The organism is Pinisolibacter aquiterrae, from assembly GCF_019160155.1.
Taxonomy (GTDB): Bacteria; Pseudomonadota; Alphaproteobacteria; order Rhizobiales; family Ancalomicrobiaceae; genus Pinisolibacter; species Pinisolibacter aquiterrae.
Map to the genome: position 1 here is coordinate 166,871 of NZ_JAFNIH010000041.1, position 222,996 is coordinate 389,866.

General features: G+C 69.4%; 218 protein-coding genes, 1 tRNA gene and 1 pseudogene. 108 read left to right on the forward strand and 112 right to left on the reverse strand.

Going from position 1 to position 222,996, the window contains the following annotated elements:
* Together J3S89_RS16210 and J3S89_RS16215 are read left to right on the forward strand one after the other, a co-directional pair.
* Positions 1 to 369: isochorismatase family protein (locus J3S89_RS16210; RefSeq protein ID WP_217928789.1), on the forward strand; the 369-nt coding region annotated here is incomplete at its 5' end.
* A gap of 119 nt (positions 370 to 488) precedes the next feature.
* Entirely contained in the window at positions 489 to 1,421 is a 933-nt protein-coding gene (locus J3S89_RS16215; RefSeq protein WP_217928790.1) for a DMT family transporter, read from the forward strand.
* On the opposite strand, the gene J3S89_RS16220 is transcribed toward J3S89_RS16215, so the two are convergent.
* From J3S89_RS16220 to J3S89_RS16235, 4 genes are all read right to left on the reverse strand, one after another.
* Positions 1,406 to 1,933: a DoxX family protein gene (locus J3S89_RS16220; RefSeq protein WP_217928791.1), complete on the reverse strand. Its 528-nt coding sequence runs from the start codon at positions 1,931 to 1,933 to the stop codon at positions 1,406 to 1,408. The two genes, J3S89_RS16215 and J3S89_RS16220, sit on opposite strands and share 16 nt — an antisense overlap.
* 44 nt (positions 1,934 to 1,977) lie before the next feature.
* Positions 1,978 to 2,772 (reverse strand): HvfC/BufC N-terminal domain-containing protein, encoded by a 795-nt coding sequence (locus J3S89_RS16225; RefSeq protein ID WP_217928792.1) that lies wholly within the window; start codon positions 2,770 to 2,772, stop codon positions 1,978 to 1,980.
* Positions 2,759 to 3,616 (reverse strand): MNIO family bufferin maturase, encoded by an 858-nt coding sequence (bufB, locus tag J3S89_RS16230; RefSeq protein ID WP_217929185.1) that lies wholly within the window; start codon positions 3,614 to 3,616, stop codon positions 2,759 to 2,761. The genes J3S89_RS16225 and bufB overlap by 14 nt, the downstream gene beginning before the upstream one ends.
* A gap of 107 nt (positions 3,617 to 3,723) precedes the next feature.
* The gene (locus J3S89_RS16235; protein ID WP_217928793.1) at positions 3,724 to 4,029 is read right to left on the reverse strand and encodes a BufA1 family periplasmic bufferin-type metallophore; all 306 of its coding nucleotides are present in this window, start codon (positions 4,027 to 4,029) and stop codon (positions 3,724 to 3,726) included.
* A gap of 245 nt (positions 4,030 to 4,274) precedes the next feature.
* Here J3S89_RS16235 and J3S89_RS16240 point away from each other — a divergent pair, with 245 nt between their 5' ends.
* The 3 genes from J3S89_RS16240 to J3S89_RS16250 all read left to right on the forward strand — a co-directional run bounded on the left by J3S89_RS16240 (position 4,275) and on the right by J3S89_RS16250 (position 6,436).
* Positions 4,275 to 4,808, forward strand: a complete 534-nt coding sequence (locus J3S89_RS16240; protein WP_217929186.1) for a sigma-70 family RNA polymerase sigma factor — start codon at positions 4,275 to 4,277, stop codon at positions 4,806 to 4,808.
* Positions 4,805 to 5,443 carry an NrsF family protein gene (locus J3S89_RS16245; RefSeq protein WP_217928794.1) on the forward strand — a complete coding sequence of 213 codons (639 nt, stop codon included), beginning with the start codon at positions 4,805 to 4,807 and terminating at the stop codon, positions 5,441 to 5,443. The genes J3S89_RS16240 and J3S89_RS16245 overlap by 4 nt, the downstream gene beginning before the upstream one ends.
* A 402-nt stretch (positions 5,444 to 5,845) precedes the next feature.
* On the forward strand, positions 5,846 to 6,436 hold the full coding sequence (locus J3S89_RS16250) for an Rrf2 family transcriptional regulator (RefSeq protein ID WP_217928795.1): 591 nt from the start codon (positions 5,846 to 5,848) through the stop codon (positions 6,434 to 6,436).
* On the opposite strand, the gene J3S89_RS16255 is transcribed toward J3S89_RS16250, so the two are convergent.
* Complete coding sequence (locus tag J3S89_RS16255) at positions 6,337 to 6,777, reverse strand: Rrf2 family transcriptional regulator (protein ID WP_217928796.1); 441 nt, start codon at positions 6,775 to 6,777, stop codon at positions 6,337 to 6,339. The genes J3S89_RS16250 and J3S89_RS16255 overlap by 100 nt on opposite strands.
* A gap of 185 nt (positions 6,778 to 6,962) precedes the next feature.
* Between J3S89_RS16255 and J3S89_RS16260 the strand changes: the two genes are divergently transcribed.
* Complete coding sequence (locus tag J3S89_RS16260) at positions 6,963 to 9,110, forward strand: YgiQ family radical SAM protein (protein ID WP_217928797.1); 2,148 nt, start codon at positions 6,963 to 6,965, stop codon at positions 9,108 to 9,110.
* Between the two features lie 19 nt (positions 9,111 to 9,129).
* Here J3S89_RS16260 and J3S89_RS16265 read toward each other — a convergent pair whose 3' ends face one another.
* The 11 genes from J3S89_RS16265 to J3S89_RS16315 all read right to left on the reverse strand — a co-directional run bounded on the left by J3S89_RS16265 (position 9,130) and on the right by J3S89_RS16315 (position 21,424).
* Positions 9,130 to 9,705 carry a flavin reductase family protein gene (locus tag J3S89_RS16265; RefSeq protein WP_230489189.1) on the reverse strand — a complete coding sequence of 192 codons (576 nt, stop codon included), beginning with the start codon at positions 9,703 to 9,705 and terminating at the stop codon, positions 9,130 to 9,132.
* Positions 9,706 to 9,835: 130 nt separating this feature from the next.
* Positions 9,836 to 10,906, reverse strand: coding sequence for an acyltransferase family protein (locus J3S89_RS16270; RefSeq protein WP_217928798.1), 1,071 nt, complete (start codon positions 10,904 to 10,906; stop codon positions 9,836 to 9,838).
* 97 nt (positions 10,907 to 11,003) lie between these two features.
* Positions 11,004 to 11,942: a ubiquinone anaerobic biosynthesis protein UbiV gene (ubiV, locus tag J3S89_RS16275; RefSeq protein ID WP_217928800.1), complete on the reverse strand. Its 939-nt coding sequence runs from the start codon at positions 11,940 to 11,942 to the stop codon at positions 11,004 to 11,006.
* A gap of 22 nt (positions 11,943 to 11,964) precedes the next feature.
* On the reverse strand, positions 11,965 to 12,969 hold the full coding sequence (gene ubiU / locus J3S89_RS16280) for a ubiquinone anaerobic biosynthesis protein UbiU (RefSeq protein ID WP_217928801.1): 1,005 nt from the start codon (positions 12,967 to 12,969) through the stop codon (positions 11,965 to 11,967).
* A complete protein-coding gene (gene ubiT / locus J3S89_RS16285; RefSeq protein WP_217928803.1) occupies positions 12,966 to 13,526 on the reverse strand; it encodes a ubiquinone anaerobic biosynthesis accessory factor UbiT in 561 nt (186 codons plus the stop codon). The genes ubiU and ubiT overlap by 4 nt, the downstream gene beginning before the upstream one ends.
* 81 nt (positions 13,527 to 13,607) lie before the next feature.
* Positions 13,608 to 14,177: a hydrogenase maturation protease gene (locus J3S89_RS16290; RefSeq protein ID WP_217928805.1), complete on the reverse strand. Its 570-nt coding sequence runs from the start codon at positions 14,175 to 14,177 to the stop codon at positions 13,608 to 13,610.
* Positions 14,174 to 15,652, reverse strand: a complete 1,479-nt coding sequence (locus tag J3S89_RS16295; protein WP_217928807.1) for a Ni/Fe hydrogenase subunit alpha — start codon at positions 15,650 to 15,652, stop codon at positions 14,174 to 14,176. The genes J3S89_RS16290 and J3S89_RS16295 overlap by 4 nt, the downstream gene beginning before the upstream one ends.
* A gap of 13 nt (positions 15,653 to 15,665) precedes the next feature.
* Entirely contained in the window at positions 15,666 to 16,229 is a 564-nt protein-coding gene (locus tag J3S89_RS16300) for an NADH-quinone oxidoreductase subunit B family protein (protein WP_230489188.1), read from the reverse strand.
* A 4-nt stretch (positions 16,230 to 16,233) separates the two neighbouring features.
* Positions 16,234 to 16,953 (reverse strand): 2Fe-2S iron-sulfur cluster-binding protein, encoded by a 720-nt coding sequence (locus J3S89_RS16305; RefSeq protein ID WP_217928809.1) that lies wholly within the window; start codon positions 16,951 to 16,953, stop codon positions 16,234 to 16,236.
* Between the two features lie 11 nt (positions 16,954 to 16,964).
* A complete protein-coding gene (locus J3S89_RS16310; protein ID WP_217928811.1) occupies positions 16,965 to 18,764 on the reverse strand; it encodes an NAD(P)H-dependent oxidoreductase subunit E in 1,800 nt (599 codons plus the stop codon).
* 302 nt (positions 18,765 to 19,066) lie between these two features.
* On the reverse strand, positions 19,067 to 21,424 hold the full coding sequence (locus tag J3S89_RS16315; protein ID WP_217928813.1) for a Tex family protein: 2,358 nt from the start codon (positions 21,422 to 21,424) through the stop codon (positions 19,067 to 19,069).
* Positions 21,425 to 21,656: 232 nt separating this feature from the next.
* Between J3S89_RS16315 and J3S89_RS16320 the strand changes: the two genes are divergently transcribed.
* From J3S89_RS16320 to J3S89_RS16330, 3 genes are all read left to right on the forward strand, one after another.
* On the forward strand, positions 21,657 to 22,157 hold the full coding sequence (locus J3S89_RS16320; protein ID WP_217928814.1) for a rubrerythrin family protein: 501 nt from the start codon (positions 21,657 to 21,659) through the stop codon (positions 22,155 to 22,157).
* A 233-nt stretch (positions 22,158 to 22,390) separates the two neighbouring features.
* A complete protein-coding gene (locus J3S89_RS16325; protein ID WP_217928816.1) occupies positions 22,391 to 23,092 on the forward strand; it encodes a CoA transferase subunit A in 702 nt (233 codons plus the stop codon).
* 11 nt (positions 23,093 to 23,103) lie between these two features.
* On the forward strand, positions 23,104 to 23,748 hold the full coding sequence (locus J3S89_RS16330; protein ID WP_217928819.1) for a CoA transferase subunit B: 645 nt from the start codon (positions 23,104 to 23,106) through the stop codon (positions 23,746 to 23,748).
* 69 nt (positions 23,749 to 23,817) lie between these two features.
* On the opposite strand, the gene J3S89_RS16335 is transcribed toward J3S89_RS16330, so the two are convergent.
* Positions 23,818 to 24,765 (reverse strand): sugar-binding transcriptional regulator, encoded by a 948-nt coding sequence (locus J3S89_RS16335; protein WP_217928821.1) that lies wholly within the window; start codon positions 24,763 to 24,765, stop codon positions 23,818 to 23,820.
* A 147-nt stretch (positions 24,766 to 24,912) separates the two neighbouring features.
* The gene (locus J3S89_RS16340) at positions 24,913 to 26,415 is read right to left on the reverse strand and encodes a sensor histidine kinase (protein WP_217928823.1); all 1,503 of its coding nucleotides are present in this window, start codon (positions 26,413 to 26,415) and stop codon (positions 24,913 to 24,915) included.
* A 331-nt stretch (positions 26,416 to 26,746) separates the two neighbouring features.
* On the opposite strand from J3S89_RS16340, the gene rpmH reads away from it, so the two are divergent.
* From rpmH to J3S89_RS16410, 14 genes and pseudogenes are all read left to right on the forward strand, one after another.
* A complete protein-coding gene (rpmH, locus tag J3S89_RS16345) occupies positions 26,747 to 26,881 on the forward strand; it encodes a 50S ribosomal protein L34 (protein WP_217928825.1) in 135 nt (44 codons plus the stop codon).
* A gap of 73 nt (positions 26,882 to 26,954) precedes the next feature.
* Positions 26,955 to 27,383 (forward strand): ribonuclease P protein component, encoded by a 429-nt coding sequence (rnpA, locus tag J3S89_RS16350; protein ID WP_217928826.1) that lies wholly within the window; start codon positions 26,955 to 26,957, stop codon positions 27,381 to 27,383.
* The gene (gene yidC / locus J3S89_RS16355) at positions 27,380 to 29,218 is read left to right on the forward strand and encodes a membrane protein insertase YidC (RefSeq protein WP_217928827.1); all 1,839 of its coding nucleotides are present in this window, start codon (positions 27,380 to 27,382) and stop codon (positions 29,216 to 29,218) included. The genes rnpA and yidC overlap by 4 nt, the downstream gene beginning before the upstream one ends.
* Positions 29,219 to 29,375: 157 nt before the next feature.
* The gene (locus J3S89_RS16360) at positions 29,376 to 30,044 is read left to right on the forward strand and encodes a CatB-related O-acetyltransferase (RefSeq protein ID WP_217928828.1); all 669 of its coding nucleotides are present in this window, start codon (positions 29,376 to 29,378) and stop codon (positions 30,042 to 30,044) included.
* Positions 30,041 to 30,766, forward strand: a complete 726-nt coding sequence (locus J3S89_RS16365) for a GTP-binding protein (RefSeq protein WP_217928829.1) — start codon at positions 30,041 to 30,043, stop codon at positions 30,764 to 30,766. The genes J3S89_RS16360 and J3S89_RS16365 overlap by 4 nt, the downstream gene beginning before the upstream one ends.
* 19 nt (positions 30,767 to 30,785) lie before the next feature.
* Positions 30,786 to 31,688, forward strand: coding sequence for an acetylglutamate kinase (argB, locus tag J3S89_RS16370; RefSeq protein WP_217928830.1), 903 nt, complete (start codon positions 30,786 to 30,788; stop codon positions 31,686 to 31,688).
* A gap of 32 nt (positions 31,689 to 31,720) precedes the next feature.
* Positions 31,721 to 32,433: pseudogene (locus J3S89_RS16375) on the forward strand (pyrimidine 5'-nucleotidase).
* A 116-nt stretch (positions 32,434 to 32,549) separates the two neighbouring features.
* Positions 32,550 to 33,407 carry a 2,3,4,5-tetrahydropyridine-2,6-dicarboxylate N-succinyltransferase gene (gene dapD / locus J3S89_RS16380; RefSeq protein WP_217928831.1) on the forward strand — a complete coding sequence of 286 codons (858 nt, stop codon included), beginning with the start codon at positions 32,550 to 32,552 and terminating at the stop codon, positions 33,405 to 33,407.
* Between the two features lie 23 nt (positions 33,408 to 33,430).
* On the forward strand, positions 33,431 to 33,880 hold the full coding sequence (locus tag J3S89_RS16385; RefSeq protein ID WP_217928832.1) for a DUF805 domain-containing protein: 450 nt from the start codon (positions 33,431 to 33,433) through the stop codon (positions 33,878 to 33,880).
* A 150-nt stretch (positions 33,881 to 34,030) separates the two neighbouring features.
* The gene (locus tag J3S89_RS16390) at positions 34,031 to 34,585 is read left to right on the forward strand and encodes a DUF805 domain-containing protein (protein ID WP_217928833.1); all 555 of its coding nucleotides are present in this window, start codon (positions 34,031 to 34,033) and stop codon (positions 34,583 to 34,585) included.
* Between the two features lie 22 nt (positions 34,586 to 34,607).
* A complete protein-coding gene (locus tag J3S89_RS16395) occupies positions 34,608 to 35,204 on the forward strand; it encodes a DUF805 domain-containing protein (RefSeq protein ID WP_217928835.1) in 597 nt (198 codons plus the stop codon).
* Between the two features lie 23 nt (positions 35,205 to 35,227).
* On the forward strand, positions 35,228 to 36,418 hold the full coding sequence (dapE, locus tag J3S89_RS16400) for a succinyl-diaminopimelate desuccinylase (RefSeq protein ID WP_217928836.1): 1,191 nt from the start codon (positions 35,228 to 35,230) through the stop codon (positions 36,416 to 36,418).
* Positions 36,415 to 36,996, forward strand: coding sequence for a hypothetical protein (locus J3S89_RS16405; RefSeq protein WP_217928837.1), 582 nt, complete (start codon positions 36,415 to 36,417; stop codon positions 36,994 to 36,996). The genes dapE and J3S89_RS16405 overlap by 4 nt, the downstream gene beginning before the upstream one ends.
* Before the next feature lie 17 nt (positions 36,997 to 37,013).
* Positions 37,014 to 37,877 (forward strand): C40 family peptidase, encoded by an 864-nt coding sequence (locus tag J3S89_RS16410; RefSeq protein ID WP_217928838.1) that lies wholly within the window; start codon positions 37,014 to 37,016, stop codon positions 37,875 to 37,877.
* Here J3S89_RS16410 and J3S89_RS16415 read toward each other — a convergent pair whose 3' ends face one another.
* Together J3S89_RS16415 and J3S89_RS16420 are read right to left on the reverse strand one after the other, a co-directional pair.
* Complete coding sequence (locus J3S89_RS16415; RefSeq protein WP_230489187.1) at positions 37,878 to 38,825, reverse strand: 2-hydroxyacid dehydrogenase; 948 nt, start codon at positions 38,823 to 38,825, stop codon at positions 37,878 to 37,880. It lies immediately after the preceding gene.
* A gap of 17 nt (positions 38,826 to 38,842) precedes the next feature.
* The gene (locus J3S89_RS16420; protein ID WP_217928840.1) at positions 38,843 to 39,997 is read right to left on the reverse strand and encodes a DNA recombination protein RmuC; all 1,155 of its coding nucleotides are present in this window, start codon (positions 39,995 to 39,997) and stop codon (positions 38,843 to 38,845) included.
* 270 nt (positions 39,998 to 40,267) lie between these two features.
* Here J3S89_RS16420 and J3S89_RS16425 point away from each other — a divergent pair, with 270 nt between their 5' ends.
* The 3 genes from J3S89_RS16425 (at position 40,268) to def (ending at position 41,705) form a co-directional block, all read left to right on the forward strand.
* Complete coding sequence (locus J3S89_RS16425) at positions 40,268 to 40,603, forward strand: ArsR/SmtB family transcription factor (RefSeq protein WP_217928841.1); 336 nt, start codon at positions 40,268 to 40,270, stop codon at positions 40,601 to 40,603.
* Positions 40,600 to 41,070: an SRPBCC family protein gene (locus tag J3S89_RS16430; RefSeq protein WP_217928842.1), complete on the forward strand. Its 471-nt coding sequence runs from the start codon at positions 40,600 to 40,602 to the stop codon at positions 41,068 to 41,070. Before J3S89_RS16425 ends, J3S89_RS16430 begins: the two co-directional genes overlap by 4 nt.
* Positions 41,071 to 41,162: 92 nt before the next feature.
* Positions 41,163 to 41,705, forward strand: coding sequence for a peptide deformylase (def, locus tag J3S89_RS16435; protein ID WP_217929189.1), 543 nt, complete (start codon positions 41,163 to 41,165; stop codon positions 41,703 to 41,705).
* Positions 41,706 to 41,801: 96 nt separating this feature from the next.
* Here def and J3S89_RS16440 read toward each other — a convergent pair whose 3' ends face one another.
* Entirely contained in the window at positions 41,802 to 42,683 is an 882-nt protein-coding gene (locus tag J3S89_RS16440) for an undecaprenyl-diphosphate phosphatase (protein ID WP_217928844.1), read from the reverse strand.
* A gap of 257 nt (positions 42,684 to 42,940) precedes the next feature.
* On the opposite strand from J3S89_RS16440, the gene J3S89_RS16445 reads away from it, so the two are divergent.
* From J3S89_RS16445 to J3S89_RS16465, 5 genes are all read left to right on the forward strand, one after another.
* Positions 42,941 to 43,576, forward strand: coding sequence for a transglutaminase-like cysteine peptidase (locus J3S89_RS16445; RefSeq protein ID WP_217928846.1), 636 nt, complete (start codon positions 42,941 to 42,943; stop codon positions 43,574 to 43,576).
* 368 nt (positions 43,577 to 43,944) lie between these two features.
* A complete protein-coding gene (locus J3S89_RS16450) occupies positions 43,945 to 44,109 on the forward strand; it encodes a DUF1127 domain-containing protein (protein WP_217928848.1) in 165 nt (54 codons plus the stop codon).
* A gap of 280 nt (positions 44,110 to 44,389) precedes the next feature.
* Entirely contained in the window at positions 44,390 to 45,868 is a 1,479-nt protein-coding gene (gene zwf, locus J3S89_RS16455) for a glucose-6-phosphate dehydrogenase (RefSeq protein WP_217928849.1), read from the forward strand.
* Between the two features lie 136 nt (positions 45,869 to 46,004).
* On the forward strand, positions 46,005 to 47,819 hold the full coding sequence (gene edd, locus J3S89_RS16460) for a phosphogluconate dehydratase (RefSeq protein ID WP_217928851.1): 1,815 nt from the start codon (positions 46,005 to 46,007) through the stop codon (positions 47,817 to 47,819).
* Entirely contained in the window at positions 47,816 to 48,721 is a 906-nt protein-coding gene (locus J3S89_RS16465; RefSeq protein WP_230489186.1) for an SMP-30/gluconolactonase/LRE family protein, read from the forward strand. The genes edd and J3S89_RS16465 overlap by 4 nt, the downstream gene beginning before the upstream one ends.
* Before the next feature lie 93 nt (positions 48,722 to 48,814).
* On the opposite strand, the gene J3S89_RS16470 is transcribed toward J3S89_RS16465, so the two are convergent.
* Together J3S89_RS16470 and J3S89_RS16475 are read right to left on the reverse strand one after the other, a co-directional pair.
* A complete protein-coding gene (locus J3S89_RS16470; protein ID WP_217928853.1) occupies positions 48,815 to 50,494 on the reverse strand; it encodes a methyl-accepting chemotaxis protein in 1,680 nt (559 codons plus the stop codon).
* A gap of 267 nt (positions 50,495 to 50,761) precedes the next feature.
* Positions 50,762 to 52,162, reverse strand: coding sequence for a cation diffusion facilitator family transporter (locus J3S89_RS16475; RefSeq protein ID WP_217928854.1), 1,401 nt, complete (start codon positions 52,160 to 52,162; stop codon positions 50,762 to 50,764).
* 143 nt (positions 52,163 to 52,305) lie between these two features.
* Between J3S89_RS16475 and J3S89_RS16480 the strand changes: the two genes are divergently transcribed.
* From J3S89_RS16480 to J3S89_RS16490, 3 genes are all read left to right on the forward strand, one after another.
* Positions 52,306 to 52,896, forward strand: coding sequence for an ANTAR domain-containing response regulator (locus J3S89_RS16480; protein WP_217928855.1), 591 nt, complete (start codon positions 52,306 to 52,308; stop codon positions 52,894 to 52,896).
* Positions 52,897 to 52,960: 64 nt separating this feature from the next.
* Entirely contained in the window at positions 52,961 to 54,184 is a 1,224-nt protein-coding gene (locus J3S89_RS16485; protein WP_217928856.1) for a CmpA/NrtA family ABC transporter substrate-binding protein, read from the forward strand.
* A 195-nt stretch (positions 54,185 to 54,379) separates the two neighbouring features.
* Positions 54,380 to 54,739 carry a globin family protein gene (locus tag J3S89_RS16490; protein ID WP_217928857.1) on the forward strand — a complete coding sequence of 120 codons (360 nt, stop codon included), beginning with the start codon at positions 54,380 to 54,382 and terminating at the stop codon, positions 54,737 to 54,739.
* Positions 54,740 to 54,800: 61 nt separating this feature from the next.
* On the opposite strand, the gene ppk2 is transcribed toward J3S89_RS16490, so the two are convergent.
* Positions 54,801 to 55,691 carry a polyphosphate kinase 2 gene (gene ppk2, locus J3S89_RS16495; RefSeq protein ID WP_217928858.1) on the reverse strand — a complete coding sequence of 297 codons (891 nt, stop codon included), beginning with the start codon at positions 55,689 to 55,691 and terminating at the stop codon, positions 54,801 to 54,803.
* Between the two features lie 145 nt (positions 55,692 to 55,836).
* On the opposite strand from ppk2, the gene J3S89_RS16500 reads away from it, so the two are divergent.
* From J3S89_RS16500 to phoB, 3 genes are all read left to right on the forward strand, one after another.
* On the forward strand, positions 55,837 to 57,189 hold the full coding sequence (locus tag J3S89_RS16500) for a sensor histidine kinase (protein WP_217928859.1): 1,353 nt from the start codon (positions 55,837 to 55,839) through the stop codon (positions 57,187 to 57,189).
* A 100-nt stretch (positions 57,190 to 57,289) separates the two neighbouring features.
* Positions 57,290 to 58,003, forward strand: a complete 714-nt coding sequence (gene phoU, locus J3S89_RS16505; protein ID WP_217928861.1) for a phosphate signaling complex protein PhoU — start codon at positions 57,290 to 57,292, stop codon at positions 58,001 to 58,003.
* Positions 58,004 to 58,020: 17 nt separating this feature from the next.
* Complete coding sequence (phoB, locus tag J3S89_RS16510) at positions 58,021 to 58,722, forward strand: phosphate regulon transcriptional regulator PhoB (protein ID WP_217928862.1); 702 nt, start codon at positions 58,021 to 58,023, stop codon at positions 58,720 to 58,722.
* A 459-nt stretch (positions 58,723 to 59,181) separates the two neighbouring features.
* Here phoB and J3S89_RS16515 read toward each other — a convergent pair whose 3' ends face one another.
* Positions 59,182 to 59,706 (reverse strand): GcrA family cell cycle regulator, encoded by a 525-nt coding sequence (locus J3S89_RS16515; protein WP_338019812.1) that lies wholly within the window; start codon positions 59,704 to 59,706, stop codon positions 59,182 to 59,184.
* Between the two features lie 577 nt (positions 59,707 to 60,283).
* Here J3S89_RS16515 and J3S89_RS16520 point away from each other — a divergent pair.
* The 3 genes from J3S89_RS16520 (at position 60,284) to J3S89_RS16530 (ending at position 63,548) form a co-directional block, all read left to right on the forward strand.
* On the forward strand, positions 60,284 to 61,480 hold the full coding sequence (locus tag J3S89_RS16520) for an aspartate aminotransferase family protein (RefSeq protein WP_217928864.1): 1,197 nt from the start codon (positions 60,284 to 60,286) through the stop codon (positions 61,478 to 61,480).
* Complete coding sequence (argF, locus tag J3S89_RS16525) at positions 61,477 to 62,412, forward strand: ornithine carbamoyltransferase (RefSeq protein ID WP_217928865.1); 936 nt, start codon at positions 61,477 to 61,479, stop codon at positions 62,410 to 62,412. Before J3S89_RS16520 ends, argF begins: the two co-directional genes overlap by 4 nt.
* A 146-nt stretch (positions 62,413 to 62,558) precedes the next feature.
* Positions 62,559 to 63,548, forward strand: coding sequence for an Hsp33 family molecular chaperone (locus J3S89_RS16530; RefSeq protein WP_217928866.1), 990 nt, complete (start codon positions 62,559 to 62,561; stop codon positions 63,546 to 63,548).
* Positions 63,549 to 63,592: 44 nt separating this feature from the next.
* On the opposite strand, the gene J3S89_RS16535 is transcribed toward J3S89_RS16530, so the two are convergent.
* From J3S89_RS16535 to J3S89_RS16545, 3 genes are all read right to left on the reverse strand, one after another.
* Positions 63,593 to 64,318 carry a sulfite exporter TauE/SafE family protein gene (locus J3S89_RS16535; protein ID WP_230489206.1) on the reverse strand — a complete coding sequence of 242 codons (726 nt, stop codon included), beginning with the start codon at positions 64,316 to 64,318 and terminating at the stop codon, positions 63,593 to 63,595.
* A 375-nt stretch (positions 64,319 to 64,693) separates the two neighbouring features.
* A complete protein-coding gene (locus tag J3S89_RS16540; RefSeq protein WP_217928868.1) occupies positions 64,694 to 65,353 on the reverse strand; it encodes an alpha/beta family hydrolase in 660 nt (219 codons plus the stop codon).
* Between the two features lie 21 nt (positions 65,354 to 65,374).
* The gene (locus J3S89_RS16545) at positions 65,375 to 66,277 is read right to left on the reverse strand and encodes a transporter substrate-binding domain-containing protein (RefSeq protein ID WP_217928869.1); all 903 of its coding nucleotides are present in this window, start codon (positions 66,275 to 66,277) and stop codon (positions 65,375 to 65,377) included.
* A 311-nt stretch (positions 66,278 to 66,588) separates the two neighbouring features.
* On the opposite strand from J3S89_RS16545, the gene J3S89_RS16550 reads away from it, so the two are divergent.
* Together J3S89_RS16550 and J3S89_RS16555 are read left to right on the forward strand one after the other, a co-directional pair.
* The gene (locus tag J3S89_RS16550) at positions 66,589 to 68,205 is read left to right on the forward strand and encodes a glycosyltransferase (RefSeq protein ID WP_217928870.1); all 1,617 of its coding nucleotides are present in this window, start codon (positions 66,589 to 66,591) and stop codon (positions 68,203 to 68,205) included.
* Positions 68,185 to 68,259, forward strand: a tRNA-Gly gene (locus J3S89_RS16555). The genes J3S89_RS16550 and J3S89_RS16555 overlap by 21 nt, the downstream gene beginning before the upstream one ends.
* Positions 68,260 to 68,474: 215 nt before the next feature.
* Here the strand turns inward: J3S89_RS16555 and J3S89_RS16560 are convergent.
* Both J3S89_RS16560 and J3S89_RS16565 read right to left on the reverse strand, forming a co-directional pair.
* Positions 68,475 to 68,993 (reverse strand): c-type cytochrome, encoded by a 519-nt coding sequence (locus J3S89_RS16560; RefSeq protein WP_420801339.1) that lies wholly within the window; start codon positions 68,991 to 68,993, stop codon positions 68,475 to 68,477.
* A gap of 132 nt (positions 68,994 to 69,125) precedes the next feature.
* Positions 69,126 to 70,664: a flavin-containing monooxygenase gene (locus J3S89_RS16565; protein WP_217928873.1), complete on the reverse strand. Its 1,539-nt coding sequence runs from the start codon at positions 70,662 to 70,664 to the stop codon at positions 69,126 to 69,128.
* A gap of 142 nt (positions 70,665 to 70,806) precedes the next feature.
* Between J3S89_RS16565 and J3S89_RS16570 the strand changes: the two genes are divergently transcribed.
* Together J3S89_RS16570 and J3S89_RS16575 are read left to right on the forward strand one after the other, a co-directional pair.
* Positions 70,807 to 71,274 carry a hypothetical protein gene (locus J3S89_RS16570; RefSeq protein ID WP_217928875.1) on the forward strand — a complete coding sequence of 156 codons (468 nt, stop codon included), beginning with the start codon at positions 70,807 to 70,809 and terminating at the stop codon, positions 71,272 to 71,274.
* Positions 71,271 to 72,596 carry a GAF domain-containing protein gene (locus tag J3S89_RS16575; RefSeq protein WP_217928877.1) on the forward strand — a complete coding sequence of 442 codons (1,326 nt, stop codon included), beginning with the start codon at positions 71,271 to 71,273 and terminating at the stop codon, positions 72,594 to 72,596. Before J3S89_RS16570 ends, J3S89_RS16575 begins: the two co-directional genes overlap by 4 nt.
* Before the next feature lie 49 nt (positions 72,597 to 72,645).
* Here J3S89_RS16575 and J3S89_RS16580 read toward each other — a convergent pair whose 3' ends face one another.
* Together J3S89_RS16580 and J3S89_RS16585 are read right to left on the reverse strand one after the other, a co-directional pair.
* Positions 72,646 to 73,284 carry a P-loop NTPase family protein gene (locus tag J3S89_RS16580; protein ID WP_217928879.1) on the reverse strand — a complete coding sequence of 213 codons (639 nt, stop codon included), beginning with the start codon at positions 73,282 to 73,284 and terminating at the stop codon, positions 72,646 to 72,648.
* Between the two features lie 61 nt (positions 73,285 to 73,345).
* A complete protein-coding gene (locus tag J3S89_RS16585) occupies positions 73,346 to 74,812 on the reverse strand; it encodes an ABC transporter permease (RefSeq protein WP_217928881.1) in 1,467 nt (488 codons plus the stop codon).
* A gap of 180 nt (positions 74,813 to 74,992) precedes the next feature.
* On the opposite strand from J3S89_RS16585, the gene J3S89_RS16590 reads away from it, so the two are divergent.
* The 4 genes from J3S89_RS16590 (at position 74,993) to J3S89_RS16605 (ending at position 79,898) form a co-directional block, all read left to right on the forward strand.
* Positions 74,993 to 76,489 (forward strand): AMP-binding protein, encoded by a 1,497-nt coding sequence (locus J3S89_RS16590; protein ID WP_217928883.1) that lies wholly within the window; start codon positions 74,993 to 74,995, stop codon positions 76,487 to 76,489.
* Positions 76,482 to 76,751, forward strand: a complete 270-nt coding sequence (locus J3S89_RS16595; RefSeq protein WP_217928885.1) for an acyl carrier protein — start codon at positions 76,482 to 76,484, stop codon at positions 76,749 to 76,751. Before J3S89_RS16590 ends, J3S89_RS16595 begins: the two co-directional genes overlap by 8 nt.
* A gap of 15 nt (positions 76,752 to 76,766) precedes the next feature.
* Positions 76,767 to 77,369, forward strand: coding sequence for a GNAT family N-acetyltransferase (locus J3S89_RS16600; protein ID WP_217928887.1), 603 nt, complete (start codon positions 76,767 to 76,769; stop codon positions 77,367 to 77,369).
* A gap of 195 nt (positions 77,370 to 77,564) precedes the next feature.
* Entirely contained in the window at positions 77,565 to 79,898 is a 2,334-nt protein-coding gene (locus J3S89_RS16605) for a hypothetical protein (protein WP_217928889.1), read from the forward strand.
* 99 nt (positions 79,899 to 79,997) lie between these two features.
* On the opposite strand, the gene J3S89_RS16610 is transcribed toward J3S89_RS16605, so the two are convergent.
* From J3S89_RS16610 to J3S89_RS16695, 18 genes are all read right to left on the reverse strand, one after another.
* Positions 79,998 to 80,840, reverse strand: coding sequence for a transporter family protein (locus J3S89_RS16610; protein ID WP_217928890.1), 843 nt, complete (start codon positions 80,838 to 80,840; stop codon positions 79,998 to 80,000).
* A gap of 311 nt (positions 80,841 to 81,151) precedes the next feature.
* Complete coding sequence (locus J3S89_RS16615; protein WP_217928891.1) at positions 81,152 to 81,496, reverse strand: helix-turn-helix domain-containing protein; 345 nt, start codon at positions 81,494 to 81,496, stop codon at positions 81,152 to 81,154.
* A 4-nt stretch (positions 81,497 to 81,500) separates the two neighbouring features.
* Positions 81,501 to 82,559, reverse strand: a complete 1,059-nt coding sequence (locus J3S89_RS16620) for an NADH:ubiquinone reductase (Na(+)-transporting) subunit F (RefSeq protein WP_217928892.1) — start codon at positions 82,557 to 82,559, stop codon at positions 81,501 to 81,503.
* Between the two features lie 14 nt (positions 82,560 to 82,573).
* Complete coding sequence (locus J3S89_RS16625; RefSeq protein ID WP_217928893.1) at positions 82,574 to 82,942, reverse strand: phenol hydroxylase subunit P4; 369 nt, start codon at positions 82,940 to 82,942, stop codon at positions 82,574 to 82,576.
* Positions 82,943 to 83,010: 68 nt separating this feature from the next.
* On the reverse strand, positions 83,011 to 84,525 hold the full coding sequence (locus tag J3S89_RS16630) for an aromatic/alkene/methane monooxygenase hydroxylase/oxygenase subunit alpha (protein ID WP_217928894.1): 1,515 nt from the start codon (positions 84,523 to 84,525) through the stop codon (positions 83,011 to 83,013).
* 22 nt (positions 84,526 to 84,547) lie between these two features.
* Positions 84,548 to 84,820 carry an MmoB/DmpM family protein gene (locus J3S89_RS16635; protein WP_217928895.1) on the reverse strand — a complete coding sequence of 91 codons (273 nt, stop codon included), beginning with the start codon at positions 84,818 to 84,820 and terminating at the stop codon, positions 84,548 to 84,550.
* Positions 84,821 to 84,836: 16 nt separating this feature from the next.
* Complete coding sequence (locus J3S89_RS16640) at positions 84,837 to 85,826, reverse strand: ferritin family protein (protein ID WP_217928896.1); 990 nt, start codon at positions 85,824 to 85,826, stop codon at positions 84,837 to 84,839.
* A gap of 61 nt (positions 85,827 to 85,887) precedes the next feature.
* Entirely contained in the window at positions 85,888 to 86,196 is a 309-nt protein-coding gene (locus tag J3S89_RS16645) for a phenol hydroxylase subunit (RefSeq protein WP_217928897.1), read from the reverse strand.
* Positions 86,197 to 86,538: 342 nt separating this feature from the next.
* Positions 86,539 to 87,180, reverse strand: a complete 642-nt coding sequence (locus J3S89_RS16650; protein ID WP_217928898.1) for a GntR family transcriptional regulator — start codon at positions 87,178 to 87,180, stop codon at positions 86,539 to 86,541.
* A gap of 90 nt (positions 87,181 to 87,270) precedes the next feature.
* The gene (locus tag J3S89_RS16655; protein ID WP_217928899.1) at positions 87,271 to 88,293 is read right to left on the reverse strand and encodes an asparaginase; all 1,023 of its coding nucleotides are present in this window, start codon (positions 88,291 to 88,293) and stop codon (positions 87,271 to 87,273) included.
* Entirely contained in the window at positions 88,271 to 88,600 is a 330-nt protein-coding gene (locus J3S89_RS16660; RefSeq protein ID WP_217928901.1) for a non-heme iron oxygenase ferredoxin subunit, read from the reverse strand. Before J3S89_RS16660 ends, J3S89_RS16655 begins: the two co-directional genes overlap by 23 nt.
* Positions 88,597 to 89,553 (reverse strand): dihydroorotate dehydrogenase, encoded by a 957-nt coding sequence (locus tag J3S89_RS16665; protein WP_217928903.1) that lies wholly within the window; start codon positions 89,551 to 89,553, stop codon positions 88,597 to 88,599. The genes J3S89_RS16660 and J3S89_RS16665 overlap by 4 nt, the downstream gene beginning before the upstream one ends.
* On the reverse strand, positions 89,541 to 90,431 hold the full coding sequence (locus J3S89_RS16670; protein WP_217928905.1) for a dihydroorotate dehydrogenase electron transfer subunit: 891 nt from the start codon (positions 90,429 to 90,431) through the stop codon (positions 89,541 to 89,543). Before J3S89_RS16670 ends, J3S89_RS16665 begins: the two co-directional genes overlap by 13 nt.
* A complete protein-coding gene (locus tag J3S89_RS16675; protein ID WP_217928907.1) occupies positions 90,432 to 90,959 on the reverse strand; it encodes a nuclear transport factor 2 family protein in 528 nt (175 codons plus the stop codon).
* The gene (locus tag J3S89_RS16680; RefSeq protein WP_217928909.1) at positions 90,956 to 91,285 is read right to left on the reverse strand and encodes a cupin domain-containing protein; all 330 of its coding nucleotides are present in this window, start codon (positions 91,283 to 91,285) and stop codon (positions 90,956 to 90,958) included. The genes J3S89_RS16675 and J3S89_RS16680 overlap by 4 nt, the downstream gene beginning before the upstream one ends.
* Complete coding sequence (locus J3S89_RS16685; RefSeq protein ID WP_217928911.1) at positions 91,282 to 91,695, reverse strand: cupin domain-containing protein; 414 nt, start codon at positions 91,693 to 91,695, stop codon at positions 91,282 to 91,284. Before J3S89_RS16685 ends, J3S89_RS16680 begins: the two co-directional genes overlap by 4 nt.
* Positions 91,696 to 91,738: 43 nt before the next feature.
* A complete protein-coding gene (locus J3S89_RS16690) occupies positions 91,739 to 92,092 on the reverse strand; it encodes a hypothetical protein (RefSeq protein ID WP_217928913.1) in 354 nt (117 codons plus the stop codon).
* A gap of 11 nt (positions 92,093 to 92,103) precedes the next feature.
* Positions 92,104 to 93,405, reverse strand: a complete 1,302-nt coding sequence (locus J3S89_RS16695) for an aromatic ring-hydroxylating oxygenase subunit alpha (protein ID WP_217928915.1) — start codon at positions 93,403 to 93,405, stop codon at positions 92,104 to 92,106.
* Between the two features lie 343 nt (positions 93,406 to 93,748).
* Here J3S89_RS16695 and J3S89_RS16700 point away from each other — a divergent pair, with 343 nt between their 5' ends.
* The 5 genes from J3S89_RS16700 to J3S89_RS16720 all read left to right on the forward strand — a co-directional run bounded on the left by J3S89_RS16700 (position 93,749) and on the right by J3S89_RS16720 (position 98,613).
* Positions 93,749 to 95,014 (forward strand): NAD(P)/FAD-dependent oxidoreductase, encoded by a 1,266-nt coding sequence (locus J3S89_RS16700; RefSeq protein ID WP_217928916.1) that lies wholly within the window; start codon positions 93,749 to 93,751, stop codon positions 95,012 to 95,014.
* Between the two features lie 68 nt (positions 95,015 to 95,082).
* Positions 95,083 to 95,739: a GntR family transcriptional regulator gene (locus J3S89_RS16705; protein ID WP_217928917.1), complete on the forward strand. Its 657-nt coding sequence runs from the start codon at positions 95,083 to 95,085 to the stop codon at positions 95,737 to 95,739.
* 327 nt (positions 95,740 to 96,066) lie between these two features.
* On the forward strand, positions 96,067 to 96,996 hold the full coding sequence (locus J3S89_RS16710; RefSeq protein WP_217928918.1) for an ABC transporter substrate-binding protein: 930 nt from the start codon (positions 96,067 to 96,069) through the stop codon (positions 96,994 to 96,996).
* Between the two features lie 4 nt (positions 96,997 to 97,000).
* Positions 97,001 to 97,795, forward strand: a complete 795-nt coding sequence (locus J3S89_RS16715; protein ID WP_217928919.1) for an ABC transporter ATP-binding protein — start codon at positions 97,001 to 97,003, stop codon at positions 97,793 to 97,795.
* Positions 97,792 to 98,613: an ABC transporter permease gene (locus J3S89_RS16720; RefSeq protein ID WP_217928920.1), complete on the forward strand. Its 822-nt coding sequence runs from the start codon at positions 97,792 to 97,794 to the stop codon at positions 98,611 to 98,613. Before J3S89_RS16715 ends, J3S89_RS16720 begins: the two co-directional genes overlap by 4 nt.
* Here J3S89_RS16720 and J3S89_RS16725 read toward each other — a convergent pair.
* Positions 98,595 to 99,248, reverse strand: coding sequence for a TetR/AcrR family transcriptional regulator (locus J3S89_RS16725; RefSeq protein ID WP_217928921.1), 654 nt, complete (start codon positions 99,246 to 99,248; stop codon positions 98,595 to 98,597). The genes J3S89_RS16720 and J3S89_RS16725 overlap by 19 nt on opposite strands.
* A 100-nt stretch (positions 99,249 to 99,348) precedes the next feature.
* Between J3S89_RS16725 and J3S89_RS16730 the strand changes: the two genes are divergently transcribed.
* From J3S89_RS16730 to J3S89_RS16750, 5 genes are all read left to right on the forward strand, one after another.
* Positions 99,349 to 100,071 (forward strand): hypothetical protein, encoded by a 723-nt coding sequence (locus tag J3S89_RS16730; protein ID WP_230489184.1) that lies wholly within the window; start codon positions 99,349 to 99,351, stop codon positions 100,069 to 100,071.
* On the forward strand, positions 100,068 to 100,805 hold the full coding sequence (locus J3S89_RS16735) for a maleate cis-trans isomerase family protein (protein ID WP_217928922.1): 738 nt from the start codon (positions 100,068 to 100,070) through the stop codon (positions 100,803 to 100,805). Before J3S89_RS16730 ends, J3S89_RS16735 begins: the two co-directional genes overlap by 4 nt.
* A gap of 102 nt (positions 100,806 to 100,907) precedes the next feature.
* A complete protein-coding gene (locus tag J3S89_RS16740) occupies positions 100,908 to 102,080 on the forward strand; it encodes an acyl-CoA dehydrogenase family protein (RefSeq protein WP_217928923.1) in 1,173 nt (390 codons plus the stop codon).
* On the forward strand, positions 102,077 to 102,661 hold the full coding sequence (locus J3S89_RS16745; RefSeq protein WP_217928924.1) for a flavin reductase: 585 nt from the start codon (positions 102,077 to 102,079) through the stop codon (positions 102,659 to 102,661). The genes J3S89_RS16740 and J3S89_RS16745 overlap by 4 nt, the downstream gene beginning before the upstream one ends.
* A 31-nt stretch (positions 102,662 to 102,692) precedes the next feature.
* The gene (locus J3S89_RS16750; protein ID WP_217928926.1) at positions 102,693 to 103,256 is read left to right on the forward strand and encodes a nuclear transport factor 2 family protein; all 564 of its coding nucleotides are present in this window, start codon (positions 102,693 to 102,695) and stop codon (positions 103,254 to 103,256) included.
* Positions 103,257 to 103,289: 33 nt separating this feature from the next.
* On the opposite strand, the gene J3S89_RS16755 is transcribed toward J3S89_RS16750, so the two are convergent.
* The 6 genes from J3S89_RS16755 to J3S89_RS16780 all read right to left on the reverse strand — a co-directional run bounded on the left by J3S89_RS16755 (position 103,290) and on the right by J3S89_RS16780 (position 108,817).
* Positions 103,290 to 104,222 carry a LysR family transcriptional regulator gene (locus tag J3S89_RS16755; protein ID WP_217928928.1) on the reverse strand — a complete coding sequence of 311 codons (933 nt, stop codon included), beginning with the start codon at positions 104,220 to 104,222 and terminating at the stop codon, positions 103,290 to 103,292.
* Positions 104,223 to 104,298: 76 nt separating this feature from the next.
* Positions 104,299 to 105,606 carry an extracellular catalytic domain type 1 short-chain-length polyhydroxyalkanoate depolymerase gene (locus J3S89_RS16760; RefSeq protein WP_217928930.1) on the reverse strand — a complete coding sequence of 436 codons (1,308 nt, stop codon included), beginning with the start codon at positions 105,604 to 105,606 and terminating at the stop codon, positions 104,299 to 104,301.
* A gap of 202 nt (positions 105,607 to 105,808) precedes the next feature.
* Positions 105,809 to 106,609, reverse strand: a complete 801-nt coding sequence (locus J3S89_RS16765) for a sulfite exporter TauE/SafE family protein (protein ID WP_217928931.1) — start codon at positions 106,607 to 106,609, stop codon at positions 105,809 to 105,811.
* A 102-nt stretch (positions 106,610 to 106,711) separates the two neighbouring features.
* Positions 106,712 to 107,605: an MBL fold metallo-hydrolase gene (locus J3S89_RS16770; protein ID WP_217928932.1), complete on the reverse strand. Its 894-nt coding sequence runs from the start codon at positions 107,603 to 107,605 to the stop codon at positions 106,712 to 106,714.
* 95 nt (positions 107,606 to 107,700) lie between these two features.
* Positions 107,701 to 108,468, reverse strand: a complete 768-nt coding sequence (locus J3S89_RS16775) for an RES family NAD+ phosphorylase (RefSeq protein WP_217928933.1) — start codon at positions 108,466 to 108,468, stop codon at positions 107,701 to 107,703.
* A complete protein-coding gene (locus J3S89_RS16780; protein ID WP_217928934.1) occupies positions 108,428 to 108,817 on the reverse strand; it encodes an MbcA/ParS/Xre antitoxin family protein in 390 nt (129 codons plus the stop codon). The genes J3S89_RS16775 and J3S89_RS16780 overlap by 41 nt, the downstream gene beginning before the upstream one ends.
* Positions 108,818 to 108,982: 165 nt before the next feature.
* Here J3S89_RS16780 and J3S89_RS16785 point away from each other — a divergent pair, with 165 nt between their 5' ends.
* Genes J3S89_RS16785 through J3S89_RS16795 form a run of 3 tightly spaced genes read left to right on the forward strand, consistent with a single transcriptional unit; the run spans position 108,983 to position 111,363 of the window.
* The gene (locus J3S89_RS16785; protein ID WP_217928935.1) at positions 108,983 to 109,297 is read left to right on the forward strand and encodes a DUF4242 domain-containing protein; all 315 of its coding nucleotides are present in this window, start codon (positions 108,983 to 108,985) and stop codon (positions 109,295 to 109,297) included.
* A gap of 19 nt (positions 109,298 to 109,316) precedes the next feature.
* Positions 109,317 to 110,021, forward strand: coding sequence for a Crp/Fnr family transcriptional regulator (locus J3S89_RS16790; protein ID WP_217928936.1), 705 nt, complete (start codon positions 109,317 to 109,319; stop codon positions 110,019 to 110,021).
* Between the two features lie 31 nt (positions 110,022 to 110,052).
* Positions 110,053 to 111,363 carry a cytochrome-c peroxidase gene (locus J3S89_RS16795; protein ID WP_217928937.1) on the forward strand — a complete coding sequence of 437 codons (1,311 nt, stop codon included), beginning with the start codon at positions 110,053 to 110,055 and terminating at the stop codon, positions 111,361 to 111,363.
* A gap of 11 nt (positions 111,364 to 111,374) precedes the next feature.
* On the opposite strand, the gene J3S89_RS16800 is transcribed toward J3S89_RS16795, so the two are convergent.
* Together J3S89_RS16800 and J3S89_RS16805 are read right to left on the reverse strand one after the other, a co-directional pair.
* Positions 111,375 to 113,348 (reverse strand): MacB family efflux pump subunit, encoded by a 1,974-nt coding sequence (locus J3S89_RS16800; RefSeq protein ID WP_230489182.1) that lies wholly within the window; start codon positions 113,346 to 113,348, stop codon positions 111,375 to 111,377.
* A 1-nt stretch (position 113,349) separates the two neighbouring features.
* A complete protein-coding gene (locus J3S89_RS16805) occupies positions 113,350 to 114,567 on the reverse strand; it encodes an efflux RND transporter periplasmic adaptor subunit (RefSeq protein WP_217928938.1) in 1,218 nt (405 codons plus the stop codon).
* A 228-nt stretch (positions 114,568 to 114,795) separates the two neighbouring features.
* Here J3S89_RS16805 and J3S89_RS16810 point away from each other — a divergent pair, with 228 nt between their 5' ends.
* Positions 114,796 to 115,449: a TetR/AcrR family transcriptional regulator gene (locus J3S89_RS16810; RefSeq protein ID WP_217928939.1), complete on the forward strand. Its 654-nt coding sequence runs from the start codon at positions 114,796 to 114,798 to the stop codon at positions 115,447 to 115,449.
* 9 nt (positions 115,450 to 115,458) lie between these two features.
* Here the strand turns inward: J3S89_RS16810 and J3S89_RS16815 are convergent, their stop codons facing one another.
* From J3S89_RS16815 to J3S89_RS23535, 12 genes are all read right to left on the reverse strand, one after another.
* The gene (locus tag J3S89_RS16815) at positions 115,459 to 116,415 is read right to left on the reverse strand and encodes a LysR family transcriptional regulator (protein ID WP_217928940.1); all 957 of its coding nucleotides are present in this window, start codon (positions 116,413 to 116,415) and stop codon (positions 115,459 to 115,461) included.
* Positions 116,416 to 116,537: 122 nt separating this feature from the next.
* Positions 116,538 to 117,569, reverse strand: coding sequence for an ACP S-malonyltransferase (locus J3S89_RS16820; RefSeq protein WP_217928941.1), 1,032 nt, complete (start codon positions 117,567 to 117,569; stop codon positions 116,538 to 116,540).
* Positions 117,566 to 119,755 carry a dehydrogenase E1 component subunit alpha/beta gene (locus J3S89_RS16825; protein WP_217928942.1) on the reverse strand — a complete coding sequence of 730 codons (2,190 nt, stop codon included), beginning with the start codon at positions 119,753 to 119,755 and terminating at the stop codon, positions 117,566 to 117,568. Before J3S89_RS16825 ends, J3S89_RS16820 begins: the two co-directional genes overlap by 4 nt.
* Before the next feature lie 78 nt (positions 119,756 to 119,833).
* Positions 119,834 to 121,366 (reverse strand): L-piperidine-6-carboxylate dehydrogenase, encoded by a 1,533-nt coding sequence (gene amaB, locus J3S89_RS16830; RefSeq protein ID WP_217928943.1) that lies wholly within the window; start codon positions 121,364 to 121,366, stop codon positions 119,834 to 119,836.
* Between the two features lie 310 nt (positions 121,367 to 121,676).
* Complete coding sequence (locus J3S89_RS16835) at positions 121,677 to 122,948, reverse strand: nucleotide sugar dehydrogenase (RefSeq protein WP_217928944.1); 1,272 nt, start codon at positions 122,946 to 122,948, stop codon at positions 121,677 to 121,679.
* A gap of 180 nt (positions 122,949 to 123,128) precedes the next feature.
* Positions 123,129 to 124,130 carry an SDR family NAD(P)-dependent oxidoreductase gene (locus J3S89_RS16840; RefSeq protein ID WP_217929194.1) on the reverse strand — a complete coding sequence of 334 codons (1,002 nt, stop codon included), beginning with the start codon at positions 124,128 to 124,130 and terminating at the stop codon, positions 123,129 to 123,131.
* An 85-nt stretch (positions 124,131 to 124,215) separates the two neighbouring features.
* Positions 124,216 to 125,370, reverse strand: coding sequence for a polysaccharide biosynthesis/export family protein (locus J3S89_RS16845; protein ID WP_217928945.1), 1,155 nt, complete (start codon positions 125,368 to 125,370; stop codon positions 124,216 to 124,218).
* Positions 125,371 to 125,613: 243 nt separating this feature from the next.
* Entirely contained in the window at positions 125,614 to 126,912 is a 1,299-nt protein-coding gene (locus tag J3S89_RS16850) for a KpsE/RkpR family capsule polysaccharide export protein (RefSeq protein ID WP_217928946.1), read from the reverse strand.
* A 287-nt stretch (positions 126,913 to 127,199) separates the two neighbouring features.
* On the reverse strand, positions 127,200 to 128,609 hold the full coding sequence (locus J3S89_RS16855; protein ID WP_217928948.1) for a hypothetical protein: 1,410 nt from the start codon (positions 128,607 to 128,609) through the stop codon (positions 127,200 to 127,202).
* An 80-nt stretch (positions 128,610 to 128,689) separates the two neighbouring features.
* Positions 128,690 to 130,804 (reverse strand): capsular polysaccharide biosynthesis protein, encoded by a 2,115-nt coding sequence (locus tag J3S89_RS16860; protein WP_217928950.1) that lies wholly within the window; start codon positions 130,802 to 130,804, stop codon positions 128,690 to 128,692.
* A 117-nt stretch (positions 130,805 to 130,921) separates the two neighbouring features.
* Positions 130,922 to 132,679 (reverse strand): hypothetical protein, encoded by a 1,758-nt coding sequence (locus J3S89_RS16865; protein WP_217928952.1) that lies wholly within the window; start codon positions 132,677 to 132,679, stop codon positions 130,922 to 130,924.
* 98 nt (positions 132,680 to 132,777) lie between these two features.
* Positions 132,778 to 134,724: a glycosyltransferase gene (locus tag J3S89_RS23535; RefSeq protein ID WP_217928954.1), complete on the reverse strand. Its 1,947-nt coding sequence runs from the start codon at positions 134,722 to 134,724 to the stop codon at positions 132,778 to 132,780.
* 244 nt (positions 134,725 to 134,968) lie between these two features.
* Between J3S89_RS23535 and J3S89_RS16875 the strand changes: the two genes are divergently transcribed.
* The 4 genes from J3S89_RS16875 to J3S89_RS16890 all read left to right on the forward strand — a co-directional run bounded on the left by J3S89_RS16875 (position 134,969) and on the right by J3S89_RS16890 (position 142,308).
* Positions 134,969 to 136,267, forward strand: a complete 1,299-nt coding sequence (locus J3S89_RS16875) for a glycosyltransferase family 2 protein (protein WP_217928956.1) — start codon at positions 134,969 to 134,971, stop codon at positions 136,265 to 136,267.
* Positions 136,268 to 136,681: 414 nt separating this feature from the next.
* Positions 136,682 to 137,995 (forward strand): tetratricopeptide repeat protein, encoded by a 1,314-nt coding sequence (locus J3S89_RS16880; protein WP_217928958.1) that lies wholly within the window; start codon positions 136,682 to 136,684, stop codon positions 137,993 to 137,995.
* An 81-nt stretch (positions 137,996 to 138,076) separates the two neighbouring features.
* Entirely contained in the window at positions 138,077 to 140,233 is a 2,157-nt protein-coding gene (locus J3S89_RS16885) for a glycosyltransferase (protein ID WP_217928960.1), read from the forward strand.
* A gap of 5 nt (positions 140,234 to 140,238) precedes the next feature.
* Positions 140,239 to 142,308, forward strand: a complete 2,070-nt coding sequence (locus J3S89_RS16890; protein ID WP_217928961.1) for a glycosyltransferase — start codon at positions 140,239 to 140,241, stop codon at positions 142,306 to 142,308.
* A gap of 44 nt (positions 142,309 to 142,352) precedes the next feature.
* Here J3S89_RS16890 and J3S89_RS16895 read toward each other — a convergent pair whose 3' ends face one another.
* A complete protein-coding gene (locus tag J3S89_RS16895) occupies positions 142,353 to 143,033 on the reverse strand; it encodes a Crp/Fnr family transcriptional regulator (RefSeq protein ID WP_217928962.1) in 681 nt (226 codons plus the stop codon).
* A gap of 11 nt (positions 143,034 to 143,044) precedes the next feature.
* Entirely contained in the window at positions 143,045 to 143,776 is a 732-nt protein-coding gene (locus J3S89_RS16900; protein WP_217928963.1) for a Crp/Fnr family transcriptional regulator, read from the reverse strand.
* 188 nt (positions 143,777 to 143,964) lie between these two features.
* Between J3S89_RS16900 and J3S89_RS16905 the strand changes: the two genes are divergently transcribed.
* Together J3S89_RS16905 and J3S89_RS16910 are read left to right on the forward strand one after the other, a co-directional pair.
* Positions 143,965 to 144,522, forward strand: a complete 558-nt coding sequence (locus J3S89_RS16905; RefSeq protein ID WP_217928964.1) for an SCO family protein — start codon at positions 143,965 to 143,967, stop codon at positions 144,520 to 144,522.
* Positions 144,519 to 145,286, forward strand: a complete 768-nt coding sequence (locus tag J3S89_RS16910) for a class I SAM-dependent methyltransferase (RefSeq protein WP_217928965.1) — start codon at positions 144,519 to 144,521, stop codon at positions 145,284 to 145,286. The genes J3S89_RS16905 and J3S89_RS16910 overlap by 4 nt, the downstream gene beginning before the upstream one ends.
* 23 nt (positions 145,287 to 145,309) lie before the next feature.
* Here J3S89_RS16910 and J3S89_RS16915 read toward each other — a convergent pair whose 3' ends face one another.
* From J3S89_RS16915 to J3S89_RS17025, 23 genes are all read right to left on the reverse strand, one after another.
* Entirely contained in the window at positions 145,310 to 145,816 is a 507-nt protein-coding gene (locus J3S89_RS16915; protein ID WP_217928966.1) for a TlpA disulfide reductase family protein, read from the reverse strand.
* The gene (menA, locus tag J3S89_RS16920) at positions 145,813 to 146,715 is read right to left on the reverse strand and encodes a 1,4-dihydroxy-2-naphthoate octaprenyltransferase (protein WP_217928967.1); all 903 of its coding nucleotides are present in this window, start codon (positions 146,713 to 146,715) and stop codon (positions 145,813 to 145,815) included. The genes J3S89_RS16915 and menA overlap by 4 nt, the downstream gene beginning before the upstream one ends.
* 11 nt (positions 146,716 to 146,726) lie before the next feature.
* Positions 146,727 to 147,605, reverse strand: coding sequence for an ABC transporter permease (locus J3S89_RS16925; protein ID WP_217928968.1), 879 nt, complete (start codon positions 147,603 to 147,605; stop codon positions 146,727 to 146,729).
* A gap of 16 nt (positions 147,606 to 147,621) precedes the next feature.
* Positions 147,622 to 148,107, reverse strand: a complete 486-nt coding sequence (locus J3S89_RS16930) for a hypothetical protein (protein WP_217928970.1) — start codon at positions 148,105 to 148,107, stop codon at positions 147,622 to 147,624.
* Complete coding sequence (locus J3S89_RS16935; protein WP_217928972.1) at positions 148,085 to 149,002, reverse strand: ABC transporter ATP-binding protein; 918 nt, start codon at positions 149,000 to 149,002, stop codon at positions 148,085 to 148,087. Before J3S89_RS16935 ends, J3S89_RS16930 begins: the two co-directional genes overlap by 23 nt.
* Positions 149,003 to 149,112: 110 nt before the next feature.
* On the reverse strand, positions 149,113 to 150,117 hold the full coding sequence (locus J3S89_RS16940; RefSeq protein ID WP_217928974.1) for a NapH/MauN family ferredoxin-type protein: 1,005 nt from the start codon (positions 150,115 to 150,117) through the stop codon (positions 149,113 to 149,115).
* Complete coding sequence (locus J3S89_RS16945; protein ID WP_217928976.1) at positions 150,114 to 150,893, reverse strand: 4Fe-4S dicluster domain-containing protein; 780 nt, start codon at positions 150,891 to 150,893, stop codon at positions 150,114 to 150,116. Before J3S89_RS16945 ends, J3S89_RS16940 begins: the two co-directional genes overlap by 4 nt.
* Positions 150,890 to 152,314, reverse strand: a complete 1,425-nt coding sequence (nosD, locus tag J3S89_RS16950; protein ID WP_217928978.1) for a nitrous oxide reductase family maturation protein NosD — start codon at positions 152,312 to 152,314, stop codon at positions 150,890 to 150,892. The genes J3S89_RS16945 and nosD overlap by 4 nt, the downstream gene beginning before the upstream one ends.
* 10 nt (positions 152,315 to 152,324) lie before the next feature.
* Positions 152,325 to 153,515, reverse strand: a complete 1,191-nt coding sequence (locus J3S89_RS16955) for a hypothetical protein (RefSeq protein ID WP_217928979.1) — start codon at positions 153,513 to 153,515, stop codon at positions 152,325 to 152,327.
* A 259-nt stretch (positions 153,516 to 153,774) separates the two neighbouring features.
* Complete coding sequence (locus tag J3S89_RS16960; protein ID WP_217928980.1) at positions 153,775 to 154,521, reverse strand: c-type cytochrome; 747 nt, start codon at positions 154,519 to 154,521, stop codon at positions 153,775 to 153,777.
* Between the two features lie 35 nt (positions 154,522 to 154,556).
* Entirely contained in the window at positions 154,557 to 155,201 is a 645-nt protein-coding gene (locus J3S89_RS16965; RefSeq protein WP_217928981.1) for a c-type cytochrome, read from the reverse strand.
* 166 nt (positions 155,202 to 155,367) lie between these two features.
* Positions 155,368 to 157,635 carry a Sec-dependent nitrous-oxide reductase gene (gene nosZ / locus J3S89_RS16970; RefSeq protein WP_217928982.1) on the reverse strand — a complete coding sequence of 756 codons (2,268 nt, stop codon included), beginning with the start codon at positions 157,633 to 157,635 and terminating at the stop codon, positions 155,368 to 155,370.
* Positions 157,636 to 158,281: 646 nt separating this feature from the next.
* A complete protein-coding gene (locus J3S89_RS16975; protein ID WP_217928983.1) occupies positions 158,282 to 158,650 on the reverse strand; it encodes a DUF2946 family protein in 369 nt (122 codons plus the stop codon).
* 73 nt (positions 158,651 to 158,723) lie between these two features.
* On the reverse strand, positions 158,724 to 159,599 hold the full coding sequence (locus tag J3S89_RS16980; RefSeq protein WP_217928984.1) for a bile acid:sodium symporter family protein: 876 nt from the start codon (positions 159,597 to 159,599) through the stop codon (positions 158,724 to 158,726).
* 105 nt (positions 159,600 to 159,704) lie between these two features.
* Positions 159,705 to 160,403 carry a NapC/NirT family cytochrome c gene (locus J3S89_RS16985; protein ID WP_217928985.1) on the reverse strand — a complete coding sequence of 233 codons (699 nt, stop codon included), beginning with the start codon at positions 160,401 to 160,403 and terminating at the stop codon, positions 159,705 to 159,707.
* A 52-nt stretch (positions 160,404 to 160,455) separates the two neighbouring features.
* Positions 160,456 to 160,899, reverse strand: a complete 444-nt coding sequence (locus J3S89_RS16990; RefSeq protein WP_217928987.1) for a nitrate reductase cytochrome c-type subunit — start codon at positions 160,897 to 160,899, stop codon at positions 160,456 to 160,458.
* Entirely contained in the window at positions 160,896 to 161,843 is a 948-nt protein-coding gene (gene napH / locus J3S89_RS16995; RefSeq protein ID WP_217928989.1) for a quinol dehydrogenase ferredoxin subunit NapH, read from the reverse strand. The genes J3S89_RS16990 and napH overlap by 4 nt, the downstream gene beginning before the upstream one ends.
* Complete coding sequence (napG, locus tag J3S89_RS17000; RefSeq protein WP_217928991.1) at positions 161,840 to 162,676, reverse strand: ferredoxin-type protein NapG; 837 nt, start codon at positions 162,674 to 162,676, stop codon at positions 161,840 to 161,842. Before napG ends, napH begins: the two co-directional genes overlap by 4 nt.
* Positions 162,677 to 162,846: 170 nt before the next feature.
* Positions 162,847 to 165,333: a nitrate reductase catalytic subunit NapA gene (gene napA, locus J3S89_RS17005; protein ID WP_217928993.1), complete on the reverse strand. Its 2,487-nt coding sequence runs from the start codon at positions 165,331 to 165,333 to the stop codon at positions 162,847 to 162,849.
* Between the two features lie 89 nt (positions 165,334 to 165,422).
* On the reverse strand, positions 165,423 to 165,668 hold the full coding sequence (locus J3S89_RS17010) for a chaperone NapD (RefSeq protein WP_217928995.1): 246 nt from the start codon (positions 165,666 to 165,668) through the stop codon (positions 165,423 to 165,425).
* Entirely contained in the window at positions 165,665 to 166,180 is a 516-nt protein-coding gene (gene napF, locus J3S89_RS17015; protein WP_217928996.1) for a ferredoxin-type protein NapF, read from the reverse strand. Before napF ends, J3S89_RS17010 begins: the two co-directional genes overlap by 4 nt.
* 271 nt (positions 166,181 to 166,451) lie before the next feature.
* Positions 166,452 to 167,279, reverse strand: coding sequence for a transporter substrate-binding domain-containing protein (locus J3S89_RS17020; protein ID WP_217928997.1), 828 nt, complete (start codon positions 167,277 to 167,279; stop codon positions 166,452 to 166,454).
* Between the two features lie 109 nt (positions 167,280 to 167,388).
* Positions 167,389 to 168,354: a LysR family transcriptional regulator gene (locus tag J3S89_RS17025; protein WP_217928998.1), complete on the reverse strand. Its 966-nt coding sequence runs from the start codon at positions 168,352 to 168,354 to the stop codon at positions 167,389 to 167,391.
* A 183-nt stretch (positions 168,355 to 168,537) separates the two neighbouring features.
* Here J3S89_RS17025 and J3S89_RS17030 point away from each other — a divergent pair, with 183 nt between their 5' ends.
* From J3S89_RS17030 to J3S89_RS17070, 9 genes are all read left to right on the forward strand, one after another.
* Positions 168,538 to 169,692, forward strand: a complete 1,155-nt coding sequence (locus J3S89_RS17030; protein WP_230489180.1) for an NAD(P)/FAD-dependent oxidoreductase — start codon at positions 168,538 to 168,540, stop codon at positions 169,690 to 169,692.
* On the forward strand, positions 169,689 to 169,949 hold the full coding sequence (locus J3S89_RS17035) for a 2Fe-2S iron-sulfur cluster-binding protein (RefSeq protein WP_217929000.1): 261 nt from the start codon (positions 169,689 to 169,691) through the stop codon (positions 169,947 to 169,949). Before J3S89_RS17030 ends, J3S89_RS17035 begins: the two co-directional genes overlap by 4 nt.
* Positions 169,936 to 171,270, forward strand: a complete 1,335-nt coding sequence (locus J3S89_RS17040; protein ID WP_217929001.1) for an FAD-dependent oxidoreductase — start codon at positions 169,936 to 169,938, stop codon at positions 171,268 to 171,270. Before J3S89_RS17035 ends, J3S89_RS17040 begins: the two co-directional genes overlap by 14 nt.
* Positions 171,271 to 171,280: 10 nt before the next feature.
* Positions 171,281 to 172,678 carry an aldehyde dehydrogenase family protein gene (locus J3S89_RS17045; protein ID WP_217929002.1) on the forward strand — a complete coding sequence of 466 codons (1,398 nt, stop codon included), beginning with the start codon at positions 171,281 to 171,283 and terminating at the stop codon, positions 172,676 to 172,678.
* A 17-nt stretch (positions 172,679 to 172,695) separates the two neighbouring features.
* Positions 172,696 to 173,451, forward strand: coding sequence for a 4-hydroxy-tetrahydrodipicolinate reductase (locus J3S89_RS17050; protein ID WP_217929003.1), 756 nt, complete (start codon positions 172,696 to 172,698; stop codon positions 173,449 to 173,451).
* Complete coding sequence (gene dapA / locus J3S89_RS17055; RefSeq protein WP_217929004.1) at positions 173,448 to 174,359, forward strand: 4-hydroxy-tetrahydrodipicolinate synthase; 912 nt, start codon at positions 173,448 to 173,450, stop codon at positions 174,357 to 174,359. Before J3S89_RS17050 ends, dapA begins: the two co-directional genes overlap by 4 nt.
* A 167-nt stretch (positions 174,360 to 174,526) precedes the next feature.
* Positions 174,527 to 175,192: an amino acid ABC transporter permease gene (locus J3S89_RS17060; RefSeq protein WP_217929006.1), complete on the forward strand. Its 666-nt coding sequence runs from the start codon at positions 174,527 to 174,529 to the stop codon at positions 175,190 to 175,192.
* A 5-nt stretch (positions 175,193 to 175,197) separates the two neighbouring features.
* On the forward strand, positions 175,198 to 175,977 hold the full coding sequence (locus tag J3S89_RS17065; RefSeq protein ID WP_217929008.1) for an amino acid ABC transporter ATP-binding protein: 780 nt from the start codon (positions 175,198 to 175,200) through the stop codon (positions 175,975 to 175,977).
* A gap of 169 nt (positions 175,978 to 176,146) precedes the next feature.
* The gene (locus J3S89_RS17070; RefSeq protein ID WP_217929010.1) at positions 176,147 to 177,205 is read left to right on the forward strand and encodes a saccharopine dehydrogenase family protein; all 1,059 of its coding nucleotides are present in this window, start codon (positions 176,147 to 176,149) and stop codon (positions 177,203 to 177,205) included.
* Positions 177,206 to 177,332: 127 nt separating this feature from the next.
* Here J3S89_RS17070 and J3S89_RS17075 read toward each other — a convergent pair whose 3' ends face one another.
* From J3S89_RS17075 to J3S89_RS17085, 3 genes are read right to left on the reverse strand one after another with little or no spacing between them, the layout of a single operon-like run.
* Positions 177,333 to 178,679, reverse strand: a complete 1,347-nt coding sequence (locus tag J3S89_RS17075) for a TRAP transporter large permease (protein WP_217929012.1) — start codon at positions 178,677 to 178,679, stop codon at positions 177,333 to 177,335.
* A complete protein-coding gene (locus tag J3S89_RS17080) occupies positions 178,676 to 179,242 on the reverse strand; it encodes a TRAP transporter small permease subunit (protein WP_217929013.1) in 567 nt (188 codons plus the stop codon). Before J3S89_RS17080 ends, J3S89_RS17075 begins: the two co-directional genes overlap by 4 nt.
* Before the next feature lie 58 nt (positions 179,243 to 179,300).
* Entirely contained in the window at positions 179,301 to 180,338 is a 1,038-nt protein-coding gene (locus J3S89_RS17085) for a TRAP transporter substrate-binding protein (RefSeq protein WP_217929014.1), read from the reverse strand.
* A gap of 192 nt (positions 180,339 to 180,530) precedes the next feature.
* Here J3S89_RS17085 and J3S89_RS17090 point away from each other — a divergent pair, with 192 nt between their 5' ends.
* Entirely contained in the window at positions 180,531 to 181,016 is a 486-nt protein-coding gene (locus J3S89_RS17090; protein WP_217929015.1) for a MarR family winged helix-turn-helix transcriptional regulator, read from the forward strand.
* Positions 181,017 to 181,079: 63 nt separating this feature from the next.
* On the opposite strand, the gene J3S89_RS17095 is transcribed toward J3S89_RS17090, so the two are convergent.
* The 9 genes from J3S89_RS17095 to J3S89_RS17135 form a co-directional block, all read right to left on the reverse strand.
* Positions 181,080 to 182,048: a PDR/VanB family oxidoreductase gene (locus J3S89_RS17095; RefSeq protein ID WP_217929016.1), complete on the reverse strand. Its 969-nt coding sequence runs from the start codon at positions 182,046 to 182,048 to the stop codon at positions 181,080 to 181,082.
* 127 nt (positions 182,049 to 182,175) lie between these two features.
* Entirely contained in the window at positions 182,176 to 182,682 is a 507-nt protein-coding gene (locus J3S89_RS17100) for an aromatic-ring-hydroxylating dioxygenase subunit beta (protein ID WP_217929017.1), read from the reverse strand.
* The gene (locus J3S89_RS17105; RefSeq protein ID WP_217929018.1) at positions 182,679 to 183,947 is read right to left on the reverse strand and encodes an aromatic ring-hydroxylating oxygenase subunit alpha; all 1,269 of its coding nucleotides are present in this window, start codon (positions 183,945 to 183,947) and stop codon (positions 182,679 to 182,681) included. The genes J3S89_RS17100 and J3S89_RS17105 overlap by 4 nt, the downstream gene beginning before the upstream one ends.
* Positions 183,944 to 184,522 carry a nuclear transport factor 2 family protein gene (locus J3S89_RS17110; RefSeq protein WP_217929019.1) on the reverse strand — a complete coding sequence of 193 codons (579 nt, stop codon included), beginning with the start codon at positions 184,520 to 184,522 and terminating at the stop codon, positions 183,944 to 183,946. Before J3S89_RS17110 ends, J3S89_RS17105 begins: the two co-directional genes overlap by 4 nt.
* Before the next feature lie 120 nt (positions 184,523 to 184,642).
* Positions 184,643 to 185,797: an amidase gene (locus tag J3S89_RS17115; protein ID WP_217929021.1), complete on the reverse strand. Its 1,155-nt coding sequence runs from the start codon at positions 185,795 to 185,797 to the stop codon at positions 184,643 to 184,645.
* Positions 185,798 to 185,985: 188 nt separating this feature from the next.
* On the reverse strand, positions 185,986 to 186,486 hold the full coding sequence (locus tag J3S89_RS17120; RefSeq protein ID WP_217929022.1) for a flavin reductase: 501 nt from the start codon (positions 186,484 to 186,486) through the stop codon (positions 185,986 to 185,988).
* Between the two features lie 37 nt (positions 186,487 to 186,523).
* Positions 186,524 to 187,264: an SDR family NAD(P)-dependent oxidoreductase gene (locus tag J3S89_RS17125; RefSeq protein WP_217929023.1), complete on the reverse strand. Its 741-nt coding sequence runs from the start codon at positions 187,262 to 187,264 to the stop codon at positions 186,524 to 186,526.
* 73 nt (positions 187,265 to 187,337) lie between these two features.
* On the reverse strand, positions 187,338 to 187,697 hold the full coding sequence (locus J3S89_RS17130; RefSeq protein ID WP_217929024.1) for a hypothetical protein: 360 nt from the start codon (positions 187,695 to 187,697) through the stop codon (positions 187,338 to 187,340).
* A 17-nt stretch (positions 187,698 to 187,714) separates the two neighbouring features.
* Positions 187,715 to 188,878, reverse strand: a complete 1,164-nt coding sequence (locus J3S89_RS17135; protein WP_230489178.1) for an acyl-CoA dehydrogenase family protein — start codon at positions 188,876 to 188,878, stop codon at positions 187,715 to 187,717.
* Positions 188,879 to 189,608: 730 nt separating this feature from the next.
* Between J3S89_RS17135 and J3S89_RS17140 the strand changes: the two genes are divergently transcribed.
* The 7 genes from J3S89_RS17140 to J3S89_RS17170 all read left to right on the forward strand — a co-directional run bounded on the left by J3S89_RS17140 (position 189,609) and on the right by J3S89_RS17170 (position 196,920).
* The gene (locus J3S89_RS17140) at positions 189,609 to 190,754 is read left to right on the forward strand and encodes an ABC transporter substrate-binding protein (protein WP_230489177.1); all 1,146 of its coding nucleotides are present in this window, start codon (positions 189,609 to 189,611) and stop codon (positions 190,752 to 190,754) included.
* Positions 190,755 to 190,824: 70 nt separating this feature from the next.
* Positions 190,825 to 191,862, forward strand: coding sequence for a branched-chain amino acid ABC transporter permease (locus J3S89_RS17145; protein WP_217929026.1), 1,038 nt, complete (start codon positions 190,825 to 190,827; stop codon positions 191,860 to 191,862).
* Complete coding sequence (locus J3S89_RS17150; RefSeq protein WP_217929028.1) at positions 191,859 to 193,718, forward strand: branched-chain amino acid ABC transporter ATP-binding protein/permease; 1,860 nt, start codon at positions 191,859 to 191,861, stop codon at positions 193,716 to 193,718. The genes J3S89_RS17145 and J3S89_RS17150 overlap by 4 nt, the downstream gene beginning before the upstream one ends.
* A complete protein-coding gene (locus J3S89_RS17155; RefSeq protein ID WP_217929030.1) occupies positions 193,715 to 194,482 on the forward strand; it encodes an ABC transporter ATP-binding protein in 768 nt (255 codons plus the stop codon). The genes J3S89_RS17150 and J3S89_RS17155 overlap by 4 nt, the downstream gene beginning before the upstream one ends.
* Positions 194,479 to 195,513 carry a ketopantoate reductase family protein gene (locus J3S89_RS17160; RefSeq protein WP_217929032.1) on the forward strand — a complete coding sequence of 345 codons (1,035 nt, stop codon included), beginning with the start codon at positions 194,479 to 194,481 and terminating at the stop codon, positions 195,511 to 195,513. Before J3S89_RS17155 ends, J3S89_RS17160 begins: the two co-directional genes overlap by 4 nt.
* Entirely contained in the window at positions 195,510 to 196,280 is a 771-nt protein-coding gene (locus J3S89_RS17165) for a class II aldolase/adducin family protein (protein WP_230489176.1), read from the forward strand. Before J3S89_RS17160 ends, J3S89_RS17165 begins: the two co-directional genes overlap by 4 nt.
* Before the next feature lie 166 nt (positions 196,281 to 196,446).
* On the forward strand, positions 196,447 to 196,920 hold the full coding sequence (locus tag J3S89_RS17170) for a MarR family winged helix-turn-helix transcriptional regulator (protein ID WP_217929033.1): 474 nt from the start codon (positions 196,447 to 196,449) through the stop codon (positions 196,918 to 196,920).
* 9 nt (positions 196,921 to 196,929) lie between these two features.
* On the opposite strand, the gene J3S89_RS17175 is transcribed toward J3S89_RS17170, so the two are convergent.
* On the reverse strand, positions 196,930 to 197,838 hold the full coding sequence (locus J3S89_RS17175) for a LysR family transcriptional regulator (protein ID WP_217929034.1): 909 nt from the start codon (positions 197,836 to 197,838) through the stop codon (positions 196,930 to 196,932).
* A 149-nt stretch (positions 197,839 to 197,987) separates the two neighbouring features.
* Here J3S89_RS17175 and J3S89_RS17180 point away from each other — a divergent pair, with 149 nt between their 5' ends.
* Positions 197,988 to 198,959: a TauD/TfdA family dioxygenase gene (locus J3S89_RS17180; RefSeq protein ID WP_217929035.1), complete on the forward strand. Its 972-nt coding sequence runs from the start codon at positions 197,988 to 197,990 to the stop codon at positions 198,957 to 198,959.
* A gap of 60 nt (positions 198,960 to 199,019) precedes the next feature.
* Here the strand turns inward: J3S89_RS17180 and J3S89_RS17185 are convergent, their stop codons facing one another.
* The gene (locus J3S89_RS17185) at positions 199,020 to 199,481 is read right to left on the reverse strand and encodes an Lrp/AsnC family transcriptional regulator (RefSeq protein ID WP_217929036.1); all 462 of its coding nucleotides are present in this window, start codon (positions 199,479 to 199,481) and stop codon (positions 199,020 to 199,022) included.
* A 198-nt stretch (positions 199,482 to 199,679) separates the two neighbouring features.
* Here J3S89_RS17185 and J3S89_RS17190 point away from each other — a divergent pair, with 198 nt between their 5' ends.
* From J3S89_RS17190 to J3S89_RS17235, 10 genes are all read left to right on the forward strand, one after another.
* Positions 199,680 to 200,372, forward strand: coding sequence for an aspartate/glutamate racemase family protein (locus tag J3S89_RS17190; protein ID WP_230489205.1), 693 nt, complete (start codon positions 199,680 to 199,682; stop codon positions 200,370 to 200,372).
* A gap of 31 nt (positions 200,373 to 200,403) precedes the next feature.
* Complete coding sequence (locus tag J3S89_RS17195) at positions 200,404 to 201,711, forward strand: NAD(P)/FAD-dependent oxidoreductase (protein WP_217929038.1); 1,308 nt, start codon at positions 200,404 to 200,406, stop codon at positions 201,709 to 201,711.
* 47 nt (positions 201,712 to 201,758) lie between these two features.
* Entirely contained in the window at positions 201,759 to 202,265 is a 507-nt protein-coding gene (locus tag J3S89_RS17200) for an L-2-amino-thiazoline-4-carboxylic acid hydrolase (RefSeq protein ID WP_230489174.1), read from the forward strand.
* Between the two features lie 60 nt (positions 202,266 to 202,325).
* Complete coding sequence (locus tag J3S89_RS17205) at positions 202,326 to 203,444, forward strand: ABC transporter substrate-binding protein (protein ID WP_217929039.1); 1,119 nt, start codon at positions 202,326 to 202,328, stop codon at positions 203,442 to 203,444.
* A 97-nt stretch (positions 203,445 to 203,541) separates the two neighbouring features.
* Positions 203,542 to 204,456, forward strand: coding sequence for a branched-chain amino acid ABC transporter permease (locus tag J3S89_RS17210; protein WP_217929040.1), 915 nt, complete (start codon positions 203,542 to 203,544; stop codon positions 204,454 to 204,456).
* Positions 204,449 to 205,459 (forward strand): branched-chain amino acid ABC transporter permease, encoded by a 1,011-nt coding sequence (locus J3S89_RS17215; protein WP_230489173.1) that lies wholly within the window; start codon positions 204,449 to 204,451, stop codon positions 205,457 to 205,459. Before J3S89_RS17210 ends, J3S89_RS17215 begins: the two co-directional genes overlap by 8 nt.
* On the forward strand, positions 205,456 to 206,208 hold the full coding sequence (locus J3S89_RS17220) for an ABC transporter ATP-binding protein (RefSeq protein WP_217929041.1): 753 nt from the start codon (positions 205,456 to 205,458) through the stop codon (positions 206,206 to 206,208). The genes J3S89_RS17215 and J3S89_RS17220 overlap by 4 nt, the downstream gene beginning before the upstream one ends.
* Entirely contained in the window at positions 206,205 to 206,915 is a 711-nt protein-coding gene (locus J3S89_RS17225) for an ABC transporter ATP-binding protein (RefSeq protein WP_217929042.1), read from the forward strand. Before J3S89_RS17220 ends, J3S89_RS17225 begins: the two co-directional genes overlap by 4 nt.
* Before the next feature lie 9 nt (positions 206,916 to 206,924).
* Positions 206,925 to 207,392 carry an L-2-amino-thiazoline-4-carboxylic acid hydrolase gene (locus J3S89_RS17230; RefSeq protein ID WP_217929043.1) on the forward strand — a complete coding sequence of 156 codons (468 nt, stop codon included), beginning with the start codon at positions 206,925 to 206,927 and terminating at the stop codon, positions 207,390 to 207,392.
* A 32-nt stretch (positions 207,393 to 207,424) separates the two neighbouring features.
* Positions 207,425 to 208,600, forward strand: a complete 1,176-nt coding sequence (locus J3S89_RS17235; RefSeq protein ID WP_217929044.1) for a M20 aminoacylase family protein — start codon at positions 207,425 to 207,427, stop codon at positions 208,598 to 208,600.
* A gap of 19 nt (positions 208,601 to 208,619) precedes the next feature.
* On the opposite strand, the gene J3S89_RS17240 is transcribed toward J3S89_RS17235, so the two are convergent.
* Positions 208,620 to 209,453: an IclR family transcriptional regulator gene (locus J3S89_RS17240; protein ID WP_217929045.1), complete on the reverse strand. Its 834-nt coding sequence runs from the start codon at positions 209,451 to 209,453 to the stop codon at positions 208,620 to 208,622.
* Positions 209,454 to 209,617: 164 nt separating this feature from the next.
* Here J3S89_RS17240 and J3S89_RS17245 point away from each other — a divergent pair, with 164 nt between their 5' ends.
* The 9 genes from J3S89_RS17245 to J3S89_RS17285 all read left to right on the forward strand — a co-directional run bounded on the left by J3S89_RS17245 (position 209,618) and on the right by J3S89_RS17285 (position 218,610).
* The gene (locus tag J3S89_RS17245; protein WP_217929046.1) at positions 209,618 to 210,301 is read left to right on the forward strand and encodes an SDR family NAD(P)-dependent oxidoreductase; all 684 of its coding nucleotides are present in this window, start codon (positions 209,618 to 209,620) and stop codon (positions 210,299 to 210,301) included.
* Positions 210,298 to 210,612 carry a (2Fe-2S)-binding protein gene (locus J3S89_RS17250; RefSeq protein WP_217929047.1) on the forward strand — a complete coding sequence of 105 codons (315 nt, stop codon included), beginning with the start codon at positions 210,298 to 210,300 and terminating at the stop codon, positions 210,610 to 210,612. The genes J3S89_RS17245 and J3S89_RS17250 overlap by 4 nt, the downstream gene beginning before the upstream one ends.
* A 2-nt stretch (positions 210,613 to 210,614) precedes the next feature.
* Entirely contained in the window at positions 210,615 to 211,979 is a 1,365-nt protein-coding gene (locus J3S89_RS17255) for an FAD/NAD(P)-dependent oxidoreductase (RefSeq protein WP_217929200.1), read from the forward strand.
* Positions 211,979 to 213,148, forward strand: a complete 1,170-nt coding sequence (locus J3S89_RS17260; protein ID WP_217929049.1) for an NAD(P)/FAD-dependent oxidoreductase — start codon at positions 211,979 to 211,981, stop codon at positions 213,146 to 213,148. Before J3S89_RS17255 ends, J3S89_RS17260 begins: the two co-directional genes overlap by 1 nt.
* Before the next feature lie 83 nt (positions 213,149 to 213,231).
* Complete coding sequence (locus J3S89_RS17265) at positions 213,232 to 214,770, forward strand: ABC transporter substrate-binding protein (RefSeq protein ID WP_217929051.1); 1,539 nt, start codon at positions 213,232 to 213,234, stop codon at positions 214,768 to 214,770.
* Positions 214,771 to 214,875: 105 nt separating this feature from the next.
* The gene (locus J3S89_RS17270) at positions 214,876 to 215,817 is read left to right on the forward strand and encodes an ABC transporter permease (RefSeq protein WP_217929053.1); all 942 of its coding nucleotides are present in this window, start codon (positions 214,876 to 214,878) and stop codon (positions 215,815 to 215,817) included.
* Complete coding sequence (locus tag J3S89_RS17275; protein WP_217929055.1) at positions 215,814 to 216,668, forward strand: ABC transporter permease; 855 nt, start codon at positions 215,814 to 215,816, stop codon at positions 216,666 to 216,668. The genes J3S89_RS17270 and J3S89_RS17275 overlap by 4 nt, the downstream gene beginning before the upstream one ends.
* Positions 216,665 to 217,639 (forward strand): ABC transporter ATP-binding protein, encoded by a 975-nt coding sequence (locus J3S89_RS17280; RefSeq protein WP_217929057.1) that lies wholly within the window; start codon positions 216,665 to 216,667, stop codon positions 217,637 to 217,639. Before J3S89_RS17275 ends, J3S89_RS17280 begins: the two co-directional genes overlap by 4 nt.
* Positions 217,639 to 218,610, forward strand: coding sequence for an ABC transporter ATP-binding protein (locus tag J3S89_RS17285; protein ID WP_217929059.1), 972 nt, complete (start codon positions 217,639 to 217,641; stop codon positions 218,608 to 218,610). The genes J3S89_RS17280 and J3S89_RS17285 overlap by 1 nt, the downstream gene beginning before the upstream one ends.
* 61 nt (positions 218,611 to 218,671) lie before the next feature.
* Here J3S89_RS17285 and pdxA read toward each other — a convergent pair whose 3' ends face one another.
* A complete protein-coding gene (gene pdxA, locus J3S89_RS17290; protein WP_217929060.1) occupies positions 218,672 to 219,670 on the reverse strand; it encodes a 4-hydroxythreonine-4-phosphate dehydrogenase PdxA in 999 nt (332 codons plus the stop codon).
* 156 nt (positions 219,671 to 219,826) lie between these two features.
* On the opposite strand from pdxA, the gene J3S89_RS17295 reads away from it, so the two are divergent.
* The 3 genes from J3S89_RS17295 (at position 219,827) to J3S89_RS17305 (ending at position 222,961) form a co-directional block, all read left to right on the forward strand.
* Positions 219,827 to 221,200, forward strand: coding sequence for a four-carbon acid sugar kinase family protein (locus J3S89_RS17295; RefSeq protein WP_217929061.1), 1,374 nt, complete (start codon positions 219,827 to 219,829; stop codon positions 221,198 to 221,200).
* A gap of 126 nt (positions 221,201 to 221,326) precedes the next feature.
* Positions 221,327 to 222,085 (forward strand): DeoR/GlpR family DNA-binding transcription regulator, encoded by a 759-nt coding sequence (locus J3S89_RS17300; RefSeq protein WP_217929062.1) that lies wholly within the window; start codon positions 221,327 to 221,329, stop codon positions 222,083 to 222,085.
* A 15-nt stretch (positions 222,086 to 222,100) separates the two neighbouring features.
* Positions 222,101 to 222,961, forward strand: coding sequence for a class I fructose-bisphosphate aldolase (locus J3S89_RS17305; RefSeq protein ID WP_217929063.1), 861 nt, complete (start codon positions 222,101 to 222,103; stop codon positions 222,959 to 222,961).
* Positions 222,962 to 222,996: the final 35 nt, after the last annotated feature.

Here is a 222,996-nt window from a genome sequence, read left to right on the forward strand (position 1 = left end):
CCGCTGATCGTCGCGGGCTTCATGACCCACAACTGTGTCTCCTCGACCGTGCGCGAGGCCTCCGATCGCGGCTTCGCGGTGACCGTCGTCGCCGATGCCTGCGCCACCCGCGACCTGCCGGCCCCCGGCGCCGCGCCGCTGATCGTCGCGGGCTTCATGACCCACAACTGTGTCTCCTCGACCGTGCGCGAGGCCTCCGATCGCGGCTTCGCGGTGACCGTCGTCGCCGATGCCTGCGCCACCCGCGACCTGCCGGCCCCCGACGGCGGCGTCGTCTCGGCCGCCGAGCTCCACCGCTCGAGCCTCGCCGCCTTGTCGGACCGCTGCGCCCGCGTCGTCGCGCTCGCCGATCTGCTCCCGGCCGGGTGAGGCCGGCCGCGCCCGGTCCCCTCGCGGCTCTTGGGCCCGGCCGCGAGGCGTGTTAGACGATCGTTCAGCCGGGGCGTCTCCCGATCCCGTGCCGAGACCCCCGAACCCTCCGAGCCCACATGAGCCCGACCGTCGCGTCCGATCGCTCCAGCCGTCTCCTCGGCGTCGCCCTGGTGGCGGCGGCGACCCTGTCGTGGTCGCTGACCGGCTTCTTCACCCGCGTGCTCGGCACCGATCTCTTCACCACCCTCGCCGGGCGTTCCGCCTTCGGCGTCGCCTTCCTGGTGATCCTGTTCGTGGCGCAGGAGGGTCGCGCCGCGCCGCGCGTCTTCATGAGCATGGGGCGGATGGGCGTCGCCCAGGCGATCGCCAGCGTCGTCTGCGCCTTCGCCACCATCGCCTCGCTCTACAACACCTCGGTCGCCGACAACGCGGTGATCGGCGCCACCTCGCCCTTCGCCGCCGCGGTCCTCGCCCGGATCTTTCTCGGCGAGCGGGTGCCTCCGCGCACGATCGTCGCCGGTCTCGTCTCGCTGGTCGGGGTGGCGATCGTCGTGTCCGGCTCGCTCGGTCACGGCCGCCTCTTCGGCGACGCGCTGGCGGTGGTGATGATGCTCGCCTTCGCCGCGATGATCGTCATCGCCCGGGCCGCGCCGTCGATGCCGGTGGCGCCGCCCAACATCCTGGCGGTGGCGCTGAATTTCGTCGTCGCCGCGCCCTTCGCGCATCTCGCCGGGGTGGCGCCGGTCGATTGGGGCCTGTTGGCGGCCTTCGGCTTCACCAATTTCCTGCTCGCCGGAACCCTGTTCCTGGCGGGGTCCCGGCGGATCCCGGCGGCGGAATCGGCGTTGATCGTCGCGCTCGATCTGGTCTTCGGCCCTTCGGTCGTGTGGGCCGCCTTCGGCGAGGCGCCGACGCGCGAGGGCCTGATCGGCGGCGCCGTCGTGCTGGCGGCGGTGATCGGCCACGTCGTCGCCGGTGCCCGCCGGGCCCCGGTCGTGGCGGTCTGCGCCGAGGCGCCGCCGGTGGCCGTCGCTCACCGCGAGGCGTGAGTCTCGAACCGTCGCGCCAGCGCCGCGTCGAGGGCGATCCGTCCCGGCCCGATCACCAGGATCGCCGCGGCCAGCGCCGCCCACGGCAGATGGAAATTGGCCCAGCCGTCGGGAATGGTCAGCTGGATGATCGCGGTCATGATCAGGAGCCCGAAAGCCGCGAAGCGGGTGGCGAGCCCGAGCACCAGCAGGATCGGCAGGACGATCTCCGCCGAGCCCGAGAGAAGGGCCATCAGCTCCGGCGCCGGAAACGGGATCTCGGCCCCGAAGAGATGCAGGCGGAATTCGTCCTGGAAGAGGAAGAGCGCCCCACCGGAGAGCATGAAGGGCGCGTCCCACTTGGTCAGGCCCGATTTGAAGAACGGCACGGCGAGCGCGAACCGGAGCATCAGCGAGACCAGCGACGGCGACAGCCGCCCGAGCAGCCGGTCGGCCCCGGCGACGAGGCCGACGAGCGAGAGGCGCGCGGGCGCGGCGACGGGCGGGGCGGGGGTAAGCTCGGCCGTGGGCATGGCAGTCTCCTTCGTGAGGTCGAACGGGGCTCGAGGGCGAGGCGTCAGGCGATGCCGATCACCACGCCGAGCCGGAAGAGTGCGGTGAGCCGGTCGCCGAGATCGAAATCGGCGGCGACGTCGAGGGCGGCATCCGCCGCCGCGCCGAGGTTCTCGCCGAGCATCAGCGCCGCGACGAAGGCGGCGTCGGCGGGCGCGACCACGACGACGATCACCTCGGCGTCCGGCCGCGCCACCAGCACCGTCTCCGGCCCCTCGGTCGCGAGCGGCGCGGGCTCACCCTCGCCCTGATGCACCGCCCAGATCGAGCCGATCGGAAAGGCCGAGGCGGTGAGCGACAGCGAGGGATGGAGCCGCAACCCGTGCCGCATCAGCGCTTCCGGCGCGATCGCCGCGCAGTCGGCGAGGGCGATCGGCGCCGCCTCGCCGGCATGATGCGCCCGCATCCACGCCGCTTCGAGCCGGACCATGTCGACGAGCCACGGCCAGACCTCGGCGATGTCGCTCGCCGCCAGCCGGTCGGCGAAGGGATCGGCCCAGTCCTGCGCGACCGGACCGATCGGCGGGTCGGAAAGGAAGAACCGGCGCCCGATCGCCCGGAACGCCTCGTCGCCGACGAGGCGGCGTGCGACCGGAAAGAGATCGTCGAGGACGCCGAGCCGCGCCACCCAGGCATTGTTGCGATAGACCGCGAAACGCGAGGCGAGATCGCCGCGCGCGACGATCGTGTCGACCGGCGGCGGCAGGGCCGGATCCGCGATCGCCGCGGCGAAACGGGCGACGATCGCGTCGGCGGGCGTCGGGGTGGGCGTCGGGGCGGTGGCGTCATGCGGCGGCATCGAGCGTCTCCCGGGCACGATCGAGGATCGCCTGCGCCGTGGCCGCTTCCGCCGCCAGGGTCGCGAAGGGCGGGATCGCGGCATCCCATTCGATCAGCGTCGGCAGCGGGCCGGTCCGCTCGATCAGATGCCGGTAGAGCGCCCACACCGACGGCGGCGTCGGCGCGTCGTGCGTGTCGATCGCCAGCGGCAGGCCGGCGGCGTCGACCGTGTCGAACCGCCCGGCGAGATGGACCTCGCCGATCGCGTCGAGCGGCAGGGCGTCGAGAAAGGCGATCGCGTCGAACCCGTGGTTGATCGCGGAGACCTCGACATTGGCGACGTCGAGCAGCAGCCCGCAGCCGGTCACGCGGATCACCTCGGCGAGGAATTCGGCCTCCGGGATCGTGCTGGCGGCGAAGCGCACATAGGTCGAGGGGTTTTCCAGGAGCATGCGCCGCTTCAGCCGGCTCTGGACCCGATCGACATGGTCGATCACCGTCGCCAGCGTCTCCTCCGTATAGGGCAGCGGGAGCAGATCGGCGAGCGGGCCGCCGTGGCTTGACCAGGCGAGATGTTCGGAGAAGCTCGCCGGCTCGTAACGCGCGAGAAGCGCGGCGAGGCGGTCGAGATGGGCCTCGTCGAGCGGGCCGGGATGGCCGATCGACAGGCCGACGCCATGGATCGAGAGCGCGGAGTCGGCGCGCAGCGCCGCGAGCCGGCGATGCGGCGGTCCGCCGGCGCCCATGTGGTTCTCGGCATGGACCTCGAGGAAGCCGAGGCCGGCGCCCCCCGCGCGGATCGCCTCGAAATGCTGCGGCTTGAAGCCGACGCCGGCCCGGGGCGGCAGCGTGGCGGCGGGCAGGGGCGCGGTGGTCATGAACGTTGTGGACATGGCGCGGCCTCGATCGAGGGAGACTGAGGGCCGCCGATCGCGCCGCCGGGGGAGGGGCGCGACCGGCGGGCGCGGCGTCACATCTTGGGCAGGTCGCGATCGAGCGCGGTGAGCGAACCCATGCGGCCGCCCGGCAGCTTCATCGTGGTGCAGGTGCCCTTGGCGACGGCCTTCCACTCGTTGCCCTGATAGTCCACCTTGGAGGTACCGGCGCAGGTCGTGCCGGCGCCGGCGGCGCAGTCGTTCTGGCCCTTCAGCGCCACGCCGAAGCATTTCTCCTTGGCCATGTCCTCGGCGGCGGCCGGGGCGGCGGTGAGGACGGCGGCGCCGAGGGCGCCGGCGAGCGAGGCGAGGACGGTGAGGGAGGCGGTGCGGCGGTTCATGGGGATGTCTCCGTGTCTCGGTGTGAGAACCTTGGGGGTGAGGACGAAGGCGTCTCTCGAAAGGGCACTACGGAGTTCCCCGGATCCGCGTTACGCTGGTCACGCAGCCGTGATCGAAAAATGCGTCACGACGACGAAATGCTCTTCCGTGTAACGATCGGCCTCGTGCGCGCGTATAGCCTTCGGGAGCCTCGACGACCGTGGACCGGAACGATGTGATCAACGGACGTGAAGCGACCGAACGCATGTGGAGCGATTGGATGCGGGCCGGCATCGCCGGCGACGCGCGCGCCTATCGCTCCTTGTTGGAGGCGCTCACCCCGCGCCTTCGCGCCCTGGTGGCGCGGAGCTTGGCGCGGGCCGGCGCGAGCGGCGCCGACATGGAGGACGTCGTGCAGGAGACCCTGCTCGCCATTCACCTGAAGCGACACACCTGGGAGCCGAGCCAACCGCTCGCCCCCTGGGTCTGGACCATCGCGCGCAACAAGACCATCGACGCGCTGCGCCGGCGCGGCCGTCGCATCGAACTGCCGGTCGACGACCTCGCCGAATTTCTGCCCGCCCCGGCCGAGCGCGACCCGACCGAGGGCGGCGACGTCGAGCGCCTCCTGGGTTCGCTCGGCGAACGCCAGCGCGACATCGTCCGCTCGATCGGCGTCGAGGATCGGTCGATCCGCGAGACCGCCGATCGGCTGGGCATGAGCGAGGGCGCCGTCCGCGTCGCCCTCCACCGAGGCCTCAAGGCCCTGGCGGCTCTCTATCGCAGGAGCGAAGCATGAAGACCGAGGACCTCATCGCCGCGCTCGCCGCCGACGGCGCCACCGTCGAGACCCCGCCCGCCCGCCGCGCCGGCACCGCGCTCCTCGTCGGCGCGCTGATCGCGGCGGTGGTCTTCGCCGTCCTGATCGGCCCGCGCCCCGATTGGCGCGCGGCGATCGAGACGGTGCGCTTCCCCTTCAAGTTCGTGCCGTTCGTCCTCCTGGCGATCGGTGGGATCGGCGGCCTGATCCGCCTGTCGCGGCCGGACGGACGCCTCGGCGTCTTCGCCGCGATCCTGGCGCTCGCCGCCGGCCTGCTGCTCGGTTCGGTCGTCGTCGAGCTCGCGGTGGTGCCGGCCGATCGTTGGGCGCGGCTGGCGATCGGCCACAATGCACCGCATTGCCTGACGCTGACGCCGTTCCTGGCGATCGCCCCGCTCGCCGCCGCGCTGCTGGCCGCCCGCCACGGCGCCACCACTCGCCCGGCGCTGACCGGCGCGGTGGCCGGCCTCGCCGCCGCCGGCGTCGGCGCCACGCTCTATGCGATGAACTGCACCGACGACAGCCCGCTGTTCGTGGCGCTGTGGTATCCGTTGGCGGTGGCGATCGTCGCCGGTGCCGGCGCCCTCTTCGGGCGCCGTCTTCTGGTCTGGTGAGAGCCCTCTTCGGGCGCCGTCTTCTGGTCTGGTGAGCGCCCTCTTCGGGCGTCGCCGGCTGATCTGGTGAGACCGATCGCCTCGGGCCCGAGAAGTTATATTGCAAATCTCACTTTGATCGGCTAGACCGAGACGATCTCCCGTCCGGTCTCTCTCCCGTGACACGCGGACGGTTCGATCGCTTCCGGGAGGCATCCGGGGGTGGTCGAGGAGGTCATCGGCGTGGGCGACCATGCCGGGACGTCGACGGTCGTCGTGACCCGTCCCTTGCTCTCAACGGGGCGCGGCGGCCGTCGTCTCCGTCTTCCGCGAGACTACGGATGCCCGTGGGTCGGGCTTCCGTTAGACAAGAGGCGGACGCCGTGCCGACGGGAGCGGGCGGCCGCTTGCGGGCGAGCGACCATGCGATTGACCAGCTACTCCAATTTTTCACTGCGGACGTTGATGGTCGCCGCCATGCGCGACCCGCAACTGTCGACGGTGCAGGAAGTGGCGGAGGCCTTCGGCATCTCGCGCGCCCATCTCGTCAAATGCGTCCATCAGCTCGGCCAGTGGGGCTATCTCGTCAACGTGCGCGGCAATCGCGGCGGCTTCCGCCTGGCCCGTCCGGCGGCCGAGATCACGCTCGGCGAGGTGGTGCGTCGCACCGAGGAGGGGTTCGATCTGGTCGAGTGTTTCGACCCGGCGACCGCCACCTGTCCGCTGGTCGGCCGCTGCCGTCTTTCGACGGCCCTGAAGAGCGCGCGCGACGTCTTCCTCGCGGAGCTCGACCGCCTGACCGTGGCCGACATCATCACCAATCGCGACGAGATCCTCGACATCCTTCGCCTCGACGCGCCGGGGCGCGCCGCCGGCTTCGACTGCGGTGTCGAGCGGCCGTCGGCGAGCGGCGATCAGCACGCCGACGACATCGACACGCCCGCGTCGAAATCCATGTCGGCGGCGATGTCGGCGAGGCTCCAGCCCTTCAATTCGTTCTTGAAGGCCGAATAGGCCCGCTCGCACGCCACCCGCAACAGGCAGGCGGTGACGATCCGGCATTCCTCGTCCTGGGCGAGTCGGCACGGGAACAGGTTCTCCTCCCCCTCGAACAGCTCGATGATCTCCATCACGTCGATGCTCTCGGCCGCCCGCGCCAGCTTGTAGCCGCCGCCGTTGCCGCGCCGCCCGCGGATGTAGCCGGCCCGCATCAACTCGTGACAGGACTTCACCACCAACGATTCCGACAGGCCGAGATGGCGCACCATCTCCGGCATCGTCACCGGCCGGCCCGGCGACTTGCGGCAGATCATCAGAATGCGCAGGGCGCCGTTGGTGGAAGGGTTGAGATGCATCGCGGGATCCACATGGAAACGGCCGGCGCGACGGCGAAGCCGCGACGAGCCTCCCACCCTAGCGCAGGTCGCGCCGGCTTTGATCCGCAGACATACGGAGAAAACCGTGTCGAGCCGGCCCGATCGGCGGGAATTCCCGGCCTTTTGCCTTGACGGCGCGCGCCGCTGCCCTATTGCATCGCCCGATGAACGCCCTCACCCCCCTCTTCTCCCATCGCAAGCATTGGGCGCACCGCTTCGGCACCGCGCCCTTCCTGCCGATGTCGCGCGCCGAGATGGATCTTCTCGGCTGGGACGCCTGCGACGTGATCCTCGTCACCGGCGACGCCTATGTCGATCACCCCTCCTTCGGCATGGCGATCGTCGGTCGCCTGCTCGAGGCGCAAGGGTTCCGCGTCGGCATCATCGCCCAACCCGACTGGACCTCGGCCGAGCCCTTCAAGGCGCTCGGCCGGCCGACGCTCTATTTCGGCATCACCGGCGGCAACATGGATTCCATGGTCAACCGCTACACCTCCGACAAGCGGCTGCGCCACGACGACGCCTATACGCCCGGCGGCGAGGGCGGCAAGCGCCCCGATCGCGCCGTCATCGTCTATGCCCAGCGCGTCCGCGAGGCCTATCGCGACGTGCCGGTCGTGCTCGGCGGGATCGAATCCTCGCTGCGCCGCATCGCCCATTACGACTACTGGTCCGACAAGGTTCGCCGCTCGATCCTGGTCGACGCCAAGGCCGACATCCTGATCTACGGCAACGCCGAGCGCGCTCTCGTCGAGGTGAGCCATCGCATCGCCAAGGGGGCGAAGCCGGCCGATCTCGACGACGTCCGTGGCGTCGCGCTGATGAAACCGGCGGTGCCCGAGGGCTGGACCGAGGTCCACGCCGACGATCTCGACGTCGCCGACGAGGGGGCCCGCAAGTCCGGCCCGATGTCGGTCGTCCGCCTGCCGGCCTTCGAGCAGGTCGCTCAGGATCGCGAGGCCTATGCGCGCGCCTCCCGCGTGCTCCACCGCGAGTCGAACCCCGGCAACGCCCGTCCGCTGGTCCAGCGCCACGGTGACCGCGAACTCTGGGTGACGGCTCCGCCGATCCCCCTGACGACGCCGGAGATGGACGGCGTCTACGATCTGCCCTACGCCCGCGCGCCGCACCCCGCCTATGGCGACGCCAAGATCCCCGCCTGGGAGATGATCCGCTTCTCGGTGACGATCATGCGCGGCTGTTTCGGCGGCTGTTCCTTCTGCTCGATCACCGAGCACGAGGGCCGCATCATTCAGTCGCGCTCGGAAGGCTCGATTCTGAAGGAGATCGAGAACGTCCGCGACAAGACCGAGGGCTTCACCGGCATCATCTCCGACATCGGCGGCCCCACCGCCAACATGTATCGGATGGCCTGCAAGGACCGCGAGACCGAGGCGCTCTGCCGCAAGCCCTCCTGCGTCTTCCCCGACGTCTGCCCGAACCTGAACACCTCCCACGACGACCTGATCAAGCTCTATCGCAAGGCCCGCGCGGTGCCCGGCGTCAAGCGCGTGATGGTCGCCTCGGGCGTGCGTTACGATCTCGCGGTGAAGTCGCCGGCCTACATCAAGGAACTGGTCGCCCACCACGTCGGCGGCTATCTCAAGATCGCCCCGGAACACACCGAGGAGGGCCCGCTCTCCAAGATGATGAAGCCGGGCATCGGCTCCTACGACCGCTTCAAGCAGCTCTTCGACGCGGCGGTCCAGGCGGCGGGGAAGAAGTATTTCCTCATCCCCTATTTCATCGCCGCCCATCCCGGCACGTCGGACGAGGACATGATGAACCTCGCCCTGTGGCTGAAGAAGAACAAGTATCGCGCCGATCAGGTCCAGACCTATCTGCCCTCGCCGATGGCGCTGTCGACGGCGATGTACCACTCCGGCGTCAACCCGCTGAAGGGCGTGCGCCACGGCGGCTCGGAAGAGGTCGAGACGGTGAAGGGCCTCCGCCAGCGCCGCCTCCACAAGGCGTTCCTGCGCTATCACGACGCCGAGAACTGGCCGCTTCTGCGCGAGGCGCTGAAGGCGATGGGCCGGGCCGATCTGATCGGTCCCGGCAAGCATCAGCTGGTCCCCGCCTGGCAGCCGCCCGGCACCGGCCTCACCGGCGGCGAGGGCAGGCGGATGGGCGCCAAGAAGGGCGCTCAGGTGTTTCTCACCAAGGGTGTGGAGCGGCCGGGCCGTCCCTCGCCGATCGCGGCGACGCCGTCCGAGCCGCCGGCACGCAAGGGGCCCGGTGGCGCCAGCGGCCCCGGCGGGCGCGCCGAACCGGGCGCCGGCCGTCCGCGTGGACCGGCGAAGCGCGGCTGAGGTCGCGCGCGCTCGGGCGTCACGGCATCCGTGAAGCGGTGCGGATCGTCTCGCCGTCGACGGCGAAGACGCCGTGACCGCGATGATGCAGGGTCCGGGTGTCGTCGACCGCCGGGTTGCGCCAGGCCTTGATCACCTCGAGCACGCGAATGCCGAAGCGGTCGGCGAGGCTCGAGTCGATCACCCGGCACTCGAGATCGACGAAACACTCGCCGATCAGCGGCGCCGCCACCGTCTCGGCGGCGAGCGGCGTCAGCCCGAAGGCGGCGAACTTGTCCTCGCTGCGTCCCGACGAGTTGCCGATCGCCACCACGCCGGCGAGGAGATCGGCCGGGGGAATGGCGATGACGCATTCGCCGGTGACGGTCAGCGCGGCGGCGGAATGGTCGGCGTCGGAGACGACGCAGGCGATGCGCGGCGGCACGAATTCCACCATCATGTGCCAGGACATGGTCATGACGTTGGCGCGCTCGCCGCGCCGAGTGGTCAGCAACACCACCGGGCCGGGTTCGAGAAAGCCGTAGACCTCACCCAACGGAAGGTCGACGAGCATGTCGGGGGCGGGAAAACCGCCCACCGGAACCGGGGTCGTCATGGCGGGGTCTCCTCGTGGCTCGCACGGTCGACGGCACCTTTGCCGGGGCGGCGACCGTCGTCGGAAGAGAGCGCAGTCTACACCCGCCGAGGTCGTGATGCCCCGCGACGATGGACGCAGGTAGAATACCTCACCCCCGCGCGAACCGATCCTTGAGCGCCAGGAACTTCGCCTCGAACAGGAAATAGGAGAGGCTGGCGAGCGCGATCGAGACCGGTGCCATCACCGCGAAGTCGACCACCGGCTTCGGCAGGCCGGTCGCCGTCGCCCAGGCCTCGAGCGGCAGCCACGCCTCGGCGAAGACGCCGACCGGCAGATGCACGACGTAGAGCCCGTAGGAGATCAGCCCGAGATATTTGAGCGGCCGCGTCTCCATCACCCGGGTGAGAAGGCTCGTCGGGTTCTGCAACACGTGGATCATCACCACCGAGAGCGAGGTGACCGAGGCGATCTGCAGCACCACATAGGGCAGCTCGAAACCGACCGTGCGCTCGGCGATCGGATAGCAGGCGAGCGCCGCGATCACCGCGAAGGCGGCGAGGAGCGTCGGCGTCGCCCCGATCCAGGCGGGCGTGCGGTCGCGCTCGAGCGTCATCAACGCCCCCGCCGCCATGAAGACGAAGCCGTTGGCCGGCGAGGTGTAGAGCGTGATCATCTCGTAACCGGCGCTCTGCAGCGCCTGGATCGCGGCGAGGCAGAGCGCGATGGTGACGATCATCAGGCGCGTGTGCCACCGCGTCGGCAGGAGCACGACCAGCGGCGCGAAGAAGACGTAATACTGCTGCTCGACCGCGAGGCTCCACACATGGGTGAAGTCGCCCCAGCGATAGGTGACGAACCCCAGCATGAAGTTCTGGAGATAGACGAGATACCACCAGAGATCCCCGAGGATCTCGCCCTGGCGGAAGGCGACGTCGAGCACGACGAAGACGCCGAGCCAGAGGTAATAGGCGGGAAAGATCCTGAGCGCCCGGCGCACCCAGAAGTCCTCGAGCGCCGGTCCGAGCCGGGTCGTTCCCGCCTCGATCTTCGCGCGCGAGCGGTGGAGGATCCCGGTGATGAGAAAACCGGAGAGGATGAAGAACAGGAACACCGAGAGACCGCCGATGTCGGTCCCCAGGATCAGCGAATGGTGGATCACCACGGCGAAGGAGGCGAGGCCTCTGAGCCCGTCGAGCCCCGCGTATCGTCCGCCGGTCATGTCGTCGTCGTTCTCCCGATCCGCGCGTGATCGCGCGGCCGCTCATTCGCCCGAGCCTCGTGGCTTCTTCATGGCGGAGCGCGGCGCGCGTCGCGGATCAACGAGGACTTGCGGCCCCCGCCGTCGCCGGCCAGGAACCGCTCATCATCGGCACGCCGAGCGGCAGGGCGAGCCCGACCGCGCCGAGCCGGGCACGTGCCTCCGCCCCGTCGAACGACCCGGCGAGGAGCGCCCGATAGATCGCCGCCACCGCCACCATGTCGCAGCTCTGCGGGCTCAGCCGGAACGCGCCGACGCCGAAGCCGAGCAGGGTCGCGATCTCGTCGCCCGCGGCGGTGCAGGCGTCGGAGAGGGTCTGCACCCCATTGACCGCGAGAAAACCCTCGCCGTCGAGCGTGTCGACCTCGAGCCCGTCGGGATCCTGGTTGCAGACGAATTGGCAGCTGTCCTTGGCGAGCCCGTGGACGCGGGCGTGATAGCAGCGCCCGGAGATCGCCAGCGGCACCCGCCCGAAGACGTGGAGCTGGGTCTCGATCCCGAGCCGCGCGCCCTCCGCCGCCAGGCGCTCGATCGAGGCGGTCGGCAACTCGTAGGGCAGCGCCACCGACCACGCGCCCCGCGCCGCGAACCAGCCGAGCGTGCCCTCGTCGTAGACGTTGACCAGAGGTGAGACGGCGAAGCGTCGCCCCGCCGGCAGCAGCGCGAGCGGCGTCATGTCGTTGATCTCGATCTCGACCCCGTCGAGCCCGGCGAGGGCGGCGACCGACTGGCGCTCGCGCTTCAGGGTCGGCAGAGCGAGCGCGTCGACCACCACGGTCTTGCCGGCCCGCGTCAGCCGCTCGATCGCCTCCGGCAGCCGGTCGGCGAAGAACGGCTCGCGCTTGGAACAGACGACCTCGCCGACATGGACGCGGTCGACGTCGGCCTCGTCGGCGATCCGGGCGTAGAAGTCGGAGAGGCGCTCCGGCGCCCAGTTGAAGAGGACCGGCCCCATCACCAGGGTGGGGGTGGAGCGGGTCGCGGGCGTGTTCGTCATATCCGTCACCGGCAGGGCCCTCTCAGCGCCAGGTCTTCTTGTAGGCGCCGGCGGTGGTGGTCTGCCCCTCCGCCAGCCGCCGGGTCATGTCGGCGGCGATCGGCCGCCCCGCCATGTGGTCGTCGACCGCCTTGCGGAAGGCGGCGACCACGGCCTGGGTATAGGCGCGGCTCCGCTGCCGTCCCTCGATCTTGAAGGCGGTGACGCCCGCCTCCACCAGCGCCGGGATCAGCTGGACCGCGTCGAGACTGACCGGATCCTCGAACACGTGGCCGATCGTGCCGCCGGCGCTGAAGCGGCCCTTGCAGAGGGTCGGATAGGGCGCCGCCTCGCCCTTGGGCGTGCGATCGATCGTATAGGCGCCGAGCTTCGCCACCAGTTCGTCGCCGTCCTGGGCATAGACCACGTGGCTCGGCGGCGAGCACACCCCGGTCATGTTGGGCGATTTGCCGGTGGCGTGGCTGGAGAGCGAGCACCGCCCCTCGGCCATCACGCAGAGCCCGCCGAAGACGAAGACTTCCGTTTCGCAGGCGACCTCGGCGTTGATCGCCGCGATCTCCGGCACCGAGAGGACGCGCGGCAGCACCACCCGCCGGATCCCGAAGGTCTCGACCCAGAAGCGGATCGCGTCCGGATTGGCCGCCGCCGCCTGCACCGAGAGATGCCGGCGCAGCGTCGGGTGCTTTTCGGTCGTATGGGCGACGAGGCCGAGATCGGCCAGGATCACCGCGTCGGCGCCGGCCCCTTCCGCCTTGGCCACCGCCTCGTGCCAGAGGGGCGTGCGGCCGGCCTGGGGGAAGGTGTTGATCGCCACCAGAACCTTGGCGCCGCGCTGATGGGCGAAGCGGATGCCCTCCTCCAATTCACGCTGGTCGAAGTTGAGGCCGGGAAAGTTGCGGGCGTTGGTCTCGTCGCGGAACCCGCAATAGATCGCGTCGGCGCCGGCCTCCACCGCCGTCCGGAGCGCGGCGGGGGTGCCCGCCGGGCAGACGAGTTCCGGGCGGATCTTGGTCAGGGGTGCGTTCATGCCGTCTCTCCCGGCCGCCCCAGCGCCACGCCGGTGAGGCGCTCGGCGAGCGGCCGCATCGCCTTCAGCATCGCCGCGACCGTGCCGGCCGCCGGCCCGGTCATCACGGCGATCTCGGCCGGCAGATCGATCTCGGCGTCGTCGACCGCGTTGCGCAGCGCCAGCACCGCCTCGGTGTCGCCCTCGATGACGATGTCGCGCGAGAAGAACAGCGCGTCGCCGTCGAGCGCCCCGTGCACCATGCCGATCAGCGCCGCGAGCGGCCCGGCGATGCGGGCGTCGTGAGCGACCGGGATCGTGCCGGAGGCATCGCGCTTGACCGCCTCGAGGCGCGGCATCGCCGGGTCGGGCGCGAGCAGGAAGGCGAAGGAGAGATCGGTCGGCTCGATCAGGAAGCGCTTGCCGGCGTGTTCGCCGAGCCGCGAGAACAGCGACGGGTGACGGTCGGCGAGCGAGCCGACGAAGCGGCGCAGCGCCAGATCGAGCGGCAACGTCGGCAGTCGGCCGGCGATTCGGTCGATCAGCCGGGGAAAGCGGGGGAGGGCGAGGTCGGTCATGGATCCGGTGTCGTCGGGAGCGGCGCGAGGCGGCGATCGACGATCACTCCCACGCCCGTCGCTCTCCGTCCTTGCGGTCGATCAATCCGCGCCGTCCTGTGTGGCGGTCGCCGCCGCGCGCCAGAGCGCGGCGTCGGGGGCTTCCACCAGCGGCCGGAGGAAGGCGAAGGCGGCCTCGAGATGGTCGCGCGCCGCCGCGCCGAGCCCGCTGCCGAGCTCGAAGGCCTCGCCGCGCATGCCGAGCACGAAGGCGGGCGGCGGCGTCTCGCCCATCACCCGGGAATAGACGTCGAGCACCGCCTCGGGCGCCATGGCGTGCGACGTATGGGTGAGGCCGAGCCTCGGCCCCGTCTCGACGAAGGAGAAGGGCGTCGGCGCCACCACGCTGGCGTCGACGAAGAGGGCGAGATCCGCCCCCTTCAGATCGAGCGCGTGCTCGAGTTGCAGTTGGAAATCCTCGATCGTCGCCACGTGGGGAAGACCGAGATCCTCGATCCTCTGGAGGAGGAGCGGACCGAGCCCGTCGTCGCCGCGCGACGTATTGCCCCAGCCGAACACCACGATGCGGGGTCGGCGGGAGGTCCCGGGCTCGGTCGCTCCTTCCGGGGTCGGCGCGTCCGGAGTGGCCCGACCCCGATCCTCGTCGCTCACGTGGGCGCCCCCATGTTGCGCCGCGCCCGATGGATCAGATCGCCCGAGGCGTCGACGAGATCGACCTCGAGCGGCATCTGCCCGAGCGCATGGGTGGCGCAGGAGAGACACGGATCATAGGCCCGGATCGCCACCTCGATGTGGTTGAGCAGGCCCTCGCTCACCTTGCGCCCGTCGAGATACTGCAGCGCGACCGAGCGGATCGCCTCGTTCATCGCCTGATTGTTGTTGGTCGTGGAGACGATGAGGTTGCAGAAGGTGACCTGATCGTTCTCGTCGACCCGGTAGTGGTGGAAGAGCGTGCCGCGCGGCGCCTCGATCACGCCCACCGCCTCGCCGCGCCGATCGCCCTTGTCGGCCATCAGATCGGTGCCGAGGATGTCGGGGTCGTCGAGCAGGTCGCGGATCAGCTCGCAGGCATGCAGCGCCTCGATCAGCCGCGCCCAGTGATAGAAGAGCGTCCCCATCACCGGCTTGCCGTTGCCGAGCGCCATCATCTTCTTGCGCTCGATGTCGGCGAGCGGGGTGGAGAGCCGCGAGGCGACCTGGACGCGCGCCAGCGGACCGACCTTGTACCAGCCCTTTTCCGCCCCGAGCGCGCGGATGTGCGGGAACTTCATGTAGGACCAGGACTTGGCCTCCTCCTGGAGCACCTCCTCGTAGGTCGAATAATCGACGTGGTCGAAGATCGTCGAGCCGTCGGCCGCCTGGGCACGAAGCCCGCCGTGATAGAAGTCGAGCGCGCCGTCGTCGCCGACCATGCCCATCATCGACGAATCGAACTCGCCGAAGCGGTTGTAGAACTCCGGCTTGGTGCGATGCAGGCTCGCCACCATGTGGACCGCGCCGAGCGACCATTCGATCATCTGATCGACGTCCCGCCGTATCTCCTCGCGCTCGGCCGGGGTCAGCGCCTTGTTCATGCCGCCGGGGATGGCGCCGGTGCCGTGGATGCGCTTGCCGGCGGTGTGGCGGATCACCTCCTGGCCGAACTTCCGGAGGAGCACGCCCTGTTTGGCGATCTCGGGGAAGTCCTGGGCGACGCCGACGATGTTGCGCCGGGTCGGCTCGCTGTCGAAGCCGAGCAGCAGGTCGGGCGAGGCGAGGTGGAAGAAGTGCACCGCGTGGCTCTGGACGATCTGGCCGTAATGCATGAGCCGGCGAAGCTTCTCCGCGGTGGCGGGAAGCGGCCCGTAGCCGGCGATCAGATCCATCGCCTTGACGGCGGCGAGATGGTGGGAGACCGGACAGATGCCGCAGAGCCGCTGCACCGTCACCGGCACTTCCCAATAGGGCCGCCCCTCGATGAAGATCTCGAAGCCGCGGAACTCGACGATGTGCAGCCGCACCTGATGGATGCGGTCGGCGTCGTCGAGCAGCAGCGTCACCTTGCCGTGACCCTCGACCCGGGTGACCGGATCGATCGCGATCCGCTTCAGCTTCTGGGGGTTTTCGGCGGTTTCCAGTCGGGACATGGGATCGCCCTCCTCAGTCGAAGCGCAGCATCGGGTGTTCGAGGCGCGGGATGCGGCCGTCGATGAGATCGGTCAGATATTTCCAGATCGCGTCGCCCGAGGGCGGGCAGCCCGGCACGAAATAGTCGACCCGGACCACTTCGTTGATCGGATGGACCTTGTCGAGCAGGAGCGGCAGTTCGGGGTCGCTCGGCACCGATCCCTTCATGCCCTCGGAGCGATGGGTATAGACCCGCGTCAGGCACTCGCCGACGTCGAGATGGTTGCGCTGCGCCGGCAGCCCGCCGTTGACCGCGCAGGCCCCGAGCGCCACCAGCACCTTGGCGTTGGCCCTGAGCTCGCGCAGCACGTGGACGTTCTCGGCGTTGCAGACCCCGCCCTCGACGATGGCGATGTCGCAGGGACCGCAGTGTTTGATGTCGGTGATCGGCGAGCGGTCGAACTCGACCAGTTCGGCCAGCGCCAGCAGCCGCTCGTCGATGTCGAGCAGTGACATGTGGCAGCCGAAACAGCCCGACAGCGAGGTCGTGGCGATCCGCACTTTGCGTTTGCGGGTGGTTGGGGCGACATGGAACATGGGATCACGCCTCCTCGGTCGCGCGCCGTTCGGCCAGGGTGGAAATCGCGTCGACGTCGTAGGTGCGGCTGCCGATCGGCACCGCGAAGCCGACGCGTTTGGGCAGGATCGCCCCGACCGGGCAGATGTGCGCCGCCTTGTCGGTCAGCGCGAAGTCGGTGTCGGCGAGTTTGCCGGAGGGCGAATTGACCACGACGTGGCTCGCCACGCCCCGGCCCGCCAGCGCGAAGACGTTCTTGCCGTCGACCTCGCGCGAGGCGCGGACGCAGAGTTCGCACATGATGCAGCGGTTGAAGTCGATCAGCACGTCCGGATGTGAGGCGTCGAGCGGCCGCGACGGATAGAAATGCGCGTAGTGGGGCGTGAGCATTTCCAGATCATAGGCGAGCGCCTGCAGCGCGCAGTTGCCGCTCTTCTCGCAACCCGGGCAGAAGTGACTGCCCTCGACGAACAGCATCTGCAGGAGCACACGGCGATTGCCGTTGAGTTCCGGCGTGTCGGAGGACACTTCCTGGCCCGGCATCGCCTTGACGGTGCAGGCCGAGCCGTAACGGCCGTTGACCTTGATCGTGCACAGCTTGCAGGAGCCGTGCGGCTTGAATTCGGGGTGATGGCAGAGATTGGGAATGTAGTGCCCCGCCGCCAGCGCCGCCTCGAGGATGGTCTGGCCGCGCTCGAAGCGCACCGGCCGGCCGTCGAGGAGGAAGGTCTCGTAGTCGCTCATGGTCGTCCTCCTCAGGCGTGATCGAGCATGTGGCTGTCGGCGTCGTCGCGGCCGGTCACGGCACGGGCGCGCGCCAGCGCCGCGTCGAGATCGAAGGCCGGCTCGAAGTCCTTGCGGGCGAGCTTCTGCTCGTAATCGTCGCGGAACTTGCCGATCGTGTCGGCGATCGCCCCGCCGGCGGTCTGGCCGAGGCCGCAGTGCGAGCCGGTGCGCATCACGTCGTGGAGATGCTGGAGCTCGTTCATCTCGTATTGAGTCGCGTGTCCGGCCGCGATCTTGTCCATGATCTTGGCCTGGATCGCGGTGCCGACCCGGCACGGGGTGCAGAAGCCGCAGCTCTCGTGGGCGAAGAAATGCGCGAAGTTGTGGGCGACCGCGAACATGTCGCGATGTTCGCCGAACACCATGAAGGCGCCCGCCGTCGGCACGTCCTCGAAGGCGATGCGCCGGCCGAACTCGCGGATGCCGAGACAGGTCCCGGCCGGGCCGGAGATCTGCACCGCCTTGGGCGAGCGCGCGCCGCAGTCGTCGAGCACTTGGCCCACCCGCACGCCGAACGGATATTCGTAGATGCCGGGCCGCTCGCAGTCGCCGGAGACCGAGAGGATCTTGGTGCCGGTCGACTGTTTGGTGCCGAAGCCCTCGTAGCCGGCGCCGCCCTGGAGGGCGATCTCGGTGACCTTGCACAGCGTCTCGACGTTGTTGACCACCGTCGGCTTGTTCCGGTAGCCGCAGACCACGGGGAACGGCGGCCGGATCCGCGGCCGTCCCGCCTTGCCCTCGAGGCTTTCGATCAGCGCCGTCTCCTCGCCGCAGATGTAGGCGCCGGCGCCCATGTGGATCTCGATGTCGAAATCGAACCCCTCGACGCCCTGGATGGCGCGGCCGAGCAGGCGCCCGGCGCGCAACTCGGCGAGCTTCTCCTCGAGCGGGGCGAGCAGATAGAGATATTCGCCGCGCAGATAGACGAGGCCGTGCCGCGCGCCGGTGACGAAGCCGGCGAGCGCCATGCCCTCGAACACCCGCTCGGGATAGAATTGCAGCAGCACCCGGTCCTTGAACGTGCCGGGCTCGCCCTCGTCGGCGTTGCAGACGATGAAGCGTTCGTCGGCCTGCGCCTTCTTCGCCGCCTCCCATTTGACGCCGGTGGTGAAGCCGGCGCCGCCGCGCCCGCGCAGGTTCGACCGTTTCACCTCCGTCAGGAAGGCCTCCGGCCCCATGGCGATCGCGGCCTTCAACGCCGATCCGGGCATGAAGTCGGAGCCGAGCAACATGTCGGCGCGGCGGATGTTGTGGTCGATCTCGAAGAGATCCTTGGGCCAGTCGGACACCGGCACCTTCGAGCGGATCAGATCGTGGATCTGATCGGCGCGGCGCAACGTCATCTTCGGAATGGCGATACCGTTGACCAGGATCGCCGGCCCCTGGTCACAGAGCCCGGTGCAGGAGGTGAAGTCGAGCGACACCAGACCGTCCGGCGAGACCTCGCCGCGCGCCACGCCGAAGCGGCGCGCCATGTGCTCGAAGATCGCCTGATTGCCGAGCATCCGGTCGGTGATGTTGTCGGAGAAGAGGACGACGTAGTCGCCGCGCGGCCGGCGGTAGAAGAACGAATAGAACTCGAGCGTCGATTCGACCTCGCCGATCGCCATGCCGAGGCCCTGGGCGATCGCCGTCACCGTCTCGGGCGGGATCCAGCCCTCGATGGCCTGTGCCTCGCGCAGGATCTGGACCAGACGGCCTCGATCCCGGCGGTTGCGGTCCAATACGCGGTCGAGTTCCGTCTCGTGAGCTTTGCCGGTCTTCGTCACCTGACCCTCCCTTGGCTTGCGCGGGAACCCATCGTCAGGTGATGCACTGATCCATCGGCGCGCGATGTGATCTCCATCAAAGGTCGGAAATTCACGCCGTTCGGATCGGCGCCGCCGGAAAGACGGCGACCGTCGCCGCCACCGCCGCCGACCCTTCGGCCGGCAGAGATTTCGTCAGATTTCGGAAGGCGGGACGGTCCCCGGCCCGCCGCCGGTTCGCGCGCGACCGGCCCTGGTCAGGGCCTGACCGCGCCATCGTGTCGCGATTTTCGCATGGCGGGCATGTCGCCCGCGCAATGCCGTCACTTCTTGCGCAGAGCGTCGAGGAGCGCCGCGCCGAGCGCGCCGGGGCCGTTCGACGGCGGTGCCGACCCGGGCCTGCCGCCCTTCGGCCCCGGCCCGCCGCCGCCACGCGGGCGATCGTCGCGGCCCCCCGGGGGCGGCCCCATGCGGGCGCCGCCGTCGTCCTTGCGCATGGTGAGGCCGATGCGTTTGCGTTTGGCGTCGACCTCGACGACGCGCACCTTGACGACGTCGCCGGCCTTCACCACTTCGCGCGGATCCTTGACGAAGCGATCGGCCAGTTGGCTGACGTGGACGAGCCCGTCCTGATGGACGCCGATGTCGACGAAGGCGCCGAAGGCGGCGACGTTGGTGACCGTGCCCTCGAGCACCATCCCCGGCCTCAGATCCTCGATCTTCTCGATGCCCTCCGCGAAGGCGGCGGTCTTGAAGCCGGGGCGCGGATCGCGACCGGGCTTCTCGAGCTCGCTCAAGATGTCCTTCACCGTCGGCAGGCCGAAGCGTTCGTCGACGAATTTGCGCGGATCGATCGCCTTCAGCGCCGCCGCGTCGCCCATCAGCGCCCTGAGGTCGCGCCCGCAGTCCTTGACGATGCGCTTGGCCACCGCATAGGCCTCGGGATGGACCGAGGAGGTGTCGAGCGGTTCGTCGCCGTCGCGGATCCTGAGGAACCCCGCCGCCTGCTCGAAGGTCTTCGGCCCGAGCCGGGCGACCTCGAGCAACTGCCGGCGATTGCGGAACGGCCCGTTCGCCTCGCGATGGGCGACGATCGCTTCCGCGAGCGAAGCACCGAGGCCGGAGACGCGGGTGAGCAGCGACGCCGAGGCGGTGTTGAGATCGACCCCGACCGCGTTGACCGCGTCCTCGACGACCGCGTCGAGCATCTTCGCGAGCCGCGCCTGATCGACGTCGTGCTGATATTGGCCGACGCCGATCGCCTTGGGGTCGATCTTGACCAGTTCGGCGAGCGGATCCTGCAGGCGGCGGGCGATCGAGACCGCACCGCGCAGGCTGACGTCGAGATCGGGCATCTCGGCGGCGGCGAGCGCCGAGGCCGAATAGACCGAGGCGCCGGCCTCCGAGACCACCACCTTGATCGGCTTGCGATCCCCCATCTCGCCGATCAGCATCGACACGAGCCGGTCGGTCTCGCGGCTGCCGGTGCCGTTGCCGATCGCCACCAGCTCGACATGGTGCTTCTGGATCAGGTGCTTCAGCGTGGCGAGCGTGCCCTGGACGTCCTGTTTCGGCGGGAACGGATAGACCGTGGTGGTCGCCACCACCTTGGAGGTCGCATCGACCACGGCGACCTTGACGCCGGTGCGGATGCCCGGATCGAGCCCCAGCGTGGCGCGGGTGCCGGCCGGGGCGGCCAGCAGCAGGTCCTTGAGATTGGCGGCGAAGACGCGGATCGCCTCCTCCTCCGCGCGCTCGCGCATCGCTCCCATCAGTTCGACCGAGAGCGACAGCGACAGCTTCACCCGCCAGCACCAGCGCGCCACGTCGAGGAGCCATTTGTCGGCCGCCCCGGTCGCGCGCGACGGCGTCGGCACGGGGATGCCGAAGGTCTCGGCGATGATCGCCTCGACCGGCTTCACCGGCGCGGGATCGTCCGCGTCGACCTCGAGATCGAGCGCCAGGACCTCCTCGTTGCGCCCGCGCAGCATGGCGAGCGCCCGGTGCGACGGCACGTCGGCCCAGCGCTCGACGTGGTCGAAATAGTCGGCGAACTTCTCGCCCGCCGCCTCCTTGCCCTCGACCACCCTGGCCCGGAGCCGCGCCCGGCCCTGCATGTGGCCGCGCAGCCGCCCGACCAGATCGGCGTTCTCGGCGAACTGCTCGGCGAGAATGTCGCGGGCGCCGTCGAGCGCCGCCTTCACGTCGGCGACTTCCGCCGTCACGAAACCTTCCGCCAGCGCCTTCGGGTCGACCGAGCGATCGGCGAGGATCCGTTCGGCGAGCGGGCCGAGGCCCTTCTCGCGGGCGATCTCGGCGCGGGTGCGCCGCTTCGGTTTGAAGGGGAGATAGAGATCCTCGATCTCCGCCTTGGAGGTGGCGCGGGCGAGCTTGCCGGCGAGCTCGGCGTCGAGCTTGCCCTGGGCGCGGATGCTCTCGACGACCGCCGCGCGCCGCGTCTCCATCTCGCGCAGGTAGCCGAGCCGCTCCTCGAGCGTGCGCAATTGGGTGTCGTCGAGGCCGCCGGTCACCTCCTTGCGATAGCGCGCGACGAAGGGCACCGTCGCGCCCTCGTCGAGGAGCCCCACCGCCGCCTCCACCTGAGCCGGGCGACAGCCGATCTCGGCCGCGATCGTCGCGGTGATGCGGGTGACGACGGTCGGATCGAGGGGCTGGGCCATGGTCTATCTCCTGAAACGTCGCCGACCGATAGCAAGTCGCCGCCGTTCTCCGAAAGGGGAAACGCGCGTCGAGCGACGAAACATGTGGAGGAGCGCGCCCGCGCGGCCTCGATCGTCGCGCGTTCTACGGGAAAGGTGGGATGAGGCGGGTCCGAGAAGGGATTACCCTGCCGTCCCGGCGAGGCCGGCCGCGGTCCCAGGCGGCGAAGACGGCCTCGACCCGGAGCGAGCCATGAGCACCATCGACGATCTGAAGGAAGCATTCGCCGGCGAATCGCAGGCGAACCGCCGCTATCTCGGCTTTGCCGAAAAGGCCGAGGCCGAGGGGTTCCCCAGCGTCGCCAAGCTGCTGCGCGGCATCGCCGCCGCCGAGACGGTCCACGCGCTCGCCCATCTGAAGGCGATGGACGGCATCGGCCCGACGGCCGCCAACCTCGCCGAGGCGATGGCCGGCGAGAAACACGAGTTCACCGAGATGTATCCGCCGATGGTCGAACGCGCCGAGGCGGAGGGCCACCGCAAGGCCGCCCGCTCCATGCGCTTCGCGCTGGCCGTCGAGAAGGTCCATTACGATCTCTTCGAGAAGGCCGCCGCCGCGGTCGCCGCCGGCACCGATCTCGGCGAGGTCGAGGTCCACGTCTGCCCGGTCTGCGGCCATACCGTGATCGGCCCGGTCGAAGGGCCGTGCCCGGTCTGCGGCGCCCGTCCCGACCGCTACGACGACGTCGCCTGACCCATCGTCCGCTCGCCGCCCTCGACCCGCCGCGTGCCGAGGGGACGGGCTCGTTTCCGCAAGGCTAAGGTCGAGGGTTTCGCTTCCGCGAGAGGGCCGCTATCTTCTCGGCGGAGAAGCGGAAACGGGGCCGAGCGGAACCGGGGCGGGCGGGGCGATCCAATCGATTTGCTCCGTCGGATCTCGGTTGTCGACCGCGTCGGCTGGTCATCCACGAGGAGGAACGCGGTCTCATGAACAAGATCTATCCGAGCGCTGCTGCCGCGCTCGCGGGCGTGGTGAAGGACGGTCAGACGCTCGCCGTCGGCGGCTTCGGCCTCTGCGGCATTCCCGAGGCGCTGATCGCGGCGCTGCGCGATTCCGGCGTCACCGGCCTGACCTGCGTGTCGAACAACGCCGGCGTCGACGGTTTCGGCCTCGGCCTTCTGCTCGAGACCCGTCAGATCAAGAAGATGATCTCGTCCTATGTCGGCGAGAACAAGCTCTTCGCCCAGCAGTTCCTGTCCGGCGAGCTCGAGCTCGAATTCGCCCCCCAGGGCACGCTCGCCGAGCGCCTGCGCGCCGGCGGTGCCGGCATCCCCGCCTTCTTCACGGCGACCGGCGTCGGCACGGTCGTGGCCGAGGGCAAGGATCTGCGTGAATTCGACGGCCGCACCTACGTCATGGAGCGCGGCATCGTCGCCGACGTCGCCCTGGTCAAGGCCTGGAAGGCGGACGCCGCCGGCAACCTGATCTATCGGAAGACCGCGCGGAACTTCAATCCGATGTGCGCCACCGCCGGCAAGGTGACGATCGCCGAGGTCGAGGAGATCGTGCCCGTCGGCGAGCTCGATCCCGACCAGATCCACACCCCCGGCATCTTCGTCCAGCGCCTGGTGCTCAACGCCACGCCGGAGAAGCGCATCGAACAGCGCACCCTGCGCAAGACCGCCTGAGGAGACGCCCCATGCCCTGGACGCGTGACGAAATGGCGGCCCGCGCCGCTCGCGAACTGCAAGACGGGTTCTACGTGAACCTCGGCATCGGCCTGCCGACGCTGGTCGCCAACTACATCCCCGAGGGGATGAACGTGTGGCTCCAGTCGGAGAACGGCCTGCTCGGCATCGGCCCCTTCCCGACCGAGGACGAGATCGACGCCGACCTGATCAACGCCGGCAAGCAGACCGTGACCGCCCTGCCGGGCGCCTCGTTCTTCTCCTCCGCCGACAGTTTCGCGATGATCCGCGGCGGTCACGTCAACCTCGCCATCCTCGGCGCCATGCAGGTGGCGGCGAACGGCGACCTCGCCAACTGGATGATCCCCGGCTCGATGGTCAAGGGCATGGGCGGCGCCATGGACCTCGTCGCCGGCGTCCAGCGGGTGATCGTGCTGATGGAACACGTCGCCAAGGGCGGCGTCCACAAGATCGTGCCGGAGTGCACCCTGCCGCTGACCGGCCAGGGCGTGGTCGACCGCATCGTCACCGATCTGGCGGTGATGGACGTGACGCCGAAGGGCATGAAGGTCCTGGAGATGGCGCCGGGCGTCTCGATCGCCGACCTGACGGCCGCGACCGGCGTGCCGCTCGACTTCTCCGAGGTCGAGGGGTGAGCCCCGACACGATGTTCGAAACGGAACGGGCGGCCGAGAGGCCGCCCGTTCGCGTTTCGGCGCAGTGGTTCACCGCATCCTGAGCAACTCTTCCGCCGTTTCCGCGTCGAGGCCGACGGCGTTGATCCAGCCGCCGACCAGCGCCGCCTTGATCGCCGGCGCCTTGGTCGCGTGCATCGCCACGCCGAGGCGCATCGGCACCCGCTGGAGGACGCGCGGCGACACCGAGAGGGTGCGATCGTCGAATTCGGTCGGGATCAGCACGCCGCGCGGGCCGTAGAACCAGCCGCAGATGGTGCCGACCGCGCCCGCCGTAGCGATCGCCTCGATCTTGTCGGAGGGGATCACCCCGTGCCGGAACACCGTCGCCAGCGGATTGATCGCGCCGATGCCGACCAGCGCCAGATTGGCCCGGCCCATCAGGTCGAACACCGCGCCGACGGTCGAGGTGGCCTTGAGATGGGCCGCCGCCTCCGCCCCGTCGACGATCGCCGGCACCGGCAACTGCCAGGCGCGGCCGCCGAGGCCGGTGGCGAGCGTCCGGCACACCTCGCTCGAATGCGAAGGGATCTGCGGCGCGCCGACACCGCCGATGAGCGAGACCACGTCGACGTCGGTCGAGCGCGCCCGGCGCACCGCCGCCGCCACCGCCGCCACCGTGTCGCCGTCGGAGACCCCGATCACCGCGCCGGCCTGGGCGCGTTCCTCGACCAGCCGTGCCACCGCCCGGCCGAGCACGTCGGCGGTCTGGGCGCCGCCCGAGCGCGGCTGCACCACCACGGCGAGATCGATGCCGTAGGCCGCCGTCAGGCGTCGCTCCAGCGCGAAGTCGCGCAGGCCCGTCGGAGAGATCTGAATTTCCACGAAACCGAGATCCATCGCCGCCTTGAGGGCGCGGCTGACGGTCGATTCGGATATGTCGAGCGCCCGCGCGATCTCGTTCTGAGGCAGCCGCTGATCGTATCGCATCTGGGCGATGCGCAGGATCGTCTCGTCGTCTCTTCGATGCCGGGCCATGATGTCCATTGGGCGTGGGGTGAAAGAAATTCGATAACACACGAAATTGCATGTGTCACACGCAGGATGCGGTATTCGGGCGTGTCCGATCGCCGCGATCGCCGAAGATCGTCCCGAGGGGCCGCATCTCGGAATATGTGAGCGATATCAGCGCGAGGAGCGGCGCTGGCGGTCGATTCGGGTGAGGTCGATCACCCGATCGGCGATGGTGATCTCGAAGGTCGCGCCGGGTCCGTCGCCGATCAGTTCGATGGTGCCGCCGTGGGCGCGCACCAGCTCCGCGCAGATCGCCAGTCCGAGGCCGGTGCCGCCCTGGCGCACACCGCCCTGGAACGGGCGGAAGAGATTGTCGCGGGCGCGCGCCGGCACGCCCGGCCCGGTGTCGCTCACCCTGAGCGTCACCACCGTGCCGCTGCGCCGTCCCGAGATGGTGATCCGCCGCACCAGCGCGGGATCGGAATCCGCCTCGAGCGCCTGACGGGCATTGCGCACCAGATTGAGCAGCACGCGGAAGAGCTGATCGGAATCGGCCTCGATCTCCAGCGCCTTGTCGACGTCGATCTCGAGCCGGACGGCGGTCTCGCCGGCCGCCGCCTCGCCGTCGCCCTCGCCGCCGAGGCCGGCCATCTCGGCGACGTCCTCGACCAGCCGGCGCACCGCGATCAGACGCCGGTCCGGCGGCGCCTCGCCGGTCTTGCCGTAGTCGAGCACCGCTCGCGAATAGCCGATGGCGCGGTCGAGGGTCGCGACCAGCTTCGGCACGAAACGCTGCACGGTCGGGTCGGGAATGGCGGAGAGCCTGTCGGTCACCAGCTGGGCCGCCGCCAGCATGTTGCGCAGGTCGTGGTTGATCTTGGAGACGGCGACGCCGAGATCGGCCAGATGCTTCTTCTGGGTGAGCGCGCCCGCGACCTCGCTCTGGAACTCGGCCATGCGCCGCTCGGCGTCGCCGATCTCGTCGTTGCGCGGGGTCGGCCGGATGATCCGGTCGGGATCCTCGGGGTCCTCGGCGAAGCGCGCCATCGCCCGGGCCATGTGCTCGAGCGGCTTCAGGAACATCCGCCGCAGCACCAGGAACACGACGATCGCCACCACCGCCACCAGCGCCGCCGAGAGCATCGCCAGATTGATGGCGAAACGCACCGTGGCGGCGCGGATCGGCGTCGACGACATGACGAGATCGACCACGTCGCCGCGCGCGTTGGGCGGCCCGAGCACCCGCAGGGTCTCCTCGTCGCCGTCGAACAACATCGTGATCGCGGCGATCGACCAGCGCCACGCCTGCGGCTGGTCGAGATCGACGATGCGGTCGATCCGCGTCGGCGGCGTCTCGGAGACCGCCACCAGCCGCCGCATGTCGCCCTGCCGCACCGAGATCACCGAGGCGCTCATCTCGCCGAGCAGGCGGTTCTGCAGATCGCGACCGATGTCGGCGCTGCCGGAGAGCGCGGTCACCACCAGTTCGGCCCGGTGGATCGCCTCTTGGAGCCGATTGATGCGGAAATGCGCCAGCGACGGCACGAACACGAGAATCTCCGCGACCACCACGAAGAGCGCGGTGAGGGCGACGAGCCGCGTCGACAGCCGGGGACCCCGGCTGCAGACCGGCCCGGCTCGGGTGAGTTCGTCGTCGGCGCGCGTCGCGGCCATGATCGGATCGGCTCCGGGAGAAGAAGCGCCATGCTATCCTCGACCATCGTCGGCGAAAAGGCGTGAAATCGCCGTTTCGTGACGGCGCTCCTCGTTGACAGATCCGCCCTGCGCCACCTATAAGCCCCCTCGACCGGGATCCTCGTCCCTTCGGGCCGCGCAATTGCGCGCGTCCATCATCGGCGGAAAGCCGACGATCGCACGGTCGGTTCCCTCGCCGTGAGGGGGTCGAACGGCGGAAGAGGCGTCCCATCACGACGAACCCCGCGCTCGGGCGCGGGTGACGCACAACTCGAGACCAGGGGGCCGCCATCACGGGCGGCGACGACCCATGAAGCGCACCTACCAGCCCTCCAAGATCGTGCGGAAGCGCCGTCACGGCTTCCGTTCCCGCATGTCCACCGTCGGTGGCCGGCTGGTGATCGCTCGCCGCCGCGCCCGCGGTCGCAAGCGCCTCTCGGCCTGATCGCGAAGCGACCGTCCCGCCGATGGCCCTCGGCCTCGGCATGGCGCCGCAAGGCACGAGGACGTGGGACGCGATGCGGAGATTGAAGAAACGCGCCGAGTTTCTGGTCGTCGCCCGTGGGGCGCGGTCGGCTCGGCGCGGCTTCGTTCTCCAGTCCGCTCTCCTCGCCGACGCCGAGGTGGACCCGCGCTGCGGTTTCACCGTGACCAAGAAGGTCGGCAATGCGGTGGTGCGCAATCGTGTTCGCCGCCGCCTCAAGGAGGCTCTGCGCCTCGATGCCGATCGCGTCGCGCGGCCCGGCCGGGACCATGTCCTGATCGGACGTCGCGAGAGCCTCGACCTCGACTTCGCGACCCTGCGCGCCGACCTCGTCGGCGCCTTCGCGCAGGCGCACAAGACCCTCGCCAAGAGCATCGCGTCGGCCGCCCCCGTGGCCGCTCGCCCGGCCGATCTCCCGGCCGCCGACCGCACGAGCGGTGAAACCCCTGGGATCGTCGGATGATCGAGAACAAGAACTACATCTTCGCGATCGCGCTCTCGGTTCTCGTCCTGTTCGGGTGGCAGTATTTCATCGCCGGCCCCCGCATGGAGGCCGAGCGCCTGCGCCGCGCCGCCGAGGTGACGCAGGTCGCGCCCGCCGCGCCGACCGCCGCCGCGACCGCGGCCGCGCCGGGGGCCGTTCCGGCCGCCCCGGGCGCGGGCACCCCGGCCGCGCCGGCGCCGCTCGGCAACGGCGTCGTCGCCACCGCCCAGACCCGCGCCCAGGCGATCGCCGCCCGTCCCCGCATCGAGATCCGCACCCCGACCCTCGACGGCTCGATCGACCTCGTCGGCGCCCGCCTCGACGACGTCTCCTTCCGCAAATATCGCGAGACGATCGATCCGAAGAGCCCGGAGATCGCGCTCCTGACTCCGGCCGGGGCGGAGAACGCCTATTTCGCCGATTTCGGCTGGCTGTCGGACGCCGGCGCCCCGGTCAAGGTGCCTGGCCCCGAGACCCGCTGGATCCAGCAGGGCACCGGCGCGCTGACCCCCTCGACCCCGGTGGTGCTGACCTGGGACAACGGTGAGGGCATCGTCTTCGAGCGCACCATCGCGGTCGACGCCGAATACATGTTCACCGTCACCGACAAGGTGAAGAACGCGACCGACCGAGCCACCGCGCTGTTCCCCTATTCGGCGCTCTCGCGTTTCGGCACCCCGACCACCTCGGGCTACTACATCCTCCACGAGGGCGCGATCGGCGTCTTCGGCGACGAGGGTCTCAAGGAGGTCAACTACAAGGACCTCAAGGAGAAGCTGAAGATCGAGCCGGCCAAGGTCGCCGGCGGTTGGATCGGCTTCGTCGACAAGTACTGGGCCGCCGCGCTGATCCCCGACAAGGCCGTCACGACCCAGCCGCGCTTTGCCGCGACCCCGGCCGCCGCCGGCCAGCCCGACGTCTACCGCACCTTCATGCTGGCCGAGGCGATGCCGCTCGCCGCCGGCGCCGAGATCTCGTCCTCGACCCGGCTCTTCGCCGGCGCCAAGGAGGTCGGCGTCGTCGACGGCTACGCCAAGACCTACGACATCGCCCGCTTCGATCGGCTGATCGACTGGGGCTGGTTCTACTTCCTGACCAAGCCGCTGTTCCACGTCATCAGCTGGCTGAACCATCTCGTCGGCAACTTCGGCATCGCCATCCTGATCGTCACGGTGCTGATCAAGGCCGTCTTCTTCCCGCTCGCCAACAAGTCCTACGACTCGATGAGCAAGATGAAGAAGGTGCAGCCGGAGATGAAGGAGCTTCAGGCTCGCTTCAAGGACGATCGCACCGCCCAGCAGCAGGCGCTGATGGATCTCTATCGCCGCGAGAAGATCAATCCTCTCGCCGGCTGCCTGCCGATCCTGGTGCAGATCCCGGTGTTCTTCTCGCTCTACAAGGTGATCTTCGTCACCATCGAGATGCGTCAGGCGCCGTTCTACGGCTGGATCCACGACCTCTCGGCGCCCGATCCGACCTCGCTGTTCAACCTGTTCGGCCTGATTCCCTGGACGCCGCCGCAAATGATGATGATCGGTCTCTGGCCGCTGATCATGGGCGTCACGATGTTCGTCCAGATGAAGCTCAATCCGCCGCCGCCGGATCCGACCCAGAAGATGATGTTCGACTGGATGCCGGTGCTGTTCACCTTCATGCTGGCGTCGATGCCGGCGGGTCTGGTGATCTACTGGACCTGGAACAACCTGCTCTCGATCGCCCAGCAGGCCTACATCATGTCCCGCAACGGCGTGAAGGTGGAGCTCTGGGACAACATCAAGGGCATGTTCGGTCGGGGCTCGGCCAAGGTGGGCTGAGGCTCGCGACGAGGGAGTGTGACGTCGATGGTCGTGTGAGGACGATCGGGCACGCGGTCCGCGCGAGGCGGACGGTCCCGGTCGCAAGACCCGGAAGACGCCGGACCGGCGAGGCTCTCGCCGTCCGGTCTCCTGTTCTCCTTCGACGAGCCCGGCGATGCCCCTCCTCTCTCCTCCCGATCCGACGACGATCCACCCGCTGCCGGCCCATCCTCGGGTCGTGTTCCTCAAGCCACTGATCGACCGGGACACGATCTCGGTCGGCGACTTCACCTACTACGACGACCCCGACGAGCCCGAACGCTTCGTCGACAAATGCGTCCTCCACCATTACGACTTCCTCGGCGACCGGCTGGTGATCGGCCGCTTCACGGCGATCGCCACCGGGGTACGGTTCATGATGAACGGCGCCAATCACGCCATGACGGGGATCTCGACCTTTCCCTTCTCGATCTTCGGACACGGTTGGGAAGAGGGGTTCGACTTCGAGACGATCCGCGCCGGGCTGAAGGGCGACACCGTCGTCGGCGACGACGTGTGGATCGGCACCGAGGCGATGATCATGCCCGGGGTGACGATCGGCGCCGGCGCGATCGTCGCGGCGCGCTCGGTGGTCGCCTCCGACGTGCCGGCCTATGCGGTCGTCGGCGGCAATCCGGCCCGGGTGATCCGCTACCGTTTCTCGCCCGAGGAGATCGAGCGCCTGCTGGCGCTTGCCTGGTGGGATTGGCCGATCGAACACATCACCGCGTCTCTCGACGCGATCCGCGGCGGCGACGTCGCCGCGCTGGAACGAGCCGCGCCGGCAAAGGGGGGGCGACCATGACCGATGAAGTGGACGCCCGCGCGATCGCGGCGGCCGAGAAGGCCCGCCTCCTCTTCGCCCGCCCCTGGGCCTTCGCCAAGGGGGCGGTCGATCTCGCCGATCTGCCGCCGATCGACGCCGGATCCGAGATCGCCTTCGCCGGCCGCTCCAACGTCGGCAAGTCGTCGCTGATCAACGCGGTTCTCGGCCAACAGGGCCTCGCGCGCACCTCCAATACGCCCGGCCGCACCCAGGAACTGAACTATTTCGTGCCGGCGGTGCTGAATGAGCGCTCCAAGAAGACCGAACGACTGACCTCCGGCGCCCCGCGCGAGATGGTCGACGCCGGCCTCTCGATCGTCGACATGCCCGGCTACGGCTTCGCCCAGGCGCCCAAGGCCCAGGTCGAGGACTGGACCCGGCTGGTCTTCTCCTATCTGCGCGGCCGTCCGAACCTGCGCCGCGTCTATCTCCTCATCGACGGCCGCCACGGCCTGAAGCCGGTCGACACCGAGGTGCTCGACATGCTCGACAAGGCGGCGGTCAGCTATCAGCTGGTGCTCACCAAGGCCGACAAGATCGCCAAGGAAGAGACCGGCCGCCCGGTCGCCGCCGTTCTCGCCGCCACGGCCGAGGCGATCCGCAAACGGCCCGCCGCCCACCCGGTGATCCTGGTGACCTCGTCCGAGAAGGGCTGGGGCATCGAGGCGCTGCGGGCCGAAATCGCCTTCTTCGCCGCTTGATCTCGTTCTGGAGACCGTCATGTCCGTCACGTCGAAGTCCGAAGCCGCCATGGTCGCGGAAGCCGAGATCCTCTCCAAGGCGCTGCCCTACATGCTGCGCTACGACGACAAGACCGTGGTGGTGAAGTTCGGCGGCCACGCCATGGGCGACGAGGCGCTCGGCAAGGCCTTCGCCGAGGACATCACGCTGCTGAAGCTCTCCGGCCTCAACCCGGTCGTGGTCCACGGCGGCGGGCCGCAGATCAACGCGATGCTGGCCAAGCTCAACATCAAGTCGGAATTCGCCGGCGGCTTCCGCATCACCGACCGCGCCACCGTCGACATCGTCGAGATGGTCCTCGCCGGCTCGATCAACAAGGAGATCGTCCAGACCATCCAGGAGGCCGGCGGCCGCGCCATCGGCCTGACCGGCAAGGACGGCAACATGGTCACCGTGACGCGGCTGAAGCGCACCGTCGTCGATCCCGATTCGATGATCGAGAAGGTGGTCGATCTCGGCTTCGTCGGCGAGCCCAAGGAGGTTCGCACCGAGGTGCTCGAGGTTCTGAAGAAGTCGGACATCATCCCGGTCCTGGCTCCGGTCTGCCCGGGCGAGGACGGCGAGACCTACAACGTCAACGCCGACACTTTCGCCGGCGCCATCGCCGGGGCGCTCAAGGCGTCGCGCGTCCTGTTCCTCACCGACGTGCCCGGCGTCCTCGACGCGAACAAGCAGCTGATCAAGGAACTGTCGCGCGCCGAGGCTCAGCGCCTGATCGACGAGGGCGTCATCACCGGCGGCATGATCCCCAAGGTCGAGACCTGTTTCGAGGCGCTCGATCGCGGCGTCGAGGCGGCGGTCATCCTCAACGGCAAGGTGCCGCACGCCGTCCTGCTCGAACTCTTCACCGAGCACGGCGCCGGCACGCTGATCACGCCGTGATCGCCGGCCCGAACCGCACCACCGGCGGCGGCATGGACGAGGCGGCGCTCGCCGCCCGCTTCCGCGCCGTCGACGTGTGGATCTTCGATCTCGACAACACGCTCTATCCGGCCGCCACCGACCTCTTCGCCCAGGTCGACGTGAAGATTCGCGATTATGTGATGGAGCTGGTCGGCGCCACCGCCGAGGAGGCCCACCGCCTTCAGAAGGACTATTACCGTCGCTACGGCACCACCCTGCGCGGGCTGATGCTGGAGCACGGCATCTCGCCCGACGGCTTCCTCGAATATGTCCACGACATCGATCATTCCGTGGTCGCGCCCGATCCCCACCTCGGCGCGATGATCGAGCGCCTGCCGGGCCGCCGCTTCATCATGACCAACGGCACCCGCCGGCACGCCGAGAAGGTCGCCGATCGCCTCGGCATCACCCGGCACTTCGAGGACGTCTTCGACATCGTCGCCGCCGATCTCCTGCCGAAACCCCATCGCGCCACCTACGAGAAGTTTCTCGGGCAGGCCGGGATCGACCCGACCCGCGCCGCGATGTTCGAGGACCTCTCCCGCAACCTCGAGGTGCCCGACGCGCTCGGCATGGCGACGGTGCTGGTGTGGTGCCGGCCGGCACCGAGACGGTGATGCGCGAGACCTGGGAATTCGACGGCCGCGACGCCCCCCACGTCCATTGGGTGACCGACCATCTCGCCGGTTTCCTGGAGCGCGTCGCCCCGAGTGCGACGCCCTGACACGCGACCATCGGATCGGCGCGCCGTCGTTGATCGCCGCCGCGCCCGCCGCTATGGTCGCGGCCGAACCTCCCCTTCTCCCGATCATCCGATCGCCAACGGACGGAACCCGCCCGATGAACCTCACGCCCGCCGCCCTCGCCGATCTCGCCGCCACCATCGACGACGCCTTCGAGCGCCGCGCCGAGATCGACACCACCACCAAGGGCGCGGTCCGCGACGCCGTCGAGACCGCCCTCGACCTGCTCGACAAGGGCAAGGCCCGCGTCGCCGAGAAGCAGGATGGCGGCTGGGTCGTCAATCAGTGGCTGAAGAAGGCGGTGCTTCTGTCCTTCCGCCTCAACGCCATGAGCGTCATCAAGGGCGGTCCCGGCGACGCCACCTGGTGGGACAAGGTCCCCTCCAAGTTCGACGGCTGGCGCGCCATGGAATTCGACGCCGCCGGCTTCCGCGCGGTGCCCGGCTGCATCGTGCGCCGCTCCGCCTTCATCGCCCCGAACGTGGTGCTGATGCCCTCCTTCGTGAACCTCGGCGCCTATGTCGACGGCGGCACCATGGTCGACACCTGGGCGACCGTCGGCTCCTGCGCCCAGATCGGCAAGAACGTCCATCTCTCCGGCGGCGTCGGCATCGGCGGCGTGCTGGAGCCGCTCCAGGCCGGCCCGACCATCATCGAGGACAACTGCTTCATCGGCGCCCGCTCGGAAGTGGTAGAGGGCGTGATCGTCGGCGAGGGCTCGGTGCTCGCCATGGGCGTCTACATCGGCGCCTCCACCAAGATCGTGAACCGCATGACCGGCGAGGTCCACGTCGGCTGGGTGCCGCCCTATTCGGTGGTGGTCTCCGGCAACCTGCCCGGCAAGCCGCTGCCCGACGGCACCCCCGGCCCGTCGACCTATTGCGCCGTCATCGTCAAGACCGTCGACGCGCAGACCCGCTCGAAGACCGGCATCAACGAGCTGCTGCGCGACTGATCGACCGGCTAGGGGAGGGAGAGGTGGCGGAATCCGGGCTCGTGCCGCGCCTCGCCGCCGCCCTGTTCTCGCACGCCGGACGCCTCGATCGCGGCGGCTGGTGGACGCGGATGGCGCTCGTCGCCGCGCTCTGGGTCGCCCAGGACGCGCTGGCGAGCGAGGAGAGCCTGTCCTTATTCGCCGAACATCTCGGCCGCCGCCCGGCGACACTGGCGGCGGTCTGGGGCGCCGTCGCGCTTCTCTGGATCGCCGGGGTCTGGATCCTGGTCGTCGCGAGCGCCCGCCGCCTGCGCGATCGCGGGCAACCGGGCCTGCGCCTCCTCGCCTTCGCCCTGCCGGCGATCGTCGCCGCCCATTGGCTGGAGCGGCTGTGGTTCTCCTGGATCGCCTTCGTCCTCGCGCTCCTCTGGGGCCTCGTCGAACTCGGCGTGCTCCCCGGCGAGGTCGCGCCGAGGGAGCCCGGCGAGAGGTGAACGGCCCGGATCGCCGCGCCTCGTGAGAGTTCGAGGGATCTCGGCAAGGCGCGGGAAACCATCCGGCGGATCGCCGGGCGGAATTGATCGTCGGGTAAGGTCCTCGTGCGAGGGTTTCCGGGTGGATCTCGTCCCCGGAAGGGCCCGCCCGTGTCGCCGATCGCCTCCCTCTTCACGCTCCGAGGACGGACCGGCCGTGGCGGCTTCTGGGCCGCCGGTCTCGTTCAGATCGTCGTCGGTCTCGCGCTCGCCCTCGCGCTCGGCCCGACGGTGGATCTCGATTGGACGAACACGAACATCGCCGATCTCCTTCCATGGATCGCCGTGGCGGCCGTGCCGGCCTGGATCGGCTTCGCCGCGACGGTTCGGCGCTGGCACGATCGCGACAAGTCGGGCTGGTGGTGCCTCGTCGGCGCGCTGCCCCTGATCGGTCCGGTCTGGCTCGCCGTCGAGCTCGGCCTTTCGCCCGGCACGCCCGGCGCCAATCGCTTCGGCCCGCCGGTGGGCGAGGCTGCCGCCCGGGTCCGAGACGATGCGCCGGCGGCCGACGACGGTCGCCTCGACGACGTCGTCGCGCGCTGGGCCGCGTCCGCCTCCCGCTCCGCTCCCGCCGCCTCGCCGCCCGCCGCGCGCCCCACCCCGCTCGCCGAGGTGATCTCGCGCCCGAGCCGCGCCGGTTTCGGTCGGCGTGGTCTCCCCTCTTGAGCGTCCGATGGAGGGTTCCGCCTTGCGTTTCCTGACGTTCCTCTTCCTGCCGCGCGGTCGCATCGGCCGGGCGGAATTCTGGATCGGGCTCTTCGTCCACATCTGGATCCTGCGCAGGCTCGCCGTCCCCCAGGCGATCATGGCGCTCGCCGACGGCGTCCTGCCGGCGCAGGTCGGTTGGCTCGGCGGGTTCCTCGCCGTCGTCGACTTCTGGCTGGTGTGGTGCCATTTCGCCAAGCGGTGGCACGACATGAACTTCGCGGCGGTGTGGACGCTGGTGCTGTTCATCCCCGCGCTCGGCCCGACCATCGGCTTTCTGATGCTCGGTTTCCTGCCCGGCAGCCGGGCGGCGAACCGTCACGGCGCGCCGCGTCCCCTGCGCGCCGCCCTCGACGAACTCGTCGCCGGGCTGAACGGCGACGTCGGCCTCGCGGGCGCTCGGCGCCCCGTCGTCGAGCCCGTTCCCATCCTCGTCCCGGTCGAGGAGCCGTCCCCGCCCCGCGCCACGGTGGTCGCGAAGGGGCCGCCGGTCATCGTGCGCCGCGACGGGAGCCGCCTCTGGGGGACACGCTCGCCCGACCGGGCCTCGACCTCGGCCGCCGTGCGTCGCCGCCGTTGACCCCGTCGCGGGCGGACGGTTACATGCCCCCGATGACCCATTCGCTTCCCGCCCTCGACGATCCCGTCGCCATCGCCCGCGCGCTCCTCGTCTGTCCGTCGGTGACGCCGGCCGACGGCGGCGCCCTCGATCTCGTCGGCGCCATCGCCGCGAGCCTCGGCTTCACCGTCGAACGCCCGGTCTTCTCCGAGGCCGGCACCCCCGACATCGACAATCTCTTCGCCCGCCGGGGCGACGCGGGGCCGCATTTCGTCTTCGCCGGCCACACCGACGTGGTGCCCCCCGGCGACGTCGCCCGCTGGCGCCACGACCCTTTCGCCGGCCGTATCGAGGAGGGCATCCTCTACGGACGCGGCGCCGTCGACATGAAGGGCGGCATCGCCGCCTTCCTCGCCGCCCTCGGACGCCTCGCGGCGAAGGGCGTCGAGCTCCCCGGTTCGGTGTCGCTGCTGATCACCGGCGACGAGGAGGGGCCGTCGATCAACGGTTCGGTCAAGCTCCTGAAATGGGCCGACGAACGCGGCCATCGCTTCGACGCGGCGATCGTCGGCGAGCCGACCAACCCGGAGGCGATCGGCGACGCGATCAAGGTCGGCCGGCGTGGCTCGCTCTCCGGCACGGTCACCGTGACCGGCCGCCAGGGCCACGTCGCCTATCCTCACTTGGCCGACAACCCGATCCCCAAGGCGATGCGCCTCGCCGCCGCGCTGGTCGCCACGCCCCTCGACGCCGGCAACGATCGCTTCCAGCCCTCGAACCTGGAACTGGTCTCCTTCGACGTCGGCAATCCCTCGTGGAACGTCATCCCGCGCGAGGCCCGCGCCCGCTTCAACATCCGCTTCAACGATCAGTGGAACCGGGCGAGCCTCGACGCCGAACTGCGCCGGCGCCTGCGCGAGGCGGCCGGCAACGACGTCGACTGGGAGCTGACGCTCGAGAGCCCGTCGTCGGACAGTTTCCTGACCCGCGATCCCGCCCTGGTCGAGACGCTCGCCGACGCGGTCGAGAGCGTCGTCGGCCGCCGTCCCGGCCTCTCCACCAACGGCGGCACCTCGGATGCTCGTTTCATCAAGGATTATTGCCCGGTGGTCGAGTTCGGCCTGGTCGGCCAGACCATGCATCAGGTCGACGAACGCGTGCCGGTCGCCGATCTCGAGGTGTTGACGCAGGTCTATGTCGCCTTCCTCGAACGGTGGTTCGGGAGCGCGCGATGAGCGGCGCGACGATCGCCGCGCTGGTCGGATCGCTCCGCCTCCTCGGCGGTGATCGGCGCGGTCTGGCGGCGATGGACACGAGCCTCGACGGCTTCTGGTCGTCCTTCAGGGTGATGCTCTGGCTGGCGCCGGCCGTCGCCCTGTCGATCCTCGCCGATGTCCGCCTCAACGCCGCCCTCGGCACGCCGCACGAGACCGGCACCGTGGTGGTGATCCTCGCCGGCCTGGTCAACTACGTCTTCGGCTGGATCGCCTTTCCGCTGTTTCTCGCCGCCCTGGGCCGGCCGCTCGGCCTCACCCGCGTCTTCGTGCCGTGGATGGTGGCGCGCAACTGGACGGCGATCGCCGCCTCGCTCCCCTATGCGCTGGTGGTGGCGCTGTGGCTGATGCACCTCCTGCCGACCTCGATGCTCGGCCCGGCGACCCTCGCCGCCCTCGGCTTCTCGCTCTTCTGTGGCTGGCGCGTCGCGGTCCTCGCCGGTGAACGGCCCTGGGGCGCGGCGGTCGGCTTCACCCTGGTCGACTTCATGCTCGGCCTTCTCGTCGAATCCGCCGCCGACCGGCTGCTCGGCCTCTGACAGGAGGGATCCGCCCCGTGGAGTCTCTCGATCCGCGCCTCACCCCCGCTCGCCCCGATTGCGCCGCCGCGCATCTGCGTGGCATCGTCCAGGCCGAACGTTATGTCGAGCCGATCGCGGCGCGCGTCCTCGACGCCGTCGCGCCGCTGCGCCGTCTCCCCCGTCCCGACGCCGGTCTCGACACCGAGGTGCTCGCCGGCGAGACGCTGCGGGTCTTGGACGAGGACGACGAGGGCTGGAGCTGGGTTCAACTCGATCGCGACGGTTACGTCGGCTACCTGCCGAGCCACGCGATCCTGAAGGGCGAGGCGGCACCCGCGACCCACCGCGTCGCCGCGCTCGCGACCTTCGTCTATCCCGCGCTCTCGATCAAACAGCCGCCGACCGCGCGCCTCTCCTTCGGTTCGCTCGTCCGGGTCTTGCGCGAGCGCGAGGAGAACGGCCGCCGTTTCGCGATCACCGTCGAGGGTGGGGCGATCGTCGCCCATCACCTCGCCCCGATCGACACGCGTGAAAGCGATCCGGTCGCCGTCGCCGAGCGCTTCCTCGGCATCCCCTATCTCTGGGGCGGCCGCTCGAGCCTCGGCATCGACTGCTCCGGTCTCGTCCAGACGGCGCTCTTTTCCTGCGGCATTCCCTGCCCGCGCGACACCGACCTGCAGGAGAAGACGCTCGGCGAGCCGATCGGTCTCGACCCGGCCGGCTGGCGGCGCGGCGATCTCCTGTTCTGGCCCGGCCACGTCGCGCTGGTGCGCGACGGGGAGACCTTCGTTCACGCCAACGCCGCGATGATGGCGGTCGGCATCGAGGGGATCGCCGAGGGGCTGGCGCGGATCGAGGCCGCCGGCACCCCGCTCCGGGCGGCGCGCCGGGTGCTCTGATCAGTAGCCCCGCGTCCGATCGACCACGAGCGCCGGATCGAGCGCCTCGCCGCGCTTCAGCGTGGCGATGCCCGAGACGATCCGGTGGGCGAGCGCCTCGGCGTCGCTGTCGGCGGCGCAGTGCGGCGTGATCGTCACCTTCGGATGCGCCCACAAGGGCGAGGTCACCGGCAGCGGCTCGACCTCGAACACGTCGAGCACGGCGTGCGCCAACTCGCCCGCGTCGAGCGCGGCGAGAATGTCGGCCTCGACCTGCAGCGCCCCGCGTCCGGCATTGACGATCACCGGACCGCCGATGTGCGCCGCGCCACGCAACTGCCGGAAGAGCGCGCGGTCGAGGAGGCCGTGCGTGTCCGGCGTCGCCGGCAGCAGCACGACGAGAATGTCGGTGCGGGCGAGGAAGGCCGGCAGCTCGGCCGTGCCGGCGTAGGTCGTGACGCCGGGCAGGCCGTGCTTCGAGCGGCTCCAGCCGACGAGATCGAAGCCGAGCCGCCGGAGCACCTCGGCCGCGTCCTTACCCAGCACGCCGAGCCCCATCAGGCCGACCGTGACCGCGTGCGCCGCCGGCTGGTCGATCGGCACCCACACCGCCCGCGCTTGGCTCGCCCGGTGGTGGTCCATCCGCCGATGCTGGGCGAGCACGTTCATCACCACCCATTCGGTCATCCGCGCCGTCAGATCCGGATCGACGATGCGCACGACCGGCACGTCCGGCAGGGTCGGATCGCCGAGGAGCGCGTCGACGCCGGCCCCGAGATTGAAGATGGCCTGGAGATTGGGGAGCCGCGCCAGCAACCCCGGCTTCGGCTTCCACACTGCCGCGAAGCGCACCGCCTCCGGATCGAAGGGCTCGCGCGCGTCGATCACCTCGAGGTCGGGGGCGAGCCGGCGGAACCGCTCGATCCACTGATCCGGCGTCCAGTTCTCGATGGCGACGATGAGCGACATGCAGATCTCCGAACGTATCATTCGCCGGCGAGGCGAGGGCGGGTGTCGGTCGCGGTCTCGAGATCGAGCGCTTCGATCCGGGCCGAACGGCGAACCACCTTGTCGGCGGAAATCGCCAATTGGTCCAGATCGCGCGTCGCTTGGCCGAAATGCGTCTGGAGTTTCGTCACGCGCTCGGCGAGGCGGGCGACATCCTCGACGAGCGCGCCGACCTCCGCCTGGATCACATGCGCCTGCGAGCGGATCGCGGCATCCCGGCCGATCGACTGCACCACCTGGATGGCGAGCACCAGGAGCGACGGCGAGACGATCACCACCCGCGCCCTGTGCGCTCGCTGCACCACCTCGGCGAAGTGCTCGTGTAGGTCCGCGAAGATCGATTCCGACGGCACGAACAGGAAGGCGGTGTCGTGGGTCTCGCCGGCGAGGAGATATTTGTCGCGGATGTCGATCACGTGGCGGATCACGTCGCGGCGAAACCCCTGCATGGCGGCCGCCCGCGCCTCCGCGCTCTCCGCCTCGCGAAACGCCGTCCACCCCTCCAGCGGAAACTTGGCGTCGACGACGAGGCCGGGCGCGCCGTCGGGGAGATGGACGAGGCAGTCCGGCCGGACCCCGGTCGAGAGCGTCGCCTGGAACGCATAGCCGTTCGGCGGCAGCGCGTCGGCGACGATCGCCTCCATCCGCCCCTGGCCGAAGGCGCCGCGCGCCTGCTTGTTCGCCAGGATCGACTTCAATTGGATCATCTCGGCCGAGAGTTCGGTGATGCCGCGCTGGGCGCGATCGATCACCGCCAGCCGCTCGGCCAGCGACGTGAGGCTCGCCGAGGTCGCCCGCGACGTGTCGGTGAGCGAATGGCCGATCCGCGCCCCGAGCCCGTCGAGCCGCTCGGAGAGCCCGCGCGCCAGATCCGCCTGCCGCGAGCCGAACACCTCGGCCATGGTCTGCATCCGCCCGGTCATCTCCGCCTGGAGACGGCCGATCTCGGCGAGCCGCCGCTCGGTCTCCTGGGCCTGATCGAGCGCGAGCGTCTCCGCCGCGATCCGCTCGCGGACCGAGCGGCCCCGCCCGAGCGCCGCGACGACGAGCCCGCCGGCGAAGCCGCCGCCGGCGAAGAGGAGATGGGGGAGGGTGACGGCGAAGCCGCCGAGGAGGAGGAGCGTTTCCGACATGCGCCGACCGTGACAGGTTTTCCTTAAGAGATCATGTTTTGTTCTCGTCGTCGACCGGCGAAACGGAGGAAACGGGCGATCGTCGCGAGGCGCCCTCTTCCTTCTCCCGCAGGGGGAGCAGGGAGGGCATGCGGACGCCTCGCCGCGTCGTCTCCGCGACCGTCGTGTTTCGAGCGATTGCCCGGCCAGAGGAACACCGCCGAGGACAAAACTGAACCATCCGGTGAAGTATTTCTGGACGAACCGGCGCGACCCGTGATACTGAACCGCATGGTAAAGTGTTCCGCCGCTATCGATCGGACTTTTTCCGCCCTGTCGGATCCCGGCCGGCGGGCGATGGTCGCCCGCCTCGTCGAGGGGCCGGCGACCTTGAGCGAATTGGCGGAGCCGCTCGGCCTGTCGCTGCCGGCGGTCGCCAAACATCTCGCCGTGCTCGAGCGCGGCGGTCTGGCGACAAGCCGCAAGGTCGGCCGCGCCCGGGTCTGCACCCTGGCGCCGAACGCCTTCGACGAGGCCCGCGCCTGGCTCGCCGCGCAGCGAGCCGCCTGGGAGGCGCGGTTCGATCGCCTGGATGCCCTGCTCATCGAAGGAGGAGACGAGACATGAACGACGGTGCCCTCGACCTCGAGATTTCGCGCGTCCTCGCGGTTTCCCGCGCCCGGCTGTGGCGGGCCTGGACCGATCCGGTCCTTCTGGCGCAATGGTGGTGCCCGAAGCCCTGGACCACCGAGGTTCTCGCCTTCGATCTGCGCCCCGGCGGCGGCTTCCACACGTCGATGCGCGGCCCGGCCGAGGCCGGCGGCGAGAGCGACAATCCCGGCTGCTTCCTCGAGGTGGTGCCGGAACGGCGGATCGTCTTCACCTCCTCGCTCGGGCCCGGGTGGCGCCCGGCCCGCCCCTGGCTCGCCATGACCGCGATCATCGACATGGTCGACGAGGCCGACGGCACCCGCTACACCGCCCGCGTCCTGCACGAGAGCGCCGCCGATGCCGCCCGGCACGACGAGATGGGCTTCCGGGACGGCTGGGGCACGGTGATCGGACAGCTCGAGGCGCTGGCGAAGACGCTCTGAGGCGCCTCGACCCCTCGGGCGGCGAGGAATTCGTGGCTTTTCCCGCCGCTCCCCGATTGACCGTCGATGCCGGCTCACCTATCTCAGCCGACATGGCCAAACTCGACATCATCACTCTTCCCGATCCCCGCCTGAAGCTCGTCTCCGAGCCGGTCGGCCACGTCGACGACGAGATCCGCCGTCTGCTCGACGACATGTTGGAGACCATGTACGCCGCCCCCGGCATCGGGCTGGCGGCGATCCAGGTCGGCATCCCGAAGCGGATCGTCACCATCGACCTCTCCCGCGAGGACGAGGAGAAGGCGCCGATGTGTCTCGTCGACCCCGAGATCCTGTGGGTCTCCGAGGAGACGAACACCTATCAGGAGGGCTGCCTCTCGGTGCCCGAGCACTACGACGACGTCGAGCGCCCGGCCCGCGTGAAGGTTCGCTACCTCGATCGCGACGGCAAGGAGCAGATCGTCGAGGCCGACGGCCTGCTCGCCACCTGCCTCCAGCACGAGATCGACCATCTCGACGGGGTCGTCTTCATCGATCACCTGTCGCGGCTGAAGCGCGAGCGGGTCCAGAAGAAGTTCCTGAAACAGGCGAAGTTCTCCGCCCGCTCCGGCGGCTGGCGCCCGTCGATGGGCTGACCCGCCCCGAGGCCGCGACGACGAGTCGCCCGCGAAGACGACGAAGCCGACGGATCGCCCGTCGGCTTTTTTCGCTTCGCGCGCTTCCCTCCGAGATCAGATCATCGGATCGAGGACGCCGAGCCAGACGATCAGGAGCAGGAAGGCGCCCATCAGGAGGCGGTAGATCACGAAGGGCCAGGCCGAGAAACGCTCCATCACCTTCATCAGGGTCCAGATCGCCACGAAGGCGGAGAGCGAGGCGGAGGCGAGCCCGACCCCGAGCACCTCCCATCCCTGCGCGTCGAGCCCGGCGTGGCGCAGTTCCATCAGCTCCTTCACGCCCGCCCCGGTGATCGCCGGCAGGCCGAGCAGGAAGGAATAGCGCGCGGCGTCCTCGCGCTTCAGATTCATGAAGAGCGCCGCCGTCAGGGTCGAGCCGGACCGCGACACGCCCGGGATCAGCGCTCCGACCTGGGCGAGGCCGATCACCACCGCGTCGCGCAGGCGGATCTCCTCGAAGGTCCGCTTGTGCCGGCACACGAGCTCCGCGATCGCCAGCAGCACCGCCATGCCGACCGAGGCCGCGCCGATCACCCACAATTCGCGTAAGGGCGAGCCGCAGGCGTTGAGCTGCTTCTTCAGGAGCAACCCGCCGATGACGATCGGGATGGTGGCGACCACGATGCCGACCGCCATGCGGAATTCGAACGAGCGATAGTCGCTCTCTTGCACCGCCCGGATCGACCCGGACCCGAGCCGCCACACGTCGCGCCAGAAATAGGTGACGACCGCGAAGAGCGCCGCCAGCTGCATCGCCGCCGAGAAGGCCGAGCCGGGATCGGGCCAGCCGAGAAAGGTCGGCACCACCCGCATGTGCGCGGTCGAGGAGATCGGCAGAAGCTCGGTGATCCCCTGAACGACGCCGAGGATCGCCACCTTGGTGGTGCCGAGGGCGACGAAGCCGGTGTCGAGACCATTGGTGCAGGCGGAGGCCATGGCGGAGCGTCCCCGAGACGTCGGACGAGCGAAGAGGCGCGGAAAGGGAAGGGTGGGATCCCGGCCCCACACTGCGGCCGGCAGGGTTACCAGAGTCTTACGCGCCTTCGTGCAAATTCGATGGAATTCGGCAACAAAGTAATCATCTAGATTAAGTAACAGTATATCTCATCTCAGAAAAACGACTACAAAGTTTGACGTGGACATAATCCGCATGTGCGAAGGTGTCTCCACTGGGAAGGGGAGTTGCTTTCGCCATGCTGAAGCTGAAGACCTGGGGATTGATTGTCTTCATCGCGTCCTCCGCCGTTTCGACGGTGGTCGAGGCGCGGGATGCCATCGTGCTCGCCAAACTGCCGGAAACCACCACGGCGCTGCCGGTGGGCGAGGCACGGCCGGTCTGGGGTTGGGTCGACTACTGCCGCCGCTCCACCGGCGACTGCGCCGGTGGCCGCATGGCCGCCCGCGACGTCCGCCTCGACGGGCGGGTCTGGAACACGCTGGTCGACGTCAATCGTTCGGTGAACGCCGCCATCGAGCCGGTCACCGATCAGGAGCACTGGGGGCAGGCCGATCGTTGGGACATCCCGACCGACGGCAAGGGCGATTGCGAGGACTACGTCCTGCTCAAGCGCAAGATGCTCATGGAGCGCGGCTTCCCGCGTCAGGCCCTGCTCGTCACCGTGGTCATCGACCGCCAGGGCGATGGCCATGCGGTGCTCACCGTCAAGACCGACCATGGCGACTTCGTCCTCGACAACATGCGCGACGACATTTTCGCCTGGGTGAAGACGGGCTATCGCTTCGTCAAGCGCCAGTCGCAGGAAGACCAGAACCGTTGGGTCGCGCTCGACGACGGCGTCCAGGCTCCGGCCACCGCTTCGGCGCGCTGACGCAAGGCAGTCCCTCCGAACGAGGTGGGGCTTTCCCGGGGCGGAGATCTGCATGCGCCGCATGGCCGCCGGGTCTTCGCCATATTCCCGCCGTCATTCGCCCCTTCCCGACATTCCGGTGGGAAACCGGGAGATACGCCGATACGGCGAATCCCGTGCGACGCTCGATGGGTTGACGAATAGTAAATCCTCATGACCGAACCCATGCGAAAAACGCATGGCAGGGGCAAGAAAGGCCGCCTTCAATTTAGGCAGAAAGGCGCTTATTTCATCGTCATGGAACGGGTTCGTTCAATCCCGGGAGTGACCGGGAGGGACTGAGCGGGCCCATCGAGGGAGAGGGGATCGGAGAGATCCTCGAAAATGTCATGTCGCTGATCACCATCGCCACCCATGTCCGTTCCTCCGTGGAGCGCTTCCGCAACTACCGCCGCGCGGTGCGTGAACTGTCGGCTCTCGACGACCGTCAGCTCTGCGACATCGGCCTCGTGCGCAGCCGCATCGAGGAAGTCGCGCGCGGTGCGATGCACTGACGCCGATCCCCGCACGTCGGCGTCTCCGGACGCCGAAGTCGGACGGATTTCGAAAGGGGCGGTCCTGGGGACCGCCCCTTCGCTTTTTCGCCCCGCCGATCGATATCCCCGGCGCGCGGTCCTGTTTTTCATGAAACTTGTTGCGCAAATGACATTGAGTTGCCGATTGTTCGGCCTATGATCCGCCCTAGATTCACGATCGAGGCGTCGTCGGATCGGTTATCGGGGGCGACGGATCGATCCGAGGGCGGATCGCGAGCCTCGCTCTTCGGGGGCACTCATGGCCAGTCGCGTCATCTCGGTCGAACCCTTCGACTTCGTCGCCTTCGGCGGCACCGGCGACCTCGTGCGCCGCAAGCTCCTGCCGGGGCTCTACCACCGCGACCGGGTCGGGCAGATCCCGCCCGGCACCCGCATCCTCGGCGCCGCGCGCGCCCCTATGAGCGTCGACGATTATCGCGCCCTCGCGCGCGAATCGATCGACGCCCACGTGCCCGAGCACGAGCGCGACGAGGAGGTGATCGAGCGTTTCATCGCCCGCCTCGGTTACGTCGCGGTCGACGCCCTCGGCGACGGCGGGTGGGGCGATCTCGCCGCCCTGCTCGCGTCCGAGCCGGAGCGTATCCGCGTCTATTATCTGGCGACCAGCCCCGACCTCTTCGGCGCGATCTGTCGCGGTCTCGAGCGCACCGGCCTGGTCAGCGCCCAGAGCCGGGTCGTGGTGGAGAAGCCGATCGGCAAGTCGCTCGCCTCCGCCCATGTGGTCAACGAGGCGGTCGGCGCGGTCTTCGCCGAGACCCAGATCTTCCGCATCGACCACTATCTCGGCAAGGAGACGGTGCAGAACCTGATGGCTCTGCGCTTCGCCAACGCGCTCTTCGAGCCCCTGTGGAACGCCGCCCGCATCGATCACGTCCAGATCACCGTCGCCGAGAGCCTCGGCGTCGAGGGCCGCGCGGGCTATTACGACGGCGCCGGCGCCCTGCGCGACATGGTCCAGAACCACATGCTCCAGCTCCTCTGTCTGGTGGCGATGGAGCCGCCGGCCTCGCTCGACGCCGACACCGTCCGCGACGAGAAGCTGAAGGTCTTGAAGGCCCTGAAGCCGATCGGCCCGGCCGAGGCGGGGCGGGTGACCGTGCGCGGCCAATATGAGAAGGGAGCCTCGGCCGAGGGACCGGCCGCGGGCTATCTCCAGGAGTTGGGACGCCCGTCGAGCCCGACCGAGACCTTCGTCGCCCTCAAGGTCGAGGTCGAAAACTGGCGCTGGGCCGGCACGCCCTTCTATCTGCGCTCCGGCAAGCGCCTCGCCGAGCGGGTCTCCGAGATCGTCGTGAGTTTCCGCCCGATCCCCCATTCGGTCTTCGACGAGGCCGCCGGTCCGATCCTGCGCAACGAGTTGGTGATCCGCCTCCAGCCCGACGAGGGCGTCAAGCTCTCCTTGATGATCAAGGACCCCGGCCCCGGCGGCATGCGCCTGCGCCGGGTGCCGCTCGACATGACCTTCGCCGAGACCTTCGCCGACCGCCACGCCGACGCCTACGAGCGCCTGATCATGGACGTGGTGCGGGGCAACCAGACCCTGTTCATGCGCCGCGACGAGGTCGAGGCCGCCTGGGCCTGGGTCGATCCGATCCTGGAGGCCTGGAGCGCCTCGGGCGAAATGCCCAAGGCCTATCGCTCCGGCACCTGGGGGCCCTCCGCCGGCATCGCCCTGATCGAGCGCGACGGCCGCACGTGGCATGAGGACGGCGCCTGACGGCGCCTCGGGCACGAGGACGGCGCCCGACGGCACCTCGGGGATGATGAGGGCGGCGCGGACGACGAGAACGGCGGCTCGAACGCCGAAACCGGAAGAGGACGGCGTCCGGGAGGCGTCGCGAGAGGATGAGGCCATGACCGTGAACGCCCGTCTCGGCGAGATCACCGAGCGGATCCGCAACCGCAGTCGCGACGACCGGAACCGCTACCTCGACCGCATGGCCGCCGCGATCGGCGAGGGCCCGCGGCGCGCCCGGCTCGGTTGCGCCAATCTCGCCCACGGCTTTGCCGCCTGCGGCCCCGAGGCCAAGGCGCGTCTGGCCGGCGGCGGCGCCCCCAACATCGGCGTCGTCACCGCCTACAACGACATGCTCTCCGCCCATCGCCCCTACGAGCGCTACCCCGCGCTGATCCGCGCCGAGGCCGAGCGGCTCGGGGCGACCGCTCAGGTCGCCGGCGGCGTTCCGGCCATGTGCGACGGCGTCACCCAGGGCGAGCCCGGCATGGAACTGTCGCTGTTCTCGCGCGACGTCATCGCCATGGCCACCGGCGTGGCGCTCTCCCACACCATGTTCGACGCCGCCCTGATGCTCGGCATCTGCGACAAGATCGTCCCCGGCCTCGTCATCGGCGCGCTCGCCTTCGGCCACCTGCCGACGATCTTCGTGCCCTCCGGCCCGATGCCGACGGGACTGTCGAACGGCGAGAAGAACCGCGTCCGCCAGCTCTATGCCGAGGGCAAGGCGACTCGGGCCGATCTGCTCGAGGCGGAATCGCGCTCCTACCACGCCGCCGGCACCTGCACCTTCTACGGCACCGCCAACACCAATCAGATGCTGATGGAATTCATGGGGCTGCACCTGCCCGGCGCGAGCTTCGTCCCCCCCGACACGCCGCTGCGCGACGCGCTGACCCGCGCCGCCGTCGCCCGCGTGCTCGCGATCGGTCCGAAGGGCGAGAGCTTCCGCCCGATCGGCGAGGTCCTCGACGAACGCGCCTTCGTCAACGGCATCGTCGGCCTGATGGCGACCGGCGGCTCGACCAATCTCACTCTCCATCTGGTCGCCATGGCGCGCGCCGCCGGCCTGTGCCTGACCTGGGACGACTTCGCCGATCTCTCGGCGATCACGCCGCTGCTCGCCCGCGCCTATCCCAACGGCGCCGCCGACGTGAACGCCTTCCGCGATGCCGGCGGCGTGCCCTTCGTCATCCGCGAGCTGCTCGCCGAGGGCCTGCTCCACCCCGACGCCAAGATCGTCTGGGGCGACGACATCGCCGCCCAGGCCCAGACCCCCGCCCTCGACGCGGCCGGTGAACTGGTCTTCGATCCCGTCGCGACGGTCTCGCCCGACGAGACCGTGGTGCGCCCGGCCGCCCGGCCCTTCCAGGCGACCGGCGGGCTCGAGCTTCTGACCGGCAACCTCGGCCGCGCCGTCATCAAGTCCTCGGCGGTGGCGCCCGAGCGACGCGTGATCGAGGCGCCGGCGCGCGTCTTCGCCTCGCAGGACGAGGTCCAGCGGGCCTTCAAGGCGGGTGAACTCACCGGCGATTTCGTCGCGGTGGTGCGCTTCCAGGGCCCCAGGGCCAACGGCATGCCCGAATTGCACAAGTTGACGCCGCCACTCGGTGTCCTCCAGGATCGCGGTCAGAAGGTGGCGCTGGTCACCGACGGCCGCATGTCCGGCGCCTCGGGCAAAGTCCCCGCGGCGATCCACCTGACCCCGGAGGCGGCCGACGGCGGACCCATCGCCCGCTTGCGCGACGGCGACGTCGTGCGTCTCGATGCCGTCACCGGGCGGTTGGAGGTTCTGATCGACCCGGCCGAATGGGCGACGCGCCCCGCCGCCGTCGCCGATCTCCAGGCCAATCAATGGGGCGTCGGGCGCGAGCTCTTCGCCACCTTCCGTCGCGCGGTCGGACCGGCCGAACAAGGAGCCAGCTCGCTGTGAACGTCATTCGTATCGTCCCCGACCCTCGCCGTCTGATCGACCACGCCTGCCGTCTGGGCGAGAGCCCGCTGTGGGACGACCGCCGCGACCGTCTGTTCTTCGTCGACATCGCCGCCGGTGAGATCCATCACGTCTCCGCCGAAGGCTCGTCGCACCGGGTCTGGCCGGCGCCGATCCCCGAACGCGCCACCGCGCTCGGCCTGACCACCGCCGGTCGCCTGGTCGTCGCCCTGACCCGCTCGGTGGTCCTGTTCGACCCCGATGCCGGCACTTGGGAGACCCTCGCCGAGATCGACGTCGGCCCCTCCACCATGCGCCTCAACGACGGCAAGGTCGGCCCGGACGGCGCCTTCTGGGTCGGCTCGATGGACGAGACCCCGGAGCGCCCGCCGATCGCCGCGCTGTGGCGGGTGAGCGCCGACGGCGCCGTGGAGAAGAAGCTCGACGGGCTGCGGGTCGCCAATGGTCTCGCCTGGGACGCCGCCGGCACCACCATGTATCTCGCCGACAGCCGCGGCCCCTGGATCGATCGCTTCACCTTCGATCCCGCCACCGGCACCCTGAGCGACCGCGCCCGTCTCGCCACCCTCGACGACGCCACCGGCCGTCCCGACGGCGGCTGCTGCGACGTGATCGGTCACTATTGGAGCGCCGGCGTCTCCTCCGGCCACATCAACCGCTTCGCCCCCGACGGGCGCCTGCTCGAGCATTGGGACCTGCCGGTCGACTTCCCGACCATGCCCTGTTTCGGCGGCGAGGGGATGCGCACGCTCTTCGTCACCTCGCTCGATCGGGTCGAGGAGGGTCGTCGTCCTTCGCTCGCCCCGGCCGGTTCGGTGATCGCCTTCGACGCCCAGATCGCCGGCCTGCCGCCGTTCCGCATGCCCGACCCGCGCGGCTGACGGACGGCCGGACACCGAAGACGAAAGAGGCCCGGATCGCTCCGGGCCCCTTCCGTGTGTGCTCTCGACGAGGACGAGAGAGAAGTGCCGTGATCAGGCGGCGGCGACGTCCGCCAGGAACCTGTCGACGACGGTCTTGAGATCGTCGGCGGTGTGCACCACCCGGCCGGTGGCGTCGGAGACCTGTGCGGCGGCGCGCGAGGTCTCGCCGACCGCCTCGTTGACGCCGGCGATGTTGTCGGCGACGAGCCGGGTGCCCTCGGCGGCGCGGGTGACGTTGCGGGCGATTTCGGCGGTGGAGGCGCCCTGCTCCTCGACCGCGGCGGCGATCGCCGAGGTGAAGCTGTCGACCTCTTCCATGATATGGGCGATCTCGCCGATCGCGCTGACCGCCTCGCCGGTGGTGACCTGGATCGAGCCGATCTGAGCGGAGATCTCCTCGGTCGCCTTGGAGGTCTGATTGGCGAGCGACTTCACTTCCGCCGCCACGACCGCGAAGCCCTTGCCCATCTCGCCGGCGCGGGCCGCCTCGATGGTGGCGTTGAGCGCCAGGAGGTTGGTCTGTTCGGCGATGTCGCGGATCAGTCCGACGACGGCGCCGATCTTGCCGGCGGCCTGTTCCAGCTCGCCGACCGTGTGATTGGTGGTGCGCGACACCTGCGCCGCCTTGCCGACGACCTCGGTGGTGCGCGAGACCTGACGGGCGATCTCGTTGACCGACTGCATCAGCTCCTCGCCGGCCGAGGACACGGTCAGGACGTTCTCCGACGCCTCGTGCGAGGCCTGGGCGGCGCCGTCGGCGCGCCGGGCGGTCGCCTCGGCGGTGCCGGTCAGAGCCGAGGCCGTGCCCGACATCTGCCGCATCTCGTCGCCGACGTTGGTGAGCAGCTCGCTCGCCCGGCGCCGGAAATCGGCGATCAGCGCCTCGATCCGGGTCTCGCGCGCCCGCTTGGCCGTTTCCGAGGCGGTGGAATTGGCCTCGAGCACCCGCCGCTCGCGCTCCTGATTACGGAACTGCGCGACCGCCTCGGCCATTTCGCCGATCTCGTCGTTGCGGGCGGTGTCGAGTCGAAGGTCGAGTTCGCCGCGGCCCAGCGCCACCATCGCCTCGCGGATCTCGGCGAGCGGACGCGTCACCGAACGCACCACGAAGAAGGCGATGAGGCCGATCGCCACCGCGAAGCCGAGCGACAGGACGCCGGTCTTGAGCGCGTTCGACCAGAACTGCGTCTCGATGTCGTCGATCCACATGCCCGAGCCGACCACCCAGCCCCAGTCATCGAGGGCGGCGACATAGGAGAGCTTGGACAGCGGCTCGGTGGTGTTCGGCTTGGCCCAACGATAGGTGACGGTGCCGACGTCGGTCTTCTTGGCGACGTCGATCATCTCACGGAAGATGTATTTGCCGTCGGGATCCTTCATGTCGGTGCCGTCGATACCGCGCATGCTCGGCGCGGGATGCACGATCATCTTGCCGTGCATGTCCAGCACGAAGACGTAATTGCCGTCGTCGTAGCGCAGCCGGCCGATCTCGGTGGCGGCCTGAGCCTTCGCCTCCTCCTGCGTGATCTCGCCGCGACCGGCGCGCGCCATGGCGTCATGGGCGAGGCTGTCGGCCATTTCGACGATGCGGCGAAGTTCCGAGACCTTGCCCTGGTAGAGATTGGAATGCAGCGACCACATCCCGAGGCCGGTGACCGCCAAGAGACCGATCACCGCGAGACCGGCGACCAGAAACAGGCGGAAGGAGAGACTGCGGCGGGATTTGGCCATGATGTACCTCGAGCAGGGGACCGACGGAGGGCGCCGCCCGTCTTCGGGGTCTCGCGCGGTCGTGCGTGCCACCCGTGTGGTCCAGGCGGATCCACGGCATCGTCACAACTGCCGATCATGGAAACATTCGAAAATTAACAATTCGCGAAAGGGTAATAGCGACCTCACGTCACATGAGATATTTCAGATCTGAATTCTACGAAAGCCCTAGACGAAGGCGCGAGGTTTCATGAAATACGCGCCAGAGCTTCTGGGGGGCATTACGTATCACGGACAGTCGAAAGGTTCGCCGTGTCCGATGACGCGGCGTACGCCCAGGTGTCGGGCGCGCACCGCGCGCTCGACGTCGTCGATCGCGGCATGGAGTTCCGCCACGCCGAGGGTGGGGGCGGCGTGGCAATGGAAGTTGACGATCACGCCCTCGTCGGTCGCGCGGGCGCGCACGGCGTGGACGTCGGAGACGATCCCACCGCGCTCCGCCGCCGCTTCCAACTCGCCGCGAATCTCGGCGAGCGAGGCGGCGTCGAGATCGAGTCCGGCGAGGCGATCGACCGTGATCGGCTCGATGTGGGTCTCCACTTCCGATCCCGGCCCGAGTTCGGCCTCGATCGCCTCCTCGAGGCCGGTCGCGACCTCGTGCGCCTGGGCGAGCGGCATGCGGCCGTCGACCTCGAGATCGAGCGACACCGACATGCGTTCGTCGGCGAGGGTCTGGACGGTCAGATGGTGGATGGCGATGCCGCGATTGCGGGCGATCACCATGATCCGCTCGTGCACGGTCTCGTCGTCGAGGGCGCGCGGATGCGCGACGATGGCGATGTCGACCTGCGGCAACGCCGCCGCCATCGCCGCCACCACTCGCTCCTTGATCGCCGCCATGTCGTCGAGCGAGCGCATCCGGCTGACCGCGATGTCGAGATCGACGAAGATCTTGGCCCCCGACGGCCGCGCCCGCACCCGCTCGATCGCGACAACCCCGGAGATCCCCTCGGCGACCGCCTTCACCTGATCGGCGATGCCGTCCGGGGCGGCGTCCATCAGGCTGTCGATGGTGCGCTTGCCGAGCCGCCAGCCGGCGAGGCAGACGAAGAGCGACACGCCGATCGCCGCGATCGCGTCGCCGAGTGGGAAGCCGAACCAGACGAAGCCGAGCCCGACCAGCACCACCGCCGAACTCCACATGTCCGAGGAGAAGTGCAGCGCGTCGGCCTCGAGCGCCTGACTGCCCGTCTCTGCGGCGACCTTCTTCAGGTTCCGCGCCCGGAAGAAGTCGACCAGGATCGAGGCCACCACCACCGCGACCGCCACCCAACTCGCCTCGACGTCGCCGCCGTGGCCGAGGAGACGCTGGATCGCCTCCCAGATGATCCAGCCGGAGGCGAGGAACAGAAGCCCCGTCTCGAACAGCGCCGCCACACTCTCGATCTTGGCGTGGCCGTAGTGATGGAGATCGTCGGCGGGCTCGTCGGCGATGCGCACCGCGAACCAGGTCATCACCGTCGCGCCGACGTCGAGCAGGCCGTGGATCGCCTCCGACAGGAGGCCGAGCGAGCCGGTCGTCACCGCCGCGACCGCCTTGGCGATCGTCATGCCGGTGCTGGCCGCGATCGAACTCAGCGCGGCCGCCTCCTTCTGTTCGGCCTGAGAGGCATTCGCATTGTTCGTCATGGACTTGGCTCCGGCCGGGCGATTGTTTCCGCCCCATCCCTAGGCCCGCGCGGACGTGCGCGCAAGCACCCTCCGCATGGCGTTCTTTTGCGCTTGTGGCGGGGTGGGCGGCACGGTGATACTGGCGCGGCGACAAGGAGCCGGTGTTGGTCGACGTCTCTCTCACGATATTGGTGATCGACGAGAATCCCGTCCGCAGCGCCATCCTGGAGGAGGGCCTGCGCGAGGCGGGCTTCACCGACGTGGTGCGCCTCGACACCACGCACGAGCTGTTGCGCCGGGTCTATCAGATCGACCCGGACGTGATCCTGATGGATCTCGCCAATCCCTCCCGCGACGTGCTCGAGCAGATGTTCCAGGTCAGCCGCATGGTGAAGCGGCCGGTCGCTATGTTCGTCGACCAGTCCGACACGGCGATGATCGAGGCCTCGGTCGATGCCGGCGTCTCCGCCTATATCGTCGACGGGCTGCGCAAGGAGCGGGTCAAGCCGATCCTCGACATGACCGTGTCGCGCTTCAATGCCTTCGACCGCCTCACCCGGGAACTCGATCAGGCCCGCACCGAACTCGCCGACCGCAAGTTGATCGAGCGCGCCAAGGGCATTTTGATGAAGTCGCGCGGCGTCGCCGAGGAGGAGGCCTACGCCCTCCTGCGCAAGACCGCGATGAACGAGAAGAAGAAGCTCTCCGAGATCGCCCAGTCGGTGGTCACGGCGGCGCAACTCCTGGGATGACGATCGACATGGACCCGACGGCGAGGGACGAGACCACCGGCGACGCGAGAGGAGGGCGCCCGACATGACGCGTGAGACCGCGCTCGATCCGAACCGCTCGCCCGCGACCGGCCGCTCGCTCGAGCGCCTGCGCGTCGGCTTCATTCCTCTGGTCGACTGCGCCCCCCTGGTGGTCGCCCGCGATCTCGGTTTCGCCGAGGCCGAGGGGCTGGAGCTGGATCTGGTCCGCGAGACCTCCTGGGCCAACATCCGCGACCGCATCGTGCTCGGTCATTTCGACGCCGCCCACATGCTGGCGCCGATGCCGCTCGCCGCCCGGCTCGGCCTCGGCCACCTGACCGCGCCGATCCTGGCGCCGTGGGTCCTGAACCACGGCGGCAATTCGATCGCGATCTCGACCGCCCTCCACGACGCCGGCGGCGCCTGGGGCGCGGTCGACGACCCCGCCGCCGCCGGCCGCGTCCTCGCCCGCCTCGTCGTCGAGCGCGCCGAACGCGGTGAGGAGCCGCTCACCTTCGCCTCCGTCCACCCCTTCTCCTGCCACGACCAGCAACTGCGCCACTGGTTCGCCGCCGCCGGGCTCGATCCCGATTCCGATCTGCGGATCGTGGTGGTGCCGCCCTCCTACATGGTCGACGCCATGGCGGAGGGCGGGGTCGACGGCGCCTGCGTCGGCGCGCCCTGGCCGAGCCTGTCGGTGGAGGCCGGGGTCGGCCGCATCCTGCTCACCACCGGCTCGATCTGGCCGGCGACGCCGGAGAAGGTGCTGGGCGTGCGCGAGGTCTTCGCCGAGCGCCGGCCCGAGGCGCTCGCCGCCCTGTTGCGCGCCCTCGACCGCGCCGGCGCCTGGATCGAGGATCCCGCCAATCGCCCGGACCTCGCCGCGCGCCTCGCCCGGCCCGAGATCGTCGGGGTCCCCGAGGCCCTGGTGATGCGCGCGCTCGCCGGCGAACTGCGCGCCGGCCGCGACGGCGCGCCGGTCTCCGTGCCCGGCTTCCTGCGCTTCCACGGCGCCGGCCCACACGGGGCGATCAACCGCCCGCGCGTCGCCGACGGTCTGTGGCTCGCCGCGCAGATGTTGCGCTGGGGACAGGTGCGCGACCGCGATCGCGCCTTCGCCGCTGCCCGCGCCGCCTTCGCGCCCGCGACCTTCGACGCCGTCTTCGGCCCGCCCGGCGCGGCGCGGGACGACGAGACGGTCCGCCCCTTCGACGGCGCCCCTTTCGACGCCCGCGACCCCGGCGCCTGGCTCGACGCCCACCCGCGCCCGGTCGGCCGGCCCGGCTGATCCCGGCCGCCGCGTCCCCGCCGCCGGTCCACGCCGGGCGAAGTGTGGGCGGCGCGCCACACTCGATCGCCGACCGCGCGCGACGTCGATTTCGCATTGCCGCGAAGGGCGCCGACGCCTATCGGGAGACGCCGGTTCGCTCCTCCGGGCGGCCATCCCCGAATCTCAAGGTCTCCCCCCGAAAGGACGGCTCCCATGCGTGCCGATCGCCCGTCGCGCGGTCTCTTCCGTGTCGCTCTCGTCGCCGCCGTCCTCGCCGGATCGATCGGCCGCGCCCCCGCCGCCGAGGGCGCCGAGGAGACCTTGAAGACGCTCTACCGGATCGCGCTGTCGGCCGAGATGTGCGGTTTCCCGATCGCGCCGCGTCAGTCCGAGGCGCTCGGCAAGTCGATGAACCGGGCGCTCACCGAGAGCGGCCTCGACCCCGACGCGGCCGAAGAGCTCTATCGCGACGTCGACGCGAGCCTCGAGGCGGAAGGCTGGGACAAGGTCTGCGCCGCCGGCGGCGACTGGGCCCGCAACTACCGCGCCCTCCTCGCCGCCAACACCAAGTGAGATCGAACTCTCGAAGGCCCCGTCGGGAGGGCCTTCGCGACCGGGCCGGTCTCGACCGGCCTCACCCGGCGACGAAGCCCGGGCCCTGACCGAGCACCTTCTCGTCGATCTCGCCGATCGCCTTGCGATCCTTGTCGGGATAGTCGAAGAGCCGCAGGATGTGGCGGATGACGTTGAGCTTGAGGCGGCGCTTGTCGTTGCCGAGCGCGATCGTCCACGGCGCGCGGTCGGTGTGGGTGGTCTCGAGCATCCGGTCGCGGGCGCGGGTGTACTCGTCGTATTTGTCGATCGCGGCGACGTCGACGTCGGAGATCTTCCACACTTTCAGAGGGTTGTGGCGCCGGTCGTGGAACCGTGACAGCTCCATCTCGCGCCCGACCTCGAGCCAGAACTTCACCAGATGGATGTTCTCGGCGATCAGCAGATCCTCGAAATGCGGCGTCTCCTTGAGAAAGCGCTCGCTCTCCTCGACGGAGCAGAAGCCCATCACTCGCTCCACTCCGGATCGGTTGTACCAGGAGCGATCGAACACCACGACCTCGCCGCAGGTCGGCAGGTGCTGGACGTAGCGCTGGAAATACCACTGCCCAAGTTCCACCTCGCTCGGCTTCGGCAGCGCCACCACCCGGGTCCGGCGCGGGCTCATGTATTGGCGCAGCGCTCCGATCACCGAGCCCTTGCCGGCGGCGTCGCGCCCCTCGAACACGATCACCAGCCTGAGGCCGGTGGCGATCGCCCAGGTCTGCAGCTTCACCAGCTCGATCTGGAGGCGGGTCAAGGTCTCCTCGAATTCGTGCTCGTCGAGCGGTTTGGCGTGCGGATATCCGCCCGACGAGAAGGCGGCGTCCTTCACCCAGTCGGGGAGCTTCGGGTCGGAGAGGTCGAAACGGCGGCGATCCGGGGAGGCGGGTTCGTCCTTGGTCTTCTTCTTGTCGTCTTGGTGCGAGCCCATTGTGAGGTCTCCCGATTCGGTCGGATGCGGAGGATGGTTGCGTTTCGATCGTGGACGAGACTACCACCGGATCGCGGCGTGGCGAGGGCCGTCCCGACGCGAAGGCGGGGACGGGGCGGGGACCCCACCGAGGAGACGGAACGGCATGAGCAGCGATGATCTGTCGGAAGACGCCGAACGGACGGCGTCACGCTCCGGGCGCGGCGTCTCGTGGCGGGCGATCCTGCAGGCGGCCACGGTCGCGGGCCTCGCCGTCGCCGCTGTCGGCCTCTACGGGGTGCCCGTCCTGGTCGCCGCCGCCACCGCGGTCTTTCTCTGGGTGCAGGCGATCTGGGCGCGCGGCGACGCGGAAGCGACGCCGCACCTGCGCCGCCGCTCGCACGCCCGCTCCACTCGGCCGTCGCGGCCGTGGCCCGACGCCGGCATCAAGACGGTGGTGGAGGCGATCGACGAACCCTGTGTGGTGGTCGACGTCGGCGGCAGCGTGCGCTGGTTCAATCGCGAGGCGATCGCGCGGTTTCCGGCGCTGAAGCGCGGCGATCCGCTCTCCTTCGCGCTGCGGGTGACGGCTCTGCTCGATGCCGTCGACACGGTGGTGGCGCTGGGCCGCGTCGAAATCATCGAATGGCAGGACAAGGTGCCGACCGATCGCTGGTCGCGCGCCCATTTCGCGCCGCTGTTCGTGCCCCCCAACGTCGGCGACACCGACCGGCGCCCCGACTTCGTGATGATCCGCGTCGAGGATCTGACCGAGGGGCGTCGGCTCGAGCGCATGCGCGCCGACTTCGTCGCCAACGCCAGTCACGAACTGCGCACCCCGCTCGCCGCCGTCACCGGCTTCATCGAGACCCTCCAGGGTCCGGCCCGCGACGACGTCCGAGCCCGCGAGCGCTTCCTGGTCATCATGGCCGAGCAGACCGCCCGCATGAAGCGCCTGATCGACGATCTCCTGTCGCTGTCACGGGTCGAGATGCGCGCCCATCTCAGGCCGCAGGCCGAGATCGACGTGGTCGAGATCCTCGGCCACGTCGTCGATCTGGTCGGCCCGGTCGCCCGCGCCCAGAACGTCGAGGTGAAGCTCGCCGGTTGCGACCGCCCCCATCCGGTGCGCGGCGATCGCGACGAGCTGGTCCAGGTCTTCACCAATCTGATCGAGAACGCGGTGAAATACGGCGGCGCCGGCGGCACCGTCGACGTCACCCTCACCGAGGCCGGGCCGCATGTGGCGGTCGCGGTGCGCGATCACGGCGACGGCATCGATCCGGTCCATCTGCCGCGCCTGACCGAGCGCTTCTACCGTGCCCACACCGAGACTTCGGGCGCCAAGCGCGGCACCGGCCTCGGCCTCGCCATCGTCAAACACATCGTCACCCGCCACGGCGGGCGCCTGGACATCGCCAGCCGTCTCGGCGAAGGCTCCACCTTCACCGTCGTACTCGATCGGTGGATGGGGCGTGAAACCGAGGAAAATCAGGTCGTTGAACCGTCATCAAACTGACGTTTCGATGTCATAGAAACGATCCGACCGCGCCGATGGGGCGAGCGGTCGATCGGCTCGTCGCCACCGCGTCGCCCCGACGACAGCAGGAGTTCGTTCGATGCCCACCCATACCGTCGTCGCCTACGAGCAGGAACTGAAGGATCTCGCCGCCCGCATCGCCGAGATGGGCGGCATGGCCGAAGGCCTGGTCGCCGATGCGATCACCGCTCTGGTGCGTGGCGACACCGCGCTCGCCCAGCGCGTCGTCCTCACCGACGCCCGTCTCGACCGCCTGCAGCGCACCGTCGAGGAACAGGCGATCGTCGTCATCGCCAAGCGCCAGCCGATGGCGCTCGATCTGCGCCACATCTTCGCGGCGCTGCGCGTCTCCGGCGACCTCGAGCGCGTCGGCGACCTCGCCAAGTCGATCGCCAAGCGCGTCATCGCCATGGGCGGCGCCGTTCAGGTCAAGAGCGTCGTGATCGGCGTCGAGCACCTCGCCGACATCGCCCTCGAGCAGCTCAAGGCCGTGCTCGACGCCTATACCGCCCGCGACGCCGCCGCCGCCATGGAGGTGCGCGAGCGCGACGAGCAGATCGACGCCCTCTACACCTCGCTGTTCCGCGAACTCCTCACCTACATGATGGAGGATCCGCGCAACATCACCTTCTGCACGCATCTCCTGTTCTGCGCCAAGAACATCGAGCGCATCGGCGATCACGCCACCAACGTCGCCGAGGCGGTCCATTATCTGGTCACCGGCGAGCAGGTCGCCGACGACCGGCCGAAGGGCAACGACGCCGAACAGATGAAGCTCGAAGGCGACGCCTGAGCGGAGACCGGAGCACCATGGCTCGCGTACTGATCGTCGAGGACGAGGAGGCTCTCGGTCTCCTCCTCCGCTACAATCTGGAGAGTGAAGGTTACGAGGTGGAGGTCTGCGGTCGCGGCGACGACGCCGATACCCGGTTGCGCGAGAGCGTGCCCGACCTCCTGATCCTCGACTGGATGTTGCCGGGCCTGTCCGGCATCGAGCTGTGCCGGCGGCTGCGCACCCGGCCCGAGACCGAGCGCCTGCCGATCATCATGTTGACGGCGCGCGGCGAGGAGAGCGAGCGCATCCGCGGCCTCGCCACCGGCGCCGACGACTATGTGGTGAAGCCCTTCTCCACCGCCGAGCTGATGGCCCGCGTCCGCGCCATGCTGCGCCGGGCCCGCCCCGAGCTGGTCTCGACCCTGCTGCGCTCCGGCGACCTCGAACTCGACCGCGAGACCAAGCGCTGCCGCCGCGCCGGCCGCGAGGTCCATCTCGGCCCGACCGAATTCCGCCTGCTCGAATATCTGATGCAGTCGCCCGGCCGCGTCTTCTCGCGCGAGCAGTTGCTCGACGGCGTCTGGGGCATGGACGTCTATGTCGACGAACGCACCGTCGACGTCCACGTCGGCCGCCTGCGCAAGGCGATCAACCGCGCCCGCGAGCGCGACCCGATCCGCACCGTGCGCGGCTCCGGCTACGCCTTCGACGACCGCTTCGCCGCCGCCGGCGCCTGACGGCGGGCCCGCGTCTCGCCCCTACGGGCGCGCTCACCGCGCCCCGTTGGCCGAGCGCCCGTTCACCGAGCGCAGGTGAAGACGAATTCGTATCGAATCTTGATGAGTTCGTAGCCGTCGACGATGCGACAGGCGGCGCGATCCGTCGCGTCGAGGCGGCCGCGCGATGGCGTTCGATCGGCGGTTCGGCGGAGACGGCGCCCCGAGCGTCCCCCCTTGCACCCCGCCGATCCCGGCCGTCCGGGCGAAGCTCGGCGTGGTCACGATCGGGCCGCCGCCGGGGCCGTTGCCCGGATGTTCGAGAACCCGTCGGGTTTCGCCGGCGACCGTGACGGTCGCGACGTCCCATGAGTCATTCCATGGCGTGGGACCAGCCGTCCGGCTGCCCCGCGCAGGCGGCGAGGAGAGGGGGCATCGCAACGGTCGGACCGATCCGTCGCACCGCCTCGCCTTCCCGGATCAGGCCCGCATCGGCCGTCGATCGCGGCGACGGTCGGCGACCGGCTGATAGGCGATGCGCGCGTGATAGGCGCAATAGGGAATGCCGGTGTCGGAGCGCCGGGCGCAGAAGTGGAAGTCCTCGCTGCTGGGATCGCCGACCGGCCATTTGCAGGTCTGCTCGTTGATCTGCAGAACCGAGGCGTGCGGGATCAGCGGCTCGTCGGAGAGCGAGGTGAGGGCGGGCGCCGGCGCGGCCTGTGGACGCGCCACCGGGACCGTCTCCGCCTTGAGCGCGGTCGCGCCGAGGCTGACCGGGCCGCCTTCCGTGCGCCCGGTCGAGGTGGCGGGACGCGCCATCGGCTTCTTCGGCCGGGTGGTGGCCGGCTGCGGCGCCTTCGCCCGGCCGGAGAGGCCGAGACGGTGGACCTTGCCGATCACCGCGTTGCGCGTCACGCCGCCGAGTTCTCCGGCGATCTGACTGGCGCTGAGCCCCTCGCCCCAGAGCTTCTTGAGGAGGTCGACCCGCTCGTCGGTCCAGGAGATCATCGCTTCCCTCGCTGTCGTGGACGGTGCTCGAACCTTCCGAATCCCCTCCCGCCCGGAGGAATCCCTCCGGTGTCACTGACCTTGCGGAAAGTGGCGGTGCATGACGAGAAGTTCGGGATCGGATGATCCGTCGCACGAGATGTCGTGTTTAATGAACCGTAAACTACACTATCGGTAGACTCGCGAGCAAGGCGCCGAGGAATCGTTTCGGTGGATGAACGACCTCTTTTCCCCAGACTTGAGTCCGATCGGCAACAGGGGGTGCCGCTTCTGGAGCGCTCCGCCCTACGTAGTCTTTCGACTTCGTGGCGACACTGGGGCTCTCGCTACGGAAATTGCGACGGTTTCGGCCCGGCGCCGTTGACATTCTGCCTCGCGCGCGAGCATTATCCCCGCGAAACGCAAGGTGCCGCCGCAAGGGCGGCATCGTTCGTTTTGGGGCTGGCGCGACATTTCGCGTCGCCGGCTCCCGACCCCGACAGCAGGGTCGCCCGCGCGCCTCGTCGCGCCTCGTCGTGGTCGCCGCCGGCGTCCGGTGAGGGCACGCCGAGCGCCGGCGACCGGAGACGACGCCATGACCGAGACCGCGCTCTACCCGTCCTTTTCTCGCGCCGATCTCGCCTTCGAACGAGGCGAGGGCGTGTGGCTGACGACGGCCTCGGGCGAGCGATATCTCGACATGATGGCCGGCATCGCCGTCAACGCGCTCGGTCACTGCCATCCCCATCTCGTCGCCGCCCTGACCGAGCAGGCCGAGAAACTGTGGCACGTGTCGAACATCTTCGCCGCGCCACACCAGGAGAAACTCGCCCGGCGGCTGGTCGAAACCTCCTTCGCCGATCGGGTGTTCTTCACCAATTCCGGCGCCGAGGCGCTCGAATGCGCGATCAAGACGGCGCGTCGGCGTCAGTTCGTCGAGGGCCGCCCCGAGCGCTATCGCCTCGTCACCTTCGAGGGCGCCTTCCACGGCCGCACGCTGGCGACCATCGCCGCCGGCGGCCAGGAGAAATACATCGAGGGCTTCGGTCCCAAGGTCGAGGGCTTCGACAAGGTCGACGGCTTCGACGAGGCGAAGGTGCGGGCCGCGATCGGGCCGGAGACTGCCGGCATTCTGATCGAGCCGATCCAGGGCGAGGGCGGGGTGCGGCCGGTGCCGCCGGCCTTCCTCGCCTTCCTGCGCCGGGTCTGCGACGAGGAGGGTCTGTCGCTCGTCTTCGACGAGGTCCAGTGCGGCATGGGCCGTACCGGCCACCTCTGGGCCTATCAGGGCGTCGGCGTGACCCCGGACATTCTCGCCTCGGCCAAGGGCATCGGCGGCGGTTTCCCGCTCGGCGCCTGCCTCGCGACCGAGGCGGCGGCGGCCGGCATGACCCCCGGCACCCACGGCTCGACCTTTGGCGGCAGCCTGCTCGCCATGGCCGCCGGCAACGCCGTGCTCGACGTGATGCTGGAACCCGGCTTCCTCGAGCGCGTCCGCGAGGCCGGCCTGAAGCTGAAGCAGAAATTGGCGGCGGTGGTCGATCTCCATCCGGAGGTCTTCCAGGAGGTGCGCGGCGAGGGGCTGATGCTCGGCCTCAAGTGCCGCCGCCCGCCGGCGGCGATGGTCGCGGCGATGCGCGACCAGCATCTGCTGGTGGTCGGCGCGGGTGACGACGTGGTGCGTTTCCTCCCCGCCCTGGTGGTGAGCGACGCCGAGATCGACGAGGCCGTGGCGCGGACGGAAGCCGCCGCCCGGACCCTTCTCCAGGCCGAAAAGGAGGCCGCGGCATGACTCTCGAAACCGGCATGCGCCATTTCCTCGACCTGACCGACGTGAGCTCGGCCGATCTGCGCGCCATCCTCGACGAGGCCGCGCGCCTGAAGTCCGTCCGCAACGGCGCCTTCCGCGGCCAGGGCCCGCTCGCCGGCAAGGTCCTCGCGATGATCTTCGAGCGTCCCTCGACCCGCACCCGCGTCTCCTTCGACGTCGGCATGCGCGAGCTTGGCGGCGAGACCGTGATGCTGACCGGCGACGAGATGCAGCTCGGGCGCGGCGAGACCATCGCCGACACCGCCCGCGTCCTGTCGCGCTTCGTCGACGCGATCATGATCCGTATCCTCGACCACGGCGCCCTCACCGAGCTCGCCGAGAACGCCACCGTGCCGGTGATCAACGGCCTCACCAAGGTCTCGCATCCCTGCCAGATCATGGCCGACGTGATGACCTTCGAGGAGCATCGCGGGCCGATCGAGGGCAAGACGATCGCCTGGGTCGGCGACGACAACAACGTGCTGACCTCTTGGATCCATGCCGCCGAGCGCTTCCGCTGCAAGTTGCGCATCGCCACCCCGCCGGAACTGGCGCCCAAGACCGAGATCATGGCCTGGGCCCGCAAGCACGGCGCCTCGGTGGTGTGGACCGACGACGCCTTCGAGGCGGTGAAGGGGGCCGACTGCGTCATCACCGACACCTGGGTGTCGATGGGCGACGATGAGAGCGAGCGCCGTCACAACCTGCTGAAGCCCTATCAGGTCAACGCGAAGCTGATGGCCGCCGCCAATTCCGACGCCATCTTCATGCACTGCCTCCCCGCCCATCGCGAGGAGGAGGTGACGGCGGAGGTGATCGACGGGCCGCAGTCGGTGGTCTTCGACGAGGCCGAGAACCGTCTCCACGCGCAGAAGGGCGTTCTCGCCTGGTGCCTGGGCCGGGTCGGCGCCTGACCCAGGTCGGTGCCTGATGCCGAGGACGGGCCGCGCGCGGACCCTCTGGCGAAACCGGCCCGCGCGCCCCATATGACGACGAACCCCCGAGCCGACGGGCGCTGGCCAGCGCCGTCGGCTCTCCTCTTTCGCCGACGAGTTCTTCGATGACCGACGCCCCGCTCCCCGTCGCGCTGCCCGACAGTGTCCTGCCCTTCACCGTGCCCGCCCTCGACGTGCGCGGCCGCATGGTCCATCTCGGCCCGGCGCTCGACGCGATCCTCGGCCGCCACGCCTATCCGGCGCCGGTCGCCCGCCTCCTGGCGGAGGCGATCGCGCTCGCGACCCTGCTCGGCTCGTCGATCAAGTTCGAGGGCCGCTTCATCCTCCAGACCCGCACCGACGGGCCGGTGTCGATGCTGGTGGTCGATTTCCAGACCCCTGACGGTATCCGCGCCTATGCGAGCTTCGACGCCGCCGGCGTCGAGACGGCGATCACCGAGGGGCGCACCTCGCCGGCCGAGCTGCTCGGCCGCGGCCATCTCGCCATGACCGTCGACCAGGGACCGGACATGCAGCGCTATCAGGGCGTGGTCGTGCTCGAGGGCGAGAGCCTGGAGGAGGTCGCCCACGTCTGGTTCCAGCAGTCCGAGCAGATCCCGACCCGGGTCCGTCTCGCCGTCGCCGAGATGCTGACCAAGGGCGAGGGCGGGGCGAGCCACGCCTGGCGCGCCGGCGGCCTGATGGTGCAGTTCCTGCCGGAGAGCGAGGATCGGGTCCGCGCCCGCGACCTCCATCCCGGCGATGCGCCGGAAGGCACGGAGCCGCACGCCCCCGAGGTCGACGACGCCTGGGCCGAGGCCGAAGCGCTGGTCGGCACCGTCGAGGACGTCGAACTGACCGACCCGGAGGTCTCCGCCGAGCGCCTGCTCTATCGCCTGTTCCACGAGCGCGGCGTCCGCGTCTTCGAGCCTCTGGCCATGGTCGAGCGCTGCCGCTGCTCGCGCGAGCGCGTCGAGGCGATGCTCGGCCAGTTCACCGCCGAACAGGTCGACGACATGACCGTCGACGGCGAGATCGTCGTCACCTGCGAGTTCTGCTCGACCCATTATCGCTTCGACCCGGTCGCCGTCCGGGCGCTGCGCGACGCCGGCTGAAGGCACTCGCCTTCGGCCTGAGCAAAGAACTGGAAGGCTTGCCTTCAGCCCAGCACCAGCTTGAACCCGACCACGGTCAGCACCGCCGCCAGCACGAAGCGCAGCGCCGCCTCCGGCAGCTTCGGGCCGACGGCGGAGCCGATCACCACGCCGGGGACCGAGCCGACCAGCAGCGGCAGCAACAGGGACGGGTTCACCGACCCGATCATCCAGTGGCCGAACCCGGCGATCAGCGTCAGCGGCACCGCGTGCGCGATGTCTGAGCCGACCAGCCGGGCGATCGGCAGGCGCGGATAGAGCATCAGCAGCGCGGTGACGCCGACCGCGCCCGCCCCGACCGACGAGATCGACACCGCCACGCCGAGCGCCGCCCCCAGAGCGACGGTCGCGATGCGCCGGCCGCGCACCGTCGCCTCCGCCCGCCGCCGCTTCTCCACCAGCGCCTTCAGGCGGTGGCGGAAGAACAAGGCGAGCGACGTGGCGATCAGGGCGATCCCGAGCACGTGCGAGACCAGTCCGCCGGCGCCGCCGGTCTTGGTTTCGATCTGCGACAGGACGATCAGCGTCGCCGCCGTCGCCGGCACGCTGCCGAGCGCCAGGAGCCCGGTCACCCCCCAATCGACGGTGCGGTTGAACCCGTGCACCACCACGCCGACGCTCTTGGTCGCCGCCGCGAACAGGAGGTCGGTGCCGACCGCCGTCACGGGATGGACGCCGAACAGCAAGACCAGGATCGGCGTCATCAACGAGCCGCCGCCGACCCCGGTCATGCCGACCAGCAGTCCGACGACGAGCCCCGAAACGATGGTGGCCGGATCCAAGAGCGTGAAGATGGTCACCGAGTCCCCTGTCCGAAGGCGCGACGGCGAGGGGCCGTCGTCGTCGTTCGGGGCTCGCGTGCGACCCCCATGGTGACGAGCGCCGCCCCTCGCGACCTCGCGGTTCTCCCTCGCCCCGCCCCGACGATCGGGGCGACGGCGAACACCCGGACTATCGGCAACCCCGAACGATCCGGCAAGCATCGGCCTGCCTCCGACCCCGGCCCGCACGGGTAGGTTTTGCTCGATCCGCCGGCGAGCGTGGAACGCGGCCGGGCGGATGCGCCCCGGCGGGACCGATCGTCGCCGCCCGCCGCGCGGCGCGCCTCACGCGTCCGCGGGGCCGTCCGCGAAGCCGAGCACGAAGGCGGCGACCGCGTCGCAGGCGACGGCGATGTTGCCCTTCAGCGTCGCCGGCGAGGCGCCGCGCGGGCCGAAATCGTGGCTGCCGTCCTCGATCCAGGCGAAACGGGCGCGGGCGCCGACGTCGAGCGTCTCCACCTCGGCGCGCGACCCGAAGTCGTCGCGCTCGCCCTGGACGATCAGCGCCGGCAACAACCCGCCCTGGAGCGGCGTGAGACGGATCTCCTCCGGCCGGCCCGGCCCGTGGAACGGATAGCCGAGGCACACCACCCCGGCGACCGCCGGATCGAGCGCCTCGCAGGCGGCGATCGCCGCGACCCGGCCGCCCATCGACTTGCCGCCGATCACCAGCGGCCCGATCCGTTCGGGGGCGGCCAGCACGGTCTCGATCGCCGCGCGGAACTCCGGCACCGCGCGTTCCGCCTTGATCGGCGGGAACTTCTTTCCCGTGGTCCGGCGCTTGGCCATGTAGGCGAATTCGAATCGCGCCACCGCGACGCCGCGCGCCGCCAGTCCCTCCGCGATGCGGGTCATGAAGGGGGCGTCCATCGGCGCGCCGGCGCCGTGGGCGAGGAGGAGGGTGGCGCGGGCGTCGTCCGCGCGGGTCCACAGGAGATCGGTCATCGGGGTCTTTCGTGGTGGGGATCAGTAATAGCCGCGCGGGAACCAGCGCAGATAGAGCTCGCCGAGCCGCCCGTCGATCGCCGCCTTGCGCAGGGCGTAGTCGAGGTGGCGTTTCAGGCGCGGGTTGGACTTCGGCACGGCGACGCGCAGGCCCTCGCCGAACACCGCCGGTTCCAGCCACGGCCCCCCGGCGAAGGCGCAGCAACTGCGCGCCGCCTCGCCGTCGAGCCAGAACGAGAGGCCGATCGCGTCGCCGAAATGGACGCTGACCTTGTGGTCGCGCAGTGCGTCGCGGGCCGAGGTCTCGTCGGGATAGGCGGCGATGCGGGCCTTGCGGAAATGCTCGAGCGCATAGGCCTCGTGCGCCGAACCGGAGACGACCGAGATCCAGCGCCCGGCGAGCCCCTCCGGCGTGACGTGGGCCGTCTCGCCGGCGAGGCCGACGAAGCGGCCGGGCGTCGTCAGATAGGCGTCGGTGGTGTCGAGACGGTCGCGCAGGGCGGGGCCGACCGCGAGACCGGCCAGGATCGCGTCGCCGCGCTTGTCGGCGACGGCGGCGACGAGATCGTCGAAGGGTCGCATCTGGAGCGTGCAGGTGGCGCCGATCTCCTCGCACAGCACCCGGGCGAGATCGACGTGATAGCCGACCAGCCGCCCGCTCGCGTCGAGGAAGGAGAAGGGCGGGAAGTCGCCGGTGGTGAGGAACCGGATCGTCGAGATCTCGCCGGCCGGCTTCTGCGGTCGATTGGCGGGATCCCAGAACGAGGGACGGAACGGCTCGGCCGCCGCCGGGGGCGGCGCGGGCGCCGGGTCTTCCGCCCGCGCGCCGATCGATCCGGCGAAGACCGCGAGGGCGAGGGAGAGGGCGAGACCCGTCGCGCGTGGAATTCCGGAAGCGACAGGCGGGCGCGAAGATGCAATCATGACGCGTCTCGGGTTGTGACATCGTGGCGACGAAGACGGGTTCGAACGCGCGGTCTGAACTCTAGGCGACGGGGGCGCGGGGAGAAAGCACCATTCGATCGGGGGCCCATCGAGGATCGGACGAGATCGAGGCCGACGGCGCCGAGCCGGCGCCGGCGCCGGCGTCGCGCCCGTCCTCTCGCGAGAGCGTCCATTGGCAGGCCGTCGCCGAGGATCTCGGCGTCGGACGTCTCGCGCGGATCGCGGTCGAGCCGGCCGCCGAGACCGAGCCGCCGCCACCGCCGGCCGCCTTCTCGCGCGCCGAGGCCCTGATGCTCGGGGCGCCGGGCGAGACGACCCTGGTGATGGCGCCGCCGCCCGACCGCCGGGGCGCGGTCGCGGACTTCCTGCGTCTCAATCCGGGCGAACGCCCTCGCCTCGCGGTGGCGACGCCGCGCGAGATCCGCCGCGCCCTGATCGAGCGATGGGCGCCGGCCCTGACGCGGCGCGCGGTGCGTGCCGTTCTCGACCGCGATCCCGGGCAGTCGGCAGCCAGCGCCCCGGCGCCGGGCCAATTGCTCGCGCTCGGGGTCGCCGTCGCCGTCTGGGGGCTCGCCCTGTGGGGGGCGGTGTCGCCGATCGTCATGGCCTGGACCTGCGCCTTTCTGATGATCGGCCTGTTTCGCATGTTGGTCGCCGACGCCCGCCCGCCGGTCGCGCCGAGCCCGGTCGACGACGCCGACCTGCCGCGTTACGCGGTGCTGGTTCCCGTCTTTCGCGAGGTGGAGGTGATCGCGCCCCTCGTCGCCGCCCTGAGCGCGCTCGACTATCCGCCGGACCGGCTCGAGATCCGGCTGGTGGTGGAGGCCGACGACGGCCCGACCCGCGCCGCCGCCGAGGCGGCCACCCTCGACACGCCGCTCGACATCGTCGTCGTGCCGCCGTCGCTGCCGCGCACCAAGCCCAAGGCGCTCAACTTCGCCCTCGCCACCGTCGATGCCGAATTCGTCACCGTCTATGACGCCGAGGATCGCCCGGATCCCGACCAGTTGCGGCTCGCCGTCGCCGCCTTCCGCGCCGGACCGCCGGAATTGGCCGTGGTCCAGGCGGCGCTGGTGATCGATCACGACGCCCGGGCGCGGCCCTGGTTGGTGCGCCAGTTCGAGATCGAATACGCGATGCTGTTCCGCGGGCTCCTGCCCTGGCTCGCCGAGCGCCGCCTGTTCCTGCCGCTCGGCGGCACCTCGAATCACTTCCGCCGCTCGGTCCTCGACGTGATCGGCGGCTGGGATCCCCACAACGTCACCGAGGACGCCGACATCGCCGTGCGCATCGTGCGCGCCGGATGGCACGCCGGCGTCGTCGCCTCGGCGACGCGGGAGGAGGCGCCGATCGACCTGCGCGCCTGGCTTGCGCAGCGGACCCGCTGGATGAAGGGGTGGATGCAGACCTGGCTCGCCCACATGCGCTCGCCCTTGCGCCTGCACCGCGAACTGGGCCTCGCCGGGGCGCTCGCCTTCCACCTCGTCTTCGCCGGCCAGCTCCTCTCGGCGATCACCTTCGCGCCGAGCCTGTTGCTGCTCTCGCTGCAGATCGGCGGCTTCGTGCCGCTCTTCGTCGGCGAGACCATCGACGGCGACGTGGTGGCGCTCTCCGCCCTGGTCGCCTTCTCCTCGGGCCTCCTCGGCGCCTTCATCCTGGCGATGAAGGTGTCGGAGCGCTCGCCCCGGCGTTTCCGCCTCGCCGACGTATTGTCGATGCCACTCTATTGGTGCGCCGTCTCGCTGGCGACCTATACGGCCGCGATCGAACTGATCCACGCGCCGAGCCGGTGGAACAAGACCCGCCACGGCCGCGCCGTCCGCGAAGGCGATGCGAGACCCCCTTGCACCACGCCCCCCGGCGAGGGTATGAGGAAGCACGCTCGAGCGGGTGTAGTTCAGAGGTAGAACGTCAGCTTCCCAAGCTGAATGTCGTGGGTTCGATTCCCATCGCCCGCTCCAATCCATCCCATTGACCTCGTGGCCATTCTTCGCGTGTCGACGCGCGCGCCGAAGGCCGTGCCCATGTCGACGACGCGTCGACGGCGGTGATCACCGCCGCTGAGGCCGGTCCACGGCATCCCTGGAACCCCTCCCGAGGGGGCGCCGGGAGGGGTTCCCGCTCCTTTTTGGAGCGTCGGACGCTCACGAGGGGGAGGGGCCAGGGGGCGGCTCGCTCACCGCGCGGTCTTCCTGAGCGTCGCGAGAACCTCGCCGGGCACCTGCGTGAGGACGAGCGAGGTCGGGGTCTCGCTCGGTCCGAAGGGGCCCGGCACGGCGTTGTGGACCGGCGGCAGGCTCCTCAGATAGGCCACGATCGCCCGGGCATCCGTCTTCGTCAGTTTCGAGAGGGCCGGCCACGGCATCGCGGGGGCGAGATGGCGCCCGTCCGGACGCGTGCCCTTCGTGATCGCCGCGACGATCTCGTCGTCGGTCCAGGTCCCGAGCCCGGTCTCGCGATCGGGCGTGAGGTTGCGGCCGACGAAGACCCCGAGACCCGGGACGTCGAAACCGACGTCGGAGCCGGCGAGGAACCGGGCTCCGTCCGGCTTGCCCTGGAGCGCGCCGGGCGTATGGCAGTCGGAGCAGCCGGAGATGGTCACGAGATAGCGCCCGCGATCGACCGGCGATTCGGCGCCGTGGACCCGCAGCGCGCCCCAGAAGGACGCCGCGACCAGGACGGGGACGAAGAACAGTTTGGACATGTCGAATTTCCTCGAGAGTTTGCGATGTCGAAGACCGCCGGCCGAAGCGGCGGCGGAAGGGATCGGCAGGGCGGTGGCCGCAGGCGGATCGCCCCTCGGCCGCGCCGTCCGGCCGGCGCGATCTCAGGCGGCGGTGGCCGTGCGATCGCCGAGGAGGAGATCGCGCAGCGCCGCCTCCTCGCTCGTGTAGGTGTTGCCGCCGTCCCGGCCGAAGGCGTGTCCCGCCTCGGCGGTGCGGACGGCGGCGTCGGCGCGGGCATCGGGGCCGACGAGGCGGAAACTCGCCGGCGCGAGCGGGCCGAATAGCAGGGTCCGCTCCAGATCCGGCCAATCGCGCGGATCCGGTTCGACCCCGGCCCGGCGGGCGAAGAGAACCGCCGGACCATGCATCGGCGGCGACCCCATCGCCCGCGCGGCCCGCCCCCGGGCGAGCCCCTCGCGCATCTCGGCGTCGCCCGGCGCCGGTCGAAGTCCCGCGAACGTGTAGGCGACCCAGCGGGCCTGGAGCTCCAGCACCGGCAGATAGGGGCCGACGAGATCGTAGAGGCCGACGAAGGCGAGCCCCGGGAGATCCGGATGGAACGTATGGTCGGCGAGATCGATTTCGCCCTGGTCGAGGCCGAGCGTGCGGGCGACGTCCTCGGCGAGGAACGGCACCGACAGGCGATAGCCCGTGCCGAACAGGAGGGCGTCGGTCTCGACCGTGCCACCGTCGGTGAAGCGAACGGCGCGCCCGTCCACCGACGCGATCCAAGGCCGGGTTTCGATGCGGCCTTCGGCGACGGCGGCCAGGAAGTGCTGCGACTGCGCGATGCCGGCGGCGAAGACGTCGGGGTCCGCCGAGCCCGCCCCGTAGGGGGCCGGGTCGCCGCCGGCCCGCACGACCGCCGCCTTCAGTCCCGCCGCCCGCGCGGCCGGGGGCAGGCGTTCGCCCGCCAGCATCGCGGCGCGGTTGAACATCAGGTGCTCGGTCGGCAACCCGGCGTTCAGCTTCGGCAACACCCAACGTTGCCGGCGCCGGCTCACGATCACCCGGCCGGCACCGCCGAGGGCGAGGGCGGAGGCGATCTCGAGGGCGCTGATCGAGCATCCGGCGACCACGACGGTCGCGCCGCGATACGCCTGCTCACCGTCGTAGGCGGCGGCATGGGCGACGCCGAGCCGCCCGGCGAAGGTCTCGAGGCCCGGGATCTGCGGCACCGAGGGCACGCGATGGCGGCCGTTGGCGACGATCACCCGCGCGAAGACCTCGCGCCGCGATCCGCCGTCCCCGGCCGAGGTGACGAGCCAGCCGTCCGGGTGGCGTTCGAGGCCTTCGACGCGCGCGCGGAACCGGATGCGCGGGGTGATCCCCATGGCATCGGCATAACGGCCGAGATAGGCGAACATCTGCTCGCGCGTCGGATAGGTGGCGGTTCCCTGGGGATGATCGAGGTCGGCGAAGGCGGTCATGACGCGGCTGGTGTTGGTGCGCATGCCGGGCCAGGTGGCGCTGCCCGGAGCGGCGCCGTTCCACTGCCCGCCGACGGCGGCGGCGGCCTCGAAGACGACGGGCTCCAGGCCCCGGCGCAGGAGATGGGCGGCCGAGGCGAGACCGGCCGGGCCGGCGCCGACGACGGCGACGGCCGTCTTCGGATGGGTGACGATTTCGATGGAGGACATGACGGGCTCCCCGTGAGACGATGGAGCCTTCTGATAGGCCGGGTGCCGGCGCGGGCCTTCCTAAATGAAGCCTAAGCGCGGGCCGGCGATGCTAAGACCTTCCTAAGCGGCGGGCCTGAGCGGCGGGGACGACGGAGGCGACATGATTCTGGACGACGAGCGGCGAGCCTTTCTCGTGAGCCCCGTCATGATCGTCGTCGCGGGCTGCGGTGCGGATCTGCGGCCCTCGATCGCGCGCGCCCTCGGGGCGCGTCTCGGCGCGGGCGACGAGGTCGAGTTGGTGGTGTCGCGCTGGCAATGGCCGACCCTGGTCGACGATGTCGCCGAGCGGGGCGGCGTCGCCGTCACCTTCGTGCGGCCGAACGATTACGTCACCTATCAAGTGAAGGGACGAGGACGGGTGCGCGCGGCGGGCCCCGACGACCTCGCTCTGGTGGAGCGCTACGTCGCGACCGTCTCCGCGACGCTCTCCGCGCTCGGCGTTCCCGCGCCCGTCATGGCCCCCTGGCTGGTGCCCCGGGATCTCGTCGTGATCACCGTCTCGGTCGACGCGATCTATGTCCAGACCCCCGGTGCCGCGGCCGGGTCGCGCTTGGAGCCCGCGCGATGACGCTCACGCTCTCCGATCTCTCGGCCTGTTTCGATGGGGTGATCCCGTCGTTGGTGGCCACCACCGACGCCAGCGGCCGGCCGAACGTCTCCTATCTCTCCCAGGTCGTCGCCGTCGATGCGACCCATGTGGCCCTGTCGAACCAGTTCTTCGGCAAGACCGCCGCCAACATCCGCGAGAATCCGAACGCCACGTTGCTGCTGGTCGACGGACGCAGCGGCGAGCAATACCGGCTCGACGTCCACTTTCGCGAAACGCTGATCGGCGGATCGATCTTCGACCGGATCGCCGCCCGGCTCGAGGCCGTGCGCGAGGAGAGCGGCCCGAATTCCGTGATGCGTCTGCGCGGTGTCGACGTCTACCGGGTCGAGGCGATCCGTCGTGTTCCCTCGCCGGCCGAGACCACGCCGGCTCCGGTCGTTCGGCCGCGGTCCTTCGCCGCTCTCGCCGAGCAGGCGTCGAGGATCGCGGATCAGGCCGACCTCGAAGCGATCATCGAGACGGCCCTCGCCGTTCTCTCGCGCGATCTCGGTCTCGAACACGTCCTCGTCCTGCTGCTCGACCCCGGTCGCGGCGTTCTCACGACGATCGGCAGCCTCGGCTACGAACGCTCCGGCATCGGCTCGGAAGTGGCGATCGGCGAGCGCCCGATCGGCGTCGCCGCGCAGTCCGGTCTCGTCGTCCGGATCGCCGACCTCAGCCGCGAGCGCCGCTTCGGCGCCGCCGTCCGCGCCTCCTCGCACGACGAGAACCGCACCCGGAGCATCGCCGTTCCAGGGCTCGCGGACGCCCTCAGCCAGATCGTCGTGCCGCTCGTCTGGGGCGGGGAGACGAGAGGCGTCCTCTTCGCCGAGAGCCGCCGCCGCCTCGCCTTCGACGCCGACGACGAGGCGATCCTGACGGTTCTCGCCCGCCAGATCGCCGCCGGCATCGCCGCCGCCGAGGCGACCTCCGAGGCCCTCGCGCCCCCCTCCGCGGTGGTCGCGCCGCCGTCGACGGGCCGGTCCTTCCGTGTGGTTCATCACCATTTCGACGACAGCGTCTTCGTCGACGACGAATACGTCATCAAGGGGGTCTCGGGTCGCCTGCTCGTCCACATGCTCGGCGTCGTGGAGCGGGAGGGACGCGACGAATTCACCAATCGGGAACTGCGCCTGGCCGACGGTCTGAAGTTGCCCGATGTGAAGGACAATCTGGAGACGCGGCTCCTTCTGCTCCGCCGTCGACTGGAGGAGAAGTCGCTCCCGCTCCGCCTCCTGCGCATCGACCGTGGCCGAATGCGCCTCACACTCGACGGACGGCCGATCCTGACGAAGCTCTGATCCCCTCGCCTCCCGCGCGGGATCTCCCGCCTCGTGGGAGGGGCGGAGGTCAGATCTCTTCGTCGGCCTCTTCCTGCCGATCGGTCCGCTCGGGCGGGGTGGCGACCGGGGGATATTGATCCAAGGCCTCCTCGAGCCGATCGGTGACGGTCGCCCACCCCCGATCGAAGATGATCGCCTTGGAGCAGAACTCGACCAGATCCCTCCCGCGCGTGCTCGAGGTGATCAGCGTCTTGCCCTCCGTCCGTTCGTCGAACAGCACCCGCCACATCTGCCCGAAACGGTCTCGGGGAGACGGAAAGGGCGCGTCGACGATATAGATGTCGAACGGTGGCAGAAGGGCGATGGCGAAGACGAATTCCCGCCGGAACTCGATGGGCCAGTGCGTCGACAGCTCGTCGAGTTGCGCGGGCGAGGTCAGAAGCGTCTCGAGAATCCCGTTCGACAGGGCCATGTCGAGACCGTAGAGCCGAGCGACCAGCGCGACGATGTGGCGGCCCGTGACCTTGCCGCGAATGAAGCCGGGACGCCCGATCGGCCAGGACGACGATCCGACTGCGGTGACATGACCGGCGTGAGGGGGCCTCAGCCGCGCGAGCAGGTCGATCGCCGGACGACGCAGGTGGGGGTCGCCCGTCAGCAGGGCATAGCGGTCGACGGGGAGGTCCAGGTCGACGCGATCGGCCAAGAGCCGCTTCGAACCGGCGACGCGAGGCGAATCCGAGACCCGACTGAGAAGGATCATTGTGTCACATGGGCTGGATGTAACGTCGTATCAGCCTTTCCGCGATGAGGGCGATCGACAGGCCCGCGATCACCGACAACCAGAAATAGCTCAGGCTGGCGTCCGAACAAACATATGCGTCGAAATAGAAGGAGCGCAACAGCTGCGTCCCGTGCGCCAGCGGATTCCAGAGGATGTATCCGCGATAGGCCTCGGGGAGTTGCTCCGTCACGAAAAAGATCGAGGAGAACAACTGCAGGATTCTCTCGATGACGGGGGTCAGGCGATTGAAGTAGGGCCAGAAGATGTCGATCGTCCCGAAGAGGACGCCGAGGCTCAAGCCCAGCGCCCAGATCCCGACGAAATGAACCGCGACCAGGGCCATGTGGTCCGGCGGCCCCATCAGGCCGAGCGCGCCGCCGATCAGGGAGATCGTCGTCAGCGACACGGTGAAGATCACCAGATAGATCAGCGCCACGGCGACGGCCTGATGCATGGGGGTGATCATCGGGAAGTTCACCAGGACCCGGTTGTGCGAAATCTGGCCGGTGACGCGGAAGATCACCTGCCGAAACATGACCCAACTCCCGCCGCCGAGGAGGGCGAAGGTCGGAACGTCCATGTTCAGGATCGTGCGCGTGTCGACCAGGAGATAGCCGACGTGGATGATCGCCAGGAGGACCGCCGGCTGTATCAGCAGCCAGACGACCGCGATGCGGCTTTCGGACGCGATCAGATGGAACTGGTGCAGGACCAGGGCCCGGACGATGTTGATCGTGTTCGAAGGCGACGACGACGTGGTGGAGCCGGTCCCCGTCCGGGGATCGAGGAAGGCGAGGGCCTGCCGCAGCCTGTCGACCGTCGCGGTGTCCGCCGGAGAGGCCGGGTCCGGCGCGCCGGCGGAAGCCCGTTCGCGTTCGACGATTCCCCGTTTCCGATCGAGACGGACACGCCGGCTGCGTTCGAGGTTCTCGAGAATGGCGTCCAGTTCCGCCGGGCGATAGTTCGGGGCCCAGACGTCGATGCCGGCGCGAATGTCGAGCTCCAGGAGACGGATGGTCTGCCTCAAGATGCGGATTTCGATTTCGCGGGTATCCTCGTCCATCGGAGGGTCCTGCGAATCGAAGAAGCGCAAGAGGTACTTCTGAGCGCTGTCGTATATTCTTCGCCGATCGCCCATCGTCTCGTGCGGGGCGCCGGCGAGCGCGCGAAGCAAGACCGTGAGATAGGAGCGCTTCGTGGACGCCGTCTCGGCTTGCTGCGCGGACATGGGTCGGAACTCCGGTCGGATCGAAACCGCGTGGCGGCGATCGGTGCGGCGAGAGGAGCCCGAGAGGGCTGGGTCCACATCGACGGCCGATCCCCGTGTAATGCTCTTTCGCGAAGTGAATTGTATATGACAAGGCGAATTCGGTGGCCTTTTCTTGATGGGGGGGCGTGAGCCGCCTCCGAGGGGTCTCGCTCGCCGCCCCCGCGAGACCGTCGCGGGCACCGGCTCGAGACCGGCACCGGCTGTCTGATTGACAGACGGTGCGCGAGTCTGCGATCAAGAGCCTGCGGAGAGACCGTCGGTGAGGTGGCGGCCAAAGGAGCTCCCGACGGCTCGGCGACTTTGAAAATCGGAAAATCTGACCTTCACGGATTGCCGACGAGCTTCATGGGAGTTTCCGAAATGTTTGTCGATGTAGTCGACCGTTTCTTGGCGATGGCGGAACGGCATCCACACCGCTCGGCAATAGAAACTTCCGACGGACGATACAGCTACGCTTGGCTGGAGGAGCGTGTCCGCGCCTATGCGAAGATCTTCTCCGCGCTTCCGGAACCGAAGATCGCGATAGCCCTGCCGCAGGTGGCCGACGCCTATGCGTGTATCTTGGCCAGTGGGCTCGCCGGCGGCTTTCACACGCCGATGAACACGACCGCCCCGGCCGACAAGCTCAAGCGCATCCTGCGCAGCTTCGAGCCGGATTTCGTCGTCGCCAGTGCCGCGACGGCCGGCGAGTTGCTCGACGCGGCGCCGAACGCGGTACACATCGACCCGACCACGGTCTCGTCGAGCGACGGGCTCTCCGGCGCCGGCCGACGCAATCGTCTCGCCTATGTCATGTTCACCTCCGGCTCTACCGGCGAGCCGAAGGGCGTGATGATTTCGCGGGCCAGCCTCGCCAATTACGTGGACTGGCTGGGGACGCTCGGCATCACGCCGGACGATCGCCTCTCGCAACAGCCCAATCTCGCCTTCGACATCAGCATGACCGACATCTTCGGAGCCCTGTGCTTCGGGGCGTCGCTCCACCCGCTGAACGAGGAGACGGATCGGATGTTCCCGGCGCAGTTCATCGCGCGGAAGGGCATCACGATCTGGAACTCCACACCGAGCGCCGTCAGCCTGATGATGCGCGCGCGGCAGGTGACGCGCGAGAATCTGTCGACGGTCCGCCTCTTCAACTTCTGTGGCGAGCCTCTGGTTCGCCAGCAGCTCGACGCGATCTTCGCGGTCGTGCCGGAGGCGCTGGCGCAGAACACCTATGGTCCGACCGAGGCCACCATCGCGATCACCGAACAGCCGCTGACCGCCTCCGACTACGAGCGCTTCTGTGGCGCGTCGGTCGCCCTCGGCCCCTGCATTCCGAACATGAAGGTCACGCTCGTCGGCGGCCCCTCGCCCAATGAGGGGCAGGTGGTGATCTCGGGGCCGCAGCTCGCCGAAGGCTATTGGCGCGACCCGGTTCGCACCGATCAGGCCTTCCAGGCGATCCCGGAACTCGGTGGCGAGCGCGGGTACTTCACCGGCGACTGGGCGGAGATGCGCGACGGCAATCTCTTCTTCAAGGAGCGTATCGACTTCCAGGTCAAGGTGAAGGGCTATCGGATCGAGATGGACGAGGTCGTGTCCGCGATCAGAAAGTGTGGCTGGCCGGTGGCGATCGTCTTCAAGCGGGACGATTCCCTCGCGGCGGTGGTCGAGAGCAACGGCGGTGCGCCGCTCGACGAAGCCGCTCTCAAGGCCGCGCTGACGACGGTGATCGAGGCGCATGCGGTTCCGAGCCGCATTCTCGAGATTCCGAAGGCCCCGCGCAACGAGAATGACAAACTCGACCGAAAGGCCGCGGCCGCCTGGTTCGAGGAGACACTTCACGCGATGAAGGAGCGTAGAAAAAATGGATGAACAGGCGATCTTCAACCGCATCGTCGACATCATCTCGGCCGAATTCCCCGACAACGACGAGCCGATCACGCGGGACACCACCGCCGAGGACGTCGCCGGCTGGGACAGCATCGCTCACGTCGGACTGATGGCGGCGATCGAGGAGGCCTTCGGCATTCGCTTCTCGCCGGTCGAGATCGTGAGCTTCGAAGAGGTCGGCGGGGTCGTGCGCTCCGTCGCGGAGAAATTGGCCGCAGCCGGTGGCGCTGCCGCCGCTTCTTGAACGCGAGGGTGAGCCGTGACCCAAGAGATACGCCGACTGACGAGGAGCGACGTCGAAAGTGGCCTGAGCGAGGACGCGAAGGTCGATCTCGGCGACCTCATCTTCAGTGCTCTGCCGGAGCTCTACGAGCACGTCCCGATGGATCGGGACGCTCTCAAGAAGATTCTCGCCGATCAGGTCGATGTCGAGATGACCGAGCTTTCGGAGACCTGGAGCTATTGGGAGGAGGGGCGCTTGCTCGGACTTCTCTCGGTGGTCGATTCGAAGGACCTCACGCCGTGCCAGCGCAACGGCACTCTCGACATCGTGCGTCGGCTCTCGCCCGAGGGCCGCAAGACCTTCAGGGACGTGCTGACGGGTCACGGTGCTCGCGTCGAGGATCTCGCGCGGCCGGAAGGGAAGTACCTGCCTCGGATGGCGGTTTCCGCCGCCGCGCGAGGACGAGGCGTGGCGCGCAAGCTGATGAACCACGTGCTCGGCCTCTATCCCGATCAGCTCTTCGCGCTTCATGTGGCGCGGACCAACGACATCGTCATTCGACTGCACACGTCTCTCGGATTCGTGCGGCAATCGGACGTGGATCTCCCGATCGTCGTGCTGGTTCGTCCCCCTGTGTGAACGGCATCGAACATGGTCCCGGCCGGAACCACGCCTCGGCGACGATCGGCCCCGACGCGCGGTCCATGTCGAACTTCGTCGACCCGCGCGACGAGGTTCGATCCCGTCGGCATGCCGGACCGGGAAATCACGGCGTCTCTCGGGCAGAGTGGCGTTGCGACGACGACATCTCGTCGTAACTGAGGAGGCTGGCAGTTGAGCCGCATTCGTCCCATCACCTTCGGTGGTTGCCTGCTGAACAATCTCGTCTCGATCCTGCATCAGGAGGGGCGGGTCGACGGCCTGTTTCGAGAAATCGGCTTCAAACGGACCCCGTTCACGATCTCGGCGGCCAGCGCCGCGCAGCTCTGTGATTTCCTGACGGGGAGCATCGTGATCCCCGAGCACGTGCGGAAGTTCTGCTACCTCGACGCGTCGCACGTCCCGACGGGCGCTCAGACCAAGATCGCGGCGACCGCCGACTTCGCGACGGTCGAAATGAGCACGTCCGTCGACATCACTTATGACGGTTTCATCGTCAATACGAACAGGTTCCAGCAATATATCCTGCCGGAGCTGGATACGCTCGGCATCCACCACCGTATGGTCGCGAAGTGGCGCTCCAGCCTGATCAATGAGAACGAGGCGGAACGCGCGAAATACGCCGCCGAGATCTTGGAGGTTCTCCCGCGCCAGCCGCAATACGAATGGATCGCCGATCTCGTGGGAAGAACGAGCTCGCGCCGGCTGACGGTCGACGAGATGGTCGAGCACATCGCGCGCATTCGCGATGTCCTGCGCGTTCCCCTGGCGATGGTTCACCACAATTTCCGCTTCATGCCGGACGGGCGCCCCCTCTCCTGGCCGGCGGAGTTGAAGGATCAGTCGATCGAGGTCGCCAAGCGTCTCGGCGCCTTCGAGCACGACTTCGCGCCCTTCGTCGCCGAACACGGAGCGAAGCGGGTCTTGGCCGACGATTTCCGCCATTGGAACGTCGATTTCTACCCGCAGATCGCCAACCATCTCTACGGATTCTTCTGCAAGGTCGCCGGACGGTCGCAGGACGAGCGCGTCGCCGCCCAGCCGGCGTTGGATCTGACGGAGCTGGAGACCGACGACGGTCCGCCCGAGGTGAAGCCCAAGAAGAAGCAGGCGGCGCGCGAAGCACCTGCCCCCGCACCGGCACCTGCGCCCGTGTCGGCGCCCGAAGCGGCGCCGTCGCCGAGCCGGACGATCCGCAGTGCTGACGTGAACGCGACCGGGACCTTCGTCGATCACATCGCCTATGACGTCGCGACGGGCACCCATTTCGACTTCGACCCGCAGGTCTTGAACATGATCGTCGTCCTCGGCCAGTCCTGGGCCTTGGGCGGGAACAACGACGAGGCGGGCGACACGACGGTCACCACGACGCCGGAGCACCCCGGACACGCGCTCATGTTCGACTCCGGCGCCGCCCCGCGCGGCCGCGCTCTCACGCGACTGGTCGATCTGAAGGAGAACGCGACCGGGTCGACGAAGGAGACGCCCTGCGGTGGTCTCGCCGACTATGTCATGCGCACCTGCGAGCAGCGTTTCGGGCGGAAGCCGGTCGTCCTCTTCACCACCGTCGGCCGGGGCGGAACGACCCTGACCGGCGCGGGACAGAGCGGTGACGACGGCCTTCTCCGGGGATCGGCCCAACATCGCGAGACGATGCGTCTCGTCGCCAAGGCCGTCGAACTCGCCCGGGCCGAGGGCAAGCAGGTTCGCGTCCTCGCCCTCTGTCTCGCCCACGGCGAATCCGATTCCGGCCACCGCATGCCGTATGAGGCCTATCTGCGTGGGATGGTCCTGGTGCGGCAGCACTACGACGCCGACATTCGCCGGCTGACCGGGCAGATCGAGACCGTTCCGATGCTCACCTATCAGGCGAACCGGGGCGCGTCACGACCCGGCCTGATCGCCGGGCCGGTGCTCGCCCAGTTCGAGGTGCGAAACCTCGACCCGTACATCCGTTGCATCGGGCCGGTCTATCATCACGAGGCCGAGTTCCGCGCCGATGGCCGCAGCGGACACCTGAAGGCGATCGGCTACCGCCGCATCGGCTACCAGTTCGGGCGTTACCTGCTCGACGATCTCTTCGGACGCGGCGTCGACCCGTTGCACATCGTCGACGTGCGCCAGTCGCGCCCCGACAAGCTCGAGGTCTTCTTCAACGCGCCGATCGTGGTCGAGGACGGCGACGAGCGCGTCGACACCTCCGCGCTCGGGCCGGGGAAGGGGGTCGACTTCGTCGGCACGCGCCGGCTCGATCCGACCGTCGCCTCGGTGCAGGTGTCGCAAGCGGACGATCGACTGCTGGAGGTCGTCCTCACCGAGCCGCTGCGGAACCTGGACGGCCGCCTCTTCGTCGCGGCGCGCTTCACGGGCCCCTCCAACTGCGGACGACGCCAGGGCGCCCGCAGCGGCATCCGGTCGAAGGTCGCCTATGGCGCCGATCCTCTCGGCGGCGAGGACCTGTTCGATTGGGCCTGCACCCAGGTCGTCGCGCTGAAGCGCAACACCTGAGGCCGTCGACGGCGGATCCACGGTCGCGCCGTCGTCCGCCCCTGCCTCCGGACCCGCGGAAGGGTCTCGCGCCTTCGTTGCGCGAGACCCTTCGTCGGCTCAGAATTTGGCCGTCACCGGCTTTGCGATCGGCGGGGCCGGGTTCCACAAGGGGATGGTGACGTTCGCCCAGGCGCGGGTATCCTTGGTGCCGTAGTTGGTCTCCGAGACGTCCGTCGTCAGCTTGAGCTGGACGTTGAACGCGCCGAAGTCGTAGCCGACGAGCCCGCCGACCGCGAATTGGCTCTGTTCGGCGTAGCCGGTGAAGGGGGCGGAGAGGTCGGTCGAGCCGAAGGCGACGGCGCCGACCTCGAACTTGTCGAACTTCCGGGTCGCGGTCAGGTCGACGTTGAACCAGTCCGGCCCGCCGTCGAGGCCGCTCTTGCCGGTGCCGTAGACGAGCGTCGAGGTGAGGTTCCAGCCGTCCTTGAAATAGCTGATCGTGCCGATGCCCTGGAACGAGGCGTAGTCGTGGGCGAGCCCGATCGTCGTCAGCTCGTTCTTCATCGGCAGATAGACGCCGGCATGGAAGCCGCCGAAGAAGCCGCCTCCGAGATCCCACTTCAGTTGCGCCCCGACGATCGGGTTGAGGAAGCCCGAGAAATGCGGGCCCTTGCGGATGCTCACGTCGGCATAGGGCGTGACGGCGTCGAACAGCACGCGCCCACCGGCGATCGTCCACGGCGTCGACCAGATCATCCAGGCCGGCGCCGTCGCGAAGATGTCGATGTCGGTGCCATTGCCGGAGCGGGTGCCCCAGCTCGGAATGGAGATGACGTAGAGCCCCTCCGGCAACGGCACGCCGAGCGGAAGGCCGGTGGAGATGCCCGGCAGCAGTTCCGATCCCGCCAGGGCGGAGAGGGTCGATGCGCCGAGCATGACCCCGGCGAGAAGCGTCCTCATGCGATGTCTCATGGTGATCCCCCGAATTGGCGCGGCGAGAGCGCCCTCTCCGCCGCCGTCCCCCGTTTCGTCGCCTTCGAACGGCACCCGCGCGGACGCGGTCGCCGAAGGTCGATCGAGCGTCGCCTCGCGACGTTCGTCGGCGCAGTTTCTTGTATTTCGATCGAAATGGATCGCTCTATAATGGGTTGTCATGCCCAATATGAGCGAAAATGAGAGATAAAACGAAGAATGTCGACGCGGATACGCGTATAAGATCGCCGATATGCGTGGATATGTACGAGATCAATTGAAATGAAGCCGCGATCACCTCAGGTGATCGTCTTCGCCAGTGCCATCCAGGCGGCGTAGTCTTCGACGATCACGCCGTGGGGCGTCGTCTCGGTGAGACCGCGATCGGTCAGGCGGGCGATCTTGCGGCGGACCGTCTCCCGGGGAATGCCGAGGAAGGCGGCGATCTCCCCATGGGTGCGGGGCGTGACGCGCGCCAGCCCGCCGTCGCCGTCGAGACCGAGATGGCCGACGGCGAGGAAGATCAGCACCTCCTCGCTGGTCAATCCGCGCTCCTTGCGCGCCGAGGCCATGGCGCGCAACACCCCACCGAGGTGCCGCGCCGTGGCTTCGACCGCCCGCGTCTCGTTCGAGGCGTCGGTCATGGCGTCAGATCCGCCGGAACACCGGGCTCTTCTTTTCCGCGCCGTCGGAGGCGGTGAGGAACCGTTCGGTGAAGATGCCCTTCTCGAAGAGCCGTCCGCGCATCAGCGTCGAGATCGCCGCCTCGATCATCGGCGGCGGTCCGCAGAGATAGGCGGTCTGCCCCTCGAAGCCGTTCGCGTGGAGCCGCTCGGCGACCTCGTGGACGAAGCCGCGTTCGCCGTTCCAGGGGCTTCCCTCCGGTTCCGCCGACAGCGCCGGCACGTAGCGGAAATTGGCGTGCCGCGCGGCGAGCGCCTCGAATTCGGCCTGCCCGTAGAGATCGGCGCGCGTGCGAACGCCGTGTATCAGCGTGATCGGCGCGTCGTATCCCTCCGCCAGGAGATCGAGGATCATCGAGCGCGGGCTCGACACGCCGGTGCCGCCGGCCAGGAACAACAGCGGCCCACCGCGCGACTTTCGCACGAAGAAGCGGCCGTAGGGCCCGGAGAAGGTCAGCCGGTCGCCGACCTTCAGCGTCTCGTGCAACGCCGTGGTGGCGCGCCCGCCGACGACCTTGCGGATCTGCAGCTCGACGTGGCCGGCCTCCTGCGGCGGATTGGCGATCGAGAAGGCGCGGGTGCCCTCGACGCCGGGAATGGTCAGATTGACGTATTGCCCGGCCTGGAAGTCGATGGTAGCGCCGCCGAGCTCGAGACGGATGCCCTTGACGTCATGGGTGAGATCGTCGAGCGCCGCGACGGTCGCGGTATGGTCGGCGATCGCGATGCGGCGTTGGTCGGGATCCTCGTCGATCTCCGCCTCGATGGTGACGTCGTCGAGGAGCCGCGCCGTGCAGGCGAGCGTCTTGCCGTCGGCGCGTTCGAAGTCCATCAGCGCGAAGGAGGACGCATCGGCGTGGTCGACCTCCCCGTCGACGACGTCGACCTTGCAGGTGCCGCACAGTCCGTGGCCGCAGGCATGCGGCAACCAGATCCCGGCGCGCAGACAGGCATCGAGGATGGTCTGCCCATCCTCGACCCGGATCGTCTCGCCGAGCGGCTCGATCGTCAGATCGTGACCCATGACGTCCTCGCTCCTCAGCTCGCCGTGCCCTTCCAGCCGGAAAGGCCGGGCGTCCAGAACCGGACGAGGGTCTTGTGCTTCATGCCGTTGGCCGCGAGCGAGGCCTCCATGTCCGGCACCTTGGTCGCGCCGTCGATCATCCAGACGACCGCCGACCAGTCGATCGAGGCGGCCTCGGGGTGGGCGGCATAGGCGGGAGCGACGACCTCCGACACGAAGGCGCCGAAGGGTATCGCCGGCGGCAGCGGGAAGGCGACGGCGGAGCAGAAGGAGAGATGATCCTCCCAATGCACATAGACGAGCATGTTGCCGTGGAAATTCTCCACGGGATCGCGCGGCTCGATCCGGCGCGCGTAATCGGGAACGATGGCGGTGACCGACATGGGGGCGTTCTCCTGGCGAAGGCGTGACGGCGCGCGGCCGTCACGGCGTTTCGCGGTTCGTCGAAGGTTCAGACGGCTTCGCGGGTCTTGGCCGCGTGCCATTCGCTCCAGAGGCGGTCGTCCGGCGAGCCGACATAGTCCATGTTGTCGGCGCCGACGTTCATCCGATACCAGTTCAGAACGTCGGGAACGGTCGCGCCGCCACAGTTGCCCTGGAAGATCTGGTGCACCGGCAGCCACGACTGGATGTATTTCTCCGGTTCGGCATCGAAGATGTCTTTGCAGCCGTCCGAGCAGAAGTGATAGGTCTCGCCGGCGACCTCGGTGCAGCGGAACGCGATCTTGGTCGGGTCTCCCGGCTCCGTATAGGCCATCGGGATCTGGCAGACCTGACAGAGCTGCGGCAGCGACGGATTGTAGAAGCGCTTGCCTTCCTTCTCCATCTCGGCCCACATCTCCCAGCGCGGGCGATAGTACTTGTCGAAGGTGTTCGGATATTTTTCCGACAACCAGTCGAGATGCTCCTTGTCGGGCATCCAGGTGTGGAACGCGGCGGCGTGGCTGTACTGGTAGAACACCGCCCAGTTCTGGTGGGAGATGTGCTCCGCCGCCTCGGTCGCGACGTCGGCGTATTTCGGCACCTTGAGCCCGTAGCGCTCGAGGTCCTGGAACAGCGAGCCGCCGGCCTCGGTGAAGTAGATCTCCCAGGCCTCCTTCCAGGACATGACCTTCTTGGGCAGCATGTAGTCCATCATCATGGCGACGAGGCCGAGCACGCGGAAGCCGCGCCAGAACCACTTGTCGACCCACTTCTGCACGATCGGCAGATTGTCGGGATGCTGCTCGAGCAGGAACTTGATGACCTCGATGCCGAGCGTCATGTGGCGGCTCTCGTCGGACTGCGCCGAGAAGCCGAAGGTCACCGTCGACATGTCGCCGTTGTAGGCCGCGCCCGACATGAAGGGCACGAACAGCAGATTGGTCAGCAGGTATTCGAAGGCGAAGCCGATCGCGATCATGAACTCGAACGGCCCGGCCGCCCGCGCGTCGTCGAAGAACGACTTCGGTACCGAGAGGTACCACACGCGATCGTGCATGTGCGGGAACTCGCCGATCCCGTCGAAGAACTTGTTGTAGTGGCTGATCGTGTGGATCTGCGTCTGCAGATGGCGCAGCTCGTCGAGCGACTGCATCTGGCAGGCGATGCGCGGACCGGCGCCGCGCAGGTGCCGGCCGGTGAAGGCGAAGCCGCGATGGGCCTGATACTCGAGCGGCGACACGCCGGTCAGGAACAGCTTGACGACGTTGATGTAACGCCCGTCGGAGACGCCGGTCTGGCCGTTGTTCTGGGCGAAGGCGTCGAGCACGGCGTAGAGCTTGCGCTCCTTCTCCGCCTGGAACTTCCAATAGGAGTCCATGGTGAGCCGGAAGGGATCCTCCCAGGCCGACCAGTCCTTGATCTTGATCCCCTCGAACGTGTCGTAGGGAAAGACCGCGTCCATCGGCTGATAGGTGGTCTCCCAGTCGAGACCGCGGGTCATGTGGGCGTAGCGCTGCTTCAGCCCGAGCTTCTTCGGTGCCATCGTCGTTTCCTCCCGGGGATCTTCAGTGCTTCCAGCTGAGCTTGAACCAGTCGTCGTCCTCGTCGAGATTGCCGGCCATCGAGATCAGCACCAGCTGGATCTCCTGCGGCTCCCACGGACGTCCGAGCCGGGCCTCGACCGAGGCGCGGTTGACGACGAGTTCGTCGTCGCAGTCGAGCTTGACCGCGCCGGGCATGTTGAGAACACGGACGCCGGGATTGTCGGCGAGGATCGCCTCGATGATCGGGCGGGCGTCGTCGTTGTGGAGCAGGGTGATCGAAGCGATCTGGGCCATCGGGTCGGTCCTTCGGTCAGAGGGTCAGGCCGAGCCCGCGGGCGCGGGTGCGGGCGGCATCGGCGGCGGCGGTCGCCGCGCTCTCGTCGCCGACGAGATCCACCGACAGCGGCCGGCCGGCCTCTTCCGCGCGATCGATCCACTCTTTCGCCCATTGCGAGACGAGGGCGAGGTTCTCCGGGCTCTCGGCCGCGACGGTCTTGACGACCACGTCGGACCACTTGCCCTCCTCGGCGCGCCAATCGGCCATGAACTCGGTCAGCATCGCGACGGTGAGACCGGCGGTGCCCCAGGCGGCCTCGCCATGGCGATAGACGAGGTCGAGCAGGACCGCGTTCACGCCGAGGGTCTGGGCGACGAAGAGCCGGAACCAGTCGCGCTCGACGAAACTGTCCTCGATCAGCCGGCGCGCGCCCTGCCAGGCCGGGGCGGTGAGCCAGGCCTCCTTGGCGGCGTCGAGCGAGGACCCGCTCTGCCCGTCGAGGACGAGGCCGATACGGCTGACGATCTGGGCCATGCCGAGCTGGTCGGCGGCGGAGAAGATGCAAGGGGCGGTCACCGCGGTGCCGTAACCGCGCTGGCAGATCTCCGCCATGTTCATGTTGGAGCCCCAGTGCAGGTGGCGGATCGGCAGCAGGCCGGAGATCAGCCGCGCCTTCACCGCCTCGCCGGCCTTGCCGAGGAGATCGCGTTCCTCGACGAAGGCGAAGTTGCGATCGACCGCCTGCTGCATGTTGGCGCGGGCGATGTTGTAGGTCCCGTAGTAGAACTGGCGCGGATCGAGAGGCTTGTACCAGTCCTCCATCACCACGGCGGTCTTGCGGGTGTCGTAGAGCCAGTATTCCGGCTCCCACAGGGGCTTGTAGTGGAAGTTCGCCGTCGCCTGGACGTCGAGCGTCGCCTCCTGGTAGCGCGTCGCCGGCTTGTCGCCGCCGAGACGGCGGGCGATGTGCCCGAACGTCTGGCGTTTCGGCTCGAGATCGATGGTCTTGATCTGTACGCTCACCGTTTTCCTCCTCGGGCCGTCGGCCGGCCTCTCGTCTGTCGTCGGGGGAAGCGGCGCGGGGTCAGCGCGCCGGATCCGTGTCCTCTCGCGCCGTGCGACGCAGCAGGCCGGGATGGCCGGCGCGCCAAGCCATCTGTTCCAGCGTCTCCGCCGTCTTCGGATCAGGGGGGAGCACTTCCGCCGAACGGGTTCGGCAGAACTCTTCGAAGGCCTTGGTCGGCAGGATCAGCTCGACCGCGAGCGTGCCGTCGCCGAGCGAATATTCGAACTCTACGAAACGCCCCAGCCGCGTGCCGAGAATGCGGACGCGGGCTTGGCGGGGGTCGTCGCTGCCGGGCGCGACGGTGCGCGCTTCGACCTCGTCGGTCACGGTTGCCTCCCTAAGGCGGTATGCGGAGTGTGCATGTCTGCCACCCCGTCATCGTTGAGCCGGTTATCCGAACTGGCCGTTCGATTGTCAATCATATTTTCGATATTTTTCGGAACACCGTAATTGTGTACGTGTGCTTCGGTAATATTCCACTCGAGATTTCAGTACGGCCGCGCGGACGCCTCGCGCCCGGAAAGGGCGGCTCCCGGGGCGATCGCGCGACGGGACGCGCCCCGGCGTCGGCGCACGCCGACCGGGTGGGCGCGCGTCCGCCGTGGGAAAATGTCGCAGGGAAGAAGGGGGGGGCACCCGGCCCGAGGCGGAGCCGGCGCGGCGCCGAGGTCAGGGGGCGATCAGGGTCATCTGCAGAGAGACCTGCGCCGCCTGGAGCATCTGCTCCAGGGTGCGTTCGGCCTCGACCACGTCGCGGCGCATCAGGGCCTCGACGAGGCGGCGGTTCAGCCGCTTCGACAGCGCGATGTTGCGCCGGTCGTGCAGCGTCTTCTGGCGGATATGGGCGGTCTGCTGCTCGAAGGTCTCGATCGCCGCGAGCAGCGGCCGGTTGCGCGCCAGACGAAAGACCGTGGCGCGGATCGTCCGGTTCGCCTCGATATAGGCGTCGTCGTCGAGGTCCTCGAGACCCTCGAGGAGCGCGCCGAGCGCCGCAAGTTCGGCGTCGCTCGCCCGCTCCGCGGCGAATCGCGCCGCCGCCGGTTCCAACCGGGCGCGGACCTCGAAGGTCAGCGCGATGTCCTCCGAGCGCCATTTCGGCACGACGAAGCCGCGTCCCTCTTGGAGCAGGAACCCGTCGTTGGCGAGCATGCCGAGCGCCTCGCGCGCCGGGGTGCGAGACACGCCGAACTCGTCGGCGATCCCCTGTTCGGTGAGGAGATCGCCGTCGCCGTAGCGGCCCTCGGCGAAGCGCCGGCGCAGGTCGCGGTGGATCCGGCTGCGCAGATCCGGTGAAGGCGATGGTTCGTTCAAGGCGTTCCCCAGCCGCCGGTCCGGTCGGCGCTCGCGTCGGTCGATGGAACGACCATAGTCCAGCGCGGCTCCGACGCCAGTCTCCTCGCTTCAGGCGGCGAGGAGAAGGCGCTGGATCTCGGCCGCGTCGAGGCCGAGGGCGAGCGCCCGCATCACCAGGATGCGCACCTTGTGCGGCGGCAGCCGGCCGCCGCCGAGAATGCCGACCGCGCGGTTGTAGGCTTGATCGGGAACGACGCCGCGCCGTGCCCGGCTCGCCTGGACGACGAGAACCCCGGCGCGGGCGGCGCGGATCAACGCCTCGCGCTCGCCGTTGGCGGCGCGCCCCGGCGGAAAGCCGGCCGAGACGATCGCCCGCGCCGAGGCGGCGACGAAGGCGTCGATCGCCACGCCGTCGGCCCCGGCATGCGACCAGGCGATGTCGACGCGCGGCATCGGCCCGCTCGGGACCGCTTCGGCGAAGACGAGACGGAGAGGGTCTGCCTCGCGGCGCGGCAGGGTCACGGCGCCGTCGGCCTCGATTCGGCCGAGCGGACCGAATTCGGGGGAGACGAAGGCGTCGAGCTGATGGTTGCCACCCTTGGTGACGTCGGCGGCGGCATGGATCTCGCCGTTCATCACCACCACCACGCCGAGGCCGCGCGCGACGGGGGCGGCGGCGACGGCGATCGCGGCGCGCAGATTGGCGATGGCGTCGCTCGCCGTGGTGTTCGGCGGGCGCTGCGCGCCGGTCAGGACGACCGGGCGGTCGCAGCGATGGCCGAGGGCGAGGAAGAACGCGGTCTCCTCGAGCGAGGCGGTGCCGTGGGTGACGACGATGCCGTCGAGCGCCGGATCGGTGGCGAGGAGCCGATCGATCACGGCGGCGAGGTCGCACCAGTCGGCCGGTGTGATGCCGGTGCTCGGCAGCAGGCGAAACTCGACCGGCACGATCTCGACGCCGGGCAGGATCTCGCCGGCGGCGGCGAGGATCTCGGCGACGGAATGGACGATGCCGGTGTCGCCGTAATCGACCCAGTCGAAGGGATGGGCGCCGTGCATGGCGATGGTGCCGCCGGCACCGACGACGGCGACCCGGCGCGCGCGCGCTTCAGACGGGATCGAGGCCGACATGGAGCACCCCTTCGACGATCTTGGTGGGATGGACGGCGAGATCGCGGCAGGCCGGCGTTCCGACCGCGCGACCGTCGCGGAAGTCGAAGAGCCCGCCGTGCAGCGCGCATTCGAGCACCCCTTCCTCGACGTCCAGAAACCCCTCGCTGAGGAAGGAGCGGCCGTGCGTGCACAGATCGTCGAGCACATGGAAGTCGTCGCCGACGCGCACGACGCACAGCCGGTGGTCGCCGACGTCGCGGCGCTGCGGCGCCTCCGAGGGGAAGTCGGCGACGGCGCCGAGCGGGATCCAAGTCGCGGACGTCATGCGGATACCTTCGCGGGGACGGGGTCGATCGCGGCGGTCGGGACGCCGCCGCGCGGACGCATCGCGCCGATCAGCTCGGCGATGCGGGTGATGCCGTGGCGCCGGCAATAGGCCTCGAGCCCCTCGATCGCGCGCGGCATGGCGGTCGGCGTGACGAAGGTGGCGGTGCCGATCTGGGTCGCGGTGGCGCCGGCCAGCATGTATTCGACCACGTCGCTCCAGTCGGAGATGCCGCCGCAGCCGATCACCGGGATCGAGACGACCTCGGCGCATTGATGGACCATGCGCAGGATGAGGGGCTTCAACGCCGGGCCGGTCAGCCCGCCCATGACGTTGCCGAGGCGCGGCTCGCGCGTCTCCGGATCGATCGCCATGCCGAGGAAGGCGTTGGCGACGATCACGGCATCGGCGCCGGCCTCCTCGGTGATGCGCGCGAAGCCGGCGATGTCACCGACGTTGGGAGTGAGCTTGGCCCAGACCGGGCGGGTGGTCGCCGCCTTCATCGCCGTGATCACGTCGCGGGTCGCGACCGGATCCATGCCGAAGGCACGGCCGTGGGCGCGCAGGTTCGGACACGAGATGTTGGCCTCGATCGCCGCGATCTCCGGCACGTCGAGACGGGCGGCGATGCGGGCGAAGTCCTCGACCGTGTCGGCCGAGACGCTCGCCACCAGGGGCGTCGGGAAGCGGGCGAAGAACGGCACGGTCTTCTTCAGGTAATAGTCCGGGCCCAGGCTCGGGATGCCGATCGCGAAGAGCGTGGCGTCGCGATATTCGACGAGGCGCGGCGGCAGCGTGCCGCGCCGGAGGTCCGGGGTGATGGTCTTGGTGACGATCGCCCCGAGCCGGCCGAGGTCGAAGACGTCGGCGAGCCCTTCGGCCAGCGTCCCCGATCCCGGCATCACCGGATTGGCGAGAGTGACGGATCCGATCCTGACGCTCAGATCGACCATGACGTGGCCTCCTCGATCGGGAACACCGGGCCGTCCCAACAGACGCGCCGGTATGAGGTTTCACCGGCGGCATCGACGAAGGGCCGCACACAGGCATGGCAGAGACCGACGGCGCAGGCCATGTGCTGCTCGAGCGCGACCTCGCCGGGAACGCCCCAGGCGCGGGCGAAGTCGCGGGCGAGGCGCATCAGCCGATCCGAGCCGCAGGTGACGATCGCGTCGAACGGCCGTTCCGCGTGGATCGCCGCGATCCGGGCGCGCAGCGCCTCGACGGCGGAAGTGCCGTCCGTATCGGTGACGACGAGCGTGTCGCAGCCGCAGGCGGCGAGCCGATCCTCGGCCATGACGAGATCGCGGGCGCGGGCGCTGAGCACCGCCGTCACCCGCCCGCCCGCCGCCGCGACGGCTTCCGCCTGCGGCGCGAGGGTGGCGAGACCGACGCCGCGCGCCAGCATCAGAAGATGGCGCCGGCCCTCCGGCGCGGCGAACCCGTGGCCGAGGGGGCCGAAGGCGTCGAGCCGATCGCCGGGGGCGAGGGTGGCGAGCCCGCGCGTGCCGGCGCCCTGGACCTTGTAGAGGAAGGTGATGGTGCCGGCGGCCGGATCGACGGCGTGAATGCTCATGGGGCGACGCAGGAACGGCCGATCCTCGCCCGACGGCGGGCAGGCGAGATGGAAGAACTGGCCGGGACGCGCGGCGAGCGCCGCCGCCGGGGCGGCCGCGACCATCAGCCGGTAATCGTCGTTGACGGCCGCGTTGACGAGGACCCGGCACAGGTTCTCCGCGACCGGAAAGCCGGCCGAGGCGGCGGGGACGTAAGGGGGGTGGACGTCGGGAATGGGGACACGGGGGTCCGCGAGACGAAGGGCGCTCGGCATTCAGAGGGTCTCCCCGAGAGGTGCCAGGCAGACGACCGCCTCGGCGGTCTCGGCCAGAACGAGGGCGTGAAGATCGGTGAAGCTCATGCGGGCGATGCGCCAGCCGTCGCCGGTGCGGCGCATCTCCTCCCGCGTCTCGCCGGTCATCGCCACGACGCGGCCGTCGGGGCGGATGCCGAGTTCCCACAGCCGCCAGATCGCGACGGCGCCGTCGCCGTCGAGGTCGATGCGCGGCGTCAGGTAGAAGTGGCGGGTGAAGCGCCACGGCGGATCGCGGAAGAAGGCGAAGAGCGCCTCGCGTCCGATCCGGTCGCCGCCGAAGGAGCCGCCCTCCCAGACCGCGTCCTCGGTGAAACAGTCCGCCTGGACACGGGCGGCGCGGTCGATCGCCTCGGCGTCGAGGCGCCGGCGGTCGGGGCCGTATTTGGCGTCGGCGGCGGCGGCGTAGCGCGCCTTGAGATCGCGGATCTCCTGCCCGTCGAGGAGCCGGGCGAGACGCGGATCGAGCGGGGCCAGGGCCGCGGTCATGGCGCCGGTGTCCCGGAGGCGTGATTGACGACGCGGTAGAGCACGCCGGTCGGCGCGACGAGACGCCAGCGATGCGGCTCGCCGGGCGGGATCACCACGGCGGTCCCCGCCTCGAGGCGATGGGTCTCGGCGGACAGGACGAGTTCGAAGGCGCCCTCGAGCACCGCGCCGACCTCCTCGCCGCCGGTGGTCTCGAACGTCTCGCCCGCGTTCCAGCGCTTCAGCTCGACGACGAGGTCGCGGCCCTGGTCGGCGAAGGCGACCGGGGCGGTCGCCCCCCGGTGCCAACCGCTCTCGGTGACGGTGCAACGGGTCGGGTCGGTCATGACGTGGGCGCTCCCGGGTAATAGACGCGGGTCGCGCCCTTGGCGCCGTATTCGGCGCGCGGCGGCGTCACCACGTTGATCCGGAGGCAGCGACCCTCCGCATCGAAACGGTTGACGCCCCAATGGCTCTGTCCGGCCGGCATGATCATCACCACGCCGCTCTCGAGCTCGACCGTGTCGCAGGGGCCGGCGGGGTCGTCGCCGAGCCCGACGGTGCAGCCGCCGGTCACCTGCAGGGTCGCCTCCTCGCCGTGGGCATGGGCCTTGGCGGCGATGGTGGCGCCCTTTTCGGCGAGGAAGTCGACGATGCCGACGCTCAGCGTCTCCCCGACGACGCTGCGCATGCGCAGACCGCCGGGGACGACCTCGGTGAGGTCGTCGAGGAAGGAGAAGACTTGGGCGACGCTCAAGGGATCGTCCTCATGGGATGACGAAGGGAAAGGGCGCGCCGGCTCAGAAGGCCGGGCGCAGCCGATGGCTCTCGACGGCGGGGAACCGCGCCGAGTCGTAACCGTCGCAGACCGCCGGTTGGTCGTAGCTTTCGATCGCCGGCGCGATCTCGGCGACCGACAGCATCATCGCGAAGAGATCGGCCTCCGGCTTCGGCAAGGCGTCGAGGTCGAAGCCGTCGAGATGGGCGGCGATGGCGTCGAGGCGCGGCAGCATCGCCTCGGCAAAGGCGCGGATCTCGCCCATGTCGGAGGCGAGACGGCGGCGGTTGCGCGCCGTCTCGGTCGGAAGCGCCCAGGCCGTGAACGGCGCGAGGTCGGCGAAGGCGGCGGGCAGAACGGCGGGGGAGGGGGTCATCTTCGTCTCCTTCAGGCGCGGGCGCGATCGGCCTCGAGGCCGGCCCGGATCAGCCGGTCGACCACGACCGCGCCGTGGCGCACCATGATCTCGAAGTCCTGCAGCACCATGTGATCCTTGGCGCCGGTGGCGGCGGCGGCCTGGGTGTGCTCGAGCGTGCTCAGATCCTCGAGCAGCACGTCGCGCAGCGCCACCTTCATGTATTCCTGATAGAAGCGCCCGCCGGCGGTCTTCATCTCGGGGTAGTAGACGCGCGCCTCGAACAGCGTCTTGTCGTGAGAGATCGGCCGGAAATTATAGGCCTGGAAGTAGTTCGGCCGCGTCGAGAGATAGAACTCGGGGAAGACGCAGTTGATGTCGAAGGCCCAGTTGGGATGGCGGGTCCAGTTGAGCCCGTCGGGCAGACGCACCTCGTCGAAGGAGAGCTTCGTCCCGCCCTGGGCGAGGCGCAGTGCGGCGGTGGCGATCGGCCGGTTCGATCCCGCGAGCGCCTCGGCGGCGGCGGAAGCGCCGGTGGTCGCGGCCTTGGGGTTGCCGTAGACCGACTTCGGATTGCCGGCGATCGACAGGCGGCGGTGGAAGTCGCCGCACAGACCGTCGATCGGATGGGGGCTGCCGGTGTCGGTCTTCTCCAGCGCGTCGGCGATCGAGCGGCCGTGCACGTAGCCGACGTGATAGGTCTCCTGGAAGGCGTCGAGCACCATCTTCCAATTGCAGTTCACCACCGTCGACCAGCCGTAACAGGCGGTGAACATGTGGAAGGGATAGCCCTCGAGCCCGCCGAACATCGGCGCCATGAAGTCGGCGAGCGAGAGCGCCGGGGCGGGGTCCATGTTGATGAAGACGAACCCCTGCCAGACGTCGCAGGAGACCGGGGTCAGGCCGTGGGTCTCCTTGTCGAAGTCGGCCTCGAAGGCCGCTTCGTCGGGCACGCCGGTCAGACGACCGTCGAGGTCGTAGGCCCAGCCGTGGAACTTGCAGAAGAACTTCCGCACCTTGCCGCAGGGCTCGTAGACCACCTTGTTGAGGCGGTGCGAGCACACGTTGTGGAAGGCCTTGACCGCGCCGGACCGCGTCCGGACGACGATGATCGAGGCGTCGCAGGCGGCGAGATCCTTCACGAAATAGTCGCCGGCGGTCGGGATCTCCTCGACGCGACCGACGTGCAGCCAGGTCTTCTTGAAGACGTGAGCCTTCTCGAGCTCCCAATAGGCGGGATCGATATAGGGCGCGACCGGGAGCGGACCGCGTCCGAGATCGGGATAACGGTCATGGAGACGCGCCGGCTGCGCTCCGGTCACAGGCTGATTCATCGCTTGGCCCCGTGTCGTTCGGATGGGATGAGCAAACGGTATACGTTTTTCGGAAACCGACAAGGCGATTTTTCCGGCAGAGAGCGTCGAAACGGTGGTTCGGAGGGGTGAAGACCACGTCTCCGGGCCTCCGAAGAGGCGTCGCAGACGCGCGAAAAATATAGAAAAAACATATGATTGGTACCTCTCTGGATCGCGCGCCCACGGGTCGACGATAAAAACGAATGGCTGTCGTTATTTTGTGCGTCGATGCGGCCTACGTCGATTTACAGACCCGATTTTCCATGCAAACGTATACCGAGTTGGCGCCGAAGAGGTGCCGTCACTGTCCGAAGGGGGTCTCATGTTCCAGGCGTCGGCCGATCGTCTCGATCTGACGGTGTTCGTCGCGGGGGCCGGTCAGGCCGGCGCGCGCGTGGCGCAGGGCCTGCGCGCGGCCGGCCATCGCGGGGCGATCGTCGTGGTCGGCGAGGAGATCCATGCGCCCTACGAGCGGCCGCCGCTCAGCAAGGAACTGCTGCTCGGGGAGCGTGCGGTCGAGGATCTCGCGGTGGTGCCCGCCGTCGAATGGGCGGCGCTGGGCGTCGACACCCGCCTGGGTCTCCGCGTCGCCGGCTTCGATCGGGACGCCGGCCGGGCACGGCTCTCGGACGGAACCACGGTCGATTTCGACGTGGCGGTGATCGCCACCGGCGGGACGCCGCGCCGTCTCTCCGTTCCCGGCGGCGACGACCCGCGCCTGCGTGTCCTGCGCGGTCTCGACGATGCCCTCGCTCTCGCCGCCGATCTGCGCGCCCTCGCCGGAACCGGACGCCTCGCCGTCGTCGGCGCCGGCGTCATCGGCCTCGAGGTCGCCTCCACCGCCCGCCGCCTCGGCGTCGACGTCGCCGTGCTCGAGGCCGGGCCGCGCGTCATGGCGCGCGTGGTGTCGCCCGACGTTTCCGACTGGCTCGCCGACGTCCATCGCGCCGCCGGGGTCGCGCTCCACCTCGACACGCGGCTCGAGGCGGTCGAGCCGATCGGCTCCGGCTTCCGCCTGCATCATCGCGGCCCGTCGGGCGCCGCCACGCTCGACGCCGATCTCGTCCTCGTGGCGATCGGCATCGATCCCGCCGTCACCCTCGCCGAGGGCTGCGGCCTGCCGGTCGGCGACGGGATGATCGTCGATCGCTTCTGCCGCAGTCCGGCCGATCCGCGCTTCCATGCCGCCGGCGACGTCGCCTGCGTCGAGGATCCCGCGACCGGCCACCGCCTTCGCCTCGAGACGTGGCGCAACGCCGAAAATCAGGCCCGCGCCGTCGCCGAGATCATCCTCGGCCGCGCCGAGCCCTTCGCGGAGACCCCGTGGATGTGGACCTCCCAGCACGGCCACGACCTTCAGGTGGTGGGGCGGCCCGACCCGGAGGCGGTGGTGATCCGGCGCGGCGATCCGGCCGACGGCGGCTTCGCCCGCCTGTGGTGGCGCGACGGCCGGCTCGTCGGCGGGGTGCTGGTCGACCAGGGCCGCGACCGGCGCTTCCTCGAGCAATTGGTCACCGAGGCGCGGCCGGTCGATCCCGCGGCGCCGGCCGATCCGAGCCGGCCGCTGCGCAGCCTCCGGGCGGGGTGAGCGTGATGGTCTCGACGGCGGCGGACGAGCGTGATGGAATGGCGCGACGGCAGCCACCGGCGAAGACGATGGACGACGATCGACGCACCTCCGACTTGCGCGGCCGGATCTACGATCTCCTGAGGGCCGAGATCCGCGACGGCCGCCACGCCGAGGACATCGTCTTCGGCGAGCACGCGATCGCTCGCGCCTTCTCGGTGTCGCGGACCCCGGCGCGCGAGGCGCTCGCCCTGCTCGCCCGGCGCGGCATGCTGGTCCCGCGTCGGCGGGGGTTCGAATTTCCCCGTTTCACGCCGCGGGAGATCGACGAGATCTTCGAGGTGCGGCTTCTGCTCGAGCCCTGGGCGATGCGCGGTGTGGCGCGAAGCGCCGCGCCGGAGGATCGCCGCCGCCTCGCGGAGGCCTGCGCGGAGGATCTCGGCGAGGCCTTCGTCCCGGGTTCGCCCGAGGCGGTCGCCGCGCTCGATCGCGTCCAGCGCCGGCTCTCCGCGCTGGTCGCCAATCCCGTGCTCGCCGATCTCGCCGAACGGCACGCCGACAAGGTCGCCGTCCATGTCGCCGCGCTGCTGCGCGATCCGGCCGAGGCCGAACGCGCGCGCGGTGCGGTGGCCGCAATCGTGACGGCCGTCGCCCGGGGCGACGGACCCGACACCGAACGGCTCACCGTCGCTCGTCTCGAAGCTCTGCGGGACGCCCTGCGACGACGCGCCGAGGAGGGGAGCTGACCCGCCCGCTCGACGATCAATAGCAATCATAATTCGGTTTATATCGCAGGAAGCGGAGGGGTGGAGGTCATCGCCACCGCCGCCGCTTCCTTATGCATTTTGCACTGAAGTTCGGCGGAAAATGGGAGAATGACGATGGTGATGCCGATGGATCGGCACCGCCGGAGGCCGTCTGGAATTCTTCTTATGCTCAAATTTTGAACAGCTAAAAACGTATTGCATTCTTTTTTGTCTGGCGCCTCGAGGGGCGTGGAGTAAGTTGAACACCGGATCGGGATTTTACGCATTCCCCTCTTGTGATCTCACCAGCCGATGAGGATCCGTCCGATGAAGGCCAAGAAGACCGTCGTTTTCTCTTCTTCCGTGGTTCTGCTGCTCTCTTCCCTAGCATCCGCCGCCTGGGCCGAAACGATCAAGATCGGCGTCGGCATCGACGCGGCCTTCGCCCCCATCTTCCTGGCGCAGCATCGCGGCCTGTTCGCCAAGGCCGGCGTCGATGCCTCCGTCCAGAAGTTCTCGCAGGGCGGCGAGGCGATGGACGCCCTCGCGGCCGGCATGGTGCAGATCTCCAGCGCCTCCGATCAGACCTCGCTGATCCGCATGTCGCGCGCCGATCTGAAGCCGCTGGCGATCTACGAGGAATCCGGCACCTACATCAAACTCGTCGCCCGCCCGGGCGTCGCCTCGGTGAAGGACGTCAAGAAGTTCGGCGTGGTGAAGGGCACGGTCAGCGCCTATTCGACCTTCCTCGCCCTCAAGAAGGAGGGGATCGACCCGGCGACGGTGCAGATGATCCCGGCCGGCCCGCCGGAACTGCCGGCGCTTCTGGCGCGCGGCGACATCGACGCCTTCTTCGCCTGGGAGCCCTGGCCGGGCAACGCCGTGAAGCAGGGCGCCAAGGTTCTCGCCACCTCCGGCGACGTCGGCTACGCCTACACCATGTGGGCGGTCGCCAACGGTCCCTGGCTCGAGGGCCATCACGACGAGGCGAAGAAGATCCTGAAGGCGCTCGCCGAGGCCGCCGATCAGATCGTCGCCGACCCCGAGGCCGCCGCCAAGGATCTCCAGGCGGAGACCAAGCTCCCCGCGACCGACACGATCGGCTTCCTCAAGGACACCAAGTGGAAGGTCCGCGACTTCGGCGAGAAGGACCTGAAGCTCTTCGACGGTATCGTCGGCTTCATGGTCGAGCAGAAGATCGTTCCGAAGCCCGTCCCCTACCGCGACGGCCTGCAGTTCGGCTTCTACAAGGAGTGAGGTCATGACCAAATACGAGGGCATCCGCCTCGACGGCGTCGGCGTCACGCTCGGCGGAACCGAAGTGGTGGCGAACGTCGATCTCGACATCGCCCCGGGCGAATTCGTCTGCCTGCTCGGACCGTCCGGCTGCGGCAAGTCGACCCTGCTCAACGTCATCGCCGGCTTCGTGCCGGCGACCGGCGGGGTCTTCGTCGGCGGTCACGAGGTGAAGGGTCCCGGGGTCGAGCGCGGCGTCGTGTTCCAGAGCGCCGAGGCGCTCTTCCCCTGGCTCACCGTCCGCCAGAACGTCGAATATGGGCCGAAGATCCGCGGCGCCTCCAGGAGCGAGTGCGCCGAGATCTCCGAGCGCTATCTGCGCCTCGTCGGCCTCTTCCACGCGAGCGACAAACTGCCGAGCGAATTGTCCGGCGGCATGCGACAGCGCGTCCAGATCGCCCGCGTGCTCGCCAACGAGCCCTCGGTCATCCTGATGGACGAGCCCTTCGGCGCCCTCGACGCTCAGACCCGCGAGGTGCTCCAGCGCGAGGTCGATCGCATCTGGCGGGCGACCGGCGCCACCATCGTCTTCGTCACCCACGACATCTCCGAGGCGATCCTGCTCGCCGATCGCGTCGTCACCATGAGCGTCGGCCCGCGCGCCCGGATCAAGACGGTGGCGAAGGTCGATCTCGAGCATCCGCGCGATCTCATGGATCCGCGCGCCCTGGCGCTCCACCGGATGCTGCGTGACGACATCGGGTCGGAAGTGAACAAGTCGCTTCGCGCCCAGGGTCTCCTGACGGAGGAAGCGGCATGAGCGTACAAGGTGAAGTCATGACCGCCACGCGAGAACCTCGCCGCCGTCGCCCCTTCCTGTCGCGATGGCCCGGGTCGGGCGCGGCGATGACCGTCGCCTCGATCGTCGGCGGCATTCTGATCTGGCAGCTGCTGAGCCTGCGTCTGCCGCCGCTGTTCCTGCCGAGCCCGCGCGACACGGTGCTCGGCGCGATCGAGCTGTGGCAGGACGGCACCCTGCAGATGGCGATCCTCGCCTCGAGCGGGCGCATTCTCGTCGGCTGGGGCCTCGGCCTCGTCGTCGGCGTGCCGATCGGCATCCTGATGGGCCATTTCCGTTGGATCCGCACCCTGCTCGATCCCTATATCGAGTTCTTCCGCTTCATCCCGCCGATCGCGCTGGTGACCCTCGCGGTGATCTGGCTCGGGCCGGGCGAGATGTCGAAGGTCGCGCTGATCTTCTACACCACCGTGTTCCTGGTGACGCTCAATACGCTCGCCGGCGTGCGCGCGGTGCCGGAACTGCGTCTGCGCGCGGCGGCGAGCCTCGGCGCCGGCGCCGTGCGGACGCTGTGGACGGTGATCGTGCCCTCGACCGTGCCCTACATGGTGACCGGCGCGCGGCTGGCGCTCGGCAACTCGTTCCTGACCATCGTGTCGGCGGAGATCGTCTCGGCCGAGGACGGGCTCGGCGCGTTGATCTGGCTCGCTCGCAACTACAGCCGCACCGAATGGGTCTTCGTCGGCATCATCGTCCTGGGCTGGCTCGGTTATGCCTTCGACCGTCTGCTGAAATACGCCTCGATGCGGCTCTTCGCCCGTTACGGCGTCAACGGCTGAGGCGGCGCCGCCTCGGCCTCCCCGTCGAGCGTGCCGGCGTCCTCGTCCTCGAGCGACGTCGGCATCTCGCCGAGGAGCAGATCGACGAAGACGTCGGTGAGCGCGTTCATGTCGCGGGTGTCGCCGAGGCGCCGGTTCACGGCGAACCCGTCGAAGGCCATCCAGATCACGTGGGAGAGATAGTTCCCCCGCATGATCTCGCGGCGGGCCGGGGGCAGGCATTCCAGGATCAGATCGGTCAGGAAGGCTTCGGATTCGGCGAGGAAATCGGTCGGCTTCTTCACCGTCAGCGGCGCCGTCGAGAGCGCGTCGATGATCGCCACGGCGAAACAATTGTTGGTCGACGTGAAGTCGTTCCACGTCCCCAGCAGGATGCGCTTCAGACGGGTGCGCGGCGAACGAAACTTGCGCACCTCGACGGCCAGCCCGGCGAGTTGGCGCTTCATCCACGGCACGTACAGGGCCCGCAAGAGGACCAATTTCGACGGAAAATAGACGTAGAGGTTCGCCGGCGTCATGTTCGCCGATCGCGCGATCTCGGCAATCGTCGTCGCCGCATAGCCTTTTCGGCAGAAAAGATCGAATGCAGAAGCGAGAATTGCTTCGCGCAGCTCTTCCTTTTTGACCTGAGCCACTGAATCACCATTCCAACAATTAGACTTCCATTGGATCTAGCATTCCATTTGCTGTTTGAAAAGCCCGCAAACAGACGCCAAGAAAACGAAGGACATCGAAATGACCGTCTGCTGTTTCGTCTATTTCGAGGCCCCGGACAATCTCGAAATCCGGATCTCGGACGAGGATCTCGATCGGGTCGTGACGACGGTGAGGACCTTGCCGGACATCCGTCGCGGGCTGGTCTTCACGCCGGTCGCCGCGACGGTCGAACACCCCTTCTCCAACGACGGAACGCCGCCGGCTCTGGCGCTCCAGCTCTATTTCGACACCCTGCCGGCGCTCGAGGCGGTGTTGCGGCCGGGGGGCGCGCTGACGCCGATCGTCGGGCCCGAGGCCCTGCCGAGCCTCGCCGACTGCGCCGTGTCGCATCAGGTGACCATGGTCCGGCCCTTTCCGGTCGACGAGCCGACCGTCGCTCCGCCGGCCGGCGAGCGTCCCTGTTCCTATCTCGTCCACTATCCCGGGGCGGCCGAGAACTTCGACGCCTGGCTCGCTCATTACGTCGATCATCATCCCCAGATCATGCGGGACTTCCCCGGCGTGCGCGAGATCGAGATCTATACTCGGGTCGACTGGTGCTCGCTCCTTCCCTGGGCGAAGGTCGAGCACATGCAGCGCAACAAGCTGATGTTCGACAGCCCCGGCGCGCTCGCCGCCGCGCTCGCCTCGCCGACGATCCTGCGCATGCGCGCCGACTTCCACACCTTCCCGCCCTTCAGCGGCGGCAATCGCCATTATCCGATGACGACCCGTGAGGTGGTCGCGAGGCCGGTGTCATGACGGCCTCGAGCGATCGTCACGTCGGCCAGCTCTACCCGTCCGGCGGTCTCGCCGACGACGAGGTCCAGACCATGGCCCCGCCGGGCCTGCGCTTCCACACCACGCGCATGCCCTTTCGCCGCACCGGCATCGCCGACGATCTGGCGCTGGTCCGCGACCTCGAGGCCCAGGCGGGCCTCCTCGCCGATGCCGAGGTCGAGCTGATCGCCTTCAACTGCACCGCCGCCAGTCTTCTGGTCGGCCCGGCGGTGATCCGCGAGCGCATCGCGCGGGCGACCGGGCTCGCGAGCGTGACCACCATCGAGGCGGTCCTCGAGGCGCTGCAGGCGGCCGGCCTGCGCCGCATCGCCCTCGCCACGCCCTATCTGCCGGAGGTGGTGCGGGCGGAGATCGACCATCTCGCCGAACTCGGCCTCGAGGTCGTCGCCGAGGCCGGGATCCCCTGCGACACGCCGGTGAGACAGGGGCGCCTCGATGCCGAGATCTGGCTCGACGTCGCCCGCCGCCTCGCCGAGAGCGACGCCGACGGCCTGCTCCTGAGTTGCGCCGGGATCCGCCTGTCGCCGGTCCTCGGGGAGATCGAGCGCCTGTTCGGCCGGCCGGTGGTGGCGAGCAATCAGGCCCTGCTCTGGGCGGTCTTGAGACGGCTCGCCATGCCCGATCGCCCGGCCGGCTTCGGCGCGCTCCTCGCCGGCGCCTTCGACGCAGCGGCGGCGCCGGTCGCGCTCCGGTGAGATGGAATGCATTCGGAGAATTCATATGATTATGACAATGAATTTGACGAATGAAGACATCGCGGGTTTGATCCAGATCAAATCCAACGGAGACCTTCGGCCATGACACGGCATGTGAACCCGGACGCGGCGCGCGCCGCCGTCGACTTCGCGAGGCTGACCGAGCAGCCCGCCTTTCTCGCGTTGCTCGACACGGTCCGCGCCCGTCGCGGCGAGTTCGACCGGCTGCGTCACGTGCCGCGCGACGTGGTGGCCCAGATGAAGGCGGCGCGCATCTTCCGCGCGTCGACGCCGACCAAGTTCGGCGGCGACGCCATGGCGCCGCATCACTTCCTGAAGATGGTGGAGAAGATCTCCGAGGTCGACGGCTCCACCGGCTGGGTCGCAGCCTTCGGATCGGCCAACACCTATATCGCCGCCCTGCCCGAGGAGAGCCAGGCCGTCATCTATGCCGAGGGGCCCGATCAGGTCTATGCCGGCGGCCTCTATCCGCTGCAGCGAGCCGAGAGGGTCGAGGGCGGTTGGAAGGTGACGGGCCGCTGGCGCTTCGCCTCCGGCTGCATGGGCGCCGACTGGATCGGCGTCGGCATCACCGGCGGCACGGGCACGCCGGTCGTCAAGATGGCGGTGGCGCCGGCCGCCGAGGTCGAGATCATCGAGAACTGGGACGTCATGGGCATGCGGGCGACCGGCAGCCACGACACCACGGTCACCGACAAGTTCTACGCCGACGCCTGGACCTGCGATCGCGGCGCCGCCGGGATCTTCGAGGACACGCTCTATCGCTATCCCGCGCTCGCCTATCAGGCCGAGGTCCACGCGGCGGTCAATCTCGGTCTCGCCCGGGCCGCGCTCGATCTCGCCCGCGAGGCGGCCAATGCCGGCAAGCTGATGCCGGGCGCCCCTCGGCTCGCCGATCGGGCCTATTTCCGGCAGGGCATCGCCGAGGGCGAGGCGCGGCTGCGTGCCGCCCGCGCCTTCTATTACGAGAGCGCCGAGGAGGCCTGGGATCTCCTCGCCGGACGCGAGGCGCTTCCACTCGACAAGGTCAATCTCCTGCGTCTCTCCGCCAGCCATGCCTCGCGGGCGGCGAGCGAGACCGTTCTGACCTGTTATCGGATCTTCGGCATGGCGGCGGTGGAGAGCACCCATCGCATGCAACAGATCCTGCGCGACTCGCTCGTGGTCACCCAGCATGCCGCCCTCAACGACGCGACCATCGACAACGCCGGTGCCGTGTTGATCGGCCTGCCGGCGCCGGTGGGTTACCCATGAGGCCCGCCGCCGACCCCACCGCGCGCCCGACGTCCTCGGCGCGCGACCTCGCCACGCCCCGGGCGGAGAGGCTCACGTCTTCACCGATCGCCGTGCTCGAGTTCCGCGAGGCGATGTCGCGGCTCGGCGCCGCGGCGACCGTCGTCACCACCGACGGGCCGGCCGGGCGCTTCGGCATCACCGCCTCGGCGGTGTGCAGCGTCACCGACGCCCCGCCGACTCTCCTCGTCTGCATCAACCGCGCCACGCGCCTCCACGACGCGGTGCTCGCCAACGGCGCGCTCTGCGTCAACCTGCTCGGTCGCGATCATGAGGCGCTCGCCCTGCGCTTCGCCCGACGCGGCACCTCGACCGAGGAGCGCTTCGCCGGCGAAACCTGGCGGCCGCTCGTCACCGGCGCCCCGGCGCTGGCGAGCGCCGTCGTCGCCTTCGACTGCCGGGTCGCCGCGTGCCGAGAGGTCGGCACCCACGGCGTGATCTTCGCCGAGGTGGTCGGTCTCGTCTTCACCGAGAAGGCCGAGAGCCTCGTCTATTTCGACCGGGCCTTCCACGCCCTCGGCGCCGCCGCGCCGGCGCCCTGACCCCACCCCTCCAGAGACAGGAAGATCGCTCATGCCCGTCACCGACGAGACCATCGCCGCCCTCGTGCGCCGCATCGAGGTTCTGGAGGCGGAGGCCGACATCCGCCGCCTCGAGGCGCGCTACATGTTCCTCTGCGACACGCCGCTGCCGGAATACGGCGTCGACCCGGAGGCCGGACGCATCGACCGCATCATGGATCTCTACACCGACGATGCGGTCTGGGAGGGCGTCGGTGAATATTACAACGGCCAATTCGGCCGGGCCGAGGGCAAGGCGGCGATCCGCGCGCATTTCGAGGCCTTCTGGGGCGAGAAGCGGGATCCGGCCCTGCTGCTCAATTGCCATTATCTGACCTCGGAACAGATCCACGTCGACGGCGACACGGCGACCGGCCAATGGGTGCACATGCAGCCCTGGATCTTCTCCGACGGCAAGGCGCTGCTGCGCTCGTCGCGGCTCAACAACGCCTTCCGCAAGGAGCCCGACGGGACCTGGAAATTCACCCGGACGCGGACGGAGAACGTCTTCATCGCCCCGCTGCCGGCCGGCTGGGCGAGCGACTTCCCCGCCGCCTCGGTGCTGATGAAGCCCTGACGTCACCGCACGAGACCGGGCCCGCCGTCGCCGTCAGTCGGACGGCGGCGGGTCCTCGGCGAAGAGTTCGGGCAGGATCGTCCGAAACCAGCGCAGGCCGGGATCGTCGGTGAAGTTGACGTGGACGTGCAGGTCGACGTCGATCGCCGGGAGATCGAAGGGCAGGTCGAGGAGCGCGAAGTCGCCGCGCGCGGCGAGCCGCCGCGAGACCGAGCGGGGGAAGATCGCCGCCAGCTTCGAGTGGCGCACGATCTCCGGAACGATCGTGTAGTGCTCGATCGAGACGACGGTGGTGCGGGCCGCGCCGAGCGCCGTCAGCCGCTCGTCGATCGTCTTGTAGCCGGTCGCGTGCACCGCGACCTCGACGAAGTCGAGCCGCGAGAAGGCCTCGACGTCGAGCGCCCGCCCCGCCTGCTCGTGTCCGGCGGCGAGGAGGCAGACGAACCTGTCGCGCAGGAGAAACGTCGAGACGATCTCGTCGGCCGGCAGGTCGGGCAGATGGCCGAGCGCCATGTCGATCCGCCCCGATCGAAGTGCGGCGGCGATGCTCTCCGCATCGAGCTGGACCGAGCGGATCCGGAGGTTCGGCGCCACTTCGGCGAGCCGAGCGAGGATCTGCGGCAGGCAATAGAATTCCGAGACGTCCGACATGGCGATGGTGAAGGTGCGTGTCGACGTCTCGGGCCGGAACTCGGCATGGGCGGCCATGGTGCGGCCGAGGAGGCCGTAGGCCTGGGCGAAGGGCTCGTGCAGCCGCCGGGCGGCGGGGGTCGGCTCCATGGTGTGGCCGACCCGCAGGAAGAGCGGATCGGCGAACTGTTCGCGCAGTCGCCGCAGGGCGTGGCTGACCGCCGGCTGTGTCAGCCCCAGCCGCTCGCCGGCGCCGGAGATGCCGCGCGTCTCCCAGATCGCCAGGAACACCTTGATGAGATTGAGGTCGAAGGCGCCCGGGTCGCGCGGGGTCATGGCCTGTCTCCGATCGATCGCCCCTCGCCTCGGCCCGAGCGGGATCGACGTGAGATAGCCGGCCGGCCCGCGCCGTTCAAGACGGCGATCGCGGCGCGGCCGCCTGCGCCGGTCCGGCCCGCAGCCGCGAGAGGATCCCCGCCCCCGTCCGTCGCGCGCCGAGCCCATGGGCGGCGAAGAAGCGCAGCATCTCCCCGGTCGCGTCCGGGCCGGTCGCGACCGCATAGGATCCGGCGGGATCGCCGCCGAACCAAGCGTGACCGCCGTCGGCGACGTGCCACACCCTGCCGGTGACCCGGCCTTCGGCATCGGTGCGGGTCGTCACGGTCGCGGTCGAGCCCCCAGCGGCGCGGGTCTCGATCCGGGTCGCGCCGCCCGCCTCGGGCACGAGTTCGGCGAGGAGGCGGTCGGCGTTGCTCGGATGGACGGTGTGATCGGCGTCGCCCTGAAAGACGAGGAGCGGCACGGTCTCGGCGCTCGCCGTCCGCGCGCCGGCCGGCGCCTCGCGAAACCGGCCGCGCATCGCCGCGAGCCCGGAGCGCAGATCGTCGGCATGTCCCGGCGCCACGCCGGAATGGATGCAGGCGGCGCCGAAGAGTTCGGGATGTGTGCGGGTGAGGATCGCGGTCATCGCGCCGCCGGCGGAAAGACCGGCGACGAATACCTGCTCGCGCCCGAGGTTCCAGCGCTCCATGATCTCGCGGACGATCCCGGCGAGGATCGCCGGTTCGCCGCCGTGGCGCACCTGATCGGCGAGGCGATACCAGTTCCAACAGCCGTTGGCATTGGCCGAGCGCGGTTGGTGCGGATAGGCGACGAGGAGCCCCATCGTCTCCGCCGCCGCGTTCATGCGGGTGCCGACGGCGAAATCCTCCGGCGTCTGGCGGCAGCCGTGCAGCATCACGACGAGCCCCTTCGGCCGCGCCCCGGCCGAGGCCGGCTCGTAGAGGCGATAATCTCGGGTCCCGGCCGCGCAGCTGAACACGTGGCGATCGAAGCGGGCGCCCTCGGGGACCGGCGGCGGTGCGACGTCGTCGTTCCACGAGCTCATCGCCGCCGTCCACGCCTCGAGACCGCCGAAGGCCCGACGCACCGCGCGCAGCGCCGCGATCGTGTCGCCGAGCGGATCGAGCGGCGCCCGCGCGAAGGCCGGCTCGGCCTCGGCGGCGGACGGCTTCGCCGGCTGCGTCGGGGGCGGGCTCGGCGGGAGCTTCGCGGCGGAGCGTTCGGCCGGTGGGGGAGGGGTCTCGGCGCGACGCGCGCCCGTGTCCGGGGTCGGCTTCGCGCCCCGGATCCGCTCGACGGTGCCTTCGGCGGTTCGCGCGAGCGCGGAAAGGCCGGAACGGAGACGGTCGAGAAGCGAGGGGGAAGATTTGGATGGCATGCGAACCGGATGTCCTTCGTCGTCGGCGCGCGCGCGCCGGGTCGGCGGGCTCGCGCCCCACGGCCCCGACGTTCGCGGGCGGACCGGCGTGGGCGGCCTCGGGCGACCCACGCGAACCCTCAGTCTGCCACCGATCGGTGTCCTGAACATGTCCTCGTCGCCGGATCGTGCGCGAACGGTCGACCTCCGCGTCGCGCGACCGTCACCGCGTCGCGACCCAGGCGAGACCGGCGCGCCACAGAACATAGGCGGCGACGACGAAGACGACGGCGGCGAAGATGCGGGCGAGCGTGTTGCGGCGGGTCGAGAGGCGGGTCGAGAGGCGCAGACCGACGGCGCCGCCGACGAGCCCGCCGGCGAGGAATTCCGCCGCCACGGTCCAGTCGACGAGACCGGAGGCGGCGTAGTTGATCGCGGTCGCCAGGCCGAAGGTGCCGACCGCCATCAGTGAGGTGCCGACGGCGTCGATGATCGGCATGCCCGTGGCGAAGATCAGCGCCGGCACGATCAGGAAGCCGCCGCCGATGCCGAAGAAGCCGGAGGCGGTGCCGGTCGCCACCGCCACCGCCGCCGCCCGCAGGCAGCCGCCGCGCGAGATCGGTTTCCGCTCGAACGATGCGGCCGGGCGTGGCCGCAACATCGTGACGCCGACCGCCACCATGGCGAGACCGAACAGGAAGAGGAGCGCGTTGCCGTCGACGAGCTTGCCGACGGTCGAGCCGAAGAGCGCGCCGAGCGTGCCCATCACCGAGAACACGATCGCGCAGCGCCAGATCACGTGGCCGCGCAGCGCATGGCCGACGAGATTGGCATAGGCGTTGAGCGAGACGGCCAGCGCGCCGGTGCCGAGCGCCACGTGCGGCGAGGCGACGCCGACCACGTAGAGCAGGAGCGGCGTCGCCAGAACCGAACCGCCGCCGCCGATGAGGCCGAGCACGAATCCCGAGAGGCTGCCCGACAGGACGGCGGCGATGGATTGAAAGGCCAAGATCTCATCTCCCATGACGAGGGGGCTCACCCGGCAGGCCGCGGTGGTCGTGGCATCTCAACCCCGCGATCTCCTCGCGGCGGGGATCCGAACGCCCCGAGGCGACGCGGTGCGGGGTCACAGGGTGTCGATCGGCAGCTTGAAGAAGCGCTTTCCGGCAGCGTTCGGTTCGGGCAGGCGGCCGGCCTTCATGTTGACCTGGAGCGAGGGAAGGATCAGGCGCGGCATCGCCAGCGTCGCGTCGCGGGCGGCACGGCGAGCGACGAACGCATCCTCGTCGATGCCGTCGCGCAGGTGGATGTTGTGGGCGCGCTCCTCGGCGACGGTGGTCTCCCAGACCATGCCGCGCCCCTCGCCGCCGTAGTCGTGGCAGAGGAAGAGCCGCGTCTGCGGCGGAAGGTCGAGGATGCGGCGGGCCGAGCGGTAGAGCGTGCGGGCGTCGCCGCCGGGGAAATCGGCGCGGGCGCTGCCGGAGTCGGGCATGAACAGTGTGTCGCCGACGAAGGCGGCGTCGCCGATCACATGGGTCATGCAGGCCGGCGTGTGGCCCGGCGTCGCCAGCGCCACCGCCTCCAGGGCGCCGATGCGATAGCGTTCGCCGTCGCGATAGAGCCGGTCGAACTGGCTGCCGTCGCGGCGGAAATCGGGCCCCTCGTCGAAGACCGCGCCGAAGGTCTCCTGGACCAGCGTGATCTTCTCGCCGATGCCGATCTCGCCACCGAGCCGCTCGCGCAAATAGGCGGCGGCGGAGAGATGATCGGCATGGACATGGGTCTCGATCAGCCGCTCCACCTTCAGCCCGTTCGCCTCGACGAAGGCGACGAGCGCGTCGGCGGACCGATGGGCGATGCGGCCCGCCGCATAGTCGAGATCGAGCACCGGATCGATGATCGCCGCCGCACCGGTCTCGGGATCGGCGACGACGTAGCTGATCGTGTTGGTGTCCGGATCGGGAAAGGCGGTCACCACGGGACGGGCGGCGGCGGCGAGATCGGGGGCGTTCGCGGTCATGAGGTCCCTCGGGTCGGTTCGATCGGCGTGTCGAAACATATATGGTTCGACGAAGTTTGAGAAAAGACCCTCGGCGCTGCGGCCGCCGCGAGCGATCAGCGCACCCAGGCGAGAGAGGCGATCCTCGGATCCGCCGCGAAGGCGTCACGGCCGAATTCGAGCCGAACGATCGGAAATTCGCAGATCGCCTGGACGCCGTGCGCCCCGACGCGGAGGCGCCAGGTTCGGCGCTCGACCGGCGCCGGTTCGGTGAAGGCCGCGCAATCGAGCACGGCGAGGGCGATGCCATGCTCGGGGTCGCGCACGGATTCGCTGCGAAGCAGGGCGATGCCGGCGGCGCGGGCGCTCTCGGCGAGGCTCTGGCAGGCCTCGTAACCGATCGGCGCGGTCCAGGCGGCGCGATTGCGATCGAGCGGCGGCAGGGTCAGATCGAGACTTCGGTCGCAGGCGATCCGCACGGCGAAGGCGGTATGGTCCGCCGCGTCGTCCGGCCACGGCGTCGCCGGCGATTCCGCGAAGAACAGCAGGCGGTAGAAGGCCATCTCGGCGACGGCGGTCTCCGGCCGTTCGGCGGCGTAGAAGACCCCCGGTGTGCGCCCGGCGCGGCGGAAGCGCGAGCCGGTCGGATAGATCGCGTCGTAACGAAAAGGGGTGGCGAGCAGCCGGTCGAGGCCGCGGCAGGCGAGGGGCAAGATCGGCTTGCTCTCCTCGAGCAGTTCCTCGAGCAGAGCCTGTTCGCCGAGGCGATCGACCAGCTTCAGGGTCGAGACCCGATGTTGCGCCTCGACCAGACGCCAGCCGAGACCGCCCCAGGGGCGCGCCTCAGACGACAGCGCGTCGGGCGTCCAGGTAGGCGATGACATCGACGAGCCCCGTGATGGTGCGGATCTTCTCGGACGGCGGCGCACCGAGGGCGGTGTTGTCTGCGACGAGCCAGACGCGGGCCACCCGCTCGTCGCCGCCGACGATGGCGTCGAGCGAACGGAACAGGCGCACGAACAGAACCGCCAACTCGAACGGTTTCGAGCCCGGCTCGAGGGCGTGGTCGCCCTTTCGCATGCGCGACAGCGTCGCTTCGCTGACCCCGAGCACGGCGGCGAGCGCCTTGCCCTTGAGGTCGAGCCGCTCGGCGGCGCGTACCGCCGCCTTGGTCACGACCGGGCCGGCGGCCGGTGTCGCGCGAGGTGAGGACCGTTCGAAGGCGAGAGACATGGAAGCCTCCTTCTCTTGAAACAATCATATTGGAAAATTCCCATGGAAACAAGAAGAGTGCGCGCGACGAGACGGAACGGGGTGTGACTTTGGTTCCAGCCTCGGGGGTGGTCGCCGTGACAGGATCCTTCTCGTCCCGATCGAACCACGAGAGGAACCGTTCCGATGGACCCCGCGAAGACCCCCCTGAAGTTCTTCATCGACACCCACGACCTGCGCCACGGCACCTTCCCGGCCGGCCTCTCTGCGGAAGCCTTCGCCGGGTTCCACGCGCAATACGAGGAAGCCTGCCGTGCCGAGGGGGTGGTGTCGCTGCGCATCCACGTCGGCTTCGGCGAGGGGCGCGCCTTCTGTCTCAACATGGCGCCGGACGCCGGCGCGGTGCGCCGCGTGCACGAGCGGGTCGGCCTGCCCTTCGACGAGATCACCGAAGTGGTGACCTCGACGCCGGGTGACCTGTTCTTCGCCCGTGCCGCGTGAGACCCCGAGGAGGCGCGACATGGCGTCCGTGTCGAACCGCGTCGCGAGAGGCTACGATCGGCGCATGTCTCCTGCGCCGATCCCCGACCTCTTTCCGAGCCTCGCCACTCTCTCGGCCGACAGTCGCGCGCTGCTCGAGGCTTCGGTGACGCGCATCGCCTGCGCCGGTGGCACGCCGCTGGTGGCGCGGGGCGATCTCGTCACCGGCGCCTATCTGGTCGAGAGGGGAGCGCTGCGCGTCTATTACGTCTCGGCCGAGGGGCGCGAGGGCACGCTCTATTGGGTCGAGCCGGGCCAATCCTGCATCCTCGCGCTCAACTGCATGTTCTCCCGCCTCGCCTATCCGGCCTGGGTCGAGAGCGAGGGCGCGACCGAGGTGACGATCGTCCCCGGCGACGTCTATCGGCGGCTCTTCGCCAGCGAGCCGGCGGTGCAGAGCTTCACCTTCGACGTCCTGTCGGGGCGTCTCTTCGAACTGATGGCGCTGATCGAGGAGACCGCCAGCCAAGGGCTCGAGGCGCGCGTCGCCGCCTTCCTCCTGCGCCGCGCCAAGGGCGGAGCGGCGGTCGCCGTCACCCAGGATCAGATCGCCCGGCATCTCGCGACCTCGCGCGAAGTGGTCTCGCGGGTGTTGCGCGGCCTCGTCGCCCGGCGGCTGATCGCGACGACGCAGGGACGCATCACCATCGTCGATCCCCCGGCCCTGCGCGGTCTCGCCGAATAGGCCGCCGGCCCCGTTTCGGAAGCCGATCGTCATGTTCGAAGTCTCCCCTCTCCTCGCCATCGGCGTGGGGGCGGTCGCGGTCGGCCTGACCGCGGCGGTTCTCATCGTCTGGCGCGATCTCGGCCCGATGGCGCGGCTCTCCGCGCCGCAACGCGTCGCCCTGGTGGTGGCGCTCGCCGGTGGCGTCCTCGCCTTCGGTCTGAAGCTGACGGTGATCGAGACGTTGACCCATGCGAGCCGCGATCGCCTCGCGCCGACCCTCACCGAGATCGAACCGGCCGCCGAGGCCGACGGCGGGATCGAGACCGGGCGGCCGGTATGGGAGGCGCTGCCGAGCGAGGCGCCGGCGCCGGCGGGAAATCCGACCACGCCGGCGAAGGTCGCGCTCGGCCGCGCGCTCTTCTTCGACCCCGCCCTGTCGCGCGACGGTACGCTGACCTGCGCCTCCTGCCACGATCTCGAACGCGCCGGCGGCGCCGACGGCCGGCCGACCGCGCGCGGCATCGACGGGCGGATCGGCCCGCGCAACACCCCGACCGTCTACGATGCCGCCTTCCAGGCGCGTCTCTTCTGGGACGGGCGGGCACGTTCGCTCGAGGAACAGGCGCTCGGGCCGATCGTCAATCCGATCGAGATGGGGGCCGATCTCACCGTGGTGGTCGAGCGGTTGAAGGCCCGCGCCGATCAGGTCGCGGGTTTCGCTGCCGCCTTCGGGCCGGAGGCGCCGATCGACGCGCGGCGCATCGCCGAGGCGCTCGCCGCCTTCGAGCGCACGCTGATCACCGCGGACGCGCCCTTCGATCGCTTCGTGCGTGGGGAGCCGTCCGCTCTCACCGCGCAACAGATCCGCGGCATGTCGCTGTTCGAGACCGTCGGCTGCATCGTCTGCCATGCCGGGCCCGGCTTCAGCCGGGCGAGCCTGCTCGCGCCGGAGAAAGGGAGTTCGGCGTTTCGCCTGTTCCCGTCGCTTTCGTCCGACTACACCGAGAAATACCGCCTGACCGAGGATCTCGGCGCCGCCGGCGGAGGTCGCGCCGGTCTGTGGCGGGTGCCGTCGCTGCGCAACGTGGCGCTGACCGGGCCGTGGTTCCACAACGGGTCGGTCGACGATTTGAGCGAGGCGGTGCGGATCATGGCGACGGTTCAGGCCGGCCGCGTCGTCACCGACGGCAAGGTCGAGACGCGGGTGGCGTGGTCGCCCGAGACCCGCCGCCTCACCCGGCGCACGCCGCGCCCGCTCGCCGAGGCGGAGGTCGCCGACATCGTCGCCTTTCTGAAGGCCCTGACCAGCGACCGCCTGGCGATCGAGGCGGCGCGATCGGCGCGGGCGGAGGGGATGTGACGCCGAGCCGCTCAGTCGCGCGAGAGGGCCGCGACCGGATCGAGCAGCGCCGCGCCATGGGCCGGCAGCCAGCCGAAGACGACGCCGATCAGGGTGGAACAAAGGAAGGCGGCGAGGATCGTCGTCGCCGAATAGACGAAGACGAAACTCGATCCGAAGAGCGCGAAGGCGAGGCCGGCGGCGAAGGCGAGACCGACGCCGAGCACCCCGCCGATCAGGCAGACCAGAACCGCCTCGGTCAGGAACTGCTGCAGGATGTCGGAGCGCCGCGCCCCCACCGCCATGCGCACGCCGATCTCCTTGACCCGTTCCGACACCGACACCAGCATGATGTTCATCACGCCGATGCCGCCGACGACGAGCGAGATCACCGCGATCGCGGCGATCAGCAGCGTCAGCGTCGTCGTCGTCGCGGTGATGGTCTGGCGGATGTCGTCGGTGTTGAGGATGAAGAAGTCCTTGCTGCCGTGGCGGCGGGTGAGGAAGGCGGTGGTCGCCTCGTCGGCGAGGCTCGTGTCGACGTCGTCGGCGACCCGGAGCAGGATCGAGCGCAGCGAGGTGTCGCCGAGGAAGCGCACCTGCACCGTCGTATAGGCGAGGAACACCGAGAGATTGCCGCTCGAGCCGAAGCCCTGTTGCTTCTGGGTGACGCCGATCACCGTGCAGGGCACCTTGCCGACCAGGATCACCTTGCCGATCGGACTCTCGGTCGTGTCGGCGAAGAGCGTCTTGGCGGTGTTCTCGTCGATGACGATCTCCTGCGACATGGCGCGGGCGGCGGCGGCGTCGAAGAAGCGGCCGGATAGGAGCTTGACGCCGCGCACCGTGAAATAGTCGACCCCGACCCCGTTGACCTGGGCGCTCGCCTCGATCGCGCCGAAGCGCAGCGTGGACGAGGTCGCGACGGTCGGGGTGACGCCGGCGGCGAAGGTCTGCCGCGCCAGCGCCTCGGCGTCGGAGAGCACCAGCGTCTTGATCTTGGCGGAGCGGACGTCGCCGAAATCCTTGCCCGGGAAGATCTCCAGCGTGTTGGTGCCGAGGCTCGAGATGTTGGAGAGCACCTTGCGCCGCGACCCCTCGCCGAGCGCCACCATGGCGACCACCGAGGCGATGCCGATGACGATGCCGAGCATGGTGAGGAAGGTGCGCAGGCGGTGGGCGAACATGGCGAGCACCGCCATGCGGAAGGATTCCTGAAACCGGGCGAGGGCCGCGCCGAGGACGCCTACGCTCGCCGGCGTCTCCGACGGTCCCGATCCGAGCGCGGAGGCGGCGTCGGCCTCGATCGGCGCGGCCTCGTTGGGCCGGTCCGAGACGATGCGGCCGTCGGAGAGTTCGACGATCCGCCGGGCACGCCGGGCGACGTCGTGGTCGTGGGTGACGAGGATCACGGTATGACCCTCGGCGTTGAGCTCGGCGAGGATCTTCAGCACCTCCTCGCCGGAACGCCGGTCGAGCGCGCCGGTCGGCTCGTCGGCGAGCACCACGTCGGCGCCGTTCATCAGGGCCCGCGCGATCGAGACGCGCTGTTGCTGGCCGCCCGAGAGCTGGCCGGGCCGATGGCCGAGACGATCGGCGAGGCCGAGGCGGGTGAGGATGGCGCGCGCCCGCGCGCGCCGCTCCTCGGCGGAGACGCCGGCATAGATCGCCGGGATCTCGGTGTTGCCGATCGCCGAGAGTTCGGAGAGCAGGTGGTAGCGCTGGAAGATGAAGCCGAAGTGCTCCCGCCGGAGTTCGGCGAGATCGTCCGGATCGAGGTCGGCGGTCGGCCGTCCGGCGAAGCGATAGTCGCCCGCCGTCGCCCGATCGAGACAGCCGAGGATGTTCATCAGCGTCGACTTGCCCGAGCCCGAGGCGCCCATGATCGCGATGAATTCGCCCGCGCCGATGTCGAGATCGACGTCGGCGAGCACCGCCACGGTGCCCTCGCCGGCCGGATATTCGCGCCGCACGCCGCGCAGCGAGATCAGCGGCTCGTCGCTCACCTCAGAGCCCTCCGGGCGGTCGCGGCATGGACGGCGCCTTCGCCTCCGTCGAACGCCGCCCGACGACGACCCGCTCGCCGACCGTGAGCCCCGAGCGGATCTCCACCCGCACCTTGTCGTCGAGGCCCGTCGTGATCGCGCGCCGCGCGGTGGTGCCGTCGGCGGCGACCACGTCGACCGTGCGCCCGCCGTCGCGCCCGGCCGGCGACAGCGCCGCCGTCGGCACGGTGACGACGCCCTTGGCCTCGCCCAGGATCACGCGGATCTGGGCCGTCATGTAGGTGCGCAGCATCCCGTCGGGATTGGGGACGTCGAAACGGCCGTAATAATAGATCGCCGAGGAACTCGACGAGGACGACGACGAACTCGACGCCGAGGAGGAGGTGGAGGACGTGATCGCGCTGTCGGAGCGCAACGTGTCCGGCGCCGGATCGAGCGCCTCGAGCGTCGCCTCCCAGCGCCGTTCGATGTCGCCGAGGATCGAGAAGGTGACGGGCTGGCCGACCTTCACCTTGGGCGCGTCGGCCTCCGAGATCTCGGCGCGCACCGTCATGCGGTCGATCCGGCCGAGGGCGACGATGGTCGGCGCCGACTGGACCGCGTTGACCGTCTGTCCCTCCTGCGCCATCACCAGGAGCACGGTCCCGTCGATCGGCGCGACGATGCGGGTATAGCCGAGATCGACCTGGGCGGTGTCGACCTTCACCTCGGCCTGGGCGATCTGGGCGGTGAGGGCTTCGATCTGGGCGCGGGTGGTCTCCACCGTCGCCCGGGCGCTCTCGAAGGCGTCCTTGGAACTCGCCTGTTTGGCGAAGGTCGCGGTCTCCCGTTCGAGCACCGCCTGCGCGTAGACGAGGCTCGCCTCCTTCTCCCGCTTCTGGGCGCGGACGTCGGCGAGCGCGGCCTTCGCGCTCTTCAACCCGTTCTCCTGGGTGAGACTGTCGATGGTGGCGACGAGGTCGCCCTTCTTCACCCGGTCGCCGACCGCGACCGCGAGCGCGGTGATGCGGCCCGACACCTGGGCGCCGACGGCGACGAGACGAACCGGACGCAGCGTGCCCGTCGCCTGCACCGTCTGCTGGATGTCGCCGATGGTCGCCTGGGCGACGAGGAGATCGGTGAGCGGATCCTTCTGGCCGCGCGACCACCACCACCACCCGCCGAGGGCGAGGGCGGCGAGGCCGCCGGCGACGATCGTGGTGCGGATCGAGAGCTTCATCGGAGGAACTCTTTCGCGAGGCGATCGGCGCCGCGTCGGTGGCGACGTCGAGGGCGGGACGTCCCTTTTCCCTCGGGTTTCCCGCCGATCGGCCCCGTTCGAGGCCGACCGAGGCGGCCCGGGACGCGGCCGCCATTTTCGGGTACGATGGCGTACCTTTATTCGTCGGAACGCCGAGCCCTGTCAATCGCGGTCGAGGTCCCGACGTTCGGGGGGAGGGGGCGCGCCATGCGCGAGGAAAGGCTCGATACGGCCGAGGAGACGGCGCGGACGCGGCGGCGCGGCCGGCCGAAAGTGACGCCGGACGACCACCGGCGTGCCCTGATCGTCGAGACGGGGCGCCGCCTCTTCCTCGAACGCGGCTTCGGTCGCGCCACGATGAGCGAGGTCGCGGCGCGCGCGCGTGTCTCCAAACGGACGCTCTACGGTTTCTTCGCCGACAAGTCGGCGCTCTTCGCCGCCGTCGTCGAGGCCCATCGCCACACGATGCTGGCCGTGCCCGGCGACGACGACCGGCTTCCGCTCGAGGAGGCTCTGAGGGGGATCGTCCGCATCGACATCGACGCCGACGAGGATCGCGCCCGCCATGCCCTGATCGAGATGGCCTTTCACGAATCCGTCGCCCACCCCGAACTGCGCGAGGTGATCCTGCGCCACGGCGTCGAGAAGTCGCGGCAGGATCTGGCGGCCTGGCTCGAGCGGCGCGCGGCGGCGGGCGAGGTGATCGTCGACGACGCCGAGGCGCTGGCGGGGATCCTGATGGACATGGTGTTCGGCGCCAGCCGGCCGCCGCTCCCCGGCAGGGGCGAGCCGTCCGAGGCGCGCCGCCACCGGCTCGAGCGATGCATCGCCGTCTTCCTCGGTGGCATCGCCCGCCGCTGACGGGAGGCCTCACGTCTCAGCGTCGGCGCCGTCGCGGGGAAGGGTGGGGGCGAGGCCCGCGCGCCGCGCCGCGAGATCCGCCGCCGTCTCCTGCGCCAGCCAGTCGCGGAAGGCGGCGAGGGGGGGATGGTTGGCGCGGCCGATCGGCCAGACGAGGTGATAGGCGCCGGCGCTCTTCAGCGGCCGGTCGAGGATCCGCACCAGCGTTCCCGCCGCCAATTCCTCGTCGAACAGGAAATCGGGCAGGAGCGCCACGCCGAGCCCCGCCGTGGCCGCCCCGGCGATCGTCGCGAACTGATCGAACAGCATGCCGTGGATGCCCTCGGCGGGGGCGCCCTGCGCGCGGAACCAATGTTCCCAGGCGTCGGGACGCGAGGTGAGGTGCAACAGCGTCAGGCCGCGCAGATCCTCCGGCGTCGCCACCGGATGACGGCGGGCGAAGTCGGGCGAGCACACCGGAACGACCGCCTCGTCGCGGATGAAGGCGGTCTCGACGTTGGGCCAGTCGTCGCCGCCGAAATGAATCGCCGCGTCGGCGGTGTCGAGGGTGAAGTCGAAACGCTGCGACCGGGTGGCGAGATTGATCGTGACGCCGCCGTGGTCGCGCAGGAAGCGCGGCAGTCGCGGCGCCAGCCAGCGCGTGCCGAAGGTCGGCAGGATCGCCAGATTGAGCGTGCCGCCGGCGGGATTGGCGCGCAGGTTGAGCGAGGCGTCGGCGATCTTGTTGAGCGCCTCGCGGATCTCGCGGGCATAGGTCTCCCCGGCGAGCGTCACGCGGATGCGCCGCCGCTCGCGCACGAAGAGCTTCGTCTCGAGCTGTTCCTCGAGGGCGAGAATCTGGCGGCTGACGGCGCTCTGGGTGAGGTTCAGCTCCTGCGCCGCCGCCGTGATGCTGCCGGTGCGGCTGGCGGCCTCGAAGGCGGTGAGCATGGAGAGGGCCGGCAGAAAACGGCGAGGCGGCGGCATCGACAGTCCCATTCGGCACGACGTGTCGCCGAACCATCGGGTCGCCGGGCCGAGGACGCAAGCGAAAAGACGGGCGGTGCCGATCACGCCGCCCGTCTCGGATCGCCGCCGCGCGGGCCGGATCAGCGCGCGACGAGGGCGCGCTGGTCGTCCATGCCCATCGAGATCAGCAAGGGATCCTTCGCCTGGATCGCCTGAAACGCCGCCTTGGAGGTCATCCCCGCCCAGTCGGCGAGGATCAGCGACTGCGCCACCGCGCCGCCGAGCGTCGTGCCGGGGCCGGTGACGACGAAGAGGTCCGGGGCGAATTCGCGCGCCGCCACCTCCACCGCGCGGGTGAAGTCGTAGGTCTCGGTCACCTGATGGCCGAGCGTATAGTCCCACAGCGCCGCGACGTCGGTGGTGCCCGGCCACCAGACGTGACCGCGCCCGTCGACCATCGGCAGCTTCGGCTGTTCGAACAGCGACGGCGGCAGGCGGCCGCGACCGAGTTCGGCGACCGGGGCCTGGAGCGCGGTGTGGAAGGCGGCGTGATTGGCGAGCCGCAGCGGGAAGCGCCCCTGCGCCGGCTCGACGCGCGCCTGGAAGGCGGCGAGGCCGGCCTCGTCGCCGGCGACGACGAGCATGCCGCCGAGATCGATCGAAAGCGCCAGCCGATGGCCGGGAAGCGCGTCGATCTCGGCGACGAGGGCGAGCAGCGCCGCCTTGCGCGCCGGATCGGGCCGCCAATCCTCGTCGACGACCGGATGGACGATCTGCCCGCCGATGAGATGCTCCTGCATCAAGGTGCCCATGGTGTCGACCACCTCGAAGCCGTTCGTCGGCGACAGCGCCCCGGCGCAGGCGAGGGTCGAATACCACCCCATGGAATTGCCGGTGACGGCGACGACGCGCACCCGCTCGGCGTCGAGCGCGGCGAAATCGGCGAGGGTCGCGGCGTAGATCAGGGCGGAGGCGTTGTCGCCGCGCGTGTGGGTGGCGACCGAATAGGTCGCCGCGCCGTCGAGGGCGGAGAGCGTCGGTTTGCCGCCGGCCGCGCGCCGGGCGTCGAAGGCGGCGAGGAGTTCCTTGTCGGCGAAACGGCGCCCGAGGGTGCCGAGCTCGGTCTTGTTGTAGGTGCCGCGCCCGGGGCAGATCACGACGGCCGTCTTCATTTCGTCCCCTCGATCATCCGCGTCGCCGTGGCGAAGATGCCGTCCGCCGACGGCATGGTGGCGGCATAGGCCGGTCCGGTGGCGATGAAACTGTCTTCCGACGTCAGCCGCTCGACCGGCGCCTCGGTCCGTTCGGCGAGGAGCGCCATCAGCCCTTCGGCGACACCGCCCGACCGCCGCGTCTCGTCGACGATCAGGATGCGGGCGCAGCCCTCGACCGCCGCGAGGAGGCTCTCTTCCGGCAGCGGCGACAACCAGCGCAGGTCGATCACCCGCACCCGGTGTCCGGCCGCCTCGAGCCGCGCCGCCGCTTGACGCGAGAGGTAGTAGCCGTTGGCGAAGGAGACGATGGCGAGATCCGTGCCGCGCCCGTGGACGCCGACCTCGCCGAGGCGGATCGAGCGGCCGGGTTCGGGATAGGTGGTCATCCACGCCCCGTCCTTCTCCGCGTGGAGATCGCGCATCGGATAGAGCGCGATCGGCTCGAGGAAGACGACGACCCGCTGCTCCTCGCGGGCGAGGCGCACGCATTCGCGCAGCATCATCGCCGCGTCCGCCCCGTTCGAGGGACAGGCGAGGACGACGCCGGGCACGTCGCGCAGCACGGCGACTGAATTGTCGTTGTGGAAATGGCCGCCGAAGCCCTTCTGATAGCCGAGCCCGGCGATGCGCAGCACCATCGGATTGGCGTATTGCCCGTCGGAGAAGAACGACAGGGTCGCCGCCTCGCCGCGGATCTGGTCCTCGGCATTGTGGAAATAGGCGAGGAACTGGATCTCCGGCATCGGCAGGAAGCCGTCGTGGGCCATGCCGATGGCGAGGCCGAGGATCGTCTGCTCGTCGAGCAGGGTGTCGATCATCCGGTCGGGCCCGAACCGGCTCTGGAGCTTCTGGGTGACGCCGTAGACGCCGCCCTTGCGGCCGACGTCCTCGCCCATCATGACGATTTCCGTGTGCGCCAGCATCAGGTCGGTCAGCGCCCAGTTGATGATGCGGCTCATCGGCTGCGGCGTGTCGAACTGGCGCATGTCCGTGCCGAAGGCCGCCTCGCGCGCCTCCGACGAGGGGCCGTTGACCGGACGGTTGGCGCGCTCCGGCGGGATCAGCGAGGCCATCACGTCCTTCGCCGTCTTCAGACGCGGACGCTCGACCGCGCGCGCCGCGACCCGCGCGACCCGCTCATTGGTCTCGACATAGATCGCCAGCGCCTCGTCGGGGGTGAGGACGCCGGCCTCGGCGAGGAGCCGGGCTGCGTGCAGCAACGGATCGTTCGCCTCCTCCGCCTCGACCTCGGCGCGGGAGAGATAGGTGGTCGGCACGTCGGCGCCGGCATGGCCGTAGAGGCGGATGGTGCGCAGGTGCAGAAACGCCGGCTTGCGCCGCCGGCGAACGAAGTCCGCCGCCTCCGAGGCGACGCGGAAGGTCTCGAAGAGATCGAGCCCGTCGGCCTCGAAATAGCGCAGGCCCGGCCGGTTCTCGAACGAGGCGCGGATCCAGCCCTTGGGCGTCTTGGTGGAGATGCCGATGCCGTTGTCCTCGCACACCAGCAGCAGCGGCAGCGGCGTCGACTGATAGGCGGTCCAGCCGGCGGCGTTGATCGCGCCCTGAGCCGTCGAATGATTGGCGGAGGCATCGCCGAAGGTGCAGACCACCAGCGCGTCGTCGGGCAGCACCTTGTGTTCCGGAGCCCGCCGCCGCGCCGCGCCGATCGCATAGGCCGCGCCGACCGCCTTCGGCAGATGCGAGGCGATGGTGGAGGTCTGCGGCGGGATGAACAGCGCCTTCGATCCGAGCACCTTGTGGCGGCCACCGGAGATCGGATCCTCCGACGAGGCGGCGAAGGAGAGCAGCATGTCCCAGGTGATCGACTGTCCCGGCACTTGGCCGGCGCGGGCGATCTGGAAGGCGGCGTCGCGATAGTGGAGGAAGGCCATGTCGGTCGGCCGCAGCGCGGCGGCGACGGCGGCCATGCCCTCGTGGCCCGAGGAGCCGATCGTGTAGAAGCCCTGTCCCGCCTTCTGCATGGCGCGGGAGGTACGGTCGAGCGCGCGGCTGAGGCAGGCGGCGCGATAGATCGCCACCGCCCCGACCGCCGTCAGCGGACCGCTCGGCGCCGCGCCCGGAGGGAAGTCGCGCTCGGCGACCCGGCGCAGGAAATTCTCGTGGACGATGTCGGCGCGATCCATGCGAGGTCCTCGGCGAGAAGGCGTGGAGATCGAGTTCGGTTCGCGGCGCCGCCGTCGCGGCGGCGCCGTCGCCGCCCGTCAGACGTCGAACTTCACACCCTGCGCCAGCGGCAGCGCATGGCCGTAGTTCATGGCGCTGGTCTGGCGCCGCATATAGGCCTTCCAGGCGTCGGAGCCGCTCTCGCGACCGCCGCCGGTCTCCTTCTCGCCGCCGAAGGCGCCACCGATCTCGGCGCCGGACGTGCCCATGTTGACGTTGGCGATGCCGCAGTCGGAGCCGCGCTCGGAGAGGAACTGCTCGATCTCGCGCACGTCGGTGGCGAAGATCGAGGAGGAGAGCCCCTGGTCGACGCCGTTCTGAAGCGCGATCGCCTCCTCGAGGGTCGCGTATTTCACCACGTAGAGGATCGGCGCGAAGGTCTCCTCGAGCATCGGCCCGACCTGCGCCGGCATCTCCACCAGCGCCGGCCGCACGTAGAACGAGGCCTCGCCCGCCACGTCGATCCGCTCGCCGCCGTGGACCGTGCCGCCGGCCGCCTTCGCCGCTTCGAGCGCGGCCCGCATCGCCGCGAAGGCATGGCCGTCGATCAGCGGACCGACCAGCGCGGAGGAGGTGATCGGGCTGCCGACCGAGATGGTGCGGTAGACGTTCGCGAGTTTCGGCACCAGCGCGTCGTAGACGCTCTCGTGGACGATGAGCCGGCGAAGGGTGGTGCAGCGCTGGCCGGCGGTGCCCATGGCGCCGAAGGCGACGGCGCGCAGCGTCATGTCGAGATCGGCCGAGGCGGTGACGATCGAGGCGTTGTTGCCGCCGAGTTCCAGGATCGGCCGGGCGAAGCGCCGCGCCAGCCGCTCGCCGACGATGCGGCCCATGCGGGTCGACCCGGTCGCCGAGACGACCGGCACGCGGCGGTCGTCGACCAGCACCGCGCCGACTTCGGCGCCGCCGATCACCAGCGTCGAGAGATGGTCCGGCGCCTCGGCGCCGAAGCGCGCGGCGGCGCGCAGGAACAGCGCCTGGGTCGCGAGCGCGCTCAAGGGCGCCTTCTCCGACGGCTTCCACACGACCGCGTCGCCGCACACCAGCGCCAGCGCCGCGTTCCACGACCACACCGCGACGGGGAAGTTGAAGGCCGAGATCACCCCGACGACGCCGATCGGCCGCCAGGTCTCGGTGAGCTTGTGGTCGGGCCGCTCCGACTGGATGGTCAGGCCATAGAGCTGGCGGGAGAGGCCGACCGCGAAATCGCAGATGTCGATCATCTCCTGGACCTCGCCGAGGCCCTCCGACAACACCTTGCCGACCTCGATCGAGACGAGCCGTCCGAGTTCGTTCTTGTGCGCGCGCAACTCCTCGCCGAGCAGGCGGACGAGTTCGCCGCGTCGCGGCGCCGGGACGCCGCGCCACGCCCGATAGGCGGCCTGGGCTCGTCCGATCGCCTCGGCGGTCTCGCTCGGGGTCGCCTCGCGCACCCGGCCGACGACGCTGCCGTCGACGGGGGAGATCACGGCACGGCCGTCGTCGGAAAGCAGCGCCGCGTCGACGCCGAGCGTGGCGAGAATCGTGCGCGCCTCGAGCGCGAGGGCGGAGGGGGAGGAATGGTCGGTCATCGGATCGGGGTCTCGGCGCTGACGGCGGGATGAGCATGGGGTGACGGCGAAGGCGGATCGTCGGGCGATCGGTCGCGCGACCGTGCCTTCGACCTCGCGTCCGGCGTCGTGGTCGCGAACGGCGATCTTTGCCGCTTCGCGGCTCGCCCGCAAATGATCATGTCGTCAGAGTTCATTCCGAGGCGGAATGAATGGCCCTTCGCCGCGACGCTCTTCGGCCCCGCCTCCGCCGGACGAGGGTCGGGCGAGGAAACGGGGTCGAGAACGGGTGAGACGTCTTCGCGGGCGCGGAAAGCGCCGCCGTGGCGCCTCAGGGGCGCCAGAGCGTGATGTCGTCGGGCTTGGTCGAACGGTCGAGCACGCCCTTGACGTCGAGGACGATGCCGCCGGCGCCGCCGAGGAGCCGCGAGACGAGCGGCCAGCCCGCCTCGACGTAGTCCCGATGGGAGACCGCGAAGACCACCGCGCCGACCGGACCGATCGCCTCGACGGGGGTGAGAGTGACGCCGTATTCCCTCTTCGCCTCCTCGGGCGAGGCCAGCGGATCGGCGACCACGACCTCGGTTCCGAAGGCTTCCAACTCGTTGATGATGTCGGCGACCTTGGAGTTGCGGAGATCGGGGATGTTTTCCTTGAAGGTGAGGCCGAGGACCGCCACCCGGCGATTGGTCGCCCGGGTCTTGGTCATCAGGCGCACGCATTCGCGCGCAATGTGCTCGCCGACCGAATCGTTGATGCGGCGGCCGGCCAGGATCACGTGCGGATGGTAGCCGAAACGCTCCGACTGATAGGTCAGGTAATAGGGGTCGACGCCGATGCAGTGACCGCCGACCAGACCGGGCGTGAAGGCGAGGAAGTTCCACTTCGTCGACGCCGCCGCCAGAACGTCGTTGGTGTCGATGCCGAGGCGATGGAAGATCCGCGACAGCTCGTTCATGAAGGCGATGTTGATGTCGCGCTGCGAGTTCTCGATCACCTTGGAGGCTTCGGCGACCTTGATCGACGAGGCCCGATGGATCCCGGCCTTGACCACGGACCCGTAGACCTCGGCGACGATGTCGAGCGTGCGCTGATCCTGGCCGGCGACGACCTTGGTGATCGTCTCGAACGTGTGCAGCTTGTCGCCCGGATTGATGCGCTCCGGCGAATAGCCGACGGTGAAGTCGCGGCCGCAGACGAGGCCGGAGGCCTCCTCGAGGATCGGGACGCGCACCTCTTCGGTCGCGCCGGGATAGACGGTCGATTCGTAGACGACGATGGCGCCCTTGCGCATCGCCGACCCGACCGACCGGGACGCCGACCGGAGCGGGGTCAGATCGGGCTGATTGGCGCGATCGACCGGCGTGGGAACCGTGACCACGAAGAAATCGGCCTCGCCGAGAATGGCGGACTCGTTGGTGAAACGGATGCTCGCGCCCGCGAGGTCCTCCGCGGAAATCTCGAGCGTACGGTCGACGTTGCGCGAGAGTTCCTCGATACGGGAGGTGTCGATGTCGAAACCGATGGTGTGCTTACCCGATTTCGCAAAGGCCACGGCGACGGGGAGTCCGACGTAGCCAAGGCCGACGACCGCAAATTTCATGTCATCACCTGTCGATTTCAAACAATGTTCGACGCTTCATATCGTCGCTGGCGGAATTCTACTCGTACGGCGGCGGCAATAAGGCACGGAACGCGGCCGATCTCAATCTCAAAAGCGGCCCGATCGCACCTCGACGCACGTCGCCATGGTCGCAGGCATGCCCTCCTTGCGCGTCGAAAGTCAGCTCGCGTAATACGAGCGATACCAATCGACGAAGTTGCGAATGCCGACGGAGACCGGCGTCGACGGGCGATAACCCGTGAGCGCTTCGAGCAGTTCCGCCGCCGCGTAGGTGGCCGGAACGTCGCCCTTCTGCATCTCCATGAAGTTCTTCTTCACCGGCACGCCGAGCGCCCGCTCGATCTCGTCGACGTAGTCGAGGAGCGCCACGGGCACGCCGCCGCCGATGTTGACGACCCGGTAGGGGGCGGCCGGCGAAAGCGAATCGATCTCGCCGATCGGCGATCCCGCCACCGGGACGCAGCCGATCAGACGCGCGATCGCCTCGACGAGGTCGCCGACATAGGTGAAGTCGCGCATCATGTTGCCGTGGCCGTAGACGTCGATCGGTTCCCCGGCGAGCGTCGCGCGGACGAACTTGAAGAGCGCCATGTCCGGCCGGCCCCAGGGACCGTAGACGGTGAAGAAGCGGAAGGCCGTGGTCGGGATCTTCCAGAGATGCGCATAGGAATGCGCCATGTCCTCCGTCGCCTTCTTGGTGGCGGCGTAGAGGGTCATGGGATGATCGGTGCGCTCGGTCTCGTGGAACGGCATGTCCTGATTGGCGCCGTAGACCGAACTGGTCGAGGCGAAGAGGAAATGCTTCACCTCGAGCCGGCGGGCGAGCTCCATCACGTTGAACGTGCCGACGAGATTGGAATCGACATAGGCCCGCGGATTCTCGAGGCTGTAACGGACGCCGGCCTGGGCGGCGAGATGAACGATCACGTCGGGCCGCGCCGCCTCGACGACCGCGTTCAGCGTCGCCTCGTCCTCGAGCATGACGGTATGGGCGGCGAAGGCGTTGGTACGGCCGAGAATCCGATGGCGGGCTTCCTTCAGGCGCACGTCGTAATAGGGCGTCATGCCGTCGACGCCGGTGACCAGATGACCGTCGGCGAGCAGCCGCTTGGCCAGATGGAAACCGATGAAACCGGCGGTTCCGGTGATCAGGACGTGCATCGTGCTCCTCGTCATTCGAACATCCACGGGACGAGGCCGGCGCGCCGCCGGCCTCGGAGTTTCCGACCCTGTTCGATCGATCGCCTCAGTTCACGGTCGCGGTCGACTTGAACGCGCCGACGGTCGAGGTGACGCCCCGGATCACGGTCACGAACTTCGAGAATTGAACGGTGGGAGCGTTGGCGACGTAGATCATGTCCTTGTCGCGGACGGTGATCTGTTGGGCGAAGAAGTAATCTCCGGCCTTGTCGAAGCGAAGCCGATAGATGACCGGAACGGGTTCGTTGCCGGCGAGATGTCTGGAGTTCGGACGCAGGGCGCGCACGACGCTCGCCGCCTCGCGACGGAACAGGAACACGGCGCTGGAATCGGCCTGGGTGTCGATCAGACCACCCGCCTTGGCGACCGCCTGCAGCAGCGTCATCGGCTCGTCGTCGATCGGATAGTCCTTCTGCGCGGCGACCGCGCCGAGCGCCACGAACACCGGGGCGTCGCGATAGACGTAGATCTTGTCGCCCGGGTAGACGTAGACGTCTTCCTTCGGGTTCCTGAGGATCGTCTCGAGCAGCGCCGACTCGCTCGTCGAACCGCGCGTCAGCCGGACCTTGGTCTCGTGCGGCAGCGTCTTGACGCCGCCGGCCTGGGCGATGACGTCGAGCAGGCGATCGCCCTTGAGGGAGAGCGCGACGCGCGCGGCGCCGGTGGCGTCGCCGGTCACGGTGGCGGCGGCGCCGTTGCCCTGCGTCGAGACGATCACCTGCGGTTCGATCGCCTTGTCCTTGAGCTTGGTCTCGATGGCCTTGGCGACCGCGGCGGGCGTGCGCCCGGCGGCGGGGACGCGTCCGGCATAGGGGACGCTCAGCGACCCGTCGCGATCGACGGTCTGCGGCGGCAGCGCGATGTTGCGCGAACCGGCCGAGGTCGTGCCCATCGGCGCGGTATTGGAGAAGAGACCGCCGCCGGCGGCCTCGAAGATGGTGATGACGACCTGGTCGCCGACGGACAGCGCCTGCGAGGGCGCCGGAGCGTGGCTCGAGAAGCGGCCGGCGAAGGCATTGACGGGGCGATTGCGCAGCGCCGGCAGGTCCGACTCGGTGACGTCGATCACTTCATAGGGAAGGTCGGCGACCTCCGTGCCCGTCGGTTCCACGACCATGCTCGCGGTCGGTCCGGAGGCCGGAAGATTGGAACATCCCGCGAGGAGACCGAAGAGAAGGGGCAGGAGGATCAGCTTCTTCATAGTCTACCAGCGTGTCCGATTTCACGGGGGGTGCTTAGCACGGAACCGTGCGAGCGCCAACCGAAGGGCCGCGACGCAGTCGAGCCCGAACAATGCTTCGAACTCGTCAAGTTTCTGTATGCTTGGATCATTCGATGGAAAGACAAATTCTCCCGGCGGCCGATATCGGGCCGGCGATGTTGCCGAATGGCAACGGTCTTCGCGTCCGCCGCTGCGGTCGATCGTCGCATCGACGAGGCCGGATCAGCCGACGAGATGCGAGCGCAGCACGCCGAAGACGAGCGAGCCGAAGAACGACAGGCCGATGCCGATGATCCCCGCCGCCAACAGGCTGGTGAAGGGGGTCGGATAGGAGGGGCGCCCGTCGGCGTGCGGGGCGGCGACGACGGCGACGTATTTCTGCTGGCGCAGCATCGCCCGTCGGGTGAAGTCGAGCGACTGGCGCGCCGCCGTCAGGTTCTGTTCGGCATATTCCTGCGCGATCTTCAGTGCTTCGAAGCGGGAGATCTGGTTCGCCGCCGCGCTGCCGGCGCCGCCCAGGCGCCTGCGGAGTTCGGCGATGCGATCCTTCGTCGTCTGGATCTCGGTCATGAGCGACCGGCGTCGCGGATGGTCGCGCGCGCCGGTGGCGTCGATCGCGGCGAGTTCGTTCTGACTGCCGGTGAGCTGGCCCTCGAGCTGTCCGATCAGGCCGTTGATCATGGTCACGTCGGCGGTCGGGTCGACGATGCCGTTGGCGTCACGCCAGCGCGCCATCTCGATCCGGGCATCGGCGGCCCGTTTCTCGGCGTTTCCGACCTCCGCCTCGCTCGCCTTGAGCGCGTCGGTGCGCGCCCGCAGGTTCATCTGGTCGGCGAATTCCTCGGTGACCTCGATCAGCGCGCGCGCGATCGTCTCGGAATCGGGGGGCGAGAAGGCCTGAACGTCGAGAACGACGATCTGTTCCATCATGTTGTAGCGGGCGGTGACGCGGGTGCGATAGGCGTCGTAGAGCTCGTCCTCGGTCGCGTCGGCGGGCAGCCGGACCAAGGGATCGGCGTCGGGGTGGGCGAGCAGCGCCCGCAGGTCGACCCGCGACTGGAGACGCACCATCGCGTCGCGAGAGGCGATGAAGTCACGCGCCGCATAGCCGTCGACGAGCCCGCCGAGGACGCCGCCGCCGGAGGCGAGCATCGATCCCATCGACGAGGCGGACGAGGAGGCCTCGCTGCCACGGATCGAGAAGCGGACCTCGGTCGTATACATCGGCGTGGCGATGAGGAAGACGTAGATCGCGACGGCGAGGACCGGCAGGACGGCGGTCAGCGCGGCGAGAAGACCGAGGACGCGGGAGCGGCGGCGCGTCACCCGGCGCAACTCGAAGAACTGGACGGGATCGACGATCGGCGTGGTCGGACGCGTCGCCAGGGCCGACTCGGTGGGCGTCGCCAGTGCCGACTCCGTGGGCGTCGGCACCAGAGCGTTCTTCGCTTTCCTCTTCTTCTTGCTCGACCGCGACGGCAGCGCGCGGAGGATGCCGATCAAGATCTTCTTCGAGGTCATGTGCAAATTTCATCCGGCCCTTGTCGACGATACGCGCCTGCTCGCAATACTCGGTCAGAGTCCTCGCACGGAAGCTCGATACGATCCAGATCCGCCTCGTCGTCTCGCCTGCGAACGAACCCCTTCACGGCAATGGGCTACGCCTCCCGGCGACACGGGCGGCATCGTCGACGAGATATACGTCGAAACACGGCGAGAGTGCGACGGGGATCCGGCCGGACCGGACGAAAAACGGCCTTCTCGCGGGTCCGCCGGTCCGTCCGAGCGCGCGGACGTGGCCTCCCGCGTCAGCGGCGACAGGCCCCGGCCGGCCAATCCGCCGTTCCCGCCGGCCCGGCCCGGGCGATGATGCAGGCCATCGCGGCCCGCGCCCCGAGCGCGCGCAGGTCGAGCGGGGCGATCGGCCGCGCGCCGCCGTAGCGGACGGCCGGAACGAGATGGGGGCGGTTCTGATCGACGACCTCGTCGGCGACGGCGACGTTGCCCTCGGCGCGGATCGCGGCCTCGCTCTCGTTGCGCGGCACGCTCGCGCCCGGCGTCGTCGTGGTGGAGAGGCCCATCGGGCGGCGCCCGGCGGCGGGAACGCCGAGAAAGAGATTGCTCTCGGCGAGGACCAGCGCGCCGTCGCTGGCGAAGGTCGCATAGGTCGCCCCGGCGCGGCCGTCGCCACGATCATAGGGTTCGAAGGCGAAGAGATTGTCCACTTCGTGCAGCAGCACCCGGCCGAAGGCGCGCGGCTGACGTTGCCCGGCCCATTCGAAGAAATTGCCGGCGAGCGTCATGCGGTAGAGCGGCTCGAGCGGGCGTGCGGCGGGGTCGGCGTAGTTCGGGCAGCCGCCGCCCGCGGCCGGAGCGCCGCCGCATCCGTCGGTGCCGAACAGCATCGCCTTGTCGTGCCGGCCGAAGCGATTGTAGGCGATGGTGACGCGCCCGATGCCCGCCGGGGGCATCGGTCTGCCGACACCGGAGGTGATGTCGATCTCGCCGTCGCCGCAGGTCTCGAAGTCGTTGTGGATCACCGCGAGGCGATCGAAGGCGCCGGTCACGGTGATGCAGTCGCGGAAGTCGCGCCCGTCGGCGCGGCCCTTGTTCTCGCCCTCGTAAGGATACTTGCGCAGCGTCAGACCGGCGACGACGACGTTGCGCCGGCCGGGCAGCATGATCAGAGGGATCTCCGCCGGGGCGATCAGCGTCACGCCGGTGCAGCCGCCGTCGAGGGTGGTGTCGTCGGGCGGCCGGATCGCCGCCTGCAGAGAGATGGTCCGCCCGGTGAGGGCGGGATCGAAGACGATCGTCGTCGGGCCGCGCCGCCGCGCGGCCTCCGCCACCACGGCGCGCAGCGATCCGGCGATGGGCGGGCTTCCGCGCCCGTAATCGGCATCCGAGGTGACGGTCAGCGTCGGTCCGCCGAGGCCGCCGGTGGTGCCGGCTTCCGCCGCGAAGCCGGGGATCGCCGCCACTTTCGCCGCCGCGCTCAGGGCACAGGCCTTGGCGCCGCCGCTCGCCGCCCGTGCCTCGGCGCGTGCCCGGGCGAGAACCTCGTGGGCACGGGCGCGGGCCGCCTCGTCGATCCGCGCGGCCGCGCCGGCCGGAAGGACGCAGGCGGCGAGGGCGAGGACGGCGAGGAGGAACGCCCACGTCCGCGATCCCGAGGGCGCGCGCGACGGGGCGAGAGGGAATCGAGCAGGGGTCGTCACGTCGCGCCTCTCGAAGGCTGTTTCGGCGATGATCGAGAGCGATTCCGACCGAAACGTGACGCCGGTCGCGCCCCTCGCCGTCAGGGACGGCGCAGCAGGCGCCAGATCGGGCCGGTGAGATTGTGGGCCGACCAGGCGGCGACGTGGCGCAGGTTGCGGCGCAGCCGCCCGCTCGGGCTCGCGTCGCGGGCGCGCGCCGCGCTCAGGCGCTCGACGATCACTTCGACCGGGCAGGGCAGTCCCGTCTGCGGATCGACGTAGCGGGGATAGAGGACGAGGGCGAGGGCGACCAGCGCGTCGATGGTGAGGCGGCGGTCGCGACGCGGGACCGGGCAGAGGTCCTCGGTGAGGCCCCATCCGGCATAGAACGGGGCGCCGTGGGTGGTCACCGGCAGGCCCCGGATCAGCGCCTCGAAGCCGGTCAGCGACGTCATGGTCTCGACCGCGTCGACATGGGCGAGGAGCGAGGCCATGGCCACGTCGACGACGACACGGTCGGCGAGCGCGCCGGCGATCGCGTCCGGAACACGGCCGCGCCGATAGCCGGCGTGGACGTCGGGGTGCGGCTTGTAGACGATGAAGGCGTCGGGATGGCGGGCGCGGACGGCGCCGAGCAGGTCGGCGTTGGTGGTGACCACGGGCGAGCCGAGGCGGACCGAGGCGTCGTCCTCGACCTGACCGGGCACGAGAATGCACCGCCGCCCGCCGGGCAGCGCCAGCGGGCCGGTGTCGGCCTCGTTGTATTTGGAAAGGCCGCGCGCGACGATCGTCTCGCGCAGCCGCGCCGCCCGTTCGATCAGGGCGGGCGAGAATTCCGTCGTCTCGGCGAGATGTTCGAAGGCGCTCGGCCGCGTCGGATCGTAATAGATGCCGCGATCGTCGAAGACCAGCGAGGCGGGCGCCACGAAGGAGGCGCCGAGGCCGACGGAGCGCAGGAACCCGTCCTCGACCCGTACGACCGCGGGCGGATCCTCGCCCGGCGCCGCGACGATCGGCCGGCTGCCCCAGACCACCAGCCGCGCGCCCTCGGTGCGGGCGAGCCGGACGGCGTCGGCCTCGCGGCGGGCGAAACGCGGCGGTCCGCCGATCCCGTCGAGAAACCGCGTGACGGCGCGCCGCTTCCATCGCGAGAAGCCGAGGCAGACCGAGGCGGCGGCCTCGTGGTGGCGGTCGCGCAGGAAGGCGAGCCGTTCGACCGCCTCGGCGAAGGCGATCGGCCGGCCGGTCCAGGGATCGATCCAGCGGCAGTGGTCGAGATAGGCGGCAGCGGCGAAGGCCGCGCGCGTCGGCCGCGCGGCACGGCGCGAGAGCGCGGGGAAACGGTCGTCGGTCAGACCCCAGCCGGCATAGGCGGCGGCGCCGAAACAGGTGACCGGCACCCCGGCGAGCATCGCCTCGAGGCCGAATTGGCTCGAAACGACATAGACGCGGGCGGCGATCTCGATCAGCGACCAGGGGTCGACGTCTTCGGCGAGGATGACGACGCCCGGCCGGCCGACCGCCTCCAGGAGATGGCCGCGCTTCCTCCCCGAGATCGTCTCGGGATGGATCTTGACGGCGATGGTCCGGCCGGGATTTTCCGCGATCGCCGCCTCGAGCATGTCGCGGAACGTGGCGGCGTCGGCGAGCGCCCCGACGACGGAGGCGTCGCCGAAGGTCTGGTCGACGACCACGACGACGTCGCGGCCGGCGGGCAGCCCCAGGACGGCGGCGGATTTGGCCGGCGCGTGGTTGTATTTCGAAAGGCGCGTGTCGCTGAGCGCGGCGAGCACGGCGTGGCCCGGCGCGTCGTCGGTCTCGGCCGCCCGGCGCGTCACCGCCGCCTCGAGGTCGCTCGGCTCGCGGGCGTCGTAATAGATCCCGGTGCGATCGACGATCCAGCCGATCGCCGGCTCGCGGTCGCCGGGGCGCACCGAGCGCAGGAAGCCGTCCTCGAGCGCCACATAGGGCAGCCCCGTGCGCGCGGCGCGGCGGCGCTGGGCGTCGGCGGTCGGCTTGTGGCCCCAGCCGACGAGAAGATCGACGTCGCTCGGCCCGCCGAACCGCAGGCGCACCGGATCGGCGTCGAGGAGGCGCGCGACCACGTCGCGCGTCTTCCAGATGCCGGGGGAGGCGATGCCGAAGCGTCGCCGCGCCGGTGCCTCGGCCGGTCGGGGCGTCCGCGTCGCGGCCGAGGGGAGATCGTCGTGGGTCACGCGGGGGATCGGTCCGGTTCGGCGGCGTCGGCCGGGGTGGGCGACGCACGGCGGTCAACTTGCCGCGCCGCGAAGGTCTCGGTCAACCGCCGCACCGACGGCGCGGGTGAAGGCGGATCAGGCGAAGCCGAAGGCGTCGGCGGCCGCCGCCGACGCGGTGTTCGGCAACAGCGACAGCAACGGCGCCTCGCTCCAGCACTGGACGAGCGTGCGGCTGGTGACGTCGTAGGCGATGGTGAGGACGCCGGCGAGGTCGGCGAAGGCCGCCGACGGATCCTCCGCCGAGAGGCGGCGGTCTTCGCCGAGGGCGCGGACGTGGCCGGAGGCGGCGGCGAAGTCCAGCGCGGCGCGCTGCGACGCGCCGGCCGCGATCGTGACGAACCGGATCTTCGGGACGATCTTCACGAGATCCGTCGACAGCCGCGCGATCGCCTCGACATAGGCGTCGTCGGCCGAGGGCGCGAAGAGACCGACGATCGCCTCGCCGCCCGCCGGGATCGGCCGCCGCTTCGCGATCCGGCGGGGCGGCAGCTCGAAGACCTCCACCTCGGTCTCGGGCGACAGGGTGCGTTGACGATGCAGCGCGGCGGCGCGCTCGGGCGAGGCGACGCGGACGACGTCGGCATTGTCGATGACGTCCTCGAGGATCCGCCGTTCGGCGGCGGCGAGCGGGGTGGTGCGCCAGCGCGCGAGATCCGCGGGCCCGTGCGGATCCTCGCCGAGCAGGTTGAGCTCGAGCCGCGCCCCGGTGCGCCGCGCGGCGATCAGCGCCGCATAGGCGAGGAGCGGCGCGTCGGGAACGACGACGCGTCCGATGCGCTCGGCCTCGATCGTCTGCGCGATGCGCGCCGCCGCCGTCGAGACGAGCCCGTCGGGGGAACTGCCGAGATTGCGGAGCGGCGGTCGGGCGAGCGTCGCGACGATGGCGTCGTCGACGAGGAGGGAGGTGCGGCAGCCGTTCTCCTCGCGACGCCGCGCGTCGATCCGCGCCAGGACTTCGCGGGTCGGGAGCAGCCGCTCGGTGGTGCCGCTGAGGATCGTCATCACCCGGCCTTCGTCACAAGGACCGTCGGTGGTCCCGCGCTCCGGCAGGGCGGGACGCGTGGCATAGGGCGCGCGCCAGGCGACGGCATGGTCGTAGAGACGACGCTCGACCCCCGACGGGGGCGCGTCGCGAAGCACCGTCCGTGCGATCTCGCCGGCGGCGTCGATGCGCCCGTTCTCGAGGAAGCGCTGCACCAGACGCGACACGATCTCGAGGCGGGGAGCGATCACCCAACCGTCGCGCGCGAGGCGCATCGCGGTCTGCGGGTCACGCTCGACCAGCGCCAGCGCCAGTTCGTAATGCGCCCGGGCGCGCTCCGCCGGAGTTCCGACCGCGCTCTTCAGGGCGCCGGTCGCGCCGTCTCGATCGGTCAGGGCGAGCGTTTCGAGGACGCGGTCGGAGACCCGGCACCATTCGACCGGCGCCACCTCGCGCTTGGTGGTCTTCGCGCGCTTGTCGCGGAAGTTGCGGATCGTCAGGCTGACGATGCGCCAGGGCAGAAGCAGGACCCGCAGCGGGGTGTCGGCCGAGACGAGCAGATGGCCGAGCCGGAACGAGATCGAATTCTTGGTCTTCTGGATCTGTTGTTCCGTCGCCCGCAACTGGTGGCGGAGTTCGACGATGGTGCGCTCGGCGGCACGGTTGCGTTGGCGCTCGCGCTCGAGCAGCGACTGGAGGATCTTGGTCTCGACGGTCCTGGTCCGGCGCAGCGAGGCGGCACGCTCGGTCTCCCGGCTCGGAACCGCATCGCGCGCGGCGATCGCGGTCCCGACGGTGAGATTCGACGGTTCGGCCGGACTCGTACTCTGGTCCATCGCGGTGTTCGACATGTCCATGTCGGTGGGGAGCCCCCCGGGGTCCACGGCATCCGCCGGACCCGGCTCGGGGAACGAAACGTCCCGAAGCAAGCGAACCATCGCGGCGCCCGTCATCGCCGATACCTCGGAATGGGAGCGCGCGCCATGTAGGCCTCGACCGTGGCATCCAACATGGACGCCACGGAAAACCGATTTTGCGCCCAAACTGCGGCGCGAGTCGAGAACTCCCTCCGCCGATCGGGGTCGAGCAGCTGCGCGAACATCCGATCCGCGACGTCGCGCGGATCCACCGTGCTCGCGCTCGCCAGGACGAGGCCGGTCCGATCCGCGTCGACGGCCTCCGCGGCGCCGCCGGCCGGAGTCGTGACGACCGGCACGCCGGCCAATTGAGCCTCGATCAACGCGTTGGGAACGCCCTCGTGGCGGGACACGAGGAGGAGCGTGTCCATCCGAGAGAGCCAATAGCCGACGTTTTCCGAACGCCCGACGAAGAGGACGCGATCGGCGATGCCGAGATCGCGGGCATATTCGGCGGCGGCCTCCGCCAACGCACCCTCGCCGACGATCACGAAGCGCACGTCGGGCTCGCGCGCGAGAAGCGAGGCGGCGATGTCGAGCCACAGGAGCGGGCGCTTGTTGGCGTCGAGCCGCATCACGCAGCCGAGCGTGAAGCGTGCCGGACAGCGCGCGTCGAAACGCGCCCACATCAGCTCCGACTCGGTGGTCGGATGCGGCGTCGAGGGCTGGACGCCGTTGGCCACCACCGTGAAGATGCCGGGATCGAGATCGAGCCAGGAGGCATAGCGCTCGGCGACGTAGCGCGCGTTGGTGACGGCCGAGACGTGCGGCATCGCGAGCAGGTTCCGGCAGAGCAGCTCGTAGGCGTCGGAATGACGCTCCGGCCGATCGATCGGCGGGACCGTGCGCAGGCCGAGCACGATTCGCGGCACCCCGGCGAGAAGCGCCGGCAGTGCCCCCATCAGGATCATGCCGTCCTGCCAGAGATGGACCACGTCGGGCATGGTGACGCGGAACTGGTCGGTCAGGCGCGCGACGCCCTCGCGCATCCGTTTGGGCAGACGTTCGACGAGTTCGACGAGATCGGCGGCGGTGGTGTGATGGGGGGCGCCGCTCCAGTCGCGCAGGTCGCGCATCGAGGCGACCTCGAGCCCGACACTCGTCAGCGCCGGCAGGAAGAAGTCGTAGCGCCGGTCGGCGTCGAGCGTGCGGACGAAGGGGCGGATCGGGCCGAGGATCGGATGACCGGCGATCGATCGGCCCTCCTCGGCGGCGGTGTGCAGGCCGACGGCGGTGTTGACGAACTGGCGCTCGGCGCCGCCCGCCCCCAGCGTTCCGGTCACCAGCGTCACGGGGCCGAGCGCGTGGCGGGCCGGCGCCAGCGGCATGCGGCCGGGGCGGCGCGTCGCCGCGAGCGCGACGAGGACCATGGCGGCGGAGACGTCGGGCGCCTCGGGGGCCGGCGGGGCCTCGAGAATGGCGCCGGAGATCCAGGCGTCGAGACGCGCCGATTCGTCGGCCGGGGTCTCCTCCTCGTCGTCATAGGCGCGCCGACCGTCGAGGAGCGCCTGGGCGGTGTTGATCTGACCCGCCTGCGTCAGCAGGCGGATCGCGACGATGCGCAGCCAGCGCGCCGTCGGGAAGCGGACGAGGGCCTGGGTCGCGATCCGCCGGGCGGCGTCGGTGTGGCCGATGTCGACCAGTCCGCGCACGAGCAGCGCCGGTCGGCGGGCGTCGTCCGGCAGGCGCGCGGCGCAGGCCTCGAGGAAGGTCGCCGCGACCTCTCCGCCCTGCCGGTTCTCGATCCGGCGCAGCGTCTCGGCGAAGGCGGTCCAGCCGTCGTCGGTGCGCCCGTCGATCACATGGCGGCCGAAGGCGGCGAGTTCGCCGCCGACACTCGTGAGGTCTCCCTCGTCGCCGCTCGCCGAGGGCGTGGCGGAACCGCCGCTTTCGTCACGGAGACGGGAGGCGAGAGGATGCGCTCCGTCGTCGGGCCGGCTCGACGATCGACGCAGGCGCGCCAAGAGTTCCCCTCTCACGGATCGTCGCTCCATGTTCGTTTCCGACCGTCGCGCCGACGCGTTCGCCGGCGGAGCCGATCACGAGGACATGACAAGTTTCGTGTCATCACGCAAGTGTGTGCGCTCCCTGCGGCGCCCTCGGGCCCCGGAGGAGAGGCGATCGGCTCGGTCGCGGCCGCCCGAAACGTTGTCACGGCGGGGTCGACGGCGTTAGAAGGCATCGAGGTTTCCGCCGTCCCGGCGGAGCGGAACCAGGCCCGCGATGTCGCTCTTCCACCCGAGAAGCTCTCTGCGATCCTTCGTCGCGCGAAGGGCCCTGGCGGCGGGGCGGACCGCCGACGCGCTGCGGATCGGCGGCGAGGACGACGTCGCGCTTCTGTCGCGGCTCGATCTTCACCTGTCGGTCCTCGCGCGGACGACCGCCGACGAGAAGCGCCGCGCGCCGGAGCGGATCGCCGCCCGGGTGGCGCTCGGGGATCTCGAGGCGCTGCCGCCGGTCGAGGCGTTGTCGAACGCATGGCGCTCGCGTCTGGCGCGTCTCGCCGCGCCCTGGTCCTGCGAGGTCGCCGTCCGGCTTCTACCGGCGCGCGAGGTCGCCGCGCGCGCCGCTGGTCTCATGGCGCTCGGCGAGCGCGAGGCCGCCGTGCCCCTGTTGGCGAGACTGACGCCGGATCGCCTCGAGACCCGCGCGCTCGCCTACATGGCGGCCTGCGGCGGCGCCGACGCGGCCGCGCGTGGCGCCGCCTTCGCCGCTCTCTTCGAAGGCGACGGGCTGCGGCCGCCGGAGGTCGACGGCCCCATCCGCGTGGCGACGCTGCGCGGCACCGCTCCGGCGCGATCGGGGCCGCTGGTGAGCGTCGTGATGCCGGCGCGCGACGCCGCCGCGACGGTGGCCGGGGCCGTTCGCGCGATCCTCGATCAGAGCCATCGCGATCTCGAACTCCTCCTCGTCGACGACGGCAGCCGCGACGGCACCGCGACCGTGGCGATGGAGGCGGCGGCGGGCGACGCGCGTCTGCGGGTGATCCGGCGCGACGAACCGGGCGGTCCCTATGTCGCCCGCAACGCGGCGCTTCGGTCGGCGCGGGGGCGGCTGGTGGCCTTCAACGACGCCGACGACTGGTCGCATCCCGACCGCATCGCCGTCGCCGTCGAACGTCTCCGCGACGACGCGGTGGTGGCGGTCCTGTCGGACATGATGCGGATGGACGACGAGGGCCGCCCCGCCGCCCAGCGCCGCTTCCCGCTCGTGCGGATGAATCCGTCGTCCCTGGTCGTGCGGCGCGAGGCGGTCGACCGGGCGGGCGGATTCGACGAGGTTCCGACGGGCGCCGACAGCGAATACATCGCCCGCCTGATCACGCTCCATGGACCCGGGGCGGTGGTCCGCGACCGCCGCCTCCTGGCGATCACGGCGCTGCGCCGGGGCTCGCTCAGTCACGGATCGGAAACGGCGATCGAACATCGCGAGGGCGCGCGCCGCCGCATCGCCTACCGCGAGGACTGGATGCGCCGGCACGCGGCTCTCACCCCGATCCGCGAGGTCTTCGCGCCTCGATGAACGGTCGCGGCCGTGGGAGGGGCGGGAGCGACCCGTGAGGCGGGGAGCGTCACCCGTGCCGTTGCGCTTTCGCACGATGACGGCTCTTTTCTGCCATATGCGCATCTTCGAATGCCGGGTGATCTTTCTTCTCTTGCGCAAGATATTTGTTGCGAGGCAACTGTTCGGTCCATTCGGGTTGCGGTCGTCGATTGTATAGTATTGCAATTTACATTGGCATGGGGCACACACGGTGCGAGTTCGGAATCGGCCCTATCTCCCGACGCCCGAACGGACCTTCGGTACGAGAATTCAATCGAGCGTTCGCTGGAATTGCCTGTGGGGCAATCTGCGCCCCCGGCGATTTCGTGTCGGATACACCGGCGAAACGATGCGTTTCGACAGGGTGTGTGAGCTTCGCGTGCGAGGTGGGAAATGAACGATGGGGTCGTGGGGACGGCGGCGGCCGAGACGGCTGACTTCTTCCAGTCGGCGCATGCCGCGGAGTTGCGCCTGAAGGAAGCCTGGAAGGTTCGCGACATGGCCGGCGCCGTCGCGGCGGCGGAGGACGTCCTGTCGTTCTCGCCCGCCAACGGGGCCGCGCATCGGCTTCGCCTGAAGGCGCTTCTGAAGCTCGGCGAGACCGCCGGTCTGGCCGAGGCCGCGCGCTCGGCCGTGCCCTTCGATCCGGAGTCCGCCCACACCGGCGCCCGCAAACTCGCGGCCGCTCACGATTGGGAGGGGGCCGCGACCGTGTTGGCGCCGCTGGCGGCATCGTCAGAGGCCGCGATGGCCGCGACGAACGATCTGCGCCAACGCGTCGCGTCGTGGCTCCTGTCTTCGGGCACTCACGCGGAGAAGGCCGGGGACGAGGTCACGGCCTGTCGCCTGTGGCGCCTCGGTCTCGCCGTGGTTCCCGACCACGCCGAATTGGCGCGCCGCGTCGGCCGCGCGGTGTCTTCGGCGGTCGGAAATGCCAGGGCGCACGAATTCGCGACGGATCCCCGAGGCTACGTGATCACTTGGCAGAGGGTCCTCGAGATCGATCCCGACCACGGGAACGCGCTGAAGCGGGTCGCGACCGCCTGCGAGAAGGTCGAGGACTACGACGCCGCGCTCGAATGCTGGGCGCGTCTGCTCCGCCTCGATCCGACCCAGACGACGATCGTGCAGCGCATGTTGCGCATCGCTCTCTCCGCTCAGAAGGAACCCGAGGCGCTCGCCCTCGTGCTGGAACTCGGTGGCACGGTGCCGGAGGATGCGACCGGCGAGCGCATTCTGCGCAAGGTTCTGGTGAAATGCCGGAGTGCCGTGCGCGAGCGCGACATTCCCACGGCGGCACGCCATCTCGTGCTCCTGCGGAAATGCGCCCGTGAGCCCGAGGCCTACGGCGATCTCGTCGAGCGCGTCGTGCCGCGGCTGGCGGCGCAGATCAAACGCCTGACGGCCGGTGGCGAGCCTTCGGAGGCGATGAGCCTGTCCCATCTCCTGCTCGAACTCGATCCGCGGAACCCGATCGCGCTCGGCAACCTCGCCCGATATGCCTATATGCTCCGTTATTTCTCGGAGGCCGGCGCCTTCTATCGCCGGATGATCGACGCCGATCCCTCGAGCGCGCCCCCCTGGTTGGGGCTGGCGCGGAGCCTGATGAAGGTCGGCGACGTGGACGGCGCGAAGGCGGCGGCGCGCCGCTGCCTCGAGCTCGATCCCGAGCGGGATGCGGCGCGCGAGATCGTCGCGGTGGAATGACGCGCGCCGGTTCCCGGCGCGGCAGACCGTGAGCGTCTCTGCGATCTAGGCTCACGGTGTGGAAATCGGAGTAGGTGCGACATGACCGGATCGAAGGACGGAGAGCGTCGTCTCGGCATGGGGACGTTCTCTTTCAATCCTCGGATCGCCAGCGATCTGGGGATCCGGCCGGTGTCGTCCCCGACGATGTCCAAACTGGCGGAAATGTCCCTGAAGCCGACGGAAGTGTCGGTCGGGACCACTCCCGATTCGAAATTCGACCTTCTGACGGCACGGGTCGAGGCCGCCGAGGCGGAGTTGGTCTCGGCGCGCCGTCGCGAGGTCGCCGCGCTGGAGCGCGTGTGGGACCTCGAGGCCGAGCTTCAGGCCCTCAACCTCGAGGACACCGCGGTTCTGCGTGCGCGCCTGAGCCAGGTCGAGCAGGATCTCGAAACCTTCCGCGCCGCCAAGCGCAACGCCGATCTCGGTGTTCTCGATCTGAAGACGCAGTTGAAGTCGGCGAAGGAAGAGCTCGCCCGCGTGCGGCGCAGCCCGACTCATCGAGTGGGCGAGGCGGTGATGGCGGTGGCGCTCGATTGGCGCCGGCTCTTCGCGCTTCCGGCCAAGATCGGCACGCTGCGCGCCGAGATGCGCAAGCTCGCCCTGCGCAAGACCGACGCGCTCACGCCGACGGCGGCGACCTCCGAATCGCTCGCGCTCTCCGAGGCCGCGATCGCGCGGGCCGACAAGGACGGCGTCGAGGCCGCCGCCGCCTGGGTCCGCGATCAACGTCCGCGCGCGAGCGTCCTCTCGCGCGCGCTGCTCGATCTCGCCCGCCATATTCGCCCGAGCGATCCCGGCGCTGCGGTCTCGCTCGCCCGCGCCGCCGTCGAGGCCGATCCGAACGAGGGGCGGGTGAAACACCTCGCCTTCGTTCTCATGGACGTCGGTGAGGTCTCCAAGGCGATCGAGGTGACGCGCGCGGCCCTCGCCGGCGGCGTTCCGTTCAACGCCACGGAGATGCGGCGCCACGAGGAACTGTCGGCGCTCGAGCGGCTGAAGATCGCCGGGGCGGGGCTGCCGGACGCGGCGGCGCGGCGCGGCGCGGCGAAGAGCGTGCTCCTCTATGCGCCGCAATCCCTCCCCAGCCACTGGTCGGCGACGAGCCTGCGGACCCATGCGCTGGCGCTCGCCTTCCGGGCCGCCGGCTGGGCGGCCGAAGTGGTGACGGCGCCGGGCTACCCCGCCAACGCCAAGACGATGGTCCCGGATCGGATCGACGGCATCGTCTACAATCGGCTGCCGGCGATCGACGTCGCCGCCCATCTCTTCGACGAACACGCGCGCGCGGCCGGTCGCGCTCTGGCGGAATTCGCCTCGAGCCGGGACGCATCGATCCTGGTCGCCTCGACCGCCGCGCCCTCGGCGCATGCCGCCGCGATCGCCGCGCGCCTCGCCGGTCTCGAGCTCGTGCTCGACTGCATCACGCTCACCCGCGCCCATCAGGAGCGTCCGACCGAGCGGGACACGATCCTGATCGGGCTCGAGGACGAGCTTCTGAGGGCCGCCGACGCGGTGCTCGTGCGTGACGACTTCTTCGACGATCGCCTTTCCGACGCGGGCGTTCCGGAGGACCGGATCGTCGCGATCGGCGATGCCGCGCCGACCCTCCCCCACGAAGGCGACGCGCCGAACTGGCGGGCCGATCCCGCCCTCGCCGGGCGCACGGTGCTCGGCTACATCGGCGATCCGCACGAGGATCTCGATCTCGAGAGCCTGCCCGACGTCGTCGCGGCGCTGGTCGCCGACGGGCTCGACGTCGGTCTGGCGCTGTTCGGCGTCGGGACGCGGTTCCAGAAGCTGCGCGACCGTGCCGAGCAGGCGGGTCTCGGCGGTCGGGTTCTGTTGGCCGGCCGTCCTCGACTCGGCCAGATCGACGAGGCCTTCGAGACCATCGACGTGATCCTGGCGCCGGCGTCGCCGAGCTGTGATCGCCGTGCCCGCTCGCGTTTCGAGATCGCCGAGGCTCTCGCCCATCGCCGCGTGGTGATCGCCTCCGGGCCGGTCGCCGCCGAGCTGCGCGACCGCGTCGTACTCGTGGGCGACGGCGGCGCGACCTCGGTCGCGGCGATCGCGCGAGCGGCCGCCGAGGTCGTCGCCGATCCGGAGCGCCGGGCGGCGCTCGCGGCCGCGCCGGGCGCGGACACCTCCGCTCAGGGGCTCGAGGCCCTCGCCTCGCGGCTCGAGCGGGCGAGGTGATCGCCATGGCGCTGTTCGGATTGTTTCGTCGCGCCGAAGTCGAGGCGGAGCCGCAGATCCTCGCCGATACCGGCGCCGATCTCGTCACGAACGCGGTGCGCAAGGGCTTGCGCGAGGGCCGTGCCGAGACCCGGGCGACCACGGCGGAGATCAACCGGGCGCGCGACCGGGTCGCCGCGGTCCGGCGCGTCACCGACATGCCCGAGGCCTTGGCGAAGGTGCTGGAGGACGTCGGCCGGCATCCGCGCGAGGAGCGCTTCCAGCAATTGGCGGCCCGCGTCCTCGAGCGGTTCCAGGATCCACGGGCGCTCGCCGTCTGGCGCGGCATCGACGAACGTTTCCCCGCGTCGCGTGAGGCCTATCTGCGGGTTCTGCGCTGGACGATCCGCATCGACGGGTTCGACGCCGGCCGCGAATTGAACGACCGTCGCTTCGAGCAGGAGCCGACCGATCCGGTGCGGCTCCTGGTCTTCGCGCGGTCCCTGCTCGAACTGAAGGACTTCGAAGAGGCCGAACGCGTCTTCTCCGAACTCGTCGAGATGAAGGAGACGTCGGACACGGTGCTGGCCGAACTGGCGCGGATCTATCTGACCCTCGGCCAGCCGATGCGGGCGCGAGAAATCGCCACGCTCGGACAGGAACGTTACGGAGCCACCCGGCGCATCGCCGAGGTGACCGAGCGCGTCGAGCGCGACATCGCCGCGCTGCAGAACCTCGCCTCGGTCGGAGACGGTGGCGCGAGCCATCTGCCGAACCGGGTGATCGAGCGGGTCTTCGAGATCGCCCGCGAGCAGCGGGGCGACGTCGGCGCGCGCGAGCACCGCGACTTCCTCGGCCCGGTGGTGCTGATCAACGGCTCCCTCGGGTCCGGTGGCGCCGAGCGCCAGCTCACCAACACGGCGGTGCGCCTGCAGGAGGCGATCGACGCCGGTCGCCGGATCGGCGGCCGCGACGTGATCGGTCCGGTCCATGTCCTCTGCCGCTCGCTGCATTCGCGCGCCGGGGCCGACTTCTTCGCCCCGCAGTTCGAAGAGGCCGGGCTGATCGTCCACGAATATGCGGAGATGCCCGAGTTCGTCGGTCGCCCGCGTCACTCCTGCGTCCGCGAGGTCGTCGAGTTCTTCGATCACATTCCGCCGCAGATGCGCGAGGGCCTCGTCTGCACCGCCGACATCCTGCGCCACGCGGCGCCCGACGTCGTCCACATCTGGCAGGACGGCTCGGTGCTGGCGACCGGACTGGCGGCACTCTTCGCCGGCGTCCCTCGCATCGTGCTCGGGGTGCGCACCTTGCCGCCGACCGATCGCGCCGAGCGCAACAAGCCGGAATACGAGGCGGTCTATCGCTCGCTCCTGGCGGCGCCGGGCGTCGTCATGGTCGCCAATTCCCACGCCGCCGCCCGGCGTTACGAATCGTGGCTGTCGCTCCCGACCGGCACCGTGCGGGTGATCCCCAACGGGCTGGCCGCCCTGCCGACCGAGGGCGACGAGGCGACGCTCGAGATGGCCCGCGCCTTCGATGCGCGCACCTCGCCGGACTGGTTCACCATCGGCTCGGTGATGCGCCTCGACGACAACAAGCGCCCGCTTCTCTGGCTCGACGCCGCCGCCGCGCTGGTGGCGCGGCGCCCGGACGTGCGCTTCGTCGTGGTCGGCGACGGGCCGCTGCGGCAGAAGGCGATCCGACACGCCGAGGATCTCGGCATCGCCGACCGCGTGCTCTTCACCGGACGCTCCTCCCACGTCGGCCATTGGCTCACGCGGATGGACGCGTTCCTGCTCTTGTCGCGCCACGAAGGCCTGCCGAACGTGCTCATCGAGGCGCAGTTCGCCGGCATTCCCGTGGTGACGACGCCGGCCGGCGGCGCCGCCGAGACCTTGGAGATCGGTGTCTCCGGCACGCTCCTGAAGAGCGTCGACGACGTCGATCCGGAAGTGGTCGCCGATGCACTCCTCACCTGGGAGCGGCGCGGCGCCGAGCGGACGGCGCTGGCGGAGCGCATCCGCGAGCGGGCGCTCGAGCGCTTTTCCATCGAGCGCATGCTCGAACTGACCATGGACGCCTATCTCGATTGAGAGGCGAGGTCGGCGGGCGGGCGGCTCTCGCCCCCCTGGTGAGTTCATTCCTCGCCGCGCGCCATCCGCCTGAGCGTCTCGACGCGGGAGATCGACACCCGCTCGCGATCGACGCCGACGCCGAGGTCGCGCAGCTTGGCGAGGCCTCGCGAGAAGCTTTCCGGGGTCATGCCGAGACGGCCGGCGATCAGCGTCTTCTCATAGGGGAACACCACCTCGATCGCCCCTTTCACCGGCCCGGCGAGATCGGCGAGGAAGCCGGCGATCCGCCGCGTCGCCGGCAGGCTCTTCAACTGCTCCAGTTCCTCGACCATGACCCGGAGATGCATCGAGGCCGAGGCGAGGATCGGGAAGGCGAGGTCGGGGTCGGCCGTGAGGCGCGAGCGCAGCCGTTCCGCGTCGAGGGTGAGAATGCGCGAATCCGCCGCCGCCTCGGCGCCGGCATGGGCGGGAATGCCGAGGAGCGCCGCCGCCTCGCCGAAACTCTGGCCGGGGCCGTTCACCGCCACCACCGTGTCGGTGCCGTCCTCGGTCGCCCGGTAGAGTTTGATCCAGCCGGCGACGACGATGTGCAGGCTGTCGATGAGATCGCCCTGCAGGAACAGGACCTGTCCCTTGCGCAGCGGGCGCGGCGTGCGGTCGCCGACCATCTCGCGCGCCAGCGCCTCGTCGATGTTCCGAAACAGCATGTTCCGCCGCACGATCGCGAAGTCGGCCTCGTCCATGATGGTCTCCTTCAGACGGTGCCGCGCTCGCGGGCGAAACTCTCGAGCCGCGACAGCGAGGCGATGGCGACCGAATCGCGGCTGACCACGACGCCGTGGTCGCGCAGCGTCGCCAACGCCCGCGAGAAACTCTCCGGCGTCATGCCGAGACGCCGCGCGATCAACGCCTTGTCGTAGGGAAGCTTGAGCGTGAGCCGCCCCTTCTCCGGTGCCGGTGGGGTGCGCCGGGCGGTCGCGACCAGGAAGTCGGCGACCCGCTGCGGCGCCGCCAGAGCCTTGATCAGGCGGACCTGTTCGCTGAGGGTCGCGGTGTGATGGGCGATCGAGGCGAGCAGCGCGATGGTGACGCGCCCGTCGGCGCGCATCGCCGACCGGAGCGCCGACGCCTCGATCCGCAACAGCCGCGCCTCGGTGACCGTGTCGGCGGAGACCGGATAGCGCCCGCCGATGAACATCACCGCCTCGGCGAAACTCTCGCCCGCCGTCATCACCGACACCACCGCCTCGCTGCCGTCGGGCAGCAGACGATAGAGCTTCACCCAGCCGTCGAGCACCACGTAGAAGGCGTCGGCGGTCGCGCCCTGGAGCATGACGTTGCAGTTGCGGTCCCAGCGCTTCGGCACGGCGCCGGCCAGCACCACGGCCGTCACCTCGGCGTCCATCTGCCGGAACATCGGCACTTCGTGCAGGCGTTCGAGGTCGGCCGTGTCGAGGGCGGCGATGGGGCGCGGCGAAGGGGGCACCGGGATCTCCTCGGGCTCGGTCGTCGGGACGGCGCGGGCGAGGGTCGTGCGCTCGCTTCGGGGCCGTTCGACGACATTCGTCAAGGAATGCACCCCGTCGATCCGTCATAGTGCCCGAAACGGCGCGCCGCAACGTCGAGCGCGCGGATCGCCCTCTTCGAACCGTTCTCACAAGGGAGACACCACCGATGTTGTCCCGCCGTGGCCTGCTTCTGGCCCTCTCGAGCCTGCCCCTCGTCGCCGTGCCCGCGCCGGCCTTCGCCGCCGAACTGCCGATCCTCGGGGCCGCGACCGACGGCCGCGACCTCGCCGCCGGCGATCTCGGCGGCTGGCGCCTCGTCTATTTCGGCTACACCCATTGCCCGGACGTCTGCCCGCTCGGCCTCCAGACCATGGCCGAGGCGCTCGAGGCCCTCGGCCCCTTCTCCGCCGCGATCACGCCGGTCTTCGTCACCGTCGATCCCGATCGCGACACCCCGGCGGTGATGAAGGACTACGTCGCCTTCTTCCATCCGCGTCTCATCGGCGTCACGCCGTCGCCCGAGCAACTGGCGATCATGGCCAAGGCCTGGCGCGTCAAATTCGCCAAGGTCGACGTCGGCGCGGGCCGGCCCTATCTGATGGACCACACCGCCGCCGTCATCCTCGTCGACCCGCAGAACCGGGCCGCCGGACGCTTTCCGCACGACATCGGCGGCGCGCACCTCGCCGACCGGATTCGCGGCGTGCTGATGGCGCGCGCATGAACGAGGCCCCCATCACCGAAGCGGCCTCGACCGGCGCGCCGAGAGATCCGCTCGCCGGTACCTTCGGCCGCCATGCCGTCGCGCCCGACCGGCGCCGCGAACTGGTGCGCCGCACCTTCTCCGTCGTCGCGCCGCGCTACGATCTGATGAACGACCTGATGAGCCTCGGCATCCACCGGGCCTGGAAGGCGCGCTTCGTCGCCCGCGCCGCCGTGCGGCCCGGCGAGCGCGTGCTCGATCTCGCCGGTGGCACCGGCGACGTCGCCTTTCGGCTGGCGGCGCTCGGCGCCCGCGTCACGGTGGCCGATCCGAGCGTGGAGATGATGACCGCCGGCCGGGTCCGGCGCGGCGGCGACACCGTCGCCTGGGTCGAGGCCGAGGCCGAGGCGCTTCCCTTCGCGGATGCCGCCTTCGACGTCGTCACCATCGCCTTCGGCATCCGCAACGTCACGCGCATGGATGCGGCGCTGGCGGAGATTCGCCGCGTGCTCGTGCCCGGCGGGCGCCTTCTCTGTCTCGAGTTCTCGACCCCGCGCCCCTGGCTGGCGCCGGCCTATCGACTGTGGTCGCGCACCGCGATCCCCGCCCTCGGGGCGATCGTCTCCGGCCGCGTCGAGGCCTATCGCTATCTGATCGAATCGATCGCCCGCTTTCCCGATCAGGCCGAATTCGCCGAGATGATTCGTGCCGCCGGTTTCGGCGGCGTGGGGCACGAGGATCTCTCCTTCGGCATCGCCGCGATCCATCGCGGCGTCCGGGTCTGATCGTCGCCCCGGGTGGGCGCGGCTCAGCGGGCCGCCGCCGCCATCACCCGATCGCGGAAGGCGGGATCGTCCCAGGCTCCGGCGCCGACCACTCGCGCCACCTCGCGGCCCTGTTCGTCGACCACCAGCGTCGTCGGCAGGCCGACCACGCCGAGATCGCGCGCCGCCTGACGGTCGGCGTCGTGGAACAGCGCCACCTCGCGGATGCCGAGCGCCTCGACGGTCCGGTCGATCACCGGCCAGCCCATCCGGTCGAGCGACACCGCCGCCACCTTCACGCCCTTGTCGGCGAGCTCGCGCTGGAAGGCGTCGATCGCCGGGAATTCGGTGCGGCACGAGCCGCACCAGCTCGCCCAGAAATGCACCAGCGTCAGCCGGCCCGAGACCGCGGCGAAGTCGCGGTCGTTGCCGTCGCGATCCTGCACCGTCAGCGTGATCGGATGCGGCGTCACCGCGACCAGATCGCCGGCGAGCGCCGGCGCGCTCGTCGCAAGGCCGACGGCGAGGAGAGCGGCGAGGGCGAGCTTCATGCGAAACCTCCGAGCCAGGCCAGGGCGATCAGTCCGGCCAGAACGAGTTGGAATCCGGCGGTGGCGGCGAGACGCGAGTTGAGTTCGCGGCCGACCGGCATCCGCGCCAGTCGGACCGCGAGCACGCCCGCCGGCACCACTCCGACCGCGACGATCGCCGCCCCGAGGAGGCTCGGCGTGGCCATCGCCGCGAGGGCGACGGCGGCGATCATCTCCACGGCGTAGAGCGCGACCGCGCCGCGCGCGCCGACCAGAATGGCCAGCGTGCGGCGTCCGTTGCGGGCGTCCTCGACGCGGTCGCGATGATTGTTGACGGTGAGCACGCCGGCCGCCGGCAGGCCGATGGCGATGCCGAGCAGGATCGTCACCGGCGACGCCGTCGCCACCGCGAGCCACTCGATGCCGACCACCGCCGCCACGCCGAAATAGGCGACGACGAAGATCTCGCCGAGCGGGGTTCCCGAGATCGGGCGCGGTCCGCCCGAATAGGCCCAGGCGGCGATCACCGAGGCGACGCCGATCGACAGGATCGGCAGGCCGCCGTGGACGACCGCGACGAGGCCGGCGGCGATCGCGATCAGCGTCGCGACGATCGCGCCGCGCCGGACCTCCATGGCGCTCATCAGCCGCGCGCCGGTGACCCGGGTCGGCCCGAGCCGGCGCGGACCGTCGAGACCGCGCTCGCCGTCGGCGGCGTCGTTGGCGAGGTTGGTGGCGATCTGGATGGCGAGCGCCGAGATCGTCGCGGCGGCGACGGGGCCCCAGGCGATCCGCCCGAGGGTCGCGGCATGGGCGACGCCGACCAGAATCGGCGCGATCGAGATCGTCAGCGTGCGCGGGCGCGCCGCCTTGATCCAGAGGCCGAGCCGGGACGGCGAGGCGAGCGAGAGATCGGACATCGCGGGCTCCTTCACGGCAGATCGCCTCGGCGGAAGATCAACCAACCGCCGAGTGCCGACGCCGTCCCCAACACGATCGGATAGGCGAAGGCCCAGATCATGAAGCCGACCCGTCCGAAGATGTCGAAGACGGTGAAGGCGGTCGGCCCCAGCAGCACCAACTGCGGATCGAACAACAGCATCGACCCGGTGCGGAACACCTGCAAGGGGTTCAGCATGGCGATCGCCACCACGCCCTCGATCGCCAGCCGGCCCCGGATCAGGGCGCCGAGCAGGACGAGATCCAGCGCCAGCACCAGCGCCAGCCACACCAGGAAGGCGATCGTCTGCGCCGTGTCGACCGAGCGCGTCAGCGCCGAGATGAGAAAGCCGAGCCCGACGAAGACGAAGATCATCGCCATCAGCAGGCCGACGTCGAAGCCGAGTTCCACCCACGGCACCGACACGCCGCGCACGACGCCGTAGACCACGGCCGCCCCCAGCGCCGCGATCACCGGCGAGGCGGCGAGCACGTAGCGACCGAAGAAGCGGCCGAAATACCAGGCGCCGATTCCCACCGGCAGGCCCAGAACATATTCGAACACGCCGGCCTCGCGGTCGCCGGCGAGCGAGCGCACCGTGGTGATCAGGATGAAGATCGGCACGATCGCCATGGTGAGCTGGATGTAGGTGACGAGCGTCCGCGACAGGCCGGTGAAGCCGAGCACCCGGCTCTCGGTCAGACCGAACACCAGGAGGAGCCCGACCAGCACGAAGAACACGGCCGCATAGATCGCGAACCAGCGCGCCCGGAACGCCTCGGCGATCTCCAGGCGGAACGTGGCGGCGAAGCCGTGGCGGAAGGACGAACCCGACGGGACCGGAGCGATGGGAGCGGTGGGCGCGTGCAAGATGGTCTCTCCTCGGTCAGGTCCGATGCTCGCAGTTCGCCTTGTCGCGGATCGCCTTCACCGCGGCGTGGAAGTCGAGACGGTGGGCGGGCGAGCGCCCGGCGGAATGGGAATAGCCCATCGGCGTGGTCGCGTCGTCGCGATAATGAGCGGTCCTGGCGTCGAGCCAGCGGGTGGAATCGGCGTCGTCGGTGACCCAGAACGGCACCTCGTCGCGGTCGGCGAGGCCGTTTTCCGAGGCGGCGAGCACCGCGCAGCCGAAGTCGTCGTAGATCCGTGCCCGGTTGTTCGCCGGCTCCCACACCTCGGCGGCGAAGCGCCGGTCGGCGAAGACCATGTGGCAGAACTCGCAGGTGTCGCGGCCCCATTTGATCTTGCGCGGCTCCGCCTTCACCTCCGAACAGGCGGAAAGGCCGGCGCCGAGCAGGGCGAGGCCACCGAGACGCAGCGCGTCGCGCCGGGAGGCGGCCGCGAAGAGGTCACGGAGCGGGGTGGAGGACATGGTCGGCTCCCTCGCTGCCGCGCGTCGCCGCGGGCTCGTCGTCGCCGTCGCGGGCGCGATCCACCATCGACAGCGCGCCGACCAGACCGGCATGGCGCGCCACGAAGCCGAGGAACCGCAGCCGGTCGGGACCGGCGATGGTGCCGGTCCAGCGCATGCCCTCGGCCACCAGCCCCCAGTCGCCGGCGGCGCGGGCGAAACTCGGCTCCGCCCGCGACGTCTCGAGCGAGACGGCGAAGGTCGAGCCGAGCGCCCCGGCGTCGGCGACGGTGTCGTCGAGGACGATGCGGCCGCGTTCCAGCTCGACCACCCGATTGACCAGCGCGGCGATCTCGTCGATCCGATGCGAGGAGATGATCATGGTCGCTTGCGGACGCTCGGCGAGGAGATCGAACAGGCTCGCGCGCGCCGCCGGATCGAGATTGGCGGCGGGTTCGTCGAGGATCAGGAGCCGGGTCGGCCGGCCGAGCGCCAGCGCGATCAGGAGCTTCTGCTTCATGCCGCCGGAGAGCCGCACGAACGGGCGCCGCGCGATCGCGTCGACGTCGAGCCCCATCCGCTCGGCGAGGACGCCGATGTCGTCGATCCGCGCCGCCGCCACGTCGGCGACGTAGCGCATCAGCGCGCCGACCGGCATCTCGAGGCGCGGCGCGATCTGCGGCACGAAGCCGACCAGCCGCAGCACCTCGGTGCGGTCGCGGCGCGGGTCGCGCCCCTCGATCGTCACCCGTCCCTCGTGGACGTATTCGCCGAGCAGGCAGCGGAACAGCGTGGTCTTGCCGGCGCCGTTCGAGCCGATCAGGGCGATGCGTTGCCCGGCCGGGATCTCGAGATCGATCGCGTCGAGAATCCGCGCCGATCCGAAGTTCTTGGCGACACCCTTCAGGGAAATCATGTCTCGTCCGTCCCGTCTGGGGAGGCGCGCGGATCGTCTCCGCCGTCCCTCCGCGGGGGTCGGCGACCGCGCCCCTCGCGCGCGGGTCGTCTCCCCGTCTCTTCACGCTCTCACTCGGCCGCTTCCGGCGCCCGCGAGAGCCCCTTGATGTCGAACCGCAACGCACCCGTCGGGCACACGTCGATGCACATGGCGCAGCGCGTGCAGTCCGGTCCGATCGGTGTCGCCGTCTCGCGACCGTAGCCGAGCTTGGTCATCTCCAACACGTGCGGCACCAGACAGACGTCGCGGCACTTGCCCTCGTGGAAGCAGTTCTCGGCGACATGGAGGATTCTGACCGGAGCGATGGTTCCCGCCATGCCATAAGTCAAGCCGATCGGACAGACGTAACGGCACCAGAACCGCCGCGACCAGAAGATCTCGACCAGAAGCAGCAACGCGATCCAGATCAACCCGACCAGCGTTCCATAGGTCAGCGCCCGCGACAGGATGCCGACCGGCGAGATCGTCTCGAAGAGCGTGTAGCCGGAAGCGAAGGCGAGCACCGCGAAGATCACGAACAGAACCGGCCTGAGCCGCCGATCGAGCGGATGATCCTTGACGAACTTCTTCTCGGCGAGCTTCAGATGCAGCTTCTCGGCGATCTCCGAGACGAGGTGATAGGGGCATACCCACGAGCAGAAGGCGCGTCCGCCGACGATCACGTAGATCAGGAAGACCGTCGAGACGCCGATCACCAGATTGAGCACCACATGGCCATGGGCGAGCATCAGCTGGAGCGAGGAGTTGAGGTCGGCGAAGTGGAAGCCGACCACGCGCGACGCCGTCAGCGCCCCCTCGATCAGCTGCAGATCCGCCCAATAGGACGCGACGAAGAGGCCGTTGACCAGGAGGATCGAGATCCAGCGGCGGTAGCGCCAGGCGTTGGAGACGGCGTCGTGGGCACGCTCCTCCATGATCGCCGCCTTGCGCCGCTTGCGCTCCTCCGGCGACTTCTTGAAGGCGAGGAGCTCGACCATCTCCGGCGTCATGTCGGCCGGCGTCGGCTTGACCGGCGCCTTGCCGAACATCTGGGCGACGCCGCCGATCGTGCGGGAGAAAAATCCGGGGCTCATGACTGGGTCCTCCCCGCCTCGCGGCCGGTCGTGGAGACCGTGACCTGGATCGCGACCGGCTCGACCGGACACATCATCTCGCAGACGCCGCATCCGACGCAGGACGCCTTCACCACCGGCGTGCGGCGTTTGTCGGCCGGATCCGCCGTCAGCGGCTCGAGCGCGATCGCCCCCTCGATCGGGCAGGTCTGGACGCAGAGGTCGCAGATCCCGAGGTCATAGGCGTGATCGGCGATCGGCTGCGCCCTCCAGCGATCGACCTCGGCCCAGCGCAGGACGCCGTCGAAGGGCGCGGCGCGCGCCGGCCCCTTCCAGCCCTCGCCGCGGCGGGCGAGGCAGGCGTCGGGCCGCGCCAGCGTCGCCACGCCCATCCGCACCTGTTCCTTCTTGTCGATCAGATGGGAGAGCGCCCCGGTCGGACAGGCGAGGATGCACTGGGTGGCGTCGCAGGAGAAGTCGCAGGCCTGAGCCCGCGGCGCGATGTAGGGCGTGCCGTTGGAGAGGCCCTCGTTCAGGTCCGCCAACTCGATCGCCTCGATCGGGCAGACCTGGACGCATTGGCCGCATTTGATGCAGGCGGCGAGGAAGGCCTCCTCGTCGATCGCCCCGGGGGGCCTCAGACGCGGCGCGGCATGGGCCAATTTGTGCTGGAGGAGGCCGACCAGCGAGGCGCCGACCACGGCGCCGCCGACCACGATCGAGCGCAAGAGGCGGCGGCGATCCTCGCCACCCTTGGTGAGGCGCCGTTCGGGCGCCGCCGGTTTGTCGTCGGTCATGAGTGTCTCTCCAGACGCTGCGTGCCGCGCGCGCCGACACCCTCGGGCAGATCGAGGCGAGGGGCGGGGTCGCGGATGATCAGGCGCGGTTCGATCAGGGAGCCGAGCCGCTCGACGAAGTCGACCAGTTCGAGCGACGGCGAGGTGCGGAAGAACTGCGCGTCCGGCACGTCCATCCACAGCCGATCGGCCCAGCTCCAGTTCTCGTAGGGCGTGTCGCCGGTGCCGTCGTGATCGCGGTCGAAGCCTTCCCAGTCGTCCCAGTAGTTGCCGCGCCAGGTGTTGCGGTTGGCCGAGCCGGTGCCGTAGACCGTCACCGAGCCGTGGTTGCCGAGGAAGGCGTTGGCCTCGAACGTGTTGCCTTCCCAGTCGGAATGGAAGGCGACCGCGACGCCGTTGTAGGCGATGCGGTTCTTCTGGAAGAGGTTGAACCCTTCCGGGTCGTAGGGCGAGGCGTCCATGAAGATGCCGCGCGCATTGGCGAAGAAGTCGTTGTGGATCACCCGCGTGTTGGAGGATTCCTTGAACCCCAGCCCGATCCCCGACGGTCCCTGACTGTAGTGGATGACGTTGTCGATCACGTCGTTGTCGTTGGCGTACATCAGGAAGATGCCGACCGTATTGGACAGGAAGGAGTTCCGTTCGAGCTTGTTCTTGTGGGAATACATCAGGTGGATACCGTAGCGGCTGTCCAGAATGCGGTTTCCCGTGACGATGTTGCCGGTCGAGTACCAGATCACCGTGTCGCGGACATTGGTGATGTCGTTGTCCTCGATGCGGTTGTCGTTGGAATACCAGACGCGGATGCTGTCGCCGCGCAGCGCCTGCGGCAGATCCTTCGAGCCGATGACGTTGCGACGGATGATGTTGCCGTCGGCCTGTTTCAGCTCGAAGCCGAACAGGCAGTTGTCGACGACGTTGTCCTTGAAGATGCCGTTGCGGCCGCGCAGGCGCACCGCGCTGTCGGTGGTCTCGTGGCGCTCGCCGGAATTGCGCAGGGTCAATCCCGTCAGCATCACGTCGTTCGCGGTGACGGTGAGGATCGAGCCGATGCCGCCGCCGTCGATGATCGTGCCGCCGCGCACGCCGTCGATCCGCATCGGCCGATCGATCTTGCCCGGCGCCGAATAGATCTTCGCCTCGAGCGTCAGCGTGCCGCCGGTCGGCGTGGCGTCGATCAGAGGCTGGAGCGCGACCGCTCCGGCCGGGAACCGGCGCAGGTCCTCCATCTCGTCTTCCGAGCGGGGGTCCGGCGCCGGCGGGTGATGGTCGGCGAAGCCGGCGTCGCGGGTGAGGTCGTCGACCCCCTTCATCTCCGCCCAACGCACCGCGCCGAAGCCGATCACCACCACCACGGCGAGCGTGGCGATCGCGCCGAGAAGACCACGCAGGGTGCGAAGGGGCGAGAAGCGGAGGGCCATCGCCGTCACCTCAATCCTTGGCCGAGGCCGGCAGCGAACGCCGGGTCAGCACCGCGAGCGCCATGAACACCGCCACCGCGAGCATCAGCGCGAAGCCGATCGCCGGATAGGAGTGGGTCGAGAACTGCGCCACCTTGCCGTCGCCGAACACGGTCGGCATGAACGGCTTCAAGGTGAAGGCGCCCATGGCGTTGAGCGAGTGGCCGTACCACCAGAGCCACGAGGAATATTCGATGACGAAGCCGATCGGCAGGATCATCGGCACCGCCGCGATGGCGAGGAACAGCGGCGAGCGCGGCCGCCGGGCGATCCACAGAAAGCCGAGCATGGCGACGAGGACGGCGCCGTAGACGACATGGGTCGCGGTCTTCATGATCGCCACCAGACGGCCGTTCTTGACCGGCTCGTTGAACCAGCGCCCGAGGCTCTCCTCGTAGTGCCAGGCCATCACGTCGATGGCGCGGCTCGACCACGGCCGCGGCTCGACGCCGAGTTCGACCGGGGCCTTGAGGTCGTGCAGCGCCTTCAGGATCTCGACGAGCTGCGCCTTGGAGGCGGTCGCGTCGGCCTTGGGGGCGTTGAGGTCGACGCCGATGCCGCTCTTGGCCAGCGATTCCTTGAGCTGGCGAACCACCGGATGGAGGTTCTCGTCCTTGGTCTCGTCCTCGGAGCGTCCGAGACTGTCGACGAGGCCGGCGACCCAGCTCTTGCCCATGTATTGGACGCCGTTCGAGGAATAGAGCGCCATCGTCATCCACACCGCCGTCGCGGCGAAGCCGAGCCCCATCACCACGGTGCGCGTGTTCACGCCCGGCACCGCGAAGCCGACGATCAGCACGCCGATGAAGGTGAAGAGGAACGGCGACAGGAGCTTCTCGACCGGACCGCCCGAGGCGATCGGATACATGCCGACGAAATGGTTGATCGTGTCCATCTCGTGCACGCAGTCGAGCGCCTCCTTCTCGATCACCTCCTTGGTGTCGCGCATGGTGCAGCCGTTGCCGACCCGATCGACGTGGAACAGGATCTTGACCCCGTCGGGAAAGGTCTGGGCCGGATAGTTGGGCGCCTTCAGCGACACCCACCAGGCCGGCGCGTAATAGGAGGCGCCGAGCGCCAGCAACGCCAGAAGGGCGAAGACCCGGAAGAGAAGGGCGGCGCGACCGCTCGAGGAACGTTCGGCCGTGGGGGAGGACGACATCGATCACACTCCTGATGCGCGTGGACGTCACGCGGCTCCGTTCGGGGGCACGCCGGCGGCGGCGCGAAGTTGGCTTTCGAATAGAGCTTGGAACACGAGACGCACGCGCTCCTTGAGATATGGCAAGCCGCTCATGCGACTGTGGAAATCGAGCCCCGCGAAACGACGAGAGCCGCACGGGACGCGCGTGGTCCGGCGGCTGTCGCGGAGCGAACGGGAGGGAGGGGGCGCCGCCCGAGACGGCGCGCCCCGGGCCGGATCACTTGAAGTCCGGGTTCTTCCAACCGACCGGCGCGATCATGTCCGCCGGCGGCTTCAGCCGCGACACGTAGTCGAGCACGTCGATCGTGTCCTTGTCGGTGAAGTTCTTGATCTGCTCGACCATGTCCGGGTTGGCGTTGCGGCGCTTGCCTTCCCTGATCCACTTGTACTGGCGGATCAGGTATTCGTAGTGCTGCCCCTGGATGCGGGGGAAGTACTTGTCGTTGTCGCCCTCGCCGTTGACGCCGTGGCAGCGGACGCAGTTGTCGGCATAGAGCTTCTTGCCGTGCTCGAGATCGGTGCCTGGGCCGACGCCGTTCTCGGGGTTCATCTTCAGGCCGGCGATGTAGTCGGCGACGTCGGCGATCGACTGCGGGCCACCGATCTCGGAGGGCAGCGCGAAGGGATACATCGTCGGATTGTCGCGGTGGCCGTCGCGGATGTCGGCGAGCTGCTTGATGATGACGGTGCGATGCTGGCCGGCGAGCTGCGGGAAGGTGCCGTCGGTCTGACCCCAGCCCTCGGGCAGATGGCAGGCCGAGCAGACCTCGTAGACGTCCTTGCCGTTCTCGCGATTCGGCGTGAGGTGCAGCGCCTCGTCGCGCTCGCCGCCTTCGCTCATCCACTCCTTCTTGGACTTGTTCTCCTCGAAGGTCTTCTGGTCGACCGCCTTTTCGGCGGCGAAGGCGGCGCCGGCGGCCAGGAGGGCGCCGAGAGCGATGGAGAGGGTGAAAGTCGTCTTCATGTCGGATCTCCGGGTGTTCCCCTGGTGGCGTCGGCTCACTTGGGCGCGCGCTCGATCTGGGAGAGGTAGTCGGCGATCGCCGCGATCTTCGCCTCGTCGAGCTTCTTGGCGAAGGGCAGCATCGTCTTCACTTTGCCGTTCTGACGGATACCGTCCCTGATTTCCGTCATCTGGAGCACCAGATAATCCCGCTTCATGCCGCCGAGGATCGGATATCCCGCGAGCGGCTTCAGCCCATCCGGGCCGTGGCAGGTCTGGCAACCGCCCTTGGTGTAGGCGAGCTTGCCCTCGGCGCGGCGGGCGTCGTCGATCGGCGGATCGAGCGGCTTCACCTTCGCCGGCTCGGCCTTGGCGAGATAGTCGGCGATCGCGGCGCGCTCGGCCGGCGAGACCAGATGCATCACGTCCTTCATGCCCTGCGTGCGCGGATAGCCGCGCTCGTCGTTGCCGGAGACGCGTTTGCCGTCGGCGATGTCGTTCATCTGGGCGAGAAGATAGGCGGCGTCCTGGGCCGCGATGTTCGGAAACACCTGGATCGCGCGGGCGCCGTTGCGGCCGTGGCAGGCGATGCAGGTCTTGGTGGCGAAGAGGGCTTTTCCGTCGAGACCGGCCTCCTCGGCCGAGGCGACGGCGAGAGGCGCGAGCACGAGACCGAGCGTGAGCATGGCGGTGCGGAGCATGGGCGGATCCTTCGTGGAGCTCTCGATGTCGGGTGTCGGGGCCGGGCCCCGGAGTGTCGAAGCGTGAAAAAAAGAAGGGCGGCCGACCGCCCTTCGAAGTCGCGGGGCATCCGCTCCGCGCCCGTGGGCGCGGAGTGAGATCGTTGGAAGGAGCGAGTCCCGAGGCTTACTTGGCGACCGTCTTGGCGCCGTGTTCCTCGAGGTAGGTCTTGACGCGCAGACCGATGTCGGCGGCCTTGACCTGATACTGCCACCACTGGTTGGCCCACAGGGTTCCCTGCTGCCAGTCTTCCTTCTTCGCCGCCTCGTCGGTCTTGCCCTTGGCGTCCTTGGCGAAGTTGAGCTGGTCGACGGCGTCCTCGACGAGGGCGACGACGGTCGGGAAGTCCTTGTAGTTCGTCGACATGATGTACTTGACGACCGTGTCGATGACCTTCTGGGTCTCGAGGTTGGTGGTGTACTGCTTGTCGAAGTCGGCCTTGGTGTAGACGGTCGAGTCGGTCGCCTTGGTCGAGGTCTGCTCGACGAGGCCCTTCGGCTTGACCATCAGATAGCCTTCCATCTCCAGATGGAGCGCCGAGCAGAACTCGGTGCAGTAGAAGGAGAAGGCGCCGGGACGGTCGGCCTTGAAGGTCACCGAGGCGGTCTTGCCCGGCTCGAGGCTGAGGTTGCCGGAGTAGGTGGAGACCGTGAAGCCGTGGGTCTCGTCCTCGGCGCGCTCGGCGTTGGTGATGTGGAAGGTGACGATGTCGCCTTCGTTCGCCTCGACGATTTCCGGCGTGAAGTGCGAGCGGATGGCGGTGCCGTAGACGGTGACCTTACCCGGTTCGCGGACGATCTTCTCCGATCCCGGACGCACCGCGTCGGGGCTCGCCTGGCCGGTGCGGCTGTCGGTGCCGTACTTGTAGCGGATCAGCGGCTTGACCTTGTCGGCCGCGATCGAGGCCGCGTAGTGCGGTTCGCCGAGCGGGACCGGCATGTCGTAGAGGAGTTCCATCTTGTCGCCGGAGATGTCGATCAACTGATGGTTCTGCGGATGCAGCGGACCCACCGGGTTGAAGCGATCGATCGCCAGCTTGTTGAGCGCGACCAGATAGTGGCCGCCCGGCGCGGCGCTGTCGCCTTCCATCGCCATGAGATGGCCGATGTTGTAGTGGACCGAGATCTTGTCGAGAACCTTGCCGGCGCAATAGTCGTACTTGGCGACCTGGCTGTCGACGTAGAGCGAGGTGTAGGCGATGCAGGGCTTCGAGTCGAACTGCGTGTGGAGCGGTCCGAGGCCGAGCTGAACCTGGGTGTGCAGCACCTGCTTCATGTCCAGGATCGGGATCCCGTAGGGGTCCTTCGAGGCATATTGCTTGGCGTCGATCGCGGCCTTGATCTTCTCCCAGGAATAGACCGAGACGTTGGTGTCGAGCTTGCCGCCGACGATGATGTACTTGCCGTCCGGGGTGACGTCGGCGCCGTGCGGCGACTTCGGCTCGGCGATCAGGAAGAGGATGCCTTCCTCGACCGCGGTCTTGATCGGAACGACGTCATGGCCGTTGATCTTGACCGACTTGCCGGCCGCGACCAGTTCGGCCGCCTTCTTCCAGTTGATGACGTGCAGATAGTCGGCGTCGTTGGCCGAGCAACCCGCCTCGAACGGCGGCTTGCCCTGTTCGATGCCGCCGACGTAACGCTCGGCGCAGAACGAGTTGGTGAAGGACCAGCCGTCCGACGGACCCTTGCCGGCGTCGGTCAGATCCTGGGTGTAGGGCGGCAGTTCCAGCGAGAACGACTTGGCCGGATCGATGCGGCCCTTGGACCGATCGAACTTCCAATAAGTGACCGCGCCGCGGAACTTCTCGTTGAACTCGGAGAGGGGCGCGTAGCCGCGGCCGAGGACGCCCGGATACTGCGCCGCTTCGATCACGTATTCGGTGTTCGGCGTGACGAAGGTGCCGCCGTGCTCGGACTGCAGGATCGGGTTGACGACGATCTGCTGGGTCTCGAAGTCGTGCAGCGAGACGACGCCGACGCGCGGATTGGCCTTGTCGTTGATGAAGAGATATTCGCCGTCGGGTTTGCCGTCGGTCTCGGAGAGCGCGGGATGGTGGGTGTCGCCCCAGTTGATCTCACGGCCGTCGATGTCGCCCTGGCGCAGGATCTTCTTGGATTCCTCGTCGAAGCCGAAGCCCTGCCACGGCTCGGGCGTGAACACCGAGACGTATTTCAGGATGCGCATCGAGGGAATGCCGTAGACCATGATCTGGCCGGCCTGACCGCTCGAGGAGAAGACGAGGAATTCGTCGCGTCCGCCGGTCGGGGTATAGGTCTTGGCGGCGGCCAGAAGGTCCTTCTGGCTGAGCCCGCGCCGCTTCATCACGTCTTCGAGGCCCTCGGCGGCGAAGGCTCCGACGGTCCCCATGCCGATCAGAGTGGCCAGAGCCACGGACGTCTTCAGTATCGATCTCATGATCGCGCTCCTGCTCGTGAAACGATCCCTCGAGCCCCCCTTCCATCGCCTCCCAGCCTGACTGCGAAGCCCTGGTCCAGCCCGGTTCGGTGGACAAAGGCCTTCCCCTCGCAGTCACCTCATGGCGACGACGGCACGAACGTTCTTCGGAATCGCGAAACGCTTGGTTTCTGGGCGGGTCGGGGCGTCGGGCGAAATGTGCGGCTTCGCGAAGCCGCGCCGATCGAACGAGGAGACGCACCCTGCGCCTCTCGATCCCGTGACTCGTGTCCCGGGATCGCGTCCCTATCCGGCGCAGACCATGCCACGTGCGCCGATCGCTTCCTTGACGATGGTCAAGCTCTGGTGGGCGAGGGCATGAAAACGTCATTCCCCCGCGCGAAACGGCGCGAAGATGCACGGCGAGGCGGAAATTCGTCGTCGAATCCGCGAAATTGACGCGAGTGACGTTGCGGAATGTGATCCGAGACCGAAGGTCGGCGGGCGCCCGTACGGAGCGAGGACGGGCGCCCGAAACCATCGGCGAGGGATCGGCGACGTCGCATCGGTGGGCACGTTCGGTGAACCGGACCGAATCGTGGCGAGGCGCCGTCGTGCACGGCCGAGTGGCCGCGCCGAACCGTCACCGGGCCGAGGCCGGAGGTCCGCGTGGGCGATGGTCGTGGCGGGAGGTGGGGGGCGTGGCGGCGCGCGGCCGGGGCGACCGACGCAGGCGCGCGATCGCGCGCGGCAGCGCGAGCGGCGCGGGCTCGGACGGCGGCAGCGCCGTCCCCGCCAGACAGAGACCGAGGTCGCAACAGTCGTGCGCGCGATCGGAGAGATCGCTCGGATCGCTGGCGAAGGTGCGGGGCGGCAGCGAGCCGCCCATGAAGATGCAGACCTGATCGCCGACCGTGAGGGCCAGCGCTTCGCCGCGCAGCAGGCCGACCAGGAACACGATCGAGAACAGCAACACCCCGACGCCGCCGGCCTTGCGGCGCAGCGCGGTCAAGATGCCCGTTCTGGCATGTCCCCGGACCATCGACCCGATCGTCTCCGCGGAGCGGAAGGCTCCACCGCGCATTTCACACGAGTTCCCGCTTGCCGTCCTTGATTTTCGGCAAATGCCGACGCGTCCATGCGACGTGCGCGAGCGCGACCGCATTCATCACCAGCACGTAGATGGTCGCCGCCACGGCGACGTCCGGGCGACCGAGGAGCGTGATCGCCACGGTCAGCGCCACCGCGACGTTGCGCAGGCCGGTCGTCTGGATCAGCGCCGCGACGCGGGCGCGGCCGATCCCCAGCCCCTTCGCCGCCGCGACGGCGAGCGCCACCGCGGCGAGATCGTAGACGAGCGCGGCCGGGCCGACCGTCGGCCCGTGCGCGAGCAGAGCCGGCCATTGCGCCGCGATCGCCGTCGTGACGATGACGACGAAGACCAGCGTCGAGATCCGGCGGTGCCACGCGCGCCGACGCGCGACCGCCTCCGGCCACCGATGCGCCACCGCCGATCCGGCGATCAGCGGCACCACGGTGGTGACGAAGATCGCCGCGAGCGTCGCCCCGAACGGCAGCGCCACCGCCACGCTCTCCCCAGCGAACCAGGCGAAGGCGGCCCCGGCCCAGGCCGGCACCGCGAGCGGCGCGGCGAGACTGGTGACGACCGTCGTCGTCACCGAAAGGGCGACGTCGCCGCGCGCCATCAGCGTCACGAAATTGGCGGTGACCCCGCCCGGCGCGGCGGCGAGGAGGACCAGTCCGACCGCATGCGGCGCCGGCAGCGCGAAGAGGGTCGCGACGACGCCGGCAAGGAGCGGCAGGATCACCAGCTGGATCGAAAGCCCCAGTGCCACCGCGCGCGGGCTCGCCACGAGCGCGCGAAAGTCCGAGATCCGGGTCTCCGACCCGACCGCGAACATCAGGATCGCCAGGCCGAGCGGTATCGCGAGCGAAGCCAAGGGAGATCTCCCGATCGTCGATGGAAGCGGCAAGAGGAGGCGAGAAGACGGCGTCGCCGCGAACCGGCGGTCGGTTCGCGGCGACGCCTCGTCATGAGAGGCTGGTCACTTCCGGGGAAGATCGGCGGCGAAGGAGGCGAGAGCCTTGCTCGAGCCGTGATCGGCCTCGGCCTTCATCTCCAGCATCAGCTTCTCGTAGGACTCCCGGCCACCCTCCGGCAGGCGATGGGCGATGCCCTGGTGGCAGTCGATGCAGGTCTTGCCGGTGTCGACCGCGAGCTGATGCTGCTTGCCCGCCCGCGTCTCCTGCTTGGTGAAGTCCATGAAGTCGAAGCCGTGGCAGTTGCGGCATTCGCGGCTGTCGGTCGACTTCATCCGCGCCCATTCGTGGCGGGCGAGTTCGAGCCGACGATCGACGAACTTCTCGCGCGTCCAGATCGAGCCGGTGATGAAGTGGCCCCACAGTTCCTTCGACGCCTGGATCTTGCGGACGATCTTGTACTGCCACTCCTTCGGCACGTGGCAGTCCGGGCAGGTCGCGCGGACGCCGGAATGGTTCTGGAAATGGGGCGTATTCTTGTATTCGGCATACACGTTGTCCTTCATCTCGTGGCACGAGATGCAGAACTGCTCGTTGTTGGTCATCTCCAGCGCCCAGTGGAAGCCGCCCCAGAAGACGATGCCGCCGAGAAAGCCGAGGACGAGGAGGATGCCGAGAGCGATCGAGCCCGAGGGCGACCAGAACAGGCGCCACAGGCGCTTGAGGAAGCCGGGGCGATCGGCGGTGACGGGAGTGTCGGTCATGGATGTCGCTCCGAACGTCGAGACGACGAGGGGTCCTGCCCTCGACGCGCGGTCACTTGGTCTGGGACGGCTTGAAGGTGTTCTCGACCAGTTCCTTGGCGTCCACCTGCGGGACGTGGCACTGGGTGCAGAACCAGCGGGTGCCCGCGACGGTGTCGGTCTGATGTCCGTCGCGGTCGAGATAATGGGTCATCGACAGGGTCGGGGCGCCGTTCTTGGCGGCGACCGACCAGTCGTGACAACCGAGGCACTGATTGGCCTTGAGGTCGATCTGATAGCGATCGATCTGATGCGGGATCAGCGGCGGCTGCTGGCGATAGGCGCGGTCGAACCGTCCCGAGACGTTCTGATGGGGCGTGTCGGGGGCGGGCACGTCGACCGTCGGCGAGACGCCGCGCAGGGTCTTGACCTCGGCGGCCTGCTGGCTCGCCACCGACCCGATCCCGAAGGTGAGAGCGGCCGCGCCGAGCGCCGCGACGAGCACGAGCTTCCTCATGGAGTTTCTCCCGAACAGTTCGACCGGACGGCATCGACCGTCGTGGTCTCGGAGGCATCGAAACGATGGGTGAAGCGGAAGACGCCGCGATCGCAGACGTCGATACAGCGGCCGCAGGTGGTGCAGTCGCGGGACGAGATCACCGGCGAGGCGCCCTTTTTCGCCCCTTCCAGCGCCGGAGAGATCACGTGCGGCTCCGGGCAGACCGCATAGCAGTCCATGCAGTGGTCGCAGGCGGCCCGCTTGAAGGTCGAGACCTTGACCAGCGCGCCCGCGCCGAGGAGCCCGTAGAAGGCGCCGACCGGACAGAGATGCGAGCACCAGCCGCGCCGCGCCACGAAGAGGTCGAAGAGGAACACCGCCACCACGAAGGTGAGCGAGGCCGTCGCGCCGAACACCACCACCCGGAACGCATGGGTGATCGGGTTGACCAGTTCCCACGCGATCGATCCGGTGACGCCGGAGACGACCAGAACCATCGCCAACACCCAGAACCGCGTCTCGGGCTTCGGCTGCCAGCCCTTCGACTGGAGGCCGAGCTTCTCGCGGGTCCAATGCGCGAGATCCGTGACCGGATTGATCGGGCAGACCCAGGAGCAATAGGCCCGGCCGGAGACGAGCGCGTAGCCGACCGCGACGATCGCCGCGCCGAGGATCGCCAGCCCCTCCGGCGCATGGCGCGCGGCGAGCATCTGCACGAGCACCAGCGGATCGGTCAGCGGCAGGATGCCGAAGGTCATCGACGAGGCGAGGGTGCCCTTGGCGATCCACAGGCCGAACAGCGGCCCGGTCAGGAACAGCGCGAGCACCAGCGTCTGGGAGAGCCGGCGCAGCAGAAGGAACTTGTTGCGGGTGAGGAAGCCGCGCGCCGGCAGCACCTCCTGCGCGGCGAGGCGGGCCTCGCGATTGAGCCGGGCCTTGGGCGTGGGCGAGAGCGCGGTCATGGCTTCCACCCCTTTCCGAGTTTGGTCGGATCGATGATCGGCGGGGTGTCGGGCACGCCGGAGGGCGGGGTGACGTCGCCCGGCGCCCGGTCAGGCAGATCGACGATGCCGTCGACCAGCGGCCCCTGGTGCTTCTCGTATTCCTTCCAGCCGAGCCGGTAGTGACGGCCGAGTTCGCCGCGCGCGACCTTCAGCGGCAGCACCTTGATGGCCGCCTCCTCGAGCACGCAGGACTTCTCGCACTTGCCGCAGCCGGTGCAGTCGCTGGCGTGGACGGTCGGCCGGAAGATCGCGTGCTTGCGCGTGCGCGGATTGGATTCCATCTCCAGCGTCAACGCCTTGTCGATCACCGGACAGTCGCGGTAGCAGACGTCGCACCTGAGGCCGAGGAAGTTGAGGCAGTTCTCCTCGTCGACCAGCACCGCCGTGCCCATCTTCGCCTTGTTGATGTCGACGAGGCCGTGGTCGAGCGCGCCGGTCGGGCACGCCTTGACGCAAGGGATGTCCTCGCACATCTCGCAAGGGGTCTTGCGGGCGATGAAATAGGGGGTTCCCGAGGCGACGTGATCGCCGAGATCGGCGAGCTTCAACGTGTTCCACGGGCACGCCCGCACGCACAATCCGCAGCGCACGCAGGCCGCGAGGAAGGCCCGCTCGTCGGGCAGCGCGCCCGGCGGGCGGATCGCCTGGGTCGGCATCGCCTCGGCGGAGCGCTGGTAGGCACCGATCAGGGCGCCGGCGACACCGGCGCCGACGGCACCGCGCAACGTCGTCTCGACGAGACGGCGGCGCTCGGGATTCGACGGTCCATCGGACTTGCGCGAGGCGGACATCGGCGGAACCAGGGTTGTGTCGCAGGGGGGAGGTGGCCGGCACCACTCCGACGGCTTCGATGCGCGGCATCTCGACCACGGGCGGGACCTCGGCGACGGCGCCGGCCGTTTCGCTCCGGACCGATCGAGCGGGGTGGGCGCCCCGTCGAGCGATCCGGATCGAAGGGAAATCAGGCGCGCTCGACCTTGCAGGCGCACTTCTTGTAGTCGGTCTCCTTCGACAGCGGGCAGGTGGCGTCCAGCGTCAGCTTGTTGACCAACTGGCCCTCGTCGAACCACGGGAAGAAGACCATGCCCTTCGGCGGCTTGTTGCGGCCGCGCGTCTCGACGCGGCTCGTCACTTCACCGCGACGGGTGGAGATCCGGATCTCCTGTCCGCGCCGGAGCCCGAGCCCCATCGCGTCGTCGGGATGCATGAAGACGACGGCGTTCGGGAAGGCCTTGTAGAGTTCGGGCACGCGCCGGGTCATCGAACCGGAATGCCAGTGCTCGAGCACGCGGCCGGTGACCAGCCACAGCGGGAAGTCCTTGTCCGGGCTCTCCGCCGGCGGCTCGTAGGGAGCGAAGATGATCTTGGCCTTGCCGTCCTTGTAGCCGTAGAAGCGCACGCCCTCGCCCTGCTTGACGTAGGGGTCGTAGCCCTCGCGGAAGCGCCAGTTGGTCTCCTTGCCGTCGACCACCGGCCACTTCAGGCCGCGCGCCTTGTGATACTGCTCGAACGGCGCCAGATCGTGGCCGTGACCGCGACCGAACGAGGCGTATTCCTCGAACAGGCCCTTCTGCAGATAGAAGCCGAAGTCCTTGGATTCCTGGTTCTCGAACCCTTCGGCCGTCTCGGCGAGCGGGTATTTGTCGACATTGCCGTTCTTGTAGAGCACCTCGTAGAGGGTCTTGCCGGCGACTTCCGGCATCTTGGCGATCAGTTCGGCCGGCCAGACGTCCTCGATCTTGAAGCGCTTGGAGAATTCGACCACCTGCCAGACGTCGGAACGGGCCTCGCCCGGCGCGGTGACCTGCTGGCGCCAGAACTGGGTGCGCCGCTCGGCGTTGCCGTAGGCGCCCTCCTTCTCCACCCACATCGCGGTCGGCAGGATCAGGTCGGCGGCGAGCGCGGTCACGGTCGGATAGGGGTCGGACACGGTGATGAAGTTGGCCGGGTTGCGATAGCCGGGCCAGCCTTCCTCGTTCATGTTCGGCGCCGCCTGCATGTTGTTGTTGCACTGGACCCAGTAGGCGTTGATGAGCCCGTCCTTGAGCATGCGGTTCTGGAGAACGGCATGGGCGCCGGGCTTCTCCGGGATGGTGCCCTCCGGCAGCTTCCAGATCCGTTCCGCGGTCTTGCGATGCTCGGGATTGGTGACGACCAGATCGGCCGGCAGGCGATGGGCGAAGGTGCCGACCTCGCGCGCGGTGCCGCAGGCCGAGGGCTGGCCGGTCAGCGAGAACGGCGAGTTGCCGGGCTCGGAGATCTTACCGACCAGAAGATGCACGTTGTACATCAAGGAGTTGACCCAGCCGCCGCGCGAATGCTGGTTGAAGCCCATGGTCCACAGGCTCATCACCTTCTTCTTCGGGTCGGCGTAGACCTTGGCGAGACGCTCCAGCTTCTCGGCCGGAACGCCGGAGAGTTTGGAGGTGTATTCGAGCGTGTAGGGCTTCACCGCCTCGGCGTATTCCTCGAAGGTGATCGGCGTCATCGTGCCGTCGTCGGGATGCGCTGCCGCCTTCTGGAGCGGATGATTGGGGCGCAGGCCATAGCCGATGTCGGTCGCGGTCTTGGTGAAGTTGACGTTCTTCTCGACGAAGGCCTTGTTCACCGCGCCGGTCTGGATGATGTGGTTGGCGATGTAGTTGAGGATCGCCAGATCCGTCTGCGGCACGAAGACGATGCCGTTGTCGGCGAGTTCGAAGCAGCGATGCTCGAAGGTGGAGAGCACGTGCACTTCCGCGCCCGGCTTGGTGAGGCGGGTGTTGGTGAGACGCGACCACAGGATCGGGTGCATCTCCGCCATGTTGGAGCCCCACAGCACGAAGGCGTCGGCATGCTCGAGGTCGTCGTAGCAGCCCATCGGCTCGTCGATGCCGAAGGTGCGCATGAAGCCGACCACCGCCGAGGCCATGCAGTGGCGCGCGTTGGGGTCGAGATTGTTGGAGCGGAAGCCGGCCTTCATCAACTTGGCGGCGGCATAGCCCTCCCAGACCGTCCACTGACCCGAGCCGAACATGGCGACCGAGGTCGGCCCCTTGGCCTTCAACGCCGCCTTCCACTTCTCGGCCATCACGTCGAAGGCCTCGTCCCAGGAGACGGGCGTGAAGTCGCCTTCCTTGTCGTATTTGCCGTTCTTCTTCCTGAGGAGCGGCGTGGTCAGGCGGTCCTGGCCGTAGAGGATCTTGGAGAGGAAATAGCCCTTGATGCAGTTGAGGCCTCGGTTGACCGGCGCCTCCGGGTCGCCCTGGGTGGCGACGACGCGGCCGTCCTTGGTGCCGACCAGCACCGAGCAGCCGGTGCCGCAGAAGCGGCAGGGCGCCTTGTCCCAACGGATGCCGGCGTCGCCCACGGGAGCGGCCGATGCGGGGAGCGAGACGCCGGCCACCGCGGCGGTGGCGGCGGCGGCCGAAGCCTTCAACACGTCGCGGCGGGAAGTTTCCATCGTCATCTCTCGCGACCTCCTCGGGGTCGATTGGCAGTCGGGGGGGAAGGGGCGCCCTTCCCGTCTCGGGTGGCGCTCTCGCGCCGAAGAAAGGGTCAGGCGGCGACGTCGTCGGGTTCGGAGGCGTGATAGACGAGCGACGTGCCGATCACCCCGGCGACGTGGTTCATCGCCATCAGACTGTCGGAGGCGAAGCGCTCGCCGATGTCGACGGCGGTCACCACCAGCCGGCCGTCGCCGGTGGCGGCATGGACTTCGACGCCGTCCATGGCGGCGATCTCGATCTCGACCTCGCTCACCCGCTCCGGCACCGCATGGACCAACACGCCGATCACGTTCATGCCGCTTCTCCTCGGCCCTGCGGCCTCTCGTTCACGCTCACCGCGTCGACCGGACATCCGGCGACGCAGGCACCGCATCCGTTGCAATCCGCGTCGATCACCGCCGGCAGGAAACGCCCGTCGATCTGCGGCGCGAAGCGGATCGCCGATCGCGGGCAGGCATCGCCGCAGGTGCGGCAGTGGACCCCGCCGACCGCCAGGCACTTGCCGGCGAGCGACGCCGTCGCCGTCCACGCCCGCACCCCGACGCGGGTGAGCGCATGACTCGGGCAGGCGTCGGCGCAGGCGCCGCAGAAGGTGCATTCGCCGTGTTCGAACCGCAGCACCGGCCGGCGCTCGCCGTCGAGGCGGATCACCGTCTCCGGGCAGGCGGGCGCGCAGGCGGCGCAGCCGTCGCAGAGCGCGACGAACCGTGCCTCCTCGATCGCCGTCGGCGGGCGCAGGCCGTGCGCCTTCGTCGGACGGGCGAACCGGCCGAGAAAGAGATCGCGACGGGCTGGTTCTGCGGACATGGGGGCTCCCGTGGTTGCGCGAAAACCATGCCGCCGAGGCGCCGCCTCGCGGTTGACATTTGATAAGGCCGAAGCCGGTGTGAATACGGATGCGGACTTCGACTTGTGTCGTGTCGATACGTTCGAAGTTACACGCGATTGGAAACTTCGCAATTAGTTTGCCTAGAGGGAAGGCAGAATCGGGCAAAAATGATGAAAAAAGGGCCAGCGTGAGCCGGCCCTTTCTCGAAGATTTCGGGGATTTTGGATCTCTTGGTGTCGGTCGTCGGGATCAGCCGCCGAAGCCGAAGCCCTTGGGCATGTCGTCGAGGACGATACCGAAGGTGGCGAGGCTGTTGACGATCCAGGTCTGATTGTTGCCGATGCGGCGGTTGTACTCCGCCCAGGCCGAGACGAAGGCCTTGAAGTTGGGATCGGCGTTCTGGTTCATGGCGATCACCGACGGGGTCGACAGGACCGGGGTCGGCACCTTGACCGAACCGAGCGCCGGGACCTTCTTGGTCATCACCAGACCGTTGAGCATGGTGTTGACGAGGCCGTCGGCCTTGCCGGTGGAGACCGCGACGATCGCCTCGTCACGGGTCTTGAAGCGCAGGACGTTGGCCTTGGGCAGATACTGCTGGGTGATCAGATCCTGCGACGAGCCGAGGTCGACCGCGAACGTGTACTTCGGATCGTTGAGCTGGGCCCAGTTGAGGCCCTCGAGCTCCTTCTTCGCCGAGATGATGACGAAGCTGTTGAAATAGGTCGGGCTCGAGAACGACACCGACATGGCGCGCACCGGCGTCGCGGTGATGCCGAGCGCCATGTCGACCTTGCCGCTCTGCACGTCGAGGATCGAATTGGCCCAGCTCGACTCCACCACCTCGAGCTTGACGCCGAGCGTCTTGGCGATGTCGCGACCCATCTCGATGGCGAAGCCGCGCCACTCGCCGGTGCGCGGATCCTTGTTGAAATAGGGATCCTCGTTGAGGATGCCGGGAATCTTCAACACGCCGCGGGCGCGGATCTGATCGATGGTGCTGTCGGCACGGGCGGCGCCGCCCATCATCGAAACCGCGAGGGCGATCGCCCCGATGACCTGTTTCCACAAACGCATGTCCGGCTCTCCCTGGTGTCCCGAGCATTCGGAAACGAATGGATCGTGATGGGCAAGTTTTGAGCGTGACCGCATTTCGAACAATGCTAGAAAGCCCGGTCTTCCTATGTCATTTCTTGTATGAAGCCGCGCGCGCCGACGCCCCCAGGCTCGAAGCCGTGGCCGCGTCTTCGCCGACCGCCTCCTCGAGGACCTCGCCGACCAGACGGCCGCGGCAGATCTCGAACAGATCTTGCACCGCCGGATTGTTGCGCAGATAGCCGGCGCAACCGAAATAGACCCGAACCTCGGGCAGGTTGGTCAGTTTGACCGAGACGACCTCGGTGTCGTCGGGGCCGACGCACCAGGTCGGGATCACCGCGAAGCCGAGCCCCTCCTCGACGCAGCGTTTGACGCTGGAACTGCCGGATGTCGAGATCGTCGGATGGGCCGGCGCGCCGCCGCGTCCGAGGAAGTCCATGGCGTGGTTGCGCAAGGTCTGGCCCGGCTCGAAGGTGACGAAGGGGCGCCCGCGCGCCCAGTCCGGCACCTCGTCGACCGCCGGCGGCGGCCCCCAGGATCGCGGATAGACCAGCGACAGCCGATAGGTGCCGAGCAGGCGCTGCGGCACCACCGGGTCGCCGAAGTAGCGCTCCGACAGACACACGTCGAGGCTGCCGTTCTTGACCATCTCGGCGAGCACGGTGTCGCGCTCGAACACCGACATTTCCGTGTCGGGATGACGATCGCGGAATTCCGCGAGGATCCTCGGAAAGAGAAAGAAGAAGATCGCCTGCGGCATCCCCACCCGCAGCGTCGAACGCTGGTTCTCGAGCAGAAGCGTCAGCCTCTCCAGCATGATGTCGAGTTCGGGATCGAGCAGATTGTAGAGCGAGCGGCCGCGCGGCGTCAGGGTGACCTGCTTGGCCCCCTGTTCGGAATCGATCAGCTTGTCCTTGAGGATCTGTTCCAATCGACGCACGTGATTGGCGGCGGACTGATAGCTGAGGTTCAGCTCGCGCGCCGCGGCCGAAAACGAGCCGCGCCGGGCCACATGATAAAACGTCTGAATGAGCGTCAGGCTTATCTTGGCCATGGCATGTCTCGACCTCGTCCGCGTTCGATAGGGCGGCGGCGCAACGGCTACGATACAAAAAACGCGAGGAGAGCGGGCCGCGTTCTTGTATCGACAGAAGAGGGGGGCGAACCGACACTTTCCGGCGAAGGTTCGGACAGTGTGGATGGTTCCAACGTGGCTTCGTCGTCTCCAAGACCCCCCGTGGTGATCGTCGGTGCCGGGATCGTCGGCGTCTCGACCGCATATTTCCTGAAACGGGCCGGCGTGTCGGTGCGGCTCGTCGAGGCCCGCGCGCCCGCCGCCGCCGCCACCGGCGCCGCCGACGGTGCCGTCTCGGTCGCCTCCAAACGGCCGGGGCCGATGATGGCGACCGCCACCGCCGGGATCCGACTGTATCGCGAGCTGACCGCCGAGGGAGTCCTCGACGGCCTCTTCTTCACACGTTCGACCTTCCTCGTCGCCGTCGACGACGCCGAGGCCGAGGTGCTGGCGACCCATGCCGCCGCGCTTGCCGCCTCCGGCGTCTCCGTCGAGCGGCTGACGAACGAGCGGCTGCGTGCTCTCGCCCCCTCGCTCTCGGCCGACGTCCGCGCCGCCGCCGAGGTCCGCGAGGAGGGGCACGCCATCGGCTACGAGATCGTACGCCGGCTCATCGCCCGCGCCGGCCTCGCGGTGGAGCGCGGCGTCCGCGTCGACGCGCTCGTCGCCGATCCGCGGACCGGCCGCGTCACCGGCCTCGACACCGGCGCCGGCCGCATCGAGGCGGAGGCGGTGGTGATCGCCGCCGGTGGCGGCTCGGCCGATCTCCTCGGGCTTTCGGGCGTGTTGCGTGCGCGTCGCGGTCAGCTGCTGGTCACCGAACGCGCCCCCGCCCTCAACGCCGGTCTGCCCGGCGCGATCATGTCGGCGCGCTACCTGCTCAGCAAGGCGAGCGCCCCCGGCGCCGCGCCCGCTGCCTCCGCGCGCGGCTACGGCCTCGTGATCGATCCCCTGCGCACCGGCCAGTTCCTGGTCGGCGGCACCCGCGAGAACGACGCCGCCCGCCCCGACACCGACGCCGAGGCGGTCGCCCACATCCTGCGCGACGCGCTGCGCCTCGTCCCCGGCCTCGCCTCGGTGCGCCTGTTGCGCACCTTCGCCGGACTGCGCACGGCGGTGGTCGACGGCCTGCCGCTGGTCGGCGCCGTGCCCGGCCGTGCCGGTCTCCACGTCGCCACCGGCTTCGAGGGCGACGGCATCTGTCTCGGCCCGCTGATGGGCCGCTCGATCGCCCGCCTCCTCCTCGGCGAGGACCCCGGCGTCGATCTCGCCCCCTTCGACCCCGCCCGCTTCCGCGAGGGGAGGGCGGCCGCATGACCGCGTCGACCTTCCTGTTCCGGGGCGCCGCCGTCCCGTTCCGCCCCGGCGAGACCATCGCCGCCGCGCTGACGGCGGCGGGCCTGCGCACCTTCGGCCTCGATCCGGCCGGCCGTGAGACCCGCTATTTCTGCGGCATCGGCGCCTGTCAGGCCTGCCTCGTGCGGGTCGACGGCGTCCTCGTCGAGGCCTGTCTCACCCCGGCACGCGCGGACGGGCGCGTCGAGCCCGCGGAGGATCGTCATGACCGATCCTGACCTCCTGGTGATCGGCGGCGGCCCCGCCGGCATCGCCGCCGCCGTCCGCGCCGCCGACGCCGGCGCCTCGGTGATGCTGGTGGAGATGCGCCCGGCGCTCGGCGGGGCCTTCCATCGCCGGCCGATCGAGGGTGTCGAGCCCTGGCCGATCGGCCGCGAGGGCGAACGCCGTTGGGCGCGCCTCGACGAGGGGCTGGTCCGGACCGGCATCGTCCCCCGCCTGCGCACCGCCTTCCTCGGCCTCGACGGCGCCGGCGCGGCCCTGCTCGAGGACCGCGTCGCCGGCCGGGTCGAGGCATGCCACCCGCGCGCGATCATCCTCGCGACCGGCGCGCTCGAGAGCGTGCGGCCGCGTCCCGGCTGGCATCGGCCCGGCGTCGTCACCGCCGGCGGTCTCCAGGTGATGATGAAGGAGACCGGCCGCATCCCCGAGGGGCGCATCCTTCTCGCCGGCTCCGGCCCGCTCCTGATCGCGCTCGCCGGCCAATTGACCGCCCGTGGCCGTCCGCCGGTGGCGGTGGTCGAGGCGGCCGATCCCTTCACCGAGATGGTGGCCGGCCTCGGCCTTCTCGCCCATCCGCGCCACCTCGCCGAGGCCGCCGTCCATCTCGGCCGGCTCGCCCTCGCCCGCGTGCCCTGGCGCCGCGCCACCGTGCTCGAGGCCATCACGCCGAAGGGTGACGCCTTCGAGGTGCGGCTGCGAGATCGGCGCGGCCGCCGGACGACGCTCGAGGTCGATCACGTCGCCCTCCACGACGGCATCCGTCCCAACGATCACGGCCTGCCGGCGGCGAACGAGACGCCCGGTGCCGGTCCGATCGTCGTCTCCGCCGGCGACGGCCGCGAGGTGCTCGGCGTCGTCGCCGCCGAGATCGACGGCGAGCGCGCCGCCGACCGGGCGTTGGCCCTGATCGACGGCCGCCCCGAGGCGACCCGCGACCATCTGCGCCGTCTCGCCCGCGAGCGCCACGCCCAGGCCGTGCTCGCCCGCGTCTTCGCCCCGGCCCGCCCACTCGATCCGCTCGAGACCTTGCCCGACGACACCGTTCTCTGCCGCTGCGAGGGGCGCACGGTCGGCGACCTGAAGGTCCTCTTCACCGGCGCCGACACGCCCGCCGGCCGCGAGATCAAACTGACCGGACGCTTCGCCATGGGCCTCTGCCAGGGACGCTTCTGCGCCCATTGGGTGGCCGAGGCGAGCGCCCGGCTCGGCCCCGACGCCCCCGCGCCCAGGCCCCGCGACCTGACCGGCGACCGCTGGCCGGCCCGCCCCGTTCCCATCGCCGCCCTGGCGGCCGTTCCCGACGCACCGAAACGATGACGAGGTCTCCATGGTCTTCCCCCAGCGCTTGACGATAGAGGGTTCCACGACGCTGTCCGTCGCCAGCCCCTTCGACGGCCGGCCGATCGGCGAAGTGCCGCTCGCCACGCCCGCCGACGTCACGGCGGCGGCCCTGCGCGCCAAACGCACCCAGGCCGACCTCCGCCGCTCCACCCCGGCGGTGCGCCGCGCCCTCCTCGGTGCGCTCGCCGACGCGATCGCCGCCGATGCCGAAAATCTCGCGCAAATCCTCTGCGGCGAGGTCGGCAAGACCATCCGCGAGGCGCGAAACGAGGTCCGCCGCGCCGGCAACACGCTGCGCCTGTCGGGCGATGCCGCCACCTTCCTCGACGGCGAGGTGCTCCATTGCGGCATCGTCGAGGGCGGCGCCGACCGCCTCGCCCGCATCACCTGGGAGCCGGTCGGCGTGGTCGGCGCGGTGACGCCCTTCAACTATCCGCTCAATCTCCTCTGCCACAAGCTCGGTCCGGCGATCGCCGCCGGCAACGCGGTGGTGGCGAAACCCTCGCCCAAGGCGCCGCTCGCCGCCGCCCGCCTCGCCGAACTCGCGGTGAAGGCCGGCTGGCCCGAGGACCTGTTCCAGATCGTCCACGGCGGCGCCGAGGTCGCGGTCGCGCTCGCCCGCGCGCCGATCGATCTCCTCTCCTTCACCGGCGGCCCGGCCGGCGGCCTCGCCCTCAAGAACGCCTCCGGTCTGGTGCGCTGCCTGATGGAACTGGGCGGCAACGATCCGCTCTTCGTCCTGCCCGACGCCGACCTCGACCGCGCCGTCGAGACCGTGATCGGCCACCGTTTCGAGATCGCCGGCCAGAGCTGCGCCGCCGTCAAGAAGCTCTATCTGCACGAGGACGTCGCGGACGCCTTCCTCGACCGCCTGCTGCCGGCGGTCGCGGCCCATCGCTTCGGCGATCCCGCCTCGCTCGACACCGACATGGGTCCGGTCATCGATGCCGCCGCGGCGGCGGAAGTCGAGCGCCGCATCGCCGCGACGATCGCCGGCGGTGCCCGCCTCCTCACGGGCGGCACGCGCGACGGGACGCTGGTCGCCCCGACCGTCCTCGCCGACGTCGCCGTCGACGCGCCGGTGATCGCCGACGAGACCTTCGGGCCGATCGTCGCCGCCCGCACCTTCGCCGATCCGGCCGAGGCGATCGCGGAAGTCAACGCCGGCTCCTGGGGCCTCCAGGCCGGCGTCTTCACCAACGACCACGCGGTGATCAAGCAGTTCTCGCGCGATCTCGTCGTCGGCGGGGTGATGATCAACGAAGGTCCGGATTTCCGCGCCGAACACGTCCCCTTCGGCGGCGTCAAGGGCTCCGGCCTCGGCCGCGAGGGCGTACGCGTCACCTTGCGCGAAATGTCCGAGACCAAGGTCGTCATCGACTGAGAACGGGAGGAGACGTCATGCGCATCGGTGTGATGGGCGCATCCGGCCGGGTCGGCCTGCGCGTGGTCGAGGCGATCCTGGCGGACCCCGGCCTCGAACTCGCCGCCGCCCTGGTCTCGCCGACCTCGAGCCGGATCGGCATGCCGGTCGCCGGCGGTATCCTCGAATATCGGCCGATCGAGCCGTCGATGAACTGTCACTGCGACGTCTTCGTCGACTTCTCGACGCCGACCGCCTCGCTCGCCCTTCAGGATTCGATGGGCGAGAAACCGATCCCGGTGGTGATCGGCACCACCGGCTTCGACGCGGTCCAAGAGGCGGCGCTCACCCGCCACGCCGCCCGCCGCCCGCTCCTGATCGAACCGAACTTCGCTCTCGGCTTCGATGGGTTCGAGGCGACGGTCGCCGATTGGGCGCGCCGCGACCCCGGCGCCGCCGTGACCGTCACCGAGACCTATCACGCCCGCAAGAAGCCCGAGCCCTCGGGCACCTCGCGCCGCATCGCCGCGATGATCGACCGCATCCGCCGCGAGGCGACCGGCCTCGACTTCGGCCCGCCGCCGATCCTCGTCCGCCGCGAGGGCGACGTGGTCGGCACCACCGTGGTGCGCTTCGACCTCGGCACCGCCGAGATCGTCCTCACCCATGCGGTCGCCTCGCTCTCCGCCTTCGCCGACGGCGCTCTCGCCGCCGCTCGCCGCTTCGTCTCCGTGCCCCGGTCTCCGGGCCGCTACGGCCTCGACACGCTTCGAACTCCAGAGGATCCCCGATGATCGACCAGACCGAGAAAGACCGCTGGGCCGGTGTCTTCACCGCCCTCGTCACCCCGTTCCGCGACGGCGAGATCGACCTTCCCGCCTTCGACGCCCTGGTCGAGCGCCAGATCGTCGCCGGCGTCGCCGGGCTCGTGCCGGTCGGCACCACCGGCGAGGCCGCGACCCTCTCCGACGCCGAGGCGGTCGCCCTGATCGAGCGCACCGTTCGCATCGCCGCCGGCCGCGCCCTGGTGGTCGCCGGCGCCGGCTCCAACGATACCGGCAAGACCGTCGCCAAGGTGCGCGCCGCCGAGAAGGCCGGCGCGGACGCCGTCCTGGTGGTGACGCCCTATTACAACAAGCCGACCCAGGCCGGCCTGATCGCCCATTACGACGCCGTCGCCGCCGCGACCGGCCGTCCGGTGATGCTCTACAGCGTGCCCGGCCGCTGCGGCGTCGAGATCGCGCCCGCGACCTGCGCCGAGCTGATGGCCCGTCGCGCCAACGTCTTCGTCATCAAGGAGGCCGGCGGCTCGGTCGAACGGGTCACGCGCCTGCGCGCCGCCTGTGGCGACGATCTGATCGTCCATTCCGGCGACGACGGCCTGACGCTTCCCTTCCTGGCGCTCGGCGCCGTCGGCGTGACGAGCGTCGTCGCCAACGTCGCCCCCGAGGCGATGGTCGCCCTGGTCGCGGCCTGGCGGCGCGGCGACCGCGCCGAGGCGCTGCGGCTCCACGAGAGCCTCGCCGATCTGATCGCGGCGATGTTCGTGGAGAGCAACCCCGGTCCGGTCAAGGCGGCGCTGGCGCTCGCCGGCGAAATCGCGCCCGACATGCGCCTGCCGCTGGTGCCGGTCGCCGCGTCGACCCGCGAACTCCTCGCCGGCCTGCTCGACCCGCGTACGGTCACCGGACGCGCGGCGTGAGGCGGGCACGGGTCGACCCCGGCCGCCGCCTATAAGAAAAGCGACAGGCTCTTCCACGGGCTTTGGATTGCGGTGGCCTCGGCCCGGCTCGATGATGGGATCGCAGGATCTCGACCGATCGGGTCGGCGCCTCGGCCGCGACGCGATCCGACAGCGGGAGTTCACGCATGACGTATCAATGGGACTTCCACGTCGTCGGACAATATCTCGACCTCTTCCTCTGGGGGCTGGTCTACACGATCGTCTACACCATCGGCTCGATCGTGATCGGCATCGTCCTCGGCGCGGCGGTGTGCGGGGCGCGGCTCTCCTCCTTCGTCGCCCTGAGGGGCATCGCCCGGGTCTATCAGGAACTCTTCCGCTGCACCCCGCTGCTGGTTCAACTGCTCTGGGTCTATTACGCGCTGCCGCTCCTGATCGGCGCCACCATCGACAATCGGGTGGCGGCGCTCCTGACGCTCGCCTGCTACGTCGGCGCCTTCTATTCGGAGATCTTCCGCTCCGGCATCGTCTCGATCGACAAGGGCCAGCGCGAGGCCGCCGCCGCCCTCGGCATGAGCCGCTCGCAGTCGCTCCGCCGCATCATCCTGCCCCAGGCGATCAAGCGGATGCTGCCCTCCTTCATCAATCAGTCGGTGATCCAGTTCAAGAACACCTCGCTGATCTCGGTCATTTCCGTCGCCGATCTCGCCTATATGGCCTCGGTGGTGAACGGCCAGACCTATCGGCCGCTCGAATCCTACACGGTCATGGCGGTCTTCTACATCGCGATGCTTCTGCCGCTGACGCAGATGGCGGACTACATCGAGAAGCGCCTGCGGGTCAGCGACTGAGGAGGATGGACATCATGACCGACACGGCCACCGACGCCCCGATCCTCGAAGCGATCGGCATCCGCAAGAGTTTCGGCCCGCTCGAAGTGTTGAAGGGCATCGATCTGTCGCTCACCCGTGGCGAGGTGGTCGCGCTGATCGGCCCCTCCGGCTCGGGCAAGTCGACCTTCATCCGCTGCATGAACATGCTGGAGACGCCGACCGACGGCACCCTCCGCTTCCGTTGTCGCGCCATCGGCGATCGGTTCGAGGATCGCGGCGACATGATCGGCATCGGCACGCTGCGCCGCCACGTCGGCATGGTGTTCCAGCACTTCAACCTGTTTCCCCACATGACGGTGCTGCAGAACGTCGTCGAGGGACCGCTCACCGTGCTGCGCGAGCCGCGCCGCGAGGCCGAGGAGCGCGCCCGCGATCTCCTCTCCCAGGTCGGCCTGTCGCAGAAGTGCGACGCCTATCCGGCCCATCTCTCCGGCGGTCAGAAGCAGCGCGTCGCCATCGCCCGGGCGCTCGCCATGCAACCCGAGGTGCTGCTCCTCGACGAGGTGACGAGCGCGCTCGATCCGGAACTGGTCGGCGAGGTACTCGCCGTCATCCGCCGCCTCGGCGAGGCCGGCATGACCATGGCGATCGTCACCCACGAGATGGCCTTCGCCGCCGACGTCGCCAAGCGCGTCCTGTTCTTCGACAAGGGTGTGGTCGCCGCCGAAGGCACGCCCGACGAGATCATCACTCATCCCCGGAGCGAGCGCCTTCAGGGCTTCCTCGCCCGGTTCCACGAATGAGACCGAGCTTCCGAAGTTTCGGCCCGTTCGAAACTTGGGAAGCGAAGGCGAGCCCGGCCGGGCGTCGGCCGGTCGGGCCGTAACGCACATGAAATTCGGACGAGTCCGAATTTCACGTGCCCCGAATGACCCCACGCCCGTCGGGCGGGGTAGGAGAGGACACGTGTCCATGAAACGCTTCGAGGTTGTGATCGTCGGCGCGGGGCGGGTCGGTCTGGCGCTCGCCGCGCGGCTGCGCGACGACGCGTTCTTCTCGGTCGTGCTGGTCGACGGGGTGCTAGACGCCGTCGATCGCGCCACCGCCCTCGGCCACGAGGCGGTGCTCTGCGACGTGATGGCCGAGCCGGAACTCCTGGCGATCCTGCGCCGGGCCGATGCCGTCGTCGCGGCGGTGCCGGAGCGGCTGGTCTCGCGCGTCGCCGCCGCCGCCGCCAAGCTCGGCATCCACCACCTCGACTTCTCCGACGCCCAGGCGACGGGCCTGCGTCGACGCGAGGCGACCGCCGACCTGCCGGCGATCTACCCCGCCGCCGGCGTCGCGCCCGGCCTCGTCGACGACCTCGTCGCCGATCTGGTCGCCCGCTTCGACACGGTCGACGATCTCGTCGTGCGGGTCGGCGCCATTCCGCGCCGGCGGATCGGCCGCCTCGGTTACGGCCGCATCTGGGACATGAAGGGCCTCGTCGGAGAATATACCCGCCCGGCCGAGGTGATCGTCGACGGCGAGATCGGCCATGTGCCGGCGCTCTCCGGCTACGAGACCTTCGACCTCGACGGCACCCCCTTCGAGGCCTTCGTCACTGCCGACGGCTCGAGCGGCCTCGCCGCCGCCACCGCCGGCAAGGTCCGCAACGCCTGTTTCAAGACGATCCGCCATCCCGGTCATCTCGACTACATGCTGTTCCTGCTCGACGATCTCGGCCTGCGCTCGCGTCTCGACACGCTGACCAACCTGCTGACCAACGGTCTGCCGCAGGTCGCCGACGACATGGTGGTGATCCACATCGGCGCGCGCGGCCGCAAGGCGGGCAAGAAGCACCAGGAGGTGGTGGTCCGGCGGATCCATTCGACACCGGCGAGCGGCCGCGATCCCGGCTGTGGCGCCCTGGCGCGCGGCGCCGCCGCCCATGCCGCCGCCCTGCTCGACGCCCTGCGCACCGGCCACCCGGCCGACGTCGCGGCGAAGGCCCCGGCCGATCGCTTCCTCGCCTCGGTCCTCGAGAGCTGAGCCGGCTCGAGGTCACCGCGAACATTCGTTCTTCACGGAAACGCCCCGCGATCTCCCTCGGGATCGCGGGGCGTCTTCTTTTCGAGGGGCGAGGCGCCGGCGGGGGCGCGGCGCGTCCTTCGCCGACTCAGCGCGAGCCTCTGGGCAGCCACAGCGCGAGGTCGGGGAAGATCCACACCAGCGCCAGCCCGAGGAGCTGGAGGAGCACGAAGGGCACCACGCCGGCATAGATGTCGCGCACCGTCGAGCCGACCGCGACGCTCTTCAGATAGAACAGCGCCGCCCCGACCGGCGGGGTCAGGAACGAGGTCTGCAGGCACACCGCCAGCAGGATCGCCACCCACACCGGATCGAAGCCGAGGCCGACGACGATCGGCATCACCAGCGGCGCGACGATCAGCACGATCTCCATCCAGTCGAGCACGAAGCCGAGCAGGAACACCACGAAGACGACCACGAACAGCACGCCCTGCGGCGGCAGCGGCAGCGCGGTGAGCGCCTCGGCGATCACCGTGTCGCCGCCGTAACCGCGCAGCACCACCGAGAAGCAGCTGGCGCCGAAGATCAGCGCATAGAGGAAGGCGGTGGTCTTGGCGGTCGCCCAGCAGACCTCCTTGAGCGTCTTCCAGTCGAGCCGGCCGGCGGCGAAGGCGAGCGCCGAAGCGCCGGCCGCGCCGACGCCGGAGGCCTCCGTCGGCGAGGCGATGCCGAGGAAGATCGAGCCGAGCACGGCGAAGATGAGCACCAGCGGCGCGACCAGCGAACGCGCCATCTCCAGGGCGAGCGTGCCCGCGCCGACGCGTTCGGAGGCGGGGATCGACGGCGCCCCGGCCGGGTTCACCAGCGCATAGCCGACGATGTAGATCGCGTAGAGCCCGGCCAACAGGAAGCCCGGGACGATCGCCGCGAGGAAGAGATCGCCGACCGGCAGCCGCAACTGATCGCCCATCACCACCAGCATGATCGACGGCGGGATCAGGATGCCGAGGCACCCCGTCGCCCCGACCGTGCCGAGCGAGAAACGCTTGTCGTAGCCGGCCTGGTTCATCGCCGGGATGGCGATGGTGGCGAGCAACACCACCGAGGCGCCGATGATGCCGGTCGAGGCCGCCAGCACCACGCCGATCGCCACCACGGCGAGACCGAGCCCGCCCGGCACTCGGCCGAAGGCCGAGCGCAGCGCCGAGAGCAGCCGGTCGGCGATGCCGGAACGGTCCAGCATGAACCCCATGAAGACGAACATCGACATCGGGATCAGGCTGTAGTTCGACAGCGTGTCGAACACCCGATTGGTGACGAAACTGGTGAAGCGCAGGCTGGCGTCGACCTCGACGCCCATCAGGTTCAGCACCTCGCCGAGGCCCGCGAACAGAATGCCGACGCCGCCCAGCGCCATCGCCACCGGATAGCCGGTGAAGAGAACCGCGAGGAACGAGGCGAAGAGCAGGAGAACGAGCAGGACTTCGTGGGTCACGGGTGGTCTCCCGCCGGCGTGGTTTCGGGGAGGGCGTGGCCGATCGCGTAGCGGCGGTCGCCGGTGGCGAGCACCAGGATCGAACGGATCAGCACCGCGACGCCCTGGAGGCCGAACAGGGCGAAGCCGGCGAACATCACGAATTTGACGACGTAGCGCGCCGGCAGCCCGCTCGGCATCGGCGAACCCTCGCCGAGCTGCCAGGAATAGGCGGCCATGCTCCAGGCGTGCAGAGTGAGCGTGACGACGAAGGGCAGGAACAGGAAGGCGGTGCCGAGCACCTCGATCCAGGCCTTGCTGCGCTGGGAAAAGCCGTCGTGGAAGAGATCGACGCGCACGTGCGCGTCCTCGCCGTAGGTGGCGGCCAGCGCCGTCATCACCACGACGGCGTTGAGATGCCATTGCAGTTCCTCGAGCTCGATCAGCCCGAGATTGAAGGCGTAGCGCAGAACGATGTTGACCAGGATCGTGCCGACCAGCGCGATCAGGAGCAACGACCCCAGCCGGCCGACCACGGTGGCGAGGCGCTCGACGGCGCGGATGACGGTGACGGCGACTGGCATGCGGGGCTCCCCCTCGACGGACGTGGGAAGCGGGGGAGACGCGCTCCCCCGCTCGGGATCACTTCGTGACGGCGGCCCAGGCGCCGGCCTTGGCACGATAGGCGGAGAGGCTCTCCCAGACACGCTTGAAGTCGGCGTTCTTGGCGCTCTGCTCGGCCATCACCTCGCCGGTGGCGGCCTTGAACTTCTCGAGCAGCTCCGGCGGGAACTGACGGATGGTGACACCCGCCGCCTTGAAGCCCTCGATCGCCTCGGCGTTCTCCACCTCGGTCGAGGTGACGCCCCACAGCATGGTCTCGCGGCAGGCGGTCTCGATCACGGCGTGCTGGGCCTCCGACATGGAATCCCACTTGGCCTTGTTGATGATCAGCTCGTTGATCGCCGCCGGCTGGTGCCAGCCGGGCAGGTAGTAGTTCTTGGCGACCTTCTCGAAGCCCATCGCCTTGTCGATCGCCGGCATCGAGAATTCGGTGCCGTCGATCACGCCGCGCTCGAGGTTCGGATAGATGTCGCCGCCGCCGAGAAGGACGACCGAGGCGCCGAGCTTCTTCATGACCTCACCGGCGAGACCAGCGAAGCGGAACTTCTTGCCGGCGATGGAGTCGAGGCCGGTGATCTCGCTCTTGTACCAGCCGCCGGCCTCGGCATCCATGAGGCCGCAGGGAACCGGCACGACGCCCTGCTTGGCGTAGATCTCGCGCCAGATCTCGAGGCCGCCGCCGTTGTAGAGCCAGCCGAGATATTCGACCGCGCCCGGACCGAACGGCACGCCGCCGAAGAGCTGCACCGCCGGGAAGCGGCCGGCGACGTAGAGCGGCGAGGTGTAGCCGGCGTCGAGCGAGCCGTTCTGCACCGCGTCGAAGATCTGAAGCGCCGGCACCAGCTTGCCGGCCGAATAGAGCTTGATGTCGATCGAGCCCTCCGAGGCGGTCTTCACCACCCCGGCGAAATGTTCCGCGTCGCGCCCGCTCGCCGGCAGGGTCAGCGGCCAGGCGCTCTGCACTTCGAGCTTCACCGTCTTGGCGCTGGCGCCGCCGGCGAAGCCGAAGGAAGCAACGGCGCCGATGATGAGAGAAGAGAGGATCGCAGTCTTCATGTCGTCACTCACTTTTCCAGGGGTTTGATGGAGAGGATACTGGCATGTTGCGCTTCGTTTCCGGCGTCGCGGAGGTCGTCATGGTGGGGTGTTGCTGGGAGATTCGACGAAGGGGGCTCTTGTAATTTGCTCCCGTCTGTCGGATGAAGGTTCGAACGGGACGATGATGCTTCGGAACGATTGGTGATCTCGATGACGAAAGCGACGGACAGGATCGGCGAGGAGATCGAGGCGCCGCCCTTCCGCGCCGACGACTGGCCGTTCCATTGGATCACGCGCGTCGCCGGACGTTATTTTCAGGCGATGGAGGGCGTGCTGAAGCCGCTCGGCCTCGACGTGGCGCAGTGGCGCGTCCTGATGTGCCTGGACGAACGCGGCGGCCGCTCGGTGAGCGAGATCGCCGAGATCTGCATCATCAAGCTCAACACCACCACCAAGATCGTCCAGCGCATGACCGCCGACGAACTGGTCGTCTGCCGGCCGCGCCGCCGCGACGCCCGCGTCACCGAGGTGCGTCTGACGCCCAAGGGACGGGCGCTGCAGCAGAAGGCGCGGGCGGAGGCGGAGGCCGTCTTCACCGAGGCCTTCGAGGGCCTCGATCCCGGCCGGATCGCGGCGATGAACCACCTCCTGGCGGAGGTGTCGGAACGGCTCGTCCCCCGCCGACCCGAGGCGTGAGCGGACGGGCCGATGGTCCATGTGGTGATCCCGCATCGTCCGCTCTCCGCGCCCCATGCCGCCTCACAGATCGAGCACGAGACGCGGCGTCTTCGCCCGCGAGCAACAGATCAGGATCTGGTCGCCGGCCGCCTTCTCCTCGTCGGTGAGGAAGTGGTCGCGGTGGTCCGGCGTGCCCTCGAGGACGTCGCAGAGGCAGGTCCCGCACACGCCCTCCTCGCAGGAGACCGAGATGCGGACCCCGGCCTTCTCGAGCGCGGAGGCGATGCTCTCGCCCTCGTCGACGGTGACGGTGATGCCCGAGCGCTTCGCCTCGACCTCGAAGGCGCCGCCGGAAGCGTCGACCTCGGCGTGGAAATACTCCCGGTGGATCCGCTCCTCGGCCCAACCGAGCGCGCGCGCCGAGGTGATGATCCAGTCCATGAACCCGGCCGGGCCGCAGACGTAGAGATGGGTCCCCTCGTCGGGCGCCGGCAGATCGCGTTCCGGCACCAGCGGCGCGCCGCCGATGCCGTCGTCGTGGTGCAGCACGACGCGGTCGCCGAAGCCCGGCAGCACGTCGAGGAAGGCGGTGCGCGCCTGCGAGCGGGTCGCGACGTGGAGCGCGAAGTCGCCGCCCGCCGCCGCGATCTCCGCCGCCATCGCCAGCATCGGCGTGATGCCGATGCCGCCGCCGATCAGGATCGAGCGCTTCGCGGTCGCGTCGAGCGGGAAATGATTGCGCAGCGCCTGGATCCGCAGCCGCGTGCCGGGCTTCGCGATCGCATGCAGCGTCCGCGATCCGCCGCGCGAGGCCGGCTCCAGGAGAATGCCGAGGCGCCAGCGGCGCCGATCGGCGGGATCGCCCCACAGTGAATATTGACGTTCGAGCACGGTGCCGTCGGCGAGCGGAACCGCGATCTCGACATGGGCGCCGGCGGTGAAGGCGGGCAGATCGCCGCCGTCGGCCGCGACGAGATCGAGACGCAGGATGTCGCCGCGGTCGTCGCTGCGGCTTTCGATCACGACGTCGATGGGAGAGGCGAGAGTCATCGAGCGGGGCATCCTCTGGGCCACGGCCGGTTCGGTCGCGGTCGATGGGTCGGGAAGGGGCGGGGGGCGACGGTCCGGGTCAGGGACCGCCGCTCCACGCCCACGGCCGGGCGAACCCGGCCGTTCGTCACAGAAGGTAGGAGAGACCGGCGAGCGCGTCGCCGGCGTTGATCAGGCGAACGACCTTGCGATCGAGCTTGAGGACGCCGTCGACCCGGACCAGCCGGTATTCGACGTCCGCCGCCCAGAACCGGGCCCGCTCGAACTTGTACTCGCTGACGTGCTCGGCGCAGCGCACCTCGATCGCGTCCGCCTCGCGGGCGGTGACGCGGAAGCGCGAGACCGTGCGCACGGTGGCGGCGGCCGGCGTCGAGGAGATGGCGTGGCCGGCGGTGAGCCGCTCCACCCGCATCGCCCGCATGGCGGCGTCGTCATAGGCGTAGTTGAGCGAGGCGGCGAGGTCGGTGGCGCCGGGCTCGGTCGGGATCGCGTAGATCCCGCCCTCGGTCCACAGCGCGAGCCACGCCGGGTAGTCGCGGCCGTCGAGCAGATCGGCCTCGAGCCAGATCAGTTCGCAGGCGTCCGCGAGCGAGATCGCCGAGGCGGCGGTGGGCTTTTCGAGCGTCGTGGTCATGCCTGCATCATCCTCTTCCACTGGCGATAGGCGGCGCGCATTCCGGTCTCCGCCGAGACGTCGCCGACCGGCAGGCCGTTCTCGGAGGTCGTCTCCAGGCCGACGCCGCGATTGACCATGATCGGCACGTCCGGGGCGCCGTGGACGCCGCGCTGGACGCGCGTCCAGGCTTCCGCGTCGTCGGGGCTGCCGAAGCCCATCGGTCCCTGGAAATGCTCGTGCAGACGCATCCGCATCCGATTGGCCGCCTCCGGCCCGCCGTCCATGCCGAGGCAGATGTGACGGATCTCGGTCTCCTCGACCGACACCGGACGCAGCACCCGGAAGAAGGCCATGGAACAGGCGACGTTGGGGAACAGGTTGATGTTGAAGCCGGTGCCGCCGACGGCGCGGACGATCCGGGCGACCTCCTCCGGCGAATGGGTCTTGGCCAGCTCCTCGGCGAGCGCCTTGAAGCGATCGGGGATCGGCGCGTCGAGGTTCTCCTCGAGGTCGACCAGCTCCGGGATCATCACCATCACCGAGTGACCGTTGCCGAGATCCTCGACCTTGCCGGTGCCGCCCAGGAAGGTGAACGTCTCCTCGGCCTGTTCGTCGAGACTGTCGATGAACGAGCGATGGACGATCGGGAAGTGATAGGCGTCGGTGGTGTTCTCGAGCTGGATCTTCCAGTTGCCGGGGAAGCGGAAGCGATGCTCGCCCATGGTCTTCACGGGGAAGCCGCCGCCCTGCTTCAGGAACAGGTCGATCCACGGCTTGGCGTTGCCGAGGAAGTCGGAGAGGGGCTCGATCGTGTCGTCGAAGGTCGCGAAGATCAGGCCGCGATAGTCCTCGGTCCGCAGCGCCTTGAGGCCGAACTTCGACTTGTCGAAATCGGGCGCGTAGCCGTTCTGATAGGGCACGCCGCGCAGCGACCCGTCCTGAGCATAGGCCCAGCCGTGATAGGGGCAGACATGGCTCGCCGCCTTGCCCTTGCGGCCCTCGCAGACCGTCGCGGCGCGATGGCGGCAACGGTTGACGAGGACATGGACCTCGCCCTTGCGGTCGCGCTGGACGATCACCGGCTGGCGGCCGACCCAGGAGGTGACGTAGTCGCCCGGCTGCGGCAGCTCGGAGGCGTGCGCCACCCACACCCAGGTGTGATTGAAGATCGTGTCCATCTCCGCCTCGAACAGGGCGGGGTCGGTGTACATCGACGAGGCGACGCGGTCGTCCTCGGCGAGAGCCGCCCAATCCTGGGCGGGAGGGGTGTTCGGGAGGGTCATCGATCGGTCCTCGATGTCGGAGTCGCCGTCGCGGATGCGATCGGCGCGGGGGTGGGGAAGCTCGAAGGTTGGTTCCAGTCGCCGACGGGGCGGGACCAGAGATTGGTGGTGCGGAACCGGCTCATCCGCAGCCGTCCGTCCTCGCGGGCGAAGTCGACCGCGAGATCGGCGCACATGACGAAGCTCGACCCGTCGAAGAAGGTCGGGGTCTGCAACATCAGCCAGGTGCCGTGGGCGCGATCCGCCCCCTCGACCTCGATCGTCTCGGAGGTGAGGAAATGGGCGTTGGCGCGAAAATGCGGGGTCGGGCTCTGGTAGGAGCCGATGAAGGCGGCGATCGCCGCCCGGCCCTCGTGGCGGCCGAAGGCGGTGGCGTAGCGCGAGCCGCGTCCCTGCCAGACCGCGTCACGGGTGAAGAGCGCGCCCAGTTCGTCGAGATCGCACGACCCGTCGAGCACGTCGCAGAGCCGCATGTAACGGGTGAGGCAGGCCCGCGCCGCCGTCGCCGTCTCCAGGACGTCGAGCCGCGCGGCGAGGCCGGCGAGATCGAGAGGGGCGGGGGAGGGCGCGGACATGGGGGCTCCTTGCCCGAAACGCGTGTTTCGGGCCCGAACGAGTGGCGAAGGGGATGCGGTTCGCCTCGGCGCGCGAGCGCGCCGGAGCGGTTCGACGGCGCGCGGACGCGCCGCGACGGATCAGTCGCTTCGGCCGGAGGCCGAGGCGTCGCGGTGGGCGAGGCCCGCCTCGAGCGCGGCCGCGACGGCGAGGAGACGCGCGTCGTCCCCCTTCCGCCCGACCAGTTGGATCCCGGCCGGCAGACCGCGCGCGGTCCGGATCGGCAGCGACACGGCCGGATGGCCGGTGAGATTGAAGATGCGCACCAGCGCCGTGATCGAGATCGCCGCGCGCGCGTCGGTCGCCTCCTCGAGCGTCGGCGGCACGTCGGGCATGGTCGGCAGGACCAGCGCGTCGACACCCGCGAGCGCCGCGTCGACCGCCGCGCTCACCCGGCTCCGCACCGCTTCCGCCGCCGCGAGCTCCTCGGCCGTGACCTTGGAGGCGGCGAGCAGGCGGGCGCGCACGTCGGCGCCCATGGCCGGCGAGGCGGTGAGCGCGCCGAAGGCGGCCCAGGTCTCGGCGGCGATGATCTTGATCCCCGCGTCGAAGGCGTCGACGAAGCCGGGAACGGCGCGGTCGGTCAGCGCGACGCCGCTGGTGGCGAGCGCGCCGGCGACCGCGTCCGCGACCTCCCCCGACGCCTCGACCGCGAGCGAGCCGAGCACCGGCGCATGATCGAGCGTTTCGGCCACGAAGGTCGGATCGATGATCTCCATCGCCCGGATCACCGTGACCACGTCGTCGGCGAAGGGACCGACGCAATCGAGCGAGGTGACGGCCGGCGCCGCGCCCTTGCGCGAGACCCGGCCGAAGCTCGGCTTGAAGCCGACCACCCCGCAGCAACAGGCGGGAATGCGGATCGAGCCGCCGGTGTCGGAGCCGAGGGTGAAGTCGGCGTATCCCGCCGCCACCGCCGCCGCCGAGCCGCTCGACGAGCCGCCGGGGATGCGATCGGGAAAGCGCGGGTTCAGCGCCGTGCCGGTGTGGGCATTGATGCCGGTCACGCCATAGGCGAGCTCGTGCATGTTGGCACGGCCGACGATCCGGCAGCCGGCGTCGAGGACGCGCGCCACCACCTCGGCATGTTCGGTCGCGGCGGGCGCGTCGGCGAGCGCGCCGGAGCCGCCGCGCGTGGCATGGCCGGCGATGTCGATCGTGTCCTTGATCGCCACGCGCAGGCCGTCGCCGCCGAGGTCGAACCGCTCGATCAGGATCGCGTCGTCGCCGTCCATGGGATCTCGTCCTCTTCGGCAGACGGCCCGGAAACCGGAACCATCGTGCAGCTTCGAATTAGATGAATATTACCGTAATTCGGGATACCACGTATCGTCAAGCGTCTTGTGGCGGCGATTGATGAGAAATCGAGCAGGTTGGAAATCTGCATGATCGCTCATCGCCGCCCGCGCCCGACGACGCGGGGTCATGACGCCGCGCGCGCCGCCTGGGGCAGGTGGTGATAGCCGCGATCGAAGTAGACGAGGCCGCCCGAGGCGGCGCCGCGCCGGATGTCGAGCACGTCGCAGAAGAAGACGGAATGCGTGCCGACGTCCTGGATCGCGGCGATGCGGCAGTCGAAGTTGACGAGTGCCCCGGCGAGGGCCGGGCTGCCGGTCGCGAGCCGGTCCCAGGCGACCTGTTCGAACCGCTCCTCCATGGTCACCTCGCGGGAGGCGAAGAGACCGGAGAGCCCTTCCTGATCGGCGGCCAGGAGATTGACGCAGAGCACCCCGTTCTCGGCGAAGAAGCGGTGCGTCCACGAGCCCTTGTTCTGGCAGACGATCAGGGTCGGCGGCGTGTCGGTGACCGAGCACACGGCGGTGGCGGTGAAGCCGGCGCGACCGGACGGTCCGTCGGTGGTGACGACGTTGACGGCGCTGCCGAGCAGCGCCATCCCGTCGCGAAAGCGTTTGACGTCGAGCATCCCGAGACCTCGTGGGCAAGGCGGGGAGGCGGGGTCTTCAGCGCATGAAGAGGCCGCCGTTGAGATCCCAGGCGGCGCCGGTGACGAAGCCGGCGGCCGGGGAGGCGAGGTGGACGACGGTGTCGGCCACGAAGTCGGGGTCGCCGAGCGAGCGCACCGGGATCGTCTCGACGATCTTGGCGAGCTTCTCCGCCGGCACCAGGGCATGCACCGAGGGCAGATCCATCGGCCCCGGCGCGACCGCGTTGACCGTGACGCCGGAGGCGCCCAGTTCGCGGGCGAAGATCTTGGTGAGCGTCAGGATCGCCCCCTTGGAGGAGGCGTAATGGGCGCCCGAGGCGGTGCCGCCGTTCTGCCCGGCGAGCGAGGCGAGATTGACGATCCGCCCGTATCCGGCCGCAGCCAGATGGGCGCCGAAAACCTGACAGCCGAACAGCGTGCCGCGCAGATTGACCGCCAGCACCCGGTCGAACTCCTCCGCGGTGATCTTCATCACCGGCGTGGTCGGGGTCAGCGCGGCATTGTTGACGGCGACGTGGAGCGCGCCCCACTTCGCCAGGATCGCCGCCAGCGCGGCCTCGAAATCGGCCTTCGAGGTGACGTCGAGGGCGAGCGCCATCGCGGTCTCGCCGGAGGGATCGAGCGCGGTCGCGACTTCGGCGACGCCCGCGACGGCGACGTCCGTGACCGCGACCCGGTATCCGGCGCGATGCAGCGCCTCGGCGATGGAACGGCCCAGGCCCTGGGCGGCGCCGGTGACGACGGCGACCTGTTGCATGATCGAAATCCTCTCGAGATGGCGATGGGGGCGCCCGGGGCATTCCCCGGGCGCGAGCGTCAGGCGCGGCGGCTCATTCGGGGATGACGAGTTCGCGGCCGACCCGGGCCTCGACCCGCATGTACTTCCACAGCTTGTAGGTGCCGTCGCCGACCGGCGTGACGCGGAAGAGGTTGCAGGCGGCGGTCACCGTCTCGATGTCCGGCACGTCGGCCAGCACATAGGTGGTCCACGGCCAGTTCAGCGACGGGCCGACCATGATCTGGTCGTCGTCGAGATTGCCGAGAACCTTGACGCCCGGCAGCTTGCCGATGCCGTTCATCATCGCCGAGAAGGCGACCCACACGTCCTTGGCCTCGGCCTGGGTGGCGTCGAAGAAGTTCTGGTTGACGCCGATGCAGAACAGGGTGCGGAGGGGCTTCTTGTCGCTCATGGATCGTCTCCGAAGGGTCAGAGGTAGCCGGGAAGGGGGGCGAGGCCGAACAGCATGGCGCCCGCGTTCTGGTAGGTGATGTCGCCCATGAAGGCGTGCTGGGTGACGACCTGGACGTCGCGTACCTGCGCGGCGAGCGGGCTCGCCTCGTAGACGCCGGTCATGCCGGTCAGCATCTGAGCGCGACGGGCGACGTCGGCGCCGACCCGGGTGGCATGGGTCGAGGAGAGACGCAACATCGACACTTGGTCGGGTGTCGGCGTCTCACCGGCGAGGAGCACGGTCCAGACGTCGTCGATCGCCTCGTAGAAGAAGGCCCGCGCGGCGCGCAGCTCCGCTTCGATCTTGGCCATCTCGAGCTGCACGTAGACGCGGTCGCCGAGCTTCGGCGCGCCGGTGACCGAGGCGCGGCCGGCGGCCATCGCGATCACCTCGTCGATCGCCGAACGGGCGATGCCGAGCGCCACCACGGCCAAGACCTGGGTGGCGAAGGCGAGCGCCGGGTAGCGATAGAGCGGCTCGTCGAGGCTCGCCCCGCCGCCGCGCACGAAGGTCCATTCCTCCGGCACCACCACGTTCTCGACGACGAGATCGTGACTGCCGGTGCCGAGGAGGCCCGAGACCTCCCAGTTCTTCTCGATCCGCGCCGAGGACTTCGGCATCACCGCCATGCGCGGCAGGCTCGAGCCGGTGTCCGACTTCGGCGCGATGCCGACGCCGACCACGTCGGCGCCCATCGATCCGCTCGACCAGCTCCAGCGGCCGGAGACCTGGAAGCCGCCCTCGACCCGGGGCGCCGGCTGCGGCGGGAAGATGCCGCCGGCGAAGACCACGTCGGGGCCGTTCGCGTAGAGTTTCGCCAGCGTCTCGACCGGCAGCGCGGCCAGATAGACGCCGCCGATGCCGAAGCTCGCGACCCATCCGGCCGAACCGTCGGCGGTGGCGATGGTCTCGATCAGGCGGCAGAACTCGGCCGGCGAAACCTCGTCGCCACCGAACCGCTTGGCCACCAGCGCCCGATAGACGCCGAGGGCGCGGAAGCGCTCGATGATGTCCTGCGAGATGAAGCGCTGGGCCTCGAATTCCTTGCGACGCGACCGGATCTCCGCGAGGAGGTCGGGAAGGTCGTCGGCGGGGGCGGGCGCGGCGGTGCGCAGCGACACTCGGGTCATCTTGTCCATCGTCTCCGTGTCCGGGTCGGCGTTCGTCGGGACGCGACCGCCCGGTCGCGGCGCCGGAGGCGTCGCGTCGCAAGGGTTCGTCCGGAGGAACGTCGTCGTGGGCTCGAACCCGTCGCGGGCGGACGCCCCGTTCGGGCCGTCGCTTCGATCCACGCTGTCGAGGCTGGCCCAAATTACTTGATTAGTCAAATGATCTTGGAAGCGATGAATCGGGCGTCTGCACGAATTTTCAGTCGAATCCGGGCACTCGCGGGCACCGCACAAAGCTCTCTCGAGATGGCGATGGCGGTTCTCAAAGTATTGAGGAACAACGGTTTTATAAGGGTAACCCCATAAGGGATACCACGCATTATTGCGGTGCAAATTGCGTGAAAAATACCCTGTTGCTGAAATTTGCGGCATCGCGGTACGTATAATTTCGCATCGAAAAGCAGTTCCTCCTGTTGACGGGGTCCGGGGATCGCGGTTTGATGTCCGTGAAATCACGGATCGAGAGAAAACGACCTCCCGAGCCGTGGTCCTCCCGAGGGAGGAAGCGTCCCCGATGGTTCGGGGTACGGTCGACGTACCAGGTGAAAACGATTGTGGGCTCGAGGCCCGCGAGGCTTCGGCGTCGCGGGTGGACGACGACCCGTGTCCGCTTCTCCGCCGTGCCTCGGCCGACCGATCGCACTCCACCGCCTTCGTCCGCCCGTCATGCTCGGCCGACGACCATACGAGGAGAAGTCCTTTGATCGCCAAGCCTCTCGCCCTCTCGCTCCTCCTCGGCGCCCTCGCCGTCGTCCCGGCCGCCGCCCAGGTCAAGATCGGCGTCGTGACGTCGTCGTCGGGCCCGATCGCGCTCGTCGGCATTCCTCAGAAGAACAGCGTCGCGCTGCTGCCGAAGTCGGCCGGCGGTCAGTCGATCGAATACATCGCCCTCGACGACGCCTCCGACCCGACCGCCACCGTCACCGCCTTCAAGAAGCTGATCTCGGAAGAGAAGGTCGACGCCATCATCGGTCCGTCGGGCACGCCGAACGCCATGGGCGTGATCAACTTCGCCGCCGAGAGCGGCACGCCGATGCTCGCCCCGGTCGGCAGCGCCGCGATCATCCTGCCGATGACCGAGCCGAAGAAGTGGGTGTTCAAGACCACCCAGAACGACGGTCTCGTCGCCGACAAGCTGATCGAGCACATGGTCAAGACCGGCATCAAGACGGTCGGCTTCATCGGCACCGCCGACCCCTACGGCGACAACTGGCTCAAGGTCTTCACCGAAGGCGCCACCGCCAAGGGCATCAAGGTGGTCACCGCCGAGCGCTTCCAGCGTCAGGACACCTCGCTGACCGCGCAAGGGCTCAAGGTCACCGCCTCCCGTCCCGACGCGGTGCTGATCGCCGCCCCGGGGTCGTCCTCGGTGCTGCCCGAGACGACGCTGTTCGACCAGGGCTATCGCGGCAAGATCTACCAGACCCACGGCGCCGCGCTGCCGGACTTCCTCAAGCTCGGCGGCAAGAAGGTCGAGGGCACCATCCTCGCCGCGTCGCTGATGCTGGTTCTCGACGACATCCCGGACACCAACGTCTCCAAGAAGCTCGCCGTCGACTACGTCGCCGCCTACGAGAAGGCCTACGGCACCAAGCCCGCCACCTTCGGCGCCAACGTCTACGACGCCGGCCTGATGCTCCAGAGCGTCATCCCGGTCGCCCTGAAGACCGCCAAGCCCGGCACCCCCGAGTTCCGCGCCGCCCTGCGCACCGCCCTCGAGGGCGTCAAGGAACTGGCCGGCACCCAGGGCGTCTACAACCTCTCGCCCGAGGACCACTCCGGCTTCGACCAGCGCGGCCTCGAGCTGATCACCGTCTCCGGCGGCCAGTGGAAGCTCCTGAAGTGACGCGACCGGGAGGGCGGTTCGCCGCTCTCCCTCTCGCCCCGCCTCCCGTCGTTCCGGAAGGAAGTCCGCCATGAACATGCAGATCGTCATGTTGCTGGGCCAGGACGGCGTCACCAACGGTGCCGTCTATGCCCTGCTCGCCCTGTCGATCATGCTGGTCTTCTCGGTGACCCGCATTCTCCTCATCCCGCAAGGCGAGTTCGTCGCCTTCGCCGCCCTCACCATGGCGGCCATGCAGTCCGGCCGCGCGGTCCAACTGGGCTGGCTCGTCTTCGCGCTCGCGGTCGTCGCGACGCTGATGGACGCGGCGAAGGTCTGGCGCTCCAAGGGGCGCGAACCCTGGCCGCACGGAACGCTCGGTCTGCTCGCCGTCGCGGCGCTGGCGCTGGTGCTCACCAAGGTCCTTCCGCTCGACCGGATCGGCATGTTCGCCCAGGCCCTCCTCACCATCGCCCTGGTGGTGCCGCTCGGGCCGCTGCTCTACCGCGTCTTCTTCCAGGCGATCGCCGCCGCCCATTCGCTGGTGCTGCTGATCGTCTCGATCGCCGTCCACGTCGCCCTGGTCGGCACCGGCCTTCTGATGTTCGGCCCCGAGGGCGGCAAGACCGAGCCCTTCTCGGACGCCTTCTTCGAGATCGGCCCGGCGATGATCGCCAGCCAGACGCTCTGGGTGATCGCCGCCACGCTCGCCCTGATGGGCGGCCTCTGGGTCTTCTTCGGCAAGACCCTCTACGGCCGCGCCCTCCAGGCGACGGCCGTCAACCGGCTCGGCGCCGAACTGGTCGGCATCTCGCCCGATCTCGCCGGCCGCGCCTCCTTCACCCTCGCCGCTGCGATCGGCGTCCTCTCCGGCATCCTGATCGCCCCGATCACCACGATCTACTACGACAGCGGCTTCATCATCTCGCTGAAGGGCTTCGTCGGCGCCATCATCGGCGGTCTGACCAGCTTCCCCGTGGCGGCGCTCGGAGCGCTCTTCATCGGGCAGGCCGAAGCCTTCTCCACCTTCTGGGCGTCGAGCTACAAGGAGGTGATCGTCTTCACTCTCCTCCTGCCCGTGCTCGTCTGGCGTTCGCTCGCCCACACCCGCGTCGAGGACGAAGAATGAGCCCGCTCGCCCTGCCTCACCGCGCCCGCACCTTCCTGCGCGCGCCCGCCCGATGGTCGGTGGTGGCCGCGATCCCGATCGTCGCCCTTCTGCCGCTCGTCCTCACCGACTATCAGGTGACGCTGGCCGACAACATCGGCATCGCCGCCCTGGTCACCCTCGGCCTGGTGCTCCTGACCGGGGTCGGCGGCATGACCAGCTTCGGCCAGGCCGCCTTCGTCGGCATCGGCGCCTATTCCGCCGCCGTGATGGCGACGTTCCAGCCCGCCGATCTGCCGTTCGGCCTCTCCTTCTTCGCCGGTTCACCGATCGCCGGCTTGGTGCTGGGCCTCGTCATCACGCTGAGCGTCGCCGGCATCCTCGGCGCGATCACCCTGCGTCTCTCCGGCCATTATCTGCCGCTCGGCACGATCGCCTGGGGCCTGTCGCTCTATTATCTCTTCGGCACGATCGAGGCCTTCGGCGGTCACACCGGCATCTCCGGGATCCCGGCCCTCAGCCTCTTCGGCATCACGCTCGATCGCGGCGAGGAGCTCTTCCGGCTGATCTGGGGCGTCGTGATCGTCGCGGTGATCGTCACCCTCAACCTGCTCGATTCCCGCCCCGGCCGCGCCATCCGCGCCCTGCGCGGCGGCCAGATCATGGCCGAATCCATGGGCGTCGACACGTTCCGCGCCAAGATGACGGCCTTCCTCACCGCCGCCGTCTTCGCCTCGATCGCCGGTTGGCTCTATGCCCACACCCAGCGCTTCGTCGCCCCCGCGCCCTTCAGCCTGCAGGCCGGTATCGACTACATGTTCATGGCGCTGATCGGCGGTGTCGGTCAGGTCTGGGGCGCGGTCGTCGGCGCCGCCACCGTCGTCATGCTCAAGGAATGGCTGCAGGATCTGCTGCCCCATCTCCTCGGACGCGTCGGCAACTTCGAGCAGATCGTCTTCGGTCTCCTGATCGTCGTGGTGATGCGCGAGATGTCGTCGGGTCTGACCGGACGCCTCGTCGAGGCCGTCCGCGCTCGCCTGCCGCGCGTCTCGATCGCCCCGGCCGGCGCCGATCTCGCCGCCGTCGAGCCGCTGCCGCGCTGTCCGATGCCGCCGCGCGGCACCACCATCCTCGAGGCGCGCGGCGTCACCCGTCGCTTCGGCGGTCTCGTCGCCAACGACGACCTGAGCTTCTCGGTCGCCGCCGGCGAGATCCTCGCGGTGATCGGTCCCAACGGCGCCGGCAAGAGCACGCTCTTCAATCAGCTCTCCTGCGTCGACGCTCCCACTTCCGGTGAGATCGTCTTCCGCGATCGACGCATCGACGGTCTCCCCTCGCGCGAGGTGGCCAAGGACGGCCTCGCCCGCACCTTCCAACACGTCAAGCTGTTGCCCACCATGAGCGCGCTCGAGAACGTCGCCCTCGGCGCCCATCTGCGCGGCAGCGACGGCATCGCCGCCGCCATGTTGCGCCTCGATCGCGCCGAGGAGGCCTCGCTCCTCGCCGAGGCGGAACGTCAGCTGACCCGCGTCGGTCTCGGCGAATATGCCGCCGCCGAGGCCGGCAGCCTCGCCCTCGGCCAGCAGCGCATCCTCGAGATCGCCCGCGCGCTCGCCTCCGATCCCTGCCTGTTGCTCCTCGACGAGCCGGCCGCCGGCCTGCGCTTCCGGGAGAAGGAGGCGCTCGCCGAACTGCTCGGACGGCTGCGCGCGGAAGGCATGGCGATCGTCCTCGTCGAACACGACATGGACTTCGTCATGGAACTGGCCGACCGCGTCCTCGTCGTCGACTTCGGCCGCCAGATCGCCGAGGGCCTTCCGGCCGAGATCCAGTCGAACCCGGCCGTTCTCGAGGCCTATCTGGGAGGCGTCGAATGACCGCGCTCGCTCCGACCACGCCGCCGCTCCTCTCGGTCCGCGATCTCTCGGTCTCCTACGGCCCGATCGAGGCGGTCTCCGGGATCTCCCTCGACGTGCCCGAGGGCCACATCGCCACGGTGATCGGCCCCAACGGCGCCGGCAAGACCACGCTCCTCTCGGCCCTGATGGGGATCCTGCCCTCGCGCGGCGCCATCACCGTCGACGGGGTGGAGACCTCGTCGCCGACCATCGCTCGGATGATCGCCGCCGGCATCGCCCTGGTGCCGGAACAGCGCGCCCTCTTCGCCACCATGACGGTCGAGGACAATCTGGTGCTCGGCGGTTTCCGCCGCCATCGCGACCCTCATTACGACGCCGACGAGACGCTGCGCGACGTCTACGGCCGCTTCCCGCGCCTGTGGGAACGTCATCGCCAGCTCGCCGGCACGCTCTCCGGCGGCGAACGGCAGATGCTGGCGCTCGGCCGCGCCCTGATGGGCAAGCCGCGCCTCCTGATGCTCGACGAGCCGAGCCTCGGTCTCGCGCCGCTGGTGGTGCGCGACGTCTTCCAGATCATCGCCGAACTGAAGCGCACCGGCGTCTCGATCCTCCTGGTGGAGCAGAACGCCCGCGCCGCCCTCAAGGTCGCCGACCACGCCTATGTGCTCGAACTGGGCCGCGTGGCGATGGAGGGCCCGGCCGCCGAACTCGCCGACGATCCGCGGATCGTCGCCGCCTATCTCGGCAAGACCTCGCGCCATCAGGAGATGCTGACCGCATGACCGCGACGGCCGATCGAGACGGACGATGGCGCGTCTGCATCGCGGGCGCCGGAGCCATCGGAACCACGCTGGCGACCCGCCTCGCGGTCGCCGGCCATGACGTGAGCGTGGTCGCGCGCGGCGCGACCCGCGCCGCCATCGAGGCCGACGGCCTCACACTCACCGATCGCGAGGGCACGCATCACGCCCGCGTCGCCGCCGGATCGGCCGACGAACTGGGGCCGCAGGACGCGGTTCTGATCTGCGCCAAGGCGACCGATCACGCCACCCTCGCCCGCGCCGTCCTGCCGGTGGTGGGGGAGGGGACGCTGGTCGTCCCGGTCGTCAACGGCATTCCCTGGTGGTACTTCGAGGGCGTCCCCGGGCGCCATGCCGGCAGCGCCGTCGAGGCCGTCGATCCCGGCGGCCGGCTCAAGGCCGAGATGCCGCTCGACCGCATCATCGGCGCGGTCACCTACGTCACCGCCGAGCGCCTCGGCCCCGGCGTCGCGCGCTCCACCAATCCCTTGCGCATGGTCGTCGGCGAGATCGATCACACCGTCACCGACCGCGTCGAGGCGCTCGCCGCCGTGCTGCGCTCGGCGGGCATCGCCACCGAGGTCAGCGCCCGCATCCGCGATCCGCTGTGGACCAAGGTGATCGGCAACATCACCTCCAATCCGCTCTCGGTGCTGACCGGCGCGACCTTGCGCGAGATCTACACCGATCCGACGCTGAGCCACGTCGCCCGCCAGTTGCTCGACGAGGCGCTCGTCACCGCCGCCGCCCACGGCGCCCGCATGGATCTCGACCCCGACGCCTTCCTGGCGATGGGGGCGAGCATGGGCGACATCCGCACCTCCATGCTCCAGGACTACGAAAAGGGCCTGCCGCTCGAACTCGCCGCCATCGGCGACGCCGTCGCCGAACTGGCCGAACTCAAGGGGCTCGCCATGCCCCGCACCCGCACCATCCTCGATCTGGTCCGGTTCCGCGCCGCCAAGTCGCGCGCCGAAGCCGACGGACCCTCGCCGCGAAAGGACGTCGCATGAACGCTCCCGTCACCCCGATGCCGAAGCCCCGGCCCGTCTCCGAAGCCGAATGGGCGCTGCGCTGCGAATTGGCCGAGTTCTATCATCTGGTCGACTGGTTCGGCTGGACCGAGACCATCTTCAACCACATCTCGGCGCGCCTGCCCGGCCCGAGCGAGCACTATCTCGTCAATCCCTTCGGGCTCAACTACGACGAGGTGACCCCGGAGAACCTCCTCAAGGTCGGCCTCGACGGCCGCAAGGTCGAGCCCTCCGATTACGACGCCAATCCCGCCGGCTTCGCCCTCCATTCGGCGATCCACGGCGCCCGCGAGGACATTCACTGCGTCGTCCACACCCACACCACGCCGATCTCGGCGGTGGTCCAGAAGAAGCGCGGCTTCACCCACGACGACTTCTACGGCGCCCAGCTGTTCGGCCGCATCGGCTATCACACCTTCGAGGGCATCACCCTCTTCGCCGACGAGAAGGAGCGCATGCTGGCGAGCCTCGGCGACAAGCACATCCTGGTTCTGCGCAATCACGGCATCGCCGTCGGCGAGAGTACGGTCGCCAAGACCTTCTTCCTTCTGTGGACCGTGCAGCGCGCCGCCGAGATCCAGTCGCTGGCGGATTCCATGGGCGGCGAGGACACGGTGCTGCCCGACGCGGTGCGCGCCCGCTGCGCCGATCTCACCGCCATGCTGATCCGCGAGGACGACTTCGCCCAGAAGTTCTTCCACGCCATGCTGCGCAAGATGCACGCCGAGCGCGGCCCGAGCTGGTGAGCCCGAGACCGGGGAGATCCGCGGCGCCCCTCCCGAGAGGATCGCGCGAAAGTGGATCTTGCCCCGGACGTCTCGAGATGATTGTTGAAGCGCGCCCGGAGCGATGGTTCGCCCCTCCGGGCGGGCGCCCCGTCGCGGGCGCGACAGGGGTAGACGGGACGACGCGATGGTGGTGACGAAGAGACTGCGGCGCTACATCCCCTCCGAGGACGAGTTCAGCTACCTCGATTTCCCGTTCTATTGGTTGGCCCGCGTCCAAGGCACCTACCAGCAACAGATGGAAAAGGCGCTGAAGAAGGTCGGCTCGGACATCCCGACTTGGCGCGTCCTCTTCATTCTGAAGGTGCACGGCAAGTCGAGCCTGTCGGAGATCTCGACCCACGCCATCATCAAACTGCCGACGCTGACCCGCATCATGACGCGGATGAAGGCGGAGAACCTGGTGGAGACCTCGACCCACGCCGAGGACGGCCGGGTCACCGAGGTCGAGCTGACGCCCGCCGGCGCCGATCTCATTCACCGCATGGAGGAGGTGACGGCACGCCTCTTCGCCCGCTCCTACGTCGGCCTCAGCGACGCCCAGATCACCCGCCTCAACGCGACCCTGGCGCAGATCCTCGACAATCTCGCCGAGGATTGAGCCGCCGCCTCACGAGGCCGGCTCCGTTCGCTCCGCCGCCCATCTCCGAATCCGCTCGAGCACCCAGCGGAAGGCGGGATCCTGGGTGCGCTTCTCGACCCAGAGCATCGAATAGTCGATCATCTTGGCGTCGATCGGCAGCGGCACCATCGCCAGCGGATGAAGCCGGACGAAGAGCTGGGCGAGCGGCGTCGGCATGGTCGCCACCAGATGTGACCCCTGCACGTAATGCGGCGTCGCCAGAATGGCGCGCGTCGAGATCCGGCACCGGCGCAGCCGCTGAGCGTTCTCGAAATAGTCGGCGATGAAGGTCGGCCGCCCGTCGGAGAAGGTCACGACGAGGTGCTCGGCGTCGACGTACCATTGCTCGTGCGGCGTCGTGGGCGTGACCCGCGCCGGATCGTAGAGGCAGGAGAACCCCGCCTTGATCAGTGTCTCCTTGCAGATCCCGTTCGGCACCGCGCCGGAAATGGTGAAGGCGACGTCGCATCGGCCGCGGAAGAGGTCGTCGGTGACCGATTGCCAGTCGGTCGGCTGCACGTCGAAACTGGCGTCGTAGAGGTCCCGGCCGAGCGCCTCCATGATGCCGGGCAGCAACACGAATTCCACGTCCTCCGCCGCGCCGAAGGTCATCTTCAGGCGCGAGGCGCGCGGATCGAAGCGGCGCTGGTCGAAGGTCTCGCGCAGGCGGTTGAGAGGCTCCTGACATTCCGCCCAGACCTGGCGCGCGCGCGGCGTCGGCGCGAGCCCCTGCGGCGCGCGAACGAAGAGCGCATCGGCGAACCAGTCGCGCAGCCGCGCCAGCGATTGGCTGACCGCCGGCTGGGAGCGGCCGAGGCGCTGTGCCGCCCGGCTCACGTTCTGCTCGGTCATCAAGGCTTCGAAGACCAGCAACAGATTGAGATCGAGTTTCGTCATAAGCGCTGCTTATGTTCTGTCAGAGATTTTCGGATTAGCATTGTAAAACTTCTGCATCAACACTCTTCGGCACAGGCCGTGTCCGGTCGTTCGGGCGCCCGGCACCGCGTTGCGCCGGCCGGCCCCCCCAACCCATGGAGAGAGTGTTCATGTCAGTCGTCCTGCGCGAGAAGATCACCGGACCGGCCGCCTGGAAGGGCAGCGAATTGGCCACGTCCACCGATTGGATCTCGCCCCTGTCCGAGCGATTGCTGACGGCGCTCGATGGTGCCCTGCAGGGCGTGAAGCGGCGCGGGCTCGGGCTCGGTCAGTTCACCCGGGCGGACTTCCCGCTCGACGGCTGTGAAGACACGCTCGCCGCCTTCGCCGACGAATTGGAGAACGGTCGCGGCTTCCTGGTCCTGCGCGGTCTGCCGGCCGATCGCTACGGCGAGGTGGACATGACCCTGCTCTATTACGGGCTCGGCCTGCATCTCGGCACGCCCGTTCTTCAGAACCCCGCCGGCGATCTCCTCGGCCGCGTCGCCAACGTCGGCGATCTCGCCGACAAGCGCACCCGCGTCTACGAGACCAACGCCTATCTGCCCTATCACACCGACCTCTCCGACGTGGTCGGCCTGCTCTGCATCCGCAAGGCCAAGTCGGGGGGCTTGAGCAGCCTCGTCGCCGCCGGCGCGATCTACAACGAGATCGTCGCCCATCACCCCGAATTCCTCGGATTGTTCTACCGCCCGCTCTATTTCGATCACCTCGGCGAGGACCTGCCGAGCCTCTCGCCGATCTTCAGCTACCACGAGGGCAAGCTGAGCTGTCGCTACCTGCGGCAATATATCGAGCTGGGTCAGGAGCTGCGCGGTCTGCCGATCTCGCGGGTGGAGACCGAGGCGCTCGATCTCTTCGATTCGATCATCCACGATCCGCGCCTGCGCCTCGACATGATGCTCGAGCCGGGCGACATGCAGTTCGCCAACAACTACGCCGTGCTCCATTCGCGCACCGGCTTCGAGGACGACGAGGATCCGACCCGCCGGCGTCTGCTCTATCGCCTGTGGCTGAAGATGCCCAACGCCCGCCGCCTCGCCCCCGACTTCCCCGGCCGCAACGGTTTCCCGCCGCGCTGACGAGGGTCCGACGAAACGAACCGTCGCGACACCGCGACGGTTCCTCGCCACCCCACCGGCTCACGCGTAGCGCAGCGGTACGGCGGTGGTGAACTTCAGCTCCTCCATCGAGATGAAGGAGGTGATGTCGGTGAAGTCGAGCCGGCTGATCAGCTGCTTGTAGACGGCGTCGTAGATGTCGACGTTGGGCACCACCAGCCGCAGCAGATAGTCCATCTCGCCGGTCAGCCGATAGGCCTCGACGATCTCGGGAATGTCCGAGATCGCCTTGCGGAACGCCTCCAGCCATTCGATCGAATGGCGCGACGTGCGCACGCCGACGAAGACCGTCGTCGCCACGTTGCTCTTGCGCCGGTCGAGCAGAACGACCCGCCGCGCGATCATCCCGTGATCCTCCAGCGCCTTGATCCGCCGCCAGCACGCCGACACCGACAGACCGATCGTGTCGGCGAGATCGGCGACCGCCACGCCGGCGTCCTCCTGGAGGGCTTCGAGAATGCGTTTGTCGCGAACATCCAGCATGACGCGCAGCCTTTGCATGGTCAAATGAGATTGCGCGATTCCATCGCGCCAAAGATGTATATCACGCGATGAATTTGTGTGAATGATGGAAAAAGGTGCAAACAACGCGCATCCATTTCGCGCCGATCGTTCTACCGTCTTCGAAAGGTTCAAAAACGGAGAAGACGCGTGTCTCGCACCATCGGCCTGATCGGCGGCATGAGCTGGGAAAGCACCGCGACCTATTATCGCGAGATCAACGAGTTGGTTCGACTGCGCCATGGCGGCCTGGTCTCGGCCGACATTCTGATGCACTCGGTCAATTTCGACGAAATCGTCACGATGCAGAAGGCGGGACGATGGGATCTCGCCGAGGAACGTCTGGCCGAGGTCGGACGAGGTCTCGCCGGCGCCGGTGCCGGCTGCCTCCTGATCTGCACCAACACCATGCATCTCGTCGCCGATCACGTCGCCCGCAACACCGGCGTGCCGTTGATCCACATCGTCGACGTGGTCGGCCGCGATCTGGTCGCCGCCGGCATGAAGAAGCCGTTGTTGCTCGCGACCCGCTACACGATGGAACAGAGTTTCTATCGTGATCGCCTCCGCGAACGTTTCGGGCTCGACGCGATGGTGCCGGAGGCGCAGGATCGCACCGTCGTCCACGACATCATCTTCGATGAACTCTGCTGCGGGATCGTCAAGGAAACCTCGCGCAAGAGTTACATCGACATCATCGAATATGCGAAGACACAGGGAGCCGATTGCGTGATCCTCGGCTGTACCGAAATTGGACTATTGATCGAGGAGAAGGATTCGGTTCTTCCTGTATTCGACTCGACCAAGCTGCACGCGCGCGCCGCGGTCGACTTCTTCGACGGCTGCCTGGAAATCGACGCGGTGGCGGCTTGATCCTCCATTCGCTGCTCGGGAGCCCGAACCGATGAACGCCTCGACCCCGCCGTCCTTTCCGCCGTCGCTCTGGGCCGGGGTGACGCCCGCCCGCGCCGCGACGGCGCCGCTCGCGGGTGAGGTGCGGGCCGACGTGGCGATCGTCGGCGCGGGTTTCACCGGCCTCTCCACCGCCCTGGCGCTCGCCGAACGCGGCCGCTCCGTGGTGGTGGTCGAGGCGGCAGCCGTCGGCTGGGGCGCCTCCGGTCGCAACAACGGTCAGGTCATCCCGACCATGACCGGCGCCGAACCCGACACCATGGCGCGGACCCACGGTGAGACCGGCGAACGTTTCGCCCAGCTCGTCGCCGACAGCGCCGGCAATCTCTTCGACCTCGTCCGCCGCCACGCCATCGCCTGCGAGGCCGAACAGACCGGCTGGTTCCAGCCGGCCCATTCGCCCGGCCGCGTGAAGCTCTCCGCCGCCCGCGTCGAGGCCTGGGCCCGGCGCGGCGCCCCGGTGCGCCTGCTCGATCGCGCCGAGACCGCCGCCCTGATCGGCTCGACCGACTGGTACGGCGGCATGCTCAACACCTCCGGCGGCCACGTCAATCCGCTCGCCTTCGCCCGTGGCCTCGCCGATGCGGGGCTCGCCGCCGGCGTGCGCCTCTACGAGGGCACCCCGGCCCGGTCGCTCGAGAAGACCTCGGCCGGGTGGGTGGTGACGACACCCACCGGCCGCGTCGCCGCCGACCGCGTGCTGCTCGCCTCCAACGGCTATACCGATGCCTTCACCCCCGGTCTCGCGCCGCGCATCGCCCATTCGCTGATCCCGGTCCTCTCCTGGCAGATGGCGACGGCGCCGCAATCGGACGCGGTCCGCGCGAGCGTTCTGCCGGGTCGTCAGGCGCTCTCCGACACCCATGGCGATCTGCGCTTCTTCCGCTGGGACGCGCGCGGTCGTCTGGTGACCGGCGGCGCCCTGATCCTGCCCTTCGACGGGGCGCGGCGCCTGAAGGCGCTGGTCGGCGAGCGGCTCGCGAAGATCTTCCCGCAGATGGGGGTTCCGACCTTCGATTTCGTCTGGAACGGCCGCATCGGCATGACCGCCGATCGCATGCCGCGCTTCCACCGCGTCGACGAGGGTCTGTGGACCTGGGCCGCCTGCAACGGGCGCGGCGTCGCCCTGTCGACGGCGCTGGGTCCGGTCTTCGCCGATGCCCTCGACGGGGCCGACCCCAAGGATCTGCCGGTGCCGGTCACCCCGGTGCGGCCCTATCCGCTCCACGCCGTCGCCACGCTCGTCGCTCCGGCGATGTTGGCCTGGTACCGATTCAAGGATTCCCGCGAGCCGGCATGACGCCGGCCTGCGCCGTTCGACCCCGAGAACAGAAGGAAGCGACTTCCATGACCGAGACCAGCCCGTCGGGCCGCATGGTTCCCATCGAATGGCTCCAGGGGGCCTTCGACATGCGCGCCGCGGCCTACGCCAACATGTTCGACGTGCTGCGCGACGCCTTCGGCACCGACAAGGCGGTCGAGCTGGTCGGCGAGGCGACCCGCCGCATGGGCGTGGCCATGGGCGCGAAATTCGCCGATCTCGGTCCCTCGAATCTCGTCGCCCTGAAGGAGCGCTTCATCTCCGGCATTCCGGCCGTCGAGGTGATCTTCGCGCCGGAGATCCGCCAGTGCGACGACGAGCGCCTCGAGATCAAGTTCCACAAGTGTCCGCTCAAGGACGCCTGGACGCGGATGGGCCGTTCGGAAGAAGATCTCGAACTCCTGTGCAAGGCCGGCGGCGCCATCGACGGCGGCCTCTTCAAGGCGGCCGGGTTCGTCTTCAAGGGCGAGACCTGGAAGCCGGGTGAGGAAGGCTGTTGCCGCCTGATCGTCGAGCCCGGCGAAGCCGCCTGATCGCATCCCTTTTTCGTTCGTTCCTCACCTCGGCCCCCGGGCCTTTCGCGGAGAAAGACCATGACCGTCACTCGCAGGACCCTCGTCGGGATCGCCCTCGTCGCCCCGCTTTCCTTCGTCGGCACCGCCTTCGCCGCCGACCCGATCAAGATCGGCTACCAGCTGCCGCTGACCGGCAACACCGCCCAGTACGGCCAGGACTTCAAGACCGCCGCCGAGATCGCCCTCGACCGTTTCAACGCCTCCGGCAAGCTGCCGGTCAAGGTCGAGATCGTCTACGAGGACAGCCGCTCGGACGCCAAGGAAGGTGTGGCGATCGCCCGCAAGTTCGTCGACGACGAGAAGATCGTCGGCGTCCTCGGCGACTTCACGTCGGGCGTTTCGATGGCCGCCGCCCAGGTCTACAAGGAGGCGGGCATGCCCCAGCTCTCCCAGACCGCTTCCCATCCCGACTACGCCAAGATCTCGGAATGGCAGTTCCGCAACATCACCACTCAGGCCGGTGAAGGTCCCTACAACGCCGACTGGATGGTGTCGAAGGGTCTGAAGAAGGTCGCGGTGATCGCCGAACAGACCGACTGGGGCCAGTCCGTCACCAAGTACTTCTCCGACGAACTGACCGCCAAGGGCGGCACCGTCGTCATGACCGAGTACTTCAACCGCGGCACCCCGGACTTCCGCTCGCTCCTCGCCAAGATCGAGCGCGCCAAGCCCGACGCGATCTACACCGGCTTCTTCTACGAGGACGGCGCCAACTTCCTCAAGCAGATGAAGCAGCTCGGCTACGCCGTGCCGGTCTTCTCGACCTCGGCGGCGCACAACCAGAAGCTCATCGAGCTCGCCGGCCCCGACGCGGAAGGCCTGTCGCTGACCACCAACTTCCTGCCCAACAGCCCGAAGCCCGAGGTGAAGAGCTTCGTCGAGGCCTGGGTCAAGGCGCGCGGCGCCGAGCCCGGCCAGTTCCCGGCCCAGGCCTTCGACGCGGTCAACATCATGCTCGACGCGATCGTCAAGACCTACCCGAAGACCACGCGTGCCTCGGTCCGCGACGCGCTCGCCGCCACCAAGGACTTCCCCGGCGTGACCGGCGTGACCACCTTCGGTCCCGATCGTGAGCCGGTGAAGCAGCTCTCCAAGGTGCGCGTCGTCGGCGGTGTCTTCTCGCCGGTCGCCGAGTGATCGATCCGATCCCGGGGGCGGCGCCGCCGCCCCCGTTCCATCGCCGTCGGGACGGCTCGACGGCCACGTCTCGCGACACGACACGAAGGGGGCTGCCGTGTTCGATCCCTATTATCTTCAGCAATTGGCCATCGGCCTGTCACAGGGCGTGATCTACGCGCTGATGGCGATCGGCTTCACGCTGATCTTCGGCGTTCTCAACGTCGTCAACTTCGCCCATGGCGAGGTCTACACCGTCGGCGCCTTCGCCGGCCTCCTCCTCATCACCGCCTTCGCGCCGCCGTTCCTGGTGGTGCTCTTCGTGGTGCTGGCGGTGGGCGCGGCGCTCGGCTTCGGGTTGGAGCGCATCGCCTTCAAGCCGTTCCGCCGCTTCTCCGACGAGGCCTCGCTGAAGTCCCGCGCCATGCGCGAATCGACGCTGATGTCGTCGCTCGCCGTCTCGATCGTCGCCCGCGAGGGGCTGGAGATCGCCTTCGGCTCGCAGATGCAGACGCTGCCCTTCGAATATCTGATCAACAAGCCGATCGCGATCGGCCCGGTCACCATCGTCACCGGCGACGTCATCATCTTCGTGGTGGCGGCGCTGATGCTGGGCGGGCTCCAGTATCTGCTGACCAAGACCCGCGTCGGCCTGTCGATCCGCGCGGTCTCGGCCAATCCGCTCGGCGCCAAATACGTCGGCATCGACACCGACCGCACGATCGTCACCACCTTCGCCATCGGCTCGATGATGGGCGCCGGCGCCGGCATCCTGGTCGGGCTCTATTACGGCGCGATCTTCCCGGCGATGGGCTTCGTGCCCGGCATCAAGGCCTTCGTCGCGATGGTGATGGGGGGGCTCTCCTCGATCCCCGGCGCGGTGATCTGCGCTCTGCTGCTCGGCCTCTCGGAAGGGCTCGCCACCACCTTCATCTCGTCGAACTGGGCCGACATGGTCGCCTACGGCTTCCTCATCGTCACCCTGATCTTCTTTCCGCAGGGCCTCTTCGGGGCGGGGAGGGAACGTGTCTGAGATCACTCGCAAGGGATGGGTCGTGCCCGTCCTGCTCCTCGTCCTCGTCTTCGCCGTGGCTCCCTTCACGCTGGCGCAGTTCGGCAAGGGCTATTTCTTCCAGGTCGCCAATCTGGTGCTGATCTTCTCGCTGCTGGCGGTGTCGCTGCACCTCGTCACCGGCGTCGCGGGCCTCCTGCACCTGGGTCATGCCGCCTTCTACGGCATCGGCGCCTATGTCGCGGCGCTGATGGGCACCGACCTGAAGCTCGGCTTCCTGTGGGGCCTGCCGGCCGCCGGACTGGTCGCCGCCCTCTTCGCCCTGGTGGTGGCGCTGCCGACCATGCGGCTCGTCTCGATCTATTTCGCGGTGGCGACGCTCGCCATCGGGCAGATGATCAACACCGTCCTCCTCAACTGGGTCGCCGTCACCAAGGGCCCGAACGGGGTGATGCTGTTCTCCGGCATCAAGCTCTTCGGCTTCGCGGTGAAGGGTCCGCTCGCGGTCTATTTCGTGGTCGCGGTGGTGGTCGTGGCGTCGATCTGGGTGCTGCATCGCCTCAGCCATTCCTATTACGGCAATGCGTTGCGCTCGCTGCGCGAGGACGATCAGTGCGCCGACGCCATGGGCATCGACACGGTGCGGCTGAAGATCGAGGTCTTCACCCTCTCCGCCTTCTTCGCGGGGCTCGCCGGGGCGCTCTGGGCCTATACGACCGGCTACGTCTCGCCCGGCGACTTCAACTTCTCCAACTCGATCCTGATCCTGGCGATGGTGGTGGTCGGCGGCCTCGGCTCGCTGCCCGGCGCGATCGTCGGCGCCGTCCTCCTGATCCTCCTGCCGGAGGTGCTGCGGGGGCTCGGCGATCTCCGCAACGTGATGGTCGGTCTGGTGATGTTCGTCTCGATCCTGTTCCTGCCCAAGGGGCTCTTCGGCGAGGTCTCCGCGCTCGCCTTCGTCCGCCGCAATCTCGGCGTGAAATGGGGCGCGGCCCCGTCCGAGCGGGAGGTCGGTTGGAGATGAGCCTGCTCGAGATCGAAAACGTCACCCGTCGCTTCGGCGGACTGGTCGCGGTCGACGACGTCACCACCCGGGTCGAGGCGGGCGAGCTGGTCGGCCTGATCGGCCCCAACGGGGCCGGCAAGACCACGCTCTTCAACCTCATCTCCGGCTTCACGGCGCTCACCTCCGGCGCGGTGCGCTTCAAGGGCGCGGCGATCGACGGATCGAAGCCCCACGTGATCGCGGCGCGCGGCATGTCGCGCACCTTCCAGAACCTGCGCGTCTTCCCGAACATGTCGGTCTTCGACAACGTCTCGGTCGGGTCGGTCGGCGCCATGGGTCAATCGGCCTTCGCCGCCGTCTTCGGCCGGCGGGGGCGCTCCGACGCCATCTCGGCGCGCACCTGGGAGGCGCTGGAGCGTGTCGGCCTCGCCGAACAGTCGGAGGAGTTGGCCGCCAACCTCTCCTACGGCAAGCGGAAATATCTCGAGATCGCCCGCGCTCTGGCGATGAGGCCGGATCTCCTGATCCTCGACGAACCCGCCGCCGGCCTCAACGACAGCGAGACCGCCGAACTCGCCCGCTTCATCCGCACGCTCAACGACGATGGTCTCGCCGTGATGCTGGTGGAGCACGACATGAACCTCGTCATGGGCATCTGCTCGCGCGTCGTGGTGCTCGCCTCCGGCCGCAAGATCGCCGACGCCGAACCGGCGGTCGTCCGCGCCGATCCGGCGGTGCTCGAAGCCTATCTGGGGGTCGACGAATGAGTCTTCTCGAAATTCGCGGCCTCACCGTCACCATGGGCGTCCAGGAGATCCTGCACGGGGTCGACCTCGACGTCGCCGAACGCGGCATCGTCGCGGTGCTCGGCTCCAACGGCGTCGGCAAGACGACCCTGATGCGGGCGATTTCCGGCATCTACAAGCCGAAAGCCGGCACCATCCGCTTCAAGGGCGAGGACATCTCCAAGCTGAAGAGCCACGAGATCGTCGCGCGCGGCCTCCTCCAGGCGCCCGAGGGCCGGCAGATCTTCTCCTCCATGTCGGTCCGGGAAAATCTGGTGATCGGCGGCGGCGCGCACGGGCTCTCCGAACTCGAGCGGATCCTCGTGCTCTTCCCCAAGCTCGGCGAGCGCATGAGCCAGATCGCCGGCTCGCTCTCCGGCGGCGAGCAGCAGATGCTGTGCATCGCCCGCGCGCTGATGGCCAAGCCCTCGATCCTGCTTCTCGACGAACCCTCGCTCGGCCTCGCGCCCAAATTCGTCAAGGGCATCTTCGATCTGGTGTCGCAGATCCGCGACGAGGGCCTGTCGATCCTGATCGTCGAGCAGAACGCCAAGGCGGCGCTCCGCATCGCCGACCGCGCGGCGGTGATGGAGAGCGGCCGCATCGCCCTCGAAGGCCGCGCCGTCGACCTCGCCGGCGATCCCCGTATCGTCGAGGCCTATCTCGGCGGCCACGTCCACACGGTCTGAGGAACGGTCATGACCCAGCCGATCATCGAACGCCGCCGCATCGAGGCGGAAATCCTGAAACACGTCTACGACGTGCTGGTGGAGAGCCACGGCGAGGCGGTGGCGAAGGCGACGCTGGACGCCGCCGTCTCCCGTTCGGCGGTGGCGCAAGGGGCGAAGTTCCGCGCCGAGCTCGGCCGCGATCCCGATCTCGCCGACTTCGCCGACATCCTGCCCAACTGGACGGCCAACGATTCGCTGGCGATCGAGGTGCGTCACGCCGCCCCCGACCGGCTCGAATTCGACGTCGTCCGCTGCCGTTACGCGGAGATGTATCGCGAGATGGGACTGGGCGAGATCGGCCATCTCCTCTCCTGCAATCGCGACGGCGAATTCTGCACCGGCTACAATCCGGCGATGGAGTTGACCCGCACCGAGACCATCATGAGCGGGGCGAAGCGCTGCGACTTCCGCTACCGGATGAAGACCGCCGACTGATCCCGCCCTTGCCTGCGCCCACGGAGGGCCCGATGAACGCCGTACCCACTCTCTTCTCCTGCGAGGAAATCGACGAGGCGGTCGCCTGGCGGCGTGAGCTGCACGCCATGCCCGAGCTCGCCTTCCAGGAGCACCGCACCTCCGCCTTCGTCGCCGAGCGGCTCGCCTCCTTCGGTCTGAAGGTCTCGACCGGGCTCGGCGGCACCGGCGTCGTCGCGACCCTCTCGCGCGGCTCCTCCTCCCGCGCCGTCGGCCTGCGCGCCGACATGGACGCCCTCGCCATCCACGAGGCGACCGGCCTCGCCTACGCCTCCAGGAACGTCGGCCGCATGCACGCCTGCGGCCACGACGGCCACACCGCGATGCTGCTCGCCGCCGCCCGCCGGCTGTCGCAGTCGACGACCCTCGACGGCACCGTGCATTTCGTGTTCCAGCCGGCCGAGGAGAACGAGGGCGGCGCCGAGCGCATGGTCGCCGACGGGCTCTTCCGCGACTTCCCCATGGAGGCGATCTTCGGCATGCACAATTGGCCGGCGCTGCCGCTCGGCCGCGCCGGTCTGACGACCGGGGCGATGATGGCGGCCTTCGGCATCTTCGAGATCGAGGTGAAGGGGCGCGGCGCCCACGGCGCCATGCCGCATCAGGGCGCCGACCCGGTCGCCGCCGTCTTCCAGATCGGCTCGGCGCTCCAGACCATCGCCTCGCGCAACGTCTCGCCGATGTCCTCGGCCGTGGTCTCGGTGACGACCGTCCACGGCGGCGACGCCTGGAACGTCATTCCCGACGCCTGCCGCATGAGCGGCACCGTGCGCTGGTTCGATCCGGCGATCGGCGATCTCATCGAGACGCGGCTGAAGGCGATCGTCCACGGCATCGCCGAGGCGATGGGCTGCGAGGCGACGATCGACTATCAGCGCCGCTACCCCGCCACCATCAACGACGCCGGCGAGGCCCGCTTCGTCCAGGGCGTGGTGCGGACCATGGCGCCGAAGCTGATCCTCGAGGAGGAGATCGAGCCGAGCATGGGCGCGGAGGACTTCGCCTTCATGCTCCAGAAGAAGCCCGGCGCCTACGTCTGGGTCGGCCAGGGCCGCGAGGGCGCCAACCCCGGCCTCCATTCGCCGCGTTACGACTTCAACGACGCGGCCCTGCCGATCGGCGCGGAACTCTGGGTCCGGATCGCCGAGGAGCGCCTGCGCCGGGCGTGAGGCCACGCCCGCGCGGGGGTCACCCGCGCGGCGCCTCGACGCCGCCGAGCCACCGCGCCGGCCGCCGCAGCGCCGGATCGAACGGCGACACGCGGCGGCCGATCGCCTCGGCCTCGCGGCGCAGACAGTCGATCACCGCCGCCTTGCGCTCCGGCGTCAGGCGCTCGCTCAGCGTGCCGATCGACAGCGCCGCGACGACGTTGCCGTTGGTGTCGAAGATCGGCACCGCGACCCCGGTCATGCCCGGCAGAACGCCCGTCTCCGACGCGGAGAAGCCGAGGCGCTGCGCCTTTTCGATCTCGGTGCGCAGGAACACCTCGTCGATCGGCGACATGTCGATCAGCCGCGGCAGGTTGAAGCGGATCACCTCCTCGCGCTCGCCCGGCGGCAGAAAGGCGAGGATGACCAGCGAGCCCTGACCGATGCCGAGCGGGATGCGCCCGCCGATGTCGTCGGTGAAGGAGCGGATCGGGATGGGTCCGTTCGCCCGGTCGAGGCAGACCGCGTTGAACCCGGTCCGCACCAGCAGGAACACGGTCTCGCCGAGCGCCGCGCACAGATGGATGAGATGCGGCCGGCACGTGTCGCGCAGATTGTCCGAGGTCTCGACCCGTGCCGCGAGCGCGAAGAAGTCGAGCGCCAGCCGGTAGCGGCGATCGGCCGTGCGGGTCACGAACTCCTCCGCGATCAGCGATTTCAGCAGGCGATGCGTGGTCGCTTCGGTCTCGCCCGCCTGGGCGGCGAGATCGGAGAGCCGCATGCCGCCCGCCGTCGCCTCGCCGAGATGGCGCAGCAGGCGCAGCCCGCGCTGGAGACTGGTCGGGGCGTCGGCTTCGTCGCTGCGTTTCTTCATTCGAAATCTGGGCTCCGTTATGAACCGATAAATATCGTCTAATAAAAATATGACGACCAATTTTTCAAATGGCAAGAATCGAGATTGACATTCGCCCCTCGCCCCCGCGTGATTGGTCATCGGATGGGCATGAGGACCTTATGGGCACTGCAGCAAAAGTCGTCATGATTTCAGGCGCTTCACGCGGCATCGGCGCGGCCGTCGCGCACGAGTTGCGCGCGCGCGGCCATCGTCTGTCGCTCGGCGTCCGCGATCCCGCCGCGGTGCGCGCCGTCTTCGGCCCCGACGCCGACGATCTCCTGATCCATGCCTACGAGGCCGCCGATCCCGCGTCCCCCGACGCCTGGGTCGCGGCGACGCTCGCCCGCTTCGGCCGCATCGACGGTCTCGTCGCCAATGCCGGCATCGCCCCCTTCGTCGGTCTCGAGAGCGGCGATCTCGCCGAGCTGGATCGGCTCTGGGAGATCGACGTCAAGGCGCCCTTCCTGCTGATCCGCGCCGCCTTCCCGGCCCTGAAGACCGCCGGCGAGGGCCGGGTCGTCACCGTCGCCTCGCTCTCCGGCAAGCGCGTGATGGGCCTCAACACCGGCTACCAGATGGCCAAACACGCCGTCGTCGCCCTGACTCATTCGGTGCGGCGCCACGGCTGGGAGCACGGCATCCGCGCCACCGCGCTCTGCCCCGGCTTCGTCGCCACCGACCTGACCGCCCACGTCACCGATCTGCCTGCAGAGGCGATGACCGATCCCGCCGATCTCGGCCGCCTCGTCGCCACGGTGATCGAGCTGCCCAACACCGCCGGCGTCGCCGAACTCCTCGTCAACTGCCGCTACGAGCACATGCTGTGACCCCGAACCCCACCCCCCGGCCCGGCCTCTTCCACCGTCTCGTCGAGCGGACGGGCCCGGTCCTTCGTTTCGAGATCGACGGCGTTCCGGCCGAGGGGCGGGCGGGGGATCATCTCCTCACCGCGATCCTGCTCGCCCGTCCCGATCTGCGCCGGTTCGAATTCGCCGAGACCACCCGCTCCGGCTTCTGCCTGATGGGCGCCTGCCAGGACTGCTGGGTCGATCTCGCCGACGGCCGCCGGCTCCGCGCCTGTTCCACCCTGCTCGAGGAGGGCATGCACGTCCTCGTCGAGGGGAGGGCGCGGGCATGAGCGTGGCGAAGCTTCCCCACGTCGCGGTGGTCGGCGCCGGCCCGGCCGGCCTGCGCGCCGTCGAGGTGCTCGTCGCCGGCGGACTCAATCCGGTCCTGATCGACGAGGCGCCGCGCTCCGGCGGCCAGATCTATCGCCGTCCGCCGCCCGGCGCCGAGCGCCCCGCCGCCGATCTCTACGGCTTCGAGGCGGCCAAGGCCACCGCCCTGCACGGCCTGCTCGATCGCCTCGGCGACCGCGTTCGTTACCGGCCGAACACGCTGGTCTGGTCGATCGAGGGAAAGCGCCTGCGGCTCCTCGCCGACGAGCGCTTCGACGCGCTCGAGGTCGACGCGATGATCCTCGCCACCGGCGCCATGGATCGCGTGCTGCCCTTCCCCGGCTGGACCTTGCCCGGCGTCTTCACCCTCGGCGCCGCGCAGATCGCGCTGAAGGCGCAAGGGGTGGCGATCGGCCGCCGCGTCGCGCTCATCGGCGCCGGTCCGCTGCTGCCGCTGGTCGCCCATCAATATCGCAAGGCCGGCGCCGAGGTCGTCCTCGCTCTCGACGTCACCGCCTTCCTGCCCAAGGTGATCCACGGCTTCGGCCTCCTCAATGCGCCGGCGACCCTCGCCAAGGGGCTCTGGTACATGGCCCGCAACGTCCTCGGCGGCGTGCCGATGCGCTTCGGCGCGCGCCGGCTCCGGGTCGAAGGAACCGATCGGGTCGAGGCGGTGGTGTGGACCGACGCGCGCGGCCGCGAGCATCGCGTCGCCTGCGACGCGGTCGGCGCCTCCTTCGGCCTGCGCAGCGAGATCCAGCTCGCCGATCTCGCCGGTTGCCGCATCGTCTTCGACGATCTCACCCGGCAGTGGCAGCCCGAGCGCTCGCCCGAGGGGCGGTCCTCGGTCGTGGACGTCTATCTCGCCGGCGACGGCGCCGCGATCGGTGGCGCCGACGTCGCGGAGTTGACCGGCGCGCGCGCCGCGCTCACTCTGCTCGCCGACCATGGCCGCCCGGCCGATGCCGCTCGGATCGATCGGCTGGACCGGGAACTGGCGCGTCATCGCCGGTTCCGCCGGGCCCTCGAGGCCGCCTATCCCTTCCCGGGCCATCTCCTCGACGATCTCGCCGATACGGAGACGCTGTGCCGCTGCGAGGGGATCACGGTGGGAGCGGTGCGCGCCGCCGCGCGGGAGCGCGACGTCGACGAGATCAACCGCCTGAAGGCGCTGACCCGCACCGGCATGGGCCGTTGTCAGGGTCGCGTCTGTGGTCAGGCGGCGGCCGAGATCCTGGCGCGGAGCCGGGGCGTTCCGGTGGAGACGGTCGGTCGCCTGCGCGGCAATCCGCCGGTCAAGCCGATCCCGATCGAGGGGGGACTGTGATGGGGGAGCGTCTCGACGTCGACGTGGCGATCGTCGGGGGCGGCACCGCCGCCTGCGCCGCCGCCGTCGCCCTGCGCCGGCACGGCCTCACCGTCGCCGTGCTCGAGAAGCGCCGCTGCGGCGCCGGTGCCAGCGGCGTCAATTTCGGCGGCGTTCGCCAACAGGGCCGCGATCTGCGCGAGCTGCCGCTGTCGCGCCGCGCCCGGCCGCTGTGGGACGGGCTCAACGCGCTCCTCGGCGAGGACGTCGAATTCGAGGCGACCGGCCACATCAAGCTCGCCCGTTCCGAGGCCGACCTCGAGTTTCTCGAGCGCTACCGGATCGACGCCGCCGCGTGTGGTCTCGAGCTCACCATGATGGGCGCCGATGCCGTCCACGCCGAACTGCCCTGGCTCGGCGAGAAGGTGCTCGGCGCCTCGTTGTCGCCGACCGACGGTCAGGCCAATCCGCGCGTCGTCGGCCCTGCCTTCGCCCGCCTCGCCCGCCGTATGGGCGCCGAGGTGCGCGAGCACACGCCGGTCGAGGCGGTCGCGCACACCGGCTCGGGCTTCGTCGTCACCGCGCCCGGCCTCGAGGTCCGCGCCCGCCGTCTGGTCAATGCCGCCGGCGCCGGCAGCGGACTGGTCGCGGCGAGCTTCGGCGAGGCGGTGCCGCTGACGCCGCTGTCGCCGAACATGCTGGTGACCGAGCCCATGCCCTATTTCGTCTCGCGCTCGATCGGGGTCTGCGGCGGCGACGTCTACGTCCGCCAGGTCCGGCGCGGCAACGTCGTCTTCGGCGGCGGCGGCGGTTGGCAGGATCACGAGCGCGGCCTCGCCCGCCCGAACGACGCCGAGTCGCTCGGCGGCATGAAACGCACCCTGCAGGTGGTGCCGGGCCTCGCCCACGCCCGGGTGATCCGCACCTGGAGCGGCGTCGACGGGCAGATGCCCGACGCCATCCCGGTGATCGGCCCGTCGCGCACCACGCCCGATCTGGTCCACGCCTTCGGCTTCTCCGGCCATGGCTTCCAGCTCGGTCCGGTGATCGGCGAAATCATCTGCGAACTGCTGGTCGACGGGGCGACGCCCTCGCCGATCGAGCCCTTCGCCATCGATCGGTTCGACGGGCTCGCCTCCGCCGCGCCGGCAGACGCTCCCGTCGGCGGGAGCACCCACACCGAGCATTGACGCCCTCGGGAGGCCCGCCCCCCCGAGACGACCCCAACGCCCGGCCGATCCGGTTGGTGCGATCGAGACGAGAGGAAATGACGATGAAGCGATACTTGTTCGCCGCCGCCGCCCTGCTGCTGGCGCCGATCGCCACCGCCCGGGCCGAGACCGTGCTCAACGTCGGCATGGCCGCCGCCGACATCGGCCAGATCGATCCCCACCGCGCCACCTCCACCCAGGACAAGCCGGTGGTGTCGTGGATGTTCAACGGCCTCGTCCGCTTCAAGCCCGGTTCCGCCAGCCTCGAGGCGCTCGAGCCGGATCTCGCCGAGAGCTGGGAGAAGTCCGCCGACGGCAAGACCTGGATCTTCCATCTGCGCAAGGGCGTGAAGTTCCACGGCGACTGGGGCGAGATGACCGCCGAAGACGTCGTCTATTCGCTGAAGCGCGCCGGCGACAGCAAGACCTCCTCCTTCGCCGCCGACTATTCGGTGATGGAGAGCATCGAGGCGGTGGATCCCTATACCGTCAAGATCGTGCTGAAGAAGCCGATCCCGGCCCTGCTCGGTCTCGTCGCCAACTATCACGGCGGCAACATCGTCTCCAAGAAGGCGGCCGAGGCCCTCGGCGCCGACTTCCGCACCAAGCCGGTCGGCACCGGCCCCTTCCAGGTGGTCGACTACAAGTCGAACGAGAGCCTGACCTTCGCCGCCAATCCCGCCTATTTCCGCGGCGTGCCGAAGATCGACAAGATCGTCTATCGCTTCATCCCGGCCGACGCCTCGCGCGATCTCGCCTTCTCGTCGGGTGAACTCGACATCGTCTACGGCCGCCAGGACCAGCGCTGGGTCGAGCGCTTCTCCAAGGAGCCGAACACCGTCGTCGAGGTGGTCAAGCCGGCCGAACTGTCGATCCTGCATCTCAACACGACGATGAAGCCGCTCGACGACAAGCGCGTCCGTCAGGCCGTCGCCTATGCGGTCGATCGCGCCCAGATCGCCGGCTTCAAGGGCGCCTCCACGGCGGTTCCCGCCATCTCGGTGGTGCCGTCGGGTTATCTCGGCACCGACGAGCAGGCCAAGCTCTATCCCCACGACATCGCCAAGGCCAAGGCCCTGCTCGCCGAGGCCGGCTACCCGAACGGGGTCACCATCAAGGTGATCCAGACCAGCCTGCCGACCATGCTCAACTCGATGCAGATCGTGCAGAGCCAGCTCAAGAAGGCCGGTATCGACCTGCAGCTCGAGGTGGTCGATCATCAGACCTTCCACGCCCGCATCCGCAAGGACGAATCCGGCGCGGTCTACTACGCCGCCGCCCGCTTCCCCGTCGCCGACGTCTATCTGCGCCAGTTCTTCCACTCCGCCGCGACCGTCGGCACCCCGACCGCGGTGACCAACTTCTCGCACTGCGCCGTCGCCGACAAGGAGATCGACGCCGCCGCCATCGAGCCCGATGCCGCGAAGCAGAAGGACCTGTGGAAGGTCGCTCAGGCCAAGGTCATCGACGACGTCTGCGCCGTTCCGCTCTACGAGCAGCTCCAGGTGTGGGCCCGCAAGACCAACGTCGACTACGGGTACGAGTTCCAGGGCGCGATCCATCTCGGCCCGGTCGTCACCGAGCTGACCAACAAGAAGTGAGTGTCGTGGCGCGTCTCGGCGCGCCACGTCTCCTCCTCGACGAGAAGCCGCAGGGCGCGACGGTCCGCCGCCGCGCCCCCTCCTTCCTCTCCTGCGGGGTGAGCCATGTTTCGGTTCGTGATCAAACGACTGCTCGTCGCCATACCGACCTTGTGGGCGGTGCTGACCACGGTCTTCGTCCTCATCCGGGTGGTCCCGGGCGATCCGACCATCATCATCCTCGGCGATCAGGCGAGTGAGGCCGCGCGCGAGGCGCTGCGCGAGAAGCTCGGCCTCGCCAAGCCGATCCTGTCGCAATATTTCGACTTCCTGTGGCAGGTGCTGCACGGCGATCTCGGCCGCTCGCTCGCCACCAACCGGCCGATCGTCGACGACGTCCTGTCGGTGCTGCCCTTCACCATCGAGCTGACGCTCGCCTCGCTCCTGGTCGGCGCGGTGATCGGCATTCCCCTCGGCGTTCTCGCCGCCGAACGGCGCGACGGCTTCGCCGACTGGTTCGCCCGCATCTTCTCCCTCGCCGGCGTCTCCTTCCCGGCCTTCGTCTCCGGCATCCTGCTGCTGATGGTCTTCTCGGTCGAATTGCGCTGGTTCCCGGTGATCTCCACCGCCAACACCGCCGACCCGATCGAACGCCTCCGCGCCCTGGTGCTGCCGGCGATCAACCTCGGTCTCCTGATGGTCGCCTACGTCACCCGCGTCACCCGCTCCGGCATGCTCAAGGCGCTCGGCGAGGACTACGTCCGCACCGCCCGGTCGAAGGGCCTCGGGCGCCGGCTGGTGGTGTGGCGTCATGCCTTCCCGAACGTCCTGGTGCCGATCGTCACCGTGGTCGGGCTCTATCTCGGCGTCCTCATCGGCAACGCCGTCCTGACCGAGATCGTCTTCAACCGCCCCGGCATCGGCAAGCTGATCGTCACCGCCCTCAATCAGCGCGACTACACGCTGCTCCAGGGCCTGATGGTGATCACCGCCTTCGCCATCGTTCTCGCCAACATCCTGACCGACCTCACCTACGGTCTGGTCGACCCGCGGGTGAAGACCTCATGAGCGCCTCCTCCTCCGCCCGCCGCAACACCGTGGCCTCGCGCGCCCTGCGCTCGCCCGGTCTCGCCTTCGGCTTCGTCGTCGTGGTGGTGATGATCGTCGCCGCCCTGATCGCGCCCTGGGCCTCGCCCTTCGATCCGGACGCGCAGGACGTCATGCTCGTTCTCTCGCCGCCCGATACGACCCATCTCTTCGGCACCGACGCCTTCGGCCGCGACGTCTTCTCGCGCATCCTCTGGGGCGCGCGGATCTCGCTCACCGTCGGCTTCCTCGCCACCGCCGTCGGCGTGGTGATCGGCACGGTCATCGGCGTCGTCGCCGGCTACTACGGCGGGGTGATCGATCGCCTCGTGGTCGCGGCGACCGACGTGCTTCTGAGCTTTCCGCAGCTGATCATGGGCCTCCTCCTGGTCGCGGTGCTCGGCGCCTCGCTCACCAATCTGGTGATCGCCATCGCGGTGACGGCGGTGCCCGCCTTCGTGCGGCTGGCGCGCGGCTCGACGCTGGCGATGCGCGAGCGCGACTTCGTCGATGCCTGCCGCTCGCTCGGCTATTCCGACCTGCGCATCATGTTCCTGCATGTGCTGCCGAACATCCTCGACGAACTGGTGGTGATGGCCTCGCTGTGGCTCGCCGCCGCCATCCGCACCGAATCGACCCTCGCCTTCATCGGCCTCTCGGTGCCGCCGCCGACCGCCACCTGGGGCGGCATCGTCCGCGAGGGTTTCGACAATCTGCTCGACGGCCCCTGGCTCGCCGTCTTCCCCAGCCTCGCCATCCTCGCCGTGATGATCGGTCTCAACCTGATCGGCGACGGCCTGCGCGACGCCTCCGACCCGAGGGCCCCGCAATGACCGCGACACCTCCCCCCCTGGTGGTCGAGGGGCTCACCACCTCGATCCGCCTCGACGGCCGCCTCCACCATGTCGTGCGCGACATCTCCTTCGAGATCCGCGCCGAGGAAACCCTCGCCCTGGTCGGCGAGAGCGGTTGCGGCAAGTCGATGACGGCCCTGTCGGTGACCGGCCTCTTGCCGCCGATCGCCTCGGTCACCTCCGGCCGCATCCTGGTCGAGGGCGTCGACATGGTCGCCGCCTCCGAGAAGACCCGCGAGGATCTGCGCGGCGATCGCATCGGCATGATCTTCCAGGAGCCGATGACCTCGCTCAATCCGGTCCTGCCGATCGGCTTCCAGGTCGGCGAGGCCCTGATGCGCCATCACGGCCTGTCGAAGAAGGCGGCCCGCGAACGCGCCCGCGAATTGCTCGAGTTGGTGCGGGTGCCGGCGGCGGCGGAGCGGCTCGACGCCTATCCGCATCAGTTCTCCGGCGGCATGCGTCAGCGCGTGATGATCGCGCTGGCGCTCGCCTGCCGGCCGTCGGTGCTGATCGCCGACGAGCCGACGACCGCCCTCGACGTCACCATCCAGGCTCAGGTTCTGGCGCTCGTCGCCGATCTTCAGAAGCGCGAGGGCCTCGCCGTTCTGCTCATCACCCACAATCTCGGCGTGGTCGCCTCGGTCGCCGATCGGGTCATGGTGATGTACGGCGGCGACGTGGTGGAGAGTGCCCCGGTGAAGGCCTTCTTCGACCGGCCGACCCATCCCTATTCGCAGGCGCTGCTCGCCGCCATGCCGCGCATCGAGGGCGACGGCCAGCTGAAGCCGATTCCCGGTCAGGTTCCGCCCCTCACCGAAATGCCGTCCGGCTGCCGGTTCCAGTCGCGCTGCCCCCTGCGGCAGGAGATCTGCGATCGGTTGCCCGAGATGACGCCGGTCGGCGGCGATCCCGAACACAAGGTTCGCTGCTGGGCGAGGAGCGAGTGATGAACGCCACCCCTCTTTTGGACATCCGCGACCTGCGCAAGGTCTTCACCACTCGCAAGGGCTGGCCGATCCCCAAGGTCACCCATGTGAAGGCGCTCGACGGCGTCTCCTTCACGGTCGGGCGCGGCGAGGTGGTCGGCGTGGTCGGCGAGAGCGGTTGCGGCAAGTCGACCGTCGCCCGCGTCGCGCTCCGCCTGATGGAAGCCGACGGCGGCTCGGTCGGCTTCGACGGGGCCGACGTGCTCGAGGCCTCGCGGCTCGACATGCGCGGCTTGCGTCGGCGCATGCAGATGGTCTTCCAGGACCCCGCCTCCTCGCTCGACGGGCGCCAGCGCATCGTCGACGCCCTCGGCGAACCGCTGAAGGTCCACGGCCTCGCCGACCGTTCGACGGTGCGCGACGAGGTCGCCCGGCTCCTCGACGAGGTCGGCCTGCCGCGCAGCGCCCTCGATCGCTATCCGCACGAATTCTCCGGCGGCCAGCGCCAGCGCATCGGCATCGCCCGCGCGCTCGCCCTGAAGCCGGATCTGATCTTCGCCGACGAGCCGGTCTCCGCGCTCGACGTCTCGGTCCAGGCCCAGATCCTCGAGCTGCTGCGCCGGATCCGCGCCGAGCACAACCTCGCCTTCGTCTTCATCTCGCACGATCTCGGCGTCGTCCGCTTCTTCTGCGATCGCGTCGTCGTCATGTATCTCGGCCGGGTGGTCGAGGTCGGCCCGGTGCCGGAGATCTTCGTCGAGCCGCTCCATCCCTATACGCGGCTCCTCAAGATCTCCTCGCCCGAGCCGGATCCGGCCGTCGCCGTCGCCATGACCTTCCAGGACGGCGAGCCGCCCTCGCCGACGGCGCCGCCGCCGGGATGCCATTTCCACCCGCGCTGCCCCGGCGCGACCGAACGCTGCCGCACCGAGAAGCCGGAGTTGCGGACGCTGGGTGAGGCCCGCTCCGTCGCCTGCCATCATCCATTGTGAAGGCGCGCGCGCCCCGCCGCTCTCCGGCGGGGCCGAGAGGAGCGGCGTCGCGCCGCGATCCTCACGCCGCCGGAGCGGGGGAGGGGAGCGGCTTCATCCGCCGCGCCATGGCGATCGCCGCCCTCATGTTGCTCGGGTCGGCGACGCCGGTCCAGGCGATGTCGAAGGCGGTGCCGTGGTCGACCGAGGTCCGCAGCACCGGCAGGCCGGCGGTGACGTTGACGCAGTCGTGGCCGCCGATCAGCTTGGCCGGGATGTGGCCCTGGTCGTGATATTGCGCGACGACGATGTCGTAGCGCCCGTCGATCGCCTGCTGGAACACCACGTCGCCCGGCACCGGCCCGGTCGCGTCGAGCCCCTCGGCGCGGGCCGCCGCCACCGCCGGGCCGACGAAGTCGTCGTCCTCCGAACCGTAGAGCCCGCCCTCGCCGCAATGGGGATTGAGCCCGGCGACGGCGATGCGCGGCCGCGTCAGGCCGGTGGTGCGCATGTGCGCGTCCGCCGCGCGGATCGTCTCGAGGATCAGGGGCGTCCGGCAGAGGTCGGCCGCCTGATGCAGCGAAACGTGGGTCGAGACGTGGATCACCGAAAACTGCGGGCTCGCCAGCACCGCGTAGTTCTTCTTCACCCCGGTGAAGTGCGAGAGCAGCCCGGCGTGACCGTTGAGCGCGTAGCCGGCCATCCGGAGCGCGGCCTTGTTGATCGAGGCGGTGCAGATCACGTCGATCGCGCCGGCGAGCGCGAGGCGGACCGCCAGCTCGACGCAGCGCTTGCCCGCCTCGCCGGCGTCGGCCGAGAGCCGCCCGGGAAGGATCGTGTCGCGATTGGGGGCCTCGACGGCGAGCAGCGCCACCCCGCCCGTCGGCACCTCGGCGGCGTCGGCGACCTCGACGAAGGCGAAGTCCGCGCCGATCAGATCGCGCGCCCGGGTCATGAAGACGGGGTCGCCGACGACCACGCATCCCGCCCGCTCGGCCGGGCTCATCGCCGCCAACGCCTTGCAGACCACCTCCGGCCCGATTCCCGCCGGGTCGCCCATGGTGATGCCGATCCTGTTCATGAATCTCGATCCTTCTCGCCGCCCCTCGCACATATCGAGTGACATACGGTCACATTATCACATGTTTTTTGTTCCAAACAATCATTGTCGATGGTATGAATGTGCAATCGCCGTCGATCCCCGGCTTCGGGGGCGACGCACGACGAGGCGCAGACCATGACCGATCCGACCGCCGCGGCGCCCGCGCCGCTGATCACCTTCTATGGCGACGACTTCACCGGCTCGACCGATTCTCTGGAGGCGCTGGCGATGGCCGGCGTTCCCGCCAAACTGTTCCTCGAGCCGCCGTCGCCGGCCGATCTCGCCCGTCATCCCGGCCTCGCCGCGATCGGCGTCGCCGGCACCAGCCGCAGCCGCTCGCCGGCGTGGATGGACGCCGAACTGCCGGCGGTCTTTGCGAAGTTGCGCGCCCTCGGCGCCCCGCTCACCCATTACAAGACCTGTTCGACCTTCGATTCGGCCCCCGACGTCGGCAGCATCGGCCGCGCCGCCGACATCGGCCGACGTCTCTTCGGCCCGGCCGTCCTCTGCGTCGTCGGCGTCACCCGCCACGAGCGTTACGTGATCTTCGCCAATCTCTTCGCCGCCGTCAGCATTTCCGGCGGGCGTGAGATCTTCCGCATCGATCGCCACCCGACCATGAGCCGTCACCCGGTGACGCCGATGCACGACGCCGACCTGCGCGCCCATCTCGGCCGCCAGACCGAGGCGCGCATCGAGGGCTTCGATTTCCGCGCGATGACCGCGCCCGACGCCTCCGCCGCGCTCGCCGCCCTCACCGAACGCGCCGACGTCGTCGTCCTCGACACGTTCGACGCGGCGACCACCACCATCGCCGGTCGGCTCCTGGCCGAACACGGCGCCCGCGCCCCGGCCTTCGTCGTCGGCTCCTCCGGCGTCGAATATGCCCTCGTCGATCATCTGACCCGCACCGGCGTGCTGCCGCTCGCGCCGCCGCCCGTGGCGCGAGGGCCGGTCGATCGCCTGATCGCGGTGTGCGGCAGTTGCTCGCCGGTCACCGAGGGCCAGATCGCCTGGGCCGAGGCCAACGGTTTCGCCATCCTGCCGCTCGACACCGTCGCCGCCGTCTCCGGCGACGAGAGCGCCTTCCACGGCGTGCTGGTCGAGGAGATCCGGCGGGCGCTGTCCGAGCGCCCCGGCGTGGTGGTCCATACCGCGCGCGGCCCCTCCGACCCGCGCCTCGCCCCGACCAGGGCGGCGCTGGAGCGGCGCGGTCTCGGCAATTTCGACAGTTCCGCCGTCCTCGGCGGCGCGCTCGGCCGGGTGTTGCGCGACGCGGTCGCCGCCACCGACACCCGCCGCGTCGTGCTCGCCGGCGGCGACAGCGCCAGTCACGCCGTCTCGGCCATGGGCGTCGAGACGCTCGAGGTCGCCGGCCCGCTGGTGCCCGGCGCGCCGCTCTGCCGCATCGCCGCGCCCGACGGGCGCGTCGACGGCGTCGAGATCTCGCTCAAGGGCGGACAGGTCGGCGGCCCCGACTATTTCGCCCGCGTCATGGCCGGCCATTGAGGGCTGAGAGATGACACGCTACCACCGGAAAGGGATGATCGACGCGATCGCGCGGGGCCGGCGCCACGGCCGTCGCCCCGTCTCGAGCCGTGCCGATCCCTCGCCCTTCCTTCGCTGGAGCAGAGCATGAAGCCCGAAGAACGCCGCCGCGCGATCGTCGCCCTGGTGCAGAACGAGAAGACGGTGCAGGTCGACGCCCTCGCCGAACGGCTCGCCGTCAGCCGCATGACCATCCATCGCGATCTCGACCTGCTCGAGAGCCGGGGCCTGCTGCGCAAGGATCGCGGCAGCGCCACCGCCGAGAGCTCGCTCCTGTTCGAGAGCAACTTCCACTACCGCGAGCAGATGGAACAGGCGGAAAAGCGCGCGCTCGCCCGCGCCGCCCGCGCCCTGATCGAGCCCGGCAACGTGATCATGCTCGACGATTCCACGACGACGCTCGCCATCTGCGACGAGCTGGAGACGATCGAGCACGTGACGGTGATCTCCAATTCGCTCGCGGTGTGCGAGCGGCTGCGCTCGCTCACCAACGTCCAGCTGATCCTGACCGGCGGCAACTATTCCGATACGCTCCAGGGCTTCTACGGGCTCATCTGCGAACAGACCCTGTCGCGGCTTCGCGCCGATTGGGCCTTCCTGTCGGCCTCCGCCGCCATCGGCACCGCGCTCTACCATCAGGATCAGGAAGTCGTGCGGATGAAGCGTTCGCTGATGGCGGCGGCCGAGCGCTCCGTCCTGATGCTCACCGCCGGCAAGTTTTCCACGCGTGCTCTCAACCATTTCGCCGACCTCCCGGAGTTCCAGCGCATCTTCATCGACCGTGGTCTCGACGAGACGACGGTTCGGCGCCTCCGTCAGGCCGGGATCACCTTCGACCTCGTGTGAGGGGAAAGTTCGATCATGTCGCAGGCTCTGGGTAAGAAGATCCGCCTCTCCCGTATTCTCGCGTCGCCGGCCCGGAAGGGCTTCTGCGTCGCCTTCGACCACGCCCTCCAGCTCGGGGCGTTGCGCGGGCTCGACACGCCCGAGGCGATGCTCGACGACATGGCCGAGGCCGGCGTCGACGCGGTGATCCTGCCGCTCGGCTCGGCCATGCGCTACGGCCGGCGCCTGGTCGACAACGGCGGCCCCTCGCTGATCCTGCGCCTCGACCAGACCACCATGTGGCGCGAGGGCGGGCCGCTCGCCTATGCCGACGGCCACACCCGTCTCGTCGCCTCGGTCGAGGACGCGGTCCGTCTCGGCGCCGAGGCGGTGATCACCTATCTCTTCGTCGCCCACAACGATCCCGATCTCGAGACCGCCGCGTTCCGCGACAATGCCCTCGTCAATGCCGCCGCCCGCGAGGCCGGCATGGTCCACATCGTCGAGACCATGGGCGCGCGCGGCGCCCTCGCCGGCGACGTCAACGACGGCGACTTCGTCCGCTTCCACGTCCGCGTCGGCATGGAGATGGGCGCCGACGTGGTCAAGACCGACTGGCCCGGCAGCGAGGCCGCCCTGCGCCGCATCGTCGCCGAGACGCCGCTGCCGGTGATGCTCGCCGGCGGACCCGGCAGCGGCTCCGATCGCGGCACCCTCGATCTCGTCCATGCGATCGTGTCGGCCGGCGCCGCCGGCATCCTCTTCGGCCGCGCCATCTTCCAGGCGGAGGAGCCGCTGGCGGTGATGAAGGCCTGCCGCGCTCTCGTCCACGACGGCGTCTCGGTCGACGAGGCGATCGAGACCGCCGGCTTCCGCCGCCGTCCCGTCGCCGCCTGAAGCCCACGCGACATCGAAGTTCCGAGGCCCGGGAG

Excerpts from the sequence above, each read along its gene's own strand:
- J3S89_RS16215 (WP_217928790.1), top strand. The coding sequence starts at position 489 with ATGAGCCCGACCGTCGCGTCCGATCGCTCCAGCCGTCTCCTCGGCGTC.
- J3S89_RS16220 (WP_217928791.1), bottom strand. The coding sequence starts at position 1,933 with ATGCCCACGGCCGAGCTTACCCCCGCCCCGCCCGTCGCCGCGCCCGCG.
- J3S89_RS16225 (WP_217928792.1), bottom strand. The coding sequence starts at position 2,772 with ATGCCGCCGCATGACGCCACCGCCCCGACGCCCACCCCGACGCCCGCC.
- J3S89_RS16235 (WP_217928793.1), bottom strand. The coding sequence starts at position 4,029 with ATGAACCGCCGCACCGCCTCCCTCACCGTCCTCGCCTCGCTCGCCGGC.
- J3S89_RS16240 (WP_217929186.1), top strand. The coding sequence starts at position 4,275 with ATGTGGAGCGATTGGATGCGGGCCGGCATCGCCGGCGACGCGCGCGCC.
- J3S89_RS16245 (WP_217928794.1), top strand. The coding sequence starts at position 4,805 with ATGAAGACCGAGGACCTCATCGCCGCGCTCGCCGCCGACGGCGCCACC.
- J3S89_RS16250 (WP_217928795.1), top strand. The coding sequence starts at position 5,846 with ATGCGATTGACCAGCTACTCCAATTTTTCACTGCGGACGTTGATGGTC.
- J3S89_RS16255 (WP_217928796.1), bottom strand. The coding sequence starts at position 6,777 with ATGCATCTCAACCCTTCCACCAACGGCGCCCTGCGCATTCTGATGATC.
- J3S89_RS16260 (WP_217928797.1), top strand. The coding sequence starts at position 6,963 with ATGAACGCCCTCACCCCCCTCTTCTCCCATCGCAAGCATTGGGCGCAC.
- J3S89_RS16265 (WP_230489189.1), bottom strand. The coding sequence starts at position 9,705 with ATGACGACCCCGGTTCCGGTGGGCGGTTTTCCCGCCCCCGACATGCTC.
- J3S89_RS16270 (WP_217928798.1), bottom strand. The coding sequence starts at position 10,906 with ATGACCGGCGGACGATACGCGGGGCTCGACGGGCTCAGAGGCCTCGCC.
- ubiV (WP_217928800.1), bottom strand. The coding sequence starts at position 11,942 with ATGACGAACACGCCCGCGACCCGCTCCACCCCCACCCTGGTGATGGGG.
- ubiU (WP_217928801.1), bottom strand. The coding sequence starts at position 12,969 with ATGAACGCACCCCTGACCAAGATCCGCCCGGAACTCGTCTGCCCGGCG.
- ubiT (WP_217928803.1), bottom strand. The coding sequence starts at position 13,526 with ATGACCGACCTCGCCCTCCCCCGCTTTCCCCGGCTGATCGACCGAATC.
- J3S89_RS16295 (WP_217928807.1), bottom strand. The coding sequence starts at position 15,652 with ATGTCCCGACTGGAAACCGCCGAAAACCCCCAGAAGCTGAAGCGGATC.
- J3S89_RS16300 (WP_230489188.1), bottom strand. The coding sequence starts at position 16,229 with ATGTTCCATGTCGCCCCAACCACCCGCAAACGCAAAGTGCGGATCGCC.
- J3S89_RS16305 (WP_217928809.1), bottom strand. The coding sequence starts at position 16,953 with ATGAGCGACTACGAGACCTTCCTCCTCGACGGCCGGCCGGTGCGCTTC.
- J3S89_RS16315 (WP_217928813.1), bottom strand. The coding sequence starts at position 21,424 with ATGGCCCAGCCCCTCGATCCGACCGTCGTCACCCGCATCACCGCGACG.
- J3S89_RS16320 (WP_217928814.1), top strand. The coding sequence starts at position 21,657 with ATGAGCACCATCGACGATCTGAAGGAAGCATTCGCCGGCGAATCGCAG.
- J3S89_RS16325 (WP_217928816.1), top strand. The coding sequence starts at position 22,391 with ATGAACAAGATCTATCCGAGCGCTGCTGCCGCGCTCGCGGGCGTGGTG.
- J3S89_RS16330 (WP_217928819.1), top strand. The coding sequence starts at position 23,104 with ATGCCCTGGACGCGTGACGAAATGGCGGCCCGCGCCGCTCGCGAACTG.
- J3S89_RS16335 (WP_217928821.1), bottom strand. The coding sequence starts at position 24,765 with ATGGCCCGGCATCGAAGAGACGACGAGACGATCCTGCGCATCGCCCAG.
- J3S89_RS16340 (WP_217928823.1), bottom strand. The coding sequence starts at position 26,415 with ATGGCCGCGACGCGCGCCGACGACGAACTCACCCGAGCCGGGCCGGTC.
- rpmH (WP_217928825.1), top strand. The coding sequence starts at position 26,747 with ATGAAGCGCACCTACCAGCCCTCCAAGATCGTGCGGAAGCGCCGTCAC.
- rnpA (WP_217928826.1), top strand. The coding sequence starts at position 26,955 with ATGCGGAGATTGAAGAAACGCGCCGAGTTTCTGGTCGTCGCCCGTGGG.
- yidC (WP_217928827.1), top strand. The coding sequence starts at position 27,380 with ATGATCGAGAACAAGAACTACATCTTCGCGATCGCGCTCTCGGTTCTC.
- J3S89_RS16360 (WP_217928828.1), top strand. The coding sequence starts at position 29,376 with ATGCCCCTCCTCTCTCCTCCCGATCCGACGACGATCCACCCGCTGCCG.
- J3S89_RS16365 (WP_217928829.1), top strand. The coding sequence starts at position 30,041 with ATGACCGATGAAGTGGACGCCCGCGCGATCGCGGCGGCCGAGAAGGCC.
- argB (WP_217928830.1), top strand. The coding sequence starts at position 30,786 with ATGTCCGTCACGTCGAAGTCCGAAGCCGCCATGGTCGCGGAAGCCGAG.
- dapD (WP_217928831.1), top strand. The coding sequence starts at position 32,550 with ATGAACCTCACGCCCGCCGCCCTCGCCGATCTCGCCGCCACCATCGAC.
- dapE (WP_217928836.1), top strand. The coding sequence starts at position 35,228 with ATGCCCCCGATGACCCATTCGCTTCCCGCCCTCGACGATCCCGTCGCC.
- J3S89_RS16405 (WP_217928837.1), top strand. The coding sequence starts at position 36,415 with ATGAGCGGCGCGACGATCGCCGCGCTGGTCGGATCGCTCCGCCTCCTC.
- J3S89_RS16415 (WP_230489187.1), bottom strand. The coding sequence starts at position 38,825 with ATGTCGCTCATCGTCGCCATCGAGAACTGGACGCCGGATCAGTGGATC.
- J3S89_RS16420 (WP_217928840.1), bottom strand. The coding sequence starts at position 39,997 with ATGTCGGAAACGCTCCTCCTCCTCGGCGGCTTCGCCGTCACCCTCCCC.
- J3S89_RS16425 (WP_217928841.1), top strand. The coding sequence starts at position 40,268 with ATGGTAAAGTGTTCCGCCGCTATCGATCGGACTTTTTCCGCCCTGTCG.
- J3S89_RS16430 (WP_217928842.1), top strand. The coding sequence starts at position 40,600 with ATGAACGACGGTGCCCTCGACCTCGAGATTTCGCGCGTCCTCGCGGTT.
- def (WP_217929189.1), top strand. The coding sequence starts at position 41,163 with ATGGCCAAACTCGACATCATCACTCTTCCCGATCCCCGCCTGAAGCTC.
- J3S89_RS16440 (WP_217928844.1), bottom strand. The coding sequence starts at position 42,683 with ATGGCCTCCGCCTGCACCAATGGTCTCGACACCGGCTTCGTCGCCCTC.
- J3S89_RS16445 (WP_217928846.1), top strand. The coding sequence starts at position 42,941 with ATGCTGAAGCTGAAGACCTGGGGATTGATTGTCTTCATCGCGTCCTCC.
- J3S89_RS16450 (WP_217928848.1), top strand. The coding sequence starts at position 43,945 with ATGTCGCTGATCACCATCGCCACCCATGTCCGTTCCTCCGTGGAGCGC.
- zwf (WP_217928849.1), top strand. The coding sequence starts at position 44,390 with ATGGCCAGTCGCGTCATCTCGGTCGAACCCTTCGACTTCGTCGCCTTC.
- edd (WP_217928851.1), top strand. The coding sequence starts at position 46,005 with ATGACCGTGAACGCCCGTCTCGGCGAGATCACCGAGCGGATCCGCAAC.
- J3S89_RS16470 (WP_217928853.1), bottom strand. The coding sequence starts at position 50,494 with ATGGCCAAATCCCGCCGCAGTCTCTCCTTCCGCCTGTTTCTGGTCGCC.
- J3S89_RS16475 (WP_217928854.1), bottom strand. The coding sequence starts at position 52,162 with ATGACGAACAATGCGAATGCCTCTCAGGCCGAACAGAAGGAGGCGGCC.
- J3S89_RS16485 (WP_217928856.1), top strand. The coding sequence starts at position 52,961 with ATGACGCGTGAGACCGCGCTCGATCCGAACCGCTCGCCCGCGACCGGC.
- J3S89_RS16490 (WP_217928857.1), top strand. The coding sequence starts at position 54,380 with ATGCGTGCCGATCGCCCGTCGCGCGGTCTCTTCCGTGTCGCTCTCGTC.
- ppk2 (WP_217928858.1), bottom strand. The coding sequence starts at position 55,691 with ATGGGCTCGCACCAAGACGACAAGAAGAAGACCAAGGACGAACCCGCC.
- J3S89_RS16500 (WP_217928859.1), top strand. The coding sequence starts at position 55,837 with ATGAGCAGCGATGATCTGTCGGAAGACGCCGAACGGACGGCGTCACGC.
- phoU (WP_217928861.1), top strand. The coding sequence starts at position 57,290 with ATGCCCACCCATACCGTCGTCGCCTACGAGCAGGAACTGAAGGATCTC.
- phoB (WP_217928862.1), top strand. The coding sequence starts at position 58,021 with ATGGCTCGCGTACTGATCGTCGAGGACGAGGAGGCTCTCGGTCTCCTC.
- J3S89_RS16520 (WP_217928864.1), top strand. The coding sequence starts at position 60,284 with ATGACCGAGACCGCGCTCTACCCGTCCTTTTCTCGCGCCGATCTCGCC.
- argF (WP_217928865.1), top strand. The coding sequence starts at position 61,477 with ATGACTCTCGAAACCGGCATGCGCCATTTCCTCGACCTGACCGACGTG.
- J3S89_RS16530 (WP_217928866.1), top strand. The coding sequence starts at position 62,559 with ATGACCGACGCCCCGCTCCCCGTCGCGCTGCCCGACAGTGTCCTGCCC.
- J3S89_RS16535 (WP_230489206.1), bottom strand. The coding sequence starts at position 64,318 with ATGACCGGGGTCGGCGGCGGCTCGTTGATGACGCCGATCCTGGTCTTG.
- J3S89_RS16540 (WP_217928868.1), bottom strand. The coding sequence starts at position 65,353 with ATGACCGATCTCCTGTGGACCCGCGCGGACGACGCCCGCGCCACCCTC.
- J3S89_RS16545 (WP_217928869.1), bottom strand. The coding sequence starts at position 66,277 with ATGATTGCATCTTCGCGCCCGCCTGTCGCTTCCGGAATTCCACGCGCG.
- J3S89_RS16550 (WP_217928870.1), top strand. The coding sequence starts at position 66,589 with ATGCTCGGGGCGCCGGGCGAGACGACCCTGGTGATGGCGCCGCCGCCC.
- J3S89_RS16565 (WP_217928873.1), bottom strand. The coding sequence starts at position 70,664 with ATGTCCTCCATCGAAATCGTCACCCATCCGAAGACGGCCGTCGCCGTC.
- J3S89_RS16570 (WP_217928875.1), top strand. The coding sequence starts at position 70,807 with ATGATTCTGGACGACGAGCGGCGAGCCTTTCTCGTGAGCCCCGTCATG.
- J3S89_RS16575 (WP_217928877.1), top strand. The coding sequence starts at position 71,271 with ATGACGCTCACGCTCTCCGATCTCTCGGCCTGTTTCGATGGGGTGATC.
- J3S89_RS16590 (WP_217928883.1), top strand. The coding sequence starts at position 74,993 with ATGTTTGTCGATGTAGTCGACCGTTTCTTGGCGATGGCGGAACGGCAT.
- J3S89_RS16595 (WP_217928885.1), top strand. The coding sequence starts at position 76,482 with ATGGATGAACAGGCGATCTTCAACCGCATCGTCGACATCATCTCGGCC.
- J3S89_RS16610 (WP_217928890.1), bottom strand. The coding sequence starts at position 80,840 with ATGAGGACGCTTCTCGCCGGGGTCATGCTCGGCGCATCGACCCTCTCC.
- J3S89_RS16615 (WP_217928891.1), bottom strand. The coding sequence starts at position 81,496 with ATGACCGACGCCTCGAACGAGACGCGGGCGGTCGAAGCCACGGCGCGG.
- J3S89_RS16620 (WP_217928892.1), bottom strand. The coding sequence starts at position 82,559 with ATGGGTCACGATCTGACGATCGAGCCGCTCGGCGAGACGATCCGGGTC.
- J3S89_RS16625 (WP_217928893.1), bottom strand. The coding sequence starts at position 82,942 with ATGTCGGTCACCGCCATCGTTCCCGATTACGCGCGCCGGATCGAGCCG.
- J3S89_RS16630 (WP_217928894.1), bottom strand. The coding sequence starts at position 84,525 with ATGGCACCGAAGAAGCTCGGGCTGAAGCAGCGCTACGCCCACATGACC.
- J3S89_RS16635 (WP_217928895.1), bottom strand. The coding sequence starts at position 84,820 with ATGGCCCAGATCGCTTCGATCACCCTGCTCCACAACGACGACGCCCGC.
- J3S89_RS16655 (WP_217928899.1), bottom strand. The coding sequence starts at position 88,293 with ATGTCGGCCTCGATCCCGTCTGAAGCGCGCGCGCGCCGGGTCGCCGTC.
- J3S89_RS16660 (WP_217928901.1), bottom strand. The coding sequence starts at position 88,600 with ATGACGTCCGCGACTTGGATCCCGCTCGGCGCCGTCGCCGACTTCCCC.
- J3S89_RS16665 (WP_217928903.1), bottom strand. The coding sequence starts at position 89,553 with ATGGTCGATCTGAGCGTCAGGATCGGATCCGTCACTCTCGCCAATCCG.
- J3S89_RS16670 (WP_217928905.1), bottom strand. The coding sequence starts at position 90,431 with ATGCCGAGCGCCCTTCGTCTCGCGGACCCCCGTGTCCCCATTCCCGAC.
- J3S89_RS16675 (WP_217928907.1), bottom strand. The coding sequence starts at position 90,959 with ATGACCGCGGCCCTGGCCCCGCTCGATCCGCGTCTCGCCCGGCTCCTC.
- J3S89_RS16680 (WP_217928909.1), bottom strand. The coding sequence starts at position 91,285 with ATGACCGACCCGACCCGTTGCACCGTCACCGAGAGCGGTTGGCACCGG.
- J3S89_RS16690 (WP_217928913.1), bottom strand. The coding sequence starts at position 92,092 with ATGACCCCCTCCCCCGCCGTTCTGCCCGCCGCCTTCGCCGACCTCGCG.
- J3S89_RS16695 (WP_217928915.1), bottom strand. The coding sequence starts at position 93,405 with ATGAATCAGCCTGTGACCGGAGCGCAGCCGGCGCGTCTCCATGACCGT.
- J3S89_RS16700 (WP_217928916.1), top strand. The coding sequence starts at position 93,749 with ATGTTCCAGGCGTCGGCCGATCGTCTCGATCTGACGGTGTTCGTCGCG.
- J3S89_RS16705 (WP_217928917.1), top strand. The coding sequence starts at position 95,083 with ATGGACGACGATCGACGCACCTCCGACTTGCGCGGCCGGATCTACGAT.
- J3S89_RS16710 (WP_217928918.1), top strand. The coding sequence starts at position 96,067 with ATGAAGGCCAAGAAGACCGTCGTTTTCTCTTCTTCCGTGGTTCTGCTG.
- J3S89_RS16715 (WP_217928919.1), top strand. The coding sequence starts at position 97,001 with ATGACCAAATACGAGGGCATCCGCCTCGACGGCGTCGGCGTCACGCTC.
- J3S89_RS16720 (WP_217928920.1), top strand. The coding sequence starts at position 97,792 with ATGAGCGTACAAGGTGAAGTCATGACCGCCACGCGAGAACCTCGCCGC.
- J3S89_RS16730 (WP_230489184.1), top strand. The coding sequence starts at position 99,349 with ATGACCGTCTGCTGTTTCGTCTATTTCGAGGCCCCGGACAATCTCGAA.
- J3S89_RS16735 (WP_217928922.1), top strand. The coding sequence starts at position 100,068 with ATGACGGCCTCGAGCGATCGTCACGTCGGCCAGCTCTACCCGTCCGGC.
- J3S89_RS16740 (WP_217928923.1), top strand. The coding sequence starts at position 100,908 with ATGACACGGCATGTGAACCCGGACGCGGCGCGCGCCGCCGTCGACTTC.
- J3S89_RS16745 (WP_217928924.1), top strand. The coding sequence starts at position 102,077 with ATGAGGCCCGCCGCCGACCCCACCGCGCGCCCGACGTCCTCGGCGCGC.
- J3S89_RS16750 (WP_217928926.1), top strand. The coding sequence starts at position 102,693 with ATGCCCGTCACCGACGAGACCATCGCCGCCCTCGTGCGCCGCATCGAG.
- J3S89_RS16755 (WP_217928928.1), bottom strand. The coding sequence starts at position 104,222 with ATGACCCCGCGCGACCCGGGCGCCTTCGACCTCAATCTCATCAAGGTG.
- J3S89_RS16760 (WP_217928930.1), bottom strand. The coding sequence starts at position 105,606 with ATGCCATCCAAATCTTCCCCCTCGCTTCTCGACCGTCTCCGTTCCGGC.
- J3S89_RS16765 (WP_217928931.1), bottom strand. The coding sequence starts at position 106,609 with ATGGGAGATGAGATCTTGGCCTTTCAATCCATCGCCGCCGTCCTGTCG.
- J3S89_RS16770 (WP_217928932.1), bottom strand. The coding sequence starts at position 107,605 with ATGACCGCGAACGCCCCCGATCTCGCCGCCGCCGCCCGTCCCGTGGTG.
- J3S89_RS16775 (WP_217928933.1), bottom strand. The coding sequence starts at position 108,468 with ATGTCATCGCCTACCTGGACGCCCGACGCGCTGTCGTCTGAGGCGCGC.
- J3S89_RS16780 (WP_217928934.1), bottom strand. The coding sequence starts at position 108,817 with ATGTCTCTCGCCTTCGAACGGTCCTCACCTCGCGCGACACCGGCCGCC.
- J3S89_RS16785 (WP_217928935.1), top strand. The coding sequence starts at position 108,983 with ATGGACCCCGCGAAGACCCCCCTGAAGTTCTTCATCGACACCCACGAC.
- J3S89_RS16790 (WP_217928936.1), top strand. The coding sequence starts at position 109,317 with ATGGCGTCCGTGTCGAACCGCGTCGCGAGAGGCTACGATCGGCGCATG.
- J3S89_RS16795 (WP_217928937.1), top strand. The coding sequence starts at position 110,053 with ATGTTCGAAGTCTCCCCTCTCCTCGCCATCGGCGTGGGGGCGGTCGCG.
- J3S89_RS16805 (WP_217928938.1), bottom strand. The coding sequence starts at position 114,567 with ATGAAGCTCTCGATCCGCACCACGATCGTCGCCGGCGGCCTCGCCGCC.
- J3S89_RS16810 (WP_217928939.1), top strand. The coding sequence starts at position 114,796 with ATGCGCGAGGAAAGGCTCGATACGGCCGAGGAGACGGCGCGGACGCGG.
- J3S89_RS16815 (WP_217928940.1), bottom strand. The coding sequence starts at position 116,415 with ATGCCGCCGCCTCGCCGTTTTCTGCCGGCCCTCTCCATGCTCACCGCC.
- J3S89_RS16820 (WP_217928941.1), bottom strand. The coding sequence starts at position 117,569 with ATGAAGACGGCCGTCGTGATCTGCCCCGGGCGCGGCACCTACAACAAG.
- J3S89_RS16825 (WP_217928942.1), bottom strand. The coding sequence starts at position 119,755 with ATGGATCGCGCCGACATCGTCCACGAGAATTTCCTGCGCCGGGTCGCC.
- amaB (WP_217928943.1), bottom strand. The coding sequence starts at position 121,366 with ATGACCGACCATTCCTCCCCCTCCGCCCTCGCGCTCGAGGCGCGCACG.
- J3S89_RS16835 (WP_217928944.1), bottom strand. The coding sequence starts at position 122,948 with ATGAAATTTGCGGTCGTCGGCCTTGGCTACGTCGGACTCCCCGTCGCC.
- J3S89_RS16840 (WP_217929194.1), bottom strand. The coding sequence starts at position 124,130 with ATGCACGTCCTGATCACCGGAACCGCCGGTTTCATCGGTTTCCATCTG.
- J3S89_RS16845 (WP_217928945.1), bottom strand. The coding sequence starts at position 125,370 with ATGAAGAAGCTGATCCTCCTGCCCCTTCTCTTCGGTCTCCTCGCGGGA.
- J3S89_RS16850 (WP_217928946.1), bottom strand. The coding sequence starts at position 126,912 with ATGACCTCGAAGAAGATCTTGATCGGCATCCTCCGCGCGCTGCCGTCG.
- J3S89_RS16865 (WP_217928952.1), bottom strand. The coding sequence starts at position 132,679 with ATGTCGAACACCGCGATGGACCAGAGTACGAGTCCGGCCGAACCGTCG.
- J3S89_RS16875 (WP_217928956.1), top strand. The coding sequence starts at position 134,969 with ATGTCGCTCTTCCACCCGAGAAGCTCTCTGCGATCCTTCGTCGCGCGA.
- J3S89_RS16880 (WP_217928958.1), top strand. The coding sequence starts at position 136,682 with ATGAACGATGGGGTCGTGGGGACGGCGGCGGCCGAGACGGCTGACTTC.
- J3S89_RS16885 (WP_217928960.1), top strand. The coding sequence starts at position 138,077 with ATGACCGGATCGAAGGACGGAGAGCGTCGTCTCGGCATGGGGACGTTC.
- J3S89_RS16890 (WP_217928961.1), top strand. The coding sequence starts at position 140,239 with ATGGCGCTGTTCGGATTGTTTCGTCGCGCCGAAGTCGAGGCGGAGCCG.
- J3S89_RS16895 (WP_217928962.1), bottom strand. The coding sequence starts at position 143,033 with ATGGACGAGGCCGACTTCGCGATCGTGCGGCGGAACATGCTGTTTCGG.
- J3S89_RS16905 (WP_217928964.1), top strand. The coding sequence starts at position 143,965 with ATGTTGTCCCGCCGTGGCCTGCTTCTGGCCCTCTCGAGCCTGCCCCTC.
- J3S89_RS16910 (WP_217928965.1), top strand. The coding sequence starts at position 144,519 with ATGAACGAGGCCCCCATCACCGAAGCGGCCTCGACCGGCGCGCCGAGA.
- J3S89_RS16915 (WP_217928966.1), bottom strand. The coding sequence starts at position 145,816 with ATGAAGCTCGCCCTCGCCGCTCTCCTCGCCGTCGGCCTTGCGACGAGC.
- menA (WP_217928967.1), bottom strand. The coding sequence starts at position 146,715 with ATGTCCGATCTCTCGCTCGCCTCGCCGTCCCGGCTCGGCCTCTGGATC.
- J3S89_RS16930 (WP_217928970.1), bottom strand. The coding sequence starts at position 148,107 with ATGTCCTCCACCCCGCTCCGTGACCTCTTCGCGGCCGCCTCCCGGCGC.
- J3S89_RS16935 (WP_217928972.1), bottom strand. The coding sequence starts at position 149,002 with ATGATTTCCCTGAAGGGTGTCGCCAAGAACTTCGGATCGGCGCGGATT.
- J3S89_RS16940 (WP_217928974.1), bottom strand. The coding sequence starts at position 150,117 with ATGAGCCCCGGATTTTTCTCCCGCACGATCGGCGGCGTCGCCCAGATG.
- J3S89_RS16945 (WP_217928976.1), bottom strand. The coding sequence starts at position 150,893 with ATGACCGACGACAAACCGGCGGCGCCCGAACGGCGCCTCACCAAGGGT.
- nosD (WP_217928978.1), bottom strand. The coding sequence starts at position 152,314 with ATGGCCCTCCGCTTCTCGCCCCTTCGCACCCTGCGTGGTCTTCTCGGC.
- J3S89_RS16955 (WP_217928979.1), bottom strand. The coding sequence starts at position 153,515 with ATGTCGTCCTCCCCCACGGCCGAACGTTCCTCGAGCGGTCGCGCCGCC.
- J3S89_RS16960 (WP_217928980.1), bottom strand. The coding sequence starts at position 154,521 with ATGAAGACGACTTTCACCCTCTCCATCGCTCTCGGCGCCCTCCTGGCC.
- J3S89_RS16965 (WP_217928981.1), bottom strand. The coding sequence starts at position 155,201 with ATGCTCCGCACCGCCATGCTCACGCTCGGTCTCGTGCTCGCGCCTCTC.
- J3S89_RS16985 (WP_217928985.1), bottom strand. The coding sequence starts at position 160,403 with ATGACCGACACTCCCGTCACCGCCGATCGCCCCGGCTTCCTCAAGCGC.
- J3S89_RS16990 (WP_217928987.1), bottom strand. The coding sequence starts at position 160,899 with ATGAGGAAGCTCGTGCTCGTCGCGGCGCTCGGCGCGGCCGCTCTCACC.
- napH (WP_217928989.1), bottom strand. The coding sequence starts at position 161,843 with ATGACCGCGCTCTCGCCCACGCCCAAGGCCCGGCTCAATCGCGAGGCC.
- napG (WP_217928991.1), bottom strand. The coding sequence starts at position 162,676 with ATGTCCGCCTCGCGCAAGTCCGATGGACCGTCGAATCCCGAGCGCCGC.
- napA (WP_217928993.1), bottom strand. The coding sequence starts at position 165,333 with ATGACGATGGAAACTTCCCGCCGCGACGTGTTGAAGGCTTCGGCCGCC.
- J3S89_RS17010 (WP_217928995.1), bottom strand. The coding sequence starts at position 165,668 with ATGAACGTGATCGGCGTGTTGGTCCATGCGGTGCCGGAGCGGGTGAGC.
- napF (WP_217928996.1), bottom strand. The coding sequence starts at position 166,180 with ATGTCCGCAGAACCAGCCCGTCGCGATCTCTTTCTCGGCCGGTTCGCC.
- J3S89_RS17020 (WP_217928997.1), bottom strand. The coding sequence starts at position 167,279 with ATGCGTTTGTGGAAACAGGTCATCGGGGCGATCGCCCTCGCGGTTTCG.
- J3S89_RS17025 (WP_217928998.1), bottom strand. The coding sequence starts at position 168,354 with ATGGCCAAGATAAGCCTGACGCTCATTCAGACGTTTTATCATGTGGCC.
- J3S89_RS17035 (WP_217929000.1), top strand. The coding sequence starts at position 169,689 with ATGACCGCGTCGACCTTCCTGTTCCGGGGCGCCGCCGTCCCGTTCCGC.
- J3S89_RS17040 (WP_217929001.1), top strand. The coding sequence starts at position 169,936 with ATGACCGATCCTGACCTCCTGGTGATCGGCGGCGGCCCCGCCGGCATC.
- J3S89_RS17045 (WP_217929002.1), top strand. The coding sequence starts at position 171,281 with ATGGTCTTCCCCCAGCGCTTGACGATAGAGGGTTCCACGACGCTGTCC.
- J3S89_RS17050 (WP_217929003.1), top strand. The coding sequence starts at position 172,696 with ATGCGCATCGGTGTGATGGGCGCATCCGGCCGGGTCGGCCTGCGCGTG.
- dapA (WP_217929004.1), top strand. The coding sequence starts at position 173,448 with ATGATCGACCAGACCGAGAAAGACCGCTGGGCCGGTGTCTTCACCGCC.
- J3S89_RS17060 (WP_217929006.1), top strand. The coding sequence starts at position 174,527 with ATGACGTATCAATGGGACTTCCACGTCGTCGGACAATATCTCGACCTC.
- J3S89_RS17065 (WP_217929008.1), top strand. The coding sequence starts at position 175,198 with ATGGACATCATGACCGACACGGCCACCGACGCCCCGATCCTCGAAGCG.
- J3S89_RS17070 (WP_217929010.1), top strand. The coding sequence starts at position 176,147 with ATGAAACGCTTCGAGGTTGTGATCGTCGGCGCGGGGCGGGTCGGTCTG.
- J3S89_RS17080 (WP_217929013.1), bottom strand. The coding sequence starts at position 179,242 with ATGCCAGTCGCCGTCACCGTCATCCGCGCCGTCGAGCGCCTCGCCACC.
- J3S89_RS17085 (WP_217929014.1), bottom strand. The coding sequence starts at position 180,338 with ATGAAGACTGCGATCCTCTCTTCTCTCATCATCGGCGCCGTTGCTTCC.
- J3S89_RS17090 (WP_217929015.1), top strand. The coding sequence starts at position 180,531 with ATGACGAAAGCGACGGACAGGATCGGCGAGGAGATCGAGGCGCCGCCC.
- J3S89_RS17095 (WP_217929016.1), bottom strand. The coding sequence starts at position 182,048 with ATGACTCTCGCCTCTCCCATCGACGTCGTGATCGAAAGCCGCAGCGAC.
- J3S89_RS17100 (WP_217929017.1), bottom strand. The coding sequence starts at position 182,682 with ATGACCACGACGCTCGAAAAGCCCACCGCCGCCTCGGCGATCTCGCTC.
- J3S89_RS17105 (WP_217929018.1), bottom strand. The coding sequence starts at position 183,947 with ATGACCCTCCCGAACACCCCTCCCGCCCAGGATTGGGCGGCTCTCGCC.
- J3S89_RS17110 (WP_217929019.1), bottom strand. The coding sequence starts at position 184,522 with ATGTCCGCGCCCTCCCCCGCCCCTCTCGATCTCGCCGGCCTCGCCGCG.
- J3S89_RS17115 (WP_217929021.1), bottom strand. The coding sequence starts at position 185,797 with ATGGACGGCGACGACGCGATCCTGATCGAGCGGTTCGACCTCGGCGGC.
- J3S89_RS17120 (WP_217929022.1), bottom strand. The coding sequence starts at position 186,486 with ATGCTCGACGTCAAACGCTTTCGCGACGGGATGGCGCTGCTCGGCAGC.
- J3S89_RS17125 (WP_217929023.1), bottom strand. The coding sequence starts at position 187,264 with ATGCAACAGGTCGCCGTCGTCACCGGCGCCGCCCAGGGCCTGGGCCGT.
- J3S89_RS17130 (WP_217929024.1), bottom strand. The coding sequence starts at position 187,697 with ATGAGCGACAAGAAGCCCCTCCGCACCCTGTTCTGCATCGGCGTCAAC.
- J3S89_RS17135 (WP_230489178.1), bottom strand. The coding sequence starts at position 188,878 with ATGGACAAGATGACCCGAGTGTCGCTGCGCACCGCCGCGCCCGCCCCC.
- J3S89_RS17145 (WP_217929026.1), top strand. The coding sequence starts at position 190,825 with ATGAACATGCAGATCGTCATGTTGCTGGGCCAGGACGGCGTCACCAAC.
- J3S89_RS17150 (WP_217929028.1), top strand. The coding sequence starts at position 191,859 with ATGAGCCCGCTCGCCCTGCCTCACCGCGCCCGCACCTTCCTGCGCGCG.
- J3S89_RS17155 (WP_217929030.1), top strand. The coding sequence starts at position 193,715 with ATGACCGCGCTCGCTCCGACCACGCCGCCGCTCCTCTCGGTCCGCGAT.
- J3S89_RS17160 (WP_217929032.1), top strand. The coding sequence starts at position 194,479 with ATGACCGCGACGGCCGATCGAGACGGACGATGGCGCGTCTGCATCGCG.
- J3S89_RS17165 (WP_230489176.1), top strand. The coding sequence starts at position 195,510 with ATGAACGCTCCCGTCACCCCGATGCCGAAGCCCCGGCCCGTCTCCGAA.
- J3S89_RS17170 (WP_217929033.1), top strand. The coding sequence starts at position 196,447 with ATGGTGGTGACGAAGAGACTGCGGCGCTACATCCCCTCCGAGGACGAG.
- J3S89_RS17175 (WP_217929034.1), bottom strand. The coding sequence starts at position 197,838 with ATGACGAAACTCGATCTCAATCTGTTGCTGGTCTTCGAAGCCTTGATG.
- J3S89_RS17180 (WP_217929035.1), top strand. The coding sequence starts at position 197,988 with ATGTCAGTCGTCCTGCGCGAGAAGATCACCGGACCGGCCGCCTGGAAG.
- J3S89_RS17185 (WP_217929036.1), bottom strand. The coding sequence starts at position 199,481 with ATGCTGGATGTTCGCGACAAACGCATTCTCGAAGCCCTCCAGGAGGAC.
- J3S89_RS17190 (WP_230489205.1), top strand. The coding sequence starts at position 199,680 with ATGAGCTGGGAAAGCACCGCGACCTATTATCGCGAGATCAACGAGTTG.
- J3S89_RS17195 (WP_217929038.1), top strand. The coding sequence starts at position 200,404 with ATGAACGCCTCGACCCCGCCGTCCTTTCCGCCGTCGCTCTGGGCCGGG.
- J3S89_RS17200 (WP_230489174.1), top strand. The coding sequence starts at position 201,759 with ATGACCGAGACCAGCCCGTCGGGCCGCATGGTTCCCATCGAATGGCTC.
- J3S89_RS17205 (WP_217929039.1), top strand. The coding sequence starts at position 202,326 with ATGACCGTCACTCGCAGGACCCTCGTCGGGATCGCCCTCGTCGCCCCG.
- J3S89_RS17220 (WP_217929041.1), top strand. The coding sequence starts at position 205,456 with ATGAGCCTGCTCGAGATCGAAAACGTCACCCGTCGCTTCGGCGGACTG.
- J3S89_RS17225 (WP_217929042.1), top strand. The coding sequence starts at position 206,205 with ATGAGTCTTCTCGAAATTCGCGGCCTCACCGTCACCATGGGCGTCCAG.
- J3S89_RS17230 (WP_217929043.1), top strand. The coding sequence starts at position 206,925 with ATGACCCAGCCGATCATCGAACGCCGCCGCATCGAGGCGGAAATCCTG.
- J3S89_RS17235 (WP_217929044.1), top strand. The coding sequence starts at position 207,425 with ATGAACGCCGTACCCACTCTCTTCTCCTGCGAGGAAATCGACGAGGCG.
- J3S89_RS17240 (WP_217929045.1), bottom strand. The coding sequence starts at position 209,453 with ATGAAGAAACGCAGCGACGAAGCCGACGCCCCGACCAGTCTCCAGCGC.
- J3S89_RS17245 (WP_217929046.1), top strand. The coding sequence starts at position 209,618 with ATGATTTCAGGCGCTTCACGCGGCATCGGCGCGGCCGTCGCGCACGAG.
- J3S89_RS17260 (WP_217929049.1), top strand. The coding sequence starts at position 211,979 with ATGGGGGAGCGTCTCGACGTCGACGTGGCGATCGTCGGGGGCGGCACC.
- J3S89_RS17265 (WP_217929051.1), top strand. The coding sequence starts at position 213,232 with ATGAAGCGATACTTGTTCGCCGCCGCCGCCCTGCTGCTGGCGCCGATC.
- J3S89_RS17270 (WP_217929053.1), top strand. The coding sequence starts at position 214,876 with ATGTTTCGGTTCGTGATCAAACGACTGCTCGTCGCCATACCGACCTTG.
- J3S89_RS17275 (WP_217929055.1), top strand. The coding sequence starts at position 215,814 with ATGAGCGCCTCCTCCTCCGCCCGCCGCAACACCGTGGCCTCGCGCGCC.
- J3S89_RS17280 (WP_217929057.1), top strand. The coding sequence starts at position 216,665 with ATGACCGCGACACCTCCCCCCCTGGTGGTCGAGGGGCTCACCACCTCG.
- J3S89_RS17285 (WP_217929059.1), top strand. The coding sequence starts at position 217,639 with ATGAACGCCACCCCTCTTTTGGACATCCGCGACCTGCGCAAGGTCTTC.
- pdxA (WP_217929060.1), bottom strand. The coding sequence starts at position 219,670 with ATGAACAGGATCGGCATCACCATGGGCGACCCGGCGGGAATCGGGCCG.
- J3S89_RS17295 (WP_217929061.1), top strand. The coding sequence starts at position 219,827 with ATGACCGATCCGACCGCCGCGGCGCCCGCGCCGCTGATCACCTTCTAT.
- J3S89_RS17300 (WP_217929062.1), top strand. The coding sequence starts at position 221,327 with ATGAAGCCCGAAGAACGCCGCCGCGCGATCGTCGCCCTGGTGCAGAAC.
- J3S89_RS17305 (WP_217929063.1), top strand. The coding sequence starts at position 222,101 with ATGTCGCAGGCTCTGGGTAAGAAGATCCGCCTCTCCCGTATTCTCGCG.